The organism is Billgrantia campisalis (assembly GCF_022341425.1).
GTDB classification, from domain to species: domain Bacteria; phylum Pseudomonadota; class Gammaproteobacteria; order Pseudomonadales; family Halomonadaceae; genus Halomonas; species Halomonas campisalis.
In genome coordinates this window covers 1-198,496 of record NZ_JABFUC010000009.1, presented here as the reverse complement: position 1 = coordinate 198,496, position 198,496 = coordinate 1, and the positions used below count along the sequence as shown (strand labels likewise).

184 protein-coding genes and 2 tRNA genes are annotated in these 198,496 nt (G+C 65.5%); 85 read left to right on the top strand and 101 right to left on the bottom strand.

The window, feature by feature from the left end; genetic code table 11:
• Positions 1-86: 86 nt before the first annotated feature.
• The 3 genes from HOP52_RS12760 to HOP52_RS12750 form a co-directional block, all read right to left on the bottom strand.
• Complete coding sequence (locus HOP52_RS12760) at positions 87-1,274, bottom strand: alpha/beta-hydrolase N-terminal domain-containing protein (RefSeq protein WP_238977771.1); 1,188 nt, start codon at positions 1,272-1,274, stop codon at positions 87-89.
• Positions 1,275-1,463: 189 nt separating this feature from the next.
• Complete coding sequence (locus HOP52_RS12755; RefSeq protein WP_238977770.1) at positions 1,464-2,705, bottom strand: ribonucleotide-diphosphate reductase subunit beta; 1,242 nt, start codon at positions 2,703-2,705, stop codon at positions 1,464-1,466.
• A 75-nt stretch (positions 2,706-2,780) separates the two neighbouring features.
• Positions 2,781-5,669 carry a ribonucleoside-diphosphate reductase subunit alpha gene (locus HOP52_RS12750; protein ID WP_238977769.1) on the bottom strand — a complete coding sequence of 963 codons (2,889 nt, stop codon included), beginning with the start codon at positions 5,667-5,669 and terminating at the stop codon, positions 2,781-2,783.
• Positions 5,670-6,201: 532 nt separating this feature from the next.
• Here HOP52_RS12750 and HOP52_RS12745 point away from each other — a divergent pair.
• Positions 6,202-6,915, top strand: a complete 714-nt coding sequence (locus HOP52_RS12745) for a winged helix-turn-helix domain-containing protein (RefSeq protein WP_238977768.1) — start codon at positions 6,202-6,204, stop codon at positions 6,913-6,915.
• A 4-nt stretch (positions 6,916-6,919) separates the two neighbouring features.
• Positions 6,920-8,542, top strand: coding sequence for an ATP-binding protein (locus tag HOP52_RS12740; protein ID WP_238977767.1), 1,623 nt, complete (start codon positions 6,920-6,922; stop codon positions 8,540-8,542).
• Here the strand turns inward: HOP52_RS12740 and HOP52_RS12735 are convergent.
• On the bottom strand, positions 8,529-9,443 hold the full coding sequence (locus HOP52_RS12735) for a LysR family transcriptional regulator (protein WP_238977766.1): 915 nt from the start codon (positions 9,441-9,443) through the stop codon (positions 8,529-8,531). The two genes, HOP52_RS12740 and HOP52_RS12735, sit on opposite strands and share 14 nt — an antisense overlap.
• A 102-nt stretch (positions 9,444-9,545) precedes the next feature.
• On the opposite strand from HOP52_RS12735, the gene metE reads away from it, so the two are divergent.
• Both metE and HOP52_RS12725 read left to right on the top strand, forming a co-directional pair.
• Complete coding sequence (gene metE / locus HOP52_RS12730) at positions 9,546-11,876, top strand: 5-methyltetrahydropteroyltriglutamate--homocysteine S-methyltransferase (RefSeq protein WP_238977765.1); 2,331 nt, start codon at positions 9,546-9,548, stop codon at positions 11,874-11,876.
• Between the two features lie 87 nt (positions 11,877-11,963).
• Positions 11,964-12,749: an MliC family protein gene (locus tag HOP52_RS12725; protein WP_238977764.1), complete on the top strand. Its 786-nt coding sequence runs from the start codon at positions 11,964-11,966 to the stop codon at positions 12,747-12,749.
• Between the two features lie 140 nt (positions 12,750-12,889).
• Here HOP52_RS12725 and HOP52_RS12720 read toward each other — a convergent pair whose 3' ends face one another.
• Complete coding sequence (locus tag HOP52_RS12720) at positions 12,890-13,555, bottom strand: helix-turn-helix transcriptional regulator (protein WP_238977763.1); 666 nt, start codon at positions 13,553-13,555, stop codon at positions 12,890-12,892.
• Between the two features lie 139 nt (positions 13,556-13,694).
• On the opposite strand from HOP52_RS12720, the gene HOP52_RS12715 reads away from it, so the two are divergent.
• Positions 13,695-14,273 carry a superoxide dismutase gene (locus HOP52_RS12715; protein ID WP_238977762.1) on the top strand — a complete coding sequence of 193 codons (579 nt, stop codon included), beginning with the start codon at positions 13,695-13,697 and terminating at the stop codon, positions 14,271-14,273.
• A gap of 194 nt (positions 14,274-14,467) precedes the next feature.
• Entirely contained in the window at positions 14,468-15,070 is a 603-nt protein-coding gene (locus HOP52_RS12710) for an FMN-dependent NADH-azoreductase (RefSeq protein ID WP_238977761.1), read from the top strand.
• Positions 15,071-15,088: 18 nt separating this feature from the next.
• Here the strand turns inward: HOP52_RS12710 and HOP52_RS12705 are convergent, their stop codons facing one another.
• Entirely contained in the window at positions 15,089-16,165 is a 1,077-nt protein-coding gene (locus tag HOP52_RS12705; RefSeq protein ID WP_238977760.1) for a metal-dependent hydrolase, read from the bottom strand.
• Between the two features lie 3 nt (positions 16,166-16,168).
• Complete coding sequence (locus HOP52_RS12700; protein ID WP_238977759.1) at positions 16,169-16,735, bottom strand: DNA-3-methyladenine glycosylase I; 567 nt, start codon at positions 16,733-16,735, stop codon at positions 16,169-16,171.
• A 151-nt stretch (positions 16,736-16,886) separates the two neighbouring features.
• Between HOP52_RS12700 and HOP52_RS12695 the strand changes: the two genes are divergently transcribed.
• The 3 genes from HOP52_RS12695 (at position 16,887) to HOP52_RS12685 (ending at position 18,442) form a co-directional block, all read left to right on the top strand.
• Entirely contained in the window at positions 16,887-17,312 is a 426-nt protein-coding gene (locus tag HOP52_RS12695) for a DUF411 domain-containing protein (RefSeq protein WP_238977758.1), read from the top strand.
• A gap of 172 nt (positions 17,313-17,484) precedes the next feature.
• Entirely contained in the window at positions 17,485-17,925 is a 441-nt protein-coding gene (locus HOP52_RS12690) for a VOC family protein (protein WP_238977757.1), read from the top strand.
• Positions 17,926-17,983: 58 nt separating this feature from the next.
• A complete protein-coding gene (locus HOP52_RS12685; protein ID WP_238977756.1) occupies positions 17,984-18,442 on the top strand; it encodes an META domain-containing protein in 459 nt (152 codons plus the stop codon).
• 64 nt (positions 18,443-18,506) lie between these two features.
• Here the strand turns inward: HOP52_RS12685 and HOP52_RS12680 are convergent, their stop codons facing one another.
• The 9 genes from HOP52_RS12680 to HOP52_RS12640 all read right to left on the bottom strand — a co-directional run bounded on the left by HOP52_RS12680 (position 18,507) and on the right by HOP52_RS12640 (position 30,333).
• The gene (locus HOP52_RS12680; RefSeq protein ID WP_238977755.1) at positions 18,507-19,259 is read right to left on the bottom strand and encodes a phosphatase PAP2 family protein; all 753 of its coding nucleotides are present in this window, start codon (positions 19,257-19,259) and stop codon (positions 18,507-18,509) included.
• A 101-nt stretch (positions 19,260-19,360) separates the two neighbouring features.
• The gene (locus HOP52_RS12675) at positions 19,361-20,137 is read right to left on the bottom strand and encodes a 3-hydroxybutyrate dehydrogenase (RefSeq protein ID WP_238977754.1); all 777 of its coding nucleotides are present in this window, start codon (positions 20,135-20,137) and stop codon (positions 19,361-19,363) included.
• A gap of 36 nt (positions 20,138-20,173) precedes the next feature.
• The gene (locus HOP52_RS12670; protein ID WP_238977753.1) at positions 20,174-21,544 is read right to left on the bottom strand and encodes a TRAP transporter large permease; all 1,371 of its coding nucleotides are present in this window, start codon (positions 21,542-21,544) and stop codon (positions 20,174-20,176) included.
• Between the two features lie 57 nt (positions 21,545-21,601).
• Positions 21,602-22,198, bottom strand: a complete 597-nt coding sequence (locus HOP52_RS12665) for a TRAP transporter small permease subunit (protein WP_238977752.1) — start codon at positions 22,196-22,198, stop codon at positions 21,602-21,604.
• 95 nt (positions 22,199-22,293) lie between these two features.
• Positions 22,294-23,406, bottom strand: a complete 1,113-nt coding sequence (locus HOP52_RS12660; protein WP_238977751.1) for a TRAP transporter substrate-binding protein — start codon at positions 23,404-23,406, stop codon at positions 22,294-22,296.
• 208 nt (positions 23,407-23,614) lie between these two features.
• Positions 23,615-25,051: a sigma-54 interaction domain-containing protein gene (locus tag HOP52_RS12655; protein WP_238977750.1), complete on the bottom strand. Its 1,437-nt coding sequence runs from the start codon at positions 25,049-25,051 to the stop codon at positions 23,615-23,617.
• Between the two features lie 103 nt (positions 25,052-25,154).
• Positions 25,155-28,004, bottom strand: a complete 2,850-nt coding sequence (locus tag HOP52_RS12650) for a valine--tRNA ligase (protein WP_238977749.1) — start codon at positions 28,002-28,004, stop codon at positions 25,155-25,157.
• A 362-nt stretch (positions 28,005-28,366) separates the two neighbouring features.
• On the bottom strand, positions 28,367-28,807 hold the full coding sequence (locus HOP52_RS12645; RefSeq protein WP_238977748.1) for a DNA polymerase III subunit chi: 441 nt from the start codon (positions 28,805-28,807) through the stop codon (positions 28,367-28,369).
• A complete protein-coding gene (locus tag HOP52_RS12640; RefSeq protein ID WP_238977747.1) occupies positions 28,807-30,333 on the bottom strand; it encodes a leucyl aminopeptidase in 1,527 nt (508 codons plus the stop codon). Before HOP52_RS12640 ends, HOP52_RS12645 begins: the two co-directional genes overlap by 1 nt.
• A gap of 129 nt (positions 30,334-30,462) precedes the next feature.
• On the opposite strand from HOP52_RS12640, the gene lptF reads away from it, so the two are divergent.
• From lptF to bfr (HOP52_RS12615), 5 genes are all read left to right on the top strand, one after another.
• A complete protein-coding gene (gene lptF / locus HOP52_RS12635; protein WP_238977746.1) occupies positions 30,463-31,542 on the top strand; it encodes an LPS export ABC transporter permease LptF in 1,080 nt (359 codons plus the stop codon).
• Positions 31,542-32,606 carry an LPS export ABC transporter permease LptG gene (gene lptG / locus HOP52_RS12630; RefSeq protein WP_238977745.1) on the top strand — a complete coding sequence of 355 codons (1,065 nt, stop codon included), beginning with the start codon at positions 31,542-31,544 and terminating at the stop codon, positions 32,604-32,606. Before lptF ends, lptG begins: the two co-directional genes overlap by 1 nt.
• Before the next feature lie 45 nt (positions 32,607-32,651).
• Positions 32,652-33,128: an RDD family protein gene (locus HOP52_RS12625; RefSeq protein ID WP_238977744.1), complete on the top strand. Its 477-nt coding sequence runs from the start codon at positions 32,652-32,654 to the stop codon at positions 33,126-33,128.
• Positions 33,129-33,242: 114 nt separating this feature from the next.
• Positions 33,243-33,449 carry a (2Fe-2S)-binding protein gene (locus tag HOP52_RS12620; protein ID WP_238977779.1) on the top strand — a complete coding sequence of 69 codons (207 nt, stop codon included), beginning with the start codon at positions 33,243-33,245 and terminating at the stop codon, positions 33,447-33,449.
• A 199-nt stretch (positions 33,450-33,648) separates the two neighbouring features.
• Complete coding sequence (gene bfr, locus HOP52_RS12615; RefSeq protein ID WP_238977743.1) at positions 33,649-34,131, top strand: bacterioferritin; 483 nt, start codon at positions 33,649-33,651, stop codon at positions 34,129-34,131.
• 101 nt (positions 34,132-34,232) lie between these two features.
• Here bfr (HOP52_RS12615) and HOP52_RS12610 read toward each other — a convergent pair whose 3' ends face one another.
• From HOP52_RS12610 to HOP52_RS12595, 4 genes are all read right to left on the bottom strand, one after another.
• A complete protein-coding gene (locus tag HOP52_RS12610) occupies positions 34,233-34,460 on the bottom strand; it encodes a DUF1653 domain-containing protein (RefSeq protein WP_238977742.1) in 228 nt (75 codons plus the stop codon).
• Between the two features lie 92 nt (positions 34,461-34,552).
• Positions 34,553-35,380: a tRNA cyclic N6-threonylcarbamoyladenosine(37) synthase TcdA gene (gene tcdA / locus HOP52_RS12605; protein ID WP_238977741.1), complete on the bottom strand. Its 828-nt coding sequence runs from the start codon at positions 35,378-35,380 to the stop codon at positions 34,553-34,555.
• Positions 35,381-35,401: 21 nt separating this feature from the next.
• Positions 35,402-36,169 (bottom strand): pseudouridine synthase, encoded by a 768-nt coding sequence (locus tag HOP52_RS12600; protein WP_238977740.1) that lies wholly within the window; start codon positions 36,167-36,169, stop codon positions 35,402-35,404.
• An 83-nt stretch (positions 36,170-36,252) separates the two neighbouring features.
• A complete protein-coding gene (locus tag HOP52_RS12595) occupies positions 36,253-36,801 on the bottom strand; it encodes a thioredoxin family protein (protein WP_238977739.1) in 549 nt (182 codons plus the stop codon).
• A gap of 194 nt (positions 36,802-36,995) precedes the next feature.
• On the opposite strand from HOP52_RS12595, the gene HOP52_RS12590 reads away from it, so the two are divergent.
• The 4 genes from HOP52_RS12590 (at position 36,996) to HOP52_RS12575 (ending at position 40,730) form a co-directional block, all read left to right on the top strand.
• Positions 36,996-37,415: a SpoIIAA family protein gene (locus tag HOP52_RS12590; protein ID WP_238977738.1), complete on the top strand. Its 420-nt coding sequence runs from the start codon at positions 36,996-36,998 to the stop codon at positions 37,413-37,415.
• A 40-nt stretch (positions 37,416-37,455) separates the two neighbouring features.
• Complete coding sequence (locus HOP52_RS12585) at positions 37,456-38,643, top strand: DUF418 domain-containing protein (protein WP_238977737.1); 1,188 nt, start codon at positions 37,456-37,458, stop codon at positions 38,641-38,643.
• Positions 38,644-38,723: 80 nt separating this feature from the next.
• Positions 38,724-39,389 carry an SDR family oxidoreductase gene (locus HOP52_RS12580; protein ID WP_238977736.1) on the top strand — a complete coding sequence of 222 codons (666 nt, stop codon included), beginning with the start codon at positions 38,724-38,726 and terminating at the stop codon, positions 39,387-39,389.
• A gap of 111 nt (positions 39,390-39,500) precedes the next feature.
• The gene (locus HOP52_RS12575) at positions 39,501-40,730 is read left to right on the top strand and encodes an MFS transporter (protein ID WP_238977735.1); all 1,230 of its coding nucleotides are present in this window, start codon (positions 39,501-39,503) and stop codon (positions 40,728-40,730) included.
• A 54-nt stretch (positions 40,731-40,784) separates the two neighbouring features.
• On the opposite strand, the gene HOP52_RS12570 is transcribed toward HOP52_RS12575, so the two are convergent.
• Positions 40,785-41,648, bottom strand: a complete 864-nt coding sequence (locus tag HOP52_RS12570) for an undecaprenyl-diphosphate phosphatase (protein ID WP_275298187.1) — start codon at positions 41,646-41,648, stop codon at positions 40,785-40,787.
• Between the two features lie 329 nt (positions 41,649-41,977).
• Complete coding sequence (locus HOP52_RS12565; RefSeq protein ID WP_238977734.1) at positions 41,978-42,160, bottom strand: hypothetical protein; 183 nt, start codon at positions 42,158-42,160, stop codon at positions 41,978-41,980.
• A 514-nt stretch (positions 42,161-42,674) separates the two neighbouring features.
• Here HOP52_RS12565 and HOP52_RS12560 point away from each other — a divergent pair.
• From HOP52_RS12560 to HOP52_RS12545, 4 genes are all read left to right on the top strand, one after another.
• On the top strand, positions 42,675-43,862 hold the full coding sequence (locus HOP52_RS12560) for an SIR2 family protein (protein ID WP_238977733.1): 1,188 nt from the start codon (positions 42,675-42,677) through the stop codon (positions 43,860-43,862).
• Positions 43,859-45,709, top strand: coding sequence for an ATP-binding protein (locus HOP52_RS12555; RefSeq protein WP_238977732.1), 1,851 nt, complete (start codon positions 43,859-43,861; stop codon positions 45,707-45,709). The genes HOP52_RS12560 and HOP52_RS12555 overlap by 4 nt, the downstream gene beginning before the upstream one ends.
• Before the next feature lie 131 nt (positions 45,710-45,840).
• Positions 45,841-46,644 carry a Hachiman antiphage defense system protein HamA gene (locus HOP52_RS12550; protein ID WP_238977731.1) on the top strand — a complete coding sequence of 268 codons (804 nt, stop codon included), beginning with the start codon at positions 45,841-45,843 and terminating at the stop codon, positions 46,642-46,644.
• Positions 46,641-49,628 carry a DEAD/DEAH box helicase gene (locus HOP52_RS12545; RefSeq protein ID WP_238977730.1) on the top strand — a complete coding sequence of 996 codons (2,988 nt, stop codon included), beginning with the start codon at positions 46,641-46,643 and terminating at the stop codon, positions 49,626-49,628. The genes HOP52_RS12550 and HOP52_RS12545 overlap by 4 nt, the downstream gene beginning before the upstream one ends.
• A 521-nt stretch (positions 49,629-50,149) precedes the next feature.
• On the opposite strand, the gene HOP52_RS12540 is transcribed toward HOP52_RS12545, so the two are convergent.
• Complete coding sequence (locus HOP52_RS12540; protein ID WP_238977729.1) at positions 50,150-50,737, bottom strand: NAD(P)H-dependent oxidoreductase; 588 nt, start codon at positions 50,735-50,737, stop codon at positions 50,150-50,152.
• Positions 50,738-50,979: 242 nt separating this feature from the next.
• On the bottom strand, positions 50,980-51,297 hold the full coding sequence (locus HOP52_RS12535; protein WP_238977728.1) for a serine hydrolase: 318 nt from the start codon (positions 51,295-51,297) through the stop codon (positions 50,980-50,982).
• 397 nt (positions 51,298-51,694) lie between these two features.
• On the opposite strand from HOP52_RS12535, the gene HOP52_RS12530 reads away from it, so the two are divergent.
• The 3 genes from HOP52_RS12530 (at position 51,695) to HOP52_RS12520 (ending at position 53,328) form a co-directional block, all read left to right on the top strand.
• Positions 51,695-52,612, top strand: coding sequence for a VOC family protein (locus tag HOP52_RS12530; protein ID WP_238977727.1), 918 nt, complete (start codon positions 51,695-51,697; stop codon positions 52,610-52,612).
• 70 nt (positions 52,613-52,682) lie between these two features.
• Complete coding sequence (locus HOP52_RS12525; RefSeq protein WP_238977726.1) at positions 52,683-53,159, top strand: AAC(3)-I family aminoglycoside N-acetyltransferase; 477 nt, start codon at positions 52,683-52,685, stop codon at positions 53,157-53,159.
• A gap of 13 nt (positions 53,160-53,172) precedes the next feature.
• On the top strand, positions 53,173-53,328 hold the full coding sequence (locus tag HOP52_RS12520; RefSeq protein ID WP_238977725.1) for a DUF2306 domain-containing protein: 156 nt from the start codon (positions 53,173-53,175) through the stop codon (positions 53,326-53,328).
• Positions 53,329-53,387: 59 nt separating this feature from the next.
• Here the strand turns inward: HOP52_RS12520 and HOP52_RS12515 are convergent, their stop codons facing one another.
• Positions 53,388-55,241: a PHA/PHB synthase family protein gene (locus tag HOP52_RS12515; RefSeq protein ID WP_238977724.1), complete on the bottom strand. Its 1,854-nt coding sequence runs from the start codon at positions 55,239-55,241 to the stop codon at positions 53,388-53,390.
• 258 nt (positions 55,242-55,499) lie between these two features.
• On the opposite strand from HOP52_RS12515, the gene HOP52_RS12510 reads away from it, so the two are divergent.
• From HOP52_RS12510 to HOP52_RS12490, 5 genes are all read left to right on the top strand, one after another.
• On the top strand, positions 55,500-55,769 hold the full coding sequence (locus HOP52_RS12510; RefSeq protein WP_238977723.1) for a hypothetical protein: 270 nt from the start codon (positions 55,500-55,502) through the stop codon (positions 55,767-55,769).
• Between the two features lie 128 nt (positions 55,770-55,897).
• On the top strand, positions 55,898-56,206 hold the full coding sequence (locus tag HOP52_RS12505) for a hypothetical protein (RefSeq protein ID WP_238977722.1): 309 nt from the start codon (positions 55,898-55,900) through the stop codon (positions 56,204-56,206).
• A gap of 231 nt (positions 56,207-56,437) precedes the next feature.
• A complete protein-coding gene (gene aceK / locus HOP52_RS12500) occupies positions 56,438-58,183 on the top strand; it encodes a bifunctional isocitrate dehydrogenase kinase/phosphatase (protein ID WP_238977721.1) in 1,746 nt (581 codons plus the stop codon).
• A 34-nt stretch (positions 58,184-58,217) separates the two neighbouring features.
• Positions 58,218-58,955, top strand: coding sequence for an SIR2 family NAD-dependent protein deacylase (locus HOP52_RS12495; protein ID WP_238977720.1), 738 nt, complete (start codon positions 58,218-58,220; stop codon positions 58,953-58,955).
• A gap of 104 nt (positions 58,956-59,059) precedes the next feature.
• On the top strand, positions 59,060-59,818 hold the full coding sequence (locus tag HOP52_RS12490; protein ID WP_238977719.1) for a tRNA-uridine aminocarboxypropyltransferase: 759 nt from the start codon (positions 59,060-59,062) through the stop codon (positions 59,816-59,818).
• Between the two features lie 7 nt (positions 59,819-59,825).
• Here HOP52_RS12490 and HOP52_RS12485 read toward each other — a convergent pair whose 3' ends face one another.
• Positions 59,826-61,679, bottom strand: coding sequence for a sensor domain-containing diguanylate cyclase (locus HOP52_RS12485; RefSeq protein WP_238977718.1), 1,854 nt, complete (start codon positions 61,677-61,679; stop codon positions 59,826-59,828).
• Between the two features lie 173 nt (positions 61,680-61,852).
• On the opposite strand from HOP52_RS12485, the gene HOP52_RS12480 reads away from it, so the two are divergent.
• The gene (locus tag HOP52_RS12480; RefSeq protein ID WP_238977717.1) at positions 61,853-62,281 is read left to right on the top strand and encodes a transcriptional regulator; all 429 of its coding nucleotides are present in this window, start codon (positions 61,853-61,855) and stop codon (positions 62,279-62,281) included.
• Between the two features lie 74 nt (positions 62,282-62,355).
• Here the strand turns inward: HOP52_RS12480 and HOP52_RS12475 are convergent, their stop codons facing one another.
• The 7 genes from HOP52_RS12475 to def all read right to left on the bottom strand — a co-directional run bounded on the left by HOP52_RS12475 (position 62,356) and on the right by def (position 69,972).
• Complete coding sequence (locus HOP52_RS12475) at positions 62,356-63,600, bottom strand: TraB/GumN family protein (protein WP_238977716.1); 1,245 nt, start codon at positions 63,598-63,600, stop codon at positions 62,356-62,358.
• A gap of 138 nt (positions 63,601-63,738) precedes the next feature.
• Positions 63,739-65,193, bottom strand: coding sequence for a TrkH family potassium uptake protein (locus HOP52_RS12470; protein WP_238977715.1), 1,455 nt, complete (start codon positions 65,191-65,193; stop codon positions 63,739-63,741).
• Between the two features lie 43 nt (positions 65,194-65,236).
• On the bottom strand, positions 65,237-66,610 hold the full coding sequence (gene trkA, locus HOP52_RS12465) for a Trk system potassium transporter TrkA (protein WP_238977714.1): 1,374 nt from the start codon (positions 66,608-66,610) through the stop codon (positions 65,237-65,239).
• Between the two features lie 118 nt (positions 66,611-66,728).
• Positions 66,729-66,935: a dodecin gene (locus HOP52_RS12460; protein ID WP_238977713.1), complete on the bottom strand. Its 207-nt coding sequence runs from the start codon at positions 66,933-66,935 to the stop codon at positions 66,729-66,731.
• Positions 66,936-67,005: 70 nt separating this feature from the next.
• Positions 67,006-68,358: a 16S rRNA (cytosine(967)-C(5))-methyltransferase RsmB gene (gene rsmB, locus HOP52_RS12455; protein ID WP_238977712.1), complete on the bottom strand. Its 1,353-nt coding sequence runs from the start codon at positions 68,356-68,358 to the stop codon at positions 67,006-67,008.
• Complete coding sequence (gene fmt, locus HOP52_RS12450) at positions 68,358-69,341, bottom strand: methionyl-tRNA formyltransferase (RefSeq protein WP_238977711.1); 984 nt, start codon at positions 69,339-69,341, stop codon at positions 68,358-68,360. The genes rsmB and fmt overlap by 1 nt, the downstream gene beginning before the upstream one ends.
• Positions 69,342-69,459: 118 nt before the next feature.
• Positions 69,460-69,972 carry a peptide deformylase gene (def, locus tag HOP52_RS12445; RefSeq protein ID WP_238977710.1) on the bottom strand — a complete coding sequence of 171 codons (513 nt, stop codon included), beginning with the start codon at positions 69,970-69,972 and terminating at the stop codon, positions 69,460-69,462.
• 175 nt (positions 69,973-70,147) lie between these two features.
• Between def and HOP52_RS12440 the strand changes: the two genes are divergently transcribed.
• The 6 genes from HOP52_RS12440 to HOP52_RS12415 all read left to right on the top strand — a co-directional run bounded on the left by HOP52_RS12440 (position 70,148) and on the right by HOP52_RS12415 (position 75,407).
• Positions 70,148-71,248: a LysM peptidoglycan-binding domain-containing protein gene (locus tag HOP52_RS12440; RefSeq protein ID WP_422677711.1), complete on the top strand. Its 1,101-nt coding sequence runs from the start codon at positions 70,148-70,150 to the stop codon at positions 71,246-71,248.
• A 53-nt stretch (positions 71,249-71,301) separates the two neighbouring features.
• Complete coding sequence (gene dprA / locus HOP52_RS12435) at positions 71,302-72,345, top strand: DNA-processing protein DprA (RefSeq protein WP_238977776.1); 1,044 nt, start codon at positions 71,302-71,304, stop codon at positions 72,343-72,345.
• Positions 72,346-72,511: 166 nt separating this feature from the next.
• Complete coding sequence (gene tsaC, locus HOP52_RS12430; RefSeq protein WP_238977709.1) at positions 72,512-73,069, top strand: L-threonylcarbamoyladenylate synthase type 1 TsaC; 558 nt, start codon at positions 72,512-72,514, stop codon at positions 73,067-73,069.
• A gap of 52 nt (positions 73,070-73,121) precedes the next feature.
• Positions 73,122-74,036 (top strand): oxygen-dependent coproporphyrinogen oxidase, encoded by a 915-nt coding sequence (hemF, locus tag HOP52_RS12425; RefSeq protein ID WP_238977708.1) that lies wholly within the window; start codon positions 73,122-73,124, stop codon positions 74,034-74,036.
• A gap of 173 nt (positions 74,037-74,209) precedes the next feature.
• Positions 74,210-75,022, top strand: coding sequence for a shikimate dehydrogenase (gene aroE, locus HOP52_RS12420; RefSeq protein WP_238977707.1), 813 nt, complete (start codon positions 74,210-74,212; stop codon positions 75,020-75,022).
• Positions 75,023-75,077: 55 nt separating this feature from the next.
• Positions 75,078-75,407, top strand: a complete 330-nt coding sequence (locus tag HOP52_RS12415; protein WP_238977706.1) for a hypothetical protein — start codon at positions 75,078-75,080, stop codon at positions 75,405-75,407.
• Positions 75,408-75,418: 11 nt separating this feature from the next.
• On the opposite strand, the gene HOP52_RS12410 is transcribed toward HOP52_RS12415, so the two are convergent.
• Together HOP52_RS12410 and HOP52_RS12405 are read right to left on the bottom strand one after the other, a co-directional pair.
• Positions 75,419-75,679: a hypothetical protein gene (locus HOP52_RS12410; protein WP_238977705.1), complete on the bottom strand. Its 261-nt coding sequence runs from the start codon at positions 75,677-75,679 to the stop codon at positions 75,419-75,421.
• Positions 75,680-75,872: 193 nt separating this feature from the next.
• Positions 75,873-76,676 carry a M48 family metallopeptidase gene (locus tag HOP52_RS12405; protein WP_238977704.1) on the bottom strand — a complete coding sequence of 268 codons (804 nt, stop codon included), beginning with the start codon at positions 76,674-76,676 and terminating at the stop codon, positions 75,873-75,875.
• Between the two features lie 190 nt (positions 76,677-76,866).
• Here HOP52_RS12405 and HOP52_RS12400 point away from each other — a divergent pair, with 190 nt between their 5' ends.
• Positions 76,867-77,733 carry an ATP-binding protein gene (locus tag HOP52_RS12400; RefSeq protein ID WP_238977703.1) on the top strand — a complete coding sequence of 289 codons (867 nt, stop codon included), beginning with the start codon at positions 76,867-76,869 and terminating at the stop codon, positions 77,731-77,733.
• Positions 77,734-77,774: 41 nt separating this feature from the next.
• Here the strand turns inward: HOP52_RS12400 and HOP52_RS12395 are convergent, their stop codons facing one another.
• From HOP52_RS12395 to trmJ, 15 genes are all read right to left on the bottom strand, one after another.
• A complete protein-coding gene (locus HOP52_RS12395; RefSeq protein ID WP_238977702.1) occupies positions 77,775-78,401 on the bottom strand; it encodes a hypothetical protein in 627 nt (208 codons plus the stop codon).
• A gap of 231 nt (positions 78,402-78,632) precedes the next feature.
• Positions 78,633-80,039 (bottom strand): ribosome biogenesis GTPase Der, encoded by a 1,407-nt coding sequence (gene der / locus HOP52_RS12390; RefSeq protein WP_238977701.1) that lies wholly within the window; start codon positions 80,037-80,039, stop codon positions 78,633-78,635.
• On the bottom strand, positions 80,036-81,202 hold the full coding sequence (bamB, locus tag HOP52_RS12385) for an outer membrane protein assembly factor BamB (RefSeq protein WP_238977700.1): 1,167 nt from the start codon (positions 81,200-81,202) through the stop codon (positions 80,036-80,038). The genes der and bamB overlap by 4 nt, the downstream gene beginning before the upstream one ends.
• Positions 81,199-81,858: a YfgM family protein gene (locus HOP52_RS12380; protein ID WP_238977699.1), complete on the bottom strand. Its 660-nt coding sequence runs from the start codon at positions 81,856-81,858 to the stop codon at positions 81,199-81,201. Before HOP52_RS12380 ends, bamB begins: the two co-directional genes overlap by 4 nt.
• Positions 81,859-81,907: 49 nt before the next feature.
• Positions 81,908-83,218, bottom strand: coding sequence for a histidine--tRNA ligase (gene hisS, locus HOP52_RS12375; RefSeq protein ID WP_238977698.1), 1,311 nt, complete (start codon positions 83,216-83,218; stop codon positions 81,908-81,910).
• 25 nt (positions 83,219-83,243) lie between these two features.
• Positions 83,244-84,359, bottom strand: coding sequence for a flavodoxin-dependent (E)-4-hydroxy-3-methylbut-2-enyl-diphosphate synthase (gene ispG, locus HOP52_RS12370; protein ID WP_238977697.1), 1,116 nt, complete (start codon positions 84,357-84,359; stop codon positions 83,244-83,246).
• 9 nt (positions 84,360-84,368) lie between these two features.
• Positions 84,369-85,364 carry a RodZ domain-containing protein gene (locus tag HOP52_RS12365; RefSeq protein WP_238977696.1) on the bottom strand — a complete coding sequence of 332 codons (996 nt, stop codon included), beginning with the start codon at positions 85,362-85,364 and terminating at the stop codon, positions 84,369-84,371.
• Between the two features lie 30 nt (positions 85,365-85,394).
• The gene (gene pilW, locus HOP52_RS12360) at positions 85,395-86,132 is read right to left on the bottom strand and encodes a type IV pilus biogenesis/stability protein PilW (protein ID WP_238977695.1); all 738 of its coding nucleotides are present in this window, start codon (positions 86,130-86,132) and stop codon (positions 85,395-85,397) included.
• A 114-nt stretch (positions 86,133-86,246) separates the two neighbouring features.
• Positions 86,247-87,374 carry a dual-specificity RNA methyltransferase RlmN gene (gene rlmN / locus HOP52_RS12355; RefSeq protein ID WP_238977694.1) on the bottom strand — a complete coding sequence of 376 codons (1,128 nt, stop codon included), beginning with the start codon at positions 87,372-87,374 and terminating at the stop codon, positions 86,247-86,249.
• A 70-nt stretch (positions 87,375-87,444) separates the two neighbouring features.
• Positions 87,445-87,870 carry a nucleoside-diphosphate kinase gene (gene ndk, locus HOP52_RS12350; protein WP_238977693.1) on the bottom strand — a complete coding sequence of 142 codons (426 nt, stop codon included), beginning with the start codon at positions 87,868-87,870 and terminating at the stop codon, positions 87,445-87,447.
• A gap of 258 nt (positions 87,871-88,128) precedes the next feature.
• A complete protein-coding gene (locus tag HOP52_RS12345; RefSeq protein ID WP_238977692.1) occupies positions 88,129-88,455 on the bottom strand; it encodes a HesB/IscA family protein in 327 nt (108 codons plus the stop codon).
• Between the two features lie 26 nt (positions 88,456-88,481).
• Positions 88,482-89,630, bottom strand: a complete 1,149-nt coding sequence (locus HOP52_RS12340) for an aminotransferase class V-fold PLP-dependent enzyme (protein ID WP_238977691.1) — start codon at positions 89,628-89,630, stop codon at positions 88,482-88,484.
• A 57-nt stretch (positions 89,631-89,687) separates the two neighbouring features.
• Positions 89,688-90,161 (bottom strand): Fe-S cluster assembly transcriptional regulator IscR, encoded by a 474-nt coding sequence (gene iscR, locus HOP52_RS12335; RefSeq protein WP_238977690.1) that lies wholly within the window; start codon positions 90,159-90,161, stop codon positions 89,688-89,690.
• 129 nt (positions 90,162-90,290) lie between these two features.
• Complete coding sequence (cysE, locus tag HOP52_RS12330; protein ID WP_238977689.1) at positions 90,291-91,169, bottom strand: serine O-acetyltransferase; 879 nt, start codon at positions 91,167-91,169, stop codon at positions 90,291-90,293.
• 87 nt (positions 91,170-91,256) lie between these two features.
• Positions 91,257-92,033, bottom strand: a complete 777-nt coding sequence (gene trmJ, locus HOP52_RS12325; protein ID WP_238977688.1) for a tRNA (cytosine(32)/uridine(32)-2'-O)-methyltransferase TrmJ — start codon at positions 92,031-92,033, stop codon at positions 91,257-91,259.
• 210 nt (positions 92,034-92,243) lie between these two features.
• On the opposite strand from trmJ, the gene HOP52_RS12320 reads away from it, so the two are divergent.
• On the top strand, positions 92,244-93,038 hold the full coding sequence (locus HOP52_RS12320; protein ID WP_238977687.1) for an inositol monophosphatase family protein: 795 nt from the start codon (positions 92,244-92,246) through the stop codon (positions 93,036-93,038).
• A gap of 99 nt (positions 93,039-93,137) precedes the next feature.
• Here HOP52_RS12320 and secF read toward each other — a convergent pair whose 3' ends face one another.
• The 5 genes from secF to queA all read right to left on the bottom strand — a co-directional run bounded on the left by secF (position 93,138) and on the right by queA (position 98,771).
• On the bottom strand, positions 93,138-94,064 hold the full coding sequence (secF, locus tag HOP52_RS12315; RefSeq protein ID WP_238977686.1) for a protein translocase subunit SecF: 927 nt from the start codon (positions 94,062-94,064) through the stop codon (positions 93,138-93,140).
• Between the two features lie 22 nt (positions 94,065-94,086).
• Positions 94,087-95,937 (bottom strand): protein translocase subunit SecD, encoded by a 1,851-nt coding sequence (gene secD, locus HOP52_RS12310; RefSeq protein ID WP_238977685.1) that lies wholly within the window; start codon positions 95,935-95,937, stop codon positions 94,087-94,089.
• Between the two features lie 187 nt (positions 95,938-96,124).
• Positions 96,125-96,451, bottom strand: a complete 327-nt coding sequence (gene yajC, locus HOP52_RS12305) for a preprotein translocase subunit YajC (RefSeq protein ID WP_238977684.1) — start codon at positions 96,449-96,451, stop codon at positions 96,125-96,127.
• A gap of 106 nt (positions 96,452-96,557) precedes the next feature.
• Positions 96,558-97,676, bottom strand: a complete 1,119-nt coding sequence (tgt, locus tag HOP52_RS12300; protein WP_238977775.1) for a tRNA guanosine(34) transglycosylase Tgt — start codon at positions 97,674-97,676, stop codon at positions 96,558-96,560.
• A 54-nt stretch (positions 97,677-97,730) separates the two neighbouring features.
• Positions 97,731-98,771: a tRNA preQ1(34) S-adenosylmethionine ribosyltransferase-isomerase QueA gene (queA, locus tag HOP52_RS12295; protein WP_238977683.1), complete on the bottom strand. Its 1,041-nt coding sequence runs from the start codon at positions 98,769-98,771 to the stop codon at positions 97,731-97,733.
• Positions 98,772-98,913: 142 nt separating this feature from the next.
• On the opposite strand from queA, the gene HOP52_RS12290 reads away from it, so the two are divergent.
• Positions 98,914-99,000: transfer RNA gene (locus HOP52_RS12290), tRNA-Leu, on the top strand.
• 53 nt (positions 99,001-99,053) lie between these two features.
• Here the strand turns inward: HOP52_RS12290 and HOP52_RS12285 are convergent.
• From HOP52_RS12285 to HOP52_RS12270, 4 genes are all read right to left on the bottom strand, one after another.
• On the bottom strand, positions 99,054-100,070 hold the full coding sequence (locus HOP52_RS12285; RefSeq protein WP_238977682.1) for a tyrosine-type recombinase/integrase: 1,017 nt from the start codon (positions 100,068-100,070) through the stop codon (positions 99,054-99,056).
• Between the two features lie 323 nt (positions 100,071-100,393).
• Positions 100,394-101,194, bottom strand: a complete 801-nt coding sequence (locus HOP52_RS12280; RefSeq protein WP_238977681.1) for a S24 family peptidase — start codon at positions 101,192-101,194, stop codon at positions 100,394-100,396.
• A 480-nt stretch (positions 101,195-101,674) separates the two neighbouring features.
• Positions 101,675-103,333: a YfjI family protein gene (locus HOP52_RS12275; RefSeq protein ID WP_238977680.1), complete on the bottom strand. Its 1,659-nt coding sequence runs from the start codon at positions 103,331-103,333 to the stop codon at positions 101,675-101,677.
• 48 nt (positions 103,334-103,381) lie between these two features.
• Entirely contained in the window at positions 103,382-104,083 is a 702-nt protein-coding gene (locus tag HOP52_RS12270; RefSeq protein WP_238977679.1) for a YagK/YfjJ domain-containing protein, read from the bottom strand.
• A 659-nt stretch (positions 104,084-104,742) separates the two neighbouring features.
• Here HOP52_RS12270 and HOP52_RS12265 point away from each other — a divergent pair.
• The 9 genes from HOP52_RS12265 to HOP52_RS12225 all read left to right on the top strand — a co-directional run bounded on the left by HOP52_RS12265 (position 104,743) and on the right by HOP52_RS12225 (position 110,570).
• Complete coding sequence (locus HOP52_RS12265; RefSeq protein ID WP_238977678.1) at positions 104,743-105,060, top strand: hypothetical protein; 318 nt, start codon at positions 104,743-104,745, stop codon at positions 105,058-105,060.
• A 68-nt stretch (positions 105,061-105,128) separates the two neighbouring features.
• Positions 105,129-106,097 (top strand): DUF932 domain-containing protein, encoded by a 969-nt coding sequence (locus HOP52_RS12260; RefSeq protein ID WP_238977677.1) that lies wholly within the window; start codon positions 105,129-105,131, stop codon positions 106,095-106,097.
• Between the two features lie 113 nt (positions 106,098-106,210).
• The gene (locus tag HOP52_RS12255) at positions 106,211-106,396 is read left to right on the top strand and encodes a hypothetical protein (RefSeq protein WP_238977676.1); all 186 of its coding nucleotides are present in this window, start codon (positions 106,211-106,213) and stop codon (positions 106,394-106,396) included.
• 10 nt (positions 106,397-106,406) lie between these two features.
• Complete coding sequence (locus tag HOP52_RS12250; protein ID WP_238977675.1) at positions 106,407-107,165, top strand: ERF family protein; 759 nt, start codon at positions 106,407-106,409, stop codon at positions 107,163-107,165.
• A 57-nt stretch (positions 107,166-107,222) separates the two neighbouring features.
• Positions 107,223-107,834, top strand: coding sequence for a lambda exonuclease family protein (locus tag HOP52_RS12245; protein WP_238977674.1), 612 nt, complete (start codon positions 107,223-107,225; stop codon positions 107,832-107,834).
• Between the two features lie 11 nt (positions 107,835-107,845).
• Positions 107,846-108,343, top strand: coding sequence for a RadC family protein (gene radC, locus HOP52_RS12240; protein ID WP_238977673.1), 498 nt, complete (start codon positions 107,846-107,848; stop codon positions 108,341-108,343).
• 121 nt (positions 108,344-108,464) lie between these two features.
• The gene (locus HOP52_RS12235; protein WP_238977672.1) at positions 108,465-108,935 is read left to right on the top strand and encodes a hypothetical protein; all 471 of its coding nucleotides are present in this window, start codon (positions 108,465-108,467) and stop codon (positions 108,933-108,935) included.
• 41 nt (positions 108,936-108,976) lie between these two features.
• Positions 108,977-109,930 (top strand): MvdC/MvdD family ATP grasp protein, encoded by a 954-nt coding sequence (locus HOP52_RS12230; RefSeq protein ID WP_238977671.1) that lies wholly within the window; start codon positions 108,977-108,979, stop codon positions 109,928-109,930.
• On the top strand, positions 109,914-110,570 hold the full coding sequence (locus tag HOP52_RS12225; RefSeq protein ID WP_238977670.1) for a hypothetical protein: 657 nt from the start codon (positions 109,914-109,916) through the stop codon (positions 110,568-110,570). The genes HOP52_RS12230 and HOP52_RS12225 overlap by 17 nt, the downstream gene beginning before the upstream one ends.
• 130 nt (positions 110,571-110,700) lie before the next feature.
• Here the strand turns inward: HOP52_RS12225 and HOP52_RS12220 are convergent, their stop codons facing one another.
• Positions 110,701-113,343, bottom strand: coding sequence for a DEAD/DEAH box helicase (locus tag HOP52_RS12220; RefSeq protein ID WP_238977669.1), 2,643 nt, complete (start codon positions 113,341-113,343; stop codon positions 110,701-110,703).
• The gene (locus HOP52_RS12215; RefSeq protein WP_238977668.1) at positions 113,340-114,884 is read right to left on the bottom strand and encodes a site-specific DNA-methyltransferase; all 1,545 of its coding nucleotides are present in this window, start codon (positions 114,882-114,884) and stop codon (positions 113,340-113,342) included. The genes HOP52_RS12220 and HOP52_RS12215 overlap by 4 nt, the downstream gene beginning before the upstream one ends.
• A gap of 352 nt (positions 114,885-115,236) precedes the next feature.
• Between HOP52_RS12215 and HOP52_RS12210 the strand changes: the two genes are divergently transcribed.
• Complete coding sequence (locus HOP52_RS12210; RefSeq protein ID WP_238977667.1) at positions 115,237-115,923, top strand: hypothetical protein; 687 nt, start codon at positions 115,237-115,239, stop codon at positions 115,921-115,923.
• Between the two features lies 1 nt (position 115,924).
• Positions 115,925-117,136, top strand: coding sequence for a helix-turn-helix domain-containing protein (locus tag HOP52_RS12205; protein ID WP_238977666.1), 1,212 nt, complete (start codon positions 115,925-115,927; stop codon positions 117,134-117,136).
• 119 nt (positions 117,137-117,255) lie between these two features.
• Here the strand turns inward: HOP52_RS12205 and HOP52_RS12200 are convergent, their stop codons facing one another.
• The gene (locus HOP52_RS12200; protein ID WP_238977665.1) at positions 117,256-118,923 is read right to left on the bottom strand and encodes a UvrD-helicase domain-containing protein; all 1,668 of its coding nucleotides are present in this window, start codon (positions 118,921-118,923) and stop codon (positions 117,256-117,258) included.
• Positions 118,920-120,824 (bottom strand): ATP-dependent nuclease, encoded by a 1,905-nt coding sequence (locus tag HOP52_RS12195; RefSeq protein WP_238977664.1) that lies wholly within the window; start codon positions 120,822-120,824, stop codon positions 118,920-118,922. Before HOP52_RS12195 ends, HOP52_RS12200 begins: the two co-directional genes overlap by 4 nt.
• A 368-nt stretch (positions 120,825-121,192) precedes the next feature.
• Here HOP52_RS12195 and HOP52_RS12190 point away from each other — a divergent pair.
• Positions 121,193-121,275 (top strand) — tRNA-OTHER (locus HOP52_RS12190).
• A gap of 85 nt (positions 121,276-121,360) precedes the next feature.
• Here HOP52_RS12190 and HOP52_RS12185 read toward each other — a convergent pair.
• Positions 121,361-121,636, bottom strand: a complete 276-nt coding sequence (locus HOP52_RS12185) for a hypothetical protein (RefSeq protein ID WP_238977663.1) — start codon at positions 121,634-121,636, stop codon at positions 121,361-121,363.
• Positions 121,637-122,082: 446 nt separating this feature from the next.
• On the opposite strand from HOP52_RS12185, the gene HOP52_RS12180 reads away from it, so the two are divergent.
• The 4 genes from HOP52_RS12180 (at position 122,083) to HOP52_RS12165 (ending at position 124,780) form a co-directional block, all read left to right on the top strand.
• Entirely contained in the window at positions 122,083-122,250 is a 168-nt protein-coding gene (locus tag HOP52_RS12180; protein WP_238977662.1) for a hypothetical protein, read from the top strand.
• A 127-nt stretch (positions 122,251-122,377) separates the two neighbouring features.
• Positions 122,378-122,791, top strand: coding sequence for a nucleoside diphosphate kinase regulator (rnk, locus tag HOP52_RS12175; protein WP_238977661.1), 414 nt, complete (start codon positions 122,378-122,380; stop codon positions 122,789-122,791).
• A gap of 46 nt (positions 122,792-122,837) precedes the next feature.
• Positions 122,838-123,455 carry a LysE family translocator gene (locus HOP52_RS12170; protein WP_238977660.1) on the top strand — a complete coding sequence of 206 codons (618 nt, stop codon included), beginning with the start codon at positions 122,838-122,840 and terminating at the stop codon, positions 123,453-123,455.
• A gap of 95 nt (positions 123,456-123,550) precedes the next feature.
• Positions 123,551-124,780, top strand: a complete 1,230-nt coding sequence (locus HOP52_RS12165) for an EAL domain-containing response regulator (protein ID WP_238977659.1) — start codon at positions 123,551-123,553, stop codon at positions 124,778-124,780.
• Here the strand turns inward: HOP52_RS12165 and HOP52_RS12160 are convergent.
• Positions 124,720-126,372 (bottom strand): isovaleryl-CoA dehydrogenase, encoded by a 1,653-nt coding sequence (locus HOP52_RS12160; RefSeq protein ID WP_238977658.1) that lies wholly within the window; start codon positions 126,370-126,372, stop codon positions 124,720-124,722. The two genes, HOP52_RS12165 and HOP52_RS12160, sit on opposite strands and share 61 nt — an antisense overlap.
• Before the next feature lie 126 nt (positions 126,373-126,498).
• Between HOP52_RS12160 and HOP52_RS12155 the strand changes: the two genes are divergently transcribed.
• Positions 126,499-127,047 (top strand): NUDIX hydrolase, encoded by a 549-nt coding sequence (locus HOP52_RS12155; protein WP_238977657.1) that lies wholly within the window; start codon positions 126,499-126,501, stop codon positions 127,045-127,047.
• Between the two features lie 114 nt (positions 127,048-127,161).
• Positions 127,162-127,647, top strand: coding sequence for a glutathione peroxidase (locus HOP52_RS12150; RefSeq protein WP_238977656.1), 486 nt, complete (start codon positions 127,162-127,164; stop codon positions 127,645-127,647).
• Positions 127,648-127,649: 2 nt separating this feature from the next.
• On the opposite strand, the gene HOP52_RS12145 is transcribed toward HOP52_RS12150, so the two are convergent.
• A complete protein-coding gene (locus HOP52_RS12145) occupies positions 127,650-128,039 on the bottom strand; it encodes a DUF7079 family protein (protein ID WP_238977655.1) in 390 nt (129 codons plus the stop codon).
• A gap of 181 nt (positions 128,040-128,220) precedes the next feature.
• Between HOP52_RS12145 and fabV the strand changes: the two genes are divergently transcribed.
• From fabV to HOP52_RS12130, 3 genes are all read left to right on the top strand, one after another.
• Positions 128,221-129,417, top strand: a complete 1,197-nt coding sequence (gene fabV / locus HOP52_RS12140) for an enoyl-ACP reductase FabV (protein WP_238977654.1) — start codon at positions 128,221-128,223, stop codon at positions 129,415-129,417.
• A 227-nt stretch (positions 129,418-129,644) separates the two neighbouring features.
• On the top strand, positions 129,645-129,845 hold the full coding sequence (locus tag HOP52_RS12135) for a hypothetical protein (RefSeq protein ID WP_238977653.1): 201 nt from the start codon (positions 129,645-129,647) through the stop codon (positions 129,843-129,845).
• A gap of 234 nt (positions 129,846-130,079) precedes the next feature.
• Entirely contained in the window at positions 130,080-131,057 is a 978-nt protein-coding gene (locus tag HOP52_RS12130) for a GlxA family transcriptional regulator (RefSeq protein ID WP_238977652.1), read from the top strand.
• Positions 131,058-131,065: 8 nt separating this feature from the next.
• Here HOP52_RS12130 and HOP52_RS12125 read toward each other — a convergent pair whose 3' ends face one another.
• Positions 131,066-131,692, bottom strand: a complete 627-nt coding sequence (locus tag HOP52_RS12125; protein WP_238977651.1) for a class I SAM-dependent methyltransferase — start codon at positions 131,690-131,692, stop codon at positions 131,066-131,068.
• 178 nt (positions 131,693-131,870) lie between these two features.
• On the opposite strand from HOP52_RS12125, the gene HOP52_RS12120 reads away from it, so the two are divergent.
• Genes HOP52_RS12120 through astB form a run of 5 tightly spaced genes read left to right on the top strand, consistent with a single transcriptional unit; the run spans position 131,871 to position 138,082 of the window.
• Positions 131,871-133,085, top strand: coding sequence for an aspartate aminotransferase family protein (locus HOP52_RS12120; RefSeq protein ID WP_238977650.1), 1,215 nt, complete (start codon positions 131,871-131,873; stop codon positions 133,083-133,085).
• A 50-nt stretch (positions 133,086-133,135) separates the two neighbouring features.
• A complete protein-coding gene (locus HOP52_RS12115) occupies positions 133,136-134,209 on the top strand; it encodes an arginine N-succinyltransferase (RefSeq protein ID WP_238977649.1) in 1,074 nt (357 codons plus the stop codon).
• Positions 134,209-135,255, top strand: a complete 1,047-nt coding sequence (gene astA / locus HOP52_RS12110) for an arginine N-succinyltransferase (RefSeq protein ID WP_238977648.1) — start codon at positions 134,209-134,211, stop codon at positions 135,253-135,255. The genes HOP52_RS12115 and astA overlap by 1 nt, the downstream gene beginning before the upstream one ends.
• Complete coding sequence (gene astD / locus HOP52_RS12105) at positions 135,252-136,721, top strand: succinylglutamate-semialdehyde dehydrogenase (protein WP_238977647.1); 1,470 nt, start codon at positions 135,252-135,254, stop codon at positions 136,719-136,721. Before astA ends, astD begins: the two co-directional genes overlap by 4 nt.
• An 11-nt stretch (positions 136,722-136,732) precedes the next feature.
• A complete protein-coding gene (astB, locus tag HOP52_RS12100) occupies positions 136,733-138,082 on the top strand; it encodes an N-succinylarginine dihydrolase (protein ID WP_238977774.1) in 1,350 nt (449 codons plus the stop codon).
• A 32-nt stretch (positions 138,083-138,114) separates the two neighbouring features.
• Here the strand turns inward: astB and HOP52_RS12095 are convergent, their stop codons facing one another.
• The 3 genes from HOP52_RS12095 to HOP52_RS12085 all read right to left on the bottom strand — a co-directional run bounded on the left by HOP52_RS12095 (position 138,115) and on the right by HOP52_RS12085 (position 141,990).
• A complete protein-coding gene (locus HOP52_RS12095; protein ID WP_238977646.1) occupies positions 138,115-140,259 on the bottom strand; it encodes a PDC sensor domain-containing protein in 2,145 nt (714 codons plus the stop codon).
• 171 nt (positions 140,260-140,430) lie between these two features.
• Positions 140,431-141,480: an SPFH domain-containing protein gene (locus tag HOP52_RS12090; protein WP_238977773.1), complete on the bottom strand. Its 1,050-nt coding sequence runs from the start codon at positions 141,478-141,480 to the stop codon at positions 140,431-140,433.
• Between the two features lie 12 nt (positions 141,481-141,492).
• Positions 141,493-141,990 carry an NfeD family protein gene (locus HOP52_RS12085; RefSeq protein ID WP_238977645.1) on the bottom strand — a complete coding sequence of 166 codons (498 nt, stop codon included), beginning with the start codon at positions 141,988-141,990 and terminating at the stop codon, positions 141,493-141,495.
• A gap of 303 nt (positions 141,991-142,293) precedes the next feature.
• Between HOP52_RS12085 and copM the strand changes: the two genes are divergently transcribed.
• On the top strand, positions 142,294-142,779 hold the full coding sequence (gene copM / locus HOP52_RS12080; RefSeq protein ID WP_238977644.1) for a CopM family metallochaperone: 486 nt from the start codon (positions 142,294-142,296) through the stop codon (positions 142,777-142,779).
• 138 nt (positions 142,780-142,917) lie between these two features.
• Here copM and proX read toward each other — a convergent pair whose 3' ends face one another.
• The 4 genes from proX to HOP52_RS12060 form a co-directional block, all read right to left on the bottom strand.
• On the bottom strand, positions 142,918-143,955 hold the full coding sequence (gene proX / locus HOP52_RS12075) for a glycine betaine/L-proline ABC transporter substrate-binding protein ProX (RefSeq protein ID WP_238977643.1): 1,038 nt from the start codon (positions 143,953-143,955) through the stop codon (positions 142,918-142,920).
• Between the two features lie 34 nt (positions 143,956-143,989).
• Positions 143,990-144,883, bottom strand: coding sequence for an ABC transporter permease (locus tag HOP52_RS12070; RefSeq protein ID WP_238977642.1), 894 nt, complete (start codon positions 144,881-144,883; stop codon positions 143,990-143,992).
• Positions 144,880-146,136: a quaternary amine ABC transporter ATP-binding protein gene (locus HOP52_RS12065; protein WP_238977641.1), complete on the bottom strand. Its 1,257-nt coding sequence runs from the start codon at positions 146,134-146,136 to the stop codon at positions 144,880-144,882. The genes HOP52_RS12070 and HOP52_RS12065 overlap by 4 nt, the downstream gene beginning before the upstream one ends.
• A gap of 157 nt (positions 146,137-146,293) precedes the next feature.
• The gene (locus tag HOP52_RS12060) at positions 146,294-146,599 is read right to left on the bottom strand and encodes an aminotransferase class I/II-fold pyridoxal phosphate-dependent enzyme (protein WP_238977640.1); all 306 of its coding nucleotides are present in this window, start codon (positions 146,597-146,599) and stop codon (positions 146,294-146,296) included.
• 68 nt (positions 146,600-146,667) lie between these two features.
• Between HOP52_RS12060 and malE the strand changes: the two genes are divergently transcribed.
• The 5 genes from malE to ltrA all read left to right on the top strand — a co-directional run bounded on the left by malE (position 146,668) and on the right by ltrA (position 153,845).
• Positions 146,668-147,852, top strand: a complete 1,185-nt coding sequence (gene malE, locus HOP52_RS12055) for a maltose/maltodextrin ABC transporter substrate-binding protein MalE (RefSeq protein ID WP_238977639.1) — start codon at positions 146,668-146,670, stop codon at positions 147,850-147,852.
• Between the two features lie 77 nt (positions 147,853-147,929).
• Positions 147,930-149,519, top strand: coding sequence for a maltose ABC transporter permease MalF (gene malF / locus HOP52_RS12050; protein WP_238977638.1), 1,590 nt, complete (start codon positions 147,930-147,932; stop codon positions 149,517-149,519).
• A 26-nt stretch (positions 149,520-149,545) separates the two neighbouring features.
• Positions 149,546-150,436 (top strand): maltose ABC transporter permease MalG, encoded by an 891-nt coding sequence (gene malG, locus HOP52_RS12045; RefSeq protein ID WP_238977637.1) that lies wholly within the window; start codon positions 149,546-149,548, stop codon positions 150,434-150,436.
• A gap of 218 nt (positions 150,437-150,654) precedes the next feature.
• On the top strand, positions 150,655-151,929 hold the full coding sequence (locus HOP52_RS12040; RefSeq protein WP_238977636.1) for a maltoporin: 1,275 nt from the start codon (positions 150,655-150,657) through the stop codon (positions 151,927-151,929).
• Between the two features lie 527 nt (positions 151,930-152,456).
• Positions 152,457-153,845 (top strand): group II intron reverse transcriptase/maturase, encoded by a 1,389-nt coding sequence (gene ltrA, locus HOP52_RS12035; protein WP_238977635.1) that lies wholly within the window; start codon positions 152,457-152,459, stop codon positions 153,843-153,845.
• Between the two features lie 184 nt (positions 153,846-154,029).
• On the opposite strand, the gene ugpC is transcribed toward ltrA, so the two are convergent.
• The 5 genes from ugpC to tdh form a co-directional block, all read right to left on the bottom strand.
• Positions 154,030-155,145, bottom strand: a complete 1,116-nt coding sequence (gene ugpC / locus HOP52_RS12030) for a sn-glycerol-3-phosphate ABC transporter ATP-binding protein UgpC (protein WP_238977634.1) — start codon at positions 155,143-155,145, stop codon at positions 154,030-154,032.
• Positions 155,133-156,791 carry an alpha-amylase family glycosyl hydrolase gene (locus HOP52_RS12025; RefSeq protein ID WP_238977633.1) on the bottom strand — a complete coding sequence of 553 codons (1,659 nt, stop codon included), beginning with the start codon at positions 156,789-156,791 and terminating at the stop codon, positions 155,133-155,135. The genes ugpC and HOP52_RS12025 overlap by 13 nt, the downstream gene beginning before the upstream one ends.
• Positions 156,792-156,946: 155 nt before the next feature.
• Complete coding sequence (gene malT / locus HOP52_RS12020) at positions 156,947-159,643, bottom strand: HTH-type transcriptional regulator MalT (protein ID WP_238977632.1); 2,697 nt, start codon at positions 159,641-159,643, stop codon at positions 156,947-156,949.
• A gap of 118 nt (positions 159,644-159,761) precedes the next feature.
• Positions 159,762-160,952 (bottom strand): glycine C-acetyltransferase, encoded by a 1,191-nt coding sequence (kbl, locus tag HOP52_RS12015; protein WP_238977631.1) that lies wholly within the window; start codon positions 160,950-160,952, stop codon positions 159,762-159,764.
• Between the two features lies 1 nt (position 160,953).
• Positions 160,954-161,982, bottom strand: coding sequence for an L-threonine 3-dehydrogenase (gene tdh, locus HOP52_RS12010; protein ID WP_238977630.1), 1,029 nt, complete (start codon positions 161,980-161,982; stop codon positions 160,954-160,956).
• Between the two features lie 277 nt (positions 161,983-162,259).
• On the opposite strand from tdh, the gene HOP52_RS12005 reads away from it, so the two are divergent.
• The gene (locus HOP52_RS12005) at positions 162,260-162,850 is read left to right on the top strand and encodes a helix-turn-helix domain-containing protein (RefSeq protein ID WP_238977629.1); all 591 of its coding nucleotides are present in this window, start codon (positions 162,260-162,262) and stop codon (positions 162,848-162,850) included.
• Positions 162,847-163,605 (top strand): trimeric intracellular cation channel family protein, encoded by a 759-nt coding sequence (locus tag HOP52_RS12000; RefSeq protein ID WP_238977628.1) that lies wholly within the window; start codon positions 162,847-162,849, stop codon positions 163,603-163,605. Before HOP52_RS12005 ends, HOP52_RS12000 begins: the two co-directional genes overlap by 4 nt.
• A gap of 5 nt (positions 163,606-163,610) precedes the next feature.
• Here the strand turns inward: HOP52_RS12000 and HOP52_RS11995 are convergent, their stop codons facing one another.
• The 5 genes from HOP52_RS11995 to HOP52_RS11975 form a co-directional block, all read right to left on the bottom strand.
• A complete protein-coding gene (locus tag HOP52_RS11995; RefSeq protein ID WP_238977627.1) occupies positions 163,611-164,429 on the bottom strand; it encodes a PEP-CTERM/exosortase system-associated acyltransferase in 819 nt (272 codons plus the stop codon).
• A gap of 42 nt (positions 164,430-164,471) precedes the next feature.
• Positions 164,472-167,300: a bifunctional diguanylate cyclase/phosphodiesterase gene (locus HOP52_RS11990; RefSeq protein ID WP_238977626.1), complete on the bottom strand. Its 2,829-nt coding sequence runs from the start codon at positions 167,298-167,300 to the stop codon at positions 164,472-164,474.
• 42 nt (positions 167,301-167,342) lie between these two features.
• Positions 167,343-168,557, bottom strand: a complete 1,215-nt coding sequence (locus tag HOP52_RS11985; protein ID WP_238977625.1) for a hypothetical protein — start codon at positions 168,555-168,557, stop codon at positions 167,343-167,345.
• Positions 168,526-168,948, bottom strand: coding sequence for a hypothetical protein (locus HOP52_RS11980; protein WP_238977624.1), 423 nt, complete (start codon positions 168,946-168,948; stop codon positions 168,526-168,528). The genes HOP52_RS11985 and HOP52_RS11980 overlap by 32 nt, the downstream gene beginning before the upstream one ends.
• Before the next feature lie 349 nt (positions 168,949-169,297).
• Positions 169,298-172,726: a translocation/assembly module TamB domain-containing protein gene (locus HOP52_RS11975; protein WP_238977623.1), complete on the bottom strand. Its 3,429-nt coding sequence runs from the start codon at positions 172,724-172,726 to the stop codon at positions 169,298-169,300.
• Positions 172,727-172,872: 146 nt separating this feature from the next.
• Here HOP52_RS11975 and HOP52_RS11970 point away from each other — a divergent pair, with 146 nt between their 5' ends.
• A complete protein-coding gene (locus HOP52_RS11970; protein ID WP_238977622.1) occupies positions 172,873-173,586 on the top strand; it encodes a DUF3581 family protein in 714 nt (237 codons plus the stop codon).
• Between the two features lie 24 nt (positions 173,587-173,610).
• Here HOP52_RS11970 and HOP52_RS11965 read toward each other — a convergent pair whose 3' ends face one another.
• Positions 173,611-174,504 (bottom strand): universal stress protein, encoded by an 894-nt coding sequence (locus tag HOP52_RS11965; RefSeq protein ID WP_238977621.1) that lies wholly within the window; start codon positions 174,502-174,504, stop codon positions 173,611-173,613.
• Positions 174,505-174,665: 161 nt separating this feature from the next.
• Here HOP52_RS11965 and HOP52_RS11960 point away from each other — a divergent pair, with 161 nt between their 5' ends.
• Positions 174,666-175,898: a DUF3422 domain-containing protein gene (locus HOP52_RS11960; protein ID WP_238977620.1), complete on the top strand. Its 1,233-nt coding sequence runs from the start codon at positions 174,666-174,668 to the stop codon at positions 175,896-175,898.
• Positions 175,899-175,914: 16 nt separating this feature from the next.
• Here HOP52_RS11960 and HOP52_RS11955 read toward each other — a convergent pair whose 3' ends face one another.
• Positions 175,915-177,690, bottom strand: a complete 1,776-nt coding sequence (locus tag HOP52_RS11955) for a diguanylate cyclase (protein WP_238977619.1) — start codon at positions 177,688-177,690, stop codon at positions 175,915-175,917.
• A 212-nt stretch (positions 177,691-177,902) separates the two neighbouring features.
• A complete protein-coding gene (locus HOP52_RS11950; RefSeq protein ID WP_238977618.1) occupies positions 177,903-178,310 on the bottom strand; it encodes a phasin family protein in 408 nt (135 codons plus the stop codon).
• A gap of 302 nt (positions 178,311-178,612) precedes the next feature.
• Here HOP52_RS11950 and HOP52_RS11945 point away from each other — a divergent pair, with 302 nt between their 5' ends.
• Both HOP52_RS11945 and HOP52_RS11940 read left to right on the top strand, forming a co-directional pair.
• Complete coding sequence (locus HOP52_RS11945; RefSeq protein WP_238977617.1) at positions 178,613-179,788, top strand: zinc-binding dehydrogenase; 1,176 nt, start codon at positions 178,613-178,615, stop codon at positions 179,786-179,788.
• Positions 179,785-180,840, top strand: coding sequence for a proline racemase family protein (locus HOP52_RS11940; protein WP_238977616.1), 1,056 nt, complete (start codon positions 179,785-179,787; stop codon positions 180,838-180,840). The genes HOP52_RS11945 and HOP52_RS11940 overlap by 4 nt, the downstream gene beginning before the upstream one ends.
• Here the strand turns inward: HOP52_RS11940 and HOP52_RS11935 are convergent.
• From HOP52_RS11935 to HOP52_RS11910, 6 genes are all read right to left on the bottom strand, one after another.
• Positions 180,806-181,018 carry a DUF1289 domain-containing protein gene (locus HOP52_RS11935; protein WP_238977615.1) on the bottom strand — a complete coding sequence of 71 codons (213 nt, stop codon included), beginning with the start codon at positions 181,016-181,018 and terminating at the stop codon, positions 180,806-180,808. The genes HOP52_RS11940 and HOP52_RS11935 overlap by 35 nt on opposite strands.
• On the bottom strand, positions 181,018-181,785 hold the full coding sequence (locus tag HOP52_RS11930; RefSeq protein ID WP_238977614.1) for a DUF1499 domain-containing protein: 768 nt from the start codon (positions 181,783-181,785) through the stop codon (positions 181,018-181,020). The genes HOP52_RS11935 and HOP52_RS11930 overlap by 1 nt, the downstream gene beginning before the upstream one ends.
• A 446-nt stretch (positions 181,786-182,231) precedes the next feature.
• Positions 182,232-183,116 carry a DUF6999 family protein gene (locus tag HOP52_RS11925; RefSeq protein WP_238977613.1) on the bottom strand — a complete coding sequence of 295 codons (885 nt, stop codon included), beginning with the start codon at positions 183,114-183,116 and terminating at the stop codon, positions 182,232-182,234.
• Positions 183,109-183,804: a hypothetical protein gene (locus tag HOP52_RS11920; RefSeq protein ID WP_238977612.1), complete on the bottom strand. Its 696-nt coding sequence runs from the start codon at positions 183,802-183,804 to the stop codon at positions 183,109-183,111. Before HOP52_RS11920 ends, HOP52_RS11925 begins: the two co-directional genes overlap by 8 nt.
• A 2-nt stretch (positions 183,805-183,806) precedes the next feature.
• Complete coding sequence (locus HOP52_RS11915; protein WP_238977611.1) at positions 183,807-184,907, bottom strand: beta-ketoacyl-ACP synthase III; 1,101 nt, start codon at positions 184,905-184,907, stop codon at positions 183,807-183,809.
• The gene (locus tag HOP52_RS11910; protein WP_238977610.1) at positions 184,904-185,473 is read right to left on the bottom strand and encodes a diguanylate cyclase; all 570 of its coding nucleotides are present in this window, start codon (positions 185,471-185,473) and stop codon (positions 184,904-184,906) included. Before HOP52_RS11910 ends, HOP52_RS11915 begins: the two co-directional genes overlap by 4 nt.
• Before the next feature lie 303 nt (positions 185,474-185,776).
• Here HOP52_RS11910 and HOP52_RS11905 point away from each other — a divergent pair, with 303 nt between their 5' ends.
• Complete coding sequence (locus HOP52_RS11905) at positions 185,777-186,412, top strand: SDR family oxidoreductase (RefSeq protein ID WP_238977609.1); 636 nt, start codon at positions 185,777-185,779, stop codon at positions 186,410-186,412.
• Between the two features lie 17 nt (positions 186,413-186,429).
• Here HOP52_RS11905 and HOP52_RS11900 read toward each other — a convergent pair whose 3' ends face one another.
• The 5 genes from HOP52_RS11900 to HOP52_RS11880 all read right to left on the bottom strand — a co-directional run bounded on the left by HOP52_RS11900 (position 186,430) and on the right by HOP52_RS11880 (position 190,254).
• Positions 186,430-187,587, bottom strand: a complete 1,158-nt coding sequence (locus HOP52_RS11900; RefSeq protein WP_238977608.1) for an MFS transporter — start codon at positions 187,585-187,587, stop codon at positions 186,430-186,432.
• An 8-nt stretch (positions 187,588-187,595) separates the two neighbouring features.
• The gene (locus tag HOP52_RS11895; RefSeq protein WP_309674763.1) at positions 187,596-187,832 is read right to left on the bottom strand and encodes a DUF3820 family protein; all 237 of its coding nucleotides are present in this window, start codon (positions 187,830-187,832) and stop codon (positions 187,596-187,598) included.
• A gap of 105 nt (positions 187,833-187,937) precedes the next feature.
• Positions 187,938-188,270: a heme-degrading protein HmuQ gene (gene hmuQ, locus HOP52_RS11890; protein WP_238977607.1), complete on the bottom strand. Its 333-nt coding sequence runs from the start codon at positions 188,268-188,270 to the stop codon at positions 187,938-187,940.
• Positions 188,271-188,380: 110 nt separating this feature from the next.
• Positions 188,381-189,382: an ion transporter gene (locus tag HOP52_RS11885; RefSeq protein ID WP_238977606.1), complete on the bottom strand. Its 1,002-nt coding sequence runs from the start codon at positions 189,380-189,382 to the stop codon at positions 188,381-188,383.
• Between the two features lie 17 nt (positions 189,383-189,399).
• A complete protein-coding gene (locus tag HOP52_RS11880; protein ID WP_238977605.1) occupies positions 189,400-190,254 on the bottom strand; it encodes a sirohydrochlorin chelatase in 855 nt (284 codons plus the stop codon).
• A gap of 185 nt (positions 190,255-190,439) precedes the next feature.
• Here HOP52_RS11880 and HOP52_RS11875 point away from each other — a divergent pair, with 185 nt between their 5' ends.
• Positions 190,440-191,006: a nucleoside deaminase gene (locus HOP52_RS11875; RefSeq protein WP_238977604.1), complete on the top strand. Its 567-nt coding sequence runs from the start codon at positions 190,440-190,442 to the stop codon at positions 191,004-191,006.
• On the top strand, positions 191,003-191,347 hold the full coding sequence (locus tag HOP52_RS11870; RefSeq protein WP_238977603.1) for a hypothetical protein: 345 nt from the start codon (positions 191,003-191,005) through the stop codon (positions 191,345-191,347). Before HOP52_RS11875 ends, HOP52_RS11870 begins: the two co-directional genes overlap by 4 nt.
• 220 nt (positions 191,348-191,567) lie before the next feature.
• Here HOP52_RS11870 and bfr (HOP52_RS11865) read toward each other — a convergent pair whose 3' ends face one another.
• From bfr (HOP52_RS11865) to HOP52_RS11855, 3 genes are all read right to left on the bottom strand, one after another.
• On the bottom strand, positions 191,568-192,035 hold the full coding sequence (gene bfr, locus HOP52_RS11865; protein WP_238977602.1) for a bacterioferritin: 468 nt from the start codon (positions 192,033-192,035) through the stop codon (positions 191,568-191,570).
• Positions 192,036-192,275: 240 nt separating this feature from the next.
• Entirely contained in the window at positions 192,276-192,767 is a 492-nt protein-coding gene (locus HOP52_RS11860) for an Lrp/AsnC family transcriptional regulator (RefSeq protein ID WP_238977601.1), read from the bottom strand.
• Between the two features lie 444 nt (positions 192,768-193,211).
• On the bottom strand, positions 193,212-194,645 hold the full coding sequence (locus HOP52_RS11855; protein WP_238977600.1) for a dihydrolipoyl dehydrogenase: 1,434 nt from the start codon (positions 194,643-194,645) through the stop codon (positions 193,212-193,214).
• A gap of 381 nt (positions 194,646-195,026) precedes the next feature.
• On the opposite strand from HOP52_RS11855, the gene HOP52_RS11850 reads away from it, so the two are divergent.
• The 4 genes from HOP52_RS11850 to HOP52_RS11835 form a co-directional block, all read left to right on the top strand.
• A complete protein-coding gene (locus tag HOP52_RS11850; RefSeq protein ID WP_238977599.1) occupies positions 195,027-195,476 on the top strand; it encodes an OsmC family protein in 450 nt (149 codons plus the stop codon).
• 26 nt (positions 195,477-195,502) lie between these two features.
• Positions 195,503-196,303 carry an enoyl-CoA hydratase gene (locus tag HOP52_RS11845; RefSeq protein WP_238977598.1) on the top strand — a complete coding sequence of 267 codons (801 nt, stop codon included), beginning with the start codon at positions 195,503-195,505 and terminating at the stop codon, positions 196,301-196,303.
• Positions 196,304-196,352: 49 nt separating this feature from the next.
• Positions 196,353-197,993, top strand: coding sequence for an acyl-CoA synthetase (locus HOP52_RS11840; protein WP_238977597.1), 1,641 nt, complete (start codon positions 196,353-196,355; stop codon positions 197,991-197,993).
• Positions 197,994-198,063: 70 nt separating this feature from the next.
• On the top strand, positions 198,064-198,496 hold a 433-nt coding region (locus HOP52_RS11835; RefSeq protein ID WP_238977596.1), incomplete at its 3' end, for an NADH-quinone oxidoreductase subunit NuoE family protein.

The window sequence follows — 198,496 nt, the reverse complement described above, 5'->3', positions numbered from 1 at the left end:
TGGCCCAGCCAGAAGGCTTGTGTCGAGGTCAGTTCGGTCATGGTGTCCTCCTTGGTGTCGGATGACACTAGTCTGACGGACACTATTCAGCTGCATAAGATGGGGTTTATGGACCGCTTACGGTCGTCGATGATGTCGTAGAGATCGAAGGAGAGATCCGAATTCAGCGAGCCCAGGCTCAGCCCGTGCAGGTAGAGCCGCGGGCGCTCGTCCTCGGGCAGCGTCGTCCAGTGGCCGTAGACGGCCTCGAACAGCGCCCGGGCGCTTTCCACGCCGTACTCGCCCTCCACCACCAGCGAGAGGTGGCTGGGCAGGTAGGAGTATTGGGCGGTCACGGTGGCGATGTCGCCGCGGTGCAGGTACTCCAGGGTGTCCTGGGCGCGGGGATCGAGCCAGCCGCGTCCGGTGGGAGTGGCCAGCAGCAGCACGCTGCGCTCGAAGCCACCGACCCGCTTGAGCTCCTCCAGGGCGAGCTCGGCGCGGGCTTCCGGCGTCTCGGCGGCGTTGAGCCCCACGTAGACGCGGATCGGCGTGGGCGCCGTCTCGCCGAAAAAGTCGCTGAGCGCCTCCGCCGAGGGGGTGCGCGACACGAAGCGGCGTCCACGGCTGCCCAGCGCCTCCCAGCTCACCAGGGAGTCGGCGCTGCCGGTGGTCATCGGGTCCGCGGGGGGCGCCAGGTCGTCCTGCATCAGCTCGTCGACCTGCTGGTAGGAGGTGTCGGCGGCGCGCAGCGCCAAGGTGAAGACGATGCCGTCGATCACCGACCAGAACAGCGCCGCCGCCGCCAGCACGCCGATGACGTTGGAGACCCGGTGCGGGATATGGCGCTGCAGGCGCCGGGAAAGAAAGCGAAAGGTGCGCCGGAATAGCCGTGCCAGCAGCAGCAGCGCGGTGAAGACCGCCAGGGTCAGCAGGGCGATGGTCAGCGGGCGAATGCCGCGCACCTCGTCCATGCCCATCAGGGCGCGCACGGAGTTCTGCCACTCGGAGGCCTGCCACAGGAAGGCGATGGCGATCAGCCCGCAGAGCAGGGCGGCCAGCCAGGTGATGTATCGCGACAGCCGCGGGCCCGGCTCGGGCAGATGCAGGTAGGCCCACAGCCAGTGGCCGGCCACCCCCAGGGCGTAGCCGGCGGAAAAGGACAGCCCGGAAACGACGCCCTGGGCGTACAGCGGGCGCGGCAGCAGGCTGGGGGTCAGGGAGGCGGCGAACAGCAGCGTGCCGAGCAGCAGGCCGATCGTCGAGAGCGTCGCGAAGTGCCTGAGTCCTAGCATGCTGGTGCCCCTCCTGTCGGCGCCGGGGTGGTTTGCCATATGAGGCTACCGAGTCCGGCGGGGGGCGTCCAATCGGCCGGCATGGCAGGGTGGGTGGGTCCGTTGGGGCGGCTCCATGGCCGCGGAACCTGCGCAGAACCGGCACCAACGGGTGCCGGCCCTGTCGAGGTGATGCGCTTCGCGTGGGCGTCAGTCCCAGCTCAGCGCGCCGCCCACCTGGTACTCGGTGACCCGGGTCTCGAAGAAGTTCTTCTCCTTGCGCAGGTCGATGATCTCGCTCATCCAGGGGAAGGGGTTCTGGGCGCCGGGGAACTGCTCCTTGAGGCCGATCTGGGCCAGGCGGCGGTTGCAGATGAAATGGAGATACTCCTCCATGATCGCCGCGTTCATGCCCAGCACGCCGCGGGGCATGGTGTCCCGGGCGTAGGCGATCTCCAGCTCGGTGCCCTCGAGGATCATCTGGGTGACCTCGTCCTGGAACTCGGGAGTCCACAGGTGGGGGTTCTCGATCTTGATCTGGTTGATCATGTCCACGCCGAAGTTCAGGTGCATGGACTCGTCGCGCAGGATGTACTGGAACTGCTCGGCCACGCCGGTCATCTTGTTGCGGCGTCCCATGGAGAGGATCTGGCTGAAGCCGCAGTAGAAGAAGATGCCCTCGGTGACGCAGTAGAAGGCCACCAGGTTGCGCAGCAGCTCCTGGTCGGTCTCCGGGGTGCCGGTCTGGAAGTCGGGGCGCGCCAGGGACTGGGTGTGCTTGAGGCTCCAGGCGGACTTGGCGGCCACCGAGGGTACCTCGCGGTACATATTGAAAACCTCGCCCTCGTCCATGCCCAGCGACTCCACGCAGTACTGGTAGGCGTGGGTGTGGATCGCCTCCTCGAAGGCCTGGCGCAGCAGGTACTGGCGGCACTCGGGGTTGGTGATCAGGCGGTAGAGCGCCAGCACCAGGTTGTTGGCGACCAGGGAGTCGGCGGTGGAGAAGTAGCCCAGGCTGCGCTCGACGATGCGCCGCTCGTCCGCGGTCAGGCCGTCCTGGCTCTTCCACAGCGCGATGTCGGCGTTCATGTTCACTTCCTGGGGCATCCAGTGGTTGGCGCTGCCGTCCAGGTACTTCTGCCAGGCCCACTCGTACTTGAAGGGCACCAGCTGGTTGAGGTCGGCGCGGGCGTTGATCATCTGCTTGTCGTCGACCTCGATGCGCGCCGCGCCCATCTCCAGCTCCTCGAGACCGGCGGCCACGTCGAGCTCTTCCAAGGACTTGCGGGCCCTTGCCAGGCGGTCGCTCTCGGCGGCCCGGTAGCTGCCGAGGGACTCGCCAACGGCGTCGGCGGCAGGCGCCTTGGCGGCGGGGGCCGGCGCGGGCGCGGCCTTGGCCGGCTTGTCGGCGACGGGGGTGTCGTCTTCGTGGAACTCGTCCCAGTTCAGCATTTTCGATTTCCTTCAGGTTTACTCTTTGCCACCTGAGCCGGGGCGCCTTTCGCTAGGCCCTCGGCCCTCGGCCCTTTATTGGCAGGCCTCGCAGCCCAGCTCGTCGATATCGGAGGCGCTGGGCGCGCGGGAGCCTGCCCCCGCCTTGCCGCTCAGGAAGTCCTCGATGCCGCGCGGTTCCGGTGCCGGGGTGGCGCCCTGCGCGGGGGCGCTGCCGCTGCTCACGGCGTTCAGGGTGCCGCGGTCCACGGTGGACTTCTCCACCGCGGTGGCGCCCAGGGCGCGCAGGTAGTAGGTGGTCTTGAGGCCGCGCAGCCAGGCCATCCGGTAGGTCACGTCGAGCTTCTTGCCGGAAACGCCCTGGATGTAGAGGTTCAGCGACTGGGCCTGGTCGATCCACTTCTGGCGCCGGGCGGCGGCTTCCACCAGCCACTTGGGCTCCACCTCGAAGGCGGTGGCGTACTTGGCCTTGAGGTCCTCCGGCACCCGGTCGATGGGCTGCACCGAGCCGTCGTAGTACTTGAGGTCGTTGATCATCACCTCGTCCCACAGGCCGCGCGCCTTGAGGTCGTTGACCATCGGGGCGTTGACTACGGTGAACTCGCCGGAGAGGTTCGATTTGACGAACAGGTTCTGATAGGTCGGCTCGATGGACTGGGTCACGCCGCAGATATTCGAGATGGTCGCGGTGGGGGCGATGGCCATCACGTTGGAGTTGCGCATCCCCTGCTCGGCGATCTTGCCGCGCAGCCGGCCCCACTCCTGGGTGGTGGAGGTGTCGACCTCGAGGTAGGATTCGCCGCGCTCGACCTTGAGCTTGTCGAGGGAGTCGATGGGCAGCACGCCCTGGCTCCACAGCGAGCCCTCGAAGCTTTCGTAGCGGCCGCGTTCGGCGGCGAGGTCGCTGGAGGCTTCGATGGCGTGGTAGCTGACCAGCTCCATGGAGCGGTCGGCGAACTCGACGGCGGCTTCACTGGCGTAGGCGATGTCCTGGGCGTAGAGGGCGTCCTGGAAGCCCATGATGCCGAGCCCCACGGGGCGGTGCTTGAAGTTGGAGCGCCTGGCCTGGGGCACCGCGTAGTAGTTGATGTCGATGACGTTGTCGAGCATGCGCACGGCGGTGCGCACGGTGCGCTTGAGCTTGTCGCCGTCGAGCTCGCCGTCCACCACGTGCTGGGCCAGGTTGACCGAGCCCAGGTTGCACACGGCGATCTCGTCCACCGAGGTGTTCAGGGTGATCTCGGTGCACAGGTTGGAGGAGTGCACCACCCCGGCGTGCTGCTGGGGGCTACGCAGGTTGCAGGGGTCCTTGAAGGTGATCCAGGGGTGGCCGGTCTCGAACAGCATCGAGAGCATCTTGCGCCACAGGTCCTTGGCCTTGACCCGCTTGTAGAGCTTGAGTTGGCCGGTGCGGGTCATCTCCTCGTACTCGGCGTAGCGCTTTTCGAAGGCGGCGCCGTAGAGGTCGTGGAGGTCCGGGCAGGTGGAGGGCGAGAACAGCGTCCACTCCTGGTCGTCGAAGACCCGCTTCATGAACAGGTCCGGCACCCAGTTGGCGGTGTTCATGTCGTGGGTGCGGCGGCGGTCGTCGCCGGTGTTCTTGCGCAGCTCGAGGAACTCCTCGATATCCAGGTGCCAGGTCTCCAGGTAGGCGCACACCGCCCCCTTGCGCTTGCCGCCCTGGTTCACCGCCACCGCGGTGTCGTTGACCACCTTGAGGAAGGGCACCACTCCCTGGCTCTTGCCGTTGGTGCCCTTGATGTAGGAGCCCAGGGCGCGCACCGGGGTCCAGTCGTTGCCCAGCCCCCCGGCCCATTTGGAGAGCAGGGCGTTGTCGCGGATGGCGCTGTAGATGCCGTCCAGATCGTCGGGCACGGAGGTCAGGTAGCACGAGGAGAGCTGGCTTCTCACGGTGCCGGCGTTGAACAGCGTCGGGGTGGAGGCCATGTAGTCGAAACGCGAAAGCAGCTCGTAGAACTCGATGGCCCGCGCCTCGCGGTCGTCCTCGTTGAGCGCCAGGCCCATGGCCACGCGCATGAACATCACCTGGGGCAGCTCGTAGCGCACGTCGTCACGGTGGATGAAGTAGCGGTCGTAGAGGGTCTGCAGGCCCAGGTAGGTGAAGGCGTTGTCGCGGCTGTGGTCCAGCGCCGCGCCCAACCGCTCCAGGTCGAACTCGGCAAGCCGCGGGTCGAGCTGCTCGAACTCGATGCCCTTGGCCACGTAGGCCAGGAAGGCCGGCTGGTAGAGCTCGGCCATGTCGCCGAAGGTGGCCTCCTCGGCGATCCCCAGGAACGACAGCGCCTCGCGGCGCAGGTTGTCCTGCAGCAGGCGGGCGGTGACGTAGGTGTAGTCGGGGTCCTTCTCCACCAGGGTGCGGGCGGTCATCATCAGCGCCTGGGAGACGCCGTCGACGGTGACGCCGTCGTAGAGGTTCTTCAGCGACTCCTCGACGATGTGGCAGGGGTCGACGTTGTCGAGCCCAGCGCAGGCGTCGAACACCAGGGTCTCGATCCGCCCCAGGTCCAGCGGGCGGGTGCTGCCGTCGGCCAGGGTGACGTTGAGCGTCGGATGTGGCTTGGCGATAGCGTCGCCGGCGGCGGCACGGGCCCGGGCATGCTCCTCGCGGTAGAGCACATAGGCGCGGGCCACCTTCTGCTCGCCGGCGCGCATCAGCGCCAGCTCCACCTGATCCTGGATGTCCTCGATATGCACGGTGCCGCCGTCGGGCAGGCGGCGCTGGAAGGTCTCGGCGATGCCGTGGGAGGCCTGGGCGACGAAGTCGCGGACCCGCGACGAGGTGGCGGCGTTGTCGCCCTCCACGGCGATGAAGGCCTTGGTCATGGCCACGGCGATCTTACCGACGTCGAAGGCGACTACGTCGCCGGTGCGCTTGATGACCCGCAGGGTCTGCGGGGCGGTGATCGACAGGTCGGGGGCGTCGGGGGAGTGAAGCTGTTCCATGGGAGTTGATCCCTTCCTCTTGGGCTGAGGCTGAAAGTCAGGGGGATGATGGGCGTTGACAGTCGCGCTGTCGGTTGTTAGGTGCACATCATCTTGTGGTGTTTGTATGAATGGGCACAAGATAGTGTGTGTTTTGCCGATCATCAAGTGGATAAGCTGTGGGTGAGCTGTGCAGCGTCTTGGCGTTCCTGTGGGCAGACTTCGCGGGGCAGGCGGGAAGCCGGCAGCGGTGCGGCTGGTGGCCGACACGCAGCGATGGCGCTTTGGGGCAATGAGATGCAGTCCTGGGCAGGCGAAAGGGCGCTTTTCGGGTATCCTGAACATATTGATGACGGGATGTAACGTCCCGATTACCTAAGGAAGCGCTGAGCAAATCGCCGAGCGAGATGAAGCGCAAGGCGCACGGCGCACAGGAACCGGAGCATATGGGGTATATGTGAGGATTCCGCGCACCGCGCAACGCAGCGATTCGCTCGTGTAGGCATTTGGGCAGTGTTTCCGTAAACGACGGCCCAGTTCGGGGATTGAAAGGATGGACGACAACCTGGAACAAAGCGACAGGGAGCATGTGCTGATCATCGAGGATGACGAGCGGCTCGCTGGGCTTACCCGCGACTACCTGGAAGCCAACGGGTTTCGGGTCACGGTCGAAGCCAACGGCGCTCGCGGCGTCGATCAGATTCTGGCCCTGCAGCCGGATCTGGTAATTCTCGATCTGATGCTGCCCGGTGAGGATGGCCTGTCGATCTGCCGCCGTGCCAGGCCCAGCTATGCCGGCCCGATCCTGATGCTGACCGCGCGCACCGACGACATGGACCAGGTGCTGGGGCTGGAGATGGGGGCCGACGACTATGTGCCCAAGCCGGTGCAGCCGCGGGTGCTGCTGGCGCGCATGCGCGCCCTGCTGCGTCGCACCGATGTCGCCGAACCCAGCGCTGACGCGCGCCTGAGCTTCGGCAACCTGGAGATCGACAGCGCCACCCGCGAGGCCTGGCTGTCCGGCGAGCGTATCGACCTGACCAGCGCCGAGTTCGACCTGCTGTGGCTGCTCGCCAGCAACGCCGGCCGGGTGCTGACCCGTGAAGAGATCTTCAGCGATCTGCGCGGCATCAAGTACGACGGCCAGGACCGCTCCATCGATGTGAGGGTCTCGCGGATCCGCCCCAAGATCGGCGACGACCCCAACCATCCGCACCGGATCAAGACGGTGCGCAGCAAGGGGTACCTGTTCGTCAAGGACGGCTGAGCCCATGCAGCGATTCCTGGCAGACGGCTCCTTCCTGCGCGTCTACCTGGCGCTGGCGCTGGCGCTGCTGCTCAGCGGCGGCCTGGCGGTGGCGAGCTTTCTGATGGTCGATCACGTGCGCCGCGAGCACTACCACGAGCAGCTGGCGGTGGCGCCCATGGCGCTGCTCACGGCCCAGCTGTCCGAGCTGCCTGCCGAACCGCGCGACGCCTGGCTCGCCGAGCAGCAGGAGCGCCTCGATATCCGCTTCTCGCTGCACGATTTCGACGCCTACCCCTTGAACTACTTCGAACGCTCGCGACTCGCGGCTGGCCGCACCCTGGTCAGCCAGGTGGGGGAGCAGGGCTGGCAGCTGTATCGCCGGCTGCCCGGTGAGCCGCTGCTCCTCAGTGCCAGCCTGGCCAGCCTGAGTGAGCACCAGCTGCTGGGCCTGGCGGAGATGCTCGGCGACTGGCTGGTCAGTGTGCAGGGAGAGAGGCGCCTCGAGCGGCTGGAAGTGCTGCAGACCTCGGCGATTCCGCTGACCCTCAGCGACGAGCCGCCCGAGGGCCTCGACAGTAGGCAGCTCGAACGGCTCCACGACGCCGAGGTGGTGATCCGGCTGCTGCCGGAGCGCTGGGCGATGTCGCTCTACCTGCGCCTGCCCGCCGCCGCAGGCCCGCTGCAGTGGGTGCAGGTCGGGCCGCTGCACGCCTTCGAGCCGATGCCGCTGACACTGACGCTGCTGCTGGCGGTGATCATCCTGCTGGGGCTGGCCGGCACCATCTACCTGATCGTGCGGGGGGTGGAGGCGCGCCTGACGCGGCTGGAGCTGGCCGCCGAACGGATCGCCGGCGGCCGCCTGGACACCCGGGTCAAGGTCGAGGGTGGCGGCTTCATGGGCCGGGTCGGCATGGCCTTCAACGCCATGGCGGTCCAGGTGCAGTCACTGCTGCGCGCCCAGCAGGAGATGATCCGCGCGGTGTCCCACGAACTACGCACCCCGGTGGCTCGTATCCGCTTCGCCATGCAGATGGTCGAGGACATGACCGACGACCCGGCGGTGCATCGCCAGCTGCAGGGCATCGACGGCGACATCGAGGAGCTCGACCACCTGATCGACGAGATCCTCACCTATGCCCAGCTCGACAGCGGCATCGCCAACGGCGCCGAGCTGGAGCGCAGTCCGGTGGAGTGCCGGACCATGGCCCAGCGGGTGATCGAGACCCTGGCCCCGCTGCACGGCCAGCTGCGGATCGAGCTGGCGCCCGGCGAGGAGGCTGAGGTCCTGGCGGAGCCGCGTTACCTGCAGCGGGCGCTGCAGAACCTGGTGGCCAACGCCTGTCGCCACGCCCAGTCGCGGGTGCTGGTGCGGATCACGGCGGAGCGGCGCGTGGTGCGCTTCGACGTCGAGGATGACGGCCCCGGGGTGCCGGAAAGCGAACGTCAGGTCATCTTCAAGCCCTTCGCCCGCCTCGACGACAGCCGCACCCGCCACTCGGGTGGCTACGGCCTGGGGCTCTCCATCGTCGAGCGGATCATGGCCTGGCACGGCGGCAGCGTCCTGGTCGACGACAGCGCGGAGCTCGGCGGCGGGCGCTTCTCGCTGCTGCTGCCCCAGCCGGCACCCACGGTCAGGCAGGCCTGATGCCCTCGAGCACCGCAAAGGAGGTCTCGCGGGCGGTACGCAGGAAATCCTCCATCCACGGCTGGTCGCGGCTCTCCTCGCGGATGGCGGCGAACAGCGTGCTCCACACCCCCTCTTCGCCCAGCGCCACCGCCTTGACGTAGTCGCGCTCCAGGTACTCGGTCAGCGCCCAGTTGGGCAGTGCGCAGACGCCGCGGCCGCTGGCCACCAGCTGCATCATCATGATGGTCAGCTCGGCGGTGCGGATCTCCCGCGGGCGCACCCCGGCGGGGTCGAGGAACTGGGTGAAGACATCCAGCCGAGAGTGCTCCACCGGGTAGGTGATCAGGGTTTCGTCGGCGAGCTCCTCGGGGGTGACGAAGCCGCGGTCGGCCAGGCGGTGCTGGCGGGCCACCGCCAGGAGCCCCTGATAGCGGAACAGCGGCTCGTAGTGCACCCCGGCCAGCGGCTGGGGGTCGGCGGTGATCACCAGGTCGAGCTGCTCGCGGGCCAGCGCCGGCAGCGGGTCGAAGTGGTGGCCGCCGGGGATATCCACCTCTACCTCCGGCCAGTGATCGCGGAAGTGGTCGATGGTCGGCATCAGCCACTGGAAGCAGCTGTGGCACTCGATGGCCATGTGCAGCCGGCCGGGCTCGTGGCCGACCAGCCGCGCCAGGTCGCGTTCGGCCATGCGTACCTGGGGCAGCACCTGTTCGGCCAGGGCCAGCAGCCGCTGGCCGGCGCGGGTGAACTCCACCGGCCGGGTCTTGCGCACGAACAGGGGGCTGCCCAGGCGCTCTTCCAGGTCCTTGATCTGGTGGGAGAGCGCCGACTGGGTGAGATGAACCCGCTCGGCGGCTTCCACCAGCGAGCCGGCATCGCGCAGGGCGACCAGGGTGCGGAGATGGCGCAGTTCCAGCATCGTATGAAATCACCTCATGTTTTTAATTAGAAAGTTTAGTTTGATTCACCAGAGGTGGCCAGCGAGACTCTGCTCCATCACTCATGCAAAAGAGACATCATTATGACATTGGCTCATGTGTCCGGCTATCCGCGCATCGGCGGCGATCGTGAACTGAAACGGGCCCTGGAAAGCTACTGGCAGGGAGGCCTCGACCGGGAGGGGCTGGAAGCCGTGGGACACGAGCTGCGTGCCCGCCACTGGCAGGCACAGCGCGACGCCGGCCTCGATCTGGTCACCGTCGGCGACTTCGCCTTCTACGACCAGGTGCTCAACGTCAGCGCGCTGCTGGGGGCGGTGCCCCCGCGCTTCGGCGCCGAGGACGAGATCGCCCGTGGCGAGGTCGACCTGGATACTCAGTTCCGCATGGCCCGCGGGCGGGCGCCCCGCGGCGAGCCCGCCGCGGCCTGCGAGATGACCAAGTACTTCGATACCAACTACCACTATCTGGTCCCGGAGCTGCATGCGGGGCAGACCTTCCGCCTGGCCAGCAGCCGGCTGTTCGACGAGGTGGAGGAGGCCCGCGCGGCCGGCCATCCGGTCAAGGTGACCCTCATCGGGCCGCTGACCTGGCTGTGGCTGGGCAAGGAAAAGGGCGGCGACGCCTTCGATCGGCTGTCGCTGCTCGAGGCGCTGCTGCCGGTCTACGGCGAGGTGCTGACACGGCTCGCCAAGCAGGGCGTGGAGTGGGTGCAGCTCGACGAGCCGGCGCTGGTCCAGGACCTGCCCCAGGCGTGGAAGCAGGCCTTTGAGGCCGCCTATAACCTGCTGCGCAGCGCCCCGGTCAAACTGCTCGTCGCCAGCTACTTCGGCGGACTGGGCGACAACCTGCAGCTGGCGGTCAACCTGCCGGTCGACGGCCTGCATATCGATGCGGTGCGCGCACCGGAGCAGCTGACCCCGGTGATCGACAACCTGCCCGGCTACAAGGTGCTCTCGGTGGGGGCCATCGACGGCCGCAACGTCTGGCGGGCCGACCTGGCGGCGCTGCACGAACGTTTGGCGTCGGCACGCATGCGCCTGGGCGAGCGGCTGTGGATCGCTCCTTCCTGCTCGCTGCTGCATGTGCCGGTGGATCTCGCCGCCGAGACCGAGCTGGACGACGAGCTCAAGGGCTGGCTGGCCTTCGCCCGCCAGAAGCTCGACGAGACGGTGACCCTGGCGCGGCTGTTGGATGGCCGGGCCGACGACGCCGACCGCGCCCGCCGGGATGCCGCCACTGCGGCCCTGGATGCCCGCCGCGAGTCGGCGCGCATCCACCGGCCGGCGGTGGCCGAGCGCCTGGCCCGGCTGAGCGAGGCCGATACCCGCCGCGACAGCGCCTACCCCGAGCGGGCGCGGGCCCAGCGGCGCAAGCTGGACCTGCCGCTGTTTCCCACCACCACCATCGGCTCCTTCCCGCAGACCGTGGCGATCCGCGCCGCGCGTCGCGCCTACAAGGCAGGCGAGCTCGACCGGGAAGCCTACGAGGCGCGCATGCGCGAGGAGATCGCCGCCACCGTGGCGCGCCAGGAGGCGCTGGGCATCGATATGCCGGTGCACGGCGAGGCCGAGCGCAACGACATGGTCGAGTACTTCGGTGAGCAGCTCGACGGTTTCGCTTTCACCCGCTTCGGCTGGGTGCAGAGCTACGGCTCACGCTGCGTCAAGCCGCCGGTGATCGTCGGCGATGTGGCCCGCCCCGCGCCCATGACGGTGCGCTGGAGCGACTATGCCCAGTCGCTCACCGAGCGGCCCATGAAGGGCATGCTCACCGGCCCGGTGACCATCCTGCAGTGGTCCTTCGTGCGCGACGACCAGCCCCGGGAGACCACCTGCCGCCAGATCGCCCTGGCCCTGCGCGACGAGGTGGCGGACCTCGAGGCCGCGGGTATCGCGGCCATCCAGATCGACGAGCCGGCGCTGCGCGAGGGGCTGCCGCTGCGCCAGGCCGAGTGGCAGGGCTATCTCGACTGGGCGGTGGCGTGCTTCCAGCTCACCGCGGCGGTGGCCGATGACGCCACCCAGATTCACACCCACATGTGCTACTCGGAGTTCAACGACATCATCGGCTCGATCGCCGCCCTGGACGCCGACGTGATCACCATCGAGACCTCGCGCTCCGACATGGAACTGCTGGATGCCTTCCAGGACTTCGCCTATCCCAACGAGATCGGCCCCGGAGTCTACGATATCCACTCGCCGAACATTCCCGAGGTGGACTGGATGGTGGCGCTGATGGAGAAGGCCGCCGAGCGCATCCCGGTCGACCGGCTGTGGGTCAACCCCGACTGCGGGCTGAAGACCCGCGGCTGGGCCGAGGTGGAGCCGGCGCTGGCCAACATGGTCAAGGCGGCCGAGACGCTGCGCCGGCGCCTGGCGCGCGGCGGCGTAACCTCCGTCGATCGCGGTTGAGCAACCTGATGGGCCCCGGGGCCAAGTGCCCCTGGGCCTGTTATGCTTGCGCAAACGGACTGTCGATTCGCGCAAGGAGCCACGCCGATGCCCCGCCTACCCGCAACTGCCACCCTCTCATCTCCCCTGAGTCCCGCCCTGGCGCTGGTCGCCCTGCTGGCCCTGGCCGGCTGTGCCGCCCCCGGCGAGGGGCCAAGGCCCGAGGTCAGCGATGTCGCGCCCGCCCCGGCCAGTGAGCCCGACGCGGCGGAGGAGACGGTGGCGCCGACCGCGCCGCTGCTGCCCTCGCTGCTGTTCGCCGGCGGCGCCCGCGAGTTCCAGGCCTGGCGCTGCATGCCGGCCCAGGACCTGGTCTCGGTACACACCAACGACGAGCTTCGGCTGTGGTCGGCCCACGGCGCCTATCGCCTGCAGCCCGCCGTGGTCGCCAGCGGCGCCCGCTTTCAGCACGGCGACATCAGCTTCTGGTCCAAGGGCGATGAAGCGCTGGTGGAAAGCGCCAACGGCCGGCTCGACTGCACCCGCGATGCGACCCGCAAGGCGCTGATTCGCCAGGACCGGCCCGGGGTGATGTTCCATGCCCGGGGCAACGAGCCGGGCTGGGTGGCCAACCTGGCCCACGACGTGCCCGAGGTGAGCCTGCTGCTGGACTACGGCACTCGGGAGCTGACGCTTCCCTACCGGGTCACCGAGCTGGATAACGCCGAGGGGCGGGTGACCCTGGCCAGCGGCCTGGCGGACCAGCCCTTCGAGCTGCGCCTGGAGGCGCGGGCCTGCTTCGACGACATGAGCGGCAAGCCCTTCCCGGCGCGGGTCACGCTGAGCATCGATGGGAAGCGCTATAGGGGCTGTGGTCAGGGCATCGCCCCTTAGAAAACACCGCTGAATGGCTGCGCAAGCGAATCGCTGCGTTACGCGGTGCCGAAGCGTCGGACCGTCGGAATCCTCACATATACCCCATATGCTCCGGTTCCTGTGCTCCGGGCGCCTTGCGCTTCATCTTGCTCGCCGATTCAGTCGGCGCTTCCTCCGCTATTGCTGATGATCTTGTAGGCGCAGCGCCGGGCGCCGGCCAGCACATGGTCGAAGCGCTCGACGCTGACCTCGTCGCCGAGCACGGCGCGGAACACCTGCAGCTCCGACTGGCATAGCGCCGGGCAGGCGTGGGCCGCGCTGCAGATCGGGCAGTGGTTCTCGATCAGCAGCAGGCTGCCGTCGTCGTCGAAGCGCCACTCGGCCATGTAGCCCTCCCGGGCGCGCAGCTCCGCCAGCCGGGCGACACGCGCCGGCAGCGAGGTGCACGCGGCCAGTTCGCGGCGGTAGAGCGCCAGGGTCTCCGCCTCGCGGGCGTCCACCAGCCGTTCCAGCGCCTGCTCTCCCAGGGTATCGCGTACGCTGACGATCAGCCGTGCCGCCAGCTCGGCGTGGGTATCGGGAAAGCGTTGGTGACCCGCCTCGGTGAGCCGCCACTCGGTCACCGGCCGCCCGACCCCGCCCGGGCGCGGCCGGTGAGCCACCAGCCCCTGGCGGGCCAGCTTGCCGAGCTGCTGGCGGGCATTCTCGCCGCTGGTGCCCAGCATCTCGCCCAGGGCGGCAGCGGAGTGGGGGCCGCGGGTCTTGAGCAAGTGCAGCAGCCGCTCGCCGGCGGTGGCGGGTTTTTCATTAGGGTCGCTTGACATGGCGCCTGTTAGAATTAACCTAGTGATCACTTTGAAAATTGCGCTGCATTGAAAATACCGACGGGGCGGCCATCAGGCAAGCCGGATAGCCCGGCAGGGATCGCCCCGATTCCCACCGTGAGAAGCAAGGAGCCATACCATGGCATTTGAATTGCCCGCACTGCCCTACGAGAAGAACGCCCTGGAGCCGCACATCTCCGCCGAGACCCTCGAGTACCACTACGGCAAGCACCACCAGGCCTATGTCACCAAGCTCAACGAGTTGGTCGACGGCACCGAGAACGCCAACAAGTCCCTCGAGGAGATCATCAAGTCCTCCTCCGGCGGCCTCTTCAACCAGGCGGCGCAGGTGTGGAACCACACCTTCTACTGGCACTGCCTGTCGCCCAACGGCGGCGGCGAGCCGAGCGGTGCCCTGGCCGAGGCAATCACCGCCAAGTTCGGCTCCTTCGACAAGTTCAAGGAGACCTTCAATGCCAACGCCGTGGCCAACTTCGGCTCTGGCTGGACCTGGCTGATCAAGACCGACGACGGCGGCGTGGACATCGTCAACACCAGCAACGCCGATACCCCCATCGCCCATGGCCAGACCCCGCTGCTGACCATCGACGTTTGGGAGCACGCCTACTACATCGACTACCGCAACGCCCGTCCGAAGTACCTGGAGAGCGTGTGGAACCTGATCAACTGGGACTTCGTCGCCCAGAACTTCAGCTGATCGCCGGCGCCGCGGCCGCGGCGCCTGCCAGCTGACTCGCTAGGCCCCGTCGGAAACGGCGGGGCCTAGCTTTGTTTGAGCTGATAGAATGTTTCGAATTTATAGAATGATTCGCGCGTTTTTATCCGCTTTTCGTTGCATTAAATGCACGCAAGAATGGTCTCCATGATTCATCGCCTATCAAGGAGATCGCCATGACCACCCATGCTCTCGTTCTGACCTCTTCCATTCTCGGCCAGCAGGGCCAGTCCATCGCCCTGGCCGAGCACTTCAAGCAGCGCGCCGCCGGGCGCGATGACGTTCGCGTCACCGAGCGCGACCTGGTGGCCGAGGCGCTGCCCCATCTCGAGGCCGCCGAGCTTTCCAGCTGGCAGCTGGCGGTCGATGAGCGCACCGCGGAGCAGCGTGAGCTGGCGGCCCGTTCGGATAGGCTGCTCGAGGAGCTCCGGGCTCACGATCTGCTGGTGCTGGCGGTGCCGCTCTACAACCTGGGGATTCCCTCCCAGCTCAAGGCCTGGTTCGACCGGGTACTGCGTGCCGGCGAGACCTTCCGCTACACCGAGAAGGGTCCACAGGGGCTGCTCGAAGGCAAGCGGGCGATTATCCTGGCGGCCCGCGGCGGCCAGTATGCCGGCACCGAGCTCGACAGCCAGACCCCGCACCTCAAGGCGATGCTGGGGCTGATCGGCATCACCGACGTTCAGGTGGTCTACGCCGAGGGCCTGGCCATGGGGCACAAAGACGTCGCCATGACCGAGGCCAAGCAGGCCATCGATGGCCTGGTCGAGCGCCTCTGAGGCGCGCCCGCCCGAGCCTCAGCAGGGTTCGGGCACCTCCACGACCCAGCGGTCGTCCACGAACTCGCTGGTGCACAGCATCGGCTCGGGGCTGCGGATGCGCTGGATCAGGCGAGGCAGCGCCGTGAGGCGCTCCTCGTCGGCCCGGTAGGGGCTGTCCAACTGCTCGGTGACCGCCAGCGGCTGCCACTCGCCGGCCTCCCGGGTGGCCAGGGTAAAGACGAAGGGGTGAAAGCCGGGAAAGCCCAGGCGCAGGTCGGTGGCGGTGAGGGTTTCGCGGCCGTCGATCTCCACCGCCTCGTAGCGCAGGAAGGGGCCGGCGAACCAGACCAGCCGCTGACCCGGCTCGGTGGCCAGCGCCGCCGGTTCCAGCGCCGCGCCGCGGGTATAGGTCTCCAGCCGTGGCGGCGTGGCGCCGTCGAAGATCCCGATCAGCGCCTCGTGATGGAGATTGCCGTCCATCACCGTGGCCCGCCACAGCAGCGTATTGAAGGGCGTGGGCTGCACCACTCGCGGGGCGTCCTGCAGGCCGTGTTCGGCCAGCAGCGGTTCGAGACGCTGCTCCACCAGCTGCTTGGCGCCGAAGGCGAAAACCAGGTAGGCGCAGGAGAGCGCCAGCCCCCAGGCCGGGCCGCGACGGCCGTTGCCGGTGACCAGCGCCACGCCGACCCCCACCAGCAGCGGCAGGGTGTAGAGCGGGTCGATGATGAACACGATGGGGTAGGCGCTGGGCCGCACGTCCAGCGGCCACCATAGCTGGGTGCCGTAGGTGGTCAGGGCGTCCAGCAGCGGATGGGTCACCAGGCACAGCACGAAGAACACCCACCAGTGGCCCAGCGGGATGTCCCGGGCGGGTGCGAAGCGCCGGGCGAGCAGGGCGAACAGGGTGCCGAGTCCGGTCAGCACGAACAGCGAGTGCGAGAAACCGCGGTGCTCGGTGACATTGGCCACGGCGTCGCCGTAGTCGAGTACGACGTCGAGGTCGGGCGACATGGCCAGGAGCGCACCGAGCAGCACCGCCTTGTGGCCCAGGCGACGACCTAGCAGCGTGCCGCCGATCGCCCCGCCCAGGACACCATGCGTCACCGGATCCATCGGTTAGGCTCCATTCGGGAGTGAGGCGGCTGCCCGGGAGCGAAGCCAGGCCGGGCCTGCCGCGACAATGCGCGCCTGCACCGGGCAGTCGTCGTGATGGGCGCCGGGCAGATAGCCGGTGCTCATCAGAAACTCGCCGACGATCTCGGGGCCGGTGAAGCGGAAGGTGCGCTTGAACAGCCGCACCCAGTCACCGTGGTCGAGGGGATGGTGATGATCCAGCCACGCCTTGAAGCTGCCGCGCTCCCGCTGCAGGGCCTGGATCACCCCGGCGTTGTGGATCACCGCCGCGACCTTGAGGCGGTTGCGGATGATCGCGGCGTCGCCCAGCAGGCGGGCCCGCTCGGCCTCGCCGTAGGCGGCCACCCGGTCGATGGCAAAGCCCTCGAAGGCGCGCTGAAAGGCGGCCCGCTTCTTGAGCACGGTCAGCCAGGAGAGCCCGGCCTGGTTGATCTCCAGCGCCAGGCGCTCGAACAGCGCCGCGTCATCGGCCACTGGGAAGCCGTACTCCTCGTCGTGATAGGGGCCGTGAAACGGATGACCCGGTGCCAGGTCACAGTAATGCGCCATTTCTGGCCTCTTGTCCGTCGTGGCTATTGGCAAGCCGCCGTGGGCTTGTCAGGATTCGGATAACCATTGCGGTTGATACTCTGCAGGAGCCTCGATCATGAAGACGATATCGGTAAACCGCGGTTCAGGGAAAGCCCGGAGACTGCGCCCGATGCTGGCTGGCACCCTGCTGGCGCTGTTTTCCAGCGCCGCCTGGGCCGCTCCTCTGGTGACCATGTACCAGGACCCCAACTGCGGCTGCTGCGGGGCCTGGGCCGAACATCTCGAGGCGGAAGGCTTCGAGGTCGAGCTGCACAAGACCCGCGACGTGCGCTCGGTGAAGATCGAGCACGGCGTTACCCCGGAGCTGGCGTCCTGCCATACCGCCCTGGTGGAGGGCTATGTGATCGAGGGCCATGTGCCCGCCGCGGATATCCGCCGCTTGCTGGAGGAGCGCCCCGATGTGGTCGGCCTCACGGTGCCGGGCATGCCCCACGGCTCGCCGGGCATGGAGACTGGGCGCTACGATGACTATCAGGTGCTGACCTGGCAGCATGATGACCGCACCCCAGCGGTCTTCAGCGAGTACACTCACTGAACTAAGCCGAGTAACGGGGCTGATCCGTCGACAGGTCTGCACGGAGGCGCTGTGAACCCTTCCCTGGGCGCTACTTTTGCCATCCCTGGCAAAAGACCTCCGCTACGACCTGTCCCCGGCGCCCCTCATCATGTTCAGCTCAGATAGCCTTGACCTAAGAAAGGAGTCGACCATGCAGTACCTGCACACCATGGTGCGCGTGAGCGACCTGGATGCCTCGCTGCACTTCTACTGCGACCTGCTGGGCCTCAAGGAGGTGCGGCGCAAGGAGAGCGAGAAGGGACGTTTCACGCTGGTCTTCCTGGCCGCACCAGAGGACGAGGCGCGCTCGGCAGAGCTCAAGGCGCCGGAGCTCGAGCTCACCTACAACTGGGACCCGGAGGAGTACACCGGCGGGCGCAACTTCGGTCATCTGGCCTATCGCGTCGATGATATCTATGCGCTCTGCGCGCACCTCCAGGAGAACGGCGTGACCATCAACCGTCCGCCCCGCGACGGCCACATGGCCTTTGTGCGCAGTCCCGACGGCATTTCCGTGGAGCTGCTGCAGAAGGGCGAGGCGCTGCCGCCGAAGGAGCCCTGGGTATCCATGGACAATACCGGTACTTGGTGAACAAGCACCCACTACCCGCCGCCGGAACGGCTTTTCCACAAGGACGATATCTCGACCCATGAACAACACGACCCTGGGCCGCTCGCTGCTGCTGGCAGTGGCGGCCGTTACCCTGGCGGCCTGTGGCAGCCAGCCGACGGACACCTCCCGTGACCGCGACGCCCTGAGCGGCGACCTCGAGGGCCCGGTAGTCGGGCAGCGCTGGAACCTGCTGCTGGTGGGCACCGACGAGCGTCTCTCGATGCCCCAGCCTGCGCACTTCACGATCTCGCCGGACGGCCGGGTGACGGGCAGCGACGGCTGCAACCAGATGAATGGCCGGGTGCGCCTGGGCGAGAGCCAGCGCATCGAGTTCTCACAGCTGGCCACCACCCGTCGCGCCTGTCCCCAGGCGGAGGACGCGGCTCGCGTCACCGGCATGCTGGAGACTGCCTACCGTTACCTGATCGATCACGACCGGCTGGTGTTCTTCGGGCCGGATCAGCGGGTGTTGGGGGGCTTTCGTCGCGCCGATTGAGATTTCCCTTCCCTGGGAAAGGACCTCCCCTTCGACCTGTCCCCGGCGCCCCTCGTGATCAGGCCTATGAGTTGTCCGCTTTCGATCGTCCTGGCAGCAGCGCCTGCACCTTGACCAGCCCTGCGGTGATGGCCCGCGAGAGTCCCGGGCCCAGCGGCGTGAGCAGGATCCAGGGGGCGACGATCAGGTTGATGACCAGCGCGGCGAAGTAGACGTCGCTGAACCAGTGAGCGCCGCTGAGTATCCGCGGGGCGCTGAGCACCACCGCAGTTACCGCGCTGACCAGCATCACCTTGAGGCCGGCGAAGCGCCACATGAAGGCGGTGAACAGGATCAGGTTGACGCCGTGGTCGCCCGGAAAGCTCGACCCGGAGCTGTCCTTGGTGGAGAAGTCGACCATCTGGGTGACCAGGTTGACGTCCTCATAGACCAGGGTGGGGCTGGGGTGGGTGTAGGGCACCACCAGGCGCACGCCCTGGGCGATGAACACCGCGCTGAGCAGCATGGTGATGCCGGTGCCGCCCCAGCGCAGCATGCGGTGGTGCGGGTTCGGGTCGCGGCCGATCGCCCACAGGTAGATCGCCAGCAGGATGAAGAAGCTGACTACGTCGAAGAGCCGGGCGTTGGTGGCGGCCACCAGCCACACCCAGGCACGGTTCTCTTCCGTCAACCAGGCGTTGGTGGCGAAGAATATCGCATCGTCCAACCGGGTCCAGAACAGCAGGCCGGGCGAGATCCAGGTCAGGATCAGGGCCGCCCCCAGCAGGTTGAAGAGCAGGATGCGGCCCGGTGAGAAGGTCGGTTCGGTGTGAGGCATCGTGGCAGAGCGAGTCGATGAATGGTGACGCCATTCTAGGCCAAACCGCCATAGCAGAACAGTGTTCCCAAACTTCCTGCCACGAGCCGCCTCCCGCTGCCCTACTGCATGTACCAGCCGTGGCTGGCGACAATCGACTGACCGGTCAGCGCCGCCGTGGGAAAGGCCGCCAGGTGCAGGGCGACCTCGGCGATGTCGTCCAGGGTGGTGAACTCCTGGTCCACGGTGTCCTTGAGCATCACGTCGCGTACCACGGCCTCTTCGGAGATGCCCAGGGCCTGGGCCTGCTCGGGGATCTGCCGGTCCACCAGGGGGGTGCGCACGAAGCCCGGGCAGATCACATTGCTGCGCACCCGGTGGGCTGCGCCCTCCTTGGCTACCGTGCGGCACAGCCCCAGCAGGGCGTGCTTGGCCGCCACATAGGGGGCCTTGAGCGGCGAGGCCAGCTTGCTGTGCACCGACCCCATGTACAGCAGGCAGCCGCCTTCCGGCTGCTGGTACATCTGGCGCAGGGCGGCGCTGGTGACCAGGAAGGCGCCGTCCAGGTGTACGGCAGTGACCTTGCGCCAGTCGGCAAAGCTCAGCGTATGCAGCGGCTCGATATGCTGGATGCCGGCGTTGGCCAGCGCCACGTCCAGGCGACCCCAGCGGGCCACCACGGCCTCGACCCCGGCGTTCACCGCCGTCTCGTCGGTCACGTCCATGGCCAGCGCCAGGGCCTCGCCGCCCGCCTCGCGGATGGCCGCGGCGGTCCCTTCGGCCGCCGCGAGATCGAGGTCGGCGATGGCCACCCGGGCGCCTTCCCGGGCGTAGCGTTCGGCCACGGCGCGGCCGATGCCGCCGGCGGCGCCGGTGATCAGGGCGGTCTTGTCAGTCATGCGCATACGGGTATCTCCTGTCGTTGGGAGGGGCGTTCATCGGCCGCCGTAGACTTCGCCCGGCAGCCAGGTCGCCAGCGGCGAGAAGGCGAACACCAGCAGTAGGCCCAGCAGTTGGATGGCCACGAAGGGAGTGACCCCGCGGTAGATGTCGCGGGTGGTGATCCCCGGCGGGCAGACGCCCTTGATGTAGAACAGCGCAAAACCCACCGGCGGGGTCAGGAAGGAGGTCTGCAGGCAGATGGCGAAGAGAATGGCGAACCACAGCGGGTCCACGCCCAGGCTCATCACCACCGGGGCCACCAGCGGCAGGATGATCAGGGTGATCTCCACCCAGTCGAGGAAGAAGCCCAGCAGGAACACCACCGCCAGGATCGTCAGCACGATGCCGGTCTCGCTGAAGGGCAGGCCGGTGAGGGCCAGGCGCACCACGTCGTCGCCGCCCAGGCCGCGCAGCACCGCGGCGAACACCGTGGCGCCGATGAAGATGGCGAAGATGAAGGCGGTGGTGCGGCTGGTCTGGTAGAGCGCGTCGCGCACCTTGAGCAGCGTCAGCCGGCGGTTGGCCAGCGCCAGCAGCATGGCGCCCAGGGCGCCCACCGCCGAGGCCTCGGTGGTGGTGGCAAAGCCGGTGAAGATCGAGCCCAGCACCGCCAGGATCAGCCCCAGCGGCGGCAGCACCGCCAGGAACACCTGCAGGAAGGCGCGGGCGTCCAGTGGCTCGCGGTCCTTGGGGGCCGGGGCCAGGTCTTTCTTGATGTAGGCGGCGATCAGGATATAGGCGATATACATCAGCCCCAGCATGACGCCGGGCACCAGCGCGGCCATGAACAGCCGGCCCACCGAGGCATCCGAGGTGCCCATGCGGTCGGCCATCAGCACCAGCATGATGCTGGGCGGCACCAGGATCCCCAGGGTGCCCACCGAGCAGGCGGTGCCCACCGCCAGCGACTTGTCGTACTGGGCGCGCATCATCGGCCCCAGCGACAGCATGCCGAGCAGCACCACCGAGGCGCCGACGATGCCGGTGGAGGCGGCCAGCAGCACGCCGACGATCACCACCGTCACCGCATAGCCGCCGCGCAGTCCGCCCAGCACGCGAACCAGGGAGTTCATCAGCCGCTCGGCGATTCCCGAGCGGTCGAGCATGATGCCCATGAAGATGAACAGCGGCAGCGCCACCATCAGCTCGTTGGAGACGATGCCGTAGATGCGCCGGTCCAGCACGCCGATGGTGCCGCCCCAGGAGAACCACAGGTCGGCGGCGAAGACCTCCACCAGCAGGTGGCCGATCACGGCGAAGACGAAGCCCACGCCGGCCAGCGACCAGGCGACGGGGAAGCCCAGCAGCAGCAGGCTCATGAAGCTGGCGAACATGGCCAGCACGAGGAGTTGTTCCAGTCCCATAGTCAATCTCGATGCGTTAGCGAAGCAAGGCCCGGGGGCGAGGTGCCGGCCGGGGCGCTACTGGCGGGGCGTGGTGCGCGCCAGGCGCCGCGGAAAGCCGAACAGCAGGGTGGAGCAGCGCAGGGCGCGCGAGGCCAGTGCGATGGCCACCAGGGTCAGGCCAATGGGAATCAGGGTCTTGATGATGAAGCGATAGGGCAGGCCACTGGGCGCCTGGGAGCGCTCCCCTCGCTCGAAGGAGCGGTAGCCGTACTGATACAGCTGCTCCACCATCAGGTAGAGGATCGGCAGCGCCAGCAGGACGATGCCCAGCAGTTCGATCCAGGCCTGGGTCCGCAGCGAGAACTTCTCGCGGATCACATCGACGCGCACGTGGTCGTCGCTGACCACGGCGTAGGCCAGGGTGAGGATCATGGTGGCGCCGAACAGGTGCCAGGAAAGCTCTTCCACGGCAATCGAGCCGCGGCCGAGAATGAAACGGTTGATCACGTTGGTCATCACCACCGCCAGGGTGGCAAGCCATAGCCAGGAGACAGCGCGGCCGACCATCAGGATGGCGCTGTCGAGCCGGTAGCTGAGGCGGTTGGTGGGCAGCTCAGGCGCGGAGTGCCCTTCCGGCGCCGGGGCGCCGGAGGCGGAATCGTGCACGCTCATGGGGTGGCTCCGTGGCGTCGGTACGGGATACGGAAAGGGCAATGAAGCCGGCCGCCTCCGGGAGGCGGCCGGCCTTCAGGCAGGGAGTGCGCGAATCACTCCTGGCCGATCTCTTCCGGCGCATAGTAGGAACGCGGCAGGTGGCCCTTGACGTGCCAGTTGCCGTGGACCTTCATGAACGCCTGCTGACTCTCCAGGACGCGACCGAACATCTCGTCCTCGGCGGCGATCTCGGCCTGGACCTCGTTGGTCACGCGGCGCAGCTCTCCGAGAATTTCGTCGGACAGCACCTGGGCGTTGACGCCTTCCTCCTCGAAGTCACGCAGGGCCTTGGGGTTCTCCATCTCGCTTTCGGAGTAGCCGTACAGGGTTGCGGCGCGGCAGCCCATGTCGATGGTGGCACGGGTCTGGGGCTCCAGTGCGTCCCAGCTCTCCTGGTTGATCAGCAGGTGGGCGGTGGTGAAGGTCTGGTGCCAGCCCGGCAGCACGTAGTTCTGAACGATCTCCTGCATGCCGAGGATGCGGTCCACCGCCGGCGCCGAGAACTCCATGGCGTCGATGGTGCCGCGCTCCATGGCCTGGTAGAGCTCGCCGCCGGGGATCATGGTCACCGAGGCGCCCAGGCGCTCCATGACGCGCCCGCCGATGCCGGCGAAGCGGATACGCAGCCCGTCGATCTGCTCCAGGTCCTCCAGCGGCTCGGCAAACCAGCCGGCGGCCTCGGGGCCGATCATGCTGCACAGCAGCGGCTTGACGTTGTACGGCTCGTAGATCTCCTCGAGCAGCTCGGCACCGCCGCCGAAATAGTGCCAGGCCAGGTAGGCGGGCGGCTCCATGCCGAAGGGCGCGCCGGCGAACAGCGGCAGGGCGGGAATGCTGCCCTGATCGTAGCCGACCCAGGTGAAGCCGGCCGGATAGCGGCCTTCGGAGACGGCGTCGAGAATCTCGAAGGGGGGGATCAGCTCGCCCGGCTCGTAGTAGCGCAGGTTGATATTGCCGCCGGAGACCTGGTCCAGCGACTCGCTGAGGTAGCGTACCGGGGTGCTGAGCCCCACCAGGTGGGAGGGAAAGGCGATGGGCACCTGCCAGCGCACGCGCTCCTGGGCCTCGGCCGAGCTGGCGCCGGCGGCACCCAGCAGCAGGGAGGCGCCGGCGACGCCGAGGGTGAGGGGGCGAAGCAGGCTGGCGAAAGAGGTCGTGAACGACATGACGGCTCCTTGAGCAGTTGTTGTTGGCGTATCTGCGCCACGCGGTGTGGCGCCTGGCCCTGTCTCATTGCAGGCTTCGTGCCAGCTTTTGAAAGCGCCGATAAAACAACGGCTTAACTAAGATCGTCAGGGAGGCGTTTGGGCAGGTTGTCCGGATCGGCAGACAATATTCGACTTTTGTTTAAGGTAAATGTGTCTGTGATTCCGGTCATGTGTCCGTGGTATCGGACAGTCTCGACAGCTTGGTATACAGCACCGAGCGGGGAATGCCGAGCAGGCGCGCGGCGCGGGACTTGTTGCCGTCACAGGCGTCCAGGGCATTGTGCAGGGCGGTGCGCTCGGCCTCGGCCACCACCTCGGCCAGCGGACGCACCGGAGCGGGGGCGGGTCTCGCTTCCGGTGGGGCGTCGGGCGGTGTCGGCAAGGTGGCGAGCAGCGCCGGCACGTCGATCACGCTGCACGCCTCGTGGAGTGCCAGGGTCTGCTCCAGGGTGTTGCGCAGCTCGCGGATGTTGCCCGGCCAGTGGTGGCGGTGCAGCAGCGCCACCGCCTCGGCGGTGATCTCGGCGCGCGGCTCGCCGCTCTCCGCCGCCAGCCTGCCGAGAATCGCCTCGCAGAGGATGCCCAGGTCCGCCAGGCGCTCGCGCAGCGGCGGCACGCGAATGCGCAGCACGTTGAGCCGGTAGTAGAGGTCGGAGCGGAAGCTGCCCTCGGCGACCATGGCTTCGAGGTCGCGGCTGGTGGCGGCGATCAGGCGGACGTCCACCGCCTTGACCTCGTTGGAGCCCAGCGGCTCCACCTCGCCCTCCTGCAGGGCGCGCAGCAGCTTGGCCTGCAGGGCCAGCGGCATGTCGCCGATCTCGTCGAGAAAGAGGGTGCCGCCGTCGGCCAGCTGGAACTTGCCCTGGCGGGCCCGGCGGTCGGCACCGGTATAGGCGCCGGGGGCGACGCCGAAGAACTCCGCCTCCAGCAGGGTCTCGGGCACCGCCGCCACATTGACCGCCACGAAGGGTCGCTCGCAGCGGGGCGAGTCGCCGTGGATGGCCTGGGCCAGCACCTCCTTGCCGGTGCCGGTCTCGCCCAGCAGCAGCACCGGCGTGGCGCGGGCCGCCGCCAGGCGGGCGCGGCGCTTGACCTCCAGCACCGCGGGGCTGGCACCGATGAAGTCGCCCAGGGCGTAGCGGGCGCCGCGGCTCGCCAGGGCGCGACGCGCCACGGCCAGGTCGTGCTGCAGGCGGCGGTACTTGCCCATCAGCGGCGTCAGCGCCTCCAGGTCGTCGAAGACGATGAAGGCCACCGCGCCGGAGATGGCGCCGGTCTCGCGGTCGTGCAGCGGCAGCCGCGCGACCACCAGCTGATGCGCCCCGTACTCCATGATGTCGAGCAGGATGGGGCGGCCGCTGCGCACCACCTCCGGCATGCGGGTATGGGGAATCACCTCGCCGACCGGCCGGCCGAGCGCCTTGGCCGGGTCGTCGATGCCCAGCAGCCGGCAGTAGCTGTCGTTGATCCAGGTGAGGCGGCTTGCCTCGTCCACCAGAATCGCCCCGGCGCTGTTGCGTTCGAGCAGCGGAAACAGCGGCCGGATCGCCTCGAGGGTCAAGCTTTGGCTCTGGCTGGCCACGGTGCTGTCTTCCCGAGGCATTCGCTTCCTCTCCGAGTGTGCCGGCGGCGGTTGCGGGCCGCTAAATCAACGCGCGGCGGTTTCGGGCCGCTAAATCAGAGCGCGGCGGTTTCGGGCCGCTAAATCAGAGCGCGGCGATCTTGTCGCGCTGCTCGGCCAGCAGGTTGCGCGTGGTCTGGAACTCCTTGAGCTTGCCGCGCTCCTTTTCCACCACCGCCTCAGGGGCCTTGGCGACGAAGCTCTCGTTGCCGAGCTTCTTCTCGATGCCGCCGATCAGCTTGTCCTGCTTGTCGATCTCCTTGGCCAGGCGGGCGAGTTCGGCCTCCTTGTCGATCAGGTCGGCCATGGGCACCAGCACCTCCATCTCGCCGACCAACTGAGTGGCCGAGAGCGGCGCCTCGCTCGGGTCGTCGAGCCAGGCGACGCTCTCCAGCTTGGCCAGCTTGGCCAGGAAGCGGTGATTGGCCGTGAGGCGCGCCTGGTCCTCGGCCGAGCCCTTGGTCAGCAGCACGTCGAGCGGCTTGCCCGGGGCGATGTTCATCTCGGCGCGGATGTTGCGCACCGCCACGATCACCCCCTTGAGCCACTCGATATCGCGTTCGGCGGCCTCGTCGATCTTGTCCAGCTCGGCGCTGGGCCACGGCTGGTTCATGATCGACTCGGAGCCGTCGCCTGTCGCCTTGCCGGCCAGGGGCGCCACGCGCTGCCAGATCTCCTCGGAGATATAGGGCATCATCGGGTGGGCCAGGCGCAGGATCGCCTCCAGCACCCGCACCAGGGTGCGCCGGGTGCCGCGCTTGGCAGCCGCCGAGGCCTCGTCATCCCACAGCACCGGCTTGGAGAGCTCCAGGTACCAGTCGCAGTACTCGTTCCAGATGAACTCGTAGAGCGCCTGGGAGGCGTGGTCGAAGCGGAACTCCTCCATGGCGCGGGTGACCTGGGCCTCGGTCTGCTGCAGCCGCGAGACGATCCAGCGGTCGGCCAGCGACAGCTCGACATCGCCACCGGCTGCTCCGCAATCCTCGCCCTCGGCGTTCATCAGCACGTAGCGCGAGGCGTTCCACAGCTTGTTGCAGAAATTGCGGTAGCCGTCCAGGCGGCCCATGTCGAACTTGATGTCGCGCCCGGTGGTGGCCTGGGAGAGGAAGGTGAAGCGCAGGGCGTCGGTGCCGTGGGGCTCGACGCCCTCGGGGAACTCGCTGCGGGTCGCCTTGGCGATCGCCTTGGCCTTCTGGGGCTGCATCAGGCTGCCGGTGCGCTTCTCGACCAGGCTCTCGAGGTCGATGCCGTCGATCAGGTCGATGGGGTCGAGCACGTTGCCCTTGGACTTGGACATCTTCTGGCCCTGGCCGTCGCGCACCAGGCCGTGGACATAGACCTGCTTGAAGGGCACCTCGCCGGTGAACTTCAGGGTCAGCATGATCATCCGCGCGACCCAGAAGAAGATGATGTCGAAGCCGGTGACCAGCACGCTGGAGGGGTGGAAGGTCTCAAGCTCCGGGGTCTTCTCCGGCCAGCCCAGGGTGCCGAAGGTCCACAGGCCCGAGCTGAACCAGGTGTCGAGCACGTCCTCGTCCTGGGTTAGCGCCACCTCGGCGGCCAGGCCGTGCTTCTCCCGGGCCTCGGCCTCGGTGCGGGCCACATAGACGTTGCCCTCGGCGTCGTACCAGGCGGGGATGCGGTGGCCCCACCACAGCTGGCGGGAGATGCACCAGTCCTGGAGGTCGCGCATCCAGGCGAAGTACATGTTCTCGTAGTTCTTGGGCACGAACTGGATATCGCCCTTCTCCACCGCCTCGATGGCGGGCTTGGCCAGCGTCTCCACCGCCACGAACCACTGGTCGGTGAGCAGCGGTTCGATGACGTCGCCGGAGCGGTCGCCATAGGGCAGGGTGTTGTTGACCGTCTCGATCTGCTCGAGCAGGCCAGCCGCCTCCATGTCGGCAACGATCCGCTTGCGCGCCTCGAAGCGATCCAGCTCGGCGTAGGCTTCGGGCAGGCTGGGGTCGATCTCGGGCAGCGGTCGGCCCTGGATGTCGAAGGCCTCGGCCTGGGCGAGGATAGCGGCATCCTGGGTGAAGACGTTGATCAGCGGCAGCCCCTGGCGGCGACCCACCTCGTAGTCGTTGAAGTCGTGGGCCGGGGTGATCTTCACGCAGCCCGAGCCCTTCTCCATGTCGGCGTGTTCGTCGGCGACGATGGGGATGCGCCGGCCGACCAGGGGCAGCTCGACGAACTTGCCCACCAGCGACGCGTAGCGGGGATCCTCGGGGTTTACCGCCACGCCGGTGTCGCCCAGCATCGTCTCGGGGCGGGTGGTGGCCACGACCAGATAATCCTTGCCGTCGTCGGTGGTGACGCCGTCGGCCAGCGGATAGCGGAAGTGCCAGAACTGGCCCTGCTGGTCGCGGTTCTCCACCTCGAGATCGGAGATGGCGGTGTGCAGGGTCGGGTCCCAGTTGACCAGCCGCTTGCCGCGGTAGATCAAGTCCTCTTCATAGAGGCGTACGAAGGTCTCCTGCACCGCCTTGTAGAAGCCGTCGTCCATGGTGAAGCGTTCGCGGCTCCAGTCGACGCTGGCGCCCATGCGGCGCAGCTGGCGGGTGATATGCCCGCCGGACTCGTGCTTCCACTCCCACACCTTGTCGATGAAGGCGTCGCGCCCCAGGTCGTGGCGCGTCTTGCCTTCCTCGGCGGCGACCTTGCGCTCCACCAGCATCTGGGTGGCGATGCCGGCGTGGTCGGTGCCCACCTGCCACAGGGTGTTGCGCCCCTGCATGCGCCGCCAGCGGATCAGGGTGTCCATGATGGTGTCCTGGAACGCATGGCCCATGTGCAGGCTGCCGGTGACGTTGGGCGGCGGGATCATGATGGAGTAGGGCTCGCCCTCGCCCGAGGGGGCGAAGCGGCCGTCGGCCTCCCAGCGCTCGTACCAGCGGGATTCGATCTTCTCGGGTTGGTAGGTCTTGTCCATGGGGCGTTCCGGGTCCAGAAATGGTCGCCGCCGGTTGGTGGCGCCGGGCGGCAGGAAGTCGTCTAAGCGTGCGAAAAATGGGCTCGATTATAGCGCGACGGGGCACTTGGCGTCAGCCTGGTGGTCGTAGCTGGCCCGGTCTCAGAGTCGTTGCCCCGGGGCTGATCCGGCGGGAGGCCTGCGAGGAGGCGCTGTGAGCCCATCCCTGGGCGCTACATTCGCCCTGCTTCGCTCTCGCATCCTGCTTCGCTTGCAGGGCCGGTGCTGGCCATCCATGGCCAGCCCGTTCGGAGCAGTGCTCCTCACCCATGGCGAATGACCTCCTCTTCGGCCTGCCCCCGGCGCCCCTCGTCTTGGCGGACTCAGCTACGCAGCTGATGCGCCTTTACCGGATAGCCGCGCTGCTTGTAGGTCTGCCAGCAGGCGCGCTTGGCCACCAGCACCTCCTGGTGCTGGTTGATGATCTCGGCGACCCGTTCGAAGCGCGAGAACCACTCGGGTATCTCCGGGTGCAGGTTGAGCAGCGCCTGGGGGTGCTCCTCGGCGGGGTCCGGCGGGCCCTGCCAGCCGATCACCACCGGCACTTCGCGGGCCATCTCGCTGCCGGCCAGGGCGTGGGGCAGGTAGGCGTCGGGGCGAAAGATCCACAGCCGCTCGTCGAGGTCGGCGGCCATGGCCTCGTCCTCGGCGTGCAGGTGCAGCCGGAAGCCCTTGCGGGCGATGGTCTCGGCCAGCCGGCAGGCAAAGCCGAGACGCGCCTCCAGGGTGGTGTCCGGCAGGATATAGAAGTCGACTTGGGTCATCACAGCTCGCGGCTGTTTTCCAGGCTCTTGACCTCCGACTCGCGATCCAGCAGGTACTGGGTCAGCAGCCCCACCGGGCGGCCGCTGGCACCCTTCTGCTTGCCGGAGGACCAGGCGGTGCCGGCGATGTCCAGGTGCGCCCAGGGGAACTGCTCGGCGAACCGCGAGAGGAAACAGGCCGCGGTGATGGTGCCCGCCGGGCGGCCGCCGATATTGGCCAGGTCGGCGAAGTTGGAGTCGAGCTGCTCCTGGTACTCGTCCCACAGCGGCAGGTGCCAGGCGCGGTCCCAGGCGGTCTGGCCGGCGTCGAGCAGGTCCAGGGCCAGGTCGTCATCGTTGGAGAGCAGCCCGGTGGCATGGTGGCCCAGGGCGATGATGGCGGCGCCGGTGAGGGTGGCGATATCCACTACGCTGGCGGGCTTGAAGCGCTCGGCATAGGTCAGGGCGTCGCACAGCACCAGGCGACCCTCGGCGTCGGTATTGAGCACCTCCACCGACAGCCCCTTGAGGGTCTTGATGATATCGCCGGGCTTGGTGGCGCGGCCGTCGGGCATGTTCTCGGCGGCGGCGACGATGAACACCAGGTTGAGCTTGGGCCTCAGAGCGAGGATCGACTGGACGGTGCCGAAGACGCTGGCCGCGCCGCACATGTCGAACTTCATCTCGTCCATGGCCTCGCCGGGCTTGAGCGAGATGCCGCCGGTGTCGAAGGTGATGCCCTTGCCGACCAGCACGTGGGGCGCGTCGTCGGCGCTTTCGGCGCCCTGGTACTTCATCACGATCAGGCGCGAGGGCTCCTCGCTGCCGCGACCCACCGAGAGCAGGCTATGGGCGCCCAGGCGCTCCAGAGCCTCCTCGTCGAGGATCTCCACGGCCAGCGCGCCGCCCGAATCGCGGCCCAGCCGCTCGGCCTGCTCGGCCAGGTAGCGGGGCGTGCAGACATTGCCGGGCAGGTTGCCCAGGGTGCGGGTCAGGCTCACGCCCTGGCCGACGGCGTCACCGATCCGGGCGCCTTCCCGGGCCGCCTCGGCGTTGCCGCCCTCGCTGACCAGCAGGGTGGTGCGCGCCAGCCGAGGCGTCGGGGCCGGCTTGGACTTGAACTCGTTGAAACGGTAGACGGCGCGATGGGCCGCCTCGGCCACCATGCGCGCTTTCCAGTCGCAGTGGCGGTCGGTCAGCGGGACGTCGGTGAAGGCCACCGCAACGTCGTCCACCGACAGCCCGGCCAGGGCGGTGAAGGCGGCGTCCACGGCTTTACGGAAGGCGCCTTCCTGGCACTTGTCCCGCTCGCCCAGGCCGACCAGCAGCAGGCGGTCGGCGCCGAGGCCAGGGGCGAAGGGAATCAGCTGCACATTGCCCAGCTTGGCATCGAAATCGCCGCGCTCGATCAGCTGGCCGATCAGCCGCTCACTGGCATCATCGAGTTTGGCGGCGGCGGGCAGCAGGTCGCCGTCCTTGAACACCGGGACCACGAAGCAGGCCGTTTCGATCTTGGCGGGGTTGGCCGTCTGAACTGGGAATTCCATGGTGACTCCACAAGACAAGCTTTGGGGTTACAAGCGTTGAGGGATTCTGGATAATGCCGGCACGCCCGCAGGCCGCGCCGAATCGCCTCAGTGTACCCAAGGCATGGCCCCATTGCATAAAAGAGCTGCATGATCATTTTCCGCTACCTGACCCGCGAGATCCTGCTGACCATGGCCGCCGTCGCCGGGGTCCTGCTGCTGGTGATCATGGGCAGTCGCTTCATCCGCTACTTTACCGATGCCGCCGAGGGGGACATCCCGGCCAGCATCCTCGGCACCCTGATGCTGTTCCACCTGCCGGGCTTTCTCGAGCTGATCCTGCCGCTGGCGTTCTTCCTCGGCATCCTGCTGGCCTACGGCCAGCTCTACCTCAACAGCGAGATCACCGTGCTGGTGGCCTGCGGCACCAGCCCGGCCAAGCTGCTGCAGGTGAGCCTGGTGCCCGCCACCCTGGTGGCGCTGCTGGTGGGACTGTGCAGCCTGTGGCTGACCCCCGCCGGGGCGCTGCACAACGCGGTGATGCTGGAGGAGCAGCGCAGCCGGCTGGACTTCACCGCCCTGGCCCCGGGGCGCTTCCAGGACTTCGGCGGCGGCCGCACCGCCTACACCGAGGCTTTCAACGACGACCGCACGCGCATGCTGGAGGTGTTCATCAGCGAGCGACAGCGGCGCCGCGACGGCACGCCGGAGAGCGCGGTGACCCGTGCCGCCAGCGGCTATCAGACCGTGGACGAAGAGACCGGCAGCCGCTTTCTGGTGCTGGCCGAGGGCGAGCGCTACAGCGTCGACCCGGGTCGCTTCGAGGCCGAGCGCCTGGAGTTCGCCACCTATGCGGTGCGCCTCTCCCAGGTCGACGACATGCGCGAGCTCGACGGCACTGAGTATGCCACCACCGCCGAGCTGTTCGCCGATGACACCAGTGAGGCTCAGGCCCAGCTGCAGTGGCGGCTGTCGCTGCCGCTGATGGTGTTCGTGCTGACGCTGCTGGCGATGCCGCTCTCCCGGGTCAACCCGCGCCAGGGGCGCTTTGCCAAGCTGCTGCCGGCGGTCTTCCTGCACGTCTGCTATCTCAGCCTGCTGCTGGCGGCCCTGGACGCCATCGGCCGCGGGGCGCTACCGGCGGCGATCGGCATGTGGCCGATTCATGCCGTCTTCCTGGCTCTGGGGCTGGGGATGATGGTGCATGCCCAGCGCAAGGGGATGCGCTGATGGGCCTGGATCGTCTCGACCGCTATATCGCCCGCAACGTGCTGGGCGCGATCATCGTGGTCCAGGTGGTGCTGCTGGGGCTCGACCTGGTGATCTCCTATATCAATGACCTGGACGATATCGAAGGCGATTACGGCGCCTTCCAGGTGCTGCTCTATCTGCTGTTGCGCCTGCCCTGGCGCTTCTACCAGTATGCGCCGGTGGGGGTGCTGATCGGGGCGCTGATCGGCCTGGGCAGCATGGCCTCGAGCAACGAGCTGACGGTGATGCGCGCCGCCGGCCGTTCGCTGACGCGCATCCTGTGGAGCGTGATGAAACCGGTGATCCTGGTGGTGGTCGTGGTGCTGCTCACCGCCGAGTACGTCAGCCCGCGCACCGAGCAGTTCGCCAGCGCCTGGCGGCTGGAGCAGCTGCAGGGCGAGGGGGCGGTGGTCACCCAGCGCGGCGGCTGGCAGCGGGAGGGCGACAGCGTCTACCGCTTCGGGGCCATTCGCGCCGACGACACCGTGCTCGACCTGACCCGCTACCGCTTCGAGGAGCGCAGCCTGCGTGAGGCCACGGTGGCCGAGCGCGCCGTATGGCGCGACGGCGCCTGGGTGCTCGAGTCGGTGGCCACGACGCGCTTTGGGGAATCGCACACCGAGGTCGAGCACCACGAGGAGCAGGCCTGGGAGACCGGGCTGACCCCGGAGCAGCTCGGCCGCCTGCTGCGCCCGATCAACAGCCAGGCGCCCAGCGAACTGTGGGCCTATGCCCGCTACCTGCAGCAGCAGGGCCTGCAGGCCACCCAGCCGCTGCTCTACTTCTGGCAGAAGGTCTTGATGCCACTGACCATGGCCTCCCTGGTGCTGGTGGCGGCCTCCTTCGTGTTTGGGCCGCTGCGCACCGTCGCTGCCGGCACCCGGGTCTTCTACGGTGTGGTCACCGGCCTGGTATTCAAGTACCTGCAGGACCTGCTGGCGCCGGCTTCCATGGTGTACGGCTTCTCGCCAGCCTGGGCGGTGCTGGCGCCAACCCTGCTGTGTGCCGCCCTGGGACTCTATCTGTTACGCCGTACCGGCTAGAGCACTATTATCCGCCGTACCGGCGGTAAATAAGGCACTGACACTATGCAACGACGCTTCACCCAACTCGACGATGTGTGGCCCGCCGGCCTGGGACGGCGGCTGGGGGCCATGCTCTACGATGCCTTCCTGGTCGCCGCGATCTGGATCCTGCTCGCGACGCTGCACCTGGGCGTGCTGCGCCAGCTGCTGGGCCTCTCGGCGGAGGAGGTGGGTGCCGGCAGCCTGCAGCGGCTAACGCTCCAGCTGCTGCTGGTGGCCGGCGCCTTCGCCTTCTTCGCCGTCTCCTGGACCCGCGGCGGCATGACCCTGGGCATGCAGGCCTGGCGCCTGCGGGTGCAGACCCGCGACGGCTATTCGATCACCCTGGCCCAGAGCCTGGTGCGCTTCCTGGTGGCCTGGGTCTCCCTGGCCGCCTTCGGGCTGGGCTACCTGTGGGTTCTGATCGACGGCGAGCGGCGCAGCTGGCCCGATATCGCCTCCGGCACCCGGGTGGTGGTGCTGCCCAAGTCGCGGCGTTGAGCGGCAGCCGGAGGGAAAACTGACCGGGATCACAAATCGAGGCAAGTCATACTTGCGATAGGCTATGCGAATCGTTTACATTTAACTCAGCAATGAACAGCGAGGGCGATGGCGATGTACGTATGTCTCTGCAAGGGTGTGACTGACCACCGGATCCGCGAGGCCGTCGAGAACGGTGCGCGCAGCTGGCGCGATGTGCAGGGAGAGACCGGCTGCGGTACCCAGTGCGGCAAGTGCGCCGGTGCGGGCAAGGCGATCACCCGCGAGGCCGTGGTGAGCGAGCTGAGCGCCTCGGCCAGCGATCTGGCCTACGCCGTCTGAGCCAGCCCCCGGCTCGGCGGCGGCCCGCTCTCCCGGTGGGACGTCAATCCTTATCATTCTAGTTGCGCTTTCTCCAACCCCTTGTCGCTATTGGACTTTTCTCCGATATTGCCCAATACTGTCAGGATAGATTCAGCCACCGTAAGTGCTGAACCCCTGCAAGACCCTGACACCTGACGACGCAGTAGGGAGAAGTGCAATGAAAGGCGATGCCAAGGTCATCGAACATCTCAATAAGGCGCTCGGCAACGAACTGGTCGCCATCAACCAGTATTTCCTGCACGCCAAGATGTACAAGGACTGGGGCCTCAAGGCGCTGGCCAAGTGGGAGTACGACGAATCCATCGATGAGATGAATCACGCCGACAAGCTGATCGAGCGGATTCTGTTCCTCGAAGGCGTGCCCAATCTGCAGGATCTCGGCAAGCTTTATATTGGCGAGAACGTGCGCGAGATGCTCGAGAGCGATCTCAAGATCGAGCACGAGGGCCGCCAGGACTATATCGACGCCATCGCCTACTGCGAGCAGGTCAAGGACTACGTCAGCCGCGACCTCTTCCGTCATATCCTCGCCGACGAGGAAGAGCATATCGATCACATCGAGACCGAGCTCGGCCTGATCGACAAGGTCGGCATCGAGAACTACCTGCTCAAGCAGATGCAGGAAGCCGGCGACGAGTAACCTTCCTGGCCGCAACCCTGTCAGCCCACTCCACCGGCGCCCCTGAGGCGCCGGTGGTGCGTCTGGCTCCCGCCTCCCTGCTGGCTGGGCCCATTCCTGCGTCAGTGAAAAGCCTTCTCCAGCTCGAAGCGGGGCACCGGTTCGCCCTGCACCTCGACCAGTTCGGTGAACATCGCAAGCGGCCTCACCCACAGGCCGTAGTCGCCATAGAGCGCGCGGTAGACCACCATCGGCTCTTCGTTCTCGCTGTGGTGGGCGACGCCGAGCACCTCGTAGCGGTTGCCCTTGTAGTGGCAGTAGATGCCGGGGACGGGACGGGGACGTGTCATGGGGGGCTCCAGGGGTGGGGGCCGGCGTTCGACGTGACCGGCGCGGTTCGGGGGTGATGACTTGGGCTTTCCTACCGAGGAAGTTCGGGGCGCTATGGCGTCGCGATGGCTCGCTTGGCCAACCGGGTGAGGACCCGCGAGGCGGCGACGAAGCCGAAGCTGCCGGTGACGAAGGTGGCGGCTCCGAAGCCCGAGGCGCAGTCCAGCCGCGTCGACTCGCCGCTGCCGGGCTTGGTGAAACACACCTCGCCGTCGCTGCCGGGATAGACCAGCTGTTCGTCAGAGTAGACGCACTCCACCGAGAAGCGCCGCTTGGGATTGCGCGAGAAGCCGAAATCGCGGCGCAGACGAGAGCGCACCTTGGCCAGCAGCGGGTCGTGCTCGGTGCGCGCCAGGTCGGCCACCCGGATGCGGGTGGGGTCGGTCTGGCCGCCGGCGGCGCCGGTGACGGTAATCGCCAGCTTGCGTCGCTTGCACCAGGCGATCAGCGCCGCTTTGGCCACCACGCTGTCGATGGCGTCCAGCATGTGGTCGGCGTCGTCGGGAATCCGCTCGGCCAGGTTGGCGGGGGTGACGAAGGCGGTATCCGCCACCACCTCGATGCCCGGCTGGATGGCCCGGCAGCGCTCGGCCAGCACCTCGACCTTGGGGCGGCCGACGGTGCCGTCCAGGGCGTGCAGCTGGCGATTGACGTTGGAAACGCAGACGTCGTCCAGATCGATCAGCGTGAGCCGGCCGATGCCCGAGCGGGCCAGGGCCTCCACCGCCCAGCTGCCTACGCCGCCCACGCCGACCACCACCACATGGGCCTCGCGGAAGCGCGCCACGGCGCGCCGGCCGTAGAGCCGGCGGATGCCGCCGAAGCGCAGGGCGTAGTCGTCCGTGGGGATGGCGGCACTGGGGGTCGAGGGGGCGGTCATGGCAGCGGTTGGGTCTCCCGGTCAGGCAGGGGTTGGGGATGAAGGGGCAAGGCGACGCACGCCGTCGACCGGCAGGTGGCCGGCCCAGCCGAAGCGCTCTAACAGCGCCCGCATGGAAGCGTCCGGCGCGCAGCTCAGCGCCAGGCGATGTGCCTCCACGGGATGGTCGAACGTCAGCTCCACCGCGGCCAGCAGCAGGCGAGGGCAGCCGAGCCGCTCGGCGAAGAAGCGGTTGTGGTTGCCCTTGCCGTGCTTGGCGTCGCCGATGATCGGATAGCCGCGCCGCGACAGGTGACGGCGGATCTGGTGGCGGCGACCGGTCAGCGGGCGTGCCTCCATCAGCGAGTAGCGGCTCTGTGGGTAGCGGTCCACCTGCACCGGCAGCTCCACGCTATCCAGGCGCTTCACCTCGGTCAGCGCCTCCATGGCCGGCATCTGCGCCTTGGGGAGGCGGCCGTCCTCCTCGCGCAACGGGTAGTCGAGCCGCTCGCCCTCGGGGCCGATGCCGCGCACCACTGCCAGGTAGCGCTTCTCCACCCGGCGTTCGGTGAAGGCCGCGGCGAGGGTGGTGGCCACCTCGGGCGACAGCGCGAAGACCATTACCCCGGAGGTGGGGCGGTCCAGGCGATGCACCGGATAGACCCGCTGGCCGAGTCGGTCGCGTAGCCGCTGCAGCAGGAACTCGCGCTCGCCGCGGGCCAGGGCGGTGCGGTGCACCAGCAGCCCCGCCGGCTTGTGCACGGCGACCAGGTGGTCGTCCTGATGAAGGAGGGTCAGCGTCTGCGGCATGCCGGCTCGGCCCGTGGCAACAAAGGGCGGCCATTGTCGCTGCTGGGCGCTGGCTTGTCATCCGCTCCCCGGTCTGCCTCGGTTCACTTCCACTTGATGTTGCAGCCCATCGAGGGCATCTGCCGCTCGCTCGGCGGCTTTCCGGCGAGTACGGCGTCGGCGGCGGCGCGCAGGTCCTCCCCGGTAACGGGAGTCTCCTTGCTCGGGCGGCTGGCATCGAACTGGCCCCGGTAGGCCAGCCGGTGGTCGCGGTCGTAGAGGAAGAAGTCGGGAGTGCAGGCGGCCTGGAAGGCGCGCGCCACCTCCTGGCTCTCGTCGATCAGATAGGGAAAGGAGTAGCCGCGCCGCTGTGCCTCCTCGATCATCCGCTCCGGGCTGTCGTCGGGCTGGGACCGGTAGTCGTTGCTGTTGATGGCGACCACCGCCAGCCCCTTGGACTGATACTCCCGAGCGAACGCGGCGAACGCATCGGCGATGTGCTTGACGAAGGGGCAGTGGTTGCAGAGAAACACCACCAGCAGCGGCTGTCCTTGATACTGCTCGCTGGCCACCTCCCCGCCGCGGGGGTCGGGCAGCCGAAAACCCGGTATGGGGCTGCCGAGCTCGGGCATGGTCGAGGGCGTCAGGGTCACGTTGTTGCCTCCAGTTGGGTGTCCACCCGCTTTTCAAGGTAGCAGACCCCCAGCGCGGTGCGTCACCCGCGTGGCGCTTCATTGGCCTGGTCATCTCGCCTGACGGCTGATGCGCTTCCAGCCGAAGGCCGCAACGGGCTAAGCTGAAGGCAAGCGCGGTGCCTTGTTGCTTCCCTGATCCAAGGAGAACGTCCATGTTGGAATTCATTTCTCACCCGGCGGCGCATGTCGTGGCGATGAAGGCGGGAGGCGTCGTGACGGCACGGGAGCTACAGAGCGCGATCGATGCCATCGAGGCGGCCAAGAAGGAGCACCCCCGAATCAGCATGGTGGTCGAGTTCGATGACATGCGCTGGATGACGCTGACCGCCCTGCTCAAGGATATTGGCTACGGGCTGACCCAGCTCGGGGATCTCGGGCACTACTACCGCGCCGCCGTGATCACCGACAAGGAGTGGATCAAGCACATCGCCCACCTGGAGGAGCGGCTGTTCAAGGTCGTGGAGATTCGCACCTTCCCCAAGCGCGAGCATGCCGCCGCCATGGCCTGGGCTGGCGAGCTGCCCAAGGGCGCCCACGAGGACCCCGAAGAGGACGGCTATCACGGGGCGTGACGGCAAAGGGGCGTGTCGCCAGCGAATCGACAGCCTCGACGTGCTGCGGGGCGCGGCGATCCTCGGCATCCTGGTGATGAATATCCAGGCGTTCGCCATGGTGACCGCCGCCTACGTGAACCCTACCTATGCAGGCCCCATCGGCCTGGCCGAGTGGTGGGTCTGGAGCCTCGGCCAGGTGGCCTTCGCCTCCAAGTTCCTGGCGATCTTCTCGGCGCTGTTCGGTGCCGGTGTGGTGCTGATGGCCGAGCGCGCCGAGGCCGCCGGTGTCGCCCCCTGGCGGCGTCACCGGCGTCGCATGGCCCTGCTGGCGCTGATCGGGCTGGCCCACGCCTATCTGATCTGGTTCGGCGATATCCTCTTTACCCTGGCACTGGTCGGCCTGCTGGCCTTCGTTTTTCGCCGCTGGTCGACGCCCCGGCTGCTGCGGGCGGCGGCGTGGCTGTACGCCGTTCCAGTGCTGTGGGGGCTGCTGATGACATGGCTGATGCATGCCATGCCCGAGGCCGGCTACCGGGACCTGGTGGCCAGTGTCTGGCAGCCCTCCGCCGAGCAGCTGGCCGCCGAGCAGGGCGCCTATCGCGGCAGTTGGCGGGCGCAGATGGCGCAGCGGGTGCCCGACGCGTTGCAGATGCAGCTGCTGGTGGTCCCGCTGGAGGAGGGCTGGCGTATCCTGGCGATGATGCTGGCCGGCATGGCCGCCTACCGCAGCGGCCTGCTGACCGGCGCCTGGTCGGCGGCACGCTACCGGCGAACGGCGCTGCTCGGGGCTGGCCTGGGCCTGCCCCTGGCCGCAGCGGGCCAGCTCTTTCACCACGCCACCGGCTGGGAGATGCGTACCTCGCTCTACCTCGGCGGGCTGTTCAACCACCTGGCCACGCCACTGGTGGCCACGGCCTGGGTCTGTGCGCTGATCTGGCTGCTCAAGCGCGGAACCTGCCCGGGGCTGATGGGCCGGCTGCGCTGGCTGGGGCAGGGCGCGCTCAGCGGCTACCTGCTGACCAGCCTGCTGTGCACCGCGCTCTTCTACGGCCACGGCCTGGGGCTATTCGGGCGACTCGACCGGGTCGAGCAGCTCGCGGTCGTGGTGCTGGTGTGGGCGCTGCTGCTGGGCCTGGCGCCGGCCTGGTTTCGCCGCTTTCGCATGGGGCCGGTGGAGTGGCTGTGGCGCTGGGGGACCTACGGCCGGCGTTCGCCCCTGCGCCGCCAGGCCGCTTCACGGGACTAACGGGCCGCTTGAAGTCCCGGCTTCGCCGCCCCATCTCCTGGGGTGAGCATTCATCGACCGATCCTCAACAAGGAACCGCCATGACTTCCACCGTACTGATCACCGGCGCCAACCGCGGCGTCGGCCTGGCGCTGGCCCGCCACTATCACGCTGAAGGCTGGCAGGTGATCGGCGTCTGTCGCGAGGCCTCCCACGAGCTGGCCGAGGTCGCCGCGCGGCTGATCGAAGGGGTCGACGTGACCCGTGCCGAGGACGTCGTCCGCCTGGCCGAGGAGCTCGAGGGACAGCGCCTGGACCTACTGATCAACAACGCCGGCCTGCTGCGCGACGAACTCCTGGGTGAGATCGACTTCGACTCGATCCGCGAACAGATGGAGGTCAACGCCTATGCGCCGCTGCGGGTCACCGAGGCGCTGCTCGACAACCTGGGCGAGGGCGGCAAGGTGGCCAATATCACCAGCCGCATGGGCTCCATCGCCGACAACGACTCCGGCGGCCGCTACGGCTACCGCGCCTCCAAGGCGGCGCTCAACGCCTTCGGCAAATCGCTGGCCGTGGACCTGGCGCCCCGCGGCATCGCCGTGATCCAGCTGCACCCCGGCTACGTGCAGACCCGCATGGTCAACTTCGGCGGGCTGATCACCCCGGAAGAGGCCGCCGCGGGCATCGCCGAGCGCATCGCGGCGCTGACGCTGTCTACCACCGGCACCTTCTGGCACAGCAACGGTGAACCGCTGCCCTGGTAACGGGCGCGTTGCCCTGCGGGAATGACGAAGGCTGCCTTCGCCAACGGCGCTGGCGGCGATGCAAGAATTGTGTGTAGGCTAACGGTTTCGCTGTCGCCACCGGAACCTGCCATGCCTGCCTCGCCTCACACCGCATCGTCATCGCCCTCCCGTGGAGGGGGCTGGCGGGTTCTGGTGGCCACCACCTGGGTGCAGGTGCTGTGCAGCGGCGGCATGCTGCTGGTGCCGACCCTGGCGCCCCAGGTGGCGGCGGCCTTCGGCGTGCCGACCGGCTGGGTCGGGCTGCAGGTCAGCCTGCTCTACGGGGTGGCGATGCTGACTTCGCTGCAGTCGGCGGTGCTGGCGCGCCGCCTGGGCGGCTGCCGGGCCAGCCAGCTGGCCATGGCGCTGGTGATGGGGGGCTGCGCCCTGGCGCTGATCGGTACGCCCTTGGCGCTGCTCGCCACCACCCTGATGCTGGGCCTCGCCTACGGCATCACCAGCCCGGCGGCGGCGGAGTTGCTGTCCCGCTTCACGCCGCCCGAGCGGCGCAACCTCGTCTACTCCATCAAGCAGACCGGCGTGCCCCTGGGCGGGGTGCTGGCCGGCCTGCTGGCCCCACCCTTGGCCGCCCTGTGGAACTGGCAGGCCGCCTTCCTGGCGGTGGGCGCGGCCTGTCTCGCCACCCTGCTGCTGCTCCAGCCGCATCGCGGGCGCTGGGATGCCAGCCGGGATGCCAGCGTGCGCATGCAGCGCGGCGGCAGCCTGGGCGTGCTGCGCCGCTACCGCGCCATGCGCTGGCTGGGCGCCACCGGCTTCTGCCTCTCCGCGGCCCAGCTCTCGCTGCTCAGCTTCGCGGTGGCCTACATGGTCGAGGAGCTGCTGCTGAGCCTGGTGATGGCAGGGGCGATCGTCTCGCTGGTCCACGTGGCCGGGGTATCGGGCCGCCTGGCCTGGGGCGCCCTGGCCGACCGCCTGGGGGGCAGCCTGCCGGTGCTGTTCGGCCTGGCCGGCGTCATCGCGGCGATCTTCTTCCTGCTGGCCGTGCTCGGCACCCTGGTGCCCACTTGGGTGACCCTTACCCTGATGGTGATGGCCGGCGCCACGGCGGTGGGCTGGAACGGGGTCTACCTGGGTGAGGTGGCGCGGCGCTGCCAGCCCGGCGAGGTGGGCGAGGCCACCGCCGCCGTGCTGGTGCTCACCTACATGGGGGTGCTGGTGGGCCCGGCGCTGTTCAGCCTGATCGTCTGGCTCACCGGCAGCTACGCGGTGGGCTTCCTGCTGCCCATGCTGACCGGCGCCCTGGCGGTCTTCTGCCTGCTGAACTGCGTGCGCAGCGATGTCGCGTCCCAGGCCGCCTGAAGGGCCCAGCGCCCGATCCACGCCGCGCGGCGGCTTGCGCCCGGGGCCACACCGTTAGCCGAGGTTGATCACGCCCAGCAGCACGGCGGCAGCCAGGGCCCAGAGATAGAACGAGAATACCTTCATGCGGGCGCGGTAGAGGAAGTAGAGCACCAGGCGCAGGGCCAGGGTGCCGATGGCGGCGGCCACCACGAAAGCGGTCAACATCACGCCATAGTCGAGCTCGCTGAGCCCGCCGTTGCGGGCGACTTCGATGGCTTGCACGGCGGTGGCGGCGAGGATGGTGGGAATCGCCAGGAAGAAGCTGTATTCGGCGGCCCAGCGTCGTTTCAGGCCGCTCAGCAGGGCGGCGGAGATGGTCAAGCCGCTGCGACTGAAGCCCGGCACCAAGGCGAGCCCCTGCGCGGCACCGATGACCAAGGCGTTGCGAGGAGTGATTTGACGCAGGCCACGGGGGCGAGCGCCGAGGGTATCGGTCCACCACAGCAGAAGCCCGGTCACCGTCAGGGTGCCGACCACCAGCAGGGGGAGGGCGAAGACACGCTCGAAGGTGGTCTTGAGCAGCAGTCCCACCGCGGCGGTGGCTAGCACCGAGAGGGCGCAGAGCAGCGTCAGACGCAGATAGAGCAGCTCAGGTCTCAGGGTGCCCTGCCGTGAGGCCCACTGCAGGCTCTGGCGAGCGATGCCGCCGCTCAGGCGGGTCAGGCTGGACCAGAAGACGATGGCGATGGACACCAGGGTGCCGACATGGACCACCAGGTCGAAGAGGATCATCTCGGCACTCTCCGGGGCCGGGAGGAGATGCCCCTGTCCGATCAGCCAGTGCTGCGTTAGCACGAGATGAGCGGTAGAGCTGACAGGCAGAAACATGAAGATGCCTTGCACGGCGCCGAGAAGGGTTGCAATCCAGAGTGTCATGATGACCCACAGTCGATGAGGGATGCGCCGATAGGCGCGGAAGAGAATCGCCTGCTCCAGGTAGACCGGCCCCCATGATTATCCACCTCGCCATGGCGGATCAGGTCGAGGGTGGTCACGTCGGCGTCGGGAAAGCGCATATGGGGCCTCAGGTCACGGCGTGGTGTACCCGGGCGGAAATCCACTCCCAGGCGAGCACGGTAACGAAGATCATCACGAAGATCACTCTGACGCCCATGGATGACAGCGCCGGGTCGATGGTGTGACGAAGCGATGAAGAGGCGATGACCGCGACGCGTCGGTAAGCGGGGGTGCCGCGAGGCTTGCGGCTAACCGGCGTGGGCGCAAGCGAGCTGGTAGCGATAGAGCTCGGCCAGCTCGGCGGCCCTGGCATCCTCATGCCAGCCCGCCGCGTAGGCGGGCCCCCGCTTGGCCAGGGCATTGCCGCGGGCCAGGCGGGTCAGGGACTCCACTTCGGCGTCGCTAAGCGATGTGTGCGGGCGCCGAGGCATACTGCGCGGCTCTCCGAGGGCAATTCCCCCATGCTGGCGCGCAGCCATGACAGTTTTGTGATTACCGCCCCCACTTGATCCAATGGCGCAGCAAAGTCTAATGAGCTAGGGTGGGTAGTATTGTGCCGGCCAACAGGAAGAAGGAGCAGGGTGTGTGGAAACTGGGGACGGAAAGCCGGCCATCGCGATGGTTTTTTCTGGAGGCCGATTTATCGAGCGAAGTGTCGGAATCGACCCGGAAAACCACAATTGTTCGCATTGACGATTGTAGGAGATAGCTTTAGCTCGCGACCGGCGGAGATTCCTGTGGTCCGATGAAGGCAGCTTGTTATCGGCAGTTGGTGGGGTGTGCAACGAAGGGCCGGTTTCGACCCAAAGCGGTCATGGCATGTTTATGTTGTCCACTTCATGGAGAACGTCTTGAGGCTGGTTTATTAGTGGAAAGGCTTAGTGGCACAAGATATATAGCAACTGATTAATAGGCCTCTTAATTAAAAATATTTGGTACCAGCTAATGGAACATTTGGAAGAAGACTCATATCTCGAACAGCTCGACGCATTTTTGAGCAGGCCAAATCAAGTCTGGTTACTTGGAGCAGGCGCAAGCCTAGATGCAGGGCTGCCGTTGATGGGGCCTCTGACGAACTTTGTCTTAGAGAGGCTTGAAGGCTCTGATAGTGAACCTCTTATTTCAGCGATCTGGAACGATTTAATTGAAAGCGCTCACATTGAGCATTTGCTCAGTCACTTAGGTGACTACTACGCCTTAGCAGAGAGGGCAAAGAGTAAAACAGTAACCATTGATGGAGAAACTTACGACCTGGAAAGTATGATGAAGGCGCATGCAGAGGTGCTCAATCATATAACGCATGCTATCCACTGGGGATACAAGTATGACAGAGAAACTGAGACGGGAGAAGTTGGCAACCCTCTTAATTCGATAGTAGATATTGAGCCACATCGTAAGTTTGTAAGGGCACTACTGGGCACACGCCGATCTGGAATGGAAAATCGGCGCCCACCTGTGCGTTTCTTCACCACTAATTATGACACGCTGCTGGAAGACTCGCTCGCATTAGAGCGACACACGTGTTGGGATGGTTTTTCCGGAGGGGCTATAGCCTATAGAAGCCACCGATATGGTGCTGATGAACCCGGATTTTCACAAAGATATGACGCTCACGTTATGAAGCTTCATGGCTCAATCGATTGGCACCTTGATGATGATGGGTATCTTATAAGAGTCCGCCTCGGAGACAAATATCCCGGAAATGCCAAGCGGGTGATGATCTACCCTCAAGCTACAAAGTATGTTGCAACTCAGCGAGATCCGTTTTCGGCTCAGTTTGACCTATTACGCCGGAGTCTTAGCAACAATGGAGGCAACGTTTTTGCAATATGCGGGTATAGCTTTGGAGATGAGCATATCAATCATGAAATTGAACTCTCTATGGAAAGCCCGGGAAACGATACAACAATTCTTGCCTTTGTGATGGAAACAGATAGAGGACTACCTGAAGCGCTGGACATCTGGCTAAAAGAGCGCTGGGGAAAACGTGTATTTGTGATGACACAGAAGGGGCTTTACAACGGCAAAATTGGGCCTATTTGTCAACCAGAAGAGGGATCTGAACGAAGCTGGTGGACTTTCGCAGGTGTAACCAATCTTCTCGAAAACGGACCTGGAGGTGCTGCGAAATGACGGATTTCAAACCAGTTGAAGCGCTGCGAATCGGAAATATCGTTGAAGTCGCTGGGACTTCGATACGTGTTGAGCTAAGCGGTGAAGTTTCTGAGTTGACTCGTAGTTATGATGGGCGTATTTACCCCATCGGCCAGATAGGTAGCATTGTAAAAATTCATTTTGGACGTAAGCTTATATTTGGCTTTGTTACCTTGCTGCGTATGCGGTCAGAAGATTTGATTGAGCATGGTACAGCAGTACCACCGGATTCTGATCAGCGGATAATGGAAGTAGAGCTATTCGCTGAAGGTGTCTGGGATATGCCAAAGGGAAGATTAAATTTCTCCCGTGGTGTTTCTACTTACCCTTTACCTCAGCAAGGTGCATATCTGCTGACCCGAGAAGAGGCAACGGGGCTATTCCAATCCGCAGAAGGTGATAGGCCTGATGATGGAAATAATCCGCTAGTCCCATTCGGTCACTACGTGGGCACAGAAGCTGCCCCCTGCCGAGCAAATATTGACAAGATGTTTGGCATGCACTGTGCGGTTCTAGGCTCGACGGGTTCAGGTAAGTCGGGTGCCGTGGCTGCACTGCTACATAGTGTATTGGAGCACAAAGCTAATGGGGAAGACTCTCTTAAGCCAAACATCATTATCATTGATCCCCACGGTGAATATGGCGCCGGATTCGAGGAGCAAGCTGTTGTCTATCGAGCCTATGATCCGATTGGATCAGAGGGTGTTGAAGGAGCTCCCATCAAGTTACCTTACTGGTTGATGAGCGCAGATGAGTTCAGGCACCTCGTTATCGGTAAGACGGAACAGGAAGCCACCTCCCAGAACAACATTATCTATAAGGCAGTCACCCATGCCCGAATGGTTGCCGCAGGTCTTGCAATACCAGCACCTGATGATTATGGAAGCCCTGCGCCCGAAGGCGGCCGCTCACATGATGAGTCACAGCCAGTAGATGGTGTGGATGAAGCAAAACTATTGGAATTTGATCGAGACAAGCCTCGACCATTTTGTCTTGTAGAGTTTGAGCGTCATATTAGATACTTACAAGCAGGAAGGGTTCAGGGCAGTCAGGTAAATAAGGTTGCTGATTCTGAATTCAATCAAAAATTCAAATCACTCTTAGATAAGCTTTCGGTGCTGCGCAGAGACCCGAGGATTCATTTCTTAATGGGTAACTGGGACCTGGAGTCGCCATCCTTATCTTCAGTTATCAATCAGCTAGTCGGGCAGCCAGGAAGTGGTCAAGCAGATGATAATAAGATCAAGATATTGGATATTTCTGGCTTACCTAACGAGGTTGCCGGTCCACTAACAGCGATGTTGGCAAGGCTGCTATTCCAATACAAGCTTTATCAAACGGCAGATGAGCGAGAAAAAGATCCGATCTTGCTCGTTTGTGAAGAGGCTCATCGATATGTGCCGGACCGAGGGGAGGCCCAATACGCCTCAGCTCAAACAGCGGTACGTAGAGTTGCCAGAGAAGGCAGGAAGTATGGCCTTGGATTGATGTTGGTGAGTCAACGACCAGCTGATATTGAGAGTACCGTTATCTCCCAATGCGGTACTTGGCTAGTGCTTCGATTGACCAACCATTCAGATCAACAACATGTTGCGCGTTTTCTGCCCGATGGCCTAGCAGGGATGGTTCGTACGTTACCCAACTTGGCACAGCAGGAAGCAATTTTCGTTGGTGAAGGAGCATCGTTACCTTCTCGAGTTCGTATTAAAGATCTCGCCAAAGAAAAGCTCCCCCGATCCCAAAGTGTGAAATTCGCTAAGGGGTGGCATGGAGAAGGTTTATCCGCAGAAGAACTTGGTAGAGTTGCGGAGCGCATGGTGGGCTAACCATGGAGTGGTTAGAAGCCCCAGGTGCTACCTGTAGTGATCATTAGTGGCATTGTTGCATGCGTTAGGGATGGGCTGATTAATCACAGTTGAACAGTTGGGGGAAGAGGAATGGGCTCACGATGAGAGACTTGGACATCGATATCAGCGCCATCGCACCATGGTTTGCTGACGAGCACCAGTCTCCCTACGTGCTAGTCTGCGTGTCCGATGAGCACGCGGCTGCCTGGGCGGATGTACTCGGTGTGCCAGTTCGTCAGTGCTACATCGACGATGCTCTACTCGAGGCGAGGGCGCAGGAGACGGGTCGTACGAAATCAGAGATCGTCGCCGCCAAGCTGCCGGATCGCGGCTCTACCATGGCAGGTGACTTCGGGGAGATCCTGGTCTTTCTATACCATGCAGCCGTCGAGCCAGGAACAGAACTAATCGGCCCGAAGAAGTGGCGCCTGAAGCAGGACCGGACGAAGCCGGCGCCATACTCTGATGTTGTTCACTTCGTACTTCCGAACTGGCCCCAACCCTCCGAGCAAGACCGGATCCTGTGCTCTGAGGTCAAAACGAAGTCAACGTCCGGCGACTCCTCACCGGTCAAGGCGGCGATTATGGACTGCGAGAAAGACCGGACGAGTCGATTGGCGAAGACCCTTGTCTGGCTGAAGGAACGTGCACTCATCGACGACCTCGGCACCACCACAGTCGATCACTTGGAGCGTTTCATCAAGGCTACCGACCATCCGCCTGCCCAGAAGCAGTTTCGGGCGGTGGCTATTATATGCGCAAGTCTGGTAGACGAGGAACTCGAGGACACCCCTGATGAAGAACCGGCAGACCACACGGTGGTCGTGATCGCCGTTCCGAGTTTGAAGCAGCGCTACGAAGAGGTATTTGATGCTGTACATACGACCGTCCTAGAGACTGGGGAAGGGACATGAGGGAGACTCTTGCCAAGTGGGTTAGTGACGCGGACGCTCTCCACCATGTGGAGCGATTCGGATTCTCGCAGCTACCGCTCCAGTTGGACTATCTGCGTTCGCGAGGCGACGACTACTACATTTCGCTCGTCGGCGAGCTCTTTGAACGGCTTCATGAGCCGTACAGGGATTCTGTCGACTGGTCGCGCTTGGGCAACGCGATCACTCAGGCAGGAGGCGTCGGGGTCGATCAGGCACTGGCCTATCGCGGGATCTTGTCACCAGAAGCCGCTGTCTTCGCGGCGGCGGCGTTCTACTTCGGGGGCTATTCAGCGTCGGCATACCTGACGCTCAAGGCAGCGGATCCGAATGCCCTCGGAGAGATACAGCGAGCGTGCCATGAGCTACTTTCGAGGCCAACGACGATCCAGTCGGCTCGCGTGCGAGCTCTTGTCGGCGCCGTGCGAGGCGGTGACCTCGAGGCAATCCGTTCGCAGATTGAGCATGCTGCTGAAATGGAGGCATCGGCGCTGCAAACCAATCCGGATGAGTGGGTAGGATGGCGCCTGTTCCAACGGATGCTCTCTAGGTTCGCGCAAACCAACATCCGTGCCGTCCTCCCAGATGGCGAGGCGGAATTCTGGGATCCCCTCGTTCGGTCACTCCTCAACCGGGACCCGCCGACATGGGACTTTTTCCCTTCCCAGATAGATGCCATTAGGAGCGGGCTGCTGGGAGGTATGGCCTCCTTCTCCATCCAGATGCCGACGGGCGCTGGTAAGACAGCACTCTCGGAGACGCTACTCTTCTATCATCTGAACCGGCACCCGCAGGATGTGGCAATCCTACTTGTTCCCTTTCGCTCACTCGCAGCGGAACTGCGCGGCAGTCTTGTCAAGCGCCTTGGCCGCATGGGTCTACCAGCTCGATGCGCATATGGGGGGACTGTGCCCACAGGCGGTGAAGTACGAGACCTGGATAATACGCGGGCGCTAGTTGCAACACCGGAAGCGTTGTCGGGTCTGCTTAGCGCAGAACCGGGCTTTTTCTCCCGAATCTCCCTCGTGATATGCGATGAAGGGCACCTCCTCGACGGTAAGGCCCGCGGGGTAGGGCTGGAATTGCTGCTCGCTCGAATGAGAGCCCGCGAGAGCGGCCCGCCAAAGTTCGTCTTTGTGTCCGCTATCGTACCGAATATCGAAGAGATCAATGCGTGGCTAGGCGGCACGGATGCAACGGTCGTCCGCAGCGACTACCGCCCAGCTCACGCTGATTTCGCAGCGCTTCGTGTTGCCGGCAAGAACGCCAAAGCGACTGTCGCGCTACAGCTTCATCCGCACCATCATGCATCCACATTCTCGATCGAGCGTTTTCTGAGCCGCGATGACTTTCGCTATCGTAATGCTTCGACAGATCGGCTGAATACATACTCATTCAACTCCGTGAAAGCTCAGGCCATCGCCGCAGCAAGAAAGGCGCTATCGATGGGGGCGGTTGCTGTGTTCGCGGCCAATAAGCGTGGCAACCAGGGTGCTGTAGGTCTCGCCGATGAGTTGCTATCGCAACTGGCGAATCCATTGCCCATGCCCGCTCCATTTCATTTTGTCGACGATGCCGCAAAGCTTCAGGCCGCCGTCGAGTATTTCACCCTTGAGTACGGCGCGTCATGGGTCGGAACACGAACACTCGCGGCAGGAGCCGTTCTGCATCACGGGGACATTCCGCAGGAAAGCCGTGAAGTTGTGGAAGCGTTAGTTCGCAAGGAGGATGTTCGACTCGCGATCTGCACGAGCACGTTGGCGGAGGGGGTCAATCTACCAATCAGAACGCTGGTCTTGTACTCGGTACAACGCCGCGGTCCAGACGGGGCCGCGGAGAACCTGCTCGCACGCGACATCAAGAATCTCGTTGGACGCGCAGGGCGAGCTGGGGCATCAACCAAGGGCCTCGTCATCTGCGCCAATCCTGCGCAATGGCCGTTGGTGGCCCCCGTGGCTCAGCAGCAGCCGGGAGAGCGCGTTTCTGGTGCACTGATCGAGCTGATGGGACGCCTTCAGGCTGCACTCAACCAGCGGAGCATCACGCTTACGAATGACATCCTTGAAGGCGCGACCGCGCTCCACACCCTGATCGACGGCATCGATGCAACACTCATCGACCTTGCGGCAGAAGAGCTGGGGGAGGACGAGCTGATACGGATCGCCGGTGAACTGTCGAGTCAGACCTTTGCGGCCAGCCAGGCTCAGCCCGAGACAACGGCTCTCATGAAACATGTATTCGAGCTGCGTGCTCGACGGGTGTCAGCAATCAAGGGGGCAGGACGACTCGGGTGGATTCGAGAAACGGGTACGCGCGTCCGGATGCTGGAGTCGGTGGAAGTGAAGCTGCTGCCCATGCGGGAGAGTTGGGATGACATCGCAGTTGCAACCGACCCGGAGCTGACAGAGACGCTGCTGACGTGGGTATGGGACCTCCCCGAAGTGACTGAGGTAGTCAAGGAGGCGTACAGGGATGCATCCCCGTCACGTTCAGACTTTGTCCGGGTCCTCGATGCTTGGATCGACGGTCAGCCCCTAGTCGAGCTAGCTCGAAGAGCGGGGATCGATATCGACACGATGCTGGGTGTTTACGCTAGGGTGATCAGCCACGTCCTTCAGGTAGTGGTCGAACAGGCCGTTGGCTTGCTCAAGAAGCTACTCGAGGAGAACGAGCGTGAGCTATCGCAAGCCGTGGTCGATTTTCCTGAGCACCTGCGTTTTGGTGTCCCTACGCTAGCAGCGAGGGTTCTTGCGGCCGGCGGTGTCCGGCACCGGCGAGCTGCTGTTGCCCTTGGTCGGAGCTCCGAACTTGCTGCGATTGGGGAGGACGGTCGAGCTTCTGTGTTTCCCACGGCCCGACGCCTTCTCGATGATGAGGAACGATGGTTGCCAGTGATGGGGCGCCTAGTGTTGGAGAATACTCGTGAGGACTTGCGAGAAAGCAGTGATCCCGATGATGGAGTGTGATCCAGCACTGGGGCCGCAGTCCTAACAACAGCATGCAACGGACGGCGCTGGGCGCCGCCGCTGATGCTGAGCTTTTAATATCAGCGAAGTATCAACGACCGCTTTTGGCCGCGTGCTGACATGGAGGATACAACAATAAAACAGATGTTTTTTCTGGCGGCAATGGCCTGACTGCGCAGAGACTCGGTGGCGTATCGGCGTGCGTTGCGCCACCATGGTAGTCATCTCGTTGACGTTCCTTGGCGGTAGGTGACGACCATGGCCTTTCATAATCCGAACCCGAAGATCCGGAAGCTGGAGGAGCAAAATGCCCGGTTGCGCGCCATGCTGTTCGCCAGGGTGTTTCGCGGTACATGGCGTGGACTCCGCAGCGCCGCCTCGCAGCTGCGGCGGATTCGGCATCGCCGCCACCGGCCACCGCGTCCCTGAGCTGTTGTCGATTCGATCGCTAGTGGGGGATCATCACTGTAAATCGATCGTTTGTATGGTCGCTATTGCTGCAGTCATCGAGCAGGGCGCTCTCACTTGGCGTTGCCCCCGAGTTCGCGCAGCTTGCGAAGCCACTCTTTGCGTTTTTGTTCGCTCATGGTTTCCACGCTGCCGATCAGTGTCTCACGCACCGGATACAGGCCGACGAAGCCAAGGATATTGCGCTCCAGTGACTTGACGCTGTGTGCCCGGTAGAGGTGGCGGTAGATCACCGCCGGCATGCCCATGGTCACCACGACCCGTGCCGAGCGCCCTGTCAGTCCCTTTCTGCCCAGCGGGTTGCCCTCCACGTACTCGAAGGCAAAGCCAGGGCGCAGCACCTGCTCCAGGAACCCCTTGACCAGGGCCGGCATGTCGCCAAGCCAGAGCGGAAAGAACAGCACTAGATGCTGGCACCAGCCGATGGCCTCCTGGGCCGCTGTCAGCGAGGCGGGCAAGGGGGCGGCTTTCCACTCTTTCTGGCTGCGCAGCAGCGGGAACTCCAGCATCGCTAGGTCGATCAGGCGCACCTCATGGCCTTGGGCGTGAGCGCCCTCGCGGTAGTGCTCGGCCAGGGCATGACAGAGGTGCGCCTCGCTGGCATCGGGGTGTCCCTGGAGGATCAGGATTCGGTGGCTCATGGCGGCGGGCTCTCACGGCGACAGGGTGGGAAGGCGTGGTGTTTAGCCTAGTCGCAGGGCTCGAGGCTAGGCTTGATCCATATCAATCACCGCCCTGCTCGACTGCGCCAGGGGCCTTCACAGCGCTGTAACGCCTGCCGCCGTCGTGGTGCCGCCGATCCGGCGTTTCGATGGCCCGGCTTAGATCACGGCGGCCCCGATGATCCGCCACTGCCAGAGCTGCAGGCTCACCAGCAGCAGGGTCAGGGCAAACAGGCTGAAATGCACCCGCCCCGGGCGTTCTCGAAGACCTCCGTGGCGCCGTCGAGGCGGCGGTAGTAGTCGCTGCCCTCCATGGGATGGCTAAGCTCGAAGCAATCGCGGGAGACGGGGGTCAGCCGGGTGCCGTCGAGCGCCCCGCCATTGAGGTGAAAGCGCATCCAGCGCGCCATGTCCGTGGCGGTGGAGGCCATGCCGCCCACCGGCCAGTAGGCGCCGAGCTGCAGGTAGTCTTGCCCGCCGTGACCGCCGTGGCGGGGTCGATAGCCGGTGGCGAGCCGCTCCCGTCTGGCCGCTTCCATGTGGCGCGGTGTCTGCCAGGTGGTGTCCTGCTCACCCCATTGGGCATGCAGGACACCACCTGGCAGGCGAGCACAAACGACATCGAGGCGAGCTGGAGCCTCGTCGGCAGGCGTCGACAGTCCATCGTGGCGCTCCCAGGGCGGGCCATATAGGCTGAGCTTACAACAGGTCAGGAGTCGCGGTTCACCGCGACCTAGATTGTGGTCCCGTCGGCGACGGGATTGTTCTGGGATGCCAGGGTCGAGTTGCCGCTGGCCGCGCAAATCGACCATTGGCATCAGTGCATCACTCGGATTTCGGTTCAACGCCATCGGAGAGGTCTCGTTTGGTGGCACTCCAGCGGACACTCGTGCCTGGCAGCGGTGAACTCTGCCGTTGATTGAGAGGAGAATCAGGATGGCGGTGATCAAGCAAAAAATCGTTCCGCATCTGTGGTTCGACAGCGAAGCGAAAGAAGCGGCTAACTTCTATTGCTCCGTCTTTCCCGACTCAAGCGTCACCAACCTCACTACGCTGCATGGTACGCCGTCAGGCGACTGCGACATCGTGTCGTTCACGCTGTGGGGGTGCTCGTTCATGGCGATAAGCGCGGGGGCCGTGTTCACGTTTAACCCGTCGGTATCTTTCATCGTCAACTTCGATCCGGCGCAGGATAAGGACGCGGAAACGAGGATCGACGAGGTGTGGGAGAAGCTCTCCGAGAACGGGGAGGTGTTGATGCCTCTCGACACATACCCCTTCAGCGAGCGCTACGGGTGGATTCAAGATAAATACGGGCTGTCGTGGCAGCTGATTCTCACCAACCCGGAGGGCGAGGAACGACCGTTGATCATTCCGTCGCTCATGTTTGTCGGGGAGCTGTGCGGCAAGGCGGAAGAGGCCTCGGCTTTCTACCTCTCCGTGTTCAAGAACGCTAGGCGTGGTGAACTGGTGCGCTACCCCGCCGGCATGGAGCCCGACAGAGAGGGAACGGTGATGTTCACCGATTTCATGTTGGAGCGGCAGTGGTTCGCCGCCATGGACAGCGCACACGAACATGACTTCGCCTTCAACGAGGCCATCTCGTTTCTCGTGCACTGCGAAGACCAGAATGAGATCGACGACTACTGGGAAAAACTTTCTGCTGTTCCTGAGGCCGAACAGTGCGGCTGGCTCAAGGACCCGTATGGGCTTTCCTGGCAGATCGTGCCCGCTGTCATGGAAAGCATGATGCAGGATCAGGATGCTGAGAGGTTGGGTCGAGTTGCCCAGGAATTTTTCAAGATGAGGAAGCTTGATCTTGCTGCGTTGCAAAGGGCTTATGATGGGAAGTGAGCGATAAAAGCGAAATCGTGCCAAGTCTCAATCTTCATGACGTGGACGTGAAGCGGTGTGGAGTATGCCGATGCCAGTAAATATTCGACAGCTATCTAAGAATGATATCCCGCTGATGGAGGCCATGCTGTCTATGTTCGGGGAAGCCTTCAATGACGTTGCGACCTATACTGAAAATCGACCCGCCCCCGAGTACTTTCACAACCTGCTCGGCGGCGAAACTTTCATCGCGTTGGCCGCTTTGAAAAAGGGTGATGTCGTCGGTGGTATCGCCGCCTACGAACTTAAAAAATTCGAGCAAGAGCGGAGCGAAATATACATTTACGATCTCGCTGTGGCATCCGGGCACAGGCGTCAAGGAGTCGCGACTGCTTTGATTGAGAAGCTGAAAGAAGTCGCTGTTGAGCGGCGCGCCTATGTGATTATTGTTCAAGCGGATACCGGTGTCGAAGATAGGCCAGCAATTGCGCTGTACACGAAGCTCGGACGGCGAGAAGAGATACTGCACTTCGATATACCGGTTGAGAGTGGGCGAAGCACGGCATAACGGGGGGCCGGCCATGGCGCTCTCGGCGCTCAGTTCCTTCTGGCTGGGCGGTGGCGTGCTGCCGCTGATGGGCCATCTGGGGCCCATTCACCTGCTGTCGCTGTGGATGCTGGTGGCCCTGGCCGTTGCCATGGGGGCCATTCTCAAGGGCAGCATCGCGCCTGGATGAGAGGGGCCTACCTGGGGCTGGTCGGGGCCTTCGTCGCCCCCTTGTCTGGATGGCGAGGGCTAGCTTGTTCCACCCTCGTCGGCCCGCACGCGGACATAGGAACCCGGCGCCTCCTCGATGGGAGGATAGTGTTCACCACCGGGCTCGCGGGCGGGCACTTGGCCACCGCCGTGGCGCTTGACCCAACTGCGCCATTCCGGCCACCAGGAGCCCGGGTGGTGGGTGGCCGAGGCCAGCCAGCGCTCGGGGTCGCGGGGCAGGTGGCCATAGGTCCGGTAGCCATACTTCGGCGAGCCGGCCGGGTTGATGACCCCCGCGATATGGCCGGAGCCGCCGAGCAGGAAGCGGGGTCGCCCGCCCAGCAGGTGCGCGCCGCGGTAACTGGATTGCCAGGGCGCGATGTGATCCTTCTCGGTCGCCACGAAGAACGTCGGGATGCGCACCTTGCTCAGATCGATGGCCTCCCCCGCCAGGGAGATACCCCCGGGTTCGGCGAGGCGGTTCTCCAGGTACATGTTGCGCAGGTAGAAGCTCTGCATGCGATACGGCATGCGGGTGGAGTCGGAATTCCAGTAGAGCAGGTCGAAGGCCTGGGGCTCGCGGCCGAGCAGGTAGTTGTTGATCACGAAGCCCCAGATCAGATCGGCGGACTGCAGCAGGTTGAAGGCGTTGGAGAGATGAGTGCCCTCCAGGTAGCCGCGTTGTGCCATGTGCTGCTCGATATAGCGGATCTGCTCCTCGTCGATAAACACCTCCAGCGGCCCCACCTCGCTGAAGTCGAGCAGGGTGGTGAAGAAGGTGGCGCTGTGCACCCGCTCATCCCCCCGGGCGGCCTGATGCGCCAGGGTGCTGGCCAGCAGGGTGCCGCCGATGCAGTAGCCGATGGTGTTGAGCGTCTCTTCCCCGGTGACCTCGGCCACCACGTCCATGGCCTTGAGGGTGCCCTGGGTGAGGTAGTCGTCGAAGGCCACCTCGGCATAGCCTTCGTCCGGATTGACCCAGGAGATGACGAACACCGTCATGCCCTGCTCGACGGCCCAGCGGATGAAGGAGCGCTGCGGGGTCAGGTCCAGGATGTAGAACTTGTTGATCCAGGGCGGGACGATCAGCAGCGGCCGGCGGTCGACCTCCACGGTGGCCGGCGCGTATTGAATCAGCTGCATCAGCTCATTCTGGTAGATGACCTTGCCCGGGGTCACTGCGATGTTCTTGCCCAGCTCCAGCCCGGCCGAGTCGCTCTGCTTGATGCGCAGCAACCCCTCGCCCCGGGCCAGGTCCTCCATCAGGTTGGCCATGCCCTGCAGCAGGTTGGCGCCGCCGGTGCGCAGCGTGGCCTCGATCACCTCCGGGTTGGTGGTGGCGAAGTTGCTGGGGGCGAGGGCGTCCATCAGCTGACGGGCGTAGAACTCGACCTTCACCCGCTCGTCGTGGTCCAGTTCCTCGGTGACCTCATGCACCCCCTTCAACCACTGCTCGGCGGTCAGCTGGTAGGCCTGGCGGAGCATGTCGAAGAAGAGGTTCTCCTCCCAGCCCTTGCCCTTGAAGCGCCTGTCTCGCGGGGCGGGCGTGAGCGCCGCTGGCGGCGCCTCGCCGGAGAGGCGCAGCAGAGTGTTCTGCCACAGCGTCGCGTAGCCCTGCCACAGCTGCTGCTGGACCTCCAGGGCACGCTGCGGCTGCAGCAGGAACTGCTGGCCCAGGCTGGTCAGCGCCTTGGCCGCGACCGCCGGGTCGGGCAGGGTGAAGTGGTCGCCGCGCTGCTGACGCTCGAGCCAGCCCTGCCAGGCCCGGGACGACCCGGTCGACAATCGCGCGAGGGCGTCGGCGTAGCGCCGTGCCAGCTCGTCGGGTGGCGTCTCTTGGGGTGGTGTCGCCTGATCGCCCGGCTTGGCTGACGACGGTTTCTGGTCATTCATGGCCTTGCCCCTTGGTAGGTGTTCCTCGAAAGCGGCGTCCTCCGACCCAGGGCCGGAGGCCGGCCGACAAACCATGGCCGATGCGCTGCGCCTATCTGCTGCCACCTGCCGTTTCAGTATCGTAGGGACTGGGTGAGACGCAACCGTAGCGGCTTGCCTGGGGTGGGGGAGCTTCCTCGGCCCCTTGATGCCGTGCCCTTGGGCCGCCTTCCCGCTAGGCTCGGGGTAAAGGGGCAAGGAGTCTTCGAGGAGGCGAACGTGGACGAGGACCTGACCAGGATGACGCGCGAGGAGCTGCTGGACGAAGTCAGCAAGCTGAGGCAGGCGATTCGCGAGCATCGCGACTGCAGCGGGCACGATCTCTGCTGGCATCATCCGGCACTCTGGAGCCTGCTGCCCGAGAAGTCGGATCCGGTGCCGGTGGTGCCGGAATGGCCGGCGTTCATGCGGGGCTGCATCAGGTATCGTCAGTCCCTGGACGAGCAGGCTCCCGATGCCCCGCGCTCGGATGAACCCTATCGGAAGTGATCGCCAGGGAAGCCATCGACACCCGCCGGTTGAGGGAGAGGCGGGAACCCTTCCGCCGCCTGCTGCGTCTTTGTGGTCGCCGGGGCATACCCCGGTGACTAGCAACCTGCAGAGCACGGGAGGATGTCATGATCATTGCACGCTGGTACTGTCAGGCCCGCTTTGGGCACAAGCAGGAGCTGCTTGCGAAGACCCAGGAGTGGTGGCGCACCATCGGCCGGGATATCGGCCAGACCGACTACACCATTTCCACCGGCAGCATCGGTGCCGCCGAGTCGGTCGTCGCCGTGGACCTCCGGGTGGCGGACATCGCGACCCTGAGCGCCCAGTGGGACAAGCTCGCCGAGCGCGCCGACCACCGGGAGTGGGGCAAGGCGATCGAGCCGCTGGTGGTCAGCGGTTCCACCCGCTGGGAGATCTATCGGGTGGTGGAGTGAGCCGGTCGATCACCCTCGGCCGATAGTGGCGATACGAACGCTCCGATCTTTCCGGAGGATTCGGGGGGATGGTGAGCGGAAGGGCCCTGGTAAGAGACAAGGCCGCCATAAGGCGGCCTGACGCTAGTGTTGACCATGCTGTCGTCAGGCTACAGCGCGCCCCACCATGGTCGGCTCGCCAAGCAAGGCGAAATCCGCGAAGCTATGCGTTCACGCTGCCCGGAGTCCGCCATGAAGCTGTCGCCCGCCTATCGCCTTGCCGCCACCATCCTGCATGGCTTCGACGAGTACCGTTCGCGCTTCAAGGAGATCACCGCCGATGCCAGCCGGCGCTTTCGCGACGCCGCCTGGCGGGAGGCGCAGCAGGCCTCGGCGGAGCGCATCAATCTCTACGAGCAGAAGGTCGAGGAGACCCTGGGCCGGCTGCAGCGCACCTTCACCGAGGAGGAGCTGACTCACTGCGAGTGCTGGCGGGAGGCCAAGAACCACTACGCCGAGCTGATCAACCAGCGCCTGGATTACGAGCTGGCCGAGACCTACTTCAACTCGCTGTTCTGCTCGATCTTTCATCACCGCCATATCCGCGACGACTGGATGTTCGTCTACAGCTCGCGCGATGCCGCCGCCCACCACTCGGGCATCGAGCGCTGCCGGCGCTTCACGGTCAACGGCGACTGGGAGGCGGCGATTCGCTGGGGGCTGGCGGAGACGCCCTTCGAAACGCCCTTCGACGACCTGGAGCGCGATGCGCGGCTGGGCGGCGAGTTCCTGCACGGCCACCTGCCGGCGGCGATCCTCGAGGCCGACGACACCGAGGTCGAGCTGCTCAAGAGCGTCTTCTATCGCAACAAGGGGGCCTACCTGGTGGGCCGCATCCGCGGCGGCGGCGAGCAGGTCCCGCTGGTGCTGCCGGTGCTGCATGACGAGGGCCAGGGGCTGCACCTGGACACGGTGCTGATCGAGCCCGACGAGGTATCGATCATCTTCTCCTTCACCCGCGCCTACTTCCAGGTCGAGGTGCAGGTGCCCGGCGAGTTCGTCGACTACCTGCAGGAGCTGATGCCCGACAAGCCGGCAGGCGAGCTCTATGCCGCGATCGGCTTCTTCAAGCACGGCAAGACCGAGTTCTTCCGGGGGCTGAACCGCCAGGTGGCCAAGCGCGAGGATAAGTTCATCATCGCCCCCGGGGTGCGCGGCATGGTCATGGCGGTGTTCGTGCTGCCCTCCTTCCGCACGGTGTTCAAGATCATCAAGGACCGCTTCGACCCCACCAAGGAGATGAGCCGCGAGAACGTCCGCGAGAAGTACCGCCTGGTCAAGCGCCACGACCGGGTCGGGCGCATGGCCGACACCCAAGAGTTTTCCAATTTCATCGCCCGCCAGGATCACTTCTCGCCGGAGTGCCTGGAGCACCTGCTGGAGGTGGCACCCTCCACCGTGTACCTCAGGGGCGACAAGGTGATCATCAAGCACTGCTATACCGAGCGCATGATGACCCCGCTCAACCTCTATCTGGAGCAGTGCGACGCGGCCGAAACCCAGGCCGTGATCAAGGACTACGGCAACGCCATCAAGCAGATGGCGGCGGCCAACATCTTCCCCGGCGACATGCTGCTGAAGAACTTCGGGGTGACCCGCCACGGGCGGGTGATCTTCTACGACTACGATGAGGTCTGCTACCTCACCGAGTGCAACTTCCGCCATATTCCCGAGCCCATGTACCCGGAACAGGAGCTCGCCGACGAGCCTTGGTATTCGGTAGGCCCCAATGATATTTTCCCCGAGGAGTTCGGCCCCTTCCTGTTCGCCGACGTGCGCCTGCGCAAGCTCTTCTATCAGCTGCACCCGGAGCTGCTCGACGCCGACTACTGGAAGGGGCTGCAGCAGGCCATTCGCGACGGACGGGTGATCGACGTCTACCCCTATCGCAACAAGCAGCGCTTCGCCGGCAGCGAGACCAACGGGCTGGTCTATTGAGTCAGGCGGCGCGCAGCCGGGCAGGAGGCAGGGCATGGGCGAGCCAGCGCGCCCCCATCTGGTGGTGTTGAGCGGTTCCGGTATCAGTGCCGAGAGCGGCATCCAGACCTTTCGGGCCAGCGACGGCCTGTGGGCCGACCACCCCATCGAGGAGGTCGCCACGCCCGAGGCGTGGCGGCGCGACCCCGAGCGGGTGCTGCACTTCTACAACCTGCGCCGTGATCAGGTGCGTCGCGCGCGGCCCAACGCCGCCCACAAGGCCCTGGCGGCGCTGGAGAAGCAGGGGTTTCGGGTCAGCATCATCACCCAGAACATCGACGACCTGCACGAGCGTGCCGGCTCGCGGGACGTGCTGCATCTCCACGGCGAGATCCTCAAGGCGCGCTCCACGGTGGACCGCCGCATGCAGTATCGGCTGCCCCGCGGCGGTATCGCGCTGGGCGATATCTGCGACAAGGGCAGCCAGCTGCGTCCCGACGTGGTGTGGTTCGGCGAGAGCGTGCCGCACTTCGGCGACGCCTGCGAGATCGTTGCCGAGGCCGACCTGCTGCTGGTGGTGGGCACCTCGCTGGCCGTGATGCCGGCCGCCTCGCTGCTCGATTACGCCCCCCTGGATACACCCTGTCTGCTGGTCGACCCCGAGGCGGAGTCGCTGGCCCCACCCGGGGTCACCCGGCTCGCCCAGCCCGCTGGCAAGGGCGTACCGCAGCTGGTGCGCCACTGGAAGCGCGAGAGGCGGCTATGGGTGCCGGAGACAGTTCTCGAGTCATGATGGCCGAGGGCCAAGGTGCGAGGGGCAGTCAGCGAAGATCGCGCGGTGTTCCGGGCTGGGCCCATGGTAGAATGCGCCTCCGCTTTTGCACCCCACAGGCCACCATGCAGGACGACCCCTTTCACGACCCCGTCAGTCGGCTCACCCGCGACCCTGCGACCGGTCATCCCCGTCCGCCGCGCCGCGAGTTCAAGGCCCGCGGCAGCTTCGTCGAGCGCTGCCCGGGCTGCAACCTGCCAACGCTCAACTGCCTCTGCCCCTTTCGGGTCCGCGCCGAGAGCGAGGCGCAGGTGTGGCTGCTGACCCACCCCCTGGAGCACCACAAGCCGACCAATACCGGGCGGCTGATCCGTGACGTGCTGCCCGCCACCCAGGTGTTCACCTGGTACCGCACGGCGCCCGACGAGCGGCTGCTGGCGCTGCTGGCGGATGAGCGCTTCGCGCCCTTCGTGATCTTCCCCGACGACCAGCCCGACTACGCCGACCGGGTGGTGGGGCTGGAGGCGGTGGCGAGCGCCAAGCGGGAGGCGAGAATCCCGGTGTTTATCCTGCTCGACGGGACCTGGCGCCAGGCGCGGCGGATATTTCGCAAGAGCCCCTACCTGGACGCGCTGCCGGTGTTGCCGCTGGCGACGGCGCGCGAGACACGCTATCGGCTGCGCAAGCCGGCCTCCGCGGCTCACCTCTGCACCGCCGAGGTGGCCGCGGAGCTGCTGCGTCAGACGGGCGACGCAGAGGCCGCCGGCGTGCTCGACGACTACTTCGACGCCTTCAACGACAGCTACGCCGCCAGCCGGCGCTTCGAGAAGCTCGAAACGCCCACCGCGGCCATGCAGCGCCTGCTGGCGCGTCGTGTCGAGTGATTGACGGTTATGGAGGGGCGGCTACGCGAACACAGCTGCGTCCTGCATCTTTGGCCTCGTACATCGCGAGGTCCGCGCGCCGTATGATACTTCTGGGTGTATCGCCGGGCTCCCAGCGAGTGACGCCAATGCTGACGGATATCCGCTCCACCGGGGGAATGGACAGGGTGGGAATGTCATGACATAGCCTGTTGGCCAGCTCAACGGCTGCATCCAATCGGCACCCGGCAGCGATAATCAGGAACTCTTCGCCGCCCCAGCGGCCCAGGTGGTCGGTTGCTCGCAGGCGCGCCTGGACCTCATGGGCGAGTCGCCGCAGGACCTTGTCGCCAGTGTTGTGGCCATGGGTGTCATTGATGCGCTTGAAGTGATCTATGTCGAACAGCAACAGTGAGCAGGGTGTGTGGTCTCTTTCGCTGGCGAGTAGCTCGGTATCGAGAATCTGCTCGATGTGATGCCGGTTGGCAATCTGGGTGACGGGGTCGGTATGCGCTAGCTGCATCAGAGTTGCATTGTGCTCCTGCAGCTTGAGGGTTAGCTTTCTCGCGTAGCGTACCTTCATATCGGTAGACAGAAAGCGTGCCAGTTCTTGGCCATTGTGCAGGTCGGAGCGGCTCCATGGTTGGCTGGGGTTGCCGGTGGAACGGGGCGGGCGAAAAAAAAGCAACCATCCGCTGGCTGTGTCGCTTAGGCTCAAAGGGGCGGCGAGCATGCCGCTGACCCGGCTATCTTGCGCCAGCTGAGCGAGCGGGGTCTGGGATAGATCGTGGCTGGCCCAGGGGAGTTGCCGATCATGTGAGTTCAGGAACTGTATGATCTCGCACAGCGTCGATTTTTCGGGATGTATGCCAACGCCATTGATCTGATTGCCATGGATGAGGAGCATGCCGCATGCTCGGAAGTCAGCCAGCCACGTTTGGCTGGCTTTGCGGAGGGTGTGAATGGGCAGGCGCCGCTGACTGTCATTGCTGAGTTTCGGATAGGCGTCCAGGAAGCGCTGCTTGTGCTGCAGGTTGCGGCGTGCTTCCAGCAGGTGGAGTCGTTGCAGGGCAGTTCGTGAGAGCAGCCAAAGCAGACGGCGCAACGGTGAGGGGAGGTGTAGCGGCACATTACTGTAGTGGATCAGCGTCCCCCATGGTGTTGCGGCGTCCTCATCGAGGGAGATCGCCAGGATGGAACGGATTCCGCTCTGGCGAAGCCGTTGGGCCTCTGTGGCTGGCAAGGCCAGTAGCTCGCTGGATGGCGATGCACCGCTCGCCCGTGGTTTGCCAATGAGGGGAATGGGAGCGGCCTGAGTGTCGGCGACCATGCGCAGTGAGGAGAAGCTACCTGGCCCAGGATGGGCCGCCGGGGGCAGGTGATGAATCGATGCCTGATCATGGCCGCTGAGGTTGCGAACCGCACCCAGCAGTAGGTCGATAAGCTGGTCTTCGTCGTTACATTCGGCAATCCGGTTGCCCCAGGAGATGGCTTGGCAAGCCAGGTCGTCTTGCACACTGTCGAGCGGCTCGATCTCGAGGGTGGCGCCCGACTGCGTGCCGTGCGCGGCCACCAGCAGGGAGTGCCCGGCCGATCTCAGCCGTCGAGCGGCGTACTGACTCGGCCCCGTTTGGGGGCATTGCGATAGCGCTTGCTGCAATGCCCTGGTCAGGCGTGTTCCGAGTAGCCGCTGCGGAGAATGGGCGAGGGCCTCGTCGGCCGTCTGCGCAAAAAAATGCTCCAGATTGGCACTGGCCACGCTGATGCGGCACCACTGCCGATCGACGGTGACGAGGCAGCCATGCGGCTGAATGGCTCGGGTGTCGTGCTTCAGTGCCGCACTGTATTCGCTCGCTTCGAGATCCATTCCCAGCGAGTCCATGGCTTTTTCCTTGGCCGGTTCCCGACAGGCCGGGTTGCCTGTGGTTACCTTGCGCCTGAGCTTCGGTTTTTTAGGCAGAGGTAATCTTCTATTTTGTTAATTTAACCATTGGTTCACATGTTTGTTCAACCAGAGTTTACCTTGGCGTGCCGTGTGTGCGGCAAGTTGCCGCAATGAACGATAAGACTGCTTTCTCCGAGCGGTTGGCGGCTGCCATGCGGGCTGCTGGCTATGAGCCCCGTCCAGCCGTCCTCGAGCGTGAGTTCAATCTGCGCTATTGGGGCAAGCCTGTGACCCTGCAGGGGGTCAGGCGCTGGCTATGCGGAGAGGCTCTACCCAAGCAGGAGAAGCTACAGGTGCTAGCCGAGTGGCTCGAGATCGAGCCTCATGTGCTGCGCTACGGTGAGGCCGTTGGCCGGCAGATACGGGAGTCCCGAGGCAAGTGGGAGACTTCTATCAGTGGGGAAGAAAGAGTGGTGATCCAGCGCTATCTGGAACTGCCCGTCGAGCAGCGCAAGGTGGTGGCGCAGGTGATCCAGGCGTTTGCTCGTGCTTACCCGGTCGAGAGCAAGCAGGATACCGAGCTCCTTGATCATGAGTGACAGGGCAGGCAGGGCGGGTATTGCCTGCTGGCGTGGCAAGGCACGCCAGCAGTGGTGGTTATTGGCCGGTAGAATCAGCTGCCGCTGCCAAATAGCGCCCCGGCGATGCGAAATCCCGCCACCCAGGTGCCGGCGGCCGAGCCCAGGGTGGCCAGCATGAACACCAGCAGGGTGCGCGAGACCCGGTTGCGCCACCAGCCCCTGAGCTCGGTGACGTCGTGGCGCAGGGTCGAGAAGTCGCGCACCTTGGGCTTGCGCATGAACAGCTCCACTCCGGCGGCGACGAAGCCGGCGCCGATCGTCGGATTCAGCGAGGTGAGCGGGGCGGCGAAGAAGGTGGCGGCGATGGTGACCGGGTGCGCCAGGGCAATGGTGGTGGCCAGCGCCGAGAAAACGCCGTTGATCAGGAACCACTCGCTGACCAGCTGCCAGCCCAGCTCGGTGTTGCGCGAAAAGCCGATGGCGAAGCCGGTCAGCACCAGCACCGTGACCAGCCAGGGCAGGGCCCGCCACATCTTCGAGGGCGGCGGCGTGGTGTCGAGCTTTTCACGCTCCTCCCGGGGCGAGGGTGGCAGCGGTTGTTCGAGGGTCTCGGCCATGCCCTTCAAGTGGCCGGCGCCGATCACCACCAGCACGTTGCGGTAGCGCCCCGGCGGGGCGTCCTCGGCCAGGCGCATCACCATGTAGCGGTCGCGCTCGGTGATCAGCGGGGTGAACAGCGCCTCGGACTCGGCGGCGAACTCGCTGAAGGTCGACTCCAGCACATCGCCCTCCTTGAGCCGCTCGATCTCCTCGGGCTTGACCTCCTGACGGGAGAGCACGCTACCCAGCAGCCCCGAGAACAGCGAGAAGCGCTGCCACCAGGGCACGTTGTGATAGATGCGCTTGAGGGTGATGCCCACGTCGCGGTCGATCAGCAGCAGCGGCAGCTCCCGGCGGCGGGTCTCCTCCAGGGCGGCGCGCATCTCGGCACCGGGTTCGATGCCGGACTGCTCGGCGACGCGCTGCTGGAAGGCGCCCAGCGCCAGACTGGCGGCGACCATGCCGGCCTTGCCCTGGCGGAAGATCTCGAACAGGTCCTGACCGCCCAGGGCGTCGGGGTCGCTGAGGTTCTGGTGGCGGGAGTCGCACAGTTCGATGGCCACGGCGTCGAAGTCGCCGGAGCGAATCAGGCGGCGCACGTCCTCGGCGCTCTCGGCAGAGACGTGGGCGGTACCCAGCAGGGTATAGCGCGTGCCGTCGAGTTCAACGATGCGGTGCGGGCCGCTCAGGGCCTCGGTTGGGCCGGGGTCGATCACGGGATCCTGGGAGTCGGTCATGGACGCTCGGGCTTGAAGGTGTGAGAGCTCGATTATCCACGAAGGGCCGCGGCAGGCCAAACTCCGGTGCAACCTGTTCGGCTATCGCCGCTGGCTTGGTGTCCAAGGCCGTTGCCGACGCCCCGCGTGCACCTGTCGCTATCTGCGCCAGAAAGCCGGGGTGAAGAGCACCAGCACGGTGAAGATCTCCAGGCGGCCCAGCAGCATCGCCATCACCAGGATCCACTTGGCCATCACCGGCAGGTCGCCGTAGTGGGCCGAGGCCTCGCCCAGCGCCGGGCCCAGGTTATTGAGCGCCGAGGCGACCGTTGACCAGGCAGTGACCTGGTCGACGCCGGTGGCCATCACCCCCACCAGCATCAGGAAGAACAGCATCAGATAGACCGAGAAGAAGCCCCACACCGCCTGGGCGATGCCGTCCGGCACGCTCACCTTGCCGACCTTCACCGCGATCACCGCATTGGGGTGGATCAGGCGCATCACCTCGCGCATCCCCTGCTTCAGGATCAGGATGATACGGATCACCTTCATGCCCCCGCCGGTGGAGCCCGAGCAGCCGCCGACGAAGGCCGCCACGAACAGCAGGAAGGGCAGCGCGCCCGGCCAGGCGGAGAAGTCGGCGACCCCGAAACCGGAGGTGGTGGCCACCGAGACCACCTGGAAGAGGCCGTGGCGCATGGCCCGCTGGGTCTCGTCGCCGTAGACGCCGGTGAGCCACAGCGAGACCACCGTGATCAGCGTCAGCCCGCCGAGGAACAGCAGCAGAAAGCGCGCCTCCGGGTCCTGCAGGTAGTGCTTGAGCTGCTTGCCGCGCCAGGCCAGGAAGTGCAGGCTGAAGCTCATCGCCGAGATGATCAGGAAGGCCACGCAGATCAGCTCGATTAGGGCGCTGTCGAAGTGGCCGATGTTGGCGTCGTGGGTGGAGAAGCCGCCGATGGCCACGGTGGAGAAGCTGTGACCCAGGGCGTCGAACCAGTCCATGCCCGCCGCCCAGTAGGCGGCGAAACAGGTCAGGGTCAGGGCGGCGTAGATGTACCATAGCGCCTTGGCGGTCTCGGTGATGCGCGGGGTGAGCTTGGAGTCCTTCAGCGGGCCCGGGATCTCGGTGCGGTACAGTGCCATGCCACCAACGCCGAGGGTCGGCAGGATCGCCACCGCCAGCACCACGATGCCCATGCCGCCCAGCCACTGCAGCTGCTGGCGGTAGTAGAGCACCGATTCGGGCAAAAATTCGATGCCGGTGATCACCGTGGCGCCGGTGGTGGTCAGCCCCGAGAAGGATTCGAATACCGCGTCGGTGGGCGACAGGGCGGCGTCGCCGGTAAGCATCAGCGGCAGCGAGCCGAACAGCCCCAGTACGCTCCAGAACAGCGCGGCGATCAGGAAGCCATCGCGGGTGCGCAGCTCCTTGTGAGCGCGCCGGTTGGGCAGGTACATCAGCCCCCCGGTGGCCACCGTGATCAGGATGGCGATGGCGAAGGCATCCCACTGGCCGTCGCCGAACAGCAGTGAGATCAGGATCGGCGGCATCAGGGTCAGGCTGAACAGCATCAGCAGCAGGCCCAGGATGCGAAGAATGATGCGCAGGCTCATCGGGCGGCGTTCCTTGCGTCGCGTGGGACCCTGGGGGTCGTCATCAGAAGAAGGTCAGGCCGACCTGGAACAAGCGCTCCACGTCGCGGATGCGGCGCTTGTCGATCACGAACAGGATCACGTGGTCGCCGGACTCCACCACCACGTTGTCGTGGGCGATCAGCACCTCCTTGCCGCGCACGATGGCGCCGATGGTGGTGCCGCGGGGCAGGTCGATCTCGCCGATGGCGCGGCCCACCACCTTGGAGGACTGCATGTCGCCGTGGGCGATCGCCTCGATGGCCTCGGCGGCGCCGCGGCGCAGCGAGTGGACATTGACGATGTCGCCGCGCCGCACGTGGGTCAGCAGGCTGCCGATGGTGGCCTGCTGGGGCGAGATGGCGATGTCGATCTCGCCACCCTGCACCAGGTCCACGTAGGCGGCGTTGTTGATCAGCGTCAGCACCTTTTTGGCACCCATGCGCTTGGCCAGCATCGACGACATGATGTTGACCTCGTCGTCGTTGGTCAGCGCACAGAAGATATCGCACTCGTCGATGTTCTCCTCTTCCAGCAGCCGCTTGTTGGTGGCGCTGCCGTGCAGCACCACGGTGCGGTCGAGGCGTTCGGAGAGCACCGTGCAGCGTTCGATGCCGTGCTCGATGATCTTGACCTGGTGGCTGTGCTCCAGGTGCTCGGCGAGGCGCTCGCCGATGTTGCCGCCCCCGGCGATCATCACCCGGCGGAAGTCGCGGTCGACCCGGCGCAGCTCGCTCATCACCGCACGGATGTCGCGGCGGGCGGCGATGAAGAAGACCTCGTCATCGGCCTCGATGGTGGTGTCGCCGCGGGGGATGATCGGCCGGTTGCGGCGGTAGATGGCCGCCACCCGGGTGTCGACGCTGGGCATATGGCGGCGCAAAAACCCCAGTTCCTGGCCCACCAGCGGCCCGCCGTAAAAGGCCTTGACCGCCACCAGCTGCACCAGGCCGCCGGCGAACTCCAGCACCTGCAGGGCGCCGGGGTGTTCGATCAGCCGGCGGATATGGTCGGTGACCACCTGCTCGGGGCTGATCAACACGTCGATGGGCACCGCCTCGTGGGCGAACAGCCCCTTGCGGGTCAGGTAGGCGGTGGCGCGGACCCGGGCGATCTTGGTGGGGGTGCGAAACAGGGTGTGGGCGACCTGGCAGGCGATCATGTTGACCTCGTCCTGGCTGGTCACCGCGATCAGCATGTCGGCATCTTCGCAGCCGGCCTGGCGCAGCACCATGGGGTAGGAGCCGGGCCCCACCACGGTGCGGATGTCGAGCTTGGTGTGCAGTTCGCGCAGACGCTCACCGTCGGTGTCCACCACGGTGATGTCGTTCTCTTCGCGAGCCAGGTGTTCGGCGAGGGTACCGCCGACCTGGCCGGCGCCGAGAATGATGATCTTCATGGGCTGTTGGGTCCGACGCAAGCAATGACGGCGCACATGGTGCGCTGCAAGACAATGACGGCAAGCCTAAACCAGCCATGGCCAAAAAGACAGGCCGGGCCGGGGCCCGGCACCGCCCTCAGTCCAGGGTGAAGCCGATCTTCAGCGTCACCTGCCAGTGGGCCACTCGGCCGTTCTCGATATGCCCGCGGGTGTCCACGACCTCGAACCAGCGCATGCCGTGCAGGCTTTGCGAGGCCTTGCCGATGGCGCTCTGAATGGCGGCCTCGATGCTCTCCTCCGATGAGCCGGTCAGTTCGACGTGTTTGTAGACGTGGTTACTCATGGCACCTCCGGGTTGGCGTGGCAAGGTTAGGGGCCGGCTCAGCCGGCACTTCCTCAGTCTGGCACTTTTCTCAGGCTGGTACTTTTTTCAGTCTGGCATAGTAGAAACCGTCATGACTGTCGGGCTCGGGCAGCAGCTGGCGGCCGGCACCGGCGGGGCGGCCCCAGCCGACGTCGGAGGGGGTGGTGACCTCGGCGTCCGGGGTGCGGGCCAGGAAGTCGCGGATCCGGTCGGCGTTCTCCTCGGGCAGTACCGAGCAGGTGGCGTAGAGCAGCGAGCCGCCCGGGCGCAGCAGCGGCCAGAGGTTCTCCAGCATCCGCGCCTGCAGTTCGGCCAGCTTGGCGATATCCGACGGCCGGCGCAGGCGTTTGATGTCCGGATGGCGGCGGATCACTCCGGTGCCGGAGCAGGGGGCGTCGAGCAGGATGGCATCGAACGGCGTGCCGTCCCACCAGTCCCGCCGGGTGGCATCGTCATGGACCAGGGTGGCCGAGAGCCCCAGTCGCGCCAGGGTGTCCTCGACCCGGGCCAGGCGCGCGGCGTCGCTGTCCAGTGCCAGCAGCTCGATGTCGAACAGCTCCAGCAGGTGGGCACTCTTGCCGCCGGGTGCACAGCAGGCGTCCAGCACCCGGCCGCCGGGGCGCGGTGCCAGCGCCGGGCCGAGCAGCTCGGCGGCCAGCTGGGCGGCCTCGTCCTGGACGCTGATGGCGCCCTCGCTGAAGCCGGGCAGCGCCTGGACATCCACCGGGGTCTCCAGCACCAGGCCGTCGGGGGAGTGGGTGCACAGCCGGGCCTCGATGCCGGCATCGATCAGCCGTGCCAGATAGGCTTCACGGTCGCCGTGGCGGCGGTTGACCCGCAGCGTCATCGGGCCGGGAAGATTGTTGGCCTCGCAGATGGCACGCCAGTCGTCGGGCCAGGCCTGGCGCAGCGCCTTGAGCAGCCACTTGGGATGCAGCAGCGCCACCGCCGGGTCGCGGTCGACCTCGGCCTGCAGCGCGGCGGACTCCCGCTGCAGGCGGCGCAGGCAGCCGTTGATCACCCGGGTGGCCCACTCTTTGCCGAGCAGCCGCGCCGCGCCGGCGGTCTCGCCCACCGCGGCGTGGGCCGGAATGCGCAGGTAGAGCAGCTGGTGGATGCCCACCAGCAGCAGCGCCTGGACGTCGGCATCGCGGGTCTTGAAGGGGCTCTTGAGCAGCCGCTCCGCCAGCGCTTCGAGCCGTGGCAGGGTACGGCAGACGCCGTAGCACATGGCCTTGAACAGCGGCCGGTCGCGGGCGACTACCTGGTGGTCGTCGAGGTCGGCCAGTGACCCCTTGCCGGTGATCACCGGTGCCAGGGCGCGGGCCGCGCTGGCGCGCACGGCCTGACCACCGTCCTGCAGCGACTTGCCGGCACGGGTGGCGGGAGTGGAGCGGTGCATCAAGACGTCTCCTTACGAGTGTGGCCCAGGCGCAGGCCGGGGGGCAGGCGGTCGCCGCGGGCGTTCAGCAGGTCGCGCACCGCCAGCGGCTTGCCGCCGGGCAGCTGGGCGCGGCTTACCCGCAGCACCTCATGGCCGTGCTCGCCGCAGGCGATGCGCAGGGCGTCCGTGTCGTGTTCGAGCAGGGTGCCCGGCGGCCGGGGCGCTTCCCCGCTGGCCGCTGCCGCCTCGGCCATCAGCAGGCGCAGGCGTTCCGTACCCAGCGGGCACCAGGCCACCGGCCAGGGGTTGAAGGCGCGGATGCGGGCCGCCAGTTCGGCGGCCGGGCGGGCGAAGTCCAGTTCTGCCTCGGCCTTGCTGAGCTTGGCGGCGTAAGTGACGCCGGCCTCGGGCTGGGGCGTGGCGGGCAGTCCGCCCTCGGCCAGGGCGTCCAGCGCCTCGACGATCGCCTCGCCGCCAAGCGCGGCCAGGGTGTCGTGCAGCTCGCCGCCGGTGGTGGTGGCGGTGATCGGGGTGCGCCGCGTCAGCAGCATGTCGCCGGTGTCCAGGCCCTCATCCATCTGCATGATGGTCACCCCGCTCTCGTCGTCGCCGGCCTCGATGGCCCGCTGGATCGGCGCCGCTCCGCGCCAGCGCGGCAGCAGCGAGGCGTGGACGTTGAGACAGCCCAGCCGGGGAGTGTCGAGCACCGCCCGGGGCAGGATCAGGCCGTAGGCTACCACTACCATGATGTCGGCCTCGAAGGCGTCGAGCTCGGCCTGGACATCGGGGGCCTTGAGGGTCTCGGGCTGGCGCACCGGCAGGTCGTGTTCCAGCGCCAGCCGCTTGACCGGGCTGGCGGTCAGCTTGCGGCCGCGACCGGCGGGGCGGTCCGGCTGAGTATAGACGGCGACGATCGGGTGGCGGCTGGCCAGCAGGGCAGTGAGGCTCGCCGCGGCGAAGTCGGGGGTGCCGGAGAATATGACGCGCAGGGGTCGGGACATGGTGTCGAGGGCCTTGCCTGAATGGATGCTTCATTATGATAACGGAGCCGGGCGCAAACGACGAAGGCCGTGCCCGTCGGGAGACGGGCACGGCCTTCCAGGCGCCTTGGGCAGCGGCTCAGGCCGGCTGCATCTGGCGGTGGCGCTTCTGCATCTTCTTGAGTACCCGCTCACGCTTGAGCGGCGAGAGGTAGTCGACGAACAGCACCCCTTCGAGGTGGTCACACTCGTGCTGGATGCAGTGGGCCAGCAGGCCGTCGGCCTCCAGCTCATAGGGCTGGCCGTCGCGGTCCAGCGCCTTGAGGTGCACCTTCAGCGCGCGGGGCACTTCGGCGGTGTACTCCGGGATCGACAGGCAGCCTTCCGACATCGGCTCGCGCTCGTCGCCCACGGGCCTGTACTCGGGGTTGATCAGTACCAGCGGGTGAGAGCGGTCGTCGCTGACGTCCATCACGATCACGCGGCGGTGGACATCCACCTGGGTGGCGGCGAGACCGATGCCGTAGGCGTCGTACATGGTCTCGAGCATGTCGTCTACCAGCTGGCGCACCTCGTCATCGACCGTCTCGACCGGCGCCGCCTTGGTGCGCAGCCGCTCGTCGGGAAATTCGAGGATGGGTAATTTAGCCATGGCGTTGGAATCACCGTTATGCTGTCATCAGGGGATGCCCCTATTCTAGGGCGGCGGAGCCTCGGGTGAAACTCTCCGGCTCCGTATCATCACAATAGCATCAGACTATAGCATGCCGGTCCGGTTCCCGGGGGCACGGCCAGGGGCGTGGATGCGAAAGCCAGGGGAGACAGGGATGAGCGCAAGGGTGAACGGTGGCTGGTCTCGTACGCGTCGGGTCGGACGGCTTGCGGTCGCGCTGTGCACGGCGCTGCTGCTGGGCAGCGGTGCCGTCATGGCGCAGCCGCCGAGCTGGCAGCAGGGGCTGCGCGGCGACGCCCCGGAACGCTATACCGTGGTGCGGGGCGATACCCTGTGGGACATCTCGGGGCGCTTTCTGCATCATCCCTGGCAGTGGCCCGAGGTCTGGCAGGTCAACCCGCAGATCCGCAATCCGCACCTGATCTATCCCGGCGATGTCATCTATCTCTACGACTGCAACGGCCGACCCTGCCTGGGGCTGGAGCGCGGTCAGGGTGAGGTGCGGCTCTCCCCGGAGGTGCGCCGAATTCCGCCGCGCGAGGCCATCGAGCCGATTCCGCTGGAAGCGGTGCAGCATTTCCTGCGCGACCATCGGGTGATCGACGACCCCGAGGCGCTGGAGGAACTGGCCTATGTGGTGGCCGGCGACGATCGGCGCCTCATCAGCGGCGCCGGCGATCGGCTCTATGCCCGCGGCCACCTCGAGCGCGGGCCGCGCTACGGCATCTATCGCATCGGCGAGCGCTACACCGATGCCGCGACCGGCGAACTGCTGGGCCTGGAGCTGGAGAGCGTGGGCCAGGCCAGGCTGGAGCGCCAGGAGGGCGATATCGCCGTACTCGAGGCGCTCTCGGCGAGCCAGGAGATTCGCAACAACGATATCGTGCTGCCGCTGGAGGGTCGTGAGCTGACGCGGGATTTCATGCCGCGTGCGCCGGACGAGGCGGTGGACGGGCAGATTCTGGCGGTGCCCGGCGGGGTGCGCTTCATCGGCCGACTGCAGGTGGTGGCACTGGACCGGGGGCGCCGCGACGGCCTGGCGCCGGGCCATGTGCTCCAGGTCGAGCAGCTCGGCGAGCGGGTCAGCGACCCGCGCACCGGCGAGACGCTGCGCCTGCCCGGCACCGAGGCGGGGCTGGTGATGGTCTTTCGCCCCTATCGGAAGATGAGCTATGGCCTGGTGATGCGCGCCACCCGCACCCTGGCGGTGGGGGATCGGGTGCATAGCCCGGCGGCCGGGGTGGCGCATCGGTGAGCGTCGAGCGGCTCCAGGCCCGCGAGTGGCTGGCGCTGTCGCGTCTGCCGGGGATGGGCGCGGCGAGTCTCGCCGAGATCGCCGCCGCCGCCCCGCCCTGGCCCGATGGCTGGCTGGCGCGGCTGCCACGCCAGGCCGCCACCGCGCTGCGGCTATGGCTCGACCATCCGGCGCGCAGCCCGCTGACGGCCGAGATCGAGGCCGACCAGGCCTGGCTGGCCGAAGGCCCTGGGCGCCACCTGTTGCACGCCGGGCACCCGGCCTGGCCGGGGCTGCTCGGCCAGATCAGTGACCCCCCGCCGGTGCTCTGGGCGCTGGGCGACCTCGAGGCGCTCAGGCCTCCGGCGCTGGCCATGGTCGGCTCGCGGCGCCCCACCCGGGAAGGGCTGGCCAATGCGGCGGCCTTCGCCCGTGAGCTGGTGGCCCGTGACTGGTGCGTGGTCAGCGGCATGGCGCTGGGGATCGATGGCGCGGCCCAGCGGGCGGCGCTCGAGGCCGGCGGGCGCAGCGTGGCGGTGCTGGGCTGTGGGGTGGACGTCATCTACCCGCCCCGCCACGCCGACCTCTATCGACAGCTGGTGGAGGGCGGCGGGCTGCTGCTCGCCGAGCACCCGCCCGGCACCCGGGCCCGCGCCGGTTTCTTTCCCCGCCGTAACCGTATCGTCACCGGCCTCTCCCTCGGGGTGCTGGTGGTGGAAGCCGCCGAGAAGAGTGGCTCGCTGGTCAGCGCGCGGCTCGCCATGGAGCAGAACCGCGAGGTCTTCGCGCTGCCCGGCTCGATCCACAACCCCCAGGCTCGTGGCTGCCTGCGGCTGATTCGCCAGGGCGCGGTGCTGGTGCGCCGGGTCGACGATATCCTCGAGGAGCTGAGCCAGTGGGCGGTGGCCGCCGCCGCGCCCCTGGCCCCGCCCGCGACGCAGGACCCGGGCGACCCGCTGCTGCGCTGGCTCAGCGATACCCCGTCACCCCTCGACGCCCTGGTGACGCTGACCGGCCTGGCGGTGCCCGATTGTCAGCGCCGCCTGCTGGAACTGGAGTTGGAAGGCCAGGCGGCCCAGGCCCCGGGCGGCTGGGTGCGCCTGCCGGGCGGCACCTAGGAGCCTGTCGGGGTTAATACTGATCTACTGCGAATCGTGACGACCGGCTAAACCCGACAGGCTCACGGGCGTGATAACATGGGGCTGGCCGGATGCCGGCCTGTCCCAGGCCTGTCTCCGGTAGTTCAGCCATCTTCTTGACCGTGACCTTGAGGATCGAACCGCTATGTCCCAGGCTGCTTCTTTTGCCCATGCCGTTGCCGCGCTGCGTGCCGGCGGGGTGATCGCCTACCCCACCGAGGCCGTCTGGGGGCTGGGCTGCGACCCGGACAACGATGAGGCGGTGGCGCACCTGCTGCGGCTCAAACAGCGCGACCCGGCCAAGGGGCTGATCCTGATCGCCGGCAGCATCACGCAGTTTGGCCCCTGGCTCGAGGGCCTGCCGCTGGAGCTGCATGCCCCCCTGGCCGCCAGCTGGCCCGGGCCCAACACCTGGCTGGTGCCCGACAACGGCCGCACCCATGCGCTGGTGCGTGGCGCCCACGACAGCGTGGCGCTGCGGGTCAGCGACCACCCCGGGGTGATCGCCCTGTGCGAGGCCTTCGGCGGTCCCATCGTCTCCACCTCGGCCAATCGGGCGGGCGAGCCGCCGGCGCTGAGTGCCGAGGCGGTCCGGGCGGCCTTCGGCGATGAGCTCGACGCCGTCGTCGAGGGGGAGCTCGGCGGCCTCGAGCGGCCCAGCACCATCCGTGATCTGATCAGCGGGCGGGTGCTGCGCGGTTGACCGAGCGACACTCGACACCCCGGTTTTTTGCGACATCCCCACAGGAGGGCACGTGGCCCACGCCTATCTCGACGACGTCAAGACCTACCTGCTCGAGCTGCAGGAGCGGCTCTGTGCCGGCCTGGCCGCCGAGGATGGCCGGGCGAGCTTTCGCGAGGATGCCTGGCGGCGCGAGGGCGGCGGCGGTGGGCGCTCCCGGGTGCTCGAACACGGCGGGGTCTTCGAGAAGGGCGGCGTCAATTTTTCCCATGTGTTCGGGGAGCGGCTGCCGCCTTCCGCCACCGCGGCCCGCCCGCAATTGGCCGGGCGCAGCTTCCATGCCGTGGGGGTCTCCTGGGTGCTGCACCCGGAGAACCCCCACGTGCCCACCAGCCACGGCAACGTGCGCTTCTTTATCGCCGAGAAGGCCGGGGAAGAGCCCGTCTGGTGGTTCGGCGGCGGCTTCGACCTGACCCCCTTCTACCCGGTGCTGGAGGATGTGCAGCACTGGCACCGGGTGGCCCGCGATGCCTGCGCCCCCTTCGGCGACGACGTCTACCCGCGCTTCAAGGCGTGGTGCGACGACTACTTCTATCTCAAGCACCGGGACGAGACCCGCGGCGTGGGCGGGCTCTTCTTCGATGACCTCAACGAGTGGGGCTTCGAAAAGAGCTTCGCCTTCCAGCGCGCCGTGGCCGACGCCTTCCTCGATGCCTACCTGCCCATCGTGCAGCGCCGCCGGGGGGCGCCCTGGAGCGAGCGCGAGCGCGACTTCCAGCTCTATCGCCGCGGCCGTTACGTGGAATTCAACCTGGTGTGGGACCGCGGCACTCTGTTCGGGCTGAAGAGCGGCGGGCGCACCGAGTCGATCCTGATGTCGATGCCGCCGCTGGCCCGTTGGGAATACGCCTGGGAGCCCGAGCCCGGCAGCGCCGAGGCGCGACTCTATGATGATTATCTGCGCCCCCGCGACTGGCTGGGGGAATGAGCCAATGCCTTCCCAACTGGCGCGACAAGAGGCGCCGGGGGCAGGTCGAAGAAGAGGTCCGATGCCATGGAGGGCATCGGTAGCGTCCAGGGAGGGATTCACAGCGCCTCTTCGTAGACCTGTCGACGGAGAAGCCGCACAAGGAAGCATTAAGCTGTGAAAGAGACGAGCTTATGACCGATCGCTATTGTGTCTTTGGCCACCCGGTAGGCCACTCCAAATCGCCGGCCATCCATGCCGCCTTCGCCAAGCAGACCGGGGAAGATATTGACTACACCGCCATCGAGGCGCCGCTGGACGACTTCGTCGGCGCCTGGCGCGCCTTCGTGGCCGAGGGCGGGCGCGGCGCCAACGTTACCGTGCCCTTCAAGGAGGAGGCCTTCCGCCTCTGCGATCGTCTCAGCGAACGGGCAAGCCGCGCCGGAGCGGTGAATACCCTGATCTTGGCCGATGACGGCACCACCCATGGCGACACTACCGATGGGGTGGGGCTGGTGCGCGACCTCAAGCGCCAAGGCATGAGCCTGGCTGGCGCCAGAGTGCTGGTGCTGGGCGCCGGCGGGGCGGTGCGCGGCGTGCTCGAACCGCTGCTGGCCGAGTCGCCGGCGAGCCTGGTGATCGCCAACCGCACCGCGGCCAAGGCCGAGGCCCTGGCCGCCGACTTCCGCGACCTGGGCAAGATACGGGGCGGCGGCTTCGATGACCTGGCCGGCCCCTTCGATCTGGTGATCAACGGCACCAGCGCGAGCCTGGCCGGCGACCTGCCGCCGCTGCCCGACGACCTGTTCGCCGAGGGCGCCACCGCCTACGACATGATGTATGGCGCCGAGCCCACGGTGTTTCTGCAGTGGGCCACCGAGCGCGGCGCCCATGGCGTTGACGGGCTGGGCATGCTGGTGGAGCAGGCCGCCGAGTCCTTCTTCCAGTGGCGCGGCAAGCGACCCGACACCGCGCCGGTGTTGGAGATGTTGCGGTGTTCGCTGTGAGGCGTATCGGCCTGGCCCCGCGATGGCATATCAGGCCTGTGACAGGAGGCGTCTAATGCCAACTCCCCTCCGCCACTCCAGCCTGGGCATCGTGTCCCTGTTGATCGCACTGTTCGGCGCCGTCTTCCTGGCGGGGCTGGCGGTGGCGGCTTCGATCATCGCCACCAGCGCGGCGGGAGAAAATGGCGGGCACCCACAGGGCATCAGCGTGGTCGGCGTGGAGCTGCTGTTTCTCCTCGGCCTGCAGCTGATCGCGCTGGGCATGGGGGTCGCCGCGCTGCGCCGGACGGACGAGCGCCGGCTGTTTGGCGCGCTGGGCACCGCCACGGCGGCGCTGGTCATGGTGGCGGCCGTGGCGCTGACGCTGACCGGGCGTCTGGCCTGAGGGGAGGCGGTTCAGCGCCGCTTGACGTAGAGCCCCACCATGCACAGCCCCACACCCACTACCGACAGCAGCATGCCGCCGTTGACCAGCAGCGGCTGACGCTCCACCCAGGACACGAAGCGCTGCGGCGTGTCGCGGCACACCCCTTCCAGGTAGTCCCAGTAGCCCTCCTGCACCAGGGTGCACTCGCGCACGTCCCCCAGTTCCCAGAAGTACAGGCCCATCAGGGTGAGGGGCGGTACGATCAGCAGCAGCAGTCCGAGTTTCAGCATTCGCATTCCAGAGTTGGTGTAGGGATTGGGGAAGCGCTGATTTATGTCGCGAGCGAAGAGAGGCTGACCGCCGCCGGAACGGAGCAACCGGAGTTGACAGGCGGCTCAATGAGGATTGAACCGGGCCGGCGTTCCGGGACCGCCGGCGGCCAGCGGTCTTTATCAAGAGCCTGAGCGCAGCAATAAATCAGTGTTAGGGGCGCCGGCAGTCGGGCTGTCGGCCCGCCTGGCGCGCCTGCTCGTAGCGGGCCATGGCGCTGTCCATCTGCGCCTGCAGGCCGGCCACGCGCTGGCCGTGGCTGGGGTGGGTGGACATCCACACCGGTGGCCGGCCGTCGCCGCTGGCGGCGCTCATGTTATCCCACAGCGCCAGGCTCTGCCGCGGGTCGAAGCCGGCGTCGGCCATCAGCCGCAGGCCGATGGCATCGGCCTCGCTCTCGTGGCGACGCGAGAAGGGCAGCAGGATACCGAACTGGGCGCCCAGGCCCAGCGCGCCCATCAGCTGCTGGCCGCCGGGGCCCTGCATACTGGCGGTGGTGGAGAGTACCGAGAGCCCCAGCTCGGTGGCCATCTGGGTCGAGACCCGCTCGTTGGCATGGCGGGCCAGGACGTGGCCGATCTCGTGGCCGACCACGGCGGCGAGCTGATCCTGAGTCTCGGCGATTTCCAGCAGGCCGGTGGTCACCCCCATGTAGCCGCCGGGCAGCGCAAAGGCGTTGGCGCGCTCCTCCTCGAAGACGCGGATCTGCCAGTCCTGCTGGCGCTCGCGCTCGGGCAGCACCCGGACCAGGGCGCCGGCCACGCACTGGGCATAGCGCTGAGAGGCGTCACCCGCGCTGGGCAGCTCCTGCTGATACTGTTTGAAGGCCTGCTGGCCCATCTGATTGAGCTGGGCATCGGACACCAGGGTGAGCTGCTGGCGGCCGGTGGGGGAGGTAGCGCAGGCGGTGAGCGTCAGGGTCAGGACGCCCACGGCAAGACAGCGAATCCAGCGCATGATGGAATTCCTCGTGTATCCGGGACCTGTATGACCCTGGACGGGGATGACGGTTCGCCACAAGATACCCCGAACAACCGCCAGGTCAACCGTCGCCATCAGGAGTCAGGCTAACTCAGCGAGGCTTGTCGCCAGATCAGCCCCAGGCGAGTGTCGTCTATCCAGCAACATTATGTAGAAGGAGAAGAACATGGACCCCGAGCTGTCACGTCGCCTGCGTAACCTGCTGGACCATGTGGAGCACTGGCTGCCGCCGGTGCCCGAGGAGGTCGACTGGCAGCGCCACGTGGCCGCGCTGTGGCAGCGCCATACCCTGGGCGGGCGGCTGCTGCCGGTGCCGCCGCGCGATGCCCTGAGCCTGGACGACCTGCTGGGCATCGAGCGCCAGAAGCTGGCGCTGGTGGACAACACCCGCGCCTTCCTGGAAGGGCTGCCGGCCAACCATGCGCTGCTGTGGGGCTCCCGGGGCAGCGGCAAGTCGTCGCTGATCCGTGCCCTGCTCAACAGCCTGGCGCCGGAGGGGCTGCGTCTGGTGCAGGTCGACCGCCATGACCTGGCCGGGCTGCCGCTGCTGGTGGAGCAGCTGCGCCACCACGACCAGCGCTTCGTGGTCTACTGTGACGACCTCTCCTTCGAGGGCCACGACGACGCCTACAAGGCGCTGAAGAGCGTGCTCGACGGCGCCCTCACCGGCCCGCCGCCCAATGTGCTGCTGTACGCCACCTCCAACCGGCGCCACCTGCTGCCGGAGTCGCTGGCCGACAACACGGAGACTCAGCTGGTCGGTGAGGAGCTGCACCACGGCGATGCCGTGGAGGAGAAGATCTCGCTCTCCGACCGCTTCGGGCTATGGCTGGGCTTCTACCCCTTCAACCAGGACATCTACCTGGAGGCGTGCTGCCACTGGGTCACCCAGTTGGGCAAGCGGGAGGACTGGAACGCCGAGGCCCGCGCCGAGGCGATCCGCTTCGCCACCCTGCGCGGCGGGCGCAGCGGCCGCGGCGCCTGGCAGTTCGCCAACCAGTGGGTGGGCCGCCGGCGCCTGCACGGGAAGTAGGGGAGGCCTGTCCCCGGAACAGCCCCGAGTCGACCGTAGCATTACCTCCGCGGAATCAGGCTGCCGTCCTCTCCCACGCCCAGGCGGATGGTGGGGGTGAGCAGACCGGCGGGCAGGGTCATGCCCAGGCCGCGCAGGTCGCCGGGGGTGATGGCCAGCTCGCTGCCGGCGGGCAGCTCACCCTGGCGGGCCAGTTGGCTTGCCAGTTCCACCATGGGGCGAAGCTGTTCGCGGCCGCCGCCCAGCAGGTCGAAGGCCACCGGCAGGCGCAGGTTGGCATCGTCACCCGAGGTGAGGGTCACGTCCTGCTCGTAGTTGCCGCTGACCGGGTCCACCCCGGGCATGTCCAGCGTCCAGCGGAAGCCGGACATCTCCACCGGGGGCATGCCGGCGGGCAGCCCCAGGCCCATGGCCAGGGTCGCCTGCACCGGCAGGCTGCCGGCGCCGAGGCTCGAGAGTGCCAGCGACATGATATCGCTGGTGTCGAGGCGGGCATCCACGGCGTAGGGGCCGATGCGCACCTCCTCTACCCCCAGCGAGGTCACCGCCAGGCGGAAGGCGAACAGGCCGGTCTGGGGCAGCGCCAGGCAGCCGGCGAGCAGGGCAGCGAGGCACAGCGGCGCGAGTAGCCGCCAGCGCCGGGTGCGGGCGAAAACGAGACGAGACATTAGCGAGGGTGCCTCCTGTTGGAATGCGTCGGGGAGCGTAGGGCAGGGCCCGAATGCCGCTATGCTGCGGCGAAAAATCGGCGTATTCGAGGGCCGGCGAGCCCTGCTGTCAAGGGGAGTGTGCCAAGCGGATTCTGCGTCATTCCCGGGGAGCGGGGAAGTGGCCAAAAAGCGACAGCGCCCGGCCCGCGCTGGGGCGGGTCGGGCGCTGTCGGGGCGGTTGAGGTGGGATCAGCGGCGGCGGCTCTGGCGTGCCTCCTTGGTACGGGAGAGTTCGCGCTTCTTGGCCTTCTCCCGGTCGCTGGCGCCGGCCAGCGGGTCGTAGGGGTTCTTGCCGGAGCGGAACTCGAAGCGGATCGGCGTGCCCCGCACCTTGAGCACCTTGCGGAAGGTGTTGGTGAGGTAGCGCCGATAGGCCTCGGGCAGCGACTCGGTCTGGTTGCCGTGGACCACGATGATCGGCGGGTTGCTGCCGCCCTGGTGGGCCATGCGCAGCTTGATGCGTCGCCCGTGGACCAGCGGGGGCTGATGCTCGCTGACCGCATCCTGGAGGATGGTGGTCAGACGGTTGGTGGACCAGTGAGCGTTTGCCGAGGCGAAGGCCCGCTCGACGGAGGGGTAGAGATCCCCCACCGCGGTGCCGTGCAGCGCCGAGATGAAGTGCAGCTCGGCGTAGTCGGCGAAGCCCAGGCGGCGCTTGATCTCGGCGCGCATCTTGTCCTTGGCCTCGGCCTCCAGGCCGTCCCACTTGTTGACCGCCAGCACCAGGGCGCGGCCGGTGGTCAGCACATAGTCGAGCAGGTGCAGGTCCTGCTCGACCAGGCCCGAGCGCGCATCCAGCACCATGATGGCGACGTGGCACTCCTTGATCGCCTCCAGGGTCTTGATGATCGAGAACTTCTCGGCGATCTGGCTGACGTTCTTGCGCCGCCGTACGCCGGCGGTGTCGACCAGCACATAGGGCTTGCCGCGGCGCTCGAAGGGGATCTCGATGGCGTCGCGGGTGGTGCCCGCCTCGTCGAAGACCACCACCCGCTCCTCGCCGAGCAGGCGGTTGACCAGGGTCGACTTGCCCACGTTGGGGCGCCCGATCACGCCGATGCGGATGCCCTTGGTGCCGGTGTCCGCGGGGATGCTCTCGTCACGCTCCGGGAAGGGGGCGAGCACCTCGTCGATCAGGGCGGTGACGTTGCGTCCGTGGGCGGCGGCGATGGGGCGCGGCTCGCCCAGGCCGAGCTCCCAGAACTCGGCGGTGGCGGTGGCCTCGTCCAGGCCGTCGGTCTTGTTGACCACCACCCAGGTCTTCTTCTGGTTGACCCGCAGATGGTTGGCGATGGCCTGGTCGGCGACGTTGAGCCCGGCCCGGGCGTCGACCAGGAACAGCACGATGTCGGCCTCATCGATGGCCGCCAGCGACTGCTCGGCCATGGCCGCGTCGATGCCGTCCTCGTCGCCGCTGATGCCGCCGGTGTCGATCACCGTATAGGCCTTGCCGCCGAGCAGGCCGTTGCCGTACTTGCGGTCCCGGGTCAGCCCCGGAAAGTCGGCCACCAGGGCGTCCCGGGAGCGGGTCAGGCGGTTGAACAGGGTCGACTTGCCCACGTTGGGGCGGCCGACCAGGGCGATCACGGGAGTCATCGGCGAAGGTCCAGGGCCTCGAGGCGGCCGTTGTTGGCCAGCACATAGATCCGGCGGTAGTCGGTGAGCGGGCGCACGCTGATGCCGGAGCGGTCGATGCGGGTGCGGGCGACGAAGTCGCCGCTACGGGTGTCGACCAGGTGCAGGTAGCCTTCGAAATCGCCCAGCACCAGGTTGCCGTCGGCGAAGGCCGGCGAGGTCAGCCAGCGGCCTTCCAGGTCGCGGTTGCGCCATAGCTCGGTGCCGCTGTCGGCGTCCAGGGCGATGATGTGGCTGGCCTCGTTGACGGTAAACAGCACATTGCCGACCAGCACCGGTGTCAGGTAGCTGGAGTGCTCGCGCTCCCAGAGGATATTGCCGCTGGTGGCTTCCAGCGCCACCAGGCGCCCGTTGTAGCTGGTCACGAACAGGCGCCCATCCGGGGTCAACACCGGCTGACCGTTGAGGTCGACCAGGCGCTCGATCTCGCTGCGTCCCTGTGGGACGGCGATGCGCCGCTCCCACAGCGGCTGGCCGCTGCGGTTGTCCAGGGTCGTCAGCCTGCCGTTGGCGAAGCCGGCGAAGGTGACCGGGTCGATCACCTGGGGGGTGCCGGTGCCACGCAGGGTCAGCGGTGGCTGGCTGCTGGTGTGCACCCAGCGCTCGTCGCCGGTGTGGCGGTCCAGCGCGGTGACGGCGCCGTCCACGCTCTGCACCACCAGCAGCTGCTGGTTGGGCTGGGGGGGCGCCAGCACTTCGCTGGAGACCCGCGAGCGCCATACGACCTCGCCATCTTCCTGGCTCAGGGCCAGCACCTCGCCGTTGCGGGTGCCCAGATAGATCTGGTTGGCCACGGCGGTGAGGCCGCTGGAGACGCCGGTTTCCAGGTCGTTTTGCCACAGCCGCTCGCCGCTCTCGGCGTCCACGGCCATTACCCGGCCGCGCTCGTCGGCGGCGAAGATCACGCCGCCGTCCAGGTCCGGTGCGATGGGGTACTGGGCGCGACCCAGGCCGCGACCGACCCGCTGGCGCCAGTCGCTGTCGAGCTCGGCGCTGGCCTCGAAGCGCTGCAGCTCCTTGGGGGTGTAGCGCGGCTCTGACTTGCTGGCGCAGCCGGCCAGCAGTGACACGGCCAGCAGGGCAACCAGCGTCAGCGGCGCCCTGGGGATCAGGGAAGGGGTCATAGGGTCGCCTCCTCCTCGCCGAGGTCGTCGAGCTTGAGCTCCACGCCATAGAGTGGCTGGTCGCGCTGCTGGGAGGCCGCCATGGCGCTGCGCCAGGCCTGGCGAGCGTCGTCGTCGCGGCCCAGCGCCCGGTAGGCGTCGCCCCGGATGTCCGCACGCTGGGCCGTGAGCGCCTCGGGGACGCCGCTGTCCAGAGTGGCCAGGGCACCGTCGGCATCGCCCTGGGCGATCTGCAGGCGCGCCAGGCGCAGCCTGGCCAGGCCCTGCAGGTACTCCTGGCCGCTGGCGTCGATCACCGCGCGCAGCGCGGCCTGGGCGGCGTCGTGGTCCTCCTGGGCAACGGCCAGGCGGGCATCGATCAGCCGCGCCAGGTCGGCATACAGCGTGCGGCCGTGGCTGTCGACGATCTCGTCGGCCAGCTCGCGGGCCTGGAGGATGGCGGCCTCGTCCAGTTCGTTGCCGGCGGTGAGGTTGATCAGCTGCTGATAGCGCAGCGAGGCGGCGGTGGCCTGATTCTCCTGGTAGTTCTGCCAGGCGTTCCAGCCGACCACGCCGGCAACGGCGATGGCGACGCCGGCGATCAGCGAGGTGCCGTTTTCCTTCCACCAGCGCTTGATCGCATCCAGCTGCTCTTCTTCGGTTCTCAGCTCCGCCACGGGCGGTCTCCTTTACGGCAATTCGGTTCGTCCGGCCAGGCCACCCGCCTCAGGCGGGGTTGCCGCCTGCCAGCAGGGGGGCGAGGCCTTCGGCCAGCGACTCGCGGGGCAGGCGCTGCTGGTCGCGTTCCTCGCGCAAAAACTTCAGCGTTACCTGGCCCTGGGCCAGCTCATCCTCGCCGAGCAGCAGCGCCAGGCGGGCGCCGCTGCGGTCGGCCTTCTTGATGCGGCTCTTGAAGCTGCCGCCGCCGCAGTGCAGCTGCAGGCGCAGCTCGGGCAGCGCTTCGCGCAGCTGCTCGGCCAGCACCAGGGCGGTGCCGGTGGCGCTATCATCCATGGGCAGCAGATAGACGTCCAGCTCGTCCAGGGCGGCTTCGGGCACCAGCGCCAGGGTCTCGAGCAGCAGGATCAGCCGCTCGATGCCCATGGCGAAGCCCACCGCCGGGGTCGGCTTGCCGCCGAGCTGCTCCACCAGGCCGTCGTAGCGGCCGCCGGCGCACACCGTGCCCTGGCTGCCCAGTGCCGTGGTGGTCCACTCGAAGACGGTGCGGCCGTAGTAGTCCAGGCCGCGCACCAGCCGCGGGTTGATCACGTAGTCGATGCCGGCGCTATCGAGGATCGCGCAGAGCGCCTCGAAGTGCTCCCGGGAGGCATCGTCCAGGTGGTCGATCAGCTTGGGCGCGCCGGCGAGCATCTCGGCCATCGCCGGATTCTTGGAATCCAGGATGCGCAGCGGGTTGCTCCCCAGGCGGCGCCGGGAGTCCTCGTCGAGCAGATCGTGATGCCGCTCGAAGTAGGCCACCAGGGTATCGCGATAGGCGGCGCGGGCCTCCGAGGAGCCCAGCGAATTGAGCTCCAGGGTGACATGCTCGGCGAGGCCCAGCTCGCGCCATAGCCGCGCCGAGAGCAGGATCACCTCGGCGTCGATGTCCGGGCCCTCGAGGCCGAAGGTTTCCACCCCGATCTGGTGGAACTGCCGGTAGCGGCCCTTCTGGGGGCGCTCGTAGCGGAACATCGGTCCCTGGTACCAGAGGCGCTGGGTCTGGTTGTGCAGCAGGCCGTGCTCCATGGCGGCACGCACGCAGCTCGCCGTGCCCTCGGGGCGCAGGGTCAGGCTGTCGCCGTTGCGGTCCTCGAAGGTGTACATCTCCTTCTCGACGATGTCGGTGACCTCGCCGATGGAGCGGGCGAACAGCGCGGTCTGCTCGACGATGGGAGTGCGGATCTCGGCGTAGCCGTAGCGGCGCATCAGCGCCTGTACCTTGCCTTCGAAGTACTGCCACAGGGTCGACTGTTCCGGCAGCAGGTCGTTCATGCCGCGAATGGCCTGGATCTTCTTGCGGGTTGCGGTCTTGCTCAATGCTGACTCCTTGTTGGCGCCGGGCTCACTGGCCACGGGCGATCAGGTCCTGTTCGGCCTGTTCCTTCTCGCGCACCTTCTCGCGGATCAGTCGCTCGAGGTCGTCGACCAGGTGGTCGTTGCGCAGCTTGCGGGCCGGCTTGCCGTCGATATAGACCAGGTTGGCGGGGCTGCCGCCGGTGAGCCCGATATCGCTCTCCTTGGCCTCGCCGGGGCCGTTGACGATGCAGCCGATCACCGAGACGTCGAGCGGTGTCATGATGTCCTCGAGGCGCTCTTCGAGCACGTTCATGGTGCCGATGACGTCGAAGTTCTGCCGCGAGCAGCTGGGGCAGGCGATGAAGTTGATCCCCTTGCTGCGCAGGCGCAGGCTCTTGAGCATGTCGAAGCCGACCTTGATCTCCTCCACCGGGTCGGCGGCCAGCGACACCCGGATGGTATCGCCGATGCCGTCCATCAGCAGAAGCCCCAAGCCGATGGAGGACTTGACGGTGCCCGAGCGCAGCCCGCCGGCCTCGGTGATGCCCAGGTGCAGTGGCTGTTCGATCATGCCGGCCAACTGGCGATAGGCGGCCACCGCCATGAACACGTCGGAGGCCTTGACGCTGACCTTGAAGTCCGGGAAGTCGAGGCGCTCGAGGTGATCGATATGGCGCATGGCGGACTCCACCAGCGCCTCGGGCGTGGGCTCGCCGTACTTGCGCTGCAGGTCCTTCTCCAGCGAGCCGGCGTTGACGCCGATGCGGATCGGGATGCCGTTGTCGCGGGCGGCCGATACCACGGCGCGCACGCGCTCTTCCTTGCCGATGTTGCCAGGGTTGATGCGCAGGCAGTCGACGCCGAGTTCAGCGACGCGCAGGGCGATCTTGTAGTCGAAGTGGATGTCCGCCACCAGCGGTACCTCGACCTGGCGCTTGATGCGGCCGAAGGCCTCGGCGGCGTCCATGTCGGGGACCGAGACGCGCACGATATCGGCACCGGCTGTTTCCAGCTGGCGAATCTGCGCCACGGTGGCGGCCACGTCCAGCGTATTGGTGTTGGTCATGCTCTGCACGGAGATCGGGGCCCCGCCCCCGACCGGCACCTGGCCGACGTGGATCTGGCGTGACTTGCGACGAACGATGGGCGATTGAGCGTGCATGGCGGCGGGTCATTCTCCCAGAGTGAAGCGGGCGACGTTGTTGGCGCCGGCGCGAGCGCGGAGGTCGACGCTCTCGCCGGCCCAGATCAATTCGACGCCGGTGGCGTTGCCGATGGTCAGGCGAAACGGCGGTTCGCCTTCGACGCTTGCCGAGGTGCCGGGTTCCTGCAGGCCGACGAAGATGCGCTGGTTGTTGGCATCGAAGATCTCGGTCCAGGACTGTTCATTGAAGGTCAGCTCGAGGCGGCGCGGGTCGGCGGCGGGGGCCTCCGCCACCGGCTCGGGCTCCGCCTCGTCGGCGGCAGCCTCGGTGGCTTGTTCGGCTTCGCCAGCGGCGTCGTCGACGGTCGGCGCCTCGGGGCCAGTGGCAATCAGCAGCGCACCCTGGGGGTCCACCTCGCCGGGAGGGACGGTCGGTGTCGGCGCGATGGGCGCGCCGGGGTCGATCGGGTCGACGCCCTCCTCGGGTAGCGGCGGCAGGCCTGCATCGCTCGCCGGGGCGGGCTCCTCCTCGAGGATGGTGGTGCCGTCGAGGGTGTCCACCGATACCGGTCCGCTGTCGCCGACATCGGGCGGCTCGCTGCCGCCGCGGCTCTGCCACCACATCAGGGTCAGGCCGATCAGGCCGGCGATTACCAGCAGGGTGACCAGCTTGAACAGCCAGGCGCCGATCCGCGAGGGGGGGCGGGTCACCTGCACCGGGGTCACCCGGCGTTCCGGTTCGTCGCCCTCGAAGCGGCTGGTGTAGGCGTCCAGCACGGTACGGTCTTCCATGCCCAGCAGACGGGCATAGGCGCGCAGGTAGCCGCGTCGATAGGCGACGATGGGGATCTGGTCGTAGTCGTCCGCTTCGAGGCCGTCGACCACGGCGGGTCGCAGGTTGAGCGCCGTGGCGACCTCATCGCGGGACAGGCCCTGGTTCTCGCGCTCGCGGCGCAGCAGCTCACCGGGAGAGGCCTGTGAGGTGACGTCGGCGGCATCGGTTGTTGTGTAGGTGTCGCTCATGGCTGAGCATCCTTCGTCATGAAACGTTGATCAGGGAGCGCCACTTGGGGATTCCAGGGTGCGTGAGACGGTGCCGGGCCCGCCACGGGCGGCGGCGAGGTCGCGTGCCAGCGCCTGGGCCTCCGGGGTCGAGCCGGCCAGACGCATGAAGCCCTCCAGCTGCCGCTGGGCACGCTCGAGGTTGCCCTTCGATAGCTCGAGTTCGGCCAGCGCGAAATAGCTGCGGGGATGGCGCGGGTTGATCGCCTGGGCGCGCTCGAGGCTGGTACGTGCCGCGGCCGCGTCGCCCAGCTCCCACTGGCACTGGCCAAGGTTGGCGAACAGCTGCCCGCGACTGGCGTATTGGGTGTCCCGGGAGGCCTGCTCGAGCTGTTCGCAGGCCTCGCGAGTGCGACCGCGGTCATACAGATAGGCCGCATAGTTGTTGCGCGCCCGGGTAAAATCCGGGTCGGCACGCAGCGCCCGCTGGAAGGTGGTGTCGGCCAGCTCGTGTTCGCCCTGGCGCTGGTAGACGATGGCCATGGCCTGCAGCGCCGCTGGGCTGTTGGGGGCGATCTCCAGGGCGCGATCCAGCGCCGACATGGCGCGGCTCAGGTTGTCCCGCTCCAGGTAGGCCATGCCCAGCTGGGTATAGGCCTCGGCGGGGCCGGCCGCATCGCCGGTGCGCTCGCCCTGGGCCGCACAGCCGCCCAGCCACAGCGCCCCGGCCAGGATGGCCGCCAGGCGCAGCGGCGTCGGTCGGTGGGGCAGGGGGGGGCAGCGCGTCATGGCATCCTCTCGTCACGGCTAGCGGCCGTCTGGCAATGGTCGCAGCCCGGGTGGCCGGTAAAAGCCTGTTCATCAAAGCGCTGTGCCGGGTTGAAGTCAAGGCGGCTGCCGACTTCAGTCGGCGTCGATCTGGATCGAACGAATATAGCGCTCATGGCGGCGCGTGCGATCCTTCACGCGGCCCACCAGCTGGCCGCAGGCAGCATCGATATCGTCGCCGCGGGTGGTGCGGATCGGCGCCGTATAGCCCAGCTCATAGAGCCACTGCTGGAAACGCATCGTCTGGTTGCGCGAGGGTTTCTCGTAGCCCGAGTGGGGGAAGGGGTTGAAGGGGATCAGGTTGATCTTGCACGGCAGCTCCTTGAGCAGGGCGGCGAGCTGTTCGGCATGCTCCTGCTGGTCGTTGACGTCCTTGATCAGGGTGTACTCGATGGTGACCATCCGCGTGTCGTCGCACTTGGCCAGGTAGCGCTGGCAGGCGTCGAGCAGCATGCGAATATTGTACTTGCGGTTGAGCGGTACGAGTTCACTGCGCAGCGTGTCGTTGGCCGCGTGCAGCGAGATCGCCAGGCTCACGTCGAGCTCGTCGCCGAGCTTGTCGAGCATCGGCACCACCCCGGAGGTGGAGAGCGTCACCCGACGCTTGGAGAGGCCGTAGCCGTTGTCGTCGAGCATCAGCTTCATGGCCGGCACGACGTTGTCGTAGTTCATCAGCGGCTCGCCCATGCCCATCATCACCACGTTGGTGACGGGGCGGTTGGCGGTGTCCTTGCGCGGCCCGGCGCTGTTGCTGGCGACCCACACCTGGCCGATGATTTCGGCGGCGGTCAGGTTGCGCTGAAAGCCCTGCTTGCCGGTGGAGCAGAAACTGCAGTCCAGCGAGCAGCCGACCTGGGACGACACGCACAGGGTGCGGCGCTTGCCGTTCTCGGCCGGGATCAGCACCGTTTCGACATAGCTGCCGTCCTCCACTTCCAGTACCCACTTGCGGGTGCCGTCGCTGGAGGTGCCTTCGTAGACCACCCCGGGGCCGCGGATCTCGGCGACCTCGGCCAGGCGCGTGCGCAGCGCCTTGGAGAGGTTGGTCATGGCCTCGAAGTCGTCGCAGCCTTCGTGGTGAATCCACTTCATGACCTGGGCGGCACGGAACTTCTTCTCGCCGATGGAGAGGAAGAAGGCTTCCAGCTCCTCGCGCGTCATGCCGAGCAGGTTGGCTTTCTGGGGGGCGGTATCAGCGGTCATGGCGGTCAGCGGGTCGAGGGAGGGAAAACGGCATGGGAGGCGGGAGCTTGGCTCCCGCCCGGGGCCTGGTTCAACGCGGACAGATCTCGCTGTCCTGGAAGAAGTAGGCGATCTCGCGCTCGGCGGATTCCGGCGAGTCGGAGCCGTGCACGGCGTTGGCATCGATGGTCTCGGCGAAGTCAGCGCGGATAGTGCCCGGCGCGGCTTCCTTGGGGTTGGTGGCGCCCATCAGGTCGCGGTTCTTGGCGATGGCGTCCTCGCCTTCCAGCACCTGTACCACCACCGGGCCGGAGGTCATGAAGCCGACCAGGTCCTTGAAGAAGGGGCGCTCCTTGTGCTCAGCGTAGAAGCCGCCGGCCTTGTCGTCATCGAGCTTGAGCATCTTGGCGGCCACGACCTTGAGGCCGGCCTTCTCGAAGCGAGAGATGATCTCGCCGATGGCGTTCTTGGCAACGGCGTCGGGCTTGATGATGGACAGGGTACGCTGGGTAGCCATGGGCGTGTCTCCGAATTGACAAGTGGTGAGGCGGTTTTCCCGCCGAGATGAAGGCGTTCGCTGCAGATAGCGCCGCGCCGCCCCTGGCTCCCTAGGGAGCGAGGGCGGCGCGCGATGCGTGAAACGGTGCGGCCGGTGCCGGCTGGGCGCGTATTATAGCGCCGCCGGGCGGCGTTGAACAATCGTCGTCACCTAGAGTGGCGGCAATGCGAGGGGCTGATCCGTCGACAGGCCGCCCCTCACGGCAATGCGGTGGCTTTAGACCGTGAAGCTCTCGCCGCACCCACACTGGTCCTTGACGTTGGGGTTGTTGAAGCGGAAGAAGCGGTTGAGCCCTTCGCTGACGTAGTCGACCTCGCTGCCGTCGAGCATCTCCAGCGCCTCGGGGGCGACGAAGACGGTCACGCCGTGCTCCTCGAAGGTGGCGTCGTTAGCGGCCGGCTCGTCGGCGAAGTCGAGCACGTAGCTGTAGCCGGAGCAGCCGCTGGGCTTGACCGAGACACGCAGGCCCAGGCCGTGGCCACGCTCCTCGAGCACCCGGCGGATCTGGTCGGCGGCGGCGGTGGTGATCGAAAGTTGTGCCATGGTCAATCTCCTGCAGGTTAACGAGGCTAGCGGCGCAGCCCCGGCAGTGCATGGTGCAGGGCATCCAGGGCCCTGTCGATATCGGCGTCGGTGGTGAAGCGGCCGAAGCTGAAGCGCAGCGAGGCCAGCGCCAGGCGACGCGGGACGCCGATCTCCTTCAATACATAGGATGGCTCGACGCTGGCCGAGTTGCAGGCCGACCCCGTCGACAGGGCGATCTCGCGCAGTGCCATCAGCAGCGACTCGCCGTCGACGCCCTCGAAGGCGAGGTTGAGAATATTGGGAACCGAGACCGTCGGGTCGGTGTTGCAGTGGATGCCGTCGAGCCCCGAGAGGCCATCAAGCAGGCGGTCGCGTAGCCTGGTGATATGCGCCTGGTCGGCCTCGCCCTCGGCGGCGGCCAGGGCGAAGGCTTCGCCCATGCCGACGATCTGGTGGGTGGGCAGGGTGCCGGAGCGCATGCCGCGCTCATGGCCGCCGCCGTGGATCAGCGCCTCCAGGCGCAGGTCGGGGCTGCGCTTCACGTAGAGCACGCCCACACCCTTGGGGCCGTACGCCTTGTGGCCGGAGAGCGACATCAGGTCGATATCCAGTGCCCTGACGTCGAGGGGGATGCGCCCCACGCCCTGGGCGGCATCGACGTGGAAGACGGCGCCGCCGGCATGGGCCACCTCGGCCAGCGCCGCCAGGTCATGAATCGCCCCCAGCTCGTTGTTGACCGCCATCAGCGACACCAGGGCGGTGTCGTCGCGCATGGCGTCGCGTAGCTGGTCGGGTGTCACCCGGCCGTCGCGGCCCGGGGTCAGCCAGGTCACCTCAAATCCCTCGGCCTCGAGCGCCTTGGCGGTGTCGACCACCGCCTTGTGCTCGATCGTCGAGGTGACCAGGTGGCGCCCGCGCTCCCGATTGGCGCGCATGAAGCCGATCAGCGCCAGGTTGTCCGATTCGGTGGCGCCGCTGGTCCAGACGATCTCGCGCGGGTCGGCACCGATCAGGTCGGCGACCTGGCGGCGGGCGCTCTCCACGGCCTGCTCCGCCTGCCAGCCCAGCATGTGGCTGCGCGAGGCGGGATTGGCGAAGATGCCGTCCAGGGTCAGATGGCGGGCCATGACCTCGGCGACGCGCGGGTCGACCGGTGTGGTGGCGGCATAGTCGAGGTAGACGAGGGCGCTCATGGGCTCGCGGGAGTCTCCGGTTCAGGGGCTGTCATGGGTCGCTGGGCGTCGGCGGGCTCAGGGCGGTGAGGACAGGATGGTATCGCTGTCCCGGCAGCGCTGCCGCTGGCGGGCGGCGATACGCTGCACCTCGCCGTTGTCGACCAGCTGGGCCAGGGTAATGCCGTCGAGAAAGCCGCGGATCTGTTCGGAAAGGTCGCACCACAGGTGGTGGGTCAGGCAGGTGTCGCCCTGCTGGCAGTCGGAAAGCCCCTGGCAGCGGGTGGCATCCACCGACTCGTCGACCGCATCGATGACCCGGGCGATGGACAGCGCTTCGGCAGGCACCGCCAGCAGGTAGCCGCCGCCGGGGCCGCGCACGCTGGTGACCAGCTCGGCGCGGCGCAGGCGGGCGAACAGCTGCTCGAGGTAGGGCAGCGAGATCTCCTGGCGGCGCGAGATGTCGGCCAGGCTGGTGGGCCCCTTCTCGGCGTTGAGGGCCAGGTCGAGCATGGCGGTGACGGCGTAGCGCCCCTTGGTGGTCAAACGCATGCTGGGCTCGTTAAACGCATGAGAGCGTACCTCGGCGCCGGGTGGCGGGCTGCTGCTCGATGAGCGAGGCGGCCTGGTTGCTGGCCGCGGGAATCGACCACCCATTATGGTAAAGCCCAAGCGCCGCGGTCAACCATTGCCCTGCTTGTGGCGCTTTTCGCCATCCGCGTCGCCGTTGGCGTGTCGATCCTGGGCGGCGGGGGGCTCTTGGGGGCCGCAGCAGCGCTCCACGTCGGAGAGGATCTCGGCGAAGTCCTCGTCGCGCAGCTCCGGCAGCCGGCCGTCGCGGTAGCCCGCATCGAGCTTGCGCAAGGTGCTGCACATGCGCTCGATGCGCTCGTCCACGGCGTGCATGTGGTCGAGCATTGCCTGGATGGAGCGCGCCACCGGGTCCGGCATGTCCTCGCTGACGCCGTAGGCGTCGAAGCCGAACTTGCGGCGGATCGCCTCGCGGCGCTCCGGGTCGACCGCGAGCTCTTCGGCGGTGTCGGGCTCGGTGCGCTGCACGATCTTGCCGGGAATGCCGACCACCGTGGCGCCGGCCGGCACCGCCTTGGTGACCACCGCATTGGAGCCGACCTTGGCGCCGGCGCCCACGGTGAAGGGGCCGAGAATCTTGGCGCCGGCGCCGACGATCACGCCGTCCTCCAGGGTGGGGTGGCGCTTGCCCTTGTGCCAACTGGTGCCGCCCAGGGTCACCCCCTGATAGAGGGTGACGTCGTCGCCGACCTCGGCGGTCTCGCCGATCACCACCCCCATGCCGTGGTCGATGAAGAAGCGCCGGCCGATACGGGCGCCGGGATGAATCTCGATGCCGGTCAACCAGCGGGAGAAGGTCGACAGCGTGCGGGCCAGCCACTTGAGCCGCTTGTGCCATAGCCAGTGGGCCAGGCGGTGCAGCAGCAGGGCGTGCAGGCCGGGATAGTTGGTCAGCACTTCCAGGAAGTTGCGGGCGGCGGGGTCGCGGGAAAATACGCTGTTGATGTCCTCGCGCAGTCGTTGAAACATGCGGCGGTCCTTGGGTGGCGGGGCGTGTGACAGGATGTTCGGCAGCCGGAGGTAACGCTCATTAACTGGGGGCGCCGGGTGTCGGCTTCAAGGCTTGGGTTCGCCCTCGTCGCCGGTGGTGGACGACTGCCGGGCCTGCTTCTCGGTGGCCGAGAGGATGCCGCGCAGGATGTTGAGCTCCATGCGCTCGGGGCGGGCCCGCAGGGTGAATCGGCGCAGCCGCGCCATCAGCTGCCGCGGCAGGGCTGGGTCGTGAAAGCCGATGGCGACCAGGGTGCGCTCCAGGTGGGCGAAGTAGTGCTCGAGTTCCTGGTGGCTGGCCAGCGGCTGGTGTGGCTCTTCGTCCTGCGGCTGTTCCGCGTTCTGGCCCGCCAGCCAGGCCAGGCGGCACTCGTAGGCCAGCACCTGCACGGCGGCGGCCAGATTCAGCGAGCTGAAGTCCGGATTGGTGGGGATGTGCACATGGGCGTGGCAGCGCTGCAGCTCGGCGTTGGTCAGGCCGCTGTCCTCGCGGCCGAACACCAGTGCCAGGTGCGCCCCGGGATCGGCCAGCTCGGCAGGCAGTCGACTCCCCAGCTCGCGGGGGGTGATCATCGGCCAGGGCAGGGTCCGCGAGCGGGCGCTGGCGCCCACCACCAGGGTGCAGTCGCTCACCGCCTGCTCCAGGGTCGCGACCACCCGAGCGCTATGGACGATGCTGTCGGCGCCCGAGGCGCGCGAGATGCTGTCGCTGGTCAGCGGCTCGCAGCGCGGCGCCACCAGGGCCAGGTCGGCCAGTCCCATGTTGTGCATGGCGCGGGCGGTGGCGCCGATGTTGCCGGGGTGGCTGGTGCCGATCAGAACGATGCGGATGCGCTCGAGCATGGGGCTTCTCGTGAGGCTGGTGGAACGGTAAGTGAGGGAGTCTAGCATGCCGGGTTCGAGGTTCGAGGTTCGAGGTTCGAGGTTCGAGGTTCGAGGTTCGAGGTTCGAGGCCGATGGCGCTCGTCGCGTGCTTCTGCTAGGATTCGCGCCGACCCGTTCAGACGAACCGCTCCGTTCTTTAACACCACCGACACGCTCCAAGGCCCGATCATGCATCCGATGGTCCAATTCGCGCTGCGCGCCACGCGCAGCGCCGCCGAACAGTTTTTGCGCATTCGCGAACGTATCGAGAATGCCCACGAGGAACACAACCTCGAGCGCCTGCTCGAGGACGCCGCACGCAACGCCGAGACCCTGATCGCTCGTCAGCTCAGCCGCGGCTACCCGCAGCACGCCATTGCCGGCCGCTTCACCCCCTATCGCGCCGGCGAGGGCGAAGGGCAGGACATCGAATGGCGAATCGAGCCCTTCCACGGCTACTCCAGCCTGGGCGTGGCCGGCAAGGGGTTTGCCCTGTCGCTGGTCTGCCTGGTGAAGGGACGCCCGGAGCATGCGGTGGTGATCTGCCCCTTCAGCGACGACGAATACCTGACCAGCCGCGGCCGCGGTGCCCAGCACAACGGCAAGCGCATTCGCGTGCCCAAGACCACCACCATCGGCGGGGCGCGCCTGGCGATGAGCCTGCCCGAAAGCGCGCTGCGCGCGCGCCATCTGCCTAGCTACCTGACCCTGATCCAGCAGCTCGGTCCCCAGGTCGAGACCCAGCTGGCCAGCGGCAGCGGCCTGCTGGACATGGCCGAGCTGGCCGCCGGTCGCGTCGACGCCGCCTTCGTGCTGGGGCTGGAGGAGCAGGACAGGCAGGTCGGCAGCCTGCTGCTCAAGGAGGCCGGTGCGCTGATGGGCACCCCCGACGGCAAGCCCGCCATCGAGACCGAGGGGCTGCTGATGGCCGCTGGGCCGCGTCTCTACAAGGCCTTGGTGCAGCAGCTCAAGCCGCACTTTTAAGCTAGAAGCCTTAATCTGGAAGCTGGAAGAAAAACCGCCCCCATGGCATGGCCATGGGGGCGGTTTCGTTTAGGGCTGCTATCCAGCTTCCAGCTGTGGCTAGGGCAGCTCCTCCTCGGCCTCGGCGTCCTCCTTCTTGGGCGGGATCAGGTCCTTGCGCTCCAGCTTCACGGCGAGCAGCAGGGCTGCGGCCACGTAGACGGAGGAGAAGGTGCCGACGATCACGCCGAGGATCAGGGCGATCGAGAAGTGGTGGATCATGTCGCCGCCCAGCAGCAGCAGCGCCATCAGCACCAGCAGGGTGGTACCGGAGGTCGCCAGCGTGCGTGACAGGGTGAGGTTGATCGCTTCGTTGAAGATCGCCGGCATGTCGTCGATGCGCGACTTGCGGATCGTCTCGCGGATGCGGTCGTAGACCACGATGGTGTCGTTGAGCGAGTAGCCGATTACCGCCAGCAGTGCGGCCAGTACCGTGAGGTCGAAGTCGAGCTGGAACAGCGAGAAGATGCCCACCACGATCATCACGTCGTGCATCAGCGCCAGCAGGGCGCCGATGGCGAACTTGTACTGGAAGCGGAAGGCCACGTAGAGCATCACGATGCCGAGTGCCACCAGCAGGCCCATGCCGCTGCGGTCGCGAAGCTCTTCGCCGACCTGGGCGCCGACGAACTCGGCGCGAATCAGCTCCACTTCGGTGCCGTCGCGACGCAGCAGTTGGACCACGCGGTCGCCGACCTCGGGGTCGAAGGCCTGCTGCAGGCGAATCAGCACCTCGGTGGAGGCGCCGAAGGTCTGCACCGAGACGTCGCGGAACTCGGCCGCTTCCAGGGTCTGGCGTACCGCTTCCAGCGAGGGCGCCACGGCGTAGCGCACTTCCACCAGGGTCCCCCCGGTGAAGTCCAGTCCCAGATTGAGCTGCTGGAACAGCAGCGAGAGGATCGACACCAGGATCAGCGCGGCCGAGATCGCGAAGGCGGCCCGGCGCTTGCCCATGAAGTCGAACTGTCGATTGACGAGGGCTTTCATAACCACCTCATGTTGGAGAGCCTTAGATCCACAGCTTCTTGACCGGTTTGCCGCCGTAGGTGAGGTTCACCATCGAGCGGGTCACCAAAAGTGCCGTGAACAGCGAGGTGATGATCCCCAGCGACAGGGTCACGGCGAAGCCCTTGACCGGCCCGGTGCCGATCGAGAACAGGATCACCGCCACCAGCAGCGTGGTGATATTGGCGTCGAGGATCGAGGTGAAGGCGCGTTCGTAGCCGGCATGGATCGCCTGCTGGATCGACAGCCCACCGCGAAGCTCCTCGCGTATTCGCTCGAAGATCAGGACGTTGGCGTCCACCGCCATGCCCAGGGTCAGCACGATGCCGGCGATGCCCGGCAGGGTCAGGGTCGCGCCGAGCATCGACATGGCAGCGATCAGTAGGGTCAGATTCAGCGCCAGGGCCACGTTGGCGAAGAGGCCGAACACCTTGTAGCGAATCAGCATGAAGGCCACCACCAGCAGCAGCCCGATCTGCACCGACATCACGCCGCGCTTGATGTTCTCGGCGCCGAGGCTCGGGCCGATGGTGCGCTCCTGGACGAAGTAGATGGGCGCGGCCAGCGAGCCGGAGCGCAGTAGCAGGGCGAGTTCGGCCGCCTCGGTGGGCGAGTCGAGCCCGGTGATGCGGAAGCTGTTGCCCAGGGCGCTCTGGATGGTCGCCAGGCTGATCAGGCCGCGCTCGGTGTAGGGCTCGCGGATCTCCACCTCTTCGCCGTCTTCGATGACCACCCGGTCGCGGGTCTTGTGCTCGATGAACAGCACCGCCATGTTGCGGCCGATATTGGTGCGCGTGGCGCGGTTCATCAGGGTGCCGCCGGTGCCGTCCAGGTTGATATTGACCTGGGGGCGGCCGTTCTCGTCGAAGCTGCGCGAGGCGCTGGAGACGCTGTCGCCGGTGATGATCACGTCGCGCATCAGGTCGGCAGTGCGATTGGGGGCGTTGCGGAAGGCGAAGGTTTCGGTCTCGATGTCCGGGGTGTCGGGACGCGCCTCGAGGCGGAACTCCAGGTTGGCGGTCGCGCCCACGACCCGTTTGGCCGCCACGGTGTCCTGCACGCCCGGCAGCTCGACCACGATGCGATCCGGCCCTTGGCGCTGCACCATGGGCTCGGCCACGCCCAGCTCGTCGACCCGGTTGCGCAGGGTGGTGAGGTTCTGGTTGACCGCGTAGTCCTGGATCTCGTTGACCGCCGTGTCGGTGAGGGTCATCACCAGGCGCGCCCCGCGGCCGTCGCCTTCGCTGGCGTAGTCGAAGTCGCGGAACTCGCGGCTGATCAGCCGCCGCGCGGCGTCGCGGTCCTCTTCGTTGGCGAAGGTGAAGATCAGGGTGCGCTCTTCGACCTCGGTGCCGCGATAGCGGATGCGCTCGCTGCGCAACTGCTCGCGCATGGCACTGGCGTTGACTTCCAGCCGCTGGGTCAGGGCGGCGTCCATGTCCACCTCGAGCAGGAAGTGCACCCCGCCGCGCAGGTCCAGGCCCAGGGTCATGGGTGAGGCGGCAAGCGCCTGCAGCCATTCCGGGGTCGAGTCGGCGAGGTTGAGCGCCACCACATAGTCGTTGCCGAGCATGTCGTCGATCATGTCCCGGGAGCGAATCTGGTCGTCGGTGTCTTCGAGACGGATCAGCACGCGGGTGTCGTCGCTGTCGACGGCCTTGATGGCGATGCCGGCATCGCGTAGCGACTGTTCGATGCGCTCGATTTGGCCCGCATCGACGGTGGCGTCACCGCGGGCGCTGCTGATTTGGATGGAGGGGTCTTCCGGGTAGAGATTGGGCAGCGAGTAGACCAGGCCTACCAGCAGCACAATGCCTATCAGCAGGTACTTCCAGAGGGGGAAACGGTTGAGCATGAGAGCCCTGCCCTTGGTTGCTGAAACGAGATGGCTGAGAACGGGTTGCCGTAAAAGGGGCTAGCGCAACGACAGCGCGGCCGCGTGCCCCGGCGGCCCGAGGGCGCCGGGGGCAGCGGCCGCTGTCCGACCCTCGCCGTTACCCGGCCCGGGCAGGGCCATTCGGCAAGGGCGTGGGGCGACAGAGTCAGATGGACTTGATGGTGCCCTTGGGCAGCACGGCGGCCACGGCGCTCTTCTGTACATTGACCTCGGTGCCGTCGGAGATTTCCATGCTGATGAATTCGTCGCTGACCTTGGTGATGCGTCCCACCAGGCCGCCACCGATGACGATCTCGTCGCCCTTGGAGAGGCTGCCGATGAGCTCACGATGCTGCTTGGCGCGCTTGGACTGGGGGCGCCACAGCAGGAAATAGAAGATCAGGACGAAACCGACCAGCATGACGATCTGGGCCATGCCGCTGCCGGCCCCGGCGTCCTGGGCGTAGGCCGGTGAGATGAAGAAATCCAGCATGAAAGTGCGTCTCCTAGGTTGTCTGAAACGGGGTGGTCCGCAAGGTCGTCAGGCGGGGTCGCCGCTGGCTGCTGCCGGGCGCCCGGCCCGGGTCACCGGCCACGGATCAATTCGGTGCGGGAGGTATCGGCAGCCCGCGCTGCGCATAGAAGCCTTCCACGAAGTTCGCCAATGTACCCGCTTCGATGGCACCGCGCAAACCGGCCATGAGCCGCTGATAGTGGCGTAGGTTGTGGATGGTGTTGAGCATCGAACCGAGCATTTCGCCGCAGCGGTCCAGGTGGTGCAGGTAGGCCCGCGAGAAGTGCTGACAGGTGTAGCAGTCGCAGCCCTCTTCCAGCGGTCGGGTATCGTGGCGGTGCTTGGCATTGCGGATCTTGACGGTGCCTTCGGCGGTGAACAGATGGCCGTTTCTGGCGTTGCGGGTGGGCATCACGCAGTCGAACATGTCGACGCCGCGGCGAACCCCTTCGACCAGGTCCTCGGGCTTGCCCACGCCCATCAGGTAGCGGGGATAGTGCTCTGGCATCCAGTCGGGAAGATAGTTCAATACCCCGATCATCTCCTCCTTGGGCTCGCCTACCGAGAGTCCGCCGATGGCCAGGCCGTCGAAGCCGATCTCCAGCAGGCCCTCCAGGGAGCGCCGGCGTAGCGCCGGGTACATGCCGCCCTGGATGATGCCGAACAGCGCGGAGGGGGAGCTGCCGTGAGCGTCCCGGGAGCGCCTGGCCCAGCGCAGCGAGCGCTCCATGGAGAGTGCGGCCTCCTTCTCGGTGGCCGGGTAGGGGGTGCACTCGTCGAAGATCATCACCACGTCGGAGCCCAGCGAGCGCTGCACCGCCATGGACTCCTCGGGCCCCATGAAGACCTTGGCGCCGTCCACCGGCGAGCGGAAGTGCACGCCCTCCTCGGTGATCTTGCGCATCTCGCCCAGGGAGAAGACCTGGAAGCCGCCGGAGTCGGTGAGGATGGGCCGTTCCCACTGGGCGAAATCGTGGAGGTCGCCGTGGGCCTCGATCACGTCGGTGCCGGGGCGCAGCCAGAGGTGGAAGGTGTTGCCGAGGATGATCTCGGCGCCGATCTCCTCCACGGAGGCCGGGGTCATGCCCTTGACGGTGCCGTAGGTGCCCACCGGCATAAAGGCGGGGGTCTCCACGGTGCCGCGGGGGAAGGTCAGCCGGCCGCGGCGCGCCCGGCCGTCGCTGGCCAGGTGCTCGAAGGTCATAAAGCAGTCGTTACGCATGGAAGTCTCGTTCTCGAACCAGGCATGCCGGAGCGCTCAGAGCGTCCTGCGGGTTAAATACATGGCATCGCCATAACTGAAGAACGCATAGCGTTCGGCAACGGCCTCCCGGTAGGCGGCCATGGTGGTTTCGAAGCCGGCGAAGGAGGCTACCAGCATCAGCAGCGTCGACTCGGGCAGATGGAAGTTGGTGATCAGGGCATCCACGCAGCACCACTCATAGCCCGGGTAGATGAAGATATCGGTCTCGCCGCTAAAGGGGGCGATCTCGCCGCTCGCGCTCTTGGCGCAGGCGCTCTCCAGGCAGCGCACGCTGGTAGTGCCCACCGCCACCACGCGGTTGCCGCGACGCTGTGTCGCACGCACCTGCTGGCAGACGGCCTCGCTGACCTCGATCCACTCGCTGTGCATCTGGTGCTCGCGGATATCCTCGGCGCGTACCGGCTGAAAGGTGCCGGCGCCCACGTGCAGGGTGACGAAGGCGCTCTCCACGCCCTTCTCGGCAAGCCGCTCCAGCAGCGGCTCATCGAAATGCAGCCCGGCGGTGGGGGCCGCCACGGCACCGTCGCGGCGGGCGTAGACGGTCTGGTAGCGTTCGCGGTCGGCGAGTTCGTCTTCGCGGTCGATATAGGGCGGCAGCGGCATATGGCCGTGCTGCTCCAGCAGCTGGACCAGCGGCGTCTCGCCGAGGAAGCGCAGCTCGAACAGCGCCTCGCGGCGCCCCTCCACCACGGCGCGGATATTGCCTTCGAGGATCAGCTCGGTGCCCGGCTTGGGCGACTTGCTCGCGCGCAGGTGGGCCAGGCCGCGGTGGGCGTCCAACGGCCGCTCGAGCAGCAGCTCCACCCGGCCGCCGCTGGCCTTGTGGCCGTGCAGGCGCGCGGGAATCACCCGGGTGTCATTGAACACCAGCAGGTCGCCGGGCTCGAGCAGCTCGAGCAGATCGGGAAAGCGTCGATGGGCCAGCTCGCCGCTGGCGCCCTCCACGCATAGCAGGCGGCAGTCGCTGCGCTGTTCGGAGGGATAGCGGGCGATCAGCTCGTCGGGAAGCTCGTAATGGAAATCGGCGCGCTGCATGGCAGGTCGGGGTCCGCAGAAGTGGGGCGATCGAAGCGGCTGGCAGACAGCCGGACAAGCCGGCAAGGATACCCAAAAACCGCGTCGTCGTCAGGCGCCTCGATTGACCTGTGGCATCCGCCGCGTATAATGCGCTCGCGCTGCCGGCGTGGCGGAATTGGTAGACGCAGCGGATTCAAAATCCGCCGGGTGCAAGCCCTTGTCGGTTCGAGTCCGACCGCCGGTACCACTTGAAAAACAGTCGCTTACGAGCGGCTGTTTGCGTTTCTACCCTCCCTCTTTCTAGTGTGTGGTCGCAGTTTGGTCGCAGAAGGCCCCGCTCAAGCTCGGCAGGCGGGAGCCAATATCGTCCAGACCCGCATCGAACATGTGCGAGTAGCGGCTGGTGACGATCAGGCTGGAATGCCCCAGCAGATCGCGCACAGTGGTCATGCTCTCGCCGGCCTGGGCCAGCATGCTGGCATAGCTGTGGCGCAGGTCGTGAAAGCGCAGATCGGGCCGCCCCACGGCCTGGCGGGCATGTTCCCACACCGTTCGCAGGCGAGAGTAGGTTGTCGCGAACGGTAGCTCTTCCAGCCATACCCGGGCGTCCTCCGGTACCGGCACCACCCGGGCTTTGCCGCTCTTCGTCTGGTCTGGTCGCAGCAGAATGCGACCACCGTGGACGTTCTGCGGATCCAGAGCCAACAGCTCGCCCTGGCGCAGCCCGGTGAGCGCTGCCAGGGCGATCACCCGCTTCTCGACAATCGAGTGATCGGGGATGGCTTGTAGCAGCTGACTCACTTGCTCGATGGTCAGGTACACGTGCCGTTCGTTCTTCGGCATCTTCTTGCGGATCTTGTCGCCCAAGGGGCGATCCAGCCACCCCCATTCCCGATAGGCAAGGTTCAGTACTCGCTTGACCACCTGCAGATGGTTGTTGATGGTGCTCTGCGTTCGCCCTTGCTTGCGAAGGTCTCGGGCCATCTCGCGAGCCTTGTCGACGCTGTCCATGCCGAGCAGCACCCTGTCGCCCATGTAGCGAGCCACAGGGCGGATTGCCTTCGCCTGACTGGCCACGTCGTATTCGTCGATCCATCGCTCGAGTCCCTCGATGAAGGTGCGCCGTGGTTGGCGCCCCATGGCCTCACCCTGGAAAGCTGCTTCGTTCAGCTCTGCCTGGCGCTTCGCTGCGTACTCCCGCGCCTGTCGTTCCCCCTCTCGATTCCCCGCAAACGTTCGTTGATATCGGTGACCGTGGTACGTTTCCGTGACCACCCACCGGTTCCTCTTTTCCCTGTATCTGACGGTAATTCCCATGTGTCGCGTTCCTCAGCCTGAGGGCCGCGCTTGCAGCTCTCAGCGTACATCTCCACTGCGGTTCGCTCAAAGCGAACCGCACTTCCGATCTGAACGAAACCGATGCGGTGCTTGTTGCCGTACACCCAGCTCGGGCTCATGCCCAGCCAATTAGCGACCTGCTCGGGCCGAAGCAGCTCCTCTACCATTTTTCTTCTCCTCCGCTCTGTGGGGGGGTCATTGGTAGGCGTTGCTGAGAGCAATAATACCAAAACGCATTAATAGATCAATGCATTTGTGTATTGATGAGGCGCGTATTGGCTGGGCATACCAGAGGAGGGGGGTTATAAATGCGTCTTTGCTTCCACGGCGACAGCTATTACCTGGGATAAATTCTTCAATAAAATCAATGGGTAAGCTGGGTTTAGAGGTTTCAGATACTGAGAGCCGCTATCTTCTATTAGTTGCCGAAAAGTCGGCTTCGGGCTGTCCGGTAGGGTGGCGAGAACCAGCTTTCCTGGAGATGCAGGCAAACCTGTGTCGAGCAGTACGAGCGTACCCTCAGGCAGGCTGGGCGAGGCCCCAGTGGGTGCCGACATAGCATCCCCTTGAATTTTTAGCCAAAAAGCCTGGTCCTGGGCCTTGTGGCCGCTTGGCTCGACTTGCCAGTGCTGAGAGGTTAAAGCCTTTCGTGCTTGAGCAGAAGGGATGATGTCACTGAGGGAGAGAATTGGGTATTGATACAGTGGTGGGCTTGAATCCGCCCGCCCGGTGCTGAAAAGACCGCTAGCGACGTTGGCTATCGCTGGTAAGATCCCTGCTTTGCCCACAGATGCTGTGCCAGCCTGGTGCCTCCCCCCATGAGCCAGATAAGTCACTGAGGTTCCTAATGCACCAGCGATCTTCTCCAAATTGTTGATTCTTGGTGACTTGCTGGCGCCGGTCAATATGCGGTGGATGGTCGGCTGTGGTACATGGGAACGTCTGGCCAGCTCGTTCTCTCCAAGCCCCTGCTCCTCCATGAGCTTGCGAAGTCGTGTAGCAATCGATGTCTCTTCATTCATGAGCAGGTAGCCTTTGGCGCACGCGATGCGGTTTTTCAATGCATTAAGGTATTGGTTCTGTGCATTTGTGTCCAGTTTCACCCTTTCTGTCAATTGTGAGCGAACGGGCATCCCTGCTTGCCAGTGTTCAGGCATTGTGCAGCCACTGCCCCGGCAACGTGCGATGAGATCCTAGTGAGGATGACGTCCTCCGGTGGCTTTACGATGGGCAAAGTCTGCTACTCGGTGCCCTCTCTGGCTTATTGGCCATCAGCTGCGGGTTCGCTTGTACGGTCTTGACACCGGTGGCGTTGCTGAGCCTGGCATACCGCGACCACTGTTCCCGCTAGGGGCGTACCGGTGCACCTTAGACGCCTTACTTGCCGGAGGAGAGCTTTGTCCGGCCTGCCGCTGCAAGGTCGCCCTGCAGGCATTGGCCTACGAGCGGGGCAAGGACAACTATCAGAGCGGGTCACGACGCTGCGTATGTCGGGCATTGCGGTGACGCGGGAGCGATGATGTTGGCTCATGATTGCCACGCATTGGGTAGAACAATCGCAATTAAAGATCGATGAGGTTGGTCTATTCCTTTCGTTTATAGCCACTGTACCTGCCACCTCTTTCGAAGAAGTAAACTTGCTCGTCGTATCTCGGTATTTGTTCTAAGTGATAGTCGATGCCGTTTTTTAATTCAGGCGCTTCATTTCCAATAATCGTTTCTGAAAACCGCAAGTTTCCCCGGGTTACTTCCTGTAGATGTCCAAGCTGAGTCAGCAGTCTGATGGCGGCCTTTAAGTGAGTTGGCCTTCTAAGGTGCGTGCCACGTCCTTTCTGGGATAGGAGAGATTTCTTAATATGGTATTCTTCACTGTCATGAGAATCCCCTAATCGGCGAATCTCTTTTATTAGCTGGTTAGTTGCTGTCACGATCTCTGGTTCGCCGGCCAGGTATTGTAGGAATTGGTGGGAATAGCACTGGCAAAACCTCCACGCATAATCCAGCAGTGCCGTGTCGATACCCCCTTCATAGCCTTCAAAGGTATGGATAATCGCGGCAACTCGCGTCACGTTGTCCATGAGCTTAGCGCCATGGCCGCGTGCATGGTAGTAAAGGCCATGCTCAACCATCGCGCGCTCTGTTTGAAGTTGAAGATATTGCCAATGTTCTTTGGCCGACGGTGTGAGCTCCAAGACACTGCGCTTTCGATCATTTCGCTCTAATATATCAAACGATTCTTCGAGAAGCGTCGAGACGCGGTGGTGGAAATCGTTCAAAATAGAGCTGTCGATAGCTCGGCCTTTCCCCTCTCGCGATCCAATCAGAGATGTAGGTTTTATAACCAATAGGCGGGACAGAAAGCCATTGTCCATTGCCTCTTCGCCGCGCTTCTCCAAAAATCGATCAATGACCTTTGGTTGCGCCATGAGGGCCACGGTTAGTCTTGGGTCGTTGAGGGTAAAGCTTGGCGAAGTGCGACGGGTAACGCTAAGTGGTGACCCACTCCACATGCCGTTGAGCATCGGCAAGTCGTCCACTGCTTTACCTTCTAAAATGCTGCCAGCCTCACTTGACAAAAGACATGCCATGGGGATGTTGTCATAGAGACCATAGGCCAGCGCGATAGGCGTAACATTCTCATAAACTAATTGATAGTCGCGCGGTGGCTCAGGTTTGTTGTCGTCTAGCGCAGTTTGGCGTTGTTCAATCTCCTCGGTTGATGCGCCGCTCTCAAAGGCTTTTGTCCATTGCTTGGTAAGTGATTTCTCAGCACTCTGCCAGTTTTTTAGCTGCCTTTTGTAGGTTTTTATCTGGTGGTCGATGTCGGATTTTTTAGCAGTTTGGAAATCTCTTATTGGCTGAAAAAACCATTTTTCTAACGCCGTTTTTCGTTCGCCTGTTTCCGCAATAGTGAGCAGGTAGAGCGATGTGGGAATGATGTTTCCGTTGGGAAAGGCGACGTCCACTACGCCTTGGCAGGCGACTGCCATGGCCGATAGCGCCGCCGTGCGTGCCATTTCAGGTACCACTTCGACGTGTTGAGCGACCTCTTGGGTCATGGACTCAAAGCGAGAATGTTCGTCGTAAGCAGGCCACTCCCCTTCTTGAGTGCCCAAGGGAGGGAGGCGCGCTGCGCCCTCACAAGCATCAATATCTAACATTTTTATGTACAAAACCCATGCTATTTTCGCTATAATAGCGATTTTAGCAAAGAAAACAATGCCTCTCTGTAAAAATGACATGGTGAATCGTTAGCACCGACTCCCGATAGGGTCATAAGAGGTCTCAGCTCACCGCCGACTTCCATCGAAGCAGTGCACACCCTGACCGACTGGCTTGGAGTGCGCTTTGCAGAGGTAGCTTGCCCGATAGAAGACTTCGGCGAAGGTCGCGTGATCATTGCTATGGAAGTGCTGCGCGTAGAGCCCACCGGTGAGGGTGTCCCTGGCTACATGCACTAGCCCTTGCATGGCGTCTGAGGGCCAGCCCATGGCCCGGCACCAGGCCCGTACGATCCGGTGAAACAGGTTCTGGTTGTGATATCCGCCGTCAGAAGAGGGGCGCATGTCGCCGATGCTGAAATAAGCATCGCCATTGAAAAGCAGGAGCAGATGGTAGTGAGGTTTATCGCTCTTGTGTTGTTCCCGGCACCACACGTAGCGCAGGTCATGAGGGTACTTGAGACCGGCATCATCAAGCTCGGATCGGAGGAAATACAAAAAACGGCTGATGACGCCGTTATCGGCATGGAGTGGCCCCACCGGCATTTCAGCAGGGAAGCGCAGATCAAGGCGCACTGCCAGCAGGCGTGTGCAGCTGCTACGGGCCTGGGTCATGACGCGGTACGTCGTTTCTAGGTAGTTGGTGATCAGTGGCCCTAGCTGGGACTGCACAGGCATTGTGCGGTAGTGGTTTTCCCAGTACAGCAGCAGGTCAGGACACTCAGGGTGACGTTTACGGGGACGTTTCCCGACTGTGAAAGGCAAGATCATGACATCGCTCCTTAACCTCCATCCACGGCCATGCCCACGGCGTGAAGGCCGTGTTCTGTCCCCAGAGGAAGGTCGTTATTGGAAAAAGAAAATAGGAATAAAGGCAGGTGACGCCAAGCTATGCTGCGCTCCTAAAGCGCCAGCATTGTCTCAATGAAAAGAACTCGCTCTGGTGGGTAGGTAAGCAGTATGTCGAACCATGGTGTGGCCAGAGCCATGCAGGTTAGGGCTGTTCATGTTAGGCGTTCTTTAACGCCATAAAAGCCGTATGGGGTCTTCCGCTTTTAGCGGATTCATTTCTTCTCCTCGGTAGGTTGGATAGGGGTCGGTCGTCGGCTTAGTGGCCTCCTCCCCAGGCCTATTTTTATATCCTTTTACCATTGCATATTACTAAACCGTCAAGAAAGGCTCCGAATAGTGTGGTGCCGGAGGAGGGCTGATCCCGCTCCCCATGCGGGAGGTCGCCAGGTGGGGGAGGGGCTAAACCTACCTGAAAACTCAAAAAAATAATCCTAATTTTTTCAATGAGATATGCACGAGTTCATGCTGCTTGTAACTCGCTCAGATTATCGCGCAGGTCAGTAAACTTTTTTGAGATATATATCACTCCCTTGAGCTGAGTCCTCCCCGGGCTTTTACATCGGCACAGGAGATCTGATATGCCCCCACCCTGCTCGCGCTGTACCTCGCAGCGTGTCATCCACCTCGAGACCGCCCGGAAGTTGGGAACCGCTGCCGGTGCCCTGGCCGGCTCTCTCAAGGGCGCCTATGCGTCGCTGAACTCGCCCAGTCGTCTGCTGGCCACCTCGGCTCTGTTCCCGCTCAGCCGAGTCGCCACTGCGGTGATGGCTGCCACCTCAGGCGGCATCGCCGGAGCGGCTGCCGGGCATCAAATGGTTCAGCACCTGTTTCCGCCTGGCGAGGGCACACCCTGGCTGTGCTGGGGCTGTGGCCATGCCTTCCGCGTTTTGAACTGACCCCTTTTCCTTCCCCCTAATTTAACCCGCCGGCGATCTGCCGGCTTTTTTCGTTGAGGAGATTTCCCATGGCACATCTGATCGAACATATGGCTTACGTTGGCGATACCCCCTGGCACGGCCTGGGGCAGCAACTGTCACGTCATCAACCCCTGGAGGTCTGGCGGCAGCAGGCCGGCATGGACTGGCACATCGAGGAATCACCGGTGCGCTTCATCGCCGATGGCGCGGGACACCTAGGCAGCATCCACTCCTTCCCGGAGCAGAAAGTGCTCTATCGCTCGGATACCCGGGCACCTCTGTCGGTGGTCTCACAGCGCTACAAGGTGGTCCAGCCTGAGGAGGTGCTGGAGTTCTACCGCGACCTGACCGAGTACGCCGGCTATGAACTGGAGACGGCAGGCGTGCTCAAGGGCGGTCGAAAGTTCTGGGCACTGGCCCGCAGTGGGCTGGGCACTGCCTTAAAGGGGCAGGACCAGGTCAACGCCTACCTGCTGCTGGCGACGTCCTGCGATGGCTCGCTGGCCACCGTGGCGACGCCCACCTCGGTACGCGTGGTCTGCAACAACACCCTGACCATTGCCGTGGATGGCATGGCACAGGGCGTGAAGGTGCCCCACAGCACCGAGTTCAATCCGGAGCGAGTCAAGCAGCAGCTGGGGATCTCGGTCGCTCAGTGGGATGACTTCATGTACCGCATCAAGACCCTGGCCGAGCGCAAGGTCAGCCAGGAGGAAGTGCAGGCCTACTTCCAGTCGGTGATCTGCAATACCGAGGCGCCGCTGGACGACCCTTCCAAGCTACCCAATTACCGTGCCCTCAACCGCGTCCAGAAGCTTTACCACGGCGAAGGGCGTGGCTCTCAGCTGTGCACCGCGCAGGGCACGGCCTGGGGTCTGCTCAACGCCATCACCGAGTATGTCGACCACGAGAAGCGGGCACGCAGCAACGACTACCGCATGGACTCTGCCTGGTTCGGCCAGGGGGCCAGCCTCAAGGACAAGGCCCTGGAGTCGGCGATGGCACTGGTTGCCTGATCGCTGTCGGTGGTCCTAAGCGGTCTATTCCATCCTCTTTTGATTCCCCATCCCATCAAGGCATAGCGCCCGGCCCCTCAAAAGGCCGGGCGTTTGTGTTTCTGGAGGTGCTTATGCAACCCCCCATGCCATTCGAGATCTGCCGCGCCCTGACCCAGTTGACTCGTCAGCTGCTGGGTGCCGGTGAGCGAGAAACCCACACCCACGTGCTGGCCAAGGGCCAGGTCTACCGCGTGGTCGTGTCGCTGGAGCCGGTCCCGGCGGATCAGCTCCATGACGTCATCCATCGTTACCTGTAAGGAGATCACCATGGCAACGCCCATTCATCCCGAGCACGGCAAGAACAACACTCCGCTATCGCCCCGTCAGTCACCCCAGCCGCTGCAGGAGAGCACGGCGATCATCCAGGTGATCGAGCGAGCAGCGCTTAACCCCGACGTCGATATCGACAAGATGGAGCGCCTGCTGCAGATGCAGGAGCGTGTCCTCGACCGTCAGGCACTGATGGCCTACAGCGCCGCCATGGCAGCCATGCAGACGGAGCTACCCAGCATCGTCGAGCGAGGTCAGGGCAACAACGGCGGCTATGCCACGCTCGAGGACATCGTCGACACCGTGCGACCCATCATGCAGCACCACGGCTTCGCGGTGAGCTTCCGCATTCAGACCCAGGAGCGGGGCATCCAGGTCACCGGCGTACTGATGCATCAGGAGGGGCATCGGGAAGAGACCAGCATGCTGCTGCCGGCGGATGTGAGTGGCAACAAGAACGCCGTGCAGGCGTTTGGCTCCTCCACCAGCTATGGCAAGCGCTACGTGCTGTGTGCACTGCTCAACATCACCACCCGCGGACAGGACGATAACGGCCACGGTGCTGCGCCAGCGGTGAAGGTGGTCACCGCATTCCAGGCGGCTCAGCTCAAGCAGCTGATCACTGCCTGTCCCGTCACCACCCAGGAGTGGTTCGTCGGCAAGTACGGCGACGTCGAGCGGGTCCCCCGCAGTGATTTCGACAAGCTACGCGCCTCCCTGCAGAAGCGGGTCCTACCCAACCATCAACGTCACTGACAAACGGCGAGGGGTCTGCCCTCGCCGCTATGCCGTCATGTCACCAAGGAGATCGTCATGCAGATCCTGACACTAGAACAGGGCACGCCCGAGTGGCACGCCGCCCGTCTCGGCATCGTCACCATGTCCGAGCTGAAGACCCTGTTGGTCAAGGGCAAGGGGCCTGGAGGCTTCGGCACCGGGGCCATCAGCTACATGCATCAATTGATCGGTGAGCGGATCACCGGGGAACCCTCGGATGCCTTCCAAGGTAATGCCCATACCCAGCGCGGCCATGAGCTGGAGCCGGTGGCAAGGGAGCTCTATCAGGAGGCGACTGGCCTGCCCCGCCTAGAGCAGGTCGGCATCATCCTCAATCACGGGGTGGGCTACTCCCCTGACTGTCTGGTGGACAGCAACGGCCTTGCCGAGATCAAGACCAAGCTGCCCAAGATCCAGATCGAACTGCTGCTGGATGGCGAGGTGCCTCAGGAGCATGTCGCTCAGTGCCAGGGCGGCCTCTGGGTCAGTGAACGGGAGTGGATCGACTTCGTCAGCTACTGGCCTGGCATGCCGCTCTTCGTAAAACGAGCGTATCGGGACGAGGTGATGATCCGCACCATCGCCGAGCGAGTGGAGGCGTTCTATGAGGAGCTGGAGCGCCGCATGGCCATGGTCATGGCCGCCTGAGGAGAGACACCATGCACCATCGCAAGCTGAGTGCCGGCGAAGTCGCCGGCACCTATCACGTCACCGCCCCGGTCACCGAAGCGGAGCTCTTGAGCATCGCTCAGGCCTTTGCCCGCCGCCGCCTGGCCCGGGGACGCAAGATCACCCAGCCGGCGCTGGCGTTCGAGTACCTGCAGATCCTGCTGCAGGATTACGAGCACGAAGTGTTCAGTGCCATCTTCCTCGACACCCAGCATCGGGTGATCAAATTTGAGGAGCTGTTCCGCGGCACCATCGACGCGGCCAACGTCTACCCCCGCGAGGTGGTCAAGCGAGCTCTGGCGCAGAACGCCGCCGCAGTGATCCTAGTCCACAACCACCCCTCGGGCGATCCCGAACCCAGCGATGCGGACCGGCGCATCACCCAGCGCCTGAAGGAAGCACTGGGCCTGGTGGAGGTCCGGGTCATCGACCATGTGGTGGTTGGCGGCGATGGGTATCAATCGTTTGCGGAGGCGGGGTTTTTGTAAATGTGTTCCACGATATAGAAACGGCGCTGTCCGTTGGGGCAGCGCCATCTTGTTTCATTTACTTTTTTTGCTATGTAAAGTACATTGACGATATTGCCTTGTTGACAGTTTAAAATTTTTCATGATTTTTAAATCAAAATGGAAATTAGGTCAAGTTATGCAGCCTGAAAGAACCCCGGAAAGCTCAGTAACTCCTTTTCTTGCGAAGTCTGCAATCGCCAGAACGACCGAAAGCAGCATTCCAGGCTATTATTGCGATGAGATGGATATGTGGGTTGTAGAAACAGAAATAGGTAAAGTCCCAATAATTTCGAAAGGGGCTATTCCTCAATTAATAACCAAAACAAAGGTTAATGAGGAGGAAGATGATGAAAGCCCATTTTCTCTACAATTAGTGACAAAGACCGAGCAGCAGATAGAAAGAGACGATGATCACCCACCTTTTTTTAACGAAGTTTTACAGCTGATAACCAAGACAGATACCGTCCAAGAGTCTGACGATAACTTTGAAGCTCTCCGTGAACAAAGCGTGACATCTAAGAAAGCTGAGGGAAAAGGAGGGAGGCGCCTTTACCGGTTTGAGATGAGTTAGAGATAAAAGGTAATTGCAAAAGGCAGTTTAGGAGATGCTGAATGATACTATTGGTAACTAACTGTCGAGATATAACAACAGACTATGTGGTTGCTGAGCTCAAGAAAAGGGGGGTAGCCTATTTCAGGCTTAATACCGAGTTCCTCCCCCAGGCGCTATGTACTATGGACGCTTACCCGAAAAATTCATGGTCAATCTCATTTGGGGAAAAATGCATCCTAGGAAGAAATGTTGGTTCCGCTTACTTTCGGCGGCCTGGTATACCTGAGGCTGTACATGGTACAAATGAAGAAAATTATGTTGAAGCAGAGTGGGTTAGCTTTCTCAAGAGTTTGTATGCACGATTAAGCGGTGCTTGGTTGAACGACCCTGCAAATATTTTTCTTGCTGAAGATAAGCCTAGGCAGATTCTTATTGCCCATGAAATCGGACTTAAAGTGCCCTTTACCAAAATTACAAATGACTTACATGTAGTGAAAAAAACAACCGAAATGGGGACAACCATCGGAAAGCCGCTGCGTCAGGCATTGCTCGCCGGTGAAGAAGAGAAAGTTATTTTCACTACAAGGCTGGATGAAATTAGAGATGAGGACGCTGAAGCTATTGCAACAGCACCTTTGATCGTTCAAACTGAGATTGTGAAAAAATATGATGTGAGAGTGACCGTTGTTGGAGAAAGGATGTTCTCTACCGCCATTTTTTCACAAGTTAATGAAGAGACTCAAGTCGATTGGAGGAAAAATAGTAGATCTGATCTCGAGCACATTAGAATTCAACTCCCTAATGAAATAAACGAAAAATGCCTTGAGCTTATGCGCAGGTTAAATCTCCGCTATGCAGCTATAGATTTTATCTGCGATCAGCAAGATAAACTATGGTTCTTGGAGGTTAATCCAAATGGACAATGGGCATGGATTGAAAATCTAACTGGCTATCCAATAGCAAGTGCAATTGTTGATGAGCTCGAGGGAATTGCTTGTGAGGAAAGTAATTAATTTTTTTTGGCCAATTCTGGAGAAAGCTTCTAATGAGGAGGTGGAAAATCAAAAGTCAAATGAAAAAGAGCTTATAAAAAAGATCAGGAATGCAGAGTTGGCACAAAACCCAGAAATTGCACTTGATGAGGCGCGTCGTTTATTTGATGCTGAACAGGAACGGCGCAGAGGGGCTGATAGCAAAGCTGGTCTTTATCTTGCTGCTATTACAGCGCTGGTGCCAGTGCTCTCATCAGTACTTCCTGACTTATGGAAAGGTGATGATGATAAGTTGTTTTCTACCGTGTTGCTGCTTTTCTTTGTCGGAGCGTTAATTTATTTGCTGCGTGCGGCATTTTGGGCATTTTCTACAATAAAGGTATCTAGATTCTCACAGCTTGGGGCTCTAGATATCGTTAGCAGCTGGGGAGAAAGTGAGCCTCCGCAAGAATTAACAAAAAAATTAATGTGCTACGTTAGCTTTAATATGTCAAGCACGAACGAAAAAGTCTCATGCATAAAAATGACGCATGAGTTTTTCTTGCGCTCCTTTTTATGTTTTTTGCTATATTTGGCTGTTCAGGCAGTCTGGCCAGCGGCTTTTTTAGCCTTTCGAGCGATATATGAAAGCTTAATCTTATCATTTCTTAATTGTGCTTAATTTCTTTTTTTGATGTTGATAATGGAAAAGTTGACTCGGAATTTTTTTCTGAGGATTATAATGATGTTTGGTATTTTCTGGGGGTGTGAAAATTCCGCTGGAATGTGAACGTCCCAGCGGAAAAATATCGTTAGGATATGTCTTTGTTTATAATATTCCTGATCTCTTTAGGATCACCCTTTTCAATAGTTGCCATTACGAAAACTGCTTTTCCACTGGAGGCTTTTTCCCATTGCTTGCCAATGAGGTTTTTCTCCCTTGAGTCTCGGCTCTCTTCTGGAGTGCGGTCTTTTCCCTTGTACTCAACAACCAGGAAGCGACCGTCATTTAGAAGTGCGACAAAGTCAGGATAGAACTTGTCTGTCGAGGTAGGGAGGAAGAACGAATTAGGGTGCCTGCTAACGTTGCGTGTCCAATATTTTACACTAGGATGGGAGTCGATCATGAAGGCACACTGCTCTTCCTCGCCGTTGACTTTCTTTGAGTCGAAGGCAGGTACATCGTCAGGTCCCATGAAATGTTTTTTGAACCTGTAACTCCCTCGGTACTTCGGTACACCTTCATACATCTCATCAAAGAAGGTAAAACCGTGGTCAAAAGAGACCTCAACCTGAGCCTCGGAACCAAATAATCTAGCTTGGTAGACTTTCTCGCGTTCGGCTTGTCGGAAGCCGTGAATTTTTTCGGATAGCTTGCGAGCAAGAATAAATTTGCAGCGCATAAGCTGTGACAGACTCAGCTCGCGGTCACGTGTTAGATAGGTTACGACATCGCTTAGCCACGCTAGTAATTCGGCTTGGCTGAGCCAAGGCGTACGTATCTTGCGATCTAGCCACTGCACAAGACTCGTTGGGGTCCAGTCATCAACCTCTACGTTCATGGTGAGCTGTTCAGCAGTATCGCCAGCACCAATGGTTACGCGGTTGCCGTCCAGGTCAATCTCAAATGTGTTCGTGGTATCCACGATATTGAATTCGGACGCCTCCAGTCGGGCAGGGTGGTCGGCAAGTGACCACTCATGTTGCTCCATGAGAATGTCAGGATCACCAAATACCAGCTCCCCCTGTACGTAAGCCATCAAGCGGGGCAGCGTGAAGGTTTCCCCTTTCTGTGAGGGCGGAATCTCGTGCTGGTATTTAGCGTGGTGCTCGTTGATGCTTTGCTGGAGTTTCGGCTTTAGAGATTCAGGCGTATAGCTGATTAACTTGTCGGCTTCCTGAGGCTTGAGGAAGCCCTTTACTTCGACATGGGTCTTGCCGCTCTCGTCGTAGGTCACTTGTACCTTTGACGGCACAGCGGCATTCATCTTGCTGGCTTCTTCCTGACTGGTCTGGATTTCTACTTTCATTGTCGGGCGTGGGCGAGGCTGGCGTCCAAACAAGCCATCATCAAGGCCGAGCTGTTCGGCTTCGATATTGTCCTCTGCTTCGCTCTCTTCAAAGCCCATATCAACGAGTTTATCGCGTAGGCTATGGGCCGCCTCAGAAAAGTGCTTTGACACTAGCTTGGCGTAAGATTTATTGAGCACTTTTTCTTTACGTTTCTGGGCATAAGGCATGCGCAGCACACGGCCCAGGAGCTGCTCAGCATCGGTTGAGCTGCGAATGTTGGCCACCGAGCAGAAAATATAGGCAAACGAGCAGTCCCAGCCCTCCTTAAGCGCCTCAATAGTGATGACATACTCGATAGGGCAATCCGGCTTGAATAGGTTGATACCGTCTAATTCACGCTGCGCGCCCGTTGCCACGGCGATTTTATTCGGGTCAATATTCTCGTTATCGATAAGGTGCTGTTTCAGCACCTCCACGGTGGCCTCTTCTCCTTTTTTTTGTGCCTGGAAGAGCACGATAGGGCGAATGTAAGCTTCCCGGTCGCGTTCAGCGTGCTCTTGCAGCTCGGCACGCTTCAAAATGGCTGAGTTAACCGCACCTTGCCATGTCTCAGCCTCATCCAGCACCACGGGCATTTTGATCATCTCTTCATCTTTCAGCTCCTGGGCCGTCACTGAATGAAGTAGATTGTTAAATCCCTTGGGCGTGGCGGTAAACTCGATGAGTGCCGTTGGATTGATTCGCTCATAAACTTCTTGACTGAGCTTGGAACCGGCCTTATGGGCTTCGTCCATGATGACCAGCGGTTGGTGAAGGTGCATCAGGTTAGCGAAGCTGAATTTTATATTGCCCTTCTCGGTGCGCTCTAGCCCCGGCGTCTGGGGAGGAACCGCTGAAAAATGTGGCTCCATTTCCTCATTGTGGGCATAGACTTTTCGCCCATCGGTATTGCTAACGCGCAGTGTTTGAATGGTGCCTACCACCACGCATAGGTTCGAGCGAAGGTCATGCGGCTTGATCTGGGTAAAATCTCCGATATCAAAAATGCGCACGCGCCCACCGAACGCCTCGTCCAGCGCTTTTCGGTAGGGGTGGCGAGGGTTCTTTAACGCTTCAGCCGTTTGCGAACGAATAGTGTTGGTGGGTACGAGCCACAGCACCAAGGGGAAGTCCTTCTCCACCCAAGCATCTTTTGCCACGGCTATCGAGTGAGCGGCGAGAATCGTCTTACCGCCGCCGGTTGGTAGGCGTAGGCAAACATAAGGCGTATTTGGAAGCGTTTTGATCGGTGTGTACTTCGCTGGATAGCCACGTAGCCGAGCAGCCACCTCAGGCTTTTCAGTGATTTTTTTGTACGCTTCTCGCGGGCCAATAATTCTCGCCTCTTCCAAGTACGCTTGTAGCGTGTCGAGCGAGGCGTGTTGGTAATCCTTTAACTTCATGTGCGCGCCTTAACATCGTAAGGGGTTTGCTTAAACTCGATCTGTTCAGCGTTGAGCGTCGCCTCTGATAGCATTGTGCGCTCGCCATAAATGGTCATGGGGCCTTCAAAGCCGCCTTGTGCATCACGAATCACGGCTAGTGTCTTTCGAGTAAGCACGTTGCCATTGGAAGCCGCTTTATCTCCTAGAATGCCGTTGTATAAAAGTGCATAGCCATGGCCATCATGGCTGCCGAGGAACGGCGTCTGATCATTCGGCTTCGACCATGAGGTGCCCGTCTCGGTAAACCAGATATGTGCTGCCAACACCGGAAATTTGATGTCGGGCTGAATTTGACCATCTTCTGTAAATACGGAAGGGCCAAGTCGATAGAAACAGAAGCCGCCACCTCCTTTCCAGTTTTGTTCTTCTGATATTCCTCCTTGCTCACCATCAACGACTTTTTTGAGTCTGGGAAGGCAGTGTGTAACTGCGTGATCGCCCATCTCAATACCAATGTATCGACGGCCCATTTTGTGGGCCACAGCGGTAGTGGTAGCTGAGCCAAGGAAGCTATCAAGAATTAGGTCGCCAGGATTTGATGCTATTTGTAATATGCGTTGCATCAGTCGCTCTGGTTTTGGAGTGTCGGCAGTATTGCTGCCGCCAAATATCCTTATGCTTTCTTTTTTTGACTCGTCTGTATGTCCAGCATCATCGTGTGGCCACCATGTCCAAGGCACAACTCCAGGAACTTCCGAAAGAAAGCGGATCACACTCGGTGCTGCGTCCCCGTTTTTACCCCAGTATATTCGATTGTCAGCCAATTTTTTTTTGAATTCACTTTCAATCATTGACCAACAGCGCCCCTCTGGTGGGTAATGAACTTTCCCATCAGGTGCTACTATTTTGTACATTTGGTTTGGTCGATAGCCTTGCGCAGTCATTGGAAGCCCGCGCCACCTCTTTGCAGGATCAGTTTCATGTGGGTTGTCAGGGTTTTTATAAACTTTAGCCTGCCTTTCATCTAGGGGTATCCTGTTGGCTCTAGGCCTAAACAGTGATTCATTTTTTACATAAACGAGGATGTGCTCATGTGCATCCCCCAAGACGCCACGATTTTCACGCGAGTAGCGTTTTTGCCACACTACATTCGCGAGAAAGCACTTTCGGCCAAAAATCTCATCCATGATGACTTTAAGGTAATGGCTTTCTCGATCATCAATGCTTACCCAAATCGACCCATCTTCCGCTAGTAGCTCGCGTAGCAGTTCCAAGCGAGGCCACATCATGGCCAGCCATTTTGAATGCTCCAAGTTGTCGTCGTAATGCTCGAAGGCAGATCCAGTATTGTAAGGTGGGTCAATATAGATGCACTTCACTTGCCCAGCGTAATAGGGCAGCAAGGCCTTTAAGGCGTCGAGGTTATCTCCCTGAATGAGCATATTTCCTGCCTCTTGGTCACCGTAGCTTAACTCCGGTGCCGCTTCGAGCAATCGGTAGGGAACTTTCTCGGTAGCACGTACATCTTCATCTCGGGTTAACCATCGCAGTGTTGGCATGTGCTCTTGGATTCCTTAACAGCTCGTTGCTTGGGCTTAGCCCCATGCCGTCATGATACCCCTTGTGGCCGGCGACTCCCATATGCGGCATAACCGATCTTGATGAAGCTGGCAGCTCATGGGGCTGCTGTCCACAGTCCTCATCCCCAAGCTGCTTCTGGTTGTGGCCAACTGCGTTGCGCCTGGCGAAGCTGTGAGCCTGATGAGCGGTGGCTCGGGAGTGGGAACGTTAGCTCGCTACTGATCTCGGGCTCTACATGGCTGGGATTATCGCCACGGTTCTGGATAACAGGAAAAAAAGCGCCTATAATCCGTATTGCAGAAATCGCTGCCTGCAACCCGAGGAGCCGTTGTGAATCAAGAAGAAATCAGCCGTTTCATCTGCCAGGAACTGCCTCGCAACCACCTTCAGAGGGTACTTGAGAGCATCGAGGTGGCGTTCAACGAGAGCGATCGCCACCTCAAAGCTACCTATCAGGAAGTGCCTCTGGCAGGGCCTGGTCCGCAATCCCACCACTACATGGTGCAGGAGGCGCTGCTGGGGTTGCCAGAGGATGAGGGCTTCGAGGTGAGCAACCAATCAACGCGGCCAGCAGGTGGGCATTATGCGCTGATCCGCGCGGGTAGCCTGCAGGTCACAACCAGCATAATCACAATGGGTAGGACTCCTCCCATTCGAGATGCTGGTTTTAGGCGTTTGTTGGCTCTGATCAACAAAAGGCTGGAAAGGCAGCACCCTGACCTTTTTAGCTCCTCTGCATCGCCTCTGGGGCCTAGCCAAGATTCACTCCATGCCTTGCTGCTGCCTTATGTAGCCAAGTGGTCAGAAACTGACCACAGCAGCCCTGTTGGCATGGCCGTCGCGGTACCATATAGCGACCCTCGGACGGGCTTTCATCTGTTTATGGATGTGAACCAGCTCTGGCAGCATTACGATGAGCAAGGCGACGGGCTTGAGGATATTGCCTACCCGACCCTGCGTGATAGGATGCGCCACGCTGAGTCTAGGGACCAAAGTGAAGAAGGCGGAAGCGAGTGACATGAGAACAGGGGTTGAGGGATTCCAGGGCCAGCGATTGAACCAGTTGCGCACGGTCCACAATTTAACCCTGGCGGAGCTGGGAGAGCAGATTGGGCGCTCTTCCAGTACCGTTTCGGCTTGGGAGAAAGGTTCCCAGCTGCCTGAGGCTGAGTCATTTGATCGCTTGTGTCGCGTATTTAGTGTTTCTCGCATGTGGTTTTTGAGGCCAGTGCCCACTGCAGATGAAGATAAACAGCGCCCTTACTTTTTTCGCAACCAAGCGGCTGCTTACAAACAGGCGCGCGAAAGGTCTCAGCTATATTTGGCCTGGCTTCAAGAAATCTCGGACTTCTTTCAAGGTGCGATGGACTGGCCTGATGTTAATGTGCCAATGCTAGATACCGACGATTGCCGGCTGATTAGCGATGAGGAAATTGAGGAAATTGCGCGGGAGTGTCGCGAGGTTTGGAAGCTCGGTACGGCTCCAATCCCGAATGTCATCCAGGTGATGGAGAATGCGGGTATTATTTGTACCCGTGCAACCCTGGGGCACGTCAAGATGGACGGTGTTTCCCATGTGTCAGTTCTGGATGGTCGTCCGTATGTTCTTATTGCTGAAGATAAATCGAATGCAATTCGCAACCGCTTTGATGCAGCGCATGAGCTTGGACATGTCGTTCTTCACTCCAGAATACCGGCCTCCCAATATGCGAAAAACGAGCTGTATGATCTTTTAGAAGCTCAGGCTCACCGCTTTGCTAGTGCCTTTTTGATGCCGCCTGAAAGTTTCTCCCAAGAGGTAGTGTGGCCGACGCTTGACAACCTACTTTCACTTAAGCCGCGCTGGAAGGTCTCGGTAGCCTCGATGATCATGCGCTGTCGTGATTTGTCACTCCTCAATGAGCAGCTCGAATTGAGGCTGTGGAAGGGGCGCTCGGCACGCAAATGGACGAAAGGCGAGCCAGGCGATGATGCTCTTGCGTTTGAGCAGCCCAAGTTGATGATGCGCGGTGCGCATCTTTTGGTTGATAACGGAATCTTTGAGCGTGCTGAGCTGGTACATCAGATTGGTCTTCCGCCCGAAACCATTGAGATGCTTTGCAACTTACCCCCTGGGTACCTGAGTTCGCAGCCTGAGGCTGGAGATAACGTTGTGCCTCTCAAGCTCAAGCGAAATGGCGCGAGGCCAGGGCGAGCTACCCGAGCGGATGTTCTTCCTTTTCAGAAATAGTGTTGAGTTTGTATTATGACGAATCAAAGATGACTAATTTCCGGTTATGGGGTGAGAAGGCACCGGCCAGCAGCTTCAGACGGCCGATTAGGGCCCTCGTTAATGAGGCGGGGTAACCATTACCTCACGAACGGCGAGGCATAGCCTAAGTACTCAGTTTGAGCAGAACGCTGTACATCCCAGCGGTTGGTATGCCCCACGGGGCGCTCCCGTCGGTCCGCATGGGTTAGAACAAGTTGCCTCTTGGCCCGCGACACCCCAACAAAAAACGCGCAACGGTTTTCATCTTGGTCACCAAAGAAAATTTCGTTTTCAACGGCCATGATGATGACCGAATCGAACTCAAGGCCTTTGCTCTTGTGAATGGTTAGGATGCGTACTGCCTGGTCATCTGAAAACCGTCCAAGGGCTTTAGGTAAATCGGATTCCGTTTTGAGCAGCTCGTTTATGCGTGCTTTGGTGCTTCGGACGACCTCGTTGAGTCGATCATGGGTCTCATAGTCCGGCGAAAGCGCTACAAGGGTTTCGAGACTGATTTGCTTCAAGAAGGCTCGAAAAAATTCCCACCAGCCAGAAAAAGGCTCCGCGAACAGGGCGGCAATGGCTGCTTCTTTTCGTTGTTCCTTGATTAGTCGATCAAGGTCTTTGCGTGCATTCGACTGAACGTCTTCATCCGCGAAAGGAACTAGTTGATTCATTAATCGAATCCAGGCTTTGGGTTCACGCTGCCCGTAGAGGCAGGACAGATAGTCCACAATCAAACGGGCGGCGGGCTCGACCGTGATATCCTGAATTTGTTGCTCATTGCGGTAAGGAATGCCTCTTGCCTCTAATGCCGCCATGAGATGGTCAGCGTATAGGTCAAGCTGAATGCGAATGAGGATTGCGATTTCCGCTGGCGGTAGTTGTTCGGTCTTTATCCAGCCATCAATCAAGTCTGCTATATATTCAGCTTCCTTGCGGCTGTCTTCGAAGCGCCAAGCGTGTACCTCACCCTCATCACCGGCAAGCTGCTCATCTGGCATCACGGATGCAGGGTCGAGTACCCGGATAATTTCGTTCTGCAGGCGCAGCAGGCGCGGCTTTGAACGGAAGTTGCGGTACATGTTGAGTGGTATCGCTGCGAAATCGGCCGAGAAAGCCTGGAAGATCCCGTCTAGGGCACCTGCCCAGCCCATGATCTTTTGCTTGGTATCGCCCACGGCGGTAAGGCGAATGCTGGTGTCTTGAAACGCGAGCTTAAGAAGCTTGTACTGCAGATTGGTGCAGTCCTGGAACTCATCCAGAAAGACGTCGCTGTAGGTCTGGCGGATGGCATTACGTGCTATTTCTGATTTCTGAAGAATCTGGATGGCCAGCGGAACCAAGTCGGAAAATTCGATGAGGCTACGCGAAGATCCTGGTTTCCGGTCAGCAATTTTGTACCCAGCATCCAACGCGTCCTCACCCGTTAGTATTAGCCGAAAGCGGTCAATAATACGCTTGGCGAAAGCGTGAAAGGTGTAGCTGTCAAACCGCGAGGCCAAATCAGAGCCGCAGCGGTGCTTCACTCGCTCTTTTAAATTGCTGCTAGCGTCGACCTTAAATGAGATAGCTAGGATTCGTTTGGGATAGCGGCAGGTACCTGTGCGCAGAAGGAAATCTGCACGCTGCGCAAGCATTTCAGTTTTTCCCGCACCTGGGCCAGCCGTAAGAGCAAGACTGTGAACCTGCTCCTTAGCTGCTCGCAGGGCGTTAGGCTCAAGGGTTAGTCCATCTGCGGGCTGCCATGCATCGACTGTTATCACTCGGGTAACTCCTCGAGTGTGGCGATCACGGCATCGGCCAAGCGTCCGAGCGATTCGGGCATGTTCGCGAGCAGGTCCACATCGCTGAGCTTGGCAAGAGCATCGATATGCGCTGCCGGTTTGCTGCCAAGCTTGAAACTTTTGTGATAAGTGCCAAACAGTCCCTGTTCGTCGTCGCTGTATTGACTTGCATCGTGGTGGCTTTTTCCGAGGACAGCCTTTATCGTTGACTCATCGGGATTATCTCTTACTACGTTGTAGGCGTCTGGGTAGGCGAGTAGCATCGCGAAATCGAGGTCCATGGGATACGAAAAGTACACATCTCGATCCTCTAGCGCCTTAAGATAGTTGGCGAAGTCCCGAACCATATATTTTGTTGAGTCCCACTTTGGGATCCCGTAATTCTCAGGAAGCTTTTTATCTAGCTGATATCTACCCAGCTGATCATTCGCGTACTTGATTCGTCCCCAGCCGGCCTGATGGCGCGCGATATCAAGATCAAGCAGCGTCAGATAAGGAATTTTCAGGGCAGACAGTAGGCGCCAGAAGTGATTAACGTGACGTCCTCCTAAGGGCGCTATCGAGACTGACGACTCATCAACAGGAACACCTTTGGCCTGAAGTAGTCGAGGAAGGACGATTTCTTCGCTGTCGCCCTCCCCCAGAACCACAAGGCGAGAAAAATAGACTTCCGGAAAGGCTTGTACAGCCTCGCGCACAAACTTGTGTGCTTCGTCCGCGGTGTCGGGCAATTGGATATGAGTAACGCGCGTTGTTCGCCCCTCGGTCAGACGCAGGTACCGGATCCATTCAGGAGCAACGCGCCGCAGCATCGACGGTGCGTGAGTGGCAATCAGCGCTTGGGCGTCGCCGTTTCCGGTCATCAAACCTAGAGCATTGATGATGCGCCCGAGGTAATGGGGTGAAAGACTGTTCTCCGGCTCTTCCACTGCAACCAGTGTAAAGACAGGTGGCCGCAACTTGTCAGCGTCGAAAGATTTGTTTTTTCCGGCTAGTACGGCGCGACCTATGGCCTGTGACGACAGCACGAGGGACAGGTATAGCATCGACTTTTGGCCATCACTCAGGCGTGAGAAGTCCACCAGCTGCTCATCGTGCCCGGGCGAAAAGGAGACCGACATATGCCTCAACAAGGCCTCGACCTCAGAGGACGCGAAGGTGATTTTCGGGTCGGTAAAAAAACTGCCCTTGTGCAAAGTGTCCCAAGCCGCTTTCAAGCTTTTGCTAAATGCATCTACCGATGGGTTGGCCGCCAAACTGTCGCTGATTTGGTCAGTGAGACCCTTGATAACATCGCGCTCTGCATCCCAGTTTACCGCGCGCAACATGCGCCCGAGTAATGCATTGGCGCCGTAGGCAATGTGATCAGCTGGGTCACGGCGGGCTGGCAAGTAGTGGACATAGATATGGTTTCGCTCAGATCGGGGAACTTGCGCTGAGTTGAGCGGAGAACCATCTGCATTGATGTCCAAGACATAGACCAAGGTTTCCTCTATGTCGCCATCCGGCCCCATGATGGCACTGAGGCGAAAACGCACACGCGGTATGCCATCCGTCTCATCGAGCCGCATGTGGCCAAAGTGAGGAGCAACGGTGCTGTTGTCTTCATCTTCTACAAGCTCCGGGAATAAAAAGTCGGCTTCTATCCAGAGCTGGCGCTCTTCCGGCACCTTCGTCTCATCGAAGGGGACATGAAAGTCAGTTCGCAGGATGCGGCGCAAGGATGGATCGAAAGCAAACAAGCGGCATAGCGCCTGGAGTGCAGCTGTCTTGCCTGAGCCGTTGGGGCCAATAAGGAAAGAAATATCATCTAGTCCGAGCTCTTCTGGCTGCGCTCCAAAAGACTGGAAATTGCAAAGACGAATCTTTTCAAGTTTCATACAGCACCTAGATCCACGGCCGGAATATATATCGCCTAATGCTAAGCTACCACGACACGCAATTGAAGAGAAGTTTGGAGCCAGCTGTGGCTGGTTAAACCTAGGCTACCAGATGCCAAGGGAGATTGAATTGTCAGCTGCGGCTTGAAAATGTGTCCGCTCTGACTTCACCAGAACATCCCTTGGTCTTAGATCCATTGTGAAAATGGCCTGCGATAGCGCCGTCACCTACGCAGCGGACGCTCGTCCGCTGCGTAGGCTGGTGCAATGTGGTCGCAGTTTGGTCGCAGACGGCAGCAAGTCGATGCTGTGTGTGTAACCAGTGTAAAATTTCAAGCTATTGATTAATCGACAAAAGCCCGTAGCAAGCGCGGCCTGGAGTTGTCGAAAAACGGATTCAAAATCCGCCGGGTGCAAGCCCTTGTCGGTTCGAGTCCGACCGCCGGTACCACCCCAGAAGAAACAGCCGCCTATGGGCGGCTGTTCGTGTTTTCCCCTTCCTGTTATTACCCCTACTGTTTCGGTGCTCCGAGAGGTCATCCTTGGCAGTGCCGATCCTCGTCATTCAGCTCTTGCCCTGTTGGCGCCGGGCGATGATTCAGCGACGGCTTTTTGCTGCAGGCGGCCATGGCCCCATCCAGGCTATTGGTCACGGCGTCCCAGGGCAGCGGTGATCCGGCCAGATGGCAATGGTAGAGGGTTTCGTCGTCGACCTCGACGCGATGAATGTCGTTGCCCTGATCGTCCTGCCACCAGTCGGCGTGGATGTGCTGCCAGTGGGGCCGGCATGGGGCGGCAAAACTGATGTTCATGATCTCGTTCCCTCCTTGCACGACCCTTGCGGGTCGCCGCGCCAGGACGCATTTCTTTGATACCGGTTGAGGGGCTTACAGTGCGTGCCGGCGGTGTTGTCGTCGAGTGCCGCCTGGCACGTCCCTACCTTATAGATTAGTAGAGAAACGCTGTTTGTAAACACTGTTCCTTAATCTGCGAGCTCTGGTTGCGAGCCGCCTGGTAGGTGCCCCCGTGGTCAGCGGGTAGGTGATCCCGGAATCTGTCTCACTGGAGGCGCGGTCCGAGGGGCAGGGATGAAGGGGGCATGGTCAGCAAGGGCTTGGCTGTGCTTAGCTGAGGACGGTTACGGCCGCAGAGGGGAGGCCGCCCCTGCCCAGTTCTGGGCTTGGGCGACAAGGCCTCGTCGGCGCGTCGCCCGGGGCCGGGCGATGTATCGTTGATCACACGAAGCAAGGAGCCGGACATGGGGGTGAAGTGGTTCGCCGCAGGGCTGGTCGCGCTGGGACTGGTGCTGGCGCTGCTCGGCCTGCAGGCCTGGAACCCGGTGGCCTTCGTCGGGGTAGCGCTGACGCTGCTGGGCGGGGTGGTGCTTGCGACACGCCGTCGCGGGCCACGACGAGATAAGGCCTGACAGGGCCGCCGCTTGGGCTTATGATGGTTTCCAAGCCACAGTCCTTCTCCCGCTTGCGGGCGAAGGACTGTTTTTGTTGCACGGTCGGTGTTGCGTACACATAGCGTTGACTGGCAGAGGAGATCGTATGTCGTCCCGTCCCCCCATCATCATCAACCGTCTCGATGCCGAGCGGCTGCAGCGCCTGATCGACGCGGCGAGCGACAGGGATCGTTTCGTGGCCGATCTGCTGGAAGCCGAGCTGGAGCGGGGTGAGGTCATCGACCCGGAGGATATTCCCGAGGACGTGGTCAGCATGAACAGCCAGGTGCAGTTCACCGACTTGACCCGCGGCCGGCAGATGATTCGCACCCTGGTCTATCCCCACGCTTTGGCTGCCACCGAGGACGGCCTGTCGGTGATGGCGCCGATCGGTGCCAGCCTGATCGGCCTGCGCATCGGCGACACCATCGACTGGCCCCTGCCGGACGGTGGCGAGGCGACGCTGCGCATCGATGCCATCCTCTGGCAGCCCGAGCGCGAAGGGCAGTTCCACCGCTGAGCCGCCAGGATGGCCGAAGGCGCGTTACCTGCAAGGAGAGACAAGGATGCCGTTGACGCTGTGGATGTCGCTGGTGGCGGTGTGCGCCATGGGGGCCATGTCGCCGGGCCCCAGCCTGGCACTGGTGCTGCGCCACACCCTCGGTGGCGGTCGCGCCCCGGGAGTGGTCGCGGCGCTCTCCCATGCCCTGGGGGTGGGCTTCTATGCCCTGCTCACGGTGTGGGGGCTGGGGGCGCTGATCGTGCGCTTCCCGCTGCTGTTCCAACTGATCACCTGGGCCGGGGCGGCCTACCTGGCCTGGCTGGGCATCCAAGCTCTGCGGGCCGGGCGGGCCGGAACCCTGGAGGCCAGCGGTATGGCCACCACCCGCGGCCAGGCGGCCCGCGAAGGACTGCTGGTGGCCTTGGGCAACCCCAAGCTGATCCTGTTCTTCATCGCCCTGCTCAGCCAGTTCGTCACGCCGGAGATGAGCCTGGCGGCCAAGGCGATCATCGTGGCGACCGCCATGGTGATCGACGGCGGCTGGTACGTGCTGGTGGCGGTGTCCCTGTCGCACTCTCGGGTGCTGCCCTGGCTGCAGGCCAGGGCCCACTGGATTCACCGCCTGACCGGCGTGATTCTGCTGGCGCTGGCGCTGCGTGTGGTGCTCGGCCCCATCGGCTGAAGGTGGGCTGCGTTGACAGCAAGTCCCGGATTGCGGTGATGCTTGGCCGCGGGAGTGCTAGCCTCATGGCTGTTGCCTGAGCGGACACCCTGCCGATGCACGATCAGCCGAACCAAGAGCGCGCCCTGGCGGTGGTCCTCGATGAGGACCCCGACGTGGTGGCCATCCTGTCGCTGCAGCTCCACTTGCTGGGCATGGAGAGCCGCTGCTGTCGGCGCACCGTGACGCTGCTCGACGAGGTCGCCGCCTGTCGGCCCCAACTGGTGATCATGGGGCTGGAGTCCGAAGACCCGGACGGCATCGCCCTGCTGCGCAAGCTGGCTGAGCAGCAGTACCCCGGCTGGGTGTTGCTGCTGGGCGGCGTCGAACGCAAGATCTCGCGCATCGCCGAGCGCGTGGGGCAGACCCTGGGGCTGCAGATGCTGGGCTCCCTGGACAAGCCCATGCGGCTGGCCGAGCTGCGCCAGCGGCTGGGTGGGCTGCGCTTCGGCCGCGAGCCGGCCATCGTGCCCGAGAGCGACCCCTTCTTCTCCGCCGAGGAACTGGAGCGGGCCCTCGAGCAGGGCGAGCTGACCCTGCACTACCAGCCTCAGTTCGAACTCGTCAGCGGTCGGCTGAGCGGCGTCGAAGCCCTGGTCCGCTGGGCCCATCCGGAGATCGGCTTGATCGGGCCGGCCAGCTTCCTGCCCATGCTCACCCCCGGCCAGAGCCGTCGCCTGACCGGTCATGTGCTGCAGCTGGCGCTGGCCGATGCCGAGCGCTGGCAGCGCCTGGACCTGGCGCTGTCGATGTCGGTCAACGTCACCGCCGATGACCTGATGGCGCCGGACCTGCTGGCCCGCACCCGCCACCGCATCCCGGGGGCGTCGCCGCCGGTGGTGCTCGAGATCACCGAGACCGCGGCCATGGACGATGAGCTGCTGGGCTCGGAAATCGCCGCCCGGCTGCACCTGGCCGGCCTGGAGGTGTCGGTGGACGACTTCGGTGTCGGATTTTCGTCCCTTTCCCGGCTGCAGATGCTGCCGATCAGCGAGCTCAAGATCGACCGCAGCTTCGTGCGCCACCTGCAGGACGACACCCAGGACGCCGCCATCGTCGAGGCGGTAGCGCTGCTGGGTCGCCGCCTGGGTATCCGGGTGATCGCAGAGGGGGTCGAGGAGTTGGATTGCCTGGGCCTGCTGGCCCGCTTCGGCTGCACCCATGTGCAGGGCTTCGGCCTGTCGCGGCCGGTGCCCGCCGAGGCGATTCCCGGCCTGGCGCGGGCTCAGTCGCCGATCCGCGCCAGTATCGCCGCCAGCGGCGCATCGCCGGGCAGTACGCCGTAGACCGGGGCGGCCTCGACCCCGAGCCGCGTGCGGCAGAAGGTCATGGCCACCTCGCTCGGCGCGTGGCGCAGCAGCAGCGAGGCCTGCAGGCACTGGGCCAGGCGCTGGGTGAGCCAGCGGGCGCGGGGCTCCAGGGCCTCGGTGGGGCGCCGCAGCTCGCGTTCGAGTCCGGCCAGGGCCAGGTCGTAGTCGGGCTGCTGGCCGTGGGCGGCGTTCAGTTCGGCATGCAGGGCCTGAAGCGCCGCCGGATGGCGCGCCAGGACCCGCAGCACGTCGAGGCAGATCACGTTGCCCGAGCCCTCCCAGATCGAGTTCACCGGGGCCTCGCGGTAGAGCCGCGCCAGCGGGGCCTCTTCCACGTAGCCGATGCCGCCGAGACACTCCATGGCTTCGGCCATGAAGCCGGGGCCGCGCTTGTTGTGCCAGTACTTGGCCAGCGCCGGCAGCAGCCGGGCCAGGGCGCGTTCGTCCTCGTCGCCGCGGGCGGCGGCGTCGAAGGCGCGGGCGGCGCGAAGCGCCAGGGCAATGCCGGCCTCCACCTCCAGCGCCAGGTCGGCGATCACCGCCCGCATCAGCGGCTGCTCGGCCAGCGCCCGGCCGAAGGCGTGGCGGCCCTGGACATGCCGCCAGGCCTCCGCCAGCGCCTGGCGCATCATGCCCACCGGTGCAGTGGCGGCGTCCAGCCGGGTCTGCTGAACCATGTCGAGAATGGTGGCCACGCCGCGGTCGGGCGCGCCGATCAGCGTTGCCCAGGCACCACGATACTCGATCTCGGCGGAGGCGTTGGCGCGGTTGCCGCACTTCTCCTTGAGTCGCTGCAGCTCGATGGCGTTGCGCTCGCCGTCCGGGGTGAAGCGCGGCACCAGAAAACAGCCCAGCCCGCCTTCGGTCTGGGCCAGGGTCAGGAAGGCGTCGGACATGGGGGCGCTGCAGAACCACTTGTGGCCGGTGAGCCGCCACGCCTCGCCTTCCGGCTCGGCGCGGGTGGTGTTGCGGCGCACGTCGCTGCCGCCCTGCTTTTCGGTCATCGCCATGCCCAGGGTCAGGCCGCGCTTGTCGGCGGCCGGCAGCGGGCGGGGGTCGTAGGCGTGGGCCAGCAGCCCGGGGGCCCAGTGGGCCTCGAGCTCCGGCGCGCGGCGCAGCACCGGCATGGCCGCATGGGTCATGGTCACCGGGCAGCAGAAGCCCGGCTCGGCCTGGGTCAGCAGGTAGAGGGCGGCCACGTGGGCCTGATGGCCGCCTTGCCCCTCCTCCTGCCAGGCCACGGCGTGCCAGCCGTTCTCCAGCGCCAGGGCCATCAGCGCGTGGTAGGCCGGATGGTAGCTCACCTCGTCCAGCCGCCGACCGTAGCGGTCGAACAGCCGCAGCTCCGGCGGGTGACGGTTGGCGGCCTCGCCCAGGGCGGCGACCCGGGCGCTGCCGGCCTCGCGGCCCAGGGGCGCCAGGCGCTCGACGACCCAGGGCGGTGCCTCCCGGGCCAGCGCCTCGCGCAGCGGCGTGTCGTCGGCGAGCAGGTCGCGGTCGCCCGGCGGCGCGGGCTGGTTGATCACCTCGTGGGTCGCCAGTCGCATGCGGGGTGCCCGGTCGGTCATGGCAGCGCTCCTCGGGGGGGCCTGACCGCAGCATGGTCAGTGCCGTGGCGCCGGTCAATGTGATGTGGGGGTGACGCCCGGCCTGCTGCTGAGTAGGCTGGGGGCATGATGGCTAAGGAGAGAGCCGTGACGGTCCCCACCCCCTTTGATCAGGCGCTGCCGGCGCCGCGGATTGCCGACGAGTCCATCCAATTGGTGGATGCTCGCAATCGCCCCTGCGGCAGTGCCTCGCGGGCGCTGATGCGCCGCTTCCACTTCTGGCATCGCGCCACCTACGTAGTGGTGCGCAATGCCCGCGGCGAGCTTTGTGTGCAGCGCCGCACCCTGACCAAGGAGGTGTTCCCCGGTGCGCTCGACCTCGCCGCCGGCGGGGTGGTCGGCGCCGGCGAGGCGGTGCATGTGGCGGCCCGCCGCGAGCTGGCCGAGGAGCTGGGCATCCGCGGGGTGCCGCTTCACCATGCGCTGGAGTTCATGCACGACCAGGGCGGCAACCATATCTTCGGCAGCGCCTTCGTCGTCGACTACGATGGTCCTCTGATCCTACAGGCGGAGGAGGTCGCCGAGGCCTTCTGGGCGCCTCTGGGGCAGGCCCTGGCCATGGCCGAGGCCACCCCGGACACTCGCCAGGCCGTGGAGGCGCTGGTGCGGGAGGGCTGGCTTGCGGCGCCGGAATGAGACCGCCGGCGGGGCGCGCGGGGCCCGGGGTGGGCCGGCTCCGGTCGGGTCGACGGGCTGGCGCCGCCGCAAACGACGTGGCATCGTGATAGGTGACTCCAAGGCAGGCGACACATGTCCATTCACGACCATGAATGCCGCACCTACAGCGGCGAACCGTTCAACCTCGGGGCCCTGCAGGGGCAGGTGCTGCTGATCGTCAATGTGGCCAGCCGCTGTGGCTTCACGTCTCAGCTGCGCGACCTGGAACGCCTCTATCGTCGCCACCGCGAACGGGGCTTCACCGTGCTCGGCTTTCCCTGCAACCAGTTCGCCCGTCAGGCGCCGGAGTCGGCGCTGGACTTCTGCGCCCTCTGCTCGCGGGAGTACGGGGTGACCTTCCCGCTGATGCAGAAGGTCAAGGTCAACGGGCGCGGCGCCCACCCGCTGTTCGTGGAGCTCAAGCGCTCGGCGCCGGGGGTGCTCGGCACCACGGCGATCAAGTGGAACTTCACCAAGTTTCTGGTCGCTCGCGACGGACGCGTGCTGCAGCGCTTCTCACCGGGGGAGAACGGCGCGGCCCTGGAGCTGGCCCTGGAGCAGGCGCTGGACGAGCATTGAGCTCAGTGGGGCGTCTCGCCGCGGGCCACCATCACCCGCAGCATGAGCTCGTTCCAACGGTGGCGCGTCATCATGGTGGTCAGTCCCGAGAACAGCGACCAGCTCGTGCGTCGCCAGCCCTTGAGCCGCAGGTTGTGGGCCACCAGGCGCTGCATCAGCTTGTATTCGTCGAAGTGGCGCCATTCGCCGGCCATCGACATCTGGTTGCGCGCCAGTACCGGCGCCAGCTCGATGCGAAAGACCCATTCCAGCTCGTTCAGGGTCAGGTCGTGGCGCTCGATCACTTCCACCATGCGTGCGAAATCGCGCTCGCTCGGCTCGCGGTCCAGCCACAGCGGGGCCAGCGCCAGCCACAGCTCGCCGCGTTCATCGACCAGCGTCTGAGCATCCATCGTCATCTCCTGCCTGCGCGTTACCCGGGAAAGGCATCCTGCCCCACTCCCGGGCGCGGCTCAAGAGCGGACAGGACAAGGGCGGACAGGAAGGGTGGCGGCCGCTAGAATATCGCCACAACCTACTTTACTCGCTCGGGTGCCGCCCGTGGGGCGCCCGACATCAACAATGAGGTCAGTCGTGATCATCAAACCCAAGGTTCGCGGTTTCATCTGCACCACTACCCATCCCGTCGGCTGCGAGAAGAACGTGCTCGAGCAGATCGAGGCGACTCGCGCCCGCGGCCTGAACACGCAGCAGGGACCCAAGAAGGTGCTGGTGATTGGGGCTTCCAGCGGCTACGGCCTGGCGGCGCGTATCACCGCCGCCTTCGGCTACGGGGCCGACACCCTGGGGGTCTTCTTCGAGAAGCCCGGCAGCGAGAAGAAGCCCGGCACCGCCGGCTGGTACAACAGCGCCGCCTTCGACCGTTTCGCCAAGTCCGAGGGGCGCTACAGCCGCTCGATCAACGGCGATGCCTTCTCCCATGAGGTGCGCGACAAGGCCATCGAGCTGATCCAGCAGGACCTGGGGCAGGTGGACCTGGTGGTCTACTCGCTGGCCTCCCCGGTGCGCAAGTTGCCCGACTCCGGTGAGCTCAAGCGCTCCAGCTTGAAGCCGATCGGCGAGACTTACCGGGCCACCGCCATCGATACCAACAAGGACACCATCATCGAGGCCGAGGTGGAGCCCGCCACCGAGCAGGAGATCGAGGACACCAAGGCGGTGATGGGCGGCGAGGACTGGGAGCTCTGGATCGACGCCCTGGACAAGGCCGGCGTGCTGGCTCCGGGGGCGCGCAGCGTGGCGTTCAGCTACATCGGCACCGAGATCACCTGGCCGATCTACTGGCACGGGGCCCTGGGCAAGGCCAAGGAGGACCTGGACCGTGCCGCCGGTGAGATCGATGCCCGGCTCAAGGCCACCGGTGGCGGGGCCAACGTGGCGGTGCTCAAGTCGGTGGTGACCCAGGCCAGCGCCGCCATTCCGGTGATGCCGCTGTATATCGCCATGGTCTACAAGGTAATGAAGGAGAAGGGCCTGCACGAGGGCACCATCGACCAGCTCAATCGCCTGTTCGGCGAGTGCCTCTACGGCAGCGGCTGCGTCACCGACGAGGTCGGCCGGCTGCGCCTGGACGACTGGGAGCTGCGCGACGACGTCCAGCAGGCATGCAAGGCGCTGTGGCCCAAGGTGACCACCGAGAACCTTTTCGAGATCACCGACTATGCTGGGTACAAGCACGACTTCCTGAAGCTGTTCGGGTTCGGTCGCGACGACGTGGACTATGAGGCCGATGTGAACCCGGACGTGAGCTTCGATGTCGTGACTGTATAGTCCCGGCGAATCAGGCTCCGTGCCCGATTGGCCGGGCAGACACCCCATGGAAGCGCTGAACAAATCGCCGAGCGAGATGAAGCGCAAGGCGCCCGGAGCACAGGAACCGGAGCATATGGGGTATATGTGAGGATTCCGACCGGGCTGGCGCACCAGCACCGCGCAACGCAGCGATTCGCTCGCGTAGGCATTTGTGCAGTGTTTCCCTAAGCCGATGGAGAGCCGCGATGGATACCAGGGAAAGCAAGACGCCGGAAGAGGAGCGCCAGCACCTCAAGGAAGTGAGGCAGCCGGAGGATTTCGAACACCCCGAGCCGGACGAGGACCAGCCGGAGGCCAAGCAGCCGCCCCAGAACCTGCACTGGGTCCTGCTGGTGGCGGCGTTGATCGCCGGTGCGATTCTGATCTTCACGCTGGTCTGGCCCTGAGGGAATCGCTGAACAAATCGCCGAGCGAGATGAAGCGCAAGGCGCCCGGCGCACAGGAACCGGAGCATATGGGGTATATGTGAGGATCCGCCGGGCCGGCCGCCGCGGGCCCGGGGGAGCCGCCTGACCTGAGCTGCCGGAACGGGGAGTCTCGCTGCTCCGCCCGGCGCTCGGCGCAGCCCCTGCCAATCGAGTAAGATCACAGCCTCGATTCGGCTCACGGCGCTGCGTTCCATGCCCGATACTTCCAACCCGCTATCCACATCATCGTCGTCCCGTCGGGTCGGCGTGCTGACCCTGCCGGGCTTCTCGCTGCTGGCCCAGGCCTGTGCGCTGGAGCCGTTGATGGTGGCCAACCAGCTAGCCGGCGGACGCCTCTACCGGGTGCAGGCCTTCAGCGCGGGGGGGCGCGAGGTGCCCAGCCTCGCCGAGCTCAGCCTGGCCGCCGGCCAGCCCTTCGAGACCGTGCCGGACACCCTGGACATGCTGGTCGTGTGCGCCCCGAGCCCGTTGCCCGCCGGCGATGAGTCGCTGCCGCTGGCCTGCCTGCGCCGCCTGGGACGCAGCGGCACGGTGCTGGTGGGCGTCGGTGGCGGCACCGAGCTGCTGGCGCGCGCCGGGGTGCTGGACGGCTACCGCGCCACCCTGCCGTGGCAGCGCTTCGCCGCCTTCACCCGGGCCTTCCCGCGGGTGAGACTCTCCCAGCAGCTGTTCGAGATCGACCGGGACCGCCTCACCTGCGGCGGCGGTACCGCGGCGATGGACATGATGATGACCCTGATCGCCGCCCATCACGGCAGCGAGTTGGCCGAGCGCGTCTCCGAGCACTTCGTGCTGGAGCGCATTCGCATGGCCGACGAGCCCCAGCAGGTGCCCCTGCGTACCCGCCTGGGGCACGCGCCGGCGCAGCTGGTGGATGCGGTGCAGCTGATGGAGGCCAATATCGAGGAGCCGCTGACCACCCATGAGCTGGCCGAGCATCTGGGCATCTCGCGCCGCCAACTGGAGCGGCTGTTCAAGAAGTACCTGCAGGCGGTGCCCGGCCGCTACTACCTCGACCTGCGCCTGCAGGAGGCGCGGCGCCTGCTGCGCGAGAGCGAGCAGCCCGCCGGGGAGATCGCCCTGAAGACCGGCTTCTCCTCGCCGGCCCACTTCTCCACCGCCTACCGCAACCATTTCGGGGTCACCCCCCGGGAAGAGCGGCTGAGTTGAGCCGATGCTCAGTCACCGGGTGCCTTGTGCGCCAGCAGGGTGCGAAACAGCGACCCCATCAGCACCGGCCGGTCGAGGGTGACGGTGAAACCGGCAGCCTCCAGCAGCGGGCGCGCCTGGCGGGTGATATCGGTGGCAATCGCCGAGGTCAGGGCGTTGAGCGCCCGGCGCGCCACCCCGGCGGGGCGCTCGTCGGCCTGGAACTTATCCATCACACACAGCTGGCCGGCATCGTTCAGGACCCGGTGGGCCTCGGCCAGGCCCTCCTCGGGATGCGGCATCACTGCCAGGATCAGGTGCATGATCACCACGTCGAAGTGGCCGTCGGGATAGTCCAGCGCCTCGGCGTCCATGACCCGACAGACCACGTCCATCCCCAGGTGCTCGGCGCGAGCTTCCAGGCGCTTGACCATGGCCGGTGACAGGTCAGTGGCATGCAGCTCCACATCGCGTGGCAGCCAGGGGAGGTCCAGTCCGGTGCCGGCGCCTACCAGCAGCACGCGCATACCGGGCTGCCAGTCCACCTGCTCCAGGGAGACCTGTCGCGCCTTGCGAAAGGCACGATCGGCCACCGCATCGTAGAACGGCGAGTAGAGACCGTAGCGGATTCGGTTCCAGCGGGTGGTATTGAACATGGGACGCTCCTTGACCGACGGATTGTCAGCCTAGTCGATCCTGGCCTGCGGTGACGACAACCTGCGTCCACAGCCTTTTTCACAAGTCGGGGTCCCATTGCTGAAAGCCGCCGGAGGCCAGTCTCCCTATACTCGGGTGACACCTCGCTTCGCTTTTTTCGATGGAATGGAGACCGACATGAGCCAGACCCCGACCCGCGCCGACTTCGATCAGTACATGGTGCCCAACTACGCCCCCCAGGCCGCCATCCCGGTGCGCGGTGAGGGGAGCCGCCTGTGGGACCAGCAGGGCCGCGAATACATCGACTTCGCCGGCGGCATCGCGGTGAACTCCCTGGGCCACTGCCACCCGGTGCTGGTCGAGGCGCTCACCGAGCAGGCGGGCAAGCTCTGGCACCTCTCCAACGTCTACACCAACGAGCCGGCGCTGGCGCTGGCGCGAAGCCTGGTGGAGCGCACCTTCGCCGACAAGGTCTACCTGTGCTCCTCCGGCGGTGAGGCCAACGAGGCGGCGCTCAAGCTGGCGCGCCGCTGGGCCCATGACACCGCCGGTGAGCACAAGCACCGTATCGTCTCCTTCTCGCAGTCGTTCCACGGCCGCACCTTCTTCACCGTCAGCGTCGGCGGACAGCCCAAGTACTCCCAGGGCTTCGGGCCGGTGCCCGGCGGCATCGTCCACGGTGAATTCAACGACCTCGACAGCGTGCGCAACCTGATCGATGACGACACCTGCGCGGTGATGGTGGAGCCGATGCAGGGCGAGGGCGGCATCGTGCCGGCCACCCCCGAGTTTCTGCAGGGGCTGCGCGACCTCTGCGATGCCCACGATGCGCTGCTGATCTTCGACGAAGTGCAGACCGGTGCCGGCCGGACCGGCAGCCTCTTCGCCTACATGGAGTACGGCGTGACGCCGGACATCCTGACCAGCGCCAAGTCGCTGGGCGGCGGCTTCCCGGTGGGCGCCATGCTCACCACCGACCGCATCGCCCCCTCCATGGCCATCGGCACCCACGGCTCCACCTACGGCGGCAACGCCCTGGCCTCGGCGGTGGCCCTGGCCGCTATCGAGTATATCGATACCCCGGAGGTGCTCGAGGGCGTCAAGCGCCGCCACGACCTGTTCCGCGAGCACCTGGAGGCGATCAACCGCCAGCACGGCGTGTTCCAGGAGATCCGCGGCATGGGCCTGCTGATCGGCGCCCAGATGGCCCCCGAGTACGAGGGACGCGCCAAGGACATCCTGCCGCTGGCCCTGGAGGAGGGGCTGATGGCGCTGATCGCCGGGCCCAACGTGCTGCGCATGGCGCCGTCGCTGGTGATTCCCGAGGCGGATATCCGCGAGGGCATGGAGCGCCTCGAGCGTGCCGTGGCGCGACTGGTGGCTGGACAGTGAGCCCCGGCCGCGCCGTGCCAGACGCCGCAACCCGACCCGGAGACCCTGCCATGATGGTTGTACGCCCTGTGCGGTCGGCCGACCTGCCGGCCCTGGAGCGGCTGGCGGGCAGTGCCACGCCGCGCCTGACCAATCTGCCGGCCCACCGTGATCGTCTCGAGGAGCGTATCGCCCGCTCGCGGCAGGCCTTCGCCCGGGAGGTCGACTTCCCCGGCGACGAGCACTACGCCTTCGTGCTCGAGGACCTGGAGCGCGGCGAGGTGGTGGGCACCGCCACGATTCGCGCCGAGGCCGGTGCCAGCGAGGCCTACTACACCTATCGCCAGGAGACGCTGATCCACGCCTCCCAGCAGCTCAACGTGCGCCGTGAGGTGCCGACCCTGGCGCTCTCCCATGAGGTCTCCGAGGCGACCCTGCTGTGCGCCCTGTCGCTGGACCCGCGCTACCGCGGCACCAGCGCCGAGAGCCTGCTGCGCCGGGCGCGGCTGATGTTCATCGCCCAGTACCCGGAGCGTTTCGCCGAGATCCTGGCCATGGCCTTTCCCGGCTACCTGGACGACGCCGGCGAGTCGCCATTCTGGAACAGCGTGGGGTGCCACTTTTTCGTGCGCGACTACCACGAGATCAACTACCTGGCCGGGGTGCGCTCGAAGAGCTTCATCGCCGAGGTGATGCCGCAGTTCCCGCTCTACCTGGCGCTGCTCACGCCCCAGGCGCGGGCCGCCATCGGCCGCGAACATCCCGACCACGAAGGCGCCATGGCCGAGATGCTGGCCGAGGGGTTCCTACGCTCGCGCCACGTCGACATCTTCGACGCCGGACCGGTGATCAAGGGCGAGCGCGAGCGGCTGGCCAGCTTCCGCCGCGCCGCCTGGCATCCGGTGCGGGTGCGGCCGGCCCATACGCTGCCCGACGCCGAGCCGGCGATGGTGGCCAACCAGCGTCTGGGCGACTTCCGCTGCGTGGTGGCGCGCTATGCGCTGTCGCCCACCGGCCAGCTGATGCTATCGCCGGCGCATGCCGAGCTGCTTGGCGTGGAGGAGGGGCGGGCGGTGCTCGCCGCTCCCCTGGCCCTGCCCGGCAGCGATGACGACGAGCCCGGATTCGACGAGGGAGAGCTGTGATGCGCATACGACCGATCGCCGAGGGCGACCTGGCGGAGCTGCAGGCACTGGCCCGGGAGACCGGGGTGGGCTTCACCTCGCTGCCCGATAATCGCGAGTTCCTGGCGGCCAAGATCGCCTCGGCGGTCGCCGCCTTCGAGGAGCGACTGCCGGTGGACCGGCGCCTCTACTTCTTCGTGCTGGAGGATGAGACCAGCGGTGAGCTGGCCGGCTGCTGCGCCATCGAGGGGCAGGTGGGGCGCGAGGTGCCTTTCTACCACTACCGGCTGGGGACGCTCGCCCACTCCTCGGTGCAGCTCGATCTGCACCGCACCATCGATACCCTGTTCCTCAGCTCCGACCACACCGGCGATGCCGAGGTGGCCTCGCTGTTCCTGCGGCCCCAGTATCGCGGCGCCGATCGCCGCCACCAGCGCAACGGCGCCCTGCTGTCGATGATGCGCTGGCTGTTCATGGCCGAGTTTCGCGACCGCTTTCCCGACAAGGTGCTGGCGGAGATGCGCGGGGTCTTCGACGAGCGCGGCAAGAGCCCCTTCTGGGAGTGCCTGGGCAGCCACTTCTTTCCGCTGGACTTCGACGAGGCCGACCGCCTGACGGGGCTCGGCCAGAAGAGCTTCATCGGCGAGCTGATGCCCAAGTTTCCGATCTACACGCCCTTCCTCTCGGAGGAGGCGCGGGCCTGCATCGGCCAGGTTCACGAGCACACCCGCCCGGCCCTGGCCATGCTCAAGAAGGAGGGGCTGCGCTGGGAGGGCTTCATCGACATCTTCGACGGCGGCCCCACGGTGGAGGCCTACATCGACGATGTGCGCGCGGTTCGCAAGTCGCGGCGCTGCCGGGTGGAGGTCGAACCGGGGGGCGAAGACCCGGCCGCGCGGCCGCGCTGGCTGGCGGCCACCACCGGCATGGCCGGCTTTCGCGCCGCCTGGGTCGCCCGCGGCCCCAACGCAGACGACATCATCACTCTCAGCGCGCAGGAGGCCCGTCGGCTCGAGGTCGCCGCCGGCGACATCCTGCGCGTACTGGACACCGAGGAGACACCATGAAGGCCACCCAGCAGCTGTTGATCGATGGCGCCCGCCAGGCCGGCGAGGGACCGGGTTTCATCAAGTACGACCCGGTGTGCGGGGAGACCCTGTGGCAGGGTGCGGCGGCCTCCGAGGCCCAGGTCGCCGCGGCCGTTGCGGCCGCTCGTCAGGCCTTCCCGGCCTGGGCGCGCACCTCTTTCGCCGAGCGCCAGGCGCTGGTGGAGCGCTTCCGCGAGGTGCTGGAGTCCCATCGCGAGGTCCTGGCCCGGGCCATTGCCGGTGAGACCGGCAAGCCGCTGTGGGAGGCGCGCACCGAGGTGGGGGCGATGATCGGCAAGGTGGCGATCTCGCTGCGCGCCTACCAGGAGCGCACCGGGGAGCGCGAGCGCGACCTGGGCGATGCCCGCGCCGTGCTGCGCCACCGCCCCCACGGGGTGATGGCGGTGTTCGGCCCCTATAATTTCCCCGGCCATCTGCCCAATGGCCATATGGTGCCGGCGCTGCTGGCCGGCAATACGGTGGTCTTCAAACCCAGCGAGCAGACCCCGCTGACCGCCGACCTGGCCCTGGCCTGCTGGCAGGAGGCGGGCCTGCCGGCGGGGGTGATCAACCTGGTGCAGGGGGCCGCGTCGGTGGGCCAGGCGCTCTCGGCCCACCCCGACATCGACGGCCTGCTGTTCACCGGCAGCGCCAAGGTAGGCGGGCTCTTGCATCGCCAGTTCGCCGGCCAACTCGACAAGATCCTGGCTCTCGAGCTGGGCGGCAACAACCCCCTGGTGGTCAAGGACGTGCCCGACCAGGACGCCGCCGTGCTGACCATTCTGCAGTCGGCGTTTCTCTCCGGCGGCCAGCGCTGCACCTGCGCCCGGCGGCTGATCGTGCCGGAAGGGCAGGTGGGCGATCACCTGCTCGACGCCCTCAGCGACGCCATGGCCCGGCTGCGCGTGGCCGGCCAGTTCGATGAGCCGGCTCCCTTCTACGCCGGCCTGGTCAGCGTCGAGGCCGCCGACGGCCTGCTCAAGGCCCAGGACGACCTCGAGGCGCTGGGCGGCACTGTGCTCTCACGCATGGAGCGGCAGCGCGAGGGCACCAGCCTGCTGTCGCCAGCGCTGATCGACGTGACCGGCCTGCCGGTGCCCGACGAGGAGCACTTCGGCCCGCTGCTCAAGGTCTATCGCTACCGCGACTGGGACGAGGCCCTGCGGCTTGCCAACGATACCCGCTACGGCCTCTCCGCCGGCCTGATCGGCGGCGAGCGCGGCGACTGGGACGATTTCCTGGTGCGTATCCGCGCGGGTATCGTCAACTGGAACCGCCAGACCACCGGCGCCTCCGGTGACGCCCCCTTCGGCGGAGTGGGCGACAGCGGCAACCACCGGCCCAGTGCCTATTATGCCGCCGACTACTGCGCCTACCCGGTCGCCTCCATGGAGAGCGAGGACCTCCACCTGCCCGATCAACTACCGCCGGGAGTGACGCTGTGAGCCAGTCAGATATGAACTACCGTGAGGTCAATTTCGATGGCCTGGTGGGGCCGACCCACAACTATTCGGGGCTGGCCCTGGGCAACGTGGCCTCCATGACCCACGAGGGGCTGGTGGCCAATCCCAGGGAGGCGGCGCTGCAGGGGCTGGCCAAGATGAAATCGCTGATGGACGCCGGCTACGCCCAGGGCGTGCTGCCCCCCCAGCAGCGGCCTGACCTGGGTGCCCTGCGGGCACTGGGCTTCACCGGCAGCGACGAGCGGGTGCTGGCGCGGGCCGCCGGCGAGGCCCCGCAGGTCCTGCGGGCGGTCTGCTCGGCCTCCAGCATGTGGACCGCCAACGCCGCCACCGTGACGCCCAGCGCCGACGCCGCGGACGGCCGGGTGCACTTCACGCCGGCCAACCTGCAGTCGAGCTTCCACCGCTTCCTCGAACCGGCCACCACCGGCCGAGTGCTGGCGGCGATCTTCCGGGATCCATCCCGCTTCGCCCACCACTCGGTGCTGCCCGCCACCCCGGCGTTCTCCGACGAGGGGGCGGCCAACCATACGCGGCTCACCGGCAGCCACGGCGAGCCCGGCGTGCACCTCTATGTCTACGGCCGTCAGGCCTTCGGCTGGGGCAGCGAGCCGGGCGTGGCGCCCCGGCGCTTCCCGGCCCGCCAGACCCTGGAGGCGAGCCAGGCGGTGGCCCGCCAGCACGGCCTGGGCGAGTCGCAGACGGTGTTTGCCCAGCAGCATCCCGACGCCATCGACGCCGGGGTCTTCCACAATGACGTCATCTGTGTGGGCAACGGGCCGGTGCTGCTCTACCACGAGATGGCCTTCCTGAACGAGCAGGCAGTACTCGACGAGCTGCGTGCCAAGCTGGCCACGCCGCTGATCCCGGTGCGGGTGCCGGTCGAGGCGGTGAGTCTCGCCGACGCCGTGGGCTCCTATCTGTTCAACTCCCAGCTGCTCTCCAACCCGGACGGCACCATGACCCTGGTGGTGCCCGGCGAGTGCCAGGAGAACGAGGCGGTGTGGCGCACCCTCCAGGACCTCCTGCTGGCGGGTCCCAACCCCATCGGCGAGGTGTTGGTCAAGGACGTCAAGCAGAGCATGCGCAACGGCGGCGGCCCCGCCTGTCTGCGCCTGAGGGTGGTGCTCAGCGAGGCCGAGCGCGGCGCGCTCACCGGCAGGGTGCTGCTCGACGACGCCCTCTACGGCGAACTCACCGCCTGGGTCGAGCGCCACTACCGCGACCGCCTGGCCCCGGCGGACCTGGCCGACCCGCAGCTCGCCGCGGAGTCGCTCACCGCCCTGGACGAGCTGACGCGCATCCTGGCGATCGGCGCGGTGTACCCGTTTCAGTTGGGGTGACCCAGCAGCGGCACTATTTGTTCAGCGCTTCCCTAAAGGAAGACATACACCGTGACCACGAAGAAGGCCCCGTGCAGCAGCGGCCAGAACAGCAGCTTGGGGATCAGGTTGTCGCGGTAATGGAAGAAGCGATTCTCGTTGGTCGTCGCCAGCATAAAGGCGTTGAAGGAGACGGCGACGATGGTGAAGTAGGTGATGAAGAAGAAGAATTCCAGGTACATGATCTGTTCGGCAACGTAGCGGCGACGGACGTCGATATGAGCGAGCAGGATGACAAAGAAGATGGCGGTGGTGGTCGCCAGCACCTTGATGGTGTTGAAGCCGTACAGGTCGGCGCGGACCTTGTCCCGGGTGTCGATCGCCAGCATCGCGAACAGCATGAGCGCCGCGACAAACAGGGGGATCAGGTTGGAGATGAAGGCATCGGTGATATTGCGCCGCAGGGTGAGATTGTAGGTCAGCTCCGGGAAGTCGCCCACCTTGGCACTGTTGCGTATCCCCAGGTCGCTGCGGTAGTCGTGGAAACGGTAGGCAAAGAAGCTGCGCTGTAGCTGCCAGCCTGGCAGCCTGAACCCGGTCTCGACTCCCGGCAGCGATGTCGGGTGGATCAGGCGGTATGCTCCCAGTTCCGGTACCAGCACGACGTTGCGTGCCATGTCGGGATGCCAGACGCGCAGCTTCAGGGTCTTGACGTCGATGGGGAAGCGGGAATAGTCCATGGGCTGATGCACGCTGGACTTGAAAAACCAGCCGACCACCTCGGCATCCCCCTCGCGGAAGCGGAACAGCTCCTCGCGGCGGTCCAGCGTGGGAATCGCATCGGGAAAGAAGATGCCGCGTTGCACGTCATCATGGTCGGGTACGGTATAGCGTTGCCAGGCGAACCCGGTCACCACGAAGTCGTGGGGCGACTCGAACCGGATGGCCTGAACGAACACGCCGGTGGGAATCTTGGCCGTTGGTGCATAGGGCTGGTGCTGTGCCGTTTCCTCATAATCGTCGAGGTAGCTTTGGACGCCGGCAAGGTCGACCAGCATGACCGCCTCCGGCGGGTCGCGGCCGGCCTCGGCGAACTCCTGCAGCCAGATATTGGCCACACCGACCAGGAACAGCAGGGCGATGGCAAAGCTCCCGCTCCACAGCATCGGTTTGGAGCCCAGCCGATAGGAGGCCACCATGACGATCAGGCCGATGGCACCGATGATCAACACGATGGTGATGGCGATTTGACGCTGCTTGTGGGCAGCGATATCGAGCGGTATCTCGTCGGTGAAGGCGACCACGGCCAGGGACCAGTTCGTCGCCGTGATCGGGCCATAGTAGATACGGGAGTCCTGTCCGGTGAGCTCGTTGGAGTGGTCGATCACGCCGCTGCGCTGGTCGGTAGCCTGCTCCGCCAGCCACATCAGTACCGGGTCGTAGAGCTGCGCGGCGATATCGTACAGGGACCGCCCCTGGCGCACGTAGTCCCGCCGCGGGTGCGCCACGAAAGTGCTTTGGTCGGTGATGACAAAGGCATAGCCGGTCTGGCCCAGGTCCAGGGCGCCGACCAGGCCCCAGATATCCTCGATCGAGTAGTCGATGCAGACGGTGCCGTCGGCCCCGGGACCATCGAGCACCCGCTGCTCCTCGGGGAGTCGAAAGGGGATGCAGTAGAGGGCGAGCATCGCCTGGCTGGCCTCGCCGAAGAAGGGCTCGTGCCAGCGCGCATAGGTGATCCCTTGGCGGAACCATTCGTGCTCGGGCTGGGTGTAGTCGTAGACGTCATCGACCCGCAACATCTCGTGAACGCCATTGCGCTTGACGATATAGGGCGCATAGAGCCGCTGGTCCGGGGCGTAGGCATAGGGTCGAAACATCACGCCCACGCCGAACACCTCGGGGTGGCGCTCCACCAGGGCCTCGAGTCGAGCCTCGATCTGCTCGACCGGCAACTCGCCGCGGGCCAGATCGGAGGCGATTCCGTAGGCCAGGTCGGAGAGGAGGCGCAGATCGGTATTCAGTGACTCGGCGGCCTCCACGGCTTCAAACTGGATTCGGTCCAGCCACGCATCGGTAGTCTGCTGCCGCTCGTTGCGGTCCACCCAGCCCAGCCCGGCAGCGATGGAAAAGCCGAGCATCGCCACGAGCAGGGCGAGGCCGAAGACCGCACGGGCTGGGCCGGGGGGAGGCAGCATCCTGTGCCTCCTTAACGGATTGCCGGCGGATGCTTCCGTGGCCCGCGCTCCTGGGGAGCATGGCCTTGCGCTATCAGTGATTCCAGTGGCTGCGACATCGTTTGAGCCCCTTGGTACGGCACCTTTGATCAGGATAGCACTACCGGCCGTTTAGCCGGCGCTGGCAAGTGCTCAGCCGCCGCTGGCGGCGCCGCCCACCACACCGCCGCGCAGGCCGCCGTGGTTGCCGCCGCTCTTCAGGTGGCTGGCGACGGTATCTTCCGGCGAGCCGGCCATCTCGCGGAACATGCCCATGGAGCCGAGCAGGGCGGAGGACTCGTAGGGCACGAAGACCCGCTCGCCGTCCTTGGCCATTGTCGGCAGCACCTTGATATAGCTCTGTCCCAGCAGGTAGCCCACCACGGTGCGCTTGTTCTCCTCGCTGTCGCCGATGGCGTTGAGGACCAGCTTGATCGACTCCTGCTCGCCCTGGGCGCGCAGGATGGCGGATTCCTTGTCGCCCTGGGCGTTGAGGATCGCCGATTCCCGCTGGCCCTGGGCCATGGCGATGGCGGCGGACTTCTCGCCCTCGGCTTCGGTGACGGTGGCGCGGCGCTTGCGCTCGGCGGCCATCTGCAGGCGCATCGCCGACTCCACCTCCTCGGGCATGGCGATGTCCTGCACCTCGACCCGCGAGATCTTCACCCCCCACTTGGAGGCGGCCTCTTCCATGGCGGCCTGGATCTCGTTGTTGACCTCGGCCCGGGACTCGAACAGCTTGTCGAGCTCCATCTTGCCCACCACCGAGCGCAGGGTGGTCTTGGCCAGCACCTCCACCGCCTGGCTCATGTTCTCCACTTCATAGACGGCGCGCTTGGGGTCGATGATCTGGTAGTAGAGCGCGCCGTTGATGTTCACCGTGACGTTGTCGGTGGTCACCACCGGCTGGCCCGGGAAGTCCATTACCGTTTCACGGCGGTCGATACGCGTCTCGTTGCTGGTGATGGCGTGGTAATCCTCACCCATCTTGCGGTAGCGAATCATGGTGATGGCGCGGGGCTGATCGATGAAGGGCACGATGATGTTGATGCCGCTCTCCAGCACCCGGTTGAAGGAGCCCAGGCGCTCGATCACCATCACCTCGGACTGGCGAACGATCACCAGCCCCTTGGCTATGGTCAGAATGCCGATGATGACGATGATCAGGGCGATGATCAGCCCCGGGCTGATGGGAAGGTCCATATCCATGCTGGGTTACTCCGTGTCTTGGGTGGCGCGCTGGGATGGCGCCGTTTGGGCTAGGCGGACGATGGCAGTGGTGCCGTCGAAGGCCAGGAAAACCACTCGAGTGCCAGGTGGCAGCTCGGTCTCACCGCTTTTTTCATCAGCGTCGGCGGCGACGCGCAGCCGATAGAAGTCGCCGTTGATCTTGATGCCACTGGCGCCGTCGAAGTCGCGCTTGAGGGTGGTGTAGGTGCGGCCCTTCTCCACTCCCGTGCCGGTGGTGCCGTAGGCCACCCCGCGGGGTGAGAACCAGGGGCGGATTTTCCACACGGCGAGCGGGACCAGCACGCCGGAAAACACGCCCATGCCCAGCAGCTGCCAGGGCAGTGACAGCCCCAGGCCGGCCAGCGTGGCGGTCAGGGCGGCGGCGACGGCCAACGCCAGCAGCACCAGGCCGCCGGTGGACAGCTCGGCAAGGCCCAGCAACAGGGCGATGATCAGCCAGATGACGGCGGGGTTCCAGTCCATGGGCATTCCGTTGAGCGGGGCAGGGTGAGACAGGGCTTACATAAGGGCAATTATCAACGAGGGTAGCCGGTTATGGGGCGGTGGGCTATGGCTGTCTTGGGCAATACTGCCCTGTGCCGTCTGTCACACTCCCCAGGCTTGCCCCAACTGACTTCAAGCCGCACGGAGGGGCTGGTGCACGGGAACCCATTCCGACCTTGGGGCTCCAAGCAGGGCTGGCGATCCGCTTGACCCTTGTGCGGCCCACATGGACGAGAATGAGGAGAGCGCCAACATGTCGACCCACCTGCAAGGAGTCCCGAGATGACCCATCGACAGACCCGCACGCCGAAGCACAAGGATGAGATTCGCGCCATCGCCGCCGGCCGCCCCCAGACCGGGCTCGGTGGGTGGACAGCGGTGCTGGGCGCGGTCGCCCTGGCCGGGGCCGCGCTGCTGGCCCAGCCGGCCACCGCCGGCAGCCACGGTGATGACCATGGCCACGGCGACCATGGCCACGCCCATAACGGCGATGAGCATGCCGACAATCCCGCGGTGCAGGCCTACCGGGAGGCCAATGACCGCATGCATGAGGGCATGATGGTCGGCTTCACCGGCGATGCCGACGTGGACTTCGCCCGCGGCATGATCCCTCATCACCAAGGGGCCATCGATATGGCCAATATCGTGCTCGAGCACGGCGAGGACGAGGAAATCCGCCAGCTGGCGGAGGAGATCATCGCCGCTCAGGAGGAGGAGATCGCCTTCCTGCGTGACTGGCTCGAGGCGCGCGGCCACGCCGTGGACTGACCGCCATCGGCGCCAGTGCGATCCGCATCAGCCGGGCCGGCTGCCGAGGACATCGCGCAACGCCCCCGCCGATAGGGCAGGGGCGTTGCGGGTCATCTGATGCCGCAGCGTCCGCCTAGCGCGGACGTGGGGCCAGCGTTATTCGGCCGCGGCGCGTGCCGCTGCCAGCCACTCGTCGACGGTATCGCGGTTCTCGGCGATCCATTCGGCGACCAGCGGCCGAACCTGGGCATCGGTGAGGTCCTGCTCGTCCATGGTACCGTCCACCTCGCTGATCCACTCCAGCGGCAGACGCACCTGGCGGAACAGCTCGGCGGCGGCCGGGTTGGCTTCGAGGAAGGCGTTGTTGGCCGCCACCTGGATATCGGCGGCGACGAAGCCCATCTCGACGGGGTCGCTGACCGCGCCCTCGACGCCCTCGGCGCGCTCGGCCTCGTCCTCGACGATGCCCGGTGCGTTGATCCACATCACATCCTCGCCGGGTACCAGGGAGAGCAGCCAGGCGCTGGGCCCCCAGGTGTAGTAGAGCGCCGGCTCACCGGCCTGGATGCGCGACAGCGCCTCGGCGAAGTTGGCGGCGTAGCCCGCATCCACGTGGTTGATGTGGTCGCGCAACTCGAAGGTGTCGAGCATGGCGTTGATGCCCTCGTGGCAGCCCCAGCCCGGCGGGCAGCCGAACAGGTCGGCCTTGCCGTCGCCGGTGGCATCGAAGGCCGCCTTCACCTCGTCGCGGGTGAAGTCGTCGATACCGGTGATGCCGTACTCCTCGATGGAAGGGATATCCACCAGATAGCCCTGGATGCCGCAGGCCGGGCAGTGCGGGTCGAAGAGGGTGGCAACCTCGTCGAAGTTGTCCGGCAGCTGCGGGTTGTGCAGCGGGAACCAGCCGTTGGGCCAGTAGTCGGCGTCACCTTCCGAGACCGCCAGGTAGGCCACCGGGTTGGAGAGTGAAATGGGAGTCTGGACGTCGTAGCCGAGCTCCTCGAGCAGTTCGACGAAGGCCCAACTGACCGGCACCGCCGAGGTCCAGGTGGCCACGGCGGGCTGCACCCTGACGCCCTCGCCGGGACGCTGCTCGTCTGCCGCGGCCTGGCTGCCCAGACCCAGCAGGCAGGCCGCGGACAGCGCCAGGGTGGCGTGCTTCAGCGGATGACGATGTGTCGCTGTGGTGTGCATGTCATGCCTCCTATATCACAGGTTGCAATTGAGACTACTTGCTCTTGCCGGGCGCTTTCTCGCCCAGTCCCTGGGTGATCCGGTCCAGCACCATGGCCAGCAGCACGATGCCGATGCCGCCGACGAAGGCCTGGCCGATGTTGAGCCGTTCGAGCCCGGCGTAGACCTCCAGGCCGAGGCCCCCGGCGCCGATGATGGCGGCGATCACCACCATCGAGAGTGCCAGCATGATGGTCTGGTTGAGCCCCGCCATTACCGTCGGCAGGGCCAGCGGGAACTGCACCTTCCAGAGGATCTGGCGCGGGGTGGAGCCGAAGGCCTCGGCCGCTTCGATGTACTCCGTCGACACCTGGCGGATGCCCAGGTTGGTCAGGCGGATCATCGGCGGCATGGCGAAGATGATGGTGGCGATCAGCCCCGGCACGTTACCGATGCCGAACAGCATCACGGCGGGGACCAGGTAGACGAAGGGCGGGGTGGTCTGCATGATGTCGAGAATCGGCCGCATGGCGTTGGCGAAGCGATCGCTGCGCGAACAGAGAATGCCCAGCGGCAGGCCGATCAGCATGCAGAACAGCACTGCCGTGATCACCAGCGAGAGGGTCACCACCAGGGCGTTCCAGACGCCCATGAAGCCCACCAGGGCGAGGGCGATGAAGCTGAACAGCCCGACCCGCCAGGAGGCGGCTCGCCAGCCGATCAGGAAGATGCCGACCAGGAACAGCCCCGGCGGGATGGCTTCCAGCGCTGTCTGGATCAGCTCCATTGCGCCGCGCACCGGGGGGCTGAGATAGCTACGGAAGAAGTCGCGGAAGTTGCTGACCACCCAGTTGACCGCATCGGTGATCCACTGGCGCACCGGCAGGGCCTCGAGCAGCCCGAAGGGGTCGGTGATCAGCTGGCGCAACAGCTCGAGAATCTCGCTCATGAGGATGCCTCCTCCGCTACCGGCAGCGACTCACTGTCGGCGCTTGGCCCGCGCTTTTCGAGGATGCCGCGGATCAGCTGGAGCTCGTCGATCAGCCCGGTGACGCGGCCCTCGGCGTCGGTCACCAGCGTGGGCAGGGCGGTGCGGGTACGGCCGCGCAGCACCTGACGCAGCACCGTCTGGTGTGGGCAGAGCATTAGCAGGTCCTCGCGGCGGGCGCCGCGGGCCTCGCGTTCGAGCGCCTCGTCGAGCGAGCGGATCTCGAGGCGCTGCCCGTTCAGCCGCGCCTCCTGGAGCCGGCCCTGGTCGTCCAGGCCATAGTGCAGTGCCGGCAGGTCGTCCGCGGCGACGAAACGCAGGCCGTCGGCCTCGCTTACCGTCCTGAAGGTCTGGCTGTCCAAGGGCTGGGCGATGGTGCCGGCGGTGATCACCGCCGTGGGGTCGGCGTGCTCGACGAAGCGGGCCACGTACTCGGTACGCGGGTTGACCAGGATCTCCTCGGGGGTGCCGAGCTGAATGATTTCCCCCTCCTCCATGATGGCGATGTGATCGCCGATGCGCATGGCCTCGTCCAGGTCGTGGGTGATGAACAGGATGGTGCGGCCCAGCTGCTGCTGGATCTTCTTCAGCTCCTGCTGCATGTTGACCTTGATCAGCGGGTCCAGGGCCGAGAAGGGCTCGTCCATCAGCAGCACGCTGGCGTCGGTGGCCAGCCCCCGGGCCAGCCCGACCCGCTGCTGCATACCGCCGGAGAGCTCGGATGGGTAGGCATTGCCCCAGTCGCCAAGCCCGACCATCTCCAGCATCTCCCGGGCGTGGCGATGGCGTTCGTCGCGGGCCTTGCCCTGGACCTCCAGTCCGTAGGCCACATTGTCGAGCACGCTGCGGTGGGGAAACAGCGCGAAATTCTGGAAGACCATGCTCATATGGTGCTTGCGCAGCATGCGCAGACGCTCGTCCGAGAGCCCGGTAATCTCGACCTCGCCCTCGTCGGGATGCTGGAAGAAGATGTGGCCTGCGGTGGGTTCGAATAGCCGGTTGATGCAGCGAATCAGGGTCGACTTGCCGCTGCCCGAGAGGCCCATGATGACGAACACCTCGCCGGGCTCGACGGAAAAACTGACATCGTGGACCCCCACCACCTGCCCCGTCTCGGCCTGAATCTCGCTCTTGCCCTTGCCCGCCTCCAGAAGCGGCAGCGCCGTTTCCGGGGCCGGGCCGAAGATCTTGGTGACGCCTTCTGCGCGTATCAAACCAGTACCTCCTGCGCTTTCGGCACTGTCCCGTTTGACTGGAACAGTGCCGTAGTGTTCAAGGGGGTGTGGTGGGTTGTTTAAGATTCCATGTTAAAGAGTAGCTTAATTTATGCTGTCTGCATGATGCGTGTCAGCACCAAGTACCACAAGCCGGTTAGAGCCCCAGCCGCTCCTTCACCCGGCCGAAGGCGGCCAGGGCGTACTCCAGATCCTCGCGGCTGAGCGCCGCCGACATCTGGGTGCGGATGCGCGCCTTGCCCTGGGGCACCACCGGGTAGGAGAAGGCGATCACGTAGATGCCCTCCTCCAGCATGGCGTCGGCGAAGCGGCCGGCGGTCGCGGCGTCGTGGAGCATCACCGGCACGATGGGGTGCTCGCCGGCCCCTACGCCCCCGGCATACGCCTTGTCCTCCTCCCGGGGGGAGGAGGCGGGCTTGCCGCCCAGCGGCGAGGCTAGCAAGGTCGCGGCGCCCTGCGTTGCCGCGATCCCTGACAACTCACCCATAACAACCAAGGGGCATGACACCCATGAGCATCACCCGCCGAACCCTGCTCCCGCTGCTCGCCGCCGGCACCCTGGGGCTGAGCGCCCAGGCCCTGGCCTTCCAGGACGACCGCCTGACCATCTGGATGGGCGACAACAAGGGCCCCGAGGGGGTGCGCCAGGTGGCCGAACGCTTCACCGAGGAGACCGGTATCGCGGTGGAGATCGTCCACCCCGATAACCTCACTGACCGTTTCCAACAGGCCGCCGGCAGTGGCCAGGGCCCCGATATCGTGATCTGGGCCCACGACCGTATGGGCGAGTGGGCCCAGAGCGGCCTGCTTACGCCGATCACCCCCGCCAACGGCTTCCGCGAACGCTACTTCGACTTCACCTGGCAGGCCACCCAGTGGAACGGCGAGACTTACGGCTACCCCATCTCCGTGGAGTCGCTGGGGCTGATCTACAACAAGGCGTTGGTGGAGACCCCACCGGAGAGCTTTGCCGAGCTGATGGCGCTCGACGCCGAGCTTGCCGCCGAGGGCAAGAAGGCGATCCTCTTCGACTACGGTGAGCCCTACTATGGCTGGCCGTTGCTGGCCGCCAACGGCGGCTATCCCTTCCGCCTCACCGCCGAGGGCTTCGACGTCGAAGATATCGGCGTCAACAACGCCGGGGCCATCCAGGGGGCCGAGCTGCTCCTCGAGCTTATCGATAGCGGGGTGCTGCCCCGGGGCACCGACTATGGGGTCATGGATACCCGCTTCAATCGCGGCGAGGTGGCCACCATGATCAGCGGTCCCTGGGCCTGGAATAACCTGCGCCAGAGCGGCATCGACTTCGGCGTAGCCCTGTTGCCCCGGGTGGGTGACGAGCGCGCCCGGCCGCTGTTCGGGGTGATGTCGGCGATGATCAACTCCGCCTCCCCCAACGACTTCCTGGCCACCGAGTTCCTGGAGAACTACCTGCTCTCCGAGGAGGGGCTGCGCACCTTCAACAGCGACGGTTCCCTGGGCGCCGTGGCCCATATGGCCTATCAGCGGGAGCTGGCGGAGAACCCCAATATCGCCGCCACCCTGGCCAATGCCGAGATCGGCCTGCCGATGCCCAATATCCCCGAGATGGGCGCCTTCTGGGCCGCCATGGAGCCGGCGCTGCAGAACATCGGCAGTGGCCGCCAGACGCCCCAGGAGGCCCTGGACGCCGCGGCCCGCCGCATGCGCCAGTAAGCACGCCATCCCCACGCCACTTGCCGCCGGCGGCGATCCGCCGGTGGCCTCGCCGGCTCGTTTCACAGGTCATGCCCATGTACACCACCAACGCCTCCCGCGGCCTGCCCCGGCACCGCTCGCGCCACCTCACCGAACGCTACGGCCGCTGGGCCGGCCGCGCCCTGATCGCCACCCTGGTCATCGCCCTGATGTGGCTGGTGCTGGCCTTCCACCTCAACGGTCAGTGGATGTTCGCCCTGCTGTTCCTGGTGCTTGGTAGCTCGCTGGCGGTGGTCTTCACCAAACGCAGCCTGATGAGCCACCGTTACATCTTTCCCGCGGTGGCGGGGCTCGGGGTCTTCGTGATCTTCCCGCTGCTCTATACCATCGGCATCAGCTTCAGCAACTACAGCTCCAGCAACCTGCTCAGCGAGGAGCGGGTGCGCGCCCAGTTGCTCTCGCGGACCTATCAGGCCGAGGGGGCGGCCTTCGACTTCGCCCTCTATCACGATGGCGAACGGGTGCGCCTCTACCTGCACGGCGGCGACCTGACCCCCGAGGATGACCTCCCCGAGGCGAGCCAGGGCTTCGTCACCGCGCCCCTCAACCTGGAGAACCCCGAGCCGCGTCGGGTGGGCCTGCAGGCGGCGGACCGGCCCCCCGTTGGGGAGCCGCTGCCGATGCGCGAGGTGATCGCCGCCCGCGGCCTGCTCCAGGGCCTGACCCTGCTGGCCCCCGAGGGGCCGGAGCTGCGCATGGCGGGCCTGCGCCACTTCGCCCCCATCCTCGACCGCTATGAGGCCCGCGCGGACGGCAGCCTCTATGATCGCCGCGACGACCGGGTGTTGACGCCGGACCCGGAGATCGGCTTCTTCGTCACCGACGACGGCGAGCGCATCACCCCGGGATGGCCCGTCGCCGTGGGCCTGGACAACTACACCCAGATCTTAACCGACCCCGATATCCGCGGGCCCTTCCTGCAGATCTTCGTCTGGACCTTCGCCTTCGCCGGCCTCACCGTGCTCTTTACCCTGGTCGTCGGCTTCGTGCTCGCCTCCCTGCTGCAGTGGGATCAGCTGCGCGGCAAGGCGATCTACCGGACGCTGCTGATCCTGCCCTATGCGGTACCGGCCTTTATCTCGATCCTGATCTTCAAGGGCATGTTCAACCAGCACTTCGGTGAGGTGAACATGATCCTCGAGACGCTGTTTGGCATCCGTCCCGAGTGGTTCACCGATCCCTGGCTGGCGCGCACCATGCTGCTGATCGTCAATACTTGGCTCGGCTACCCCTATATGCTGCTGCTCTGCATGGGGCTGATCCAGTCGATTCCCCGCGACCTCTTTGAAGCCTCGGCGGTGGATGGCGGTGGCCCCATCACCAACCTGTGGCGCATCACCCTGCCGCTGATCCTCAAGCCGCTGACGCCCCTGCTGATCGCCGCCTTCGCCTTCAACTTCAATAACTTCGTGCTGATTGCCCTGCTTACCGGCGGCAACCCGGACATCCTCGGCGCCAGCACCCCGGCGGGCACCACCGACTTGCTGGTCAGCTACACCTACCGCATCGCCTTCCAGGATGCCGGCCAGAACTTCGGCCTGGCGGCGGCCATTGCCACCCTGATCTTCCTGCTGGTCGCGGGCCTCTCCTGGCTCAATCTGCGGCTCTCCAAGGTCAAGGTCTGATTCACACGGTCAAAGGAGCTATCGCCATGGCCATGGTCCAACCCCGTTCGATCCGCGCCCGCCGGCTGGGCGCCCACCTGCTGCTGATCGGCCTCGTCAGCCTGGTCGTCTTCCCGCTGCTGCTGGTGATCTCGATCTCCTTTCGCGAGGGCAACTTCGCCACCGGCAGCCTGATCCCCGAGCGATTCTCCCTGGAGCACTGGGCGCTGGCCTTCGGCATCCCCTGGGAGCGCGCCGACGGCAGCGTCATCCAGCCGCCCTTCCCGGTGCTGCTGTGGCTGTGGAACTCGGTGAAGGTGGCGGTGGTGTCGTCCTTGCTGATCGTGCTGCTCTCCACCACCAGTGCCTACGCCTTCGCGCGCATGCGCTTCAAGGGCAAGGCGCCGATCCTCAAGGGCATGCTGATCTTCCAGATGTTCCCGGCGGTGCTGTCGCTGGTGGCCCTCTATGCACTCTTCGACCGCCTGGGTCAGCTGGTGCCGGCGCTCGGCATCAACACCCACGGCTCGCTGATCGTCGCCTCTTTGGGCGCCGTGGCCCTGCATATCTGGACCATCAAGGGCTACTTCGAGTCCATCGACGGCTCGCTCGAGGAAGCCGCCATGGTCGACGGGGCCAGCACCTGGCAGGCGTTCCGCTACATCCTGTTGCCGCTGTCGGTGCCGATCCTGATGGTGGTGTTTATCCTCGCCTTCGTGATGAGCATCATGGAGTACCCCATGGCCTCGGTGCTGCTGGTCGACGAGCACAAGCTGACCCTGGCGGTGGGCGCCCAGCAGTACCTCGCCGACCATAACCAGCGCTGGGGCAACTTCGCCGCCGCGGCGGTGCTCTCCGGCCTGCCGATTACCCTGATGTTCCTGATCTGCCAGCGCTGGATCATCGGCGGGCTCACCGCCGGTGGCGTCAAGGGTTAGGCGCTCCCCACCCCATTTCGACCCCGGCTTCGGCCGGGTTTTTTATGGGCGACGCCGGGGGGAGGAGGGGCGGGGGAACTACGCCCCCGGCCCCCGCCTCCCGGGGGGCGGGGGAGGAGGACGGCAAGCCGCCGGCGCTGGGGGATAGTCGAGGCTCGGCGACCGCTGTCGCCGTTCTCTACTGGCAACTTCTTCGCCATAACAACAACGAGGTTAGGATGAAACGTCTCCCCATCGCTCACGTCTCCCGTCTGCCCCTGCGCACCGCCCTGGCCAGCGCCGTGGCCCTGGGCCTGGCCGGCACCGCCCAGGCGGCCTCCCTCGACTTCAGTGGCTATGCCCGCTCCGGTATCGGCGGCACCTCTGGTGGCGGCGACCAGGCCTGCTTCCAGGCCCGGGGTGCCGGTGCCAAGTATCGCCTCGGCAACGAGTGCGACACCTACGCCGAGCTCGGCTTCGGCTCCACCCTCTACGAGGAGGCGGATACCCGCTTCCGTTTCGAGAGCCGGGTGGCCTACGCCTCCCAGCAGCGCAACGATTGGGAAAGCGTCAACGACGACGACACCCACCTGGCCTTCCGCGAGGCCAATGTGCAGGCCACCGGGGTGATCGAGTCGCTGCCCGAGGCCACCGTCTGGGCCGGCAAGCGCTTCTACCAGCGCCACGATATCCACATGAACGACTACTACTACTGGGATGTCTCCGGGCCCGGTGGCGGTATCGAGAACATCGACCTGGGGGTAGGGCGGCTGAGCCTGGCCTGGCTGCGCAACGGCAGCAGTGACGAGGCCTTCCCCGGCGGCGAGCGCAACAACCTGGCCAACGATATCTTCGATATTCGCCTGGCGGGGCTGGAGACCAATCCCGGCGGCAGCCTGGAGCTGGGCTACGACTACGGCTCGGCGCGGCTGACCAGCGAGCAGCGGCGCGCCGGGGCGGAGTCCCGGGACGGCCATATGCTGACCCTCGAGCATACCCAGGGGGGCTGGTTCGGCGGCTTCAACAAGGCGGTGGTGCAGTACGCCACCGACGGCATGATCGGCGGCTTCGGGCGTGTCAATTCCGCCTCCGACGCCCCCGAGGGCGATATGCTGCGGCTGATCAACCACGGCCTGGTGAGCCTGGCGCCGAACCTCGACATGCTCTACGCGCTGATCTACGAGGATCGCGACCTGGATGACGGCAATGGCCAGACCTGGGTCTCGGCGGGGGTGCGTCCCACCTACTACTGGTCCGACTACCAGAGCACCGCCCTGGAACTGGGCCATGATCGGGTCTCGCCCCAGGGCGACGGCGACAGCGAACGGCTCACCAAGCTGACCCTGGCCCAGCAGTGGAGTGCCGGCCGCGGCGCCTTCGTGCGCCCGGTGGTGCGCGCCTTCGTCACCTATGCGGACTGGAACGGCGATGCCTACAACGCCGCCAGCGAGGCCATCGAGGATGGCGACGGCTCCGGCCTCACCTTCGGCCTCCAGGCCGAGGCCTGGTGGTAAGCGACCCCGTCCCGCTCGCGCTACTGTTTCCTCGTTTGCCGGCGCCCTGCGCCGGCTTTTTTAGTGCGCCAGGCATGGCGCGCAGCGCCTGACTGGCGCTGTTCCCGAGGGTGGTGCCTCGGGATGACTTGGGGGTGAAAGTCCCCTGCACGCCCGGCAAGGGGAAGTGCTAGCCGACGGCAAGGGTGTTTCCCGCGAGGGGGAATCTGAAGGCAGCCCGAGGCAAAACGCTGGCCTGACGAACAGGAAGCGGATACGAGGCGACATGGCGGGGTGAGATGGCTGAAATCATCGAAGCCCGGTGCTTGCACGGAACGCCATGGCGTAAATCCGACAGGCATAAGCGGGAAGGTCGCGCGTCTTACCCTGGGAGGTCTGGTGGTCTGCCACGGTGCTACCGGCGTCGAGAGGCGACGGGATGGGCCACCAGACGTCAGCAGAGGCCATAGTAAGTGCCGTATTCACCCCGGCACCAAGGGCCGAACATGAAGAACCGCGAGTAGGCGATGACGTCTCGAGGATCGATCATGAAGACAGAAACTGGCGCTGATACCGTCACCCACCCAGAGGGGCAGGGGCAGCCCCCCGAGTTCCGGCCGGTGGGCGTCGAGACGGTCCCGGCGTCGTCATCGTGGACGAAAGCGGAGCCAACCCTGCTCATGGAAGCGGTGGTCGCCACCGACAACATGGAACAGGCTTACCGTAGGGTGGTCGCCAACAAAGGGGCGCCGGGTGCCGACGGCATGACGGCGCAACAATTGGCGGATCACCTGAAACAACACTGGCCGACGCTGCGCGAGCGGCTGCTGGCCGGCGAGTACCACCCCAGCCCAATCCGAGCCGTCGAGATTCCCAAGCCCAAGGGCGGGACGCGGCAGCTCGGCATCCCCACGGTCACCGACCGGTTGATCCAGCAGGCGCTGCTTCAGGTGTTGACGCCGATCTTCGACCCGGACTTCTCCGAGTCAAGCTACGGCTATCGCCCGAAACGCAGTGCCCAGCAGGCCGTCTCGGCGATGAAGGCTCACGTCACCGCCGGCCACCGCTGGGTGGTCGACCTCGACCTGAAAGCCTTCTTCGATCGAGTGAACCATGACCTGCTGATGGCACGGGTCGCGCGCCGCGTCCACGACAAGCGGGCACTGCGCCTGATCCGCCGCTATCTGGAAGCCGGGATGTTCCAGGACGGTCTGACCGCGCCACGCCGGCAGGGAACGCCCCAGGGCGGGCCGCTGAGTCCGCTGCTGGCGAATATCCTGCTGGACGACGTGGACAAGGAACTGGAACGACGCGGTCACCGCTTCTGCCGCTACGCTGACGATGTACAGATCTATGTGCGAAGTCGGCGTGCGGGCGAGCGTGTCATGGCTAGCCTGAGTGACTTTCTCGAGAACTCGCTCCGGCTGACGGTCAATTGCGACAAGAGTGCGGTGGACCGGCCTTGGAACCGCGGGTATCTGGGCTACACGCTGACGCGGCACAAGCTGCCAAGACTGACGCTGGCCAAGGCCAGTCTGCAGCGCCTGATGCAGCGTGTCCGTGAGATTCTCAAGCGCGGCAGGGGGCGCAATATTCGGCGCATCACCAGAGAGCTGGCCCCCGTCCTGCGGGGCTGGGCCAGTTACTTTAGTCTCGTCGATGTGAAACGCCCGCTGGAAGCGTTGGATCGATGGATACGTCGCCGGCTGCGCGGTCTGATTTGGCGGCAGTGGAAACGCCCGCGGACTCGGCGACGGAAGCTCTTGGCACTGGGTTTGGACGAATACCGGGCGTGGAAGTCAGCGGGAAATGGGCGAGGCCCCTGGTGGAACGCCGGCGCCTCGCACATGAATCAAGCCCTGCCGAATAAATGGTTCGATCAGCGGGGCCTGACCTCGGTACTCGATACAGTAAGATGGCTCAATCGTTCTTCATGAACCGCCGTGGTACGGAACCGTATGCCCGGTGGTGTGGGAGGGCTCCGGGGGCGACCCCGGACCCTACCCGATTGCCCACGCCAGCGACAACTGTTTCGTGGGCGCGCCATCAACGACTAGGCCCCGGCAACCTGCCGGGGCCTAGTCGTGGGAGCGTAAGGGGTAAGGAGCGAGGGGTAAGGCGTTAGTGGCTAACCCCGGGCACCGTGGTCTGGCGCGGGCAGGCGCGACCGCTGGCGTCGAAGAGGTGACAGTGCTCCCCGGCCAGGCCCAGGGTCACCGGCTGGTGGGGTTCCAGGTGGGTCAGGCCGTCCAGGCGCTGCACCAGGGCGCCCTCGACGCCTTCCACTGCCAGGTGGGCCAGGGTCTCGTAGCCCAACTGCTCGGCCACCAGCAGGCGGGCCGGCAGGCGGGCCTCGGCCCGGGGTTCGTCAACGAAGGCCTCGGCGCGGACCCCCAGGGTGGCGGTGTCGCCGGCGCTCAGGCCGCTGCCATCCACCGCCACCGCCAGGCTCTCGCCGCCGGGCAGGCGCACCGTGGTATGGCGCGGGCCCGGGTCGAGCACCGTCACCGGCAGGGTATTGATGCGCGGCGAGCCGATGAACTCCGCCACCTCCAGGGTCCGGGGGAAGTGGTAGAGGGAGAGCGGCGCCCCCACCTGGGCGATGCGCCCGCCGGAGAGCAGCACGATGCGATCGGCGAGCGTCATGGCCTCCACCTGATCGTGGGTCACATAGATCATGGTGGCGCCCAGGCGCTCGTGGAGCTCGGCGATCTGCACCCGCATATCGACCCGCAGGGCGGCGTCCAGGTTGGAGAGGGGCTCGTCGAAGAGGAACACCGCCGGCTCCTTGACCAGGGTGCGGCCGATGGCCACCCGCTGGCGCTGGCCCCCGGAGAGGTCCTTGGGCTTGCGCTGCAACAGCTCGGTGAGGTGCAGCATCTCGGCGGCGTGCGCTACCCGGCGACGGATCTCCGCCTTGTCGGTGCGCGCCAGCTTGAGGCCGAAGGCCATGTTCTCGGCCACCGTCATATGCGGGTAGAGGGCATAGGACTGGAAGACCATGCCGATGTCCCGCTCCTGGGGCGGCACCTCGTTGATGCGCTCCCCGTCCAGGCACATCTCCCCTTGGGTGATCTCCTCGAGCCCGGCGATCATGCGCAGCAGGGTCGACTTGCCGCAGCCGGAGGGGCCGACGAAGACCACGAACTCGCCATCCCCGATGGTCAGGTCGATGTCCCGGGAGATCTCGACCCCGTCGTAGGATTTGCCGATACCGCTAAGCGTCAAACGTCCCATGCCTGATCCTCCTCTGTCGAACAACTGGCGATGGCGATGCCGTAGGGGGGCAGGCGCAGCCGCCCGTTGGTCCAGGTGCCGTTGACCAGCTTGGGAGCGGCGTCCAGCGCCTGGGCCGCCCGGGGCGCCGGCAGCTCGCGGGCCTGGTCACTGAAGTTGAGGGCCACCAGCAGACGCTGGCCCTGGTAGTGGCGTTCCAGGCAGAGCACCTCGTCACGAATCGGGTGATAGCGCACCTCGCCCTTGACCAGCGCCGGTTGATTGCGGCGGAAAGCCAGCAAGGCGCGGGTGGCGTGGAGCAGGGCCTCGGGGTCCGCCTCCTGGCGATCCACCGCCAGGGCCCGGTGGGCCTCGGGAATCGGCAGCCAGGGCGCGCCGCCGGAGAAGCCGGCCTGCTCGGCCCGGGATGCCCAGGGCAGGGGGGTGCGGCAGCCGTCGCGGCCCTTGTAGGCGGGCCAGAAGGTGATGCCGGCGGGGTCGACGAGCTGCTCGAAGGTCAGCGCCGCCTCCGGCAGGCCCAACTCCTCGCCCTGGTAGAGGCAGACGCTGCCGCGCTGGGTGAGCAGGAAGGCCAGGTAGAGGCGCAGGTTCGCCGCCTCCCCCTCGGCGTTCCAGCGGCTCGCCAGGCGGGTCACGTCGTGGTTGCCCAGCGCCCAGCAGGGCCAGCCGTCGCCGATGCGCGCCTCCATCTCGGTGAGGGTGTCGCGCAGGAAGGCCGGGTCGTGACGCTCGCCGAGCAGGTCGAAGGAGTAGGCCATGTGCAGGCGCTTGCCGCCCTGGGTGTACTCGGCCATCACCCCTAGGGAATCGTCGTCGCCCACCTCGCCGACGCTGGTGGTGCCCGGGTACTCGTCGAGCAGGGCGCGTAGCCGCTCCAGGAAGGCCAGGTTCTCGGGCTGGGTCTTGTCGTGGTGATGGAGCTGGAAGCCGTAGGGGTTGTCCGGGCGCACCCCCAGGAAGCCCTCGGCGCTGCTCTCTCGGGGCGGGTTGTCCCTGAGCTCGCCATGGGTGCAGAAGTTCACCGCGTCGAGGCGGAAACCGTCGACGCCGCGCTCCAGCCAGAAGCGCACCTCGCCGAGGATCGCCTCCACCACCTCCGGGTTGCGGAAGTTGAGGTCCGGCTGGCTGCTCAGGAAGTTGTGCAGGTAGTACTGGCAGCGGCGGGTGTCCCACTGCCAGGCGCTGCCGCCGAACACCGACTGCCAGTTGGTGGGCGGCGCGCCGTCGGGCCGGGCGTCGGCCCAGACGTACCAGTCGGCCTTGGGATTGTCGCGGCTGGCGCGGCTCTCGGCGAACCAGGGGTGCTGGTCCGAGGTGTGGGAGAGCACCTGGTCGATGGTGACGCGCAGGCCCCGGGCATGGGCCGCCTCCACCAGGCGGTCGAAGTCCTCGAGGCTGCCGAACATGGGGTCGACGCCGCGGTAGTCGCTGATGTCGTAGCCGAAGTCCTTCATCGGCGAGGTGAAGAAGGGCGACAGCCAGATGGCGTCGACATTCAGGGAGGCGATGTAGTCGAGGCGCTCGATGACGCCCTTGAGGTCGCCGATGCCATCGCCGTTGGTGTCCTGAAAGCTGCGCGGGTAAATCTGGTAGATCACCGCCCCGCGCCACCAGTCGCTGCCTTGCTTGCCGAGCTGGGTCGTCATGGTCGATTCCTTAGCCTTGTTGATCGAGAAGGGGTCAAGGCTATGGTGGCCCCGCCCGGGGCGGCGGGGATCCTCCCGGGGCCGGGGCGCACGGCGTAGGCGGGGGGCGTAGGCAAGGGGCGGATGGGGAGACTTGAACTCCCGCGGCCTGGGGCCTACTCCCCCTGGATCCGCGCCAGGAGGTCGGCGGCCAGGGCGATGGCCTCCTCGCGGCGGCGGATGTCCTGCTTCTGGTAGAGGCTGCGGATATGGGTCTTGACGGTGGTGGGGGCCACGCCGAGCTGTTCGGCGATCTGCTCGTTGGAGAGGCCGGCATGGATCAGGCCGAGGATCTGCCATTCGCGGCGAGTCAGCGGCGAGGTGCGGATCAGCTCCGGCACGTCGGGGCGATTGACGATGTCCTCGATCACGGCGTCGTCGAGCATCAGTCGCACCGCCTGGCCGAACTCCCGCTGGCGGCCGGCCAGGCTCAATAGCCGCTCGGCGCGATCCCGGTCGAGGCGCTCCAGCCCACCGGCGTCGAGCAGTGCCTGGAGCATCTCTGGCAGCGCCCGGCCCAGGCGCAGGAAGCTGCCGGTGAGGCCGGTGCGACCGGCCAGCGCCAGAGCCTGGCGCAGGTGCGCCAGGGCCGCGTCCTGGCGGCCCCGCTGCCAGGCCAGGGCCGCCAGGCAGAGGCGGTTGCGGTTGGCGTCGGTGACCAGGCCGAGGCGGGCGGTGTGCTCCTCCAGGGTGTCGAGCAGCGCCTCGGCCTCGTCGAAGCGTTCCAGCAGGGTCAGGGCCCTGGCATGGTTGCGCACATTGCATTGCACGAAGTGGTTGCTGGCCGCCTCGGGCTGGGGCGGTGGCGCCTCCTGCAGCCAGCGCGCCACGGCGTCGCGGTCGTCGTTGGCCTGCCACCAGCCGAGCAGGGTGGCGTGGGCATTGGCCAGCCAGTCGATATGGTAGTCGCCCTCGGCGAGGACCTTGCGCAGGCGGCGAATATGGTCGGCGGCCTGGGCCTGATCGCCCCGGGAGAGGGCCACCTTGGCCAGGCCGATATGACATTGCAGGCTCCAGCGCTCGCCCTGGCTGTCGAGTACGGCGATACCCGCCAGCGCCGCCTGCTCCGACTCCTCCAGGCGGTGCCACTCCCACAGCAGCTGGCTGCGGATGCGGTAGAGGAACTCGCTGATCGGCTGCCGCTCCAGGTTGCCGCGCTCCACCAGGGCTAGGGCCCGCTCCTGGACATCGTAGGCGGCCTGCAGGCGGCCCTGGGCCACCAGGGTCTCGGAGTGGTGACAGTGGGCCCACAGCAGCAACTGATCGTCATGGATGCGGGCGGCCTCCTGTTCCACTTCCTGGACGCGGCTCAGCGACTCCTCCAGGTGCCCCAGCACGAAACGCGACTCGGCGAGGATCGCCCCTGCCGAGACCGGGGTGGCGGCCAGGTAGCGGGCCGGCAGAGCCAGGGCCGCTTCGGCCAGGGGCGCGGCCCGCTCGGCGTCGCCCTGGTTGATGGCCAGCTGGGCGCGCAGGGTGGCGAACTCGGCGGCCAGGGCCTGCCATTCGGGGGCCTCCAACTGGGCCTCGATCCAGTCGATGGCCTGGCGGGTGCGGGCGAACTGGTACTGGGCATGGCTGACCCAACCGTGAATCAGGGTCAGCCGCGGCGAGGTCACCAGGCGGGTATCGCCCAGCGTCGCCAGGCCGCGGGCCAGCAGGGCGAAGTGACCATTGGCCAGCAGCGTCGGGCCCTGGGCCTCGATCAGCTCGGCCAGTGGGCCCGGCTCCTCCGCCTCAATGGCCTGGGCCAGGGCCAGGGCCGGGTCGCCCAGGGCCAGCCAGGCCTGGCTGGCGCGGCGGTGCAGCTGGCGTTGGGTGTCGAGGCTCAGCTCGTGGCGGCGATGGTGCAGGTAACCGGCGAACAGCGGATGGAAGCGGCACCACTGCTCGTGGGGGGTCAGGCGCTGGATAAACAGGCCGGCGCGGATCAGGTCGTCGAGGCGCTGGGGCAGGCGGCGCCCCTCCAGCAGGCGCGCCACCAGCGGCGGCGAGAAGCGCTCCAGGACCCCCAACTGCAGCAGCAACTGGCGATCCGCCTCGTCGAGGGTCTCCGCCAGCAGGTCGTCGAACCAGGCCACGAAGTCCGGGTGGCTGCCCTGCAGGCGATCCACCAGGGCGTCGAAGCCGGCCCGGGTGGTGGTGCGCTCCACCAGCCAGTTGAGGGCCATGGCCCAGCCCTCGGTGCGCCGCAGGGCGCGCTCCAGGCTGACCCGGGTGGGCGGGAAACTGAGCTGCTCGGCGCACAGGGTCTGGGCCTCCTCCAGGTCGAAGGCGAGGGCGGCGGCATCCACCTCCTCCAGCTCGCCGCGCAGGCGCAGGGCGGCCAGGCCCAGGGGCGGGGCGACGCGGCCGATCAGGCTCAGGGTCAGCCAGGGGGGCTGGTGGCGCAGCCACAGGCCGAGCCCTTCGAGGAGCTCGGGGGCGCGGATATGCTCGAACTCGTCCAGCACCAGGCGGCAGGGCGGGTGACTGGCCGGCAGGGCCGCCAGCCAGGTGGCCACGCTATCGCCGAAGGAGTCTTGGGGCGCGGCCAGCACCGCCTCGGGCAGCAGGCCGGCCAGGGCGGCGCGGAAGTAGGCGGCGAAGCGCGCCGGGGCATCGTCCTGGGCGTCCAGGCGCAGCCAGGCCGCGTCCTGCTCCAGGGCCGGCAGGCGCTCCGCCAGCAGGGTGCTCTTGCCGTAGCCCGCCGGGGCTTGCACCACCTGCAGGCGCACCCGCTCGTCGAGCACGAAGTGGACATTGAGGCGTTCCCGGGCCACCACCCAGGGCGGCAGCGGTGGCGGCGAGAGCTTGCTGGGGATCAGGGACATGGCGCACACGGGGAGCTGAATCGTTATAGTCGACTCAGTATGCCTGCCGGGAGGCGGGTTGCGGGGCGATTACGACCAAGGTGGTAGTCGCCCCCGCTTGGTTAGAGACCCTGCCTGGTTAGATCCCCAGCCGCTCCTTCACCCGGCCGAAGGCGGCCAGGGCGTACTCCAGATCCTCGCGGCTGAGCGCCGCCGACATCTGGGTGCGGATGCGCGCCTTGCCCTGGGGCACCACCGGGTAGGAGAAGGCGATCACGTAGATGCCCTCCTCCAGCATGGCGTCGGCGAAGCGGCCGGCGGTCGCCGCGTCGTGGAGCATCACCGGCACGATGGGGTGCTCGCCGGGCAGCAGCTCGAAGCCCAGCGTCTCGAGGCCGTCCCGGAAGAAGGCGGTGTTCTCCTTGAGCCGGGTGCGCAGCTCACCCGACTCGGCGGCCAGTTCCAGGGCCTTCAGGGCACCGGCCACCACCGGCGGCGCCACGGTGTTGGAGAACAGATAGGGCCGCGAGCGCTGGCGCAGCAGCTCGACGACTTCGCGCTTGCCGCTGGTGTAGCCGCCGCTGGCTCCCCCCAGCGCTTTGCCCAGGGTGCCGGTGGTGATATCGATGCGGTCCATGCAGCCGAGGTGCTCGTGGGTGCCGCGCCCGCCGGCGCCCACGAAGCCGGTGGCGTGGCAGTCGTCGAAGTGGACCAGCGCCCCATAGCGTTCGGCCAGGTCGCAGATCTCATCGAGGGGGGCGATATAGCCGTCCATGGAGAAGACGCCGTCGGTGGTGATCAGCTTGAAGCGCGCGCCGTCGCGGTCGGCCGCCTTGAGCTGGTCCTCCAGGTCGGCCATGTCGCGGTTGCGGTAGCGGTAGCGGCGTGCCTTGGAGAGCCGCACCCCGTCGATGATGCTGGCGTGATTGAGCTCGTCGGAGATCACCGCGTCCTCGGCGCCCAGCAGGGTCTCGAACAGCCCGCCGTTGGCGTCGAAGCAGGAGGGGTAGAGGATGGTGTCCTCGGTGCCGAGAAACTCGCTGAGCTTCGCCTCCAGCTGCTTGTGCAGGCTCTGGGTGCCGCAGATGAAGCGCACCGAGGCCAGGCCGTAGCCCCACTCCTCAAGCCCTGCCTTGGCGGCGGCATTCACCTCCGGGTGCTGGGCCAGGCCCAGGTAGTTGTTGGCGCAGAGGTTGAGTACCTCGCGGCCCTGCTCGATCGCCACATGGGCGCCTTGCGGTGAACTCAGCAGGCGCTCGTGCTTGGTCAGCCCGGCCGATTCGATGGCCTCGAGTTCGCGGCGCAGGTGGTGTTGAAAGTCCCCGTACATCTTATTGCTCCCAGTTCAGAACGACCTTGCTGGCTTCACCGGACAGCATGGCATCGAAGCCGCGCTGGAATTCGGTATAGGGCAGGCGATGGGTGATCACCGGCGCGATATCCAGCCCCGAATCGATCATCACCGACATCTTGTACCAGGTCTCGTACATCTCGCGCCCGTAGATGCCCTTGAGCGTCAGCATGTTGAAGATCACCGTGTTCCAGTCGATGGCGATGTCCTCGGTGGGAATGCCGAGCATCGCTACCTTGCCACCGTGGCACATGTTGGCCAGCATGTCGCGAAAGGCGGCGGGGCTGCCGGACATCTCCAGGCCGACGTCGAAACCTTCGCTGAGCCCCAGGTCGCGCTGTACCTCGGCCAGACTCTCGTGGCGCACGTCCACGGTGCGGGTCGCCCCCAGGCGCTTGGCCAGCGCCAGGCGCTCGGGGTTGAGGTCGGTGATCACCACGTGGCGAGCGCCGGCGTGGCGGCACACCGCCGCGGCCATGGCGCCGATGGGGCCGGCACCGGTGATCAGCACGTCCTCGCCCAGCAGGTCATATTGCAGGGCGGTATGCACGGCGTTGCCCAGCGGGTCGAACAGGGCGGCCACGTCCAGGTCGATGCCCGGCCGGTGCTCCCAGACATTGGACATGGGCAGCGCCACATACTCGGCGAAGGCCCCCGGGCGGTTGACCCCCACCCCGCTGGTATGGGCGCACAGGTGGCGGCGCCCCGCCAGGCAGTTGCGGCAGCGGCCGCAGACCACGTGGCCCTCGCCGGAGACGATCTGGCCGGGCGTGAAGTCGTTGACGTTGGAGCCCACCTCGACGATCTCACCGACGAACTCGTGGCCTACTACCATGGGGGTGGGAATGGTCTTCTGCGCCCAGCTGTCCCATTTGTAAATATGCACGTCGGTACCGCAGATGGCGGTGCGCTTGACGCGGATCAGCACGTCGTTGATGCCGACCTCGGGGGCGGGTACGTCTTCGAGCCAGAGGCCGGGAGCGGCTTCCTTCTTGACCAGTGCTTTCATGTTTCACCTATTGTTTGTCGTGGTACGAACGTTGTCGGGGTACGAGCGTTCGTCGTGGTACCAGTTTGTGGCTGCGCTTGTGGCGCCGGGGTGGTGACCGATGAGGACGGCGGCTAGCCGTTGGCATTCGATGTCGTCATGTTTACTATAGAAGAACAGTTTCCAGTATTGCAGAATTATTCTGCTATGCAAGATTAATTTCCCTTATAGTGGAAATCGGTCGGTGGCCATCGCTTGCCCTGACCGTCGGTACCTATCGGTATAGAGGAGAGTCGATGTGAACGATAGTGCTTCCGCCAGCGGCGGGGCCGTCGACGTGGGTAGCCAGGGTCTGGCCAGCCGGGTGATCGAGCTGCGCAAGAAGCGCAACCTCACCCTGGAACAGCTGGCCGCCGCCTCGGGGGTCAGCCGCTCGATGCTCAGCCAGATCGAGCGCGGCCGGGCCAATCCGACCCTGGCGGTGACCCTGCGCATTGCCCAGGCCTTCGGCCTCAACATCGGTGAGCTGGTGGATCAGCCCTGGGCCGCCTCGCGCATCGAGGTGGTGCGCAGCGACGATGCCAGCCAGCTGTTTCGCGACGATCAGGAGTGTCGAATTCGCACCCTTTCCCCGCTGCACCTGGAGAAGAACGTGGAGTTCTATGAGGTGCGCCTCGCCCCGCGGGCCAGCCTGCACAGTGCCCCCCACTTCGAGGGCACCCGCGAGCTGCTGACCGTGACCCGGGGCAGTGCCCGGATCCAGGCCGGCGACAATCGCTGCGCGCTCGGCCCCGGCGACTCCGCCCACTACCATGCCGACCTGGAGCACACCATCGAGAACTGCGGCGATGAGGAGCTGGTGGGCTTTCTGGTGGTGACCTACCAGTGACGGGGTTGATCTACTGGCTGGACATGGTGGGGGTGATCGTCTTTGCCCTGTCGGGGGTGATACTCGCCTGCCGCTCGCGCATGGACCCCTTCGGCATGCTGGTGCTGGCGGCGGTGACCGGCATCGGCGGCGGCACCCTGCGCGACCTGGTGCTGGGCGTGCGGCCGGTTTTCTGGGTCAGCGACCCGACCTACCTGTGGGTGATCCTGGGCACCGTGGGGCTGTCGATGATCGGCTTCCACTACATCCATCGCCTGTCGCGGGTCTTCCTGCCGGTGGCCGATGCCTTCGGCCTGGCGCTGTTCACGGTGATCGGCACCCACAAGGCGCTGCTGCTCGAGGCGCCGGGGGTGGTGGCGGTGCTGATGGGGCTGCTAACCGGCGTGGCCGGTGGCATGGTGCGCGATGTGCTGGCGCGTCGGGTGCCCATGGTGCTGCGCCGTGAGGTCTATGCCACGGCCTCCATCGTCGGGGGCATCGCCTATGTGACGCTGGAGGCGCTGGGGGCGCCGCCGGCCCTGACCATCGCCGTGGCGCTGCTGATGACGCTGGGGCTGCGGCTGTCCGCCATCCACTGGCGGCTGGCGCTGCCCACCTTCGCCTGGGTGACGATCCAGCCCCCGACAGGGTCGCACCAGGTCCCGCCGGAAGACGGCCACGAGGCCTCGACGCCTCCCCCGACGCGCCCCAAGACGCGGGTCAAGCTGATTCCGCCGAGCCGCCAGCGCGATCGCCACGGACCGCGGGACTCCTGATCGGCTCAGCCGGGGCGGGTCGTCTGGGCGTCGTGACCGCCGGGCATGGCCCGGGGTAGCTGCGGAGACAGGCTTTGCCGAATGTGTGCGTAGAGGGGCAGCAGGTGGGGGTGCATCTCGCTTTCCGCCTGTCCTTGGTCGATGTAATAGGCGCTGCGCCGGCCGTGGAAGTCGATGGTCTCGCCGACCCGGGTGAAAGTCAGCCCCGACATGGCCAGCAGCCGCGGCAGCCGCGCCTCCATCATGGCGAAGACATGCCGGCGACCGGCCAGCCCGACCAGGGCGGTGCTGGCCAGGAACAGCCCGATGATGATCACCGGGAAGGTGCGCCGCGCCGCCTCGCTGAACCGCGGCGGCGGCTCGGCCGGGTCGACAAGAGCGGCGTTGGCCGGGCGGTTGCGGAAGTGTGGCGAGGTGGCCAGCCGCGAGACTTCGCAGATCCGATTGCGATCGAGGCGCTCCGGGTGCCAGGTGGGGTGGGTCAGGCTCTGTCCGGCGTAGCCCTGCAGCGGCAGCCTCGCCCCTCCGGGCGTTTCGAGGGGGCTGGGCAGCACCAGGCGCAGGCAGCCGGCGGCGAGGCCGCTGGCGCGGTGGGTCACCAGGCAGTGGATGGCCTGCCGGTCATGGGCGTCGTACTCCAGCCTGTTGGCGGGGTCGGCGGCCTGCTCATAGCCGAGCTCGCGACAGTAGACGGCGTGGCGCAGGCGAAAGACGCGCTCGTGTTCGGCCTGGGTGGCGGTGAGCTGGAAGTGGAACTCGTCCTGGAAGCGGTCGAAGAGCTGAGTGGGCTCGGGCCGGGCACCGAAGGTTTCGCGAGCGGTCATCTACGGAGTTCCTTGACTGGTCATGGGGGGCCGCCGGCCGGCTTAGCTGCCAAGCGAGATCATGCCGAAGGCCTCGCTATGGGGAATCGGTTTGCCCAGGTGAAACCCCTGGCCATAAGCAATACCGTATGATTCGAGTAAGGGTATCAACGCTTTCTGGTCGACGAACTCGGCGATGGCCTGTTTGCCGAAGCCGGCGGCGATATCGGCCATGGCCTTGACGATCACGCGGCTGTCGGCGCTGGTGGTCAGGGTGCGGATAAAGGAGCCGTCGATCTTGATGTAGTCCACCGGCAGCTGGCCCAGGTAGTGGAAGCTGCTGAAGCCGACCCCGAAGTCGTCGATGGCGGTGCGACAGCCCAGCTCGCGCATGCCCTGCAGCACCCCCCTGGCAGTGGAGAAGTCGGTGACTGCCGCGGTTTCGGTGACCTCGAGGATCAACTGGCGGGGGTCGGCGCCGCTGGCGGCCAGCTCGTCGGCAAGGAACCGGTTCAGCCCGGCGTCGTGAAGCGACTGGCCCGAGAGATTGACGGCCAGGCTGATGCCGCGCTGCTGGACCGCGGCCAGCAGGCGCAGGCTGTGGCGAATCACCCAGCGGTCGAGCTGCAGGATCTGGCCGTTGCGCTCGGCGATGGGAATGAAGCGCCCCGGTGAGAGCAGGGTGCCATCGTCCTCGCGCATGCGCAGCAGCACCTCATAGTGGCGAATATCGCGATCGGCCAGGCGCACGATGGGCTGAACCATCAGCTCGAAGGCGTCCTCGCGCAGCGCCTTGCGGATGCGTTCCACCCAGTAGACCCGCTCCTTGAGCTCGACGCGGGCCTGCTCCACGGTGGAGAGCAGGTGCCAGCGCTGCACGCTGCTGGCCTTGGCCTTGTACATGGCGACATCGACGCTGGCCATCAGCTCGGTGGGCGTTTCGCCATGGATCGGGTAGAGGGCAATGCCGATGCTGGCGTTGGCCCGGTGACGGCGCCCGTTGCTGCGGAACTCCAGGGTATCCAGCAGGTGCTCGATATGCTGGGCGGTGCGCACGGCGCGCCGCTCGTCGGCGCCTTCGATGAGCATGGCGAACTCGTCGCCGCCGAGTCGGGCGATGACCCCGCGGTGGCCGAGCTCCTGGTGCAGGGCGTCGGCCACCATGCGCAGCAGGCGGTCGCCGGCATTGTGGCCGCTGAGCTCGTTGACGTCCTTGAACTGGTCGAGGTCGAGAAACAGCAGGGCGCCGCCGCCCTCCCGCACCAGCGCCTTGTCCAGCGCCTCCTGGAAATAGCGGCGATTGTAGAGCTCGGTCAGCGGGTCGCGCTGGGCCAGCCAGGTGAGGCGGGTTTCCGCCGCCTTGCGCTCGGTGATGTCCAGACCTACCGAGATGCGCGCCAGGGAGGCGTCGCTGGCGGTACTCAGTGGGGCGTGGTACCAGACGATGGTGCGGGCGCAGCCCGGCCCCAGCTCCAGGGTGCGCTCCTCGTGCTGCTGGCCCGGCAGGCGTGCCTGACGCGGCTCCAGGGGGAAGACATCGTCGAAGTGGCGCCCCAGCAGGGCCTCCTCGCGCACGCCCAGCACGCCGAGGGTGTGTTCGTTGACCAGTGCCAGCCGTCCGCGCTCGTCCTGGGCGAGGATGAAGACCCGGGCGGTATCCAGCAGGCTGCTGACGAAGTCGCGCTCCTGGCCCAGCTCGCGCACCCGGCTCGCCAGCAGCTCGCCCCGGTGGTGGACCTCCCGGTCCAGCGCCTCCAGGCGGTCGGCCAGCTCCAGGGTGGTGCCCTCCAGCACGTCGATCTCGTCGGCCAGGCGGTGCCGCGGGTGGGGGATCCGGGCGCGGGTGTCGGCGAAGCCGCCCAGGGCCAGCGAGGGCAGCGCGGCGGCCAGGCGGCGCAGCCGTGCCATGGGCCCAAGCAGGATGGCCAGCAGCATCAGCTCGGCGGCCAGCCAGCCGCCGAGGCCGGCCAGCAGCAGGGTGCGCGTGTCCCGCTCGATGGCCTGGATCTGGGCGGTGATATCCGAGACCAGCAGGAAGTGGCCGGTGTGGAGGTGCTCGCTGTCCTCCGCCAGGCGCACGGCGCTGAGCTCGAAGTGGCGCTCGGCGTGGCTCAGCTGCAGGGGGCGCTCCTCGAGCGGGGCTAGTGACGAGAGGCGGGCTGCCCGCTGCAGGATGGGCAGGCTTTCCTCCTCGTGGGTCAGCGCCACCAGGTCGCCGTTCCAGGCGGCGAGGTGGCGCTGCTGGGACGGGCTGGCGGCCCGGGGGCCGGTGATCAGCAGCGCCACCATGCCGTCGGAGACCTGATGCAGCTGGCGGGTCACATCGGCCAGCGAGCGTGACAGGCTGACCATGCCCAGGCTCTCGCCCTCGCCCAGCACCGGCACCGCCGCATACTGACGACAGGTGTCGATGCAGCGCAGGGCGGTGAGCGGCATGTCCGAGGTCATCACCCGGTTCAGCCAGTCTTCCATCGGGCGGTCGTTGCCGGGGTGGCGCTCGCCCCGGCCGGCCAACTGGTGGCCCTGGGCGTCGAAGGTCAGGATCTCGTCGATGCCGGCCTCCAGCTGCAGCGTCGGCCATTGGGAGGCCAGCGCCGCCAGAATGGCGTCCCGGTCACGCTCCACCATGGCCGGCCCCAGGCCGGGGGAGGAGGCCACCACCCCGGCCAGCTGACGCAGGGACTCTTCCGAGCGGGACAGGGCCAGGCGAATCTCGCGGATCTGGCGGGCGTGATGGTCGTCGCGGCTCTGTTGGAACTGGCGGGTCAGATTGTCATGGCCCAGGTAGGTGAAGAGCCCGGCGACCCCAAGCAGCAGCAGTGAACTCAGGGCGATGACGCGCCACGTCAGGCTGAGTCGTCGGCGCTTGGCGGCGGAGGTGTCGTGGGTCATCGGCAGGGACCTTCCATCATCCGGGGCGGACAGCCGCAGCGATCAGAATCGCAGGGAGAGCTGGAACAGCACCATGTTCCAGCGCCGCCGCGTCTCGTCGGGATCGGGGTTGTCCTGGCTGGGCAGCCAGCCGGTGCCATCGACATGGTGATACTCCGCTGCCAGCAGCAGCTTGGGGTGGGGGGTCCACTGCAGGCCGAGGGTCAGGTCGTCGGCGAACTGTGAGTGGGCGGGCCCCGCGCCGCTGGCCGCGAAGGCGCGCCCGGAGCGATCGTCGCGGTTACTGGTCAAGCTGTCGTAGCGCACCAGCCACTGCCACTGGTCATGGAAGCGGCGCGTGTACTGCACGTACCAGCTCTCGCCGGTGATATCGAAGTTGAAACGCGGATCGTCGAAGCCGGACATGCTGGAGCCGCGCAGCGCGAACTCGCCGGTCAGGCTCCAGTGCTCGGCATTGTACTGTAGCGACAGGATCCAGGGTTCGAAGCGGAATTCGCCGTCGCCGAGCCAGGGCTCGCCCGACTCGAAGCGGGTCTTGACCGTGGCGGCGCTGATGGCCGCCGCAATTCGCCCGCCGTCGTGCTCGTAGCGCAGCTGGCCGATGGCCGAGTTACGCGATTCGAAGCCGCCGGGAACCCCGTCCAGACGCAGCGTGCGGCGCAGATCATCGCCGGTCTGGGCCCGGCCGACACCAAGCTGTGCGCGCAGCGAGCCGGTGGACAGGCGTTCGTCGAGGTAGAGACTCACGCCGTCGGCCGACAGCCCCAGTGAGCGGGTGCGGTCGAAGTAGATCGACTGTGGCAGCAGGATGCTCGGCCGGGTGAAGGCTACGTCGCGGGTCTGGTTATAGAAGCCGAAGGGGTTCTTGAAACGGCCGGCCTGGATGCCCAGGGTGCGCCGCTGGCTGGACAGCATCTGGTAGTCGACCACGCCGTAGTCCAGCACCGGGCGGGCGTCGCGGCCGTCGCCGCCGGCGCGCCGGCTGAGCACCTGAGCGGCCAGCAGCACGTCCTGATGGGGGCGAAGCGAGGCGTTGGCGCCGATCTCGGTGAACTTGAGGCTGCCGCCGCCGTCGCTGCTGGGGCCGAAGAAGTCGTTGTCATCGGTGATCACCAGTGCCTGGCTGAGAAAGCCGTGCACCTGCAGGGTATCCAGCATGCTGTCCGCCGCTGCCGGCGCGGCGCCGAGGACGGCCAGGGCCGCCAGGGTCAGGCGCCGCGGCGCGTTATTCCATGGTGATGACTTGGACACGCTCATCCAGGTGCTCCGTTGCGAGATAGCCGAGGCTGCCGGGTGTGGTGGCCACCCGTTCCCGCATCTCGGTCGGTGATGTGACGCGGGTAGGGGCCTGGCCGGTGCCGGAGAATACCACCCGGTCCCAGGCCAGCTGCAACTGGTGAGGGTAGACGGCGAGACGCTCCTTGACGAAGCGAACATGGTCTTCGTGTTCGTTGGCGAGCACGAAGACCCGGACCGCCTGGCCGTCGGGCCAGGTTCGCTGACGCATGGCGAAGATTGCCCGGGTGGTGTCGCGGGTCAGCAGCTGGGCGCCGACCTCGGGATGGGCGATCAGCTCTACCCGGCCGCTATCGCCACTGGCGATCTGCGCGAGCAGCAGCAGGGCCAGTGAGGTGAGCAGGTGTTGCATCAGCCTGACCACGTTCCACCTTCCCTAATGCCCGGTTCGATAGCGACAGTGATGCCCGTGCCCTGAGATACACCGTTGTGCGGCGAAGCCGGCGCGGGGGGCGGCGGCCGTCCGTGTGTCAGGGGGGTGATGATCGGCATGCTCGAAGTAATAGCGTGGTCTCCCGATTCCTGGGCTTGCCGGGCGCCGCCGTGGACAGCGCCGTGCTCCCTGTGCTCGTGTCGGTTGCGCCACGGCTCTTTCGTCATTGCACAATATAGGCAAGGGGCCTCCATGGCGAGACGATGAGCGGTCATGGTCAATCAACGCAAACCGATAAAGCCAGTGTAAACGTTAGCCATCCCGAGGGTTAGTCGTCCGTGCCGGAGATGACGGTATCGATGGCCTGTCGCCAGTCGCTCGGCAGCGGCTGGCGGGGGTCGCGTGCCTGGGCCTCGGCGGCGCTGTCGTACCAGCGTCGGGGGCGGAACAGCTGCAGCTCTCGGCCGCCATCCTCAAGGGCAAGCCCCAGCCGCCCTGCGCCGTAGCGGGCGTAGAGCACGCCCTGCAGCGATTCGTCGACGAGCCGCAGATTGGCCAGCAGCTCCAGGCCGCGTCCGGTCAGGGTCAGCTCGTCGAGATGCAGGCCGTCGTCGCTCAGGCGCAGCCGGGTATGGCCCCGGATATCGGGCACGGTGAGCAGCCGGCCCAGTCGCGGCCGTTCCCCGCTTCCGGCCAGCACCAGGTTGGCCAGCAGCCCGCTGTCACGCATGGACAGCGCCAGGCGGGCCTCCAGGCTCAGCGGCTGCTGCCAGGTGAGCTGGCCCGCCTCGAGGTCGAGCTGGGCCCACCAGCCACGCTCCCGCTGGCCGTCGAGACCCCGGCGGCTGACGTTGTCCAGCCGCAGGCGGCTGCCGGCGGCATCGAAGCGCAGGGTGTTCAGGTTGCCCTCGCGCAGCCGGGCCTCCAGGCGCAGGTTGCCGACGAGCTGCTGTTCGCCGATGCGCAGGCTGGCATCGAAGGCCTGCAGGGTCAGATCGCCCCGCGCCTGGGCGCCCACCAGCTCGAGCTCGGCGGTGAGGCTGGCGCGTCCGCCGAGCAGGGCCAGTCCGGCCCCCGCCGGCAGGTAGGCCTGGTAGTCGGCGAGGTCCTCGACCTCGGCCACCGGCAGCTCGATGCGGGTGGTCAGCGCGTCCAGCGGGATCGCCCCGGGGGCCAGCGCGAAGTGGGGTGTGGTGGTCTCCAGGTGGAAATGGCGGCCGCTGAGGTAGGTGGTCGAGCCGTCCCGGCGTCCCAGCGACAGCCGCGGCAGGCTCAGGCTCAGCCGCCCGGCGGGGGCTTCCGGGTCGCCTTCGAGGTGCGCCTCGAGCCGGCCGCCGCCGACAACGCGGTAGTCGAGGAAGGTGGCGGTCAGCCGCTCGGCATCCACCTGCAGGCGGCTGCCCGGCCGGGGTGCCTGGCCCAGCAGGTCGAGATCGGCCTGCAGCTGGCCGCTGCCGCGCAGTGTCACGCCGTGGGCGGCGGGCAGGAAGCGGTCGAGAAAGCCCAGGCGCTCGACCAGTCCGTCCAGTACCAGTCGGGTGTGCGGGGGCTGTGCCCCGCCGAAGGGGTGGTCGAAACGGGCCTGGCGGGCCACCAGCAGGGTGCTCAGCGGCTGGGCGCTGTCTGGGCTGTCGGCAAGCAGCGTCGGGCGGGCGCCGGAGAGGTCGAGGCGGCTGCCGTCCAGGTGGGCATGGCGAACCGGCAGCGCCAGGCTCAGTTCGCCTTCGATCTCGGTATCGAGCAGCCGGGCTCGCAGGGCGCGCCCGCTCAGCGCGAGCTCGCCGCTCAGGCCGTCGGCCTCCAGCAGCAGCTCGCCGCGGCTCTCGGCGCGGCCGCCCAGCAGCGCCAGCGGCGCCGAAGGGGGCAGGTGCTGGCCCAGCACCGCTACGTCGGGGATGCTGGCATCCGGCCAGGCCAGCCGCAGGGTCGTGGCCTCGGGCGTATCGAGGGAGGCGAGCTGGGCCGCCAGGGTCAGGGTCGGGGCGACCAGCAACGGGCGCGGGTCCTGGCCGTGGCTCAGCTGGGCCGCTTCCAGACGCACCTCCAGCTCGGCGCCCGGCGCTCCCGCCCGGGTCTCCCGCAGCTGCGAGCTGAGCGTGCCGCGGCCGTGGGCGTGAAAGCCCAGGAAGCGGGCCTCGAGCCTCGGTGCACTCAGGGTCAGGCGGCTCTCGGGGCTCGGGCGGCCGTTGTCGAGCACCAGTCGGGCGTCGAGCTCGCCTTCCCCGTCCAGGGTCATGCCGCGGCCGTCCAGCGCCTCCTCGAGGAAGGCGTTCAGGAAGGCCAGATGGGTGACTCGCCCCGTCACCGTCAGCTCGCCGTCCAGCGGCGGCGGGCCCTCCCGGTCGGCCAGCTCGTCCAGCGGGCGCCGGGTGCTGAAGTGTGCCGTCGGCAGCCTCAGGTCGGTAACCATCGGCGTGCTCTCGCCCGCCGGCGTCGCCGCCACCCGCAGCTGCGTTCCCGAGAGATCGAGGCGGCGGGCCTGCGGGTCCAGTTCGGCGAGGTTGAGTCCCAGCGTCAGCTCCCCCTGCAGGCGCTGCTCGAGCAGGGTCAGCGCCACCGTTTCGCCACTCAGGTCGACCCGGCCGTCGAATCGGCCGTGGCGATAATTGAGCTCGGCGTCCAGGCGGGCGCTGCCGCCATGCAGCCGCAATGGCGAGCCCGGCGGCAGGTAGCGGGCCAGGCGGCCCACGTCGGCGACCTCGGCCGCCTGCCAGCTCAGCCGGGCGCTGTCGGGCGGCTGCGGGGGCGCGGTCAGGTCGGCGCTGGGCAGGTGGGCCGAGAGGGCGAAGCGGCGGCTGGTGAGCAGCGGCGCGGGATCGTCCTCGTGGAGCGGCTGCATGGTGACGTCGTCGAGGTGGACGTCCAGGCGGGGGGCGGGGGGGGCGTCGCCTTCGGCGCTCACCTGCAGGCTGGCCCGGCCACGGCCGGCGAGCCGGTGGCGCCCCCGGGGGACGGCCTCGGCCTCGTCGCCCAGCAGGGCGCTCTCGTCGAGGGTCACCGCCAGGGCCGGGGCGTCCAGGCCCAGGTGGCTGCCCTCGGCCAGTACGCCCTGCCGCAGCGTCAGCTCGCCACTGAGGGCGCCGCTGCCCGCCAGTGCCAGCCAGGGCGTGGCCGCCAGGTAGGGGGTGAAGACATCCCAGGCATCGGCCCGACCGGCCAGGCGCAGCTCGCCGGAGAGCGGGGCGAGCTGCTCCCGGTGGAGGCCCTGGGCGGGGGCGAAGGGGGCCACGCTGAGATCGGCGGTCAGTGACAGCGCCTCGGCCAGCAGGGTGTCATCGCGCCACAGGCTGCCCTCGCTCAGCGTCAGCGCCAGCGAGTCGACGCTGATGCGTGCTTCGGCCAGGCTCAGGGCGTCCAGGCGCAGCTCGCCGTCGCCCTGCAGGCGGTGCTCGCCCACCGCCAGTCGCCGAAGGCCGCTGGCCTCGAGTCGCTGGACCCGCAGGCGGCGGCTGAACAGCCCGGCCGTCGCCAGGCGCAGTTCGGCCTCGTCCACGGCCAGGGTCAGCGGCAGCGCCTCGTCGTGGCGCTCGATCACCAGCCCTTCGAGCCGCAGCCGGCCGGGCCAGAGGCTCCAGCCGCTGTGCCAGGAGACCGATACCTGGGGCAGGTGGCGGTCGAGCCAGGCCTGGGTCCAGGCGCTGTTCAGCAGCAGGTTGAGGCCGGCCAGATAGAGCAGTGCCAGCAGCGCCAGGCTTGCCGCCAGCCTCAGCGGCCAGCGCCGGAGTCGGCGCGGTGGGGGTCCGTTGGTGGGCGCCATCGCGTGCCGCAGGCCTCCTTGTTGGCTGATTGCCGCGAGTGCAGTGGCTTCGCCCCGGGCCGATTTGTGGCATCATCGACGCGTTGCAGCATGCCACCGATTCGCATCGGTGACCGCCTCATCACCCAGGGCAGACAAGACCACGTATGTTTCTCGATCCTTATCATACGCGCACGGGCTCGCACATCTGCATTTCTGCGCAGCAGGCCAGCGACTTCGCCAAGCGCGTTGCCGGCGATTTCAACCCCATCCACGATGCGGGGGCGCGGCGCTTCTGCGTGCCGGGAGACCTGCTGTTCGCCCTTGTGCTGGACCATTTTGGCCTCTCGCGGCACATGGACTTCCACTTCAAGAGCATGGTGGGAGAGGGCACGCCGCTCACCCTTCAGGCCCATGACGACGGCCTGCTGGCGGTCAGCGACGACGAGGGCAAGCGCTACCTGGAGGTCAGCCATCGCGGCGAGACGACCCGCGATGCCGCGGCGGTGGAGGCCTTCACCCGCGGCTACGTGGCCTTCTCGGGTAAGAACTTCCCCCACGTGCTCAAGCCGCTGCTCGAGGCGCAGGGGGTGATGTTCAACCCGCGCCGCCCGCTGGTGATCTACGACAGCATGGGCTTCTCGCTGGAGCGCCTGGATCTGCGCGCACCGGAGCTGCAGCTGGTCGATTCCACCCTGGAGGTGAACGGCAAGCGCGGCGACGTGCGCCTGGAGTTCTCCATCCTCGACGCCGGTGAGGTGGTCGGCAGCGGCTCCAAGAAGCTGGTGGTCAGCGGGCTGTGCGACTACGATGCCGCGGCCATGGAGGCCATCGTCGCCGAGTTCTACCGGCTAAAGGCTGCCTACGAAGCCGGCCACTGAGGGGGGCGGGCCTTGTCGGCGCGGCTACACCACCACGGTGACCGGGCATGAGGCCAGATCGATCACCCGGTGACTGACACTGCCTAGCAGCTTCTCGCGCCAGGTGCCCAGCCCGCGCCGTCCCATGATGATCACCGGGTAATCCTCGTAGCGCGCGGCATGTTCGGTGATCGCCTCGGCGAAGCGTTCGCCGGCCAGCAGCTGCTCGGTGACGCCGGCCGGCACCTCGCCGAGGACCTGGCGGGCGTGGGCGAAGATGCGCTCGGCCTCGTCCTGCTGGTCGGCTTCCTGATCGACCGGCTTGCCGCTGGGGCGGCAGAACAGCAGCTCCACGCCGGCCTCGGCGCTGCGCGCCAGATCCCCGGCCAGGGCGGCGGCCTGGTCGCTGTGCCGTGAGCCGTCCACCGGCAGCAGCACGCGGCCGATCCGCTGGATATCCCCCGGCGCCGCCTCGGCGTGCACCACCGTGACCGGGCCGCGCGCCCGGTGGACCACCTCGTTGCTGACGCTGCCTTCCACGAACTTGCCCATGTCGGTGAGGTGGCGGGCGCCGATCACCAGCAGGCAGCGGTCATGTCGGCGGGCATGCTCGACGATGGTGCGGGCCGGGTGGCGAACGAAGGTGTCGTCCTCCAGGGTGACCTCGCGGGGGCTCGGCTCCAGCGGCGGGTCGATGGCCTCGCGGGCGCTGGCGAAGGCATCGCTGGCGGCCTGCAGGCGCAGCGAGCGGTCGCGATCGGCCTCGGCCTGGCGGTTGGCCGGCATGTCGCTGAACTCCGGCGGGTTGAGCGGCATCACGTGGAGCAGCTGCAGCTCGGCCTTGAGCAGGCGCGCGAGCAGGGCGGCATGCCGCGTGGCCGCGGCGGCGGTGGGCGACCCATCCACGGGTACGATCACGAGCGAAATGCGCTCACTCATGGAGTTATCTCCCTTGGCGGCAGAAGGCGACAGCACTAGCCTAGCGCACTTCGCCGGGCGACGTCCTCTTCCGACCCCCTGTGCCTTGCCGACATTTGGGGGCTTGGCCGCCGGGCGTTCAGGCCGTAGTCTCGGGGCTCAACCATTTCCAGGACCCGACCATGCACCCCCAGCGAGAACGCCTGCACAACGAACTGCATGCCCGACCCTCGATCTACTTTTCGGAGCCGGCCCACCTTCACCACGTCGCCTTTCTCGACGACGGCGAGGTGTGCGATGCCATCCTCGCCCGCCTTGGCGAAATGGCCGACGCCTCTCCCGACATCGAGGCGGTCCAGGGCACGGTGGCCCTCGATGGCCAGACCCTCAAATGGGAGCGGCACACCGAGTTTTTCACCCTCACCCTGCTGGTGCCCAAGGGGGAGGAGGCGCCCCCCTGGCCGGCGCCACCCGCGGTGCTGGCGACCATCATCGAGGCCCACCGCGAGGCGCTGATCAACGCCAGCCTGGTGCTGGTGGAGTCGGAGGCCTCATGGGCGGGCAAGACCGATGCCTATGGCTTCAACGACCCGGCCGGCTCCCAGGTGGGCGGCGGCGACGCCACGGTGTGGAGCGACTTTCGCCTCAGCGAAGCGGGGGTTAACCGCCTGCTGCTGGTCAATCACCGGCTCAACGCCTTCCGCTTGGGGCGCATGGTTCGGCGCCTGCTGGAGATCGAGACCTATCGGATGATGGCCTCGCTGTCGCTGCCGCTGGCCAAGCAGCTGGGCGGTGAGCTGCAGGGCTACGAGCGCGAGCTCGGCGAGCTCTCCGAGCGCAACGCCGAGAGCGAGGAGACCACGCCGCGCCCCCTGCTGGCGGCGATCTCCTCGCTGTCGGCACGGCTGGAGCGCAGCGGTGCCCGCTCGCGGCAGCGCTTCAGTGCCACCGAGGCCTATGCCCGCATCGTCTACACCCGTATCGAGGAGCTGCGCGAGGAGCGGGTCGGCGACCGCCCGCGGCTGGGCACCTTCATCCTGCGCCGCTTTCGCCCCACGGTGCACTTCTGCGCGGCGATCGACCAGCGCCAGGAGAACCTTGCCAGGAGCGTGGCCCGGCTCAACGACCTGCTCAGGACCCGGGCCCAGGTGGAGATCGAGGAGCAGAACTCCAGCATCCTGCACAGCCTCAACGAGCGCGCCAGCAGCCAGCTCAAGATCCAGAAGGCGGTGGAGGGGCTGTCGATCATCGTCATCAGCTACTACCTCTTCAGCCTGTTCAAGCTGGGGCTGCAGAGCCTCGCCGCCCTGGGCATCGTCATTCCCCCCTATACCGCGGCCGCCGTGCTGGGGCCGCTGGGGGCGCTGATCATCGGCCTGCTAGCCTGGCGGATCTGGCGAGTCAAGAGCCACTGACGGCTCCTAACGGCTCCTAGCTGGTGGCGCGCGACGAGGCACCATCCACCACGCTGCGGTTGCAGCCCAGGCGCTTGGCCGAGTAGAGCGCGCGGTCGCTGCGCCGCATCAGGTTCTCGGCGGTATCCTCCGGCGCCAGCTGGGCGATGCCCAGGCTGAGGGTCACCCGGGCGAGCTGGTTGGGCAGCGGCGTGAACGGCTGGTCCTCGATGGTGCGCCGCAGCCGCTCGGCGATCTCCACTGCCGCGTGGGCGTGGGTGCCCGGCAGGATGATGGCAAATTCCGAGCCGCCGTAGCGGCAGGCGATGTCGTGCTGACGCACATGCTGGCGGATCTGCTTGCCCAGCGCCTCCAGCACCTGGTCGCCGGCCTCCTGGCCCCAGCTGTCGTGCCAGGCCTTGAAGTGATCCACGTCGAGCAGGATCAGGCTCATCGTCTCGCCGGTGCGTCGGCAGTGCTTCACTCCCTCCTGCAGGGCGCCGGGCAGGCGCTGCCGGTTGTAGAGCCCGGTCAAGGGGTCGGTCATGGCGCTGTCCTGCCCCCGGCCGTGCTGGCGATCCCGGGCGGCGGGCTCCTGAAGTAGCCAGCGGATTCGCCAGCCCAGCGCCAGGGGCAGCAGCAGGGCGGCCAGCAGCGAGCCGGCCTGATAACCGTGGAGGCTCCAGGGCCGATAGGGCAGGACCCCGAGGTGCAGGCCGGCCGAGAGCCCCAGGCCGCCGATCAGCAGCAGCCAGGCGGGCAGCAGGCCCCAGGCCGGCCGGAAGTGCCGGCGCAAGGCGCGCACGGCGACGATCACCAGGACGATGCTGCACACCACTCCCATCAGGGTGTGGTAGGGGAGGCTGATGCGCTCGCCGAACAGCAGCACCGCCAGGGGCGTGCTGACCGCCACCAGCAGGCCCAGGCGGGTGAGACGCTCGCCGTCGGCGTCGCGGCTGGCGGTCAGCAGGAAGTCGCGGCTCAGCAGCAGGGCCGCGATTGCCATGGCGGACAGGGTGGCGCTTCCCGCCAGCAGCTCGAGGCGCGGCGTCATCGCCGGCCACCAGACGATGAGCTGGCCGCGAGAGATGCCGAGGTAGAGGGCCCCCAGGATGATCAGCAGCGCATACCAGAGCGGGCTGCGAACGCGCAGCGTCAGCGACAGCACCACCGCGAAGAACGCCAGGGCGGCGATCAGCCCATAGTAGAGGCCGCTGGCGAAGTCGTGCTGCCGCGCGTCGGCCAGGTAGGCGGCGGGGGTCTGCAGCCGGGGGGCGACCAGCATGGGGGCCTGGGATGCCAGGCGCAGCATGAAGCGCTGCGGCGTCTCGGCTTCCAGGGGCAGTTCGAAGAGCGGCCGCTCGGCACCGGCCGCGGGGTCCCGGACACTGGGTGCCAGCCGCTGCCAGCCCTCCTCGCCGCGGTGGTAGAGCGAGACCTCCTGGAAGCGGTGCCGGTCCAGGTGCAGCAGCCAGGGACCTGTCGGTACCACCGGGGCGGGCAGTTCGAGGTGCAGCCACACGGCCGTCTCCACCCGGCCCAGGTTCAGGGCCTCGGCTTCGGCCGGCCAGAAGGCCCCGGAAGCGAAGGCGCGAACCGCCTGTTCGACCCGCCAGCCGGACTCCGGCTCGACGACATAGTGGGCGTGGGGCAGCAGCGGCAGCGATTCGCCCTGGAAGGGGCGAGGCTCGGCGCCGGCCGCGCCGGCCAGGAGGAACAGCCACAGCATGACCGGGCCAAGCCGGCGAATCAGCGCCGTGCTAAAGCTCTGTGCCTGCCCGCTGTGGTTAGCCCTGCCCTCTGGTCGATTCACCTCTGTGCTCCCTGTGGTGCCGGCTTGCCCCATTGCCGGTCCCTGCAGTCAGCATACCCCCGAGGGGGCGTTGAAGCTAAGAATGACCAGCCGCGGCGGCTCTCGCAAGCCTGCCATGGGCGCGCTTTACGTCCAGGCGTAAAAGGGCCGTCGATCAGCGATCGACGGCCCTTACTGTCAGGTCTCGGCTGCCGGCGAGGCCGGCAGTCGGGTCAGGCGCGCTTGGCGGCCTTGCTGGCCGACTCGGTCACCTGCTTGACGCCGCTCTCGGCCAGCTTCTGGCCCTTCTGGACGCTCTCTTCGGTGAGCTTCTGGCTCTGCTGGACGAAGTCCTGCTGCAGGGCCACCACCTTGTCGGCGTCGCGCTTCAGGCGCTCGGCGAGCTCCTTGGCGACATTCTGCTGGCCTTCCATGTAGATCCGCAGATCTTCTGCGCTCTTGACGGTGAGCAGGCTGCGCAGCTGCGCCAGATTGGCATCGGCCCAGGACTTGCCGGCCTCCAGTTGGGCATTGATCAGCTTCTCGCTGTAGTCCACGGTCAGTGCCGCATAGGCGCGGGCCGGGCCGATGAACAGGGATTCGAGTTGCTCGGTGTACTGCTTGGTGTCGACGGTTTGCATCGCTGGACCCTCCTTAGGGTGCTTGATTGATCGAAGGCCTTGGTGGTCGACCGATGCCTTCTGCGTCTTTGCTGCAATGCACAATAACAGGATTTTTTGTGCAGCGCAACATAGTGGGCCGTACACCCTCGAGGGGGCGGGCAAAGGCAAAGAGCGTGGCAAAGAAAGCGGCAAGCTTTTCGACGCGGCCCGGCTGGCCCGCTGGCGGGGGCGTTCGGTCGGGGCCTATCCTGCTGTTGGCAGTGGCGACGACTTTGTTATCGTCGCGCCATGCGACATTCAGCAATCTGAGGAGGCAGCCGATGGCCCACGATTCCCTACCGGAGACGATCCCCGCCAGCATGTCGGCCATGCTGCTGACCGGCCACGGTGACGTCGACAAACTGGTCTACCGTCAGGACGTACCGACGCCGCGACCCGGCCGCGGCGAGGTGCTGGTACGGGTCACCGCCACGGCCAAGAACAACACCGACCGCAAGGCCCGCGAGGGGCTCTACCCCACCAAGGACAAGGGAGAGGTGACCTCCTTTGCCATGGGCGGCGAGCCGACCCTGACCTTCCCGCGTATCCAGGGTGCCGATGTGGCCGGCCGGGTGGTCGCCGTGGGCGAGGGGGTCGACCTCGAGCGGATCGGCGAGCGCGGCCTGCTCGACTTCAACCTCTACGCCGACGCCCGGCGCGATATCAACCTGACCCCGGACTACTACGGCCACGGCGCCGACGGTGGCTTCGCTGAGTATGTCGTCGTGCCCTCGGCGCAGTTCCACCACGTGCCCAACCCGGAGCTGGCCGATGCCGAGGTGGCCGCCATGGGCATGTGCTCCTACCAGACCGCCTACCATATGATGACCTCCGCCCGGGTAGCCGCGGGCGAGCGGGTGCTGGTCAGCGGGGCCAGCGGCGGCGTGGGCACGGCGCTGATCCAGCTGTGCCGCATCGTCGGTGCCATCCCCTATGCGGTGAGCCAGCCCGACAAGCGCGCTGCCCTGCTGGCGCTGGGGGCCGAGGCGGTGATCGACCGCGGCGACCTTCCGACCTTCGTCGAGCGGGTGCTCGAGGCCACCGGCGGTGCCCCCATCGACGCGGTGATGGACCTGGTCGGCGGCGAGATGACCGACCGCTTCATCGACACCATGATCGTCGACATGAAGCGCCGCACCACCTACCCGAGGCTCTCCATCGCCGGGGCCAGCGGCGGCAACCTCTCCGAGATCATGTGGACGCGCATCTACCTCTATCAGGTGCAGATCTTCGGGGTCTCCCACGGTACCCGCGAGGAAGCCGAGCAGCTGGTCGAGTGGATTCGCGGCGGCCAGCTCAAACCGGTGCTGCACGCCGCCTTCAAGCTCTCCGAGCTGCACGAGGCCGAGCGCTATTTCGTCAACCGCGGCAGCGGCTACCTGGGCAAGATCGTCATCGTCCCCGATTCCCAGTGGGACGAGCACGGCGCCCCCTTCGCGCTGGAGAACACCCCATGAGCAGAGAGCTGGTCCTGCAACTGATGGACACCCACGCCGGCGGCGACGTCAGCCGTATCGTCACCGGCGGTATCGAGCGGCTGCCCGGGGCCACGGTGCGTGAGCAGATGCACTACCTGCGCGACGATGCCGACGGCCTGCGCAAGCTGCTGCTGGAAGAGCCCTACGGCATTCCCGAGATGTCGGTGGACCTGCTGGTGCCGGCCACCGACCCCGCGGCGGCGGTGGGCTACATCATCATGGAGGTGATGGGCTACCCCATCTACTCGGGCTCCAACACCATTTGTACGGCCACGGCGGTGCTGGAGAGCGGCCTGGTGCCCAAGCGGGAGGGGCGCCAGCGCTTCGCGCTGGAGTCGCCGGCGGGGCTGGTGCAGATCGAGGCGCTGGTAGAGAACGGGGTGGTCGAGGCCATCACCTGCGAGGGGCTGCCCAGCTATATCGATACCTACCGGGCCTCGATCCATGTGCCGGAGGTCGGAGTGGTGACCTACAGCGTGGCCTACAGCGGCGGCTTCTACGCCCTGGTGGACGCCGCCGAACTGGGCTTCCACCTGACCCGGGACGAGGAGCGGGCCCTCGCGGACTGCGCCCACCGTATCGTCGAGGCGATCCAGGCCGAGCGCGGCTTCTCTCACTACACCCTGGGCGACGTGGGGCCGCTACCCTTCCTGCACTTCATGGGGCCGGTGGAGCAGGTCGCCGACGACTTCTATCGCTCGCGCTCCACCACCTACGTGCACCCCGGCGTGATCTGTCGCAGCACCACCGGTACCGGGACCTCGGCGCGGCTGGCGCTGATGAACTACGAGGGGCGCATCAGGCCCGGCGACAAGCTGGAAACCGTCTCGCTGCGCGAGACCGGCTTCATCGGCAAGTGCACCAGGGTGCGTCACGAGGGCCAGGGCCAGGTGGTGGAGAACACCATCACCGGCAAGAGCTACGTGCTGGCGCGCTCAGAGATCCTCGTCAACTGCGAGGACCCCCTGGTGGAGTGCGCCGGGCTGCACCATATCCTCAGCACCGCCCACTCGTCCGAGCGGGGCGAGTAGCGGCTCCGGACAGGCGTTGCCACACCCTTTCCCGTTCGGCCTCGCTCATCTCCGACCAGCGGGCGATCTCGTCCAGGGATCGCCCGCAGCCAGTGCAATGCTGGCGTTGCGGCTCGAGACGGCAGCGCTGGACACAGGGCGAGGCCGGACGGCAGGCCGGCGATGGGGCATGGTGCATCACTCGACCCTTGCCGCCAGGGCATCCTGATAGGCGACGATCCTCGCCGCATTGGCGCCCATGTCGCTGCGCCCGACCCGCGAAGCGGAGCGCACATCCACGCGTACTCCCTCAGCGGTTTCCGTCAGGCGGATGACCACATCGTCCTGGAAGCCGAACCAGGTCGTGGTGGCGGTGGCCTCGATGGTGGTGTCGGTGACGCTGGCCAGCGTCCAGCCCTGATCCAGGGCAGCCGCTTCGGCGGCGCTGAGTACGCTGTCCAGGGGCAGGTCCAGGACCAGCGGCTGGATCTCCGGGTAGGCTTCGCGCTGCTGACGGGCGGTGGCCTCGCCGGGATAGGCCACGGCGTTGGGGGCCGCCTCGCGGGCCTCGGCCAGGGCCTCGAAGGCGGGCGGGTTTTCGGTATCGGTGGTGATGTCGTGGATCGGCGGCGCCTGCTGGGCCTGCTGCCAGTGCAGCCAGGGCACCGCCATCATGCCGATGCTGGCGGCCATCACCACCACCCCAGTCAGGGCGGCGATGCGCCGCCGACAGGCCGCGGCGGTGATCAGGGTAGCGAGCCCCACGGCACCGGCCCCCAGCGCGACGAAGATGCCGTTGCGCAGCAGATGGAAGGCCTCGCCCAGCGGCAGCAGCCCCTGCCGGTAGGCCGGCCCGGCGCCGATCACCATCAGCGCGGCCACGGCCAACAGGAGGAGCGCCAGCCAGGCCAGGGCCGGCGGCCATTTGCCGCCCCGCGGGCGGGGAGAGGCGCTATGGGGTGTCATCGATAACCTCCGGGGAAAGGGTGCCTGGCCACCAGCATATCGGCTGAGCCGCCGAGTTGCCCGCGTGGGGTAGCCGCCAGGAGTGGGGGAGCGCGGTCAGGGTATCAGAGTCACCTGATATTGCGATGCATCAAAGCGACGCATCGGCGCCCCCCTGTGGCTCGGCGTGGTGCGCCACGCCAGGCTCGGGTCGGGCTGCACTGCGACATTGGCCCGGATATTTCCTGTCATTCATTGATAAGCAATTGTTTTTTATTGTTTTCAATGAATGTTGGCGCGCTATTCGCAGTGTTAGTGGTAGTGGATGACGAATTTCTGCAGGCAAGGCCAGGCACTTATCGGTAACGCTCTGGACCTTGCCCCGCAACACCGCCACCAGGTGGCGGTAAACCGATGTGAGCTGGCGTGCTCCTCCTGGGCCCCTTCGGGGGTCCTTTTTTATGGATTCATGAAAAGTGGGGCCGTCCATCATCAAGGTTCGACGGCGGGCAGGCGCCGCTGCGCAGCCGCTCCAGCCGGGCGTAGAGGTACTCGGTGAAGAAGCCGTGCATCAGGAAGCGCTGGCCGAGGTTGCCGGGCCCTACCAGATAGTGCGGGTACTTGTTGTAGGCCAGCTCGGGAAGCGTCGGGTCGCCGATCAGCCGGCCGATGCGGATGGCGATGGCGTGGTCGAGGCTGAAGCCGTTGATGGCGTCGCGGTACTCCTCCCGGGTCAGCAGCAGGCAGAACAGGCACATGAAAAGGGCGTGGGCGCTCTCGAAGTCGAGCACCTGGGTGCGCCGGCGCGGCACCGCGAAGTCGGCCATCTCGATCGGCCGCCAGTGCTCCCAGCGCAGTTCGTCGGGCGCCAGGGCCGCTTCGGAAGGCCGCCCACCGCCGAGCTCGCGCATGGCGCGAAACAGCGCCTGGTCGTGCTCGACGAAGCTCGCCTCGAGCATCTCGGGCAGTCGCCGAGGGTAGAGGGTCACGGCCTCGACCCCCTCGACGCCGCCGTTGTCGACCAGGAAGTTGAGCACATTGGACTCGGTGGCGAAGTGGCGCAGGATCAGCAGGTTGGCCTCGGGACTCACGAAGCGGGCGCAGAAGGCGCAGATCCATCGCTGCAGCAGGCCGTGGGCGCGAAACTGCGGCAGCGGCAGGCGCTTGACGAACCAGATCAGGTGCAGCAGCACGCCCAGCAGGGCCTGCAGCGGGGGCTGCAGCCACCAGCGGCTGGGGCGCTCCAGGTCGGCGAGCCACAGCTGACGTGCCGCCGGGTCGAGGGGCAGGGATTCGTCCACCGCCAGGGCCTGGAGAAAGGGGCTGCGTGTCGGGTGGCGGGAATCAGCCATGCTCCACCTCCTCCAGCTGCAGGGCGTAGAGGCGGGCCACCACCCGGGCGGTGCGGGCAATCGCCTGGCGCTCCGCCTCGCCGGTGCAGACCCGGTCGATCAGCGCATAGAGCGTCTCCAGGTGGGCCTCGTCGTGTTCGCCGTGGTAGCGCATGAAGCGGGTGTAGCGGCCGTCGCCTCCGGTGGCCGCGTCGATGCGCTGGGCCCAGTCGCCGGCCATCTTCTCGCCCAGCCCCTCGATGATCCACATGGCGCCGATCAGGTCCACGGGGTTGGGCTGGCCGGCGCGGTGCATCATGAAGCCGTGCAGCGCCTCGCTGCCGACGTTGCGCCGCCCCTGCTGGATCGTGGCGAGTTCCCCCCCGGCGGCCACGTAGTCCGCCTCCAGCATCTCGTAGTCGCGGTGTTCCTCTCGGGCGTGGCCGATCACCCGGGAGCGCACGTCGGCGAAGTCGCGGTCGAAGCTCGAGGCGCCGCGGCTGATCCAGCGTGCCCCCTCGATCACCTGCTGGCGCAGGTGCAGCAGCAGCAGGCGGTAGTCCGCCAGGGTGAAGCGGCCCTGGGTCAGGCGACGGAGCAGTGGCACCCGCCCCAGCTGGCGTTCGAAGTCGAACCAGATGCGCATCAGGTCCTGCAGGCAGGCCTGGCCCTGGGCGGTGGTGACCTTGGGATTCATCGGGGCATTCATGTTCACTCCTCCACAACGGTGAGCTGCATGTACAGGGTGTTGAAGCGGCCGCTCTCGGGAACCACGCAGAGCAGCCGCTCGCCCTCGCGATGGGGGCGGGTGCGGCAAAACTCGTCGAGCATGATGAACAGCGAGGCGCAGCCGGTATTCCCGCGTTCGTAGAGGTTGGTGTACCACCGCTCCTCGGGAATGGCCGCGCCGGCCTGGGTCAGCATGTCGAAGATCTTGCCGCGGAAGTAGTGGGACGAGTAGTGGCAGAGCAGGTGGTCGATGCGCGCCACCTCGAGCCAGCCCTGGTCGACGAGACGCAGCAGGCCGTCGACGCCCAGCTTGACCACGTTGTCCAGCAGGCGCACGTCCTGGCGCAGCAGCAGGGCACCGGCGGCCTCCGCCTCGGCGTAGGTCGGATAGTCCTGCCAGCTCTTGGTCGTGCCGCGGGCCTGTCCCACGCTCATGCACACCGGGTAGGCGTCGGCATGGGAGAAGCCGCGGATCCAGTCGATGCGAAAGCAGCGTCCGCGTGGCCGGCGCTCCAGCAGCAGGGCGCCGGCGCCGTCGGAGAGCATCCAGCGCAGGAACTCGGCATCGAAGTCCAGCCCGCCGCCGGCGGCCGCGTAGCGGCTCGCCTTGAACAGCCGCGAGGCCAGCTCGCTGGCGATCACCAGGGCGCTGTCGTGCTCCTCGGCCTTGAGCGCGGTGTAGGCGGCCTTGAGGGCCATCAGGCTGCTCGAGCAGATGCCGTGGCTGGTGTGCAGCTCCACGTCGGCCAGGTCCAGGTCGGCCTGGACCATGCTGCCGAAGCCGGGCAGCACCAGGTCGCCCTGGCTGGTGGCCACGCTGAGCATGTCGATCCGCGAGGGTGCCAGGTAGCCCCGGGCCAGGCAGTCGCGGCCGGCCAGGGCGGCCATCTCGCCGTTGCTGACGGTGGTGCGGTGCTCGGCGTCGATGGCGTAGTGGCGGGTGCGGATGCCGTTGGACTTGAGGATCCGCCGCTTCAGCCGGCTCGGTCTGCCGTGCACCTGGCCGAGCACCTCTTCGATGCGTTCGTTGTCCACGGGCGCGCCGGGCAGGTGGTGGCCGGTGCTGGTGATATAGACGCTCATGCTCGATCACTCCGTTCGCTAAGGGAATGGCGCAGGCAGCGCAGGTTCTCCTCCAGGTAGGGGAAGACACACAGCACCGCCATGAAGGTGAGGTAGAGGGGCAGGTAGCGTTCGCCGCCGTGGGGCTCGGCCAGCCGCTCCAGGCGCAGCTGGCCGGCCCACTCCAGGCGCACCAGGTCCAGCACCACCGGCCAGTTGAGTATCAGGATCATCGCCAGCATGTAGAGGGGCAGGCTGGCCAGGTAGCTGTGGGCGTGCATCTCCCAGATGCCAATACGCCGACGCGGCGCCGTGTAGTGAACGTCCCAGTGGGCCACCAGCTCGTGCAGCACCCAGGCCAGCAGGCAGATCAGCAGCACCAGCACGTTGATGCGAAACAGCAGGCAGAGCAGGATGGGGATACCCACCTGCAGGCCCATCAGGGAGTGCATCAGCGACTCCTTGAGCCCCGAGGTGGTCTCGATCCGGGTGGCGCGATGGCAGCACCAGTCGGCGAAGCCGGCGATGCCCCACAGGGGAAGGAAGAGATAGAGCAGCGCATGGATCAGCAGCGTCTGGGTCTCCATGGCGGCCTCCTGTAGTGAGAGCGGGTTGGAAAACGGTGTTTGGAAACAGTGTTCGAAAATGAGTCTAGCCCGCTCCCCGGCGAAGGCAAAGGAAAATATTTCATACGTTTGTTTTATTGCCATGAGCGGCGTTGCTGGGCCGGGCAGGCAGTGCGTGAATGCCGGGGAAGTCGCGTCGAGTGGCTCACGGGGTCCACGGGCGAAGGGGCATTGGTGTAGGCTCGTAGTTGCCTGGCTGGGGAATCATCGGCCACTGGGTCAGGCCCTGCACGCAGAGTCAGGACATCGACGAGAGGAGGTCCCATGAAGACGCTGGTGATCGGCGCCAACGGCCAGATCGGCCGCCAGTTCTGTGAGCTGGCGCATCGGGCGGGCGAGCCCATTCGAGCCATGATCCGCGACCCCGGCCAGCAGGCGTGGTTCGGTGAGCGCGGTATCGAGACGGTGGTCGCCGACCTCGAGGGTGATTTTCAGCATGCCTTCGACGGCTGCGACCAGGTCGTGTTCACTGCCGGTTCGGGGCCGCACACCGGGCCCGACAAGACGCTGTTAATCGATCTCTACGGCGCCATACGCACCATCGACCTGGCCAGTGAGCGCGGGGTATCCCGCTTGTTGATGGTCAGTGCCATGCGTGCCGAGAACCCCCAGGCGGCCCCCGAGAAGCTGCGCCCCTACATGGCCGCCAAGTTCGCGGCCGACGCCTACCTGCGCTCGTCCCAGGTGCCCCACGTCATTCTCAAGCCGGGCCGGCTGACCGATGAGACGGCCAGCGAGCGGCTCGCCACCTCGCTGGAGGAGAGCGGCGGCGAGAACCGCATCTCGCGGGGCAATGTCGCCCACGCCTTGCTGCACCTGCTCAAGGCGCGGGCGCTGGTCGATCGCGAGTTCGTGCTGCTCGACGGCACGCGGCCGATCGACGCCGCCCTCGGCGGCTGACCCCCTTACTGGCGGCCTCATTCGCCCCGGCTGACGCGTCGCCGTAGGATCACCAGACCGGCGACCATCAGCGCCAGCAGGCCCAGCAGCAGCAGCGGGAAGGTCCGGGTGCCGGCCCACTCCAGCAGCGGCCCGGCCAGGGTCGGCACTGCCATGGCGCCGCTGCCGGCGGCCAGGAAGATCCAGCCGGTGGTGCGCCCGCTCATCCGCATCAGCTGATTGCTGAGGCCGAAGAGGGTGGGAAAGATCGCCGAGCAGGCCAGACCGAACAGCAGCGCCACCGCCGTCAGCGGCAGCCAGTCGAGGGTGAGTCCCAAGGCGCTGACGAGCCCCAGCCCCAGGCACAGCTGCAGCACCATCCAGGGTGTCAGGCGGCGCAGCAGCGGGATCGCCAGCAGGCGTCCGGCGGAGAGCGTTAGCCAGAACAGGGTGACCAGCAGCGCCGCCTCGCCGGCGGCCAGGCCCTCCAGGGTGGCATAGGCGGTGATCCAGCCGGCGAAGGTGACTTCCATGCCCACGTAGAGGGCGAAGAGCCCCAGGAAGAGCCCCAGGCGCCAGGCGTCTGGCGGGGGCGGCGGTGGGCGCGTCTCGTCCCGGGCCGGCGCCGAGCGGGGGCTGGTCCGTCCCCATAGCGGCGCGATCAGCAGCAGGGCCCAGAGTGCCACCAGCCAGAAGGTCCAGGTCGCCTGGCCGCTCAGCGCCAGGACCGCCACCAGCAGCAGCGGCACCAGCATGTTGCCCAGGCCGAAGCAGAAGTGCAGGGCGCTGATCCAGGGAGGAGAGCGCACGCCGTGGTTCCAGAGCAGCAGGGTGTTGGCTCCGGCATTGATCGACACCTCGGCGAAGCCCAGCACGAACACCAGCGCGGTCAGCAGCGCCAGGCTATGGGCGAGCGGTACGCCGGCCAGTCCCGCCGCCAACAGCAGCAACATGGCGGCCAGCACCCGATGGCCGGGCAGGCGGTCCACCAGCGCCCCCGAGACCACCGAGCCGAGCATGTTGCCCAGTGCCCGAGCGGTGAACAGCACGGCGATCTGCCCCATGCTGGAGTTGGTCGCATCCGCCAGGTGGGGCAGCGCCGGCCCCAGCAGTCCGCCGCTCATGCCGATGGCGATGAAGGCCAGGAAGTAGCGGTAGCTCGTCTGGCGGGCCTGGGATGAGGAGTCGGCCGGCATCTGCTCTCCTACGGCGTCACCTTGCCGCGCAGCGGCGTAAGCAGCTCACCCAGGCCGTTGTGGTCGATTTCGTGCATCAGTGCCAGCAGGGTGCCCAGCTCGCCCTCCGGGAAGCCCTCCCGGGCGAACCAGGCCAGGTAGGGGCCGGGCAGGTCGGCGATCAGCCAACCGGCATGCTTGCCGTAGGGCATGCGCCGGGTGACCAGTTTGACCAGATGTGCTGTCTCGAAGGCGGGGGATGTCACTAGGTTGTTTCCTCGCTGATGCGGTCCGCCGCCACTCTACCGCGAACCCCGCGGCGATCCCATGGCCGCGAGCGGTGGGTGGGCCTTGCGGATCCCCCTGCCGGCTTAGGCCTTGGCGGCGTCACCGATCGTCTGGATGACCTCGAATCCCTCGAAGGTCGGCGGGCCCAGGTAGAGCCCCTCGCGCCGGCTCTGGCCGGCATTGGCGTGTGCCGCGCGAAACGCCTCGGAGTGCGTCCAGGCCTCGAAGTCCTCCCGTGAGCGCCAGACGGTGTGGGAGGCGTAGAGGACATGATCCTCTTTCTCGGGGCCGCGCAGCATGTGGAACTCGACGAAACCGGGCAGGCCCTGCAGGTGCGTCTCCCGCTCCAGCCAAATCTGCTCGAACTCTTCCACTCTTTCGGGATTGACCCGGAAACGGTTCATGGCGATGAACAAGGCGTACTCTCCTTGGCCGGGTGGATGGTCATATCCGGCCGACGATGACACCTTGCTCCGGGAGAGGCAAGCCGACGCCCGTGATGGCGGGGCAGGCCAGGGTGGCAGTGCTACTCGTACTTGCGGTGCCAGCGCTTGACCGCGATCTGCTCCTTGAGCAGCTCCAGCATGTCCACCAGTACCTGCTCGGTGACCTGCTCGGTATGGGGGTCGGTGCGCAGCCAGGCATCGAAGCCGCTCTCGGCCAAGTGCTCCACCAGGGCCGAGAACTCCGGCGACTGCAGCCCCTCCAGGGCCTCGTTGACCAGGCGGCAGGCCAGGTCCGAGAACGAGGCCTCTAGCCCCCGGGCCAGCTGGCTGCCCATCGGCAGGCGCTGCAGTCGACGAATCTCCGGACTCTCCGCCAGGGTACGGCCGACCAGGCCACGCACGTAGCGCAGGGTGTCGTCCCGGTTGTGGGCGTAGGCGTTGCCGGCCATGGCCTCCAGTCGCTGGCTGATCTCCTGGATCAGCGCGCGCTGGCGGGGTCGCACCACCTGGTCGACCACCCGGGTGGAGAGCGAGTCGCTGGAGTGGATCTGGGCCTGGACGTTGTCGAGCATGCGGATGGCGATGCGGTCGGTGAGCTCCTCGAGCAGGATGTCGTAATACTTGGCGACCACCCCGTAGAGGTACCAGCGGCGCACGTCGATCAGGCCCAGCCGCTGCAGGCGATGCAGCAGCGAGACGACGCGCAGGATGCGCAGCAGCCGGAAGCCGCCCACCGGGATGCAGCCGAGCACGTCGTACCAGTGCACGAAGGGGTAGAAGAACCAGCGGTGATAGCGCCGCTCGGCGATGGCCACCGCCCAGCCCAGCAGCACGTCGAGCACGAAGACGGCCACGAATGCCAGATCGATGGCGATGAAGCGGGCATGGATATGCCGGTCATAGGCGCTGTGCAGCCCCGGGGCCGCGGCCTCGAAGGCGGCGTTCAGCGGCGAGAGCAGGAAGAGGCTGTCGAACAGCAGCAGGGTCAGGTTGGCGATCACCAGCAGGATGATGAGCAGGTCCCACACCAGGTGGATGCGCTCCAGGGCCGGACTCAGCGATCTCTCTCGGGTAGCAGGCATGGCGCCTCCTTGAGCTCTCAGCCGCTCGCGGGCATTTCCAGCAGCAGCGGGGCGCCGGTCAGGGCCTGTGCCAGGCGGCTGGCGAGAATCTCCAGGATGGCGTCGTGCTCCCCCGCCAGCCGGGTAGTGGTGACGCGCAGCCCCGGGGAGTCCGCCATCGCCTGCTCGCAGATTGCCGCGATATCGCCGCCTTCGCCGGCGTGGCGCCCCGGGGAGAGGAACAGCATGGCCAGGATGACCTCGCTGTCCGCCATGGTCTTGGCGGCCAGCAGGTCGACCAGCAGCGGCTCGTTGAAGCGGTAGGCCTCGCCGTCGCGACGCTCCATGGAGGCGAAGGTCACGCAGCCGGCCTCCTCACTCAGCAGCACGCTGAGCTGGCCGGCCAGATAGTTGCGCACCGCCGTGACCTCGGGGATCGGGCTGCCGTGGTCGACCAGTATCACCTTGGGTCGCGACAGGCCTTCCATCCGTTCACGCACGTTGTCGGCCAGCAGCCGCGCCAGGCGCAAATCCACCGGCGCCTGGCTGTCCACCAGCGGTAGCGCCACCTTCACGGAGAGCTGCGGATGGTTGGCCTGCACCTCGGCCAGGCGCTCGGGCAGGTAGCGGGTCAACGCCTGGCTGGGGCCAAAGAAGAAGGGCAGGATGACCAGCTCGGTCACCCCCTGCGCCGCCAGCTGCTCGGCCAGCGGCCCCAGCGATACCGCCTTGTGGCCCTCGAGCTTCTCCGCGGGGATCTTGTAGGAGTGCAGCAGGGAGGTGGCCTCGACCTCCTGGCCGGTGGCCTGGCCGAGTGCCTGGGCCAGGCGGCGCAGGTTGAGCGTGGCCTGGGGGCGCAGGGAGCCGTTGTCGACGAGCAGGATCTTTCGCATGGAGGCCTCTTGGCTGGCACGGGGCGGGAAGTGGCGCGAACGGCGCCAGGACTCATCACACTACCTGGTGGGATCGTCGGTCAAGTGGCGCGCTTTTGGTCATCGCTGCCCAGCGACGCCCAGGCGCACGAAACGGGCGGTGAATGAGGCATGATGAGGCTTCACACTTCGTGACGGGAGACACCATGCAAACGCTGCTCGACGCAGGCACCGATGTGACCGAGGCGGCGCTGGCCGCCATCGCCCATATGCCGACGGCCAGCCTGCCGGTGTTGATGGACGACGCCTTCGCCCGGCGCCTGAGCGATGCCGACCTGATGCGCATCGCAGTGCTGCTGGCCCAGAAGAGCTACGACGAGGGCGGCTGTCCCATCGGTGCGGTGATCATCGACAACGCCACGCGGCGCATCGTCGGCAAGGGTCACAACACCCTGGTGCAGGAGGAGCACCCCTACAACCACGGGGAGACCTCGGCCATGCGCGATGCCGGCCGCCTCGACTTCAGCCGAACGACGCTTTTCACCTCCCTGAGCCCCTGTGAGGTCTGCGCCACGCTGCTTTACATGCGTGGCGTCTCGCGGGTGGTGGTGGGTGACGTCACCAACGCCTCGGGTACCGAAGCGCTGCTCGAGAGCAAGGGAGTGCAGGTCGATATCCTCGAAGACCCGCGCGGCATCGAACTCTATGCCCACTTCCGCGCGGAGAAGCCGCAGCTGGACCTCGAAGACTGGAAAGGCAGGCGGGCGCTATGACGCTCCCGGAAGCCGAAATGGCGTTGCGGCTGCGCGAGCTGCTCGAAGGCCTGCCCGACGAGGCCGTGCCGATCACCTACCAGCAGGCCGCCGAGGCGCTGGGCCTCACCCCGCCGCGGACCATCCAGCGCGTGGCCCTGGCGCTGGAAGCGCTGATGCGCGAAGACGCCGCCGCCGGCCGGCCGCTGATCGCCGCCCTGGTGGTCAGCCGCCGCGGCGACCTGCCCCGGCAGGGCTTCTTCGACCTGGCGGTCGAGCTCGGCCGCTTACCCGCCGACCCGGCCCACCACGCGGCGGCCTATCGGGCCGAGCTGACCCGCGTCATGGAGGAGCGCGCATGACGCCTGGATCTTCTTCACCGGCACCTTCTTCGATGACTACAAGGCCTTCGCGGTCTACACCGACGACGAAGGACAGCCGGAAAAGGTGCTCTACCGGCTCAGGCAACAGCCGGCATCCTGATCACGAAGTGAACCAGAGGGGAGGGCTGGCCCGGTCGCGCGGTCCAGATGACAATCCGCGCAGGAGTCGGGCAGAGGGTGCCCGCCGGGCGCCCTGGGCCTACATCTGAGAGAGCAGGTAGTTCGGTTTGCCCAGCATCTTGATCAGTCGCAGCTGCTGCTCCAGCCAGTAGGCGTGATCCTCCTCGGTGTCGGCCAGCAGCCCCAGCAGCACGGCGCGGGTCTGGAAATCACGCTCCCGCTCGCACAGGGCGATGGCCTCCTTCAGGGCATCGCCCACTTCGTATTCCAGTTGGAGATCGTTGGCGAGCATCTCCTCCACGTCGCGGCCGATGCGCACCGGGGTGCGGGTCTTGATGTCGGGTTGGCCTTCCAGGAACAGGATCCGCTCGATCAGCTGCTTGGCATGGCCCTTTTCGTCATCGAACTCGTGGGCGATGCGCTCGTAAAGCTTGGTGAGCCCCCAGTCGGCATACATCTCGGAGTGGAGAAAGTACTGATCCATGGCGGCGAGCTCCGCCGCCAGCAGGCCGTTCAGGGCGTCGATGATGCTTTGATTGCCTTTCATGCGGTTCCTTTCCTTGGCGCGGGTCGTAGGAAGTCGTACATCCTAGGATGAATCGTGTTGTTGGTCAATTTTCCTTTAAATTCAGTTATTTGATATTGCTTTCGTGTGCGATTCGCATTTGGTTCGGCAGCGCCGGAGGCACGCTGCTACCCAGCACCCGCCTTTCCGGCAGACGCTGGGCTAGGGCGGTATCTCTACCTTCAGCCCCTTCTTGTCCGAGCATGGCGCGCTCTTTCCGGTTCAGCTTCCTGGGCCCGCAATCAGCTGGGTGAGATTTGGCTGAGTCGATTTGATCTCTCTGGTGGTGATGTAAGTCATGTAGCGATCGATCCCCAGCTCTGCTGAAAGAAGCTCTTCCATCACGTTCTGAAAATCGGAAAGGCTGTGAGTGACGACTTTCAAAATGTAATCCATTCCTCCACCCGTCGCTATGCATTCGACTATCTCATCCACTTGGTTGATGTAAGACTCAAAGCGATTAAAATCCGATTTTCGATGCTCCTTGAGCGAAACGGTAACAACCACCTTCGTGACAGCGACGATTTTATCGATCGCGATGTCCGCATGATATCCACGTATCAGTCCAGCTTCTTTTAATCGGTTGAAACGCACCCAGCATGGCGTCGGAGAAAGATTGACAAGCTCTGACAGCTTTGTCTTGCTGAGCTGGCCGTGCTGCTGCACTGCGTGAAGGATGCGCATGTCCGCGGCATCAATAGCGATTTTTTTCATTTGTTTTCATCCACCATTGTGACCCCCCAAAAGTCAGAGCTGGTTCAGAGTGAGGCGAAAAGCTTGCCGGCACTAGAGATGGCGCCTGGAGATCAATCCGAAGGAGGTGTTGCGCTGAGAAGATATAATATATGAAAGTGCAACACGTTAGGGTAGGTCAGAGAGTCGGTGGTAAACAACCATGCTGGACGTTGCCAGCAGATGATGCAAAATCGACTATATCATGCTTGGGTTCGTGAGACTAGCTATCCAGATATTTTGTAAGTATATGATTTATATTGGGTGTGGCGATGGGTGCCGGTCGCCCAGGGAGTGGTGGACAGGCTCCTAGGTGACCGTCATTCGTGACGATCATAGCGGATGGCCCTCTGGGATCAAGTTGTTTACGTAACTTGCCAACTTCCAGGAAGGATGCCATCCACTGTCTTGGTTTTCAGGGCTGATTTATGAATATGCCGGCACTGAGTTTGAATGGATCATGGTTTCTGCTGCGTAGATCCTACGCTTTTCCCTGGCGTCGATCAAAACATCCCTTAACAGTTCTTCAGCACTGGGGTGATAGACCGGCATCAACAGTACCTGCTCTGCCGTCATGCTGTGTGTGATGGCGAGAGCCAGCAGGTGTGCCAGGTGTTCGGCCTTGTGTCCAAGTAGTTCGGCTCCTAGGATTACGCCAGTTCGCGCATCCAGGTAGACTTGAATACGCCCTTCGACCTTGTTCCAAACCACATGGCGAGGGCTGGTGAACGGCAGATCGCCAATGATGATCTCCTGGCCTTGAAGCTCCCGAAAGCTCTGTCCGATGATGGCGATCTGAGGATCGGTGAAGAACACCATTAACGGCGGTCTACGATCTGCAGGCACCGGGTCTGGATAGTTCAACGCGTTATCGGCGGCGATACGCCCCTCATCGAAGGCTTCGTGCCACACCGGCAGGTATTCCGCCGCATCGCCGGCAATGAAAATGGGAGTGTCAGAGCAGAGCATCGTCTGCGGATCGAATATCACCTTGCCAGCTTCAGTGAATTCCGCGCCTGTATGCTCCATACCCAATCGGTCGACATTGGAGACTCTTCCTGTGGCGACCAGCACCCTGTCGAACACCTTCGTGACCCGCTGGCCGTTCGACTGCTCAAACTCGATCCAGGCACCTTCAACGTCTTCCCAGGTGCTCACCACCTGACCGCTAGGATAGATATCCAGTTCGGTGCCGAGGATATCGAGTGCTTCCTGCTGCATGTCCGGGTGGGTGAGGGCGTTGATCCTTCCGGAGCGGCCATAAATCGTCGTTTCGACGCCCAGTCGATGGAGAGCCTGCCCCAGTTCCAGTGCGATAACTCCCATACCGATCACTGCTATCGAGTGGGGCAGGTCCTTCAGCTCGAATACCGTATCGCTGGTGAGGACGCGGCCCATTACTGGCTCGAATACGTCGCTGACCGCAGGCCTGGAGCCGCAGGCGAGGATGATTTTTTCCGCTTTGACCTCGACGGATTCGCCCACCCTGAGGTGGCCCGGGCCGATAAACCTGGCACGCCCCTCAAGCTTGTGATGGGCCGGAATCTTGTCGATGTAGCGGAGATTGTTGGCGACAAAACGCTCATCTCGCTCTCGGCGCAACCGTTGGAGCACTCTTTGTCCATCCACGCACCCCGAAGCTGTCACGCCGAAAAAGTCGCTGGTGACCAAGTGGTGCGCGTAATCGGCAGCGGTGATGAGCAGTTTGCTGGGCATGCAGCCGACCCGTGCGCAGGTGGTGCCGTAGGGTCCGTCCTGGATCATCACCACACTATCGGTCTTGCGGCTGATCCTCGAGTAAGCGCCCAGCCCGGAGGTGCCAGCGCCGATGATCGCGTACTCAACATCCACGGTTTTCATACTAGACTCGCTCATGGGGCTCCTCGCATTCTAGGTGGCTGGGCATTGCCTAACGTGTCCCCGATCCCTGTTCAAAAATGACGAGGAGAGGGAGTAATCACTACGAATCAATGCCGCCAGACACCATGAAGGCTACCCATGGCCTTGCAAGGGGTAAAGCGATAGTTTCTAAGCATTTGGCTTACTTTTCGTAATCCATAGGTTGCGACTTGGCAGGCCGCGTCCCCTTTTGGAAGATACTGATGGTTCTCCAGTCCATCAGCGGGACGAGCGGTCAGGCTTCACGTTAGCCAGGCTAAGCCAACTGCTTAGAAATCGTCGCTTTTCAGTCGTTCCCAGGATCACTTACGATGAGGAAAATCTTAGACAGGAGGTTTATCCATGTCAGCCCATGAGGCAGCCATCAGTTGGCAGCGCGCTCCCCACGAAACCGATGCAAACACCTACTCGCGAAATCATCGCGTTACGTTGAATGGCGATCAAAAGGTCAACGTGTCCGCGTCGGTCGAATTCAAGGGCGATTCGAGCTGCGCCGACCCGGAACAAATGCTGATCAGCTCGGTGTCCAGCTGCCATATGCTGTTCTTCCTGGCCATTGCAGATTTTCAGGGCTATCAGGTCGAATCCTATGAAGATAACCCTGTCGGCCACCTGGAGAGCAATGACAAAAAAGGGATGGAGATAACGCGTATTGTGCTCTCGCCGCGTATCACCTTCGGGGGCGATAAAGTACCGGATCATAAGGCGATATCCAGAATCCACACTAATGCTCATAAAAATTGCTTTATCCGTAACTCGATCACCGCCGAGGTGACGATCAATCATCTTTAGCCAGCCACCTCTGGCGGGAGTCATTTATGAACCAAAGTCACTCTCCGGAAAATGTTCTTCTCAGAGAAGATAAAGACGGAGCAGTCTTCCTCACACTGAATCGGCCGGATAAATTCAATACCCTTTCCGAAGCGATGCTGACCGCGTTGCAGCAGGAGTTGGAAGCGATCGCTGCCGACCCTGCAGTCCGCTGTGTGGTAATCGGTGGCAACGGTCGGGGATTTTGCGCCGGCCACGATCTGAAGGAAATGCGGGCGAATCCCGACCATGCCTATTACCAAACCCTGTTCCGCCGTTGCAGCAAGGTGATGCAGAGCGTCGTCTCACTGCCGGTGCCCGTGATCGCCAAAGTCCACGGCATGGCCACGGCAGCAGGGTGCCAGCTTGTGGCCAGTTGCGACCTGGCCATCGCCGCTCAGTCGGCCAGCTTTGCGGTGTCGGGCATCAATGTGGGGCTATTCTGTTCGACCCCCGCCGTAGCGCTGTCCCGCAACATCTCTTCCAAGCGGGCGTTCGACATGCTGGTATCCGGCGAATTCATCGATGCGGATACCGCCTTGGAGTGGGGGCTGTTGAGTGGTGTCACCGCTGATTCCGACCTGGATGCTGCCGTGGCCGATAAGGTGAAACAGATTCTGAGCAAGAGTCCGGCGGCAGTGCGCGTCGGAAAATCCATGTTCCAGCCCCAGCGCCAGATGGCATTGGCCGACGCCTACGACTTTGCCGGCAATGTGATGGCCGAAAACATGATGAGCCCTGACGCAAGCGAAGGGATCGATGCCTTTCTTGCCAAGCGTAAACCCGTCTGGGAGCAGCCGGGCCGCTAGCGGCACTGTGTGCGTCAGATACCCGTCAGAAAATAACAGGGATAAGACCATGAGTGATGTCTGCCATGTCAATGAGGCACTCGAGAAAACCGCGGCGAATTACGTTTCGCTGTCACCCTTGAGCTTCATCAAACGGGCTGCCACTGTTTACGCCGACAGAACGGCGCTGATCTACAACGATAGGCGTTACAGCTGGCAACAGACCTATTCCCGTTGTTGCCGACTGGCATCCCTGTTAAAGCATTTAGGCATCACCAGGGGGGATACGGTGGCCGTCATGCTGCCGAATGTCCCGGCCATGTACGAAGCCCACTTTGGCGTGCCCATGGTGGGAGCGGTATTGAATGCGATCAACATCCGCCTTGATCCCGAGGCAGTCGCCTTTATTCTCGACCATAGCCGCTCGCGCCTGCTGTTGGTTGACCCCGAGTACGCTGACGTGGTCGAAAAGGCCCTGGCCCGGTTGGAAGGGCCGGTGCCCAAGGTGATCAACGTATCGGACCCGAGCCAGGGCGTAGAGCGCTTTATCGGCGAACTGGAGTACGAGGCGCTGCTGGCCGAACAGACGGAGTTGGACGACTGGCAGTTACCCGCCGACGAGTGGGATGCGATTGCGCTGGGTTACACGTCGGGCACCACCGGCAACCCCAAGGGAGTCGTCACCCACCATCGCGGCGCCTACCTGAACGCGACCAGCAACGTCCTGGCCTGGACCCTGCCTTCCACAGTGGTTTACCTGTGGACCCTGCCGATGTTTCATTGCAACGGCTGGTGCTTCCCGTGGACACTGGCGGCCATCGGCGGTACCAACGTCTGCCTTCGGCGCGTGGACCCCGAGCAAATCCTCAAGCTGATCAGGCAGCACAGGGTCAGCCATTACTGTGGGGCACCCATTGTCCACGCCATGATCGCCGACGCTGCCGATGCTGCCCAGGCGTCGATCGAGCACAAGGTCGCTGGACTGATCGCTGGTGCGGCGCCGCCTGCGTCCGTGTTCAAGCGGATGGAGACGCTGGGTTTCGAACTCACGCACGTCTACGGGCTGACGGAGACCTACGGCCCCGCCTCGATTTGCGTCAAACAGGATGGCTGGGATCAACTCCCCCTGGAGGAGCGGGTCCGGCTCAATGGACGCCAGGGCGTGACCTATCCACTGCAAGAAGGCATCGCGGTGCTCGATTCAGTCACGATGGAACCCGTCCCCGCCGACGGTCAGACGGTCGGCGAGATCATGTTCCGAGGCAATATCGTCATGAAGGGCTACCTGCGAAACGAAGCCGCTACCAGGGAAGCCTTCACTGGCGGCTGGTTTCACTCCGGTGACCTGGCAGTGGTGGAGCCGGACGGCTACATAAAGATTCGCGACCGGCTGAAGGACGTGATCATCTCGGGCGGGGAAAACATCTCCTCACTGGAGGTTGAGGAGATCATTCAGCGGCACGCCGATGTCGAATATGTGGCGGTGGTGGCGATGGCGGATGCCAAGTGGGGCGAAGTCCCCGCCGCCTTCGTCCAACTGCGTTCCGGCAGCGAGCTGAGCGAAGGGGAGTTGATCGGCTTCTGTAAGGAGAATATCAGCCGCTTCAAGGTTCCCAAGAAGGTCGTCTTTGGCCCGCTGCCAACTTCCTCGACGGGGAAAGTCCAGAAGTTCCAGCTGCGCAAGCAGCTCGAGACCGGCCCGGTAGCTTGAGCTGGTCAAGAGCCGGTGTGAATACACAAGGTAGGGAAGCGCCAACCAACAACAAACAACGAGCCCGCACATGACCGTCCAGACCGTGACCCCCAAGCGCCGTTTTCGTGGCAAGCCACGCGGCCGTTCACTCGACACCGCTGAGCTTGCGGCCCTGCGCCAGCTCATCGGCGATGAGCGAGACCGCCCCGAGCTGCGCCGGCGCGACCTGTTGATCGAGCATTGTCATGCGATTCAGGATAGCCGCGGGCATCTACCCCTGGCGACGCTTCGCGCCCTGGCCACCTACATGAACCTGCCCATGGCCGCGGTCTACGAGACCGCCACCTTCTATGCCCACTTCGATGTGATCCATGACGACCAGGCGCCGCCGCCGGCGGTTACGGTGCGGGTCTGCGATTCGCTCTCCTGTCAGCTGGCCGGCGCCTCGACCCTCAAGGCGACGCTGGAAGCGGGGCTCGATCCGGCCCAGGTGCGGGTGCTGCGGGCGCCCTGCATGGGGC

Excerpts from the sequence above, each read along its gene's own strand:
- def (WP_238977710.1), bottom strand. The coding sequence starts at position 69,972 with ATGGCTAAATTACCCATCCTCGAATTTCCCGACGAGCGGCTGCGCACC.
- HOP52_RS11845 (WP_238977598.1), top strand. The coding sequence starts at position 195,503 with ATGAACCAAAGTCACTCTCCGGAAAATGTTCTTCTCAGAGAAGATAAA.
- HOP52_RS12255 (WP_238977676.1), top strand. The coding sequence starts at position 106,211 with ATGCAACCCCCCATGCCATTCGAGATCTGCCGCGCCCTGACCCAGTTG.
- HOP52_RS12655 (WP_238977750.1), bottom strand. The coding sequence starts at position 25,051 with ATGCCTCGGGAAGACAGCACCGTGGCCAGCCAGAGCCAAAGCTTGACC.
- HOP52_RS12340 (WP_238977691.1), bottom strand. The coding sequence starts at position 89,630 with ATGAGCGCCCTCGTCTACCTCGACTATGCCGCCACCACACCGGTCGAC.
- HOP52_RS12760 (WP_238977771.1), bottom strand. The coding sequence starts at position 1,274 with ATGCTAGGACTCAGGCACTTCGCGACGCTCTCGACGATCGGCCTGCTG.
- bfr (WP_238977743.1), top strand. The coding sequence starts at position 33,649 with ATGAAAGGCGATGCCAAGGTCATCGAACATCTCAATAAGGCGCTCGGC.
- HOP52_RS12345 (WP_238977692.1), bottom strand. The coding sequence starts at position 88,455 with ATGGCACAACTTTCGATCACCACCGCCGCCGCCGACCAGATCCGCCGG.
- malG (WP_238977637.1), top strand. The coding sequence starts at position 149,546 with ATGGCCATGGTCCAACCCCGTTCGATCCGCGCCCGCCGGCTGGGCGCC.
- HOP52_RS12505 (WP_238977722.1), top strand. The coding sequence starts at position 55,898 with ATGATCATTGCACGCTGGTACTGTCAGGCCCGCTTTGGGCACAAGCAG.
- copM (WP_238977644.1), top strand. The coding sequence starts at position 142,294 with ATGACCCATCGACAGACCCGCACGCCGAAGCACAAGGATGAGATTCGC.
- rlmN (WP_238977694.1), bottom strand. The coding sequence starts at position 87,374 with ATGACCGCTGATACCGCCCCCCAGAAAGCCAACCTGCTCGGCATGACG.
- HOP52_RS11860 (WP_238977601.1), bottom strand. The coding sequence starts at position 192,767 with ATGAAAAAAATCGCTATTGATGCCGCGGACATGCGCATCCTTCACGCA.
- HOP52_RS12125 (WP_238977651.1), bottom strand. The coding sequence starts at position 131,692 with ATGTTCAATACCACCCGCTGGAACCGAATCCGCTACGGTCTCTACTCG.
- HOP52_RS12025 (WP_238977633.1), bottom strand. The coding sequence starts at position 156,791 with ATGACGACCCAGCTCGGCAAGCAAGGCAGCGACTGGTGGCGCGGGGCG.
- HOP52_RS12690 (WP_238977757.1), top strand. The coding sequence starts at position 17,485 with ATGCAGTACCTGCACACCATGGTGCGCGTGAGCGACCTGGATGCCTCG.
- HOP52_RS12165 (WP_238977659.1), top strand. The coding sequence starts at position 123,551 with ATGCACGATCAGCCGAACCAAGAGCGCGCCCTGGCGGTGGTCCTCGAT.
- HOP52_RS11990 (WP_238977626.1), bottom strand. The coding sequence starts at position 167,300 with ATGACCCACGACACCTCCGCCGCCAAGCGCCGACGACTCAGCCTGACG.
- HOP52_RS12135 (WP_238977653.1), top strand. The coding sequence starts at position 129,645 with ATGGATACCAGGGAAAGCAAGACGCCGGAAGAGGAGCGCCAGCACCTC.
- lptF (WP_238977746.1), top strand. The coding sequence starts at position 30,463 with ATGATCATTTTCCGCTACCTGACCCGCGAGATCCTGCTGACCATGGCC.
- HOP52_RS12285 (WP_238977682.1), bottom strand. The coding sequence starts at position 100,070 with ATGGGAATTACCGTCAGATACAGGGAAAAGAGGAACCGGTGGGTGGTC.
- aceK (WP_238977721.1), top strand. The coding sequence starts at position 56,438 with ATGAAGCTGTCGCCCGCCTATCGCCTTGCCGCCACCATCCTGCATGGC.
- HOP52_RS12600 (WP_238977740.1), bottom strand. The coding sequence starts at position 36,169 with ATGCCGCAGACGCTGACCCTCCTTCATCAGGACGACCACCTGGTCGCC.
- metE (WP_238977765.1), top strand. The coding sequence starts at position 9,546 with ATGACATTGGCTCATGTGTCCGGCTATCCGCGCATCGGCGGCGATCGT.
- bamB (WP_238977700.1), bottom strand. The coding sequence starts at position 81,202 with ATGACCCCTTCCCTGATCCCCAGGGCGCCGCTGACGCTGGTTGCCCTG.
- HOP52_RS11930 (WP_238977614.1), bottom strand. The coding sequence starts at position 181,785 with ATGACACCCCATAGCGCCTCTCCCCGCCCGCGGGGCGGCAAATGGCCG.
- HOP52_RS12205 (WP_238977666.1), top strand. The coding sequence starts at position 115,925 with ATGAGAACAGGGGTTGAGGGATTCCAGGGCCAGCGATTGAACCAGTTG.
- HOP52_RS11975 (WP_238977623.1), bottom strand. The coding sequence starts at position 172,726 with ATGGCGCCCACCAACGGACCCCCACCGCGCCGACTCCGGCGCTGGCCG.
- malE (WP_238977639.1), top strand. The coding sequence starts at position 146,668 with ATGAGCATCACCCGCCGAACCCTGCTCCCGCTGCTCGCCGCCGGCACC.
- tsaC (WP_238977709.1), top strand. The coding sequence starts at position 72,512 with ATGTCCCAGGCTGCTTCTTTTGCCCATGCCGTTGCCGCGCTGCGTGCC.
- HOP52_RS12090 (WP_238977773.1), bottom strand. The coding sequence starts at position 141,480 with ATGGACCTTCCCATCAGCCCGGGGCTGATCATCGCCCTGATCATCGTC.
- HOP52_RS12085 (WP_238977645.1), bottom strand. The coding sequence starts at position 141,990 with ATGGACTGGAACCCCGCCGTCATCTGGCTGATCATCGCCCTGTTGCTG.
- HOP52_RS12440 (WP_422677711.1), top strand. The coding sequence starts at position 70,148 with ATGAGCGCAAGGGTGAACGGTGGCTGGTCTCGTACGCGTCGGGTCGGA.
- HOP52_RS12275 (WP_238977680.1), bottom strand. The coding sequence starts at position 103,333 with ATGTCATTTTTACAGAGAGGCATTGTTTTCTTTGCTAAAATCGCTATT.
- HOP52_RS12475 (WP_238977716.1), bottom strand. The coding sequence starts at position 63,600 with ATGACCGACTCCCAGGATCCCGTGATCGACCCCGGCCCAACCGAGGCC.
- HOP52_RS11995 (WP_238977627.1), bottom strand. The coding sequence starts at position 164,429 with ATGACCGCTCGCGAAACCTTCGGTGCCCGGCCCGAGCCCACTCAGCTC.
- HOP52_RS11980 (WP_238977624.1), bottom strand. The coding sequence starts at position 168,948 with ATGCAACACCTGCTCACCTCACTGGCCCTGCTGCTGCTCGCGCAGATC.
- HOP52_RS12580 (WP_238977736.1), top strand. The coding sequence starts at position 38,724 with ATGACTTCCACCGTACTGATCACCGGCGCCAACCGCGGCGTCGGCCTG.
- tdh (WP_238977630.1), bottom strand. The coding sequence starts at position 161,982 with ATGAAAGCACTGGTCAAGAAGGAAGCCGCTCCCGGCCTCTGGCTCGAA.
- kbl (WP_238977631.1), bottom strand. The coding sequence starts at position 160,952 with ATGTACGGGGACTTTCAACACCACCTGCGCCGCGAACTCGAGGCCATC.
- HOP52_RS11885 (WP_238977606.1), bottom strand. The coding sequence starts at position 189,382 with ATGCCTGCTACCCGAGAGAGATCGCTGAGTCCGGCCCTGGAGCGCATC.
- HOP52_RS12620 (WP_238977779.1), top strand. The coding sequence starts at position 33,243 with ATGTACGTATGTCTCTGCAAGGGTGTGACTGACCACCGGATCCGCGAG.
- HOP52_RS12195 (WP_238977664.1), bottom strand. The coding sequence starts at position 120,824 with ATGAAACTTGAAAAGATTCGTCTTTGCAATTTCCAGTCTTTTGGAGCG.
- HOP52_RS12715 (WP_238977762.1), top strand. The coding sequence starts at position 13,695 with ATGGCATTTGAATTGCCCGCACTGCCCTACGAGAAGAACGCCCTGGAG.
- HOP52_RS12470 (WP_238977715.1), bottom strand. The coding sequence starts at position 65,193 with ATGAGCCTGCGCATCATTCTTCGCATCCTGGGCCTGCTGCTGATGCTG.
- HOP52_RS12215 (WP_238977668.1), bottom strand. The coding sequence starts at position 114,884 with ATGCCAACACTGCGATGGTTAACCCGAGATGAAGATGTACGTGCTACC.
- tcdA (WP_238977741.1), bottom strand. The coding sequence starts at position 35,380 with ATGACCGCCCCCTCGACCCCCAGTGCCGCCATCCCCACGGACGACTAC.
- HOP52_RS12545 (WP_238977730.1), top strand. The coding sequence starts at position 46,641 with ATGAGGGAGACTCTTGCCAAGTGGGTTAGTGACGCGGACGCTCTCCAC.
- malF (WP_238977638.1), top strand. The coding sequence starts at position 147,930 with ATGTACACCACCAACGCCTCCCGCGGCCTGCCCCGGCACCGCTCGCGC.
- HOP52_RS12750 (WP_238977769.1), bottom strand. The coding sequence starts at position 5,669 with ATGGAACAGCTTCACTCCCCCGACGCCCCCGACCTGTCGATCACCGCC.
- HOP52_RS12490 (WP_238977719.1), top strand. The coding sequence starts at position 59,060 with ATGCAGGACGACCCCTTTCACGACCCCGTCAGTCGGCTCACCCGCGAC.
- HOP52_RS12695 (WP_238977758.1), top strand. The coding sequence starts at position 16,887 with ATGCTGGCTGGCACCCTGCTGGCGCTGTTTTCCAGCGCCGCCTGGGCC.
- HOP52_RS12095 (WP_238977646.1), bottom strand. The coding sequence starts at position 140,259 with ATGCTGCCTCCCCCCGGCCCAGCCCGTGCGGTCTTCGGCCTCGCCCTG.
- HOP52_RS12495 (WP_238977720.1), top strand. The coding sequence starts at position 58,218 with ATGGGCGAGCCAGCGCGCCCCCATCTGGTGGTGTTGAGCGGTTCCGGT.
- HOP52_RS12670 (WP_238977753.1), bottom strand. The coding sequence starts at position 21,544 with ATGGGACTGGAACAACTCCTCGTGCTGGCCATGTTCGCCAGCTTCATG.
- proX (WP_238977643.1), bottom strand. The coding sequence starts at position 143,955 with ATGCACACCACAGCGACACATCGTCATCCGCTGAAGCACGCCACCCTG.
- HOP52_RS12485 (WP_238977718.1), bottom strand. The coding sequence starts at position 61,679 with ATGGACTCGCTGGGAATGGATCTCGAAGCGAGCGAATACAGTGCGGCA.
- HOP52_RS12705 (WP_238977760.1), bottom strand. The coding sequence starts at position 16,165 with ATGGATCCGGTGACGCATGGTGTCCTGGGCGGGGCGATCGGCGGCACG.
- aroE (WP_238977707.1), top strand. The coding sequence starts at position 74,210 with ATGACCGATCGCTATTGTGTCTTTGGCCACCCGGTAGGCCACTCCAAA.
- HOP52_RS11910 (WP_238977610.1), bottom strand. The coding sequence starts at position 185,473 with ATGGAGACCCAGACGCTGCTGATCCATGCGCTGCTCTATCTCTTCCTT.
- astB (WP_238977774.1), top strand. The coding sequence starts at position 136,733 with ATGAACTACCGTGAGGTCAATTTCGATGGCCTGGTGGGGCCGACCCAC.
- iscR (WP_238977690.1), bottom strand. The coding sequence starts at position 90,161 with ATGCGTTTGACCACCAAGGGGCGCTACGCCGTCACCGCCATGCTCGAC.
- HOP52_RS12480 (WP_238977717.1), top strand. The coding sequence starts at position 61,853 with ATGAACGATAAGACTGCTTTCTCCGAGCGGTTGGCGGCTGCCATGCGG.
- HOP52_RS12265 (WP_238977678.1), top strand. The coding sequence starts at position 104,743 with ATGCCCCCACCCTGCTCGCGCTGTACCTCGCAGCGTGTCATCCACCTC.
- HOP52_RS12270 (WP_238977679.1), bottom strand. The coding sequence starts at position 104,083 with ATGATCTTGCCTTTCACAGTCGGGAAACGTCCCCGTAAACGTCACCCT.
- HOP52_RS12185 (WP_238977663.1), bottom strand. The coding sequence starts at position 121,636 with ATGAACATCAGTTTTGCCGCCCCATGCCGGCCCCACTGGCAGCACATC.
- HOP52_RS12460 (WP_238977713.1), bottom strand. The coding sequence starts at position 66,935 with ATGAGTAACCACGTCTACAAACACGTCGAACTGACCGGCTCATCGGAG.
- HOP52_RS12725 (WP_238977764.1), top strand. The coding sequence starts at position 11,964 with ATGCCCCGCCTACCCGCAACTGCCACCCTCTCATCTCCCCTGAGTCCC.
- HOP52_RS12720 (WP_238977763.1), bottom strand. The coding sequence starts at position 13,555 with ATGTCAAGCGACCCTAATGAAAAACCCGCCACCGCCGGCGAGCGGCTG.
- lptG (WP_238977745.1), top strand. The coding sequence starts at position 31,542 with ATGGGCCTGGATCGTCTCGACCGCTATATCGCCCGCAACGTGCTGGGC.
- HOP52_RS11870 (WP_238977603.1), top strand. The coding sequence starts at position 191,003 with ATGACGCTCCCGGAAGCCGAAATGGCGTTGCGGCTGCGCGAGCTGCTC.
- HOP52_RS12230 (WP_238977671.1), top strand. The coding sequence starts at position 108,977 with ATGATACTATTGGTAACTAACTGTCGAGATATAACAACAGACTATGTG.
- HOP52_RS11880 (WP_238977605.1), bottom strand. The coding sequence starts at position 190,254 with ATGCGAAAGATCCTGCTCGTCGACAACGGCTCCCTGCGCCCCCAGGCC.
- HOP52_RS12400 (WP_238977703.1), top strand. The coding sequence starts at position 76,867 with ATGGACCCCGAGCTGTCACGTCGCCTGCGTAACCTGCTGGACCATGTG.
- HOP52_RS12320 (WP_238977687.1), top strand. The coding sequence starts at position 92,244 with ATGCATCCGATGGTCCAATTCGCGCTGCGCGCCACGCGCAGCGCCGCC.
- HOP52_RS12235 (WP_238977672.1), top strand. The coding sequence starts at position 108,465 with ATGATTTTTAAATCAAAATGGAAATTAGGTCAAGTTATGCAGCCTGAA.
- bfr (WP_238977602.1), bottom strand. The coding sequence starts at position 192,035 with ATGAAAGGCAATCAAAGCATCATCGACGCCCTGAACGGCCTGCTGGCG.
- der (WP_238977701.1), bottom strand. The coding sequence starts at position 80,039 with ATGACTCCCGTGATCGCCCTGGTCGGCCGCCCCAACGTGGGCAAGTCG.
- HOP52_RS12560 (WP_238977733.1), top strand. The coding sequence starts at position 42,675 with ATGGAACATTTGGAAGAAGACTCATATCTCGAACAGCTCGACGCATTT.
- malT (WP_238977632.1), bottom strand. The coding sequence starts at position 159,643 with ATGTCCCTGATCCCCAGCAAGCTCTCGCCGCCACCGCTGCCGCCCTGG.
- HOP52_RS12150 (WP_238977656.1), top strand. The coding sequence starts at position 127,162 with ATGTCCATTCACGACCATGAATGCCGCACCTACAGCGGCGAACCGTTC.
- HOP52_RS12160 (WP_238977658.1), bottom strand. The coding sequence starts at position 126,372 with ATGACCGACCGGGCACCCCGCATGCGACTGGCGACCCACGAGGTGATC.
- HOP52_RS12570 (WP_275298187.1), bottom strand. The coding sequence starts at position 41,648 with ATGACACTCTGGATTGCAACCCTTCTCGGCGCCGTGCAAGGCATCTTC.
- rsmB (WP_238977712.1), bottom strand. The coding sequence starts at position 68,358 with ATGCACCGCTCCACTCCCGCCACCCGTGCCGGCAAGTCGCTGCAGGAC.
- yajC (WP_238977684.1), bottom strand. The coding sequence starts at position 96,451 with ATGCTGGATTTCTTCATCTCACCGGCCTACGCCCAGGACGCCGGGGCC.
- HOP52_RS11905 (WP_238977609.1), top strand. The coding sequence starts at position 185,777 with ATGAAGACGCTGGTGATCGGCGCCAACGGCCAGATCGGCCGCCAGTTC.
- HOP52_RS12245 (WP_238977674.1), top strand. The coding sequence starts at position 107,223 with ATGCAGATCCTGACACTAGAACAGGGCACGCCCGAGTGGCACGCCGCC.
- HOP52_RS12145 (WP_238977655.1), bottom strand. The coding sequence starts at position 128,039 with ATGGATGCTCAGACGCTGGTCGATGAACGCGGCGAGCTGTGGCTGGCG.
- dprA (WP_238977776.1), top strand. The coding sequence starts at position 71,302 with ATGGGCGCGGCGAGTCTCGCCGAGATCGCCGCCGCCGCCCCGCCCTGG.
- ltrA (WP_238977635.1), top strand. The coding sequence starts at position 152,457 with ATGAAGACAGAAACTGGCGCTGATACCGTCACCCACCCAGAGGGGCAG.
- HOP52_RS12710 (WP_238977761.1), top strand. The coding sequence starts at position 14,468 with ATGACCACCCATGCTCTCGTTCTGACCTCTTCCATTCTCGGCCAGCAG.
- HOP52_RS12120 (WP_238977650.1), top strand. The coding sequence starts at position 131,871 with ATGAGCCAGACCCCGACCCGCGCCGACTTCGATCAGTACATGGTGCCC.
- HOP52_RS11840 (WP_238977597.1), top strand. The coding sequence starts at position 196,353 with ATGAGTGATGTCTGCCATGTCAATGAGGCACTCGAGAAAACCGCGGCG.
- HOP52_RS12755 (WP_238977770.1), bottom strand. The coding sequence starts at position 2,705 with ATGCTGAACTGGGACGAGTTCCACGAAGACGACACCCCCGTCGCCGAC.
- HOP52_RS12645 (WP_238977748.1), bottom strand. The coding sequence starts at position 28,807 with ATGACCCAAGTCGACTTCTATATCCTGCCGGACACCACCCTGGAGGCG.
- HOP52_RS11925 (WP_238977613.1), bottom strand. The coding sequence starts at position 183,116 with ATGGCTGATTCCCGCCACCCGACACGCAGCCCCTTTCTCCAGGCCCTG.
- HOP52_RS12625 (WP_238977744.1), top strand. The coding sequence starts at position 32,652 with ATGCAACGACGCTTCACCCAACTCGACGATGTGTGGCCCGCCGGCCTG.
- HOP52_RS12665 (WP_238977752.1), bottom strand. The coding sequence starts at position 22,198 with ATGAGCGTGCACGATTCCGCCTCCGGCGCCCCGGCGCCGGAAGGGCAC.
- HOP52_RS12700 (WP_238977759.1), bottom strand. The coding sequence starts at position 16,735 with ATGGCGCATTACTGTGACCTGGCACCGGGTCATCCGTTTCACGGCCCC.
- ugpC (WP_238977634.1), bottom strand. The coding sequence starts at position 155,145 with ATGGGACGTTTGACGCTTAGCGGTATCGGCAAATCCTACGACGGGGTC.
- HOP52_RS12040 (WP_238977636.1), top strand. The coding sequence starts at position 150,655 with ATGAAACGTCTCCCCATCGCTCACGTCTCCCGTCTGCCCCTGCGCACC.
- HOP52_RS12650 (WP_238977749.1), bottom strand. The coding sequence starts at position 28,004 with ATGGACAAGACCTACCAACCCGAGAAGATCGAATCCCGCTGGTACGAG.
- HOP52_RS11970 (WP_238977622.1), top strand. The coding sequence starts at position 172,873 with ATGTTTCTCGATCCTTATCATACGCGCACGGGCTCGCACATCTGCATT.
- HOP52_RS12535 (WP_238977728.1), bottom strand. The coding sequence starts at position 51,297 with ATGGAAGCGGCCAGACGGGAGCGGCTCGCCACCGGCTATCGACCCCGC.
- HOP52_RS12515 (WP_238977724.1), bottom strand. The coding sequence starts at position 55,241 with ATGAATGACCAGAAACCGTCGTCAGCCAAGCCGGGCGATCAGGCGACA.
- HOP52_RS12405 (WP_238977704.1), bottom strand. The coding sequence starts at position 76,676 with ATGCGCTGGATTCGCTGTCTTGCCGTGGGCGTCCTGACCCTGACGCTC.
- HOP52_RS12170 (WP_238977660.1), top strand. The coding sequence starts at position 122,838 with ATGCCGTTGACGCTGTGGATGTCGCTGGTGGCGGTGTGCGCCATGGGG.
- secD (WP_238977685.1), bottom strand. The coding sequence starts at position 95,937 with ATGCTCAACCGTTTCCCCCTCTGGAAGTACCTGCTGATAGGCATTGTG.
- HOP52_RS12115 (WP_238977649.1), top strand. The coding sequence starts at position 133,136 with ATGATGGTTGTACGCCCTGTGCGGTCGGCCGACCTGCCGGCCCTGGAG.
- rnk (WP_238977661.1), top strand. The coding sequence starts at position 122,378 with ATGTCGTCCCGTCCCCCCATCATCATCAACCGTCTCGATGCCGAGCGG.
- fmt (WP_238977711.1), bottom strand. The coding sequence starts at position 69,341 with ATGTCCCGACCCCTGCGCGTCATATTCTCCGGCACCCCCGACTTCGCC.
- astA (WP_238977648.1), top strand. The coding sequence starts at position 134,209 with ATGCGCATACGACCGATCGCCGAGGGCGACCTGGCGGAGCTGCAGGCA.
- HOP52_RS11940 (WP_238977616.1), top strand. The coding sequence starts at position 179,785 with ATGAGCAGAGAGCTGGTCCTGCAACTGATGGACACCCACGCCGGCGGC.
- HOP52_RS12365 (WP_238977696.1), bottom strand. The coding sequence starts at position 85,364 with ATGAGCGACACCTACACAACAACCGATGCCGCCGACGTCACCTCACAG.
- trmJ (WP_238977688.1), bottom strand. The coding sequence starts at position 92,033 with ATGCTCGAGCGCATCCGCATCGTTCTGATCGGCACCAGCCACCCCGGC.
- HOP52_RS12610 (WP_238977742.1), bottom strand. The coding sequence starts at position 34,460 with ATGACACGTCCCCGTCCCGTCCCCGGCATCTACTGCCACTACAAGGGC.
- ispG (WP_238977697.1), bottom strand. The coding sequence starts at position 84,359 with ATGCACGCTCAATCGCCCATCGTTCGTCGCAAGTCACGCCAGATCCAC.
- HOP52_RS12565 (WP_238977734.1), bottom strand. The coding sequence starts at position 42,160 with ATGCCTCGGCGCCCGCACACATCGCTTAGCGACGCCGAAGTGGAGTCC.
- HOP52_RS12640 (WP_238977747.1), bottom strand. The coding sequence starts at position 30,333 with ATGGAATTCCCAGTTCAGACGGCCAACCCCGCCAAGATCGAAACGGCC.
- HOP52_RS12070 (WP_238977642.1), bottom strand. The coding sequence starts at position 144,883 with ATGAGCGAGATTCTCGAGCTGTTGCGCCAGCTGATCACCGACCCCTTC.
- HOP52_RS12410 (WP_238977705.1), bottom strand. The coding sequence starts at position 75,679 with ATGCTGAAACTCGGACTGCTGCTGCTGATCGTACCGCCCCTCACCCTG.
- HOP52_RS12575 (WP_238977735.1), top strand. The coding sequence starts at position 39,501 with ATGCCTGCCTCGCCTCACACCGCATCGTCATCGCCCTCCCGTGGAGGG.
- astD (WP_238977647.1), top strand. The coding sequence starts at position 135,252 with ATGAAGGCCACCCAGCAGCTGTTGATCGATGGCGCCCGCCAGGCCGGC.
- HOP52_RS11875 (WP_238977604.1), top strand. The coding sequence starts at position 190,440 with ATGCAAACGCTGCTCGACGCAGGCACCGATGTGACCGAGGCGGCGCTG.
- HOP52_RS12680 (WP_238977755.1), bottom strand. The coding sequence starts at position 19,259 with ATGCCTCACACCGAACCGACCTTCTCACCGGGCCGCATCCTGCTCTTC.
- HOP52_RS12395 (WP_238977702.1), bottom strand. The coding sequence starts at position 78,401 with ATGTCTCGTCTCGTTTTCGCCCGCACCCGGCGCTGGCGGCTACTCGCG.
- HOP52_RS12415 (WP_238977706.1), top strand. The coding sequence starts at position 75,078 with ATGCCAACTCCCCTCCGCCACTCCAGCCTGGGCATCGTGTCCCTGTTG.
- HOP52_RS12525 (WP_238977726.1), top strand. The coding sequence starts at position 52,683 with ATGCCAGTAAATATTCGACAGCTATCTAAGAATGATATCCCGCTGATG.
- HOP52_RS12740 (WP_238977767.1), top strand. The coding sequence starts at position 6,920 with ATGCAGCGATTCCTGGCAGACGGCTCCTTCCTGCGCGTCTACCTGGCG.
- HOP52_RS12685 (WP_238977756.1), top strand. The coding sequence starts at position 17,984 with ATGAACAACACGACCCTGGGCCGCTCGCTGCTGCTGGCAGTGGCGGCC.
- HOP52_RS12540 (WP_238977729.1), bottom strand. The coding sequence starts at position 50,737 with ATGAGCCACCGAATCCTGATCCTCCAGGGACACCCCGATGCCAGCGAG.
- HOP52_RS11850 (WP_238977599.1), top strand. The coding sequence starts at position 195,027 with ATGTCAGCCCATGAGGCAGCCATCAGTTGGCAGCGCGCTCCCCACGAA.
- HOP52_RS11960 (WP_238977620.1), top strand. The coding sequence starts at position 174,666 with ATGCACCCCCAGCGAGAACGCCTGCACAACGAACTGCATGCCCGACCC.
- radC (WP_238977673.1), top strand. The coding sequence starts at position 107,846 with ATGCACCATCGCAAGCTGAGTGCCGGCGAAGTCGCCGGCACCTATCAC.
- HOP52_RS12745 (WP_238977768.1), top strand. The coding sequence starts at position 6,202 with ATGGACGACAACCTGGAACAAAGCGACAGGGAGCATGTGCTGATCATC.
- HOP52_RS12675 (WP_238977754.1), bottom strand. The coding sequence starts at position 20,137 with ATGACTGACAAGACCGCCCTGATCACCGGCGCCGCCGGCGGCATCGGC.
- HOP52_RS11915 (WP_238977611.1), bottom strand. The coding sequence starts at position 184,907 with ATGAGCGTCTATATCACCAGCACCGGCCACCACCTGCCCGGCGCGCCC.
- HOP52_RS11985 (WP_238977625.1), bottom strand. The coding sequence starts at position 168,557 with ATGAGCGTGTCCAAGTCATCACCATGGAATAACGCGCCGCGGCGCCTG.
- HOP52_RS11855 (WP_238977600.1), bottom strand. The coding sequence starts at position 194,645 with ATGAAAACCGTGGATGTTGAGTACGCGATCATCGGCGCTGGCACCTCC.
- HOP52_RS12555 (WP_238977732.1), top strand. The coding sequence starts at position 43,859 with ATGACGGATTTCAAACCAGTTGAAGCGCTGCGAATCGGAAATATCGTT.
- HOP52_RS12180 (WP_238977662.1), top strand. The coding sequence starts at position 122,083 with ATGGGGGTGAAGTGGTTCGCCGCAGGGCTGGTCGCGCTGGGACTGGTG.
- HOP52_RS11920 (WP_238977612.1), bottom strand. The coding sequence starts at position 183,804 with ATGAATGCCCCGATGAATCCCAAGGTCACCACCGCCCAGGGCCAGGCC.
- HOP52_RS12250 (WP_238977675.1), top strand. The coding sequence starts at position 106,407 with ATGGCAACGCCCATTCATCCCGAGCACGGCAAGAACAACACTCCGCTA.
- cysE (WP_238977689.1), bottom strand. The coding sequence starts at position 91,169 with ATGTTTCAACGACTGCGCGAGGACATCAACAGCGTATTTTCCCGCGAC.
- pilW (WP_238977695.1), bottom strand. The coding sequence starts at position 86,132 with ATGACGCGCTGCCCCCCCCTGCCCCACCGACCGACGCCGCTGCGCCTG.
- tgt (WP_238977775.1), bottom strand. The coding sequence starts at position 97,676 with ATGACCTTCGAGCACCTGGCCAGCGACGGCCGGGCGCGCCGCGGCCGG.
- HOP52_RS12260 (WP_238977677.1), top strand. The coding sequence starts at position 105,129 with ATGGCACATCTGATCGAACATATGGCTTACGTTGGCGATACCCCCTGG.
- queA (WP_238977683.1), bottom strand. The coding sequence starts at position 98,771 with ATGCAGCGCGCCGATTTCCATTACGAGCTTCCCGACGAGCTGATCGCC.
- HOP52_RS12220 (WP_238977669.1), bottom strand. The coding sequence starts at position 113,343 with ATGAAGTTAAAGGATTACCAACACGCCTCGCTCGACACGCTACAAGCG.
- HOP52_RS12660 (WP_238977751.1), bottom strand. The coding sequence starts at position 23,406 with ATGTCGTTCACGACCTCTTTCGCCAGCCTGCTTCGCCCCCTCACCCTC.
- HOP52_RS11965 (WP_238977621.1), bottom strand. The coding sequence starts at position 174,504 with ATGAGTGAGCGCATTTCGCTCGTGATCGTACCCGTGGATGGGTCGCCC.
- HOP52_RS11950 (WP_238977618.1), bottom strand. The coding sequence starts at position 178,310 with ATGCAAACCGTCGACACCAAGCAGTACACCGAGCAACTCGAATCCCTG.
- HOP52_RS11945 (WP_238977617.1), top strand. The coding sequence starts at position 178,613 with ATGGCCCACGATTCCCTACCGGAGACGATCCCCGCCAGCATGTCGGCC.
- HOP52_RS11900 (WP_238977608.1), bottom strand. The coding sequence starts at position 187,587 with ATGCCGGCCGACTCCTCATCCCAGGCCCGCCAGACGAGCTACCGCTAC.
- HOP52_RS12530 (WP_238977727.1), top strand. The coding sequence starts at position 51,695 with ATGGCGGTGATCAAGCAAAAAATCGTTCCGCATCTGTGGTTCGACAGC.
- HOP52_RS12520 (WP_238977725.1), top strand. The coding sequence starts at position 53,173 with ATGGCGCTCTCGGCGCTCAGTTCCTTCTGGCTGGGCGGTGGCGTGCTG.
- HOP52_RS11935 (WP_238977615.1), bottom strand. The coding sequence starts at position 181,018 with ATGCACCATGCCCCATCGCCGGCCTGCCGTCCGGCCTCGCCCTGTGTC.
- HOP52_RS12590 (WP_238977738.1), top strand. The coding sequence starts at position 36,996 with ATGTTGGAATTCATTTCTCACCCGGCGGCGCATGTCGTGGCGATGAAG.
- trkA (WP_238977714.1), bottom strand. The coding sequence starts at position 66,610 with ATGAAGATCATCATTCTCGGCGCCGGCCAGGTCGGCGGTACCCTCGCC.
- HOP52_RS12130 (WP_238977652.1), top strand. The coding sequence starts at position 130,080 with ATGCCCGATACTTCCAACCCGCTATCCACATCATCGTCGTCCCGTCGG.
- ndk (WP_238977693.1), bottom strand. The coding sequence starts at position 87,870 with ATGGCTACCCAGCGTACCCTGTCCATCATCAAGCCCGACGCCGTTGCC.
- HOP52_RS12735 (WP_238977766.1), bottom strand. The coding sequence starts at position 9,443 with ATGCTGGAACTGCGCCATCTCCGCACCCTGGTCGCCCTGCGCGATGCC.
- secF (WP_238977686.1), bottom strand. The coding sequence starts at position 94,064 with ATGAAAGCCCTCGTCAATCGACAGTTCGACTTCATGGGCAAGCGCCGG.